Source organism: Arthrobacter sp. AG258, from assembly GCF_004364695.1.
Taxonomy (GTDB): Bacteria; Actinomycetota; Actinomycetes; order Actinomycetales; family Micrococcaceae; genus Arthrobacter.
Genome location: NZ_SOBI01000001.1, coordinates 172,027 through 402,712, shown reverse-complemented (window position 1 = coordinate 402,712; position 230,686 = coordinate 172,027). Strand labels below are relative to the sequence as shown.

Here is a 230,686-nt window from a genome sequence, read left to right as displayed (position 1 = left end):
TGCTGAACGCGAAATTTCAGCAACAGCGCTAAAGTTTGGGCCAACTACTGGCACCGATGAGGCAAGGGTCCAAAGAGGATCGTCAGCCGCATCCCGCGCCGCGGCGGTCTTCTCCCTTATGTGCTTTACCGTTACGCTCGCGCTTTCAGGATCATGGGAGGTGATGTCTTTACGGAGACCTTGCACTAAGTCTTCAGCGGCGCCGAGCTCCGTCTTAATTATCGTGGCTCGACTCGCGAGCCAAAAAACACTGGCGATTACGATGACGGCCATAAACATGAGAAGAATTCCGGCTATCCAGAATTTTTTGGACTTCTTAGTACTAATGATTTGTCCTGCGGCCGGAACTTCTAACCCCATGCGGCAACTCCTTTGCGGATATCGTTGAGTTTCGGGGAGTGCTCAAGCGCCATGACGAGACCCTCGAAAACTGTGAGAGGACGTATTAGTGCCCCGTGACCTCTCAGTAAAATCGCACGTTGGGTTGTGCCACCCAATTATACTGCTCCGGTACTTGCAAACACCGCTTTGAAGGTCTTCACGAGTATTACTAAATCCCCCGTTAGCGACCAGTTTTCTACGTAGTACAGGTCAAGCCTGATGCTCTCTTCCCAGCTGAGGTTCGAGCGTCCACTTACTTGCCAGAGACCGCTCATGCCCGGACTGACGTAAAGGCGCCGATGAGCCGCATCGTCGTATAGTGCGACTTCACCTTCGCGTTGCGGCCTCGGACCTACCAGACTCATGCTGCCGCCGAGGACATTAAGCAGCTGAGGTAGTTCGTCTAGCGAGTATTTTCTGAGCACGCGTCCGACGCCAGTAATTCGTGGATCATTATCGACTTTGAACAACGGTCGATCGGAGGTGCCCTGTGCATCCAATAACGCCTGTAGCTCTGTGTCAGCATTGACTCTCATTGACCGGAATTTCAGCATTCCGAAGGTACTTCCGCGGAGGCCGATGCGCTCTTGACGATAGAAGACAGGGCCAGGACTGCTCAGCTTGACGAGAATCGCCACAGCGGCAAAGAGCGGAGACAGCAGAAGCACAAGTGTTCCGGCAGCTGCGATGTCGAAAGCGCGTTTTGCGACTTTCTTGCCGCCGGTCAGCTTGGGGGTAGACACATGTATCAGAGGGAGTCCGGCTACGGGTTGTGTGTGAATGCGCGGTCCCGCTATGTCGGTTAACGCCGGCGCCAAAATCATACCGATGTCTCGCGAAGCTAGCTCCCAACCAAGGCGACGAAGATCTGTCGGATGCATGTTTACGCCAGCAGAAATTGCCACGGCATCAACGCCTTGCTCGACGATTACTGAGAGGATCGAGGAAAAATCGTTTTCAACACCGGTGATAGGAACGTCCATGCCAAGCAGACGCTCCGAGTAATTTGATCCAGGTAAATGTGCGGCAACGGGAAGGTACCCAGCAGAGGGTGCACTTGCTAATGACCTGGCGAGATGGGCCGCCGAGTGAGGACCGCCGATTATTAGTACCCTTGAAGCACTTCGGCCCCTTTGTCGTTCCAGGCTCAGATGCTGGCGAACAAGCCATCTCCCAGTTACAAGACCGAGAACGCCCGCGGGGAAGGCCAGTCCCACAAATCCTCGGGCCGTGTCTATCCGGAGCGCGTAGGAGACCACTGCCAGTAGGCCGAATAGCCAGACAGACGCGGCAACGATGCGTTTGTACTCCTCGGCGCCGGAACCGAGGACTTTTGCTTCACGAGAACCCCAAACGCCGAGCATGATCCACCAAGCCGATGCTAGAACAGCGGACAGGGCGATGTAATCGATATCGCGGATCTGGCCGTGCTCGACATCGGCGAAACCAAAGCGCACGCCGTAGGCTCCCACCACAGCCCATACAATGACGGCTCCATCGAGCATTCGCAGGCGAACAGCATACCTTCGTCTCCAGACATCGCGTCCAGGTAATGCTCGCACTCTAGTTTCGTGCTGTGCTCCCACTTGTCCCCCACGCAATGAAATTCTTCGATGTCCGCTTGTATGTTACTGGCCGCGAGGGCACTCCGGGAACCTGCCGGAGTAGCACAAGCCGGAGGACTTCCCTCTCCGTCACAAACGGGGCCTGAATCTCGACAAAAGCTTGACAATCTATACTGAGAACTTCCACCCACGCTGATCATTAGTTCTCAACCGACCGACACGCGCTGGGCCCTGCGTCTTAGGCAACTAAGACACTCATTGGGACGAACGGATTTTGCTGGCTTCTGGCCAAGAGGGGATGGGCGAGCATGTCCTACGAGAAGAGACAATCAACACAGCTAAGGGCGCTAGTAGTTCACGAATGGTTCGCGTCCATAGGTGGCTCCGAGAACGTCGCCACCACTATCCGTCAGGCCTTCAACGGAGCGGACTTACTGTGTCTTTGGCGCGATAAGAGCGTTACTTTGCAAGGAGATGGCAGGGTAATGGAGACGGTTCTATCATCTAGACCTTTTCACGGACGGAAAGTCCTATCGCTCCCGCTGATGCCGTTTGTATGGCGAAGGACTCATGCCCGCAGAAGGAAGTGGGACATAGCCATCGTTAGCTCCCACCTATTTGCTCATCACGTGGCCGTCGCCAAGGGCATGCCAAAGTTTGTTTATGTGCATACTCCGGCCCGTTACATTTGGGAACCTGAATTCGACGAACGTGGAGACAGTCTGCTGGCGCGTGCGGCGTCCGTGCTGCTAAAGCCGTTGGATCGATTCCGAGCCCAAGAAGCAATTTCTGTCGCAGCCAACAGCGAATTTGTACGCCAGCGAGTCTTGAAGAACTGGAAGCGCGACGCCTGCGTAATATATCCCCCTGTTGAGGTCACCGAAATTCGTGGTGTAGCTGATTGGTCCGCCTGTTTGGATGACGACGAAAAATCTCTCCTGGAGACTCTGCCAGTTGATTTTATTCTGGGAGCCTCGCGATTCATCCCCTACAAGCGACTGGATCTCGCAATTCGCGCGGGTGAGCTCACCCGTACGCCTGTCGTTATCGCCGGTGCCGGCCCCGAGGAGCAGCGCTTGCGTGACCTCGCACGGGATGCCTGCGTGAGTGTTGATTTCGTCCTGAGTCCATCGAACAACTTGCTTAGAGCGTTGTACCAGCGAGCAGCTGTTTTTGTTTTTCCACCAGTTGAGGACTTCGGCATCATGCCGGTAGAGGCTATCGCCACTGGAACACCCGTAGTCTCGAACCTAATCGGAGGCGCCAGCGAATCAGTTCTGGAGGGAATCACAGGCGCGCACTTTCAACCCGATGATGATGAATCTCTCTTGTCCGCCGTAAATCGAGCTCTGGCTCTAGATTGCACTTCCATTGCAAAGCATTCAGAACGATTCTCTCGGGAAAAGTTTGAGCAGCGTCTGCATCAGTGGGTGTCCACGACACTCGCGATATCCGCGCCCGCCGCGCGAAATGAATCTGTGCATTGAAGTTTAGATCTTTTGGGGGGAGGGCTTCTGGCTTTACTCGAATCATCACTGCTTCCTCAGTTCCTATCATGCGCTCAACCAATAACGGGACGATCAGTAGAATGTCCCGTGTAAGACGGGGGCTTTACGTGGGGTGCAACGTAATAGACCAGGGCTGGATTATCAGATGGAGATGACAATGGGAACCGATGATGTTCGGCTCGGCGTGGTAGTCGTCAATTATTTCTCCTCGAGTCAGGTGAAGGACTTACTCGATTCGCTTCGTACAGCTGGATCCGGTTGCGAAACTTACGTTTGTGTTGTGGACAACAGTTGTAGCGATCAACAGTTCGAAACCCTCGTTCACGACCTAAGGGACTTAGCAAGCGCTTTCGCTGCTCTGAAAATAGTACGAAGTGAAAGTAATATGGGTTACGGCAGGGGCAATAATTTGGGTTGGGCGACACTTAGAGCCTACAAACCTGAAACTGTCCTCATCGCAAACCCTGATGTTGTGTTCCTAAGCGGCAACCTGGCTGGAGCCATGACCAGGGTACGAGATAGTGCAGGCTCGATCTTCGGCACGCCCACGAGACATGGGTCCAACAACCTAAGCGGGTTGGCCTCAGTCAGCATAACTACTGGAAGCAGCCGCCAGCTATACGAGGGAGCTGACCTGCCTACCTCCATCTTAATTTACCCGGGTGGGCATTTTCTTGCCGTATCCGCTGATACTTGGGAAATAATGGGTGGTTTTTCGGAAGATTTTTTTCTCTATGGGGAGGAAGCTGATTTGACCCTCAGAATGAAAAACCGCCTTCCTAGCTCGAAAGTTGATGTTTTGACCGAGATAGCAGTAGCTCACTCGGGGGGACTAACAACGGGGAGCAGCGGTGAGGATAGAAAATCAGTGACTACGTATAGGCATGGAACTCGTAGTTCCATTGTGCTCTTTCGCAAACATCGGGAACTCCGTCCACGGTGGCCACTGATAGTGGCCCTACGATGCGTTTTTGGCCTAAAGACGTTTCTGCTGGAAGGACCTCGTGCGGGTATCGCCGTCTTCCTTGGAGTTGTCGACGGACTTTGTTGGCGCCCAGCGAACGAGCCATCATTCCAATGAACATTGACGAGGTCTTCAATATTTCCTGCATGGTTTTGTTGGCTATTCTGGGCCTTCTCGCCGTGCTTCAAATCAGATTCAACGTGATTGTATTTCTTGCCTATAATCTCACGCTCGTCTACGTAGGCCTATGTCTTTTGGCAACTGATGGGGTTACCTCATGGCAAATAGCTCACGAATATGGAATTGGTGTCCTAGGATTGATTCTCGGTTACGCCGCTTCAAATCGATACCTACTGTTGCGTCAGCAAAGGGACCGAGCCCCCAGCATCCGTAGTACTTTTTCAGATTCCTCCGTAATGGCCGTTGTAGTCACCGCTGGAACTCTCGGTATGTACCATTTAGTCGTTGGGGGGATACCGATCTTTTCGAGCTCAATCGAGGTAGAAAGATTCGATTTCACGTCATCGGGCTTTTTTGGTATACCAGGTCGAATGTTCTTGTTTGGCATACCAATAGCTTGGATACTCGCTTCGGTCAACGCAAAGATTCTTGGTGTTGAATGGAGAAACTATCGGCCTTGGCAGTTGGCGACTGGTTTCTATATTTTATCGGCACTGCTTTCCGGTTTCAAGAGTGGAATGCTTGCAATGCTTTTTACGATGCTAATCACTTATTTTCTGGTGAATCCTACGCCTGTGCGCATCGGCGTGTTTGCGCGGAAATACTGGTGGCTGACTGTTCTCCCAGTTGTCTATGGGCTCTTTGTTGCAACCACCTACGCAACTTATCAAAATACGAATGTTCCCCTTTGGCGCCAGTTGCTGAACAGAGTTACGGTCGTCGGAGCGCAGCCTGCTCAATTTGCCCTTGAGGGCCGACCTCAGTGGTACATGCCCAATGGTCTACTCAACGATGTATTTTACTATGCGAAGAAGTATTTCGGTGGTGACACATCTTTCGCGTATTCATTCGAGAGGGCAATTTCTGCGGAAATAATAGGTGCCGATCCGTCATCGTCGGCATGGACTACCCCAGTTACAATTGGCGGCTATTCCGAGTTAGTATTTTCGCTTGGCACCGTGAGTGCGGTGCTTGCCATGATTCTCGTGGGGGCTTGGGTTGCTTTTGCACATCATGCCACATACCGGTCTTCGCTTTCATTACTCATATCCGCAGTAGTCGCCTACGGTCTTTACAACTGGCTTCTGAAAGGGGGCCTTGTCTACTATGTGCTAAATCTTGGTGCGATTTGTGTCATGTTGGGATTTGTGGCGATAATCGGCAAATTGGGCGAAAAGGACTCGGCGTTGAGCTCCCCGACGGTAGGTCTTGGCCGTCTACCTTCGGAACCTAAAACACACGGAGTGAAGGCATTCAAGGGCAATGCGCCGTTTTCCGAGTCCGCATTTTAGAAAAAGAATACCACGAGAGATCGATGAAATGACGGTAATGCCGACAGGGCCGAAAGTCCTGTCTCTGACACTTTTTGCACCATACTCGGGAATACCGCATGCTGGCGGTGAATATGTTTATCGGCATTATCGATATCTCGCCAAAATTTCCTCTTTGCATGTTTTTGCGCCACATTCGAATGACAATGCGGACGCGTCCAGGAATGTCGACGATAGGCAGTATAAGCTCAGTGTATTTGGCTGCGACGACAGTAAATGGTTCGGAATACGCGGTGCCTGGCTGCTACTCGTTAAGTTTATTCGAGGCGTTTCTCTCGGTCTCGACGTGGAACGAGGGGCCCGTAGATGCGTGGAGATGAACGTTGCGGCGAAGAGCGCTGAAGTGATCGAATTTCAGTGGACGGAATCTGCGAGTTTGTCTCGTTATTTCAGAAGAATTGCGCCTCAAGCCAGACAGACGCTTATTGCGCATGATGTTTTGTCTCAGCGCTGGCGTCGTCGCTTCAAGTCCGAGAAAAGCACTGCGGCTCGAATCTTCTACTTTGGTCGCTACGTCTTCACAGTCTTAGCAGAGCGTCGGCGTTTCGCTTCCGTTGATACCATTTTGGTGTTTAGTGACAAAGATGCAGGCTTGGTCCGGAACTTGTATCGCTCGGCAGATGTCCGTGTTGTTAGCCCGCCCTTAATGGAAGATGGGATGCTGGAGGCAAGAAGCCAAGCTTCCTCGAAGAATAGCCGTTGCATCTTGTTCACGGGAGCTATGTCGAGACCTGAAAACGATGAGGGCATAAGGTGGTTTGCTGACGAGATCTGGCGAGACGTCAAGGCTGAGATTCCCGATTGTCGACTCGTGATTGCTGGGGCAGGGCCTTCACCGGAGTTACTAAATTTTTCGGAGACGCATCACGATGTCCTAGTCACGGGTCGGGTCGACGACTTGGCACCGTTCTATAGAGATGCAGATGTATTTATTTCGCCGATGTTCAACGGCGCCGGCGTGAAGTTTAAGAATATTATAGCCATGCTGTGGGGTCTTCCAATCCTTTCGACAGCCATTGGTGCGGAGGGCATCGGCTCTGAGGATCTTTATTTGGCTGTTACAGATGACCGGAATGTGTTCCGCGAAACGTTGTTGCGGGCACTCCGAAACCGGGACATTCGTCATGGCGTTGCCGCAAAGGCCAAGGCCTGGGCATTCGCGACCTATGGTGATGAGCAATTTGCCAAGCAACTTCAGGACATTTACTTGGCGCCGGCTGGAGAAGGGCGTTCTCACAGCTAACGGTTTTAGCTTCGAAATGTGATTAGTAGAAGATTTAACACAAACTGATTATCCATCAACTACCGGTCGACCGTTCAGATGGTATCTATGGAATTTGACACCGCGTCGCAAACCGATTTTTCGGGTTGAATGTCTGTACTGTACTCACCCAGAAGGAGATATGAGAGTGCGTAAACCCTACGAGACTAATCGTTCCCAGGACTCAATTCGACGTTTGAAGCACTTACTGTCCGTTATGAGAGGCCCGGTTGAGTTCGTCAGGGACTCCAGGCGTTACTTCCGCCACGCGGCACCGCAAGACGGCCACGTCAGTTCATCTTTGCGCGGTCGAAACCTGGAGTGCCAGTTGACGAAGGACTATCACCGGGTCGAAAAGGGGCTTGCGCTTCGCCACCCGCGGTCTAAATTTGGCGCAGACGTTATGGCAAGGCTTTCTATGCTCCTTCCCGTTGCCAGCGCGGAGTATCCCGAGGCACCCTACACACGTTTCGCTATCGAGGCGTCTGAAGCTCTTGGCCTGTGGAATAGCGGACACGGAGTCGATGAAGAAATCGCTCCGACTTCGGAGTCGTTGGTAACGCCGCAATGGGACATCGGGTTTGTCGAGACCTTCTTTAACAGTCGAAAGAGTGTTCGCCAATTCGATCTAGACAGACCAGTGAGCCAGGACCTGCTCGCCAGGGCTACCAGGCTTGCATCGACGACCCCTTCGGTGTGTAACAGACAACCATGGAAGGTTCGTTTCTACTTGGGCGATCATGTTTCGAATGTTCTTGCCTATCAGAACGGCAATGCCGGGTTCAGGCATGAGGTGCCGTGTGTCGGACTTATCACTGTTGACACCCGCATGTTCGCCGGTGCGAGTGAGCGCAATCAGCCCTGGATCGAGGGGGGCGTATTCGCTATGAGTCTTGTGTACGCCCTCCACGGCGTCGGCCTGCAGAGCTGCATGCTCAACATGTCTGTGCTGAACAAGCATGCCTCGGTGGTCCGTGCAGCAACCGGGCTTGAAGATGCTGAGCAAATCATCATGATGGTAGCCATTGGCCACGCGCCATCAAGCTACCGAGTGGCCCGTTCGCCGAAACGCGATATCTCCGAATTGATGACTGTCCATAGTTGACATTTACTGAGGTGATGATTCCCTTGTGAGTTCGGACGCACGTACGGCTAATGCTGCGTCGCCTGTGCTCTGGAAAAGCCATTTTTCACGAATGTACTGATATAAATTCAGGTTGGAAGTTGATGAAGATTAAAAAGTTGATTGGTAGCTTACTGACGGGTCTTATTGAATCACGGGCTTATCTCCGGATATCAGGTTTTGTAGATGAAGTTGCCTTGGCAGCTTTCAAGGCTCGCCGAGGGCATCGAAAATCCGAACAGCGCTATTCCATTATTGTTCCTACGATTGGAAACGGAAACCTGGGGGACCAAGCAATGTTCGATGCCTACGTTGACAACGTAGGAGGAGACATAGTTGCCGTCGTTAACAATCGCCATGACCTTCATGTGTCGGAATCGGGCAGCTCGAGAGTTTCGACGATTGCGCTGCCAGGTTTATTGAGCGGCTGGCCCCTTGGGCGGATAAGAGCCAGACTAAGGTTTCTAGACCTCGTACAGAATGCCTCGAGTGTGAGCATCGTGGGAGCCGACATCATGGATGGAGGCTATTCGCGACGTGATTCGGTACTCAGGAGTCAGCTGCTCAGGATGGCGGTGGCTTTGGACGTTCCGAGTCAGATTTTGGGATTCAGCTGGAACGGACATGCAAACGCAAGCGCTCAAAGAGTGCTTGAGCGAGTATCCAAAAGGGCAATCCTGAATCTAAGAGACCCCCTGTCGTTCGAGCGGATCCAGAGCACTGCCTGTGAGAATACTGTGCTGACGGCTGACACAGTGTTTGCACTGCGACATTTGGCACCAGCCCCAGAGGCCACGGTTTGGGTTGACAGTATGATTGCGAAAGGCCGGAAAATCGCAATCGTAAATACCAGCGGATTGTTGGCGCGCCGGTTCGACCTCCATTCTGAGTATGTCAAGATCACTGAAGCACTTCTCGACCGGGGCTTTGCTGTTGCCATTCTTCCGCACGTCATTCGTAAAGGTGATGATGACTTGGCGGTGGCTCGGGAACTTAAGTTGTCTTTTGGAAGAGAGGATGTTTTTCTCGTAAACCGATTGTGGACCCCGCGGAATGTAGCGTGGCTCGCTTCCCTATCCAGTGTAGTGGTTACGGGACGGATGCATCTTGCGATTCTAGCCCTCGGTCAAGGAACGCCAGCGATCACCCTGGCCACCCAGGGGAAGGTAGAAGGCATGCTCGGCTTCTTCTATCTCGGGAAATATGCAGTGGAACCAAGTTTGAGAATTTCCACAGAAATCATTGAGCTCATCGACTCAGTTCAACACGACGAATCAGCACGGCGACAAACGATCCTTCGGAGACTCGAGCAAGTTTCAAGTGATGCGCGTAAGAACTTTAGATTAGCAGCTAAGTTTCCCGCCACCACCGGCAATTAATACATATAGCACGATGCGGCTTGAAGTCTAGAAGGCGACAAGCGGTCGCTGAGCATGTCACCAAATGAAAACGAATCTTGAGGCGGAACGGGATATGTCACTAGGGTCAACCGGTGTGAGAGGTGGGCTTGTCACTCTGGCAAGCCAAGGCATCAAGATACTGACCCAACTTGTGGGACTAGTCGTCCTATCGAGGCTGCTGTCCCCTGCGGATTTCGGGCTTATAGCAATAATTACTGCGGTAATTGCCTTTGGGGACCTTTTCCGCGATTTCGGTCTTACCTACGCTGCAATCCAGGCAGACGTACTACCTCGCAAGGAGAAAACGAACCTATTTTGGCTGAATACCGCCATAGGATGCCTTTTTGCGATCATTTTGATTCTTGCTGCGCCCGGACTAGCGACTGTTTTCGAGGATGAACGCTTAACTGTAGTATTAGTTGTAACTTCTGCCACATTCGTTCTGAATGGTGTTCAGGCTCAATTTCGCGTCGAACTTGTGCGCCATTACAAGTTTACGCTTCTTGCAATTGCAGAATCATCAGCTCAGTTTGCGGGGCTTGCTGCAGCGGTGATATTGGCCTTGCAAGGTGCCGGCTACTGGGCCCTTGCTTTCCAACAGATAAGTATCGTAGCAGTTCTCACAATCGCAATAATTGCTACCGCCCGGTGGTTTCCTGGGTTGCCCAGCAGAAACGTCAGTATCACACGGTATCTGGGTTACGGGAAGAATCTTGCTTTTTCTCAAGTTCTAGGATATTTTGCAAGCAATGCAGATTCGATGATAATTGGAATACGTTTTGGCGCGCAATCATTAGGTTTCTACAATCGCGCTTTTCAACTCCTCATGGTGCCGGTCAATCAGCTTTTGGCACCACTTACGAATGTGGTTCTCCCGATACTGTCAAGGGTACAATTCGAGGATGCCAAGTTTATGCGCTTCCTAAGCGCCATTCATTTGGCCCTCACGTACTTAGCGCTTGTTGTTTTCGGGCTTGTTGTTGTGGCCGGTGAGCCGATCGTAGATATTGCGCTTGGGCTTGGCTGGGAGCAGACGGGGAATGTTCTTCGAATACTGGCGGTGGGTGGCATCTTCCAGACAATGAATTTCGTGGGATATTGGGCATTCCTCGCTCGCGGCGAAACTGGTTCGCTTCTGAAATATAACTTGGTCACGAAAACTGCGGTAGTAATTTCGGTGATCTTTGGTAGTCAATGGGGAATCCAGGGTATAGCTTGGGCTTATTCGGCGTCCCTTGCTGCAACCTGGCCTTTTCTTCTGGTATGGCTTCAGCGGTTATTCAAGCTCTCTTTTAAAATTATTGGCACGACAAGCATTCGTGTTTTCTCTCTCTTTTGCCTGTCGGTGGGAGCTGGTTTCATCGGACTCGATTATTTCAGTAGTGATATCCCGCTTCAGTCGATTTCTGTTGTTGTGGTGATTCAATTGGGCGTTTATTTTCTTTCGCTCCTTATGCCGTCAATTCGCAGCGACATGCGCGAATTGCTAGGATTTTTGCGTTTGGTGAGTCATGGTAAGAGCATTAGAGCGGCGTGACCCGTTAATCCTTCTCGGTGAGCTAGAGTGACGCCGGATTTATGTGTAATAGTTAACGGCCACAATGGGTGTGTAAGTGGAATTATGCACCCGCCTTAGATGCCGTCATGTATGATTGACCCGACTATAGGATTTTTTTGGTCTGGTGCTGGGCCTTGCGGCCGCTCCAGTCACATACACAGGGGGGCCCGGTTTGGACCTACGCGACTATCTGCGCATCCTTCGCCGCTATTGGCTGTTGGTTGCGGCGGCTGCTCTAATCGGACCAATGGTAGGGGGTCTTGCAGCCATCGTCGTCAGGCCGACTTACACCGCAACCACCCAGCTATTCGTTGCTATACAAAGTTCTGGCAGCGTGTCCGAACTTCAACAGGGAAATACGTTCAGCCAAGCTCGGGTTCAATCCTATGTTAAGACCGTGGGAAGTCCTGTGGTACTCCAGCCCGCGATCGATAGTCTCGGGTTGAAAGTAACCCCGGCCGAGTTGGGGAACCAGGTTAGAGCCTCGACGGAACTCAACACAGTCCTGATAAATATTTCTGTGACAGACACTTCTCCAGCTCAGGCGGCAGCTATCTCCCAGGCGGTGGCAGACAGTCTGGTAAAGGTAGTGGATATTTTAGAAAAGCCAAAAACCGGGGGAAGTTCTCCAGTCAGCCTCTCAGTCATATCTCCAGCGGTTGCGCCAGTCACGCCAACGGCACCGAATACAAAGATGAACTTGCTGCTTGGATTAGGTGCTGGTTTAGCACTGGGGTGTGCCCTTGCTTTGATGCTGTCCAAGCTAGACAGTCGACTAAGAGGCGAATCGGACTTGCGCGAAGTCACAGACGCGCCGCTCTTGGGTGGAATAGCTTTTGATCAAGAGGCCGTGAAGTCACCGCTGTTGACCCAGTCTGCTCCTCAAAGTCCTCGGGCTGAGTCTTTTAGGCAGCTCAGGACCAACCTACGCTTCACCAACGTGTCAGGTGAGACGCGGAGTGTGTTGGTAACATCCTCGCTTCCAGGTGAGGGGAAGAGTACGACGGCGACGAACCTTGCCATTGCTCTCGCTGAGGCCGGAGAGTCGGTCTGCCTGATAGACGCTGATTTGCGGCGTCCTGCGGTCGGCGACTACCTCGGTCTTGAGCGTAACGCTGGCCTGACGACAGCGCTTATGGGAGCTGCGGATGTGAATGAGTTACTGCAGCCCTGGGGCCAAGACAATCTCTTCGTTCTGACCTCGGGTCAGATACCTCCGAATCCTAGCGAACTGTTGGGTTCGAGCGAGATGAACGAACTCTTAGGGCGGCTCGAAAGGACGTTTGACGCCGTCGTAATTGATGCACCTCCCTTGTTGCCAGTTACGGACGCCGCGGTTCTTTCACAGCACGTTGGTGGAGTTGTTGTCGTTGTGGGCTCACACAAGCTTAGGCAACAGGATTTGCATAAGTCCCTAAAGGCATTGGAAATGGTTGGGGCAAAGCTGCTTGGGGTAGTTCTGAACCGACTTCCAGTCAAGGGGCCGGACGCGTACTCTTACGGTTACTACAGCCATGATGAGCCGAGCAGAAATCCGGTTGTGCGGCAGGAAGACCGTCGGCGAGCATCGAGGTTGAGAAGTCGGGGACTCAATGAGGCGCCTGTAGCCGATGACAGGCCGGCAACCCAATTTCCATCGACTAAGATTTCTAACTCGTAGAGTTCCTAAACCTCATGACGTGTTCGCGAAAGCGGACTCTTAACTGATGTGTCACGGTTGAAATCCGCGATTCGGGAGGCCCCGGAGACGACTTGCAGGCCATTTGCGACTACGCATCGTTGAGGGGCCGCGAGTCCGAGACCGCCCCGGCAATTGCAGCCGCAGCCGGCGGCATGGTTGGTCCGTGGCGGCGACCCGTCAGCGCTGGTCGAAAAGTGAGCCATTTCGGGCGCGGCGGAGGAGAGCGGTCGTTGCAGCGACTTATGGTTCGGTCGGTGGTGAGGACAGTCCAGTCAGGTGCTCCATGGGGTCTGCTATCGCATTATTTCGCGTAGTCGCTTCGGTGGGCTGGGAGTGGTCTCATCGCTTCGGTCGGTGATCGCGCAGGTATTCAGCTCCGCGGTTACCGGCCAAGTGCACGAGGCTGATGAAGCAGGTGGTCCGTTCAACCAAGTGTGGCAATAGCAGAGCGGCCGCCCTTTCCAATGGTCGGTCCCTTTCCCGGGAACCGCTTGTTCCGGTGTTCCTGCCGACGACGCGGCCGGCGACCGGTCGTCCGCTGCACAGGGAAACTGCAGGATCCACGGTCGCCGTTGATACGGGGGAGGGGTAGTTCGCCCGCAGGGCGTCGTGGGCCCTGGTGAACGCCCCTGATTTGCCGTGCCGGGCCAGTGCGGTTGAACCGGGCAAGACCCCGGGTTAGGTTTGCAACATCGAGCTCGTGGTCCAGGTAAACTCTTCGCACGGACCGGGCTGCCACAAGCTGATGCCTAGCCGTCGCATTGCGGCGGTCGAACGCCACGCCTTCGACCGTTGCAGATGACCACGTCCGCTGTGAAGAAGTCTCGGGGCACCTACCATGGGGTTCAGCGGCTGTTGCGTATGGGGTATCGACGGGCATCAAAAACCGGACATTGCTATGCGCCGCCGGCAATTCGACCGGCGCTTGCTGCTTGCGCCTAGCTGAGGGGTTCGTCGCTGATCATGAAACCCGGCTGGCCAGCAGTAAGCCATATTTCTGCCAGTAAGACTTGCTGCCTATTCCGGCAAGAAGTGGTCGCGTAGACGATATGTTGCAGGAAGTGGTTTGCCTAAGCCCGGCAACCTCCTGGGCCTATCACTAGGCTTGCGCTTTCATAGCTTCAATTCGTGCAGAATCAAGTCGCTTCTTAAGTGCCATAGGAGGTCGCTCGACGAGCATGTACGTCAGCGTTGAGAGTGCGCCAGTTACGATAAGAACAATCATCGTGTTACCGATCCAACCTGCAACAGTGTCCGGAAGTACTAATCCAAGGCGTTGCATGAGCAAAATTACGGGTACGTGCCAGAGATAAGCACTGTAGGAGATTTCGCCCATTTGCTTAAAGGGGGGCGACTCAAAAATCGTCGCCAGCCTTCCAGTGCCGTGCCTTCCTGCTGGAATGGCGACGAAAAGGATTACGGCTGCTGACAGTACTGCGAAACCCGAGTTCGAGTAGCTCAAAGCCCAGCCCGCTACAGCAGAGAGACATCCGAGAATAAGTGCTCCCCAGCGCAGAAGCTGCAAGCGGCCAGCAGCTATCGCGCTTGACCTATACAAGCAAAAGAGAAGTGAGGCCAGCATTCCCCATGCAAACAGGTCGGCGTGGTAAAGAAAGCTTCTTGCGAGAACGGCAGTCCAGTTCCCGCCCCATTCAAGCCAATAGGCCTCATCACTAGTGCTGGGTCTTGCGATTAGACGGTACCAAATTTTACCCGTCAACCCGATGACAATCATCGCGATGATGGGTATTGATGCATGCCATATCGAAGTTCGCCTACTCCGTGTCCGCAACTTGAGGACGATGACCGCCAAGAGGGGCATAACGGCGTAGAACGCCAGTTCCACCGTCAGTGACCACGCAGCAGGTATGCCAGTCTTTATCGCCTCCGGGAAAAGAGTCTGTAGTGCAAGAGCGTTGCTTATCAGGAGGAAAGGATCCGTCATATAACCAACGGGCTGGGTACCACTAACGGAGCTTTCGCCCAAGGCGGCCGGTCTCAGGTACGCAACTCCCGCAACAAGTGCGACGAAAAGGAAGATGACTACGTAAGCGGGAAAAATACGCAGCGCCCTATTCCAGAAGTAGTTACGCAAAGAGGGTGAGGGGCTTCCGGTGACGATCGCACTTGCAAACGGTCGGTAAAGCAGGAACCCAGAGAGTGCAAAAAACAGCGTGAGGCCCTGACCTCCAAAATTCACAAGAGACCCGAGCCAATGAGGGCCGGCGTCAGGCGCAAGCCTTTGATTTGTGTGTGTGATGACGACCATCACTGCTGCAAGGCCGCGAAGCCCATCAATACCAATCAGGCGTTGACCCCAGGGTGGTGCCGTCATGAATTCTCTATTTTGCGCCATTCGGAAAGCATATAGGCGGTGCGTCATCTTCTGTGGCGGGTGACGTTGTGACGTAACGGACGACCCACCGGCAGCTGGCCTCAAGTGCGATCTCCAATGGATGTAATCTAAGTTTGCCAACTCGGTGCTAGCTCATTGGAAATGGCGTGGGCACATGCCGCCCCTTCCTCGGGCCCGCGCCCTAGTGCGGCCGTTGCTAGGTGAGCAGAAGAGTCCTGAGCTCCCATCACGCATCTGGTCAGCGCCGCCATGGACATCCACGCAGACGACTCGACGGTCGGATACTGGTAGCTGGACTTCAGCACTGCGGCCCCGAACCGGCTTGGCTTACTGACGTCACCGAGCTCCCGGGGCGAGGGAAAACTATATCTGTGCGCGGTAGAGGACGTATCTTCCGGGACAACTGTCGGCTGCTTGATGGAATTGCGGATGAATTTTCCCCCGAGTCTGGTGCCGGTGTTTCGTGAGGCCAACAGCATCAGCAAGGTGCTTAGCAACGTTGGCCGGCTCGGCCAACCACGGTCCAAGCTGGGCGTCCTGATGCTGCAGGGCTGAAATCTCTCGAAGTGCAGGGTGGGCATCCATTGCACGACGCCGACCACCCAGCTATTGCACGCGGGTGGCGTGGCCCACGCCGCCCAATTCGGTAGCGAGGACACCGTGGTGCTGGACATGTGCGAAGACAGCGCCACGAGCGAAGGCGACTACACTACTTCCACGAAGCCCTGAACTTCGCCGCCGTCTCTTCCACTTGCCCGTCATTTTGTTTGTGCAGAACAACAAGGACGCCATCTCGGTGGTGCTGGTGCACCAGTCCATGGCGACGTCCCTGGCTTGCAGGACTGGCCGTGCCCACTGGATACAATCAGTCACCAAGACGAACGAACACTTTGACGGAGGTACGGAGAACAATGTCGGAATGGCTCAAGGTCGGCACGGGAAACTATGTACTGGTCACTGAAGGATCCCTGCTGAACACAGGCCTGATCGTCGGTTCTGAACGCGCCATGGTCATCGATACCGGCTGTGGCCCACGACAGGGGCGCGTAATTCTGGACGCCGTCAGGGAAAAGACTGATCTTCCGCTCGTGGTGGTCAACAGCCACGCCCATTACGACCACTTCTTCGGCAACGCCGTCTTCGCCGAGGCTGGCGTCACCGAATTCTGGGCTCACCAGAACTGTGCCACCGAGGTCGACCAGCGCGGCGACGTACAGCGCCGTCATGTTGGAACCCTGGAGCCTGAGATGGCCGCAGGTGAGGGTGAGAACGTGGAGCTTGTGGTTCCCAATGCCATCGTCAAGGACCAGCCGGTTCTGGTAGACCTCGGCGGCCTCACGGCAACGCTGTTCTACCTGGGACGGGGCCACACCGACGGAGACCTGCTGGTAGGAACGCCCAGCACGCTCTTTGTGGGCGACCTAGTGGAACACGGCGCCCACCCTTCCTTCGAGGACTCCTACCCTGAGGAATGGGCTGATGCTCTCCGCCACATCTCAGCCCTCCGGCACCGCTACGAATTCCTGATCCCGGGCCACGGAATACCCTGCAGCGACCAGTTCGTCAAAACCATGGCCAACACCATGACCACGGCCGTCCGCCAGGCCCGCCAGTCCATCCGGGACACCCCCAACGACGCTACGAAAGCCATCCCCGTTCTGCCCTACGGCCCCGAGCAGTCCCGGTGGTTCATCAGACGCCTACAGGAGGCGCGTGGCGAAACTAGCCGAGAGTCGTGAAGTATCTAATTCAACGACAGTCCTCTCCCGGACAGATCGTCGGTTGCGCGGAAGCCGCTAGTAGTCGCTCGGGTGCGAACCCTTCGAACATATCCGGATTTATCGTGGTTCTGCTCCGACCGTGGCGTGTGTCCCGCATTTATCGGCAACGCGCCGGTCCGCCTTGACCTGCTGCATGTTACAAACACCTATGCAACGACCCTGGTTGAACCTATGCGGGCGGCTCTGCTGCCGCCCGCATAGGGCCTAGAGGTTTGCTGTTGGCCTGAACGTCGCGGCGGAAGAAGCGATTGTGGCACCGCTTACCATTGTGTCTGCTGCCGAGTCAGGGGTTAGCGTCGTCCCTGCGACACGAATGACCTTCTTCTCGCCCGTAACGCCTGCGATAGTTATGCAGGCGCCGCTCGCGAGGCCTGTGACGGATGGCGCCACCAATGACGTTGAGCCGCTGTTTATGCAGCCCGTCGTGGCACCGGCATTTAGGGTGCCCATAGTCCCTGAAGTGGAGCAAACCCACGCAGCGGAGTGCCGGCCTGCGGGTTTTGGTTCCATGCCACGTCCGCAAGTTCCCACGTCCCGGTTGTTGGCGACGCGCCTTGGAAGGGGTGCTTCTTAGTGGAGATGTACGTGAAGGCAACGCCAGGGTTGTCGGCGATAACCGAATTGGTGCCGGACGTGGCGTAATTCGTCAAGGTAGCCCCGGGGGAGGGGGCACTACGTAGTTGTGCCTCATGAGTGACTTGTCCACGAAGAGGACGCTGAAAGCCGTGACGCCGGCCGCAGCGTTCCGGTTGGCCTGATAGATGTGGTTCCCGGTCACCCGCGCCTCGGAAATGTACCTCGCTGCGCTTCCGGAAACGAAGATACCCGCCGTACCGGATGACCGTGACGTGTTGTTCACGAGAGTCGTCTGATGCAGATGGACGTAAGGGAGAGAAGTTCCGTCACTCAACAGGGGCTCGGTCCAGAGCCGCAGGTAATTGCCCGATTCTTCAGCGGCGTTTACGGAGTAGCCAACGTTACCGGCCCGTGTGACTCGCCGACCACAATGCCGCCCGAAACTGTCTTGTCGATCAAGTTGTCCGCAACACGGACATTGCGTTGGTTGTAAACGCTGATATCGTCTGTTCGCGCCCCGGTTAGGGGCGCTCCTGAATAGGTACCTGCGTTCTTGATCCCGTTCGCAGCGATGACGATGTTCCCGCCGATTGCGTCACCATCGCTAACGTTGAAGAATTCTGTTACGGATGCCGCTGAGTGCCGCATCCTCGATGATTTTCCCCGTGACCGTTGCTCCGATGATGCCGATGAGGGCAACGCCCGAGCCGGGCTGTCCTGGTGTCTGCCGTCCGAGGATGTTGCCGGTGATCGTGGTGTTCCGGCAGTAGCCTTCGGTGTTGAATCAACGTTCTCAATTTGGATGTCCGTGGCGTCCTGCCCACTGATCACATCGTAGACACCCGTGCGGCCAGTAATGGTGTCCTCGCCAAGGTCCATGTCACGGATGGTCACGCTGCTTACGCCGTCGAGCTTCAGCCGAACATTCTGAGAGGCGCCAGTACCCTGAAAACGAAGCGACGACAGGCCCCGTATGCCATGAACGGTGCTATTGGAGACCGGCGTGAGCATCCCAATTTTGTAGGTGCCTGGTGGGACGATGATGTCACCTCCCAAATTCAGCGCGACACCCCCAACGACGCCACCACGGCCATTCCCGTCTTACCGTACGGGCCCGAGCAGTCCCGGTGGTTCATCAAACGGCTCCAGGAGAACTGGCGCAACGGCCACGAGGCCTCGTAACAAACGGGAGTTCTCAGGGAACCTTGAGGTTTGCTGCTTATGGTCAGCGCATGAGCCGGCACGGGGGAAGTTACGACGTTCGCTATTACAAGCGGGATGCGCGGCAGCGCAGGCTGCGGTACCTCTCCTACGCGGCACTGGCCGCTTTGGCAATCGCCACCATCGGGGTGGTCCTGATGGCGGTGGAGCGCTAACCGCGCCACCGGCACACAGAGCCAAAAATCACCCCTGACCTGCACCAACACCCATTCTTGAGTCAACCTTGAGGGTAGACCGCAGGGTAAATTGAGTTCGCCCCGCCAAGGTGGAGGCATGCTCTCACGTCTCCGGGCAGGGAGCGTTGTTCTCACCTGCGCCCTGCTTGCCGCCGTCCCATTCCAGGCCGCCACTGCCGCAGCGGCCGCTCCCGCCGCAGCACCCGCGGAACGCGTCGCCGCCACCCACACCAACCCGGCCACCGCCAACGCCAGCCTGGGCTCCGTCTCGGCCATGCCCGGCCAATCCGGCCAGCAGCTCGCCGTCCCGGTGGCCCCCGGCCTGCAGCCCGCCCGCATCACCGGCAGCATCGCCGTCACCGGCCAGCCCACCACCGGCACCATCCGCGTCAGCGCCCAGGGCAGGACCCTCCTCGAAGCACCCGCCAAGGGAACCATCGCCCTGGACGCCCCCGTCAGCGCGGCGGACCTCACCGACCACCAGCTGGTCCTGGCCCTCGAATACACCCCCGCCGTCCGGGACGTCTGCACCGCCACCCAGTCCACCGCCACGCTCAGCAGCCTCAGCCTCACCACCCAGGGCACCGAAACCGCGCCCACCACCGTGGCCGAATTCCTGGCCCCCTCCGTGCCCGCCATCCTCATTCCCGTCCCGGCCGAACCCGCCACGGACCTCTCCGCCGCCATCCTCGCCGCCTCCGCCGCCATGGCCCACCGCTACCCGGACGCCGCACTCAAGCTCGTGCCGCCGCAGGACATGGACGCCCAGGCCGCCGCCCTCCCCGCCGGCTCCCGCATCATCACCATCAGCAGCACGGACGGCGACCCCAGCACCACGCTCGGCACCCAGGCCGGCCGCCCCGCCCTGACCATCAGCGGCACCGGTGAGGGCCTCCGCACCGCCGCCCGCGCCCTGGCAGACACCAAATCCGCCCTGGCGGACGGCGCCACCGTCACCGGCATGACCGCCACTGTCCCCGCCGCCGCCGGACCCGAACAAACCTTCACGGACCTGGGCGCCCAGGCCATCCGGCTGGCCGGCTACGGAACCCAGGAAACCTACCTGGGCGTCAACCAGTCCCAGTTCGGCGGCCCCGTCTCCGCCATCAGCCTCCAGCTCCGCGGCACCCACACCGCCATCCCCACCGGCGGGCATGCCGCACTCTCCGTCTACTGGAATGACTACCTGCTCAGCTCCCAAACCCTCAACGGCGACACCTTCGACATCGCCGCGGACGTCCCCGCCGGCCACATCCAGTCCCGCAACGGGCTCCGCCTGCGCCTCACCGCCCTCCCCGCCGGCGGCGACTGCTCCGGCCCGGCGGGCCTACTCCCCATGGAACTGACCGTGGACACCACCGGCAGCAAACTCACCGCCCAGCGCGGCCACTCCATCAAGCCCGGCTTCGCCCGCTTCCCCCAGGTCCTGGGCACCACCCTCCCCATCGCGTTCGACGCCGGCGCTACCGCCCAGGAAAACACCGTCAACGCCGCCACGCTGGCGTTCTCCCTCCAACGCGACAACGACGCCCTCCTGGACGTCCGCCTCACCACCCCCGCCGCCCTGCTGGACTCCAGCGACTCCGGCCTCCTGGTGGGCGCCACCCCCGCCACCGCCGAACAGGCCGGCGCCCCGCTCCGGCTCGCCGGGTTCCGCACGGTCTCCAGCAAGGACATCGAATACGGCGTGGGCACCACCGCCCCCTACGGCGCCCTGGAAGCCTACGAACACAACGGCCGCAACCTCCTGCTCCTGGGCGGCTGGGCCCCGGACACCACCGGCGGCACGTCCGCGGCAACCGACACTCCGGGAACCCTGCAGGCCAGCCTGGCCAGCTACGTCCAACAGCAGCCCGGCGGCTGGAGCTCGCTGTCCCGCAACCTCCTGGTCACCCAGACCACCGGCAACCCCGTGCTGCTGGAAACCAACGCCATCACCCCGCAGGCCGAAGTCACCGACGGGTTCCGGCCGCTGGCACTCTGGCTCGCCGCCGCGGCCGCCGCGCTCATCCTGGCCGCGGGCACCCGGGTCCTGCTCCGCCGTCGCCACCGCCGCGCCGCCCGCGCCCACGCCGACGCCCTGGAACAGGCCGCCGCGGACACCGCCCGTGGCCAGTGACCTGCAGGCGGCCCCCGCGCCCCTGACGGACACCCCGGCCAGGCCGGCTGCGGGGGAGCGGACCCCGTGGCTGCGCCGCACCTGGACCGCCCTGGGCTCCCCGGCTGCCGGGCGCCGCATCCCGGGCACGGCCACCATCGCGGTGGTGGCGGCCGCCGTCGGACTCTTGGCGTGCCTCTACACCACCGGCCAGGGCAGCAACCTGGATTACTCGGACGCGCAAAGCCACCTCACCATCGCCCGGCGCGTATTCGACAGCAAAGCCCCCGGGTTCGAACAGCTCGGCACCGTGTGGCTGCCCATGCCGCACCTGCTGCTCATGCCGTTCATCATCAACCTCTGGATGTTCAGCAGCGGCTGGGGCGCCTGCGCGCTGGGCATCATCGCCCTGGCCGCCACCGCCTCCGGGCTGTACCGGATCTGTGCCCGCCTGGGCTACGGGCGCACCGGCCGGCTGGCCGCGGTACTGGTGCTCCTGGCCAACCCCGCCATCCTCTACACCTACACCACAGCCCTCACCGAACCCGTGCTGCTTATGTGCCTGGTGGCCGGCATGGCAGGCTTGGCGCACTGGGCCACCAGCCGACGCCGTATGAGTGCCGGCGAGCTCGCCGTGTTCGCCGGGATACCTTCCGGCGCCGCCGTGCTCTCCCGCTACGAAGGCTGGGCCCTGGTGCTCACCGGCACCCTGTTCGTCCTGGTCACCGAGCTGCGCCGTTCCCGCCAATGGCGCGAGGCCACCAAGATGGCCGCCGCCTACGCCATGGTCCCCGCCGCTGCCGTGCTCTGGTGGCTCTCCTACAACTGGGCCATCTACGGCAACCCGCTGGAATTCATGTTCGGCCAGTACTCCGCCTACGCCCAGCAGAAAAACATTACCGACGGCGGCCTGCTCCCCACCAAGGGCAACCTGGGCCTGACCCTCTGGACGTTCCACTGGTCCCTGCTCGAAACCCTGGGCATCTCAGTGCTGGCTGCCGCGGCGTGCGGTGCCCTGGTGGTGGTGTACCGGCGCGGCCTGGCCACCAGCACCCTGCTGGTGGCCGTCACCGGCAGCGCCTACGCCTTCGCCCTGCTCAGCCTCTACCTGGGCCAGACCGCCATCAACAACGACCACTCCCTCCCCAGCACCTGGTGGAACAACCGCTTCGCCCTCACCGCACTGCCCCTCGCCGCCGTCCTGGTCGCGGCCTTCGTGCACCAGGTGACCCGCCGCCGTCGTACCCGTTCCTGGATTGTTGCCGGCCTGCTGCTGGCCCTGGCCGGGCAAAACGCGTGGTGGCTGCAGGACCCCGCCGGCCGGCTGGCCATCCTGGCCGAGGGCCGCATGTCCCACGACTCCAACACCTACTCCTTCGCCGCGGCCCGCTGGCTGAAACAGCATTACGACGGCGGCGGGATCCTCCTGGACGAAAGCGCCCGCGGGAACGCGGTGCTCCCCATGATGGGCATCCCGCTCGCCAACATCTACAACCGGGCCGCCGGCGACCACTTTGGCCCCGCCCTGCAGGACCCGGCCAAGTACGCCAAATGGGTGCTGGTGAACGTCGAAGGCGAGGACGCGCCCCTGGACTCCGGGTTCACGGACCTGGTGCACCAGGCCATCAGCGCCAGCCCCACGTTCAACGCCCGCTACGCCGTGGTGTTCTCCAGCCCCACGCACCGGATCTACGAAAGGACCGTCAACTGATGGCAGAGCACGCCCCGGTCCTCTCCACCGCCCGCGCCGGTGGTCCCGCCGGTTCCTATGACGACGGCGTGGGCGTGCAGTCCGTGGCGCTGGGCCAGTCCCTGCTCCTGGCGGGACTGATCACCCCGGAGCAGCTGGACCGCGCCTTGGACCGCGCGAACACCGAAGGCGGCCTGCTGGGCCGGCACATCATCCTGGAAACCGGCCTGAACCGCCGGCACGTCTACCAGGTGCTGGCCGAGCAATGGGACGCGCCCCTGGTGGACCTGGTGCAGCATCCCTCGGACGACGCCCTGCTGGAGCAGCTGAGCTTCACCGAGGTGTCCGAGCCCGGCTGGCTGCCCTGGCACCTGGAGGATGGCGTCCTCACCGTGGCCACCGCCGTCAAACCCAGCGACGAGATCCGCCGCGCCGCCCTCCGCATCCCCGGGGCCGAACAGGTGGTGTTCCGCACCACCACCGACTGGGACATCAACCACTCCATCCAGCGTGCCTTCCGCAACCACCTGCTCTACGAATCCGCCGAACGCCTGGCCGAGGAACAACCGGACGGCTCCGCCCGCACCGCCCTGAACCTGTGGCAGCGGCTCCTGCCCGCCGTCCTGCTCAGCTGCCTGCTGGGCGGCCTGCTCCTCGATGCGCAACTGACCGTGATCGTGCTGCTCACCGCCGTGAACGTGGTGTTCCTGGTGAGCATCGGCTTCAAGACCCTGGCCAGCCTCCGCCAGCCGTTCGACGCGCTGCATGACAGGGCCGCCGCCAAGGCACAAGCCCGGGAACTGGAACGGCGCGGCGTAGGGACCGGGGCGTTGGGGGATCCGTCCGGACTGGCAGGGCGGATCCCGGACGGCGAGCTGCCCGTCTACACCATCCTGATCCCGGTGTTCCGCGAGGCCAACATCATCAACAAGCTGCTGGCCAACCTGGGGCAGCTGGACTATCCGCGCTCCAAGCTGGACGTGCTGGTGCTGCTGGAAGAGGACGACACCGAGACCATCGAGGCCGCCAAGCGTTCCCGGCCGCCCGAATACGTGCGGATCCTGGTGGTGCCCCGCGGCGAGCCGCAGACCAAGCCCCGGGCCTGCAACTACGGCCTCACCTTCGCGCGCGGCGAGTATGTGGTGATTTACGACGCCGAGGACCGGCCCGATCCGGGACAGCTCCGCGCGGCCATTGACGCGTTCCGGCAGGACGCCTTCGAACGCCGCTACCTGGCGCCGGGCCGGCGGCCGCTGATCTGCGTGCAGGCCGCCCTGAACTACTTCAACGCGGACCAGAACGTGCTCACCCGGCTCTTCGCCATCGAATACACGCACTGGTTCGACTCCATGCTCCCGGGCCTGGACCGCTCCGGCATCCCGCTGCCGCTGGGCGGCACCTCCAACCACTTCGACACCCGGCTGCTGCGGCTCGTGGGCGCCTGGGATCCGTGGAACGTCACCGAGGACGCGGACCTGGGGCTCCGCGCCGCCGTCGAAGGCTACCGGGTGGGCGTCATCAACTCCACCACCTGGGAGGAAGCCTGCTCGCAGGTGCCGGCCTGGATCAAGCAGCGCACCCGCTGGATCAAGGGATACATGGTCACCGCGGCCGTGAACACCCGCAACACCGTCCGGTACGTCAAGCGCACCGGGGTGGCCGGCGCCGTCGGCTTCCTGGGCCTGATCCTGGGCACCCCGCTGGCGTTCCTGGCCTACCCGCTGGTGCTCGGCTTCACCATCGTCACCTATGTGGGCTACAACTTCGTGGGCCTGGTGCTGCCCGAATGGCTGCTGCTGGGCGGGGTGGTGTCCATGCTGTTCGGCAACGCCATGATGATCCTGGTGTCCGGCATCGCCACCTGGCGGCGGCACGGCTGGCGGATCGCCATCTTCGCGCTGCTCAACCCGGCGTACTGGGTGCTGCACGCCGTGGCCGCGTGGCGGGCTGCCTGGCAGATGCTCTCCAGCCCGCACAAGTGGGAGAAGACCCCGCACGGCCTGGACGAGGAGTACCACGACGACGGGCGGTGGTCCGCTTGAGCGCGCACCTTTCCGTGCTGGACCCGCTGACCCTTCCTGTGCTGGACCCCCGGCACGTCAGGGACCTGGGGGAGGAGCTGGACAGCCCCGCCGGCGCGCACGCGTTCCTGGGCACCTACCTGGAGATGCTGCCGGACCGGCTGGCGTCGGTGTGCCACGCTGTCCGCGGTGGCGACTGGGACACCGCCATGGACCGGGCGCTCAGCCTCAAAGTCACCTCCACCATGGTGGGCGCCCTGCAACTGGCGGCGCTCGCCGAAACCATGGAGGCGCTGATGTGCCGGGGCGACTGGGCAGCCGCGGAACCCCTGCTCGAGGTCCTGGCACCCGCCGTCGCCGCCGTCCGGAAGGCCGGGGGCGCCGTCGTCAACGGCCTGCTGCACCCCTGACCCGGCGCGTCTGAGCCGGGGTTCCACTGCGCTGGCCTTGGCCGGTGCAACCGTTGTCCGGGAAGCATCTGTACGGCGCGCCCCGGACAACGTCCCGCCGCGGTTGCAGGCGGGGAAGCCTTACCGTGCCAGCGCGGCCGCCACCAGGGTCAGGGTATCGGCGGCATACTCACTGATGTGCTTTTGCCGCTGCGCCTTCAGCTCCTGGGTAAAGGCGGCCAGCTCATGGTCCTGCAGCTTGGACAGGAGGCTGTCCCGGAGGCCCTGGTTGTCGATGTCTCCGGAGCTGCTGTAGGCGGTCACCAGTTTCTCCAGCGTGGCAAAGGGATCGCCCTTGTCAGCCAGGTAGCCCAATCCGTACTGCTGCAGCGCACTGCCGGCCACCGGCTTCAGGAATGAGACGTCCGGGAGGCCGCCGTCCGCCTTGCGGGGAGCGGTCAGTTGCTGCATGTCCAGGCTCTCGAAGTCTCCGGCCGTCACGCTGAGGCCGCCGTTGATGGTCCACGAGTTGTTCGTCTCGTTGTCCGCCGGGGTGTTGTCGTTTGACGTCAATGGGCCGGTGAAGGCCACGTTGTTGTGGAGGACCTCCCGGTATCCCGGAATGTTCTCCGGGCTGGTTGGGCTCACGCGCTCCAGCATGTTGAAGTTGGCGCCGTACCCGGGCTTGTAGGCAGTGTTGTTGATCCAATAAGCCGATTGTCCCGGCTGGTGGTTGGCGTAGAAGTTGTTGGCGCCGTTGTCGGCGCCCAGGCTGTTGATGACGGTGTGCAGCGGAATCGGGTCCGGGAGCCCTGTGGTTCGGTACGCGTACCCGCCTACTTTGAATCCGTTCTGGTCACCCACGCCGTTCTGGTTGCCGTGATGGCCAAAGGACCAGTCGTTGATGTAGGCCACCCTGCCGGTTGAGGTGATGCTGTCGTATCCGTCATCGCTGTTGTGCCAGGCCCGGTCATTGATGAACCACACGTCCTTTGCGTGGGCGCCAAAGCCATCGGTATTGCCGGCGGACAAGGCTGTGGGGCCGATGTTGTTGTAAGAGTCGCTGTCCAGGACAACGCCCGTTCCGTCCAGCGTGTAGTAGAAGCCAATGGCCTCATTGTCATGGGCAGCCATCTTGAAGAAGTTGGCGCCGCCGGCAATCCTGAAGGCCTCGGACTGCTTTTGGCCGCCGACCTTGACGCCGGTGACATCGAATCCAACGAAGTTCACGCCGGTCACCGCGGTTTCGATGTAGAAGCCGGCAACGCGCTGATCGGTGGGTACGGTGCTGAAATCGAAGACCGGCCGGGCGTCTCCCGGGTATGCCGCGTAGGTGATCCCGCTCTTGTAGATGTCATTGACGTAGTGGTAGACGTCCTCGAACGGGTTGTTGGTCTCGGGTATCTCGAACTGGTTGTAGGTGCCCGCGCGGATGTAGACGATATCCCCGGCAGACGCTGCCGACTGCGCCTTCATCAGGGTCTTGAAGGGGGCGTCCTGCGTGCCCGGGTTGCTGTCACTGCCGGCCGGCGAAATGAAGAAGGCGTGCGCTCCAGGCGCCGGTGCAGCCGCCATGAGTGATGACAGGTCCGGGACCTGCGGATTGTCCGCCGGACTGGCACTGGCGGGGTCAACGACGAACAAGGCCCCCAACACGCAGGTACCGGCAACTGCAGCAGCTATCCGCTTCGATTTTTTCACGCACATTACTCCTTTGTATGTATGTCGAATCATCGGGAAGAACGGCTCCGGGTCGAACCCGCTGGGGCTTCGATTGCGATAGGACACAAGCGCCATGGGCACCAGCAAGGGGCCGGGAGTGGTGGCCGCTGGTGTGCTGCGCCGGGGAGAAGGTGGCGGCCCCGCAGCCCGCCGATGTGTCCTTAATCCCGAAGATGGAACGATTCAAACACAGGGAATGCGCTTTCACAAGGGCAGTGCAGGTTTGTTTAGGGCGTGCAGGCGCAGCCTGCCGCGGTGAATCGGAAGCCGTGAATCAGGACCCAGCGGGGCTGCAGGTGGTCCCGGACCCGTAGTGCAGCCACTCCGGCAGGGCCGCGGTGAAGGCGTCCCGGATGGCGGGGGTGTTGGTGATGGTCCAGTCGATCCGGCCGTTGACCTCGGTCTCGTTCTTGTCCCACTCGAACCAGTTGATCATCTTCAGGTTGGGAAACTGCGCGTGGGTTTGGGCGCCGAACACCTGCTCCCACCAGCCGCGCTTGATCTCCGCCTCGGAAGCACCACCCGCCGCCGGGTTGTACAGGGCCGCGGTTTCCGGGATGGCAACGGGCTTGTTGTGGTCCTTGCCGTACACGCCGTAGAAATCAGGCAGCAGGCTGTCATCGCCGTTGGCGCCGTTGTAGTTGCCGGTCAGCTGGTCCGCGAACTTCTTCGCCTCCGGGATTTCGTTCTCGCCCCACGGGTACGTCGCGCCCCAGTGGTACAGGGACATCCCCACCCAGTCCACCGCGTCGTCACCCGGGTAGTACGGGGCGTAGGCGTCGTCCGCCATGGTGATCACGCCGTCGTGGTTGGTGTCCAGGGTGGCGAAATCCGCGGTGCCCGGCTTGGCCTCATATTTGCCGCCGGCGAACGGGTAGCCGCCGCCATAGTTCGGCGCCCACATCATGGCGGACCCCGGTGCGTTGGTGTGCACCGCAGTGGCGAGGGTCTTAAAGGCGGCCACGTACTCCAGCGGCTGCTGCGACCAGGCGTACCAGGAGCCGTTCATTTCGTGGGCGAACCGGACAATCACTGGGACGCCGTTCCTGTTGAACCGGTCCAGGTCCTTCGCCAGGGCCGTGGCGGTGGCGTCGGTAATGCTGGACAACCCGTCGGCGGGCTCCAGGGTCAGGAGCATCATGTGGCCGTCGGCGCGGATCTGGGCCACGGCCTTGGCAAGGTCATCCTCATCCTTGGCTGTCAGTGGGAAGCCGGTGAAGGACACGCTGACTGCCGGCTTATGGCCCAGGTCCGCGGCGAACGTGGCCAGCGGCTTGGAGTGGAAGTCCAGGTTCACGCCCAACAGGGCGCCGTCAGCCGGGGCAAGCGACGCGCGGGGCTCCACCTCGCACGTGGACGCCGCCGGGGATGACTGCGACTGCCGCTGGGAGAGGTCATTGGCGAAGTTCCATCCGGCAACGCCCAAAGCCACCAGCCCGATCAGAACGGGCAGCACGAACGCCCGGCGCAGTTCTGCCCTGTTCTCTTTCCTGGAATCATCGTCCCCGGCAGGAGATTTCCCCACGGCTACGACCCGGCCGGACGGCAGGTGGTCCCTGCGCCGTAGATGAGCCAGTCCGGCAGTGCCGCCGTGAAGGCTGCCCTGATGGCCGGGGTGGTGGTGACGGTCCAGTCGATCCGGCCGTTCACTTCGGCCTCGTCCTTGTCCCACTCGAACCAGTTGATCATCTTCAGCTGCGGGAACCGGGCGTGGGTCTGGGCGCCGAACACCTGCTCCCACCAGGCGCGCTTGATCTCCGCCTCGGACGCGCCACCCACCGCAGGGTTGTATAGGGCAGCCGTTCCCGGGATGGCCAGCGGCTTGTTGTGGTTCACCGCGTACTCGCCGTAAAAGTCCGGCAGGGACCGCTCGTCCCCGTTGGTCCCGTTGTAGGTGCCGGTGAGCTGGTCCGCGAACTTGTTGGCCTCCGGCACGGCGTTGGCGCCCCACGGGTATGTGGCACCCCAGTGGAAGAGGGACAGGCCCACCCAGTCCACCGCGGCGTCCCCGGGGTAATACGGGGCGTAAGGGTCATCCGCGATGGTGAGGACGCCGTCGTGGTTGGTGTCCAGGGCCGCGAAGTCCGGCGTCCCGGGCTGCGCGTCGTTGAGGCGGCCGGGGTAGGCGTAGCCGCCGGCGTAGGACGGCGCCCACATCATGGCCGAGCCCGGCGCCCCCGCATGGACAGCGTCAGCCACCCTAGTGAAGGCCGCCCGGTACTCAATCGGCTGCTGCGCCCACGGGAACCAGAAACCGTTCATCTCGTGCCCAAAGCGGACGATTACCGGCACGCCCTGGCCGTTGATGTTCGCCAGGTCCTTGACCAGGCCGGCGATGGCGTCGGGGGTGACGGCGGACAGGCCGGTCTTGGGTTCGAGGGTCAGCAGCATCATCTGCCCGTCGTTGCGGATCTGGGCCGCGGCCTGCTGCAGGTTGGTACGGTCCTGGTCCGTGTAGGGGAAGTCCACAAAGGAAACGCTCACGGCAGGCTTGTGCCCCAGGTCCGTGGCGTATTGGGCCAGCGGCTTGGCTGCCAGGTCCAGGTTCACCCCAAACAGCGCTCCCGACGACGGCACCAGGCTGCCGCGGTCCGCCACCTCACAGACGGGCAGGCTTGGGTCCGTAGAGGCTTGGCCCGCTGTGCTTTGGTCCATCGCGGGGGTGTCCCGGTTCCGGTCAGCCAGCCCGTTGGAGATGCTGGCCACCCCGAATCCCACGGCCAGCACCGCGGCCGCCACGGGGAGGGCCCAGGACTTGAACCTGTCCGCCATGGCCTCGCGGCGGGTCACGGAATTGTCCGTGGACTGCTCTTCAGGCAAAGCGGAACCCCCTGGTGGCCTGCGGTTTTGTCTCCCATCCTAAATGTCGTCCGGCGGTCCTCCGGTTGGCAGAGCGGACTGCGGAGCGTGCTGCGATCCGCTACGCTCCGGACTATGCCTTCGTCCTGGACCGTGTTGATCTCACTTCATGCCATTGCCGCCAGTTATTCACTGATCTTCGGCGCCGTGAACCTGTTGAGCCGGCCTAAGGGCGGCAGAGTTCATCGGATCGTTGGTCGAATTTGGGTTGTTTCAATGTATGTGGTGGTGCTGACGTCGTTTGGTGTCAGGACCATAGACGGCGGCTTCAATTGGCTCCACGCACTTTCCGTGCTGACGTTCTGCACGCTGACGGCGGGACTGTTGGCCATCCGTAAGGGAAACATCAAAGCGCACCGCAGTTTCATGACCGGCAGCTACCTGGGCCTCCTCGGAGCGTTCGTGGGTGTTCTGTCAGTGCCCTCACGCCGTATCCCGCAGCTTGCCATTCATGAGCTCCCGACTCTGGGGCTGCTGATCCTCGTCCTGCTGGGAACGGCTGCACTCACCATCACCGGCATCGCCCAGATCCGCAAAACCTCATTCATCCGCAGCGGCCGTTAATCGTTCCCTACCGGGAGCCCCTGCGCCGAAGGGGCCGTTAAGAGTTGGAGGATGCGGTCACGCAGATCTGCGAGTACTTCGGTTTCGGGATTGCTGCGTGCGAGGGCCGCAAGGCCGCGGCAGGCAAGTCCAGCGTCGGTGAGTTCTCCGCTGACAAGAAAATCCATGAGTTCCGATATAGGAAGAAGCTGCACGTGGCCGGATTCAGAATCATCCCAGGTCGTTGCAAATTCTTCCGATGCATTGGCGGCGATCACAAGATGCTTACGTCGTGAAGAGTTAGCAGCAAACCATTCTGAACCAGCGTAGAAGGCTGATTCTGAGGAGTAGCCGGTTTCTTCCCGCAGCTCGCGAAGAGCCGCATCCATGGGGTGCTCGGCGTCATTGAGGTATCCGCCGGGGAGTTCGAGTAGTGACTTCCCGGGTCCAACGCGGAACTGCTCGAAAAGGACGACGTGACTTGCTGCAGGTGTGAATGCAAGGGCCGCTGCAGAATCACGACCGACTATGACGTCCCAGTCCGTCACGGCTCCACTCGGCTCTTCGTAAGTTTGACGGTTGACCGTCACGAAGCCTTCGTACGCGGTCGTCGTTCGAATCTTTTTCCAGGTGTCGCTGACAGGCACAGTTCTCCGCCTCTCAGTGGCTAAACGGTCTCAACACGTCCCGCTACGACAACCAAAGCCGGGGGCACCCGAGGCAGCGAAGGCAAAGATGACGGCAACGACCGGCACAGACCGTGGATGACGTACCGGGCTATGAAGCGTTGGGGTTCTCAGCCGTGCGAATGGTCAGGATTGCTTTTGAAGCAAAGGTAATGCCGGCCAGGAGAAGAATGGCGGCCGAAAGTACGAGGTACCAGGTGCCAGCGGATGTCAGCGCGATGTAGACGCCCAGGAGTGAACAAATAACTGCCCCCAGCGACCAAATGAGCGTAGCTCTCTTGGAGTTATTCATGAGCCCAGCCTAGGCAAAAGGCAAGGTCGAGCGTCCACCGGGCGCGGCCGGGCGTGGTTCCATGCCGGCTCGGCACATTTTGACGGGACTCTCCATGCCGCTGCGGCCTCGTGCTGGCCGGGGATGGTGCATCTTGAGGAAACCTTGAGTTTTTGACGCAATTTGTCACTTTGGGTTTCATCTGGTTGGGTCTATGCGGGGGCTCACTATCACCAATGGAGACTGTTGTGGCTTTTTCCGACTACGCAATGGCGCTTGGCGCACTGCTCGGCACCCTGTTGATCCCCTTTGCAGTCCTCTACCAGATGCTGCGGCTTAAGCGCCGCGCACTCCGGATCCCCGTCCGTCCCGCACCCCGAGGTATTAAGCGCTGACATGCCGTATGTCGATATCAACCCCCACAAAGGCCGTCCCAAGTGGGTGGGCTACGCTGTCCTGACTGTTCTCCTGGTGCTCACCGTCGCCGTCGTGGCGGCAGCACTCACACACCACTAAGCATCCATCCCGGCCGGGGGAGTACCGCCGTCGCCGGGATGTCCCGGTCTCAGGCCTTGGGACTGAGCTTTCCACGGGCGACGCTGTCGTCCGAATGTGCCGGATTTCCGTTGTACGCCTGGTTTGAGATGTCCACCACCGGATACTGGGCCAAGTCGATGCCGGTGGGGATGGTGAACGAGCCCGTATCGTTGGCGAGGACGCCCAGGCTGACCATCCCGGAGAGATCGCTGGTGGCCACCCACACCTCCCGGTACCCCGAAGTCTGCTCGGCGGAGAGATGGACGGTGAGTTGGCGGGTCCCGTCGGGCAGTTGTTCCATCTGTGCCTCGCCGCTGCCCGTATGCGCGGCCAGGGGAGTCAGCGGCGTTTCGGCGAGGACCCTCGCAACCGGACCTGACCGGGCGGGGCCGGGCGACGGCGTACCCCCTTGTCCCAGGACCACCGCAGCGGTCCAGCCGGCGGCCGTGCCGAGGACGACCCCGGCGGCGGCGGTTGCCATCCACAGCCTGGGTCGGCGCCGGTCCCTGGCACCCGGCCGCAGCGGAATGGGTGCGGCAACCTTGCCGCCGTCGGGCGTTGACGGTGTCTCCACCTCAGCAGGCGAGGCAGCCGGCTGGTCAGCCTGGCTCCCGGGCGTGGCCATGGGATCGGGCCCGGCCAGGGGATCCGCTGCCAGCGTCGGTGAAAGTCCCAAGGCCTGATGGATGGCCGTCCAGGTCCCGGCGCTGGGTTGTTCGAGCACGATGCCCGCAGTATCCAGGGTGGCGATGTCGGTGACCCGCCGGAAACCCCGCAGGGTTGCGGCGCACTCCGGACAGGTGTCCAGGTGGTGTGCGTCGGCCTCCGTGCCCGGTGTCTCGCCCAGGGCCATGAGGCCCAACAGTTCCGCGTCAAGGTGTTCCATGCTCCACCTCCAGGCGGGTGCGCAGCCGGGCCAGGCTGCCGGATATGGCTTTTGACGGTTCCGAGCGGCAGGTTCAGCCGCGACGAGATCTGATCGTGGGTCAAGTCATCGTAGAACGCCAGCCTGAGTATCGCCTGTTGGGGGTCTCCCAAATGTTCCAGTTCATCGTCAAGGATCAGCCGGTCGGCCACGGCCTCCGCGAGGGCGTTCTCGTCCCCGCCGGCAGGCGCCGGGTCGAGGCCGGGGCCCCATTCGCGGGTGGCGGCAGCCTCCATCGGGATGCTCCTTGGGCGGCAACGGGCCTGATTGGAAGCCCCATTATGCCGCTGCCCGGGACGGTCTGCTACGGGCTCATGGCACTGGCGGGTACCCCCGTGCTTGTCCCCGGCGGCGCCAGGGTGCGGGCGCCGCCGGGGACAAGTTGCAGGTGCGTGCGGCCGGACTGCGGGGGTTAGTCGCAGTCGCGTCCGCGTGAGGCGGAGTCCACCACCTGGACGGCCACGCCCAGGGTGTTATCGGCCAGGCTGCCCCAGGCGTACACGATCGTGTTCTTGCCCTCGGCGATGTTCACGTCGGCGGGGCCGATGAGCGGGGTGGTGGTTCCCGCTGCCGCCACCGAGGCCGAGACGGTTCCTTCCTTCAGGGTGAGGGTCTTCTGGTTCGGGTTGGTGAGCCCCTTGACGACGGCGGTCCCGCCGGCCAGGACATCGACGGCCGGGGCGGCGGCGACGTGCCGGACGGTCAGCTTCCCCTTGCCGTCAGGGCTGGGCTTGGTGCTGTTCTTGAAAAGCGTGGCGGTGGGGGTCCCGTCCGCGGCCAGGTGCGCCACCGCCGTGTAGTCCCTGCCGGCCTTGAGGTCCACGGTGACCGGGCCGATCACCGGGTTGTCGGCGCTGGTCGCGTCGGCGCCCGTGATGGCAATTTTGTGGTCTCCGTCCGGAACCTCCAGCGGCCCGGCCAGGGTGCCCGGCGCGAAGTTGTCCAGGGTGAGCTTGCCGTCCACCCAGACGTCCACGGTCAGGCCCGGGACGCCGTGGAGGACGGAGAGTTTGGCCGTTCCGTCATGGTCGTGGTGCCAGCCGGACGCCTGGGCGGGGGTGGCGAAAGCGAGTGCTGCCAGCAGCGTCGTTGCTCCTGCGACTGCAGAAAGTGTCTTGCGCATTCCAACTCCTATTGAGGGGCCCCGATGGGGCCGAGGTTCCGCTTACACCCCCTACTACCGGCCGAATGCCCTGCCCGGATGCAGCCCGCGGAAGAATCTTTGCCACTCTTACCCGGCTGGTTCCCCTATGCGGCGCCAAGGAACTCTGCCTGCCCTGCGGTCCACCAAGGTTGCCGCGCCGAGGGCCCCTGAAATGACCACCATGCTGCCCAGCCAGCCGGCGGCAAGGATCAGCAAGGTCATCCGGTCACTGGCTTCCACCGGCGCCAGCGACTGGCCGGCCACCACCACCTTGCCGGCCGCCTCCCGCGCGACTATTGCCATCCGCAGGCCGGTCTCCGGCTGCCACGTCACCGTCTCCGTCCCCATCGTCCGCGCCGCCGCTGCCGCCGCGGGAGCGGTGTTGGCCGCACGGCGTCCGATTTGCTGGAACGTGACGTAGGTGCAGCCGAAAGCGAAAGTGGCAATGATGGCTGCGGTCACGCACCACATGATCCTTCTCATGTGAATATGATCCGCCGGAACCCTGCGAGCAACAGTGCCAAAAGGAACAGGCGCCCGCCGCCCGGGGCCGGATGCTCCCGGCATAGCCCGTAGACTTACTGTTTGAACTAGTGCTGCATAACAGTTTGCCGATCGTCCGGGGGGACAGACATGCCACAACCGGCGGATCAGAATGCAGGCGCCCCAGCAGAGGATGCAGGGCAGCCGCAACTGCGCCGACGCCGCGACCTTCGTCGTGCCGACGGAACAGTGGACGATGCCTGGACAGGAACCATGCCAGCAGTAACCCCTTCCCCTTCCAGCCAGAACGACGCCGGAAAGCCGGTGACGCGCCGCACGTCCTGGGCCGAGGCGGCCGCCGCAGCCGACGCCACCAAGCCGTCCCGCGCCCCGGCCCCCACCCGCACCCCGCCTCCGGCACCCGCAGCCCCGCCCGCTGCGCCGGTGTCGACGCCCGCCGAACCCATCGCCTCCGTGCCGGGCACCTCCCGGCCGGGAACCGCCGAACCTGCCGCGGCTGAGCCAGCCCGCCGCGCCGGCGGGGTTGCTCCGGAAGCGGCAGCGCCGTCGTCGGACACTCCGTCATTCCGCCGCAGCCGGCCCACCGTGGCCGACACAATCGCGGAAAGCCCCATGCCGGACTTCATCAGCTCGCCCGGCCTGTTCGTCAAGGAACAGAAGCCGCGGCCCGTGGGCGGGTTCCGCGGGGCGCTGTACAACCTCACCGGCGGCGCCTGGAACCTGGGCCCCGGACCCAAGCAGCGCCAGGAGGACGAGCTGGGCCGCCGGATTTCCCGGCAGCTCCAAGGCAGCTACAACACCGCCGTCCTGAGCCTCAAGGGCGGCATCGGCAAGACCTCCACCACGGTGGGCGTGGGCCTGACCCTGGCCGAATACCGCGGCGACGCGCCGTGCGCCATCGACGCCAACCCGGACTCCGGCGACCTCGTGGAACGCGCCTTGGGCGAGGGCATCTACCAGCAGTCCAGCCCGCGGACCATCACGGACCTGCTGGAGAACATCGAATCCATCGACTCCCTCACCGCCCTGGCCCGGTATATGCACCACGCCGGCCGGTTGCACCTGATCGCGGGGGAGCAGGACCCGGAGGTCTCGGACTCGCTGACCGCCGAGGAATACCTGCGGATCCGCAAGCTCATCTCCAGCTACTACTCGGTGGCGCTGACCGACTGCGGCACCGGCGTGACGCACAACGCGATGAGCGGGATCCTGCAGTCGGCAGACAACCTGGTGATCGCCGCAGGCTACGCCGTCTCCGGCGCCAAGCGGGCCCGCAGCACCCTGCACTGGCTGGCCAGCCACGGGTACGAGGACCTGGCCCGGAACGCGATCGTGGTGATCACGGACAAGGACGAGGTGTCCTCCCGGGTGGACAAGGACGCCATCGAGGAGCACCTGTCCGGGATCTGCCGCGAACTGATCGCCGTGCCGCACGACCGCGGCGTGGCCGACGGCGACCTGGTCACCCTGGACGTACTCAAGCCGGAAACGCGGAGGGCGTACAAAGAAATTGCCGCGGCAATCGTGGACGGATACCGGTAACAAGTTCGTTATTTTCCGGCGCCGGGGCAGGTATCCCCGCCGCCGGATTCAGGTATCGGTTACTGATCACATTTTTCGGGCCGCTGCATATCCTGCATTCATGCTGAAAACCGTGCTTCGGAGTTTTCGTCCCAAGCCAAAGTGCAAGGTCTGCGGCTTGGTCCTCCCTCCCTCTCCCACTGCGGTGTTTTGCTCCCGGGACTGCTATGACACCTACCTGTCCACGGCTGACGGTGCCCGCCGCAGACAGTAGCTGATGATCGTCTGAGTAGTGCCCGGTGCGAAAGACAGGTAGCCGGTACCGGGGAAATCCCGGCGGCACGCTCGTAGCCTCGTCAGCATGATGGATCTCATGGATGGTGGGCGCCGCCGTCGCCGCCTGCCGAAGCGCGAGACGCTGGAACTCGTTGGGTTCACGGCGTTGTCCGTGGCGGCCGCGGCTGCACTGTTGCCCGTGATCGGGGTGAAGACGGTGGTGAGCTCGCTGCCGTTCGTGAAGCCCGCGCCCGGGCACGACGCCGAGGACAGTTACTTGATCAATTAGCGCCGTGCCCGGCGCCTGCCCGGCGCTTTGCCGCGCGCCGCTTATCCACCGGCGCCTCGACTGCCTACCGTTGGGCGATCCTGAACAGCGCTCCCGTGGGATCGGCCAAGACGGCAATGCGGCCAAACGGCGTATCCTCGGCCGGATGGATCACCGTGCCACCCATGGACGTGGCCATGTCCACGCCCTTATCGGCGTTCCCAATCGCGAAATACACCTGCCAGTTCGACGGAACACCCTCGGGAAGATAGGTGGCATCCATGATGCCGGCCCGTGATGATTCACCGGATCCGAGCGTGGTGTAACGGAAGTCCTCCGTGTCGCTCAAGACCTCCGTTTCCCAGCCGAAGACGTCCTGGTAAAACTTCACCGACGGAGCATATTCGCGGGTGTGGAGTTCGTGCCAGTAGGGGGTGCCGGGTTCGCCCTTCGCCTGGTACCCGGTGTGGCCGCCGAACTGCCATGCGCCCACGGCCGCGCCGCCCGTGTCACCAAACATGGCCATGTGCCCCTGCTCCGGGACCTCCATGGGCGGCATGAAAACCTGGCCGCCGGCCGCGTGGGCAGCCGCCGCGGTGGCCTTGATGTCCTCCACCCGGAGATAGGTGGTCCACACGTCCGGGTAGCCGGATTCTCCGTCGTTCTTCATCATCCCGGCCACCGGCAAACCATTGGCCAGGGCGGTGATGTAACCGCCGTATTTCTCCTGGTCGCCTTCCTGGTAGGTCCAGCCGAACAGCCGCGAATAGAACTCGCGGGCCCGATCAGTGTCCGAGGTCATGAGGTCGATCCAGCAAGGATCACCGGGGGCAAACGTGGGCTGGGGCATGGGGACTCCTGGGGTTCGTTGAGGAAAAGCAGGGTGGTCTGCTACCGACTGTAGTGCCGCCCCGGCCGCCCGCGACAGCCCTTGCCGGGAGGCCGCCGTCGTGCCCTGACATCGCAGTGCGGCGATGCCTGCGTTGTTGCTGTCCGACGGCGGGCTCCGCCACAATGGTGCCCATGGCTCCCGTGTCCCTCCTCGCCTTCGCCGGGCTGTGCCTGCTGCTGTCTGTCACCCCGGGTCCGGACACCTTCCTGGTGCTGAGGATCTCGCTGCAGAACGCCGGCGCCGGAATTGCCGCGGCGTTCGGCTCGGCCGCGGCGGCCCTGGTGTGGGCCGCCCTGGTGGGTGTGGGCCTGGCCGCAGTGCTCGAGGAGTCGGCCGCGGTGTTCCGCTGGCTTAAGATCGCCGGCGGCCTGTACCTGCTGTACCTGGGAGTCTCGTCACTGATCCGGGCGCGGCGCACCTCGGGGACTGCCGGCCCCGAAGTCCCCGCCCGCCGGGCGTACAGCCGCCGGGCCGGGTTCGGCGCCGGTGCCTTCTCCACACTGCTCAACCCCAAAGTTGGCCTGTTTTACCTTGCGGTGGTGCCCCAGTTCATCCCGCACGGCGGCAACACCCTGAACACCGCCCTGGTGCTGGGCGCCATCGAAAGCGTCATCGGGTTCCTGTACCTGGCGGCCGTCGCAGTCGTAGCCGCCAAGGCAATGGCGTGGCTGCAGCGCCCCCGGGTGAGCCGGTCCCTGGAACGCGGAAGCAGTGGCATCCTCGCCGCCTTGGGCCTGGGGATGGTGGCCTCAAGCGCCGGCTCGTAGTTCCTGTGAATTACCTGCCAGTGTCCCGCGGTCCGGGGTGCCGGTCCGTCACAGCCCTCTTCGCGGAGTAGGGTGAAAAGACGGTTGCCGGCGTGATGTGACGCGGGGACCTGGCAACCGGTGCTGTACCACCACGCGCGGAACCGGAGACCCACATGCCCAAGGAATCCCCTGCCGCGCCGCAGCCAGCCAAGCGCCCCAACCTCTTCCGCGCCACCGGAACCACCCTGGGCCGGATCACGCTTTTCCTGGGCGTCAGCGCGCTCTGTGGCGCCCTGCTGGCGGGCCTGATGATGCCCGCGGCGGCGGTGACCGAAACGGCAGTGGCTGACGGCGCCGCCGCGCTCAAGACCGACCTGCCCAACGACGTGTTCTCGGCGCCCCCCGCCCAGATGACGCGCGTGCTGGCCGCTGACGGGTCACTGATTGCCACCCTGTTCAGTGAGAACCGGACCCGGATTTCCCTGGACCAGATGTCCCCCAACATCAAGAACGCCATCGTGGCCATTGAGGACTACCGGTTCTACCAGCACGGCGGCATCGATCCCGAAGGCATCTTCCGTGCCTTGGTCATTGACGCCGGCGGCGGCCACCAGGGGGCCTCAACGCTGACGCAGCAGTACGTCACCAACATGCTCAACGAAAACCTGATTGCCCAGGGCAAGGACGCCCAGGTGGTGCTGAACGGGCAGAAAGGCCTGGACCAGAAAGTCCAGGAGATGAAGCTCGCCATCGGCCTCGAAGAAAAGTACTCGAAGGACCAGATCCTCGCCGGGTACCTGAACGTGGTGGGTTTCAACGCGAACGCCTACGGCATCGAGGCGGCCAGCCAGTACTTCTTCTCCGTCGACGCCAAGGACCTCACGCTGCCGCAGGGGGCGCTGCTGGCCGGACTGGTCAACGGCCCCTCGCTGTATGACCCCACCGTCCATCCCGAGGCCGCGAAAACACGGCGTGACCTGGTGCTGGACGCCATGCTGCAGCACGGCTACATCGACCAGCAGCAGCACGACGACGCCGTGAACACACCCCTCCAGCTCAAGGTCAATCCACCCAAGCAAGGGTGCGCCTACGCCTCCCAGGCCCAGTACTTCTGCGACTACGTGCTCCACCAGATCGAAAACGACCCCGCCTACGGCGCCACGCAGGATGAACGGGACCAGAAAATCATGGCGGGCGGCCTGACCATCAAGACCACCCTGGACCCGCGGCTGCAAGGACCGGCCCAGTCCCAGGTGGACGCCACGGCCGGCGCCAATCCGGACAAATGGGGCGCATCCCTGGTCACCATCGAACCCGGTACCGGGAAGGTGCTGTCCATGGCGCAGAACTCCAGGAAGCTGCCGGACGAAGGCAGCGGATTCGTCTCCGACTACAACTTCAACGTGGACAGCAGCGACGCCGCCGGGAACAGCCTCGGCGGTGTTGGCGGGATGCAGCCCGGTTCCACGATGAAGCCCGTCACCCTCGCCGCGTGGCTGGGGGAGGGCAAGTCCACCAACCAAGTGGTCGATGCCTCCAGGCGCCGCTACGGCATCAACTACCCGTGGAAGACAACCTGCCATCCCGTCCAGGGCTGGTTCGACAGCACCGTGCCGCAATCCTCCGACCTGCAAAACGATGAGCCCAACTGGTACCGGCCCATGACGGTCCGGGAAGGCATCTACCAGTCGATCAACACGGCAACGTTCGCGTCGCTGGCCGGGTTGAACGATTTCTGCGACGTCCAGCGTGCGGCAGACGCCATAGGGCTGCACCTGGGCAGCGGGCACGACCAAAAGATCGACCTCTCCACCCTGGGCAACATCCTGGGCAGCCAGAACGTTGCCCCCCTGACCATGGCGAACGCCTTCGCAACCTTCGCCGCCAACGGCACCTACTGCGCACCCATCTCCATCACCGAAGTGGACGACGCCCAAGGCAAGAAGATCGGCGGACAGGCACCGTCCTGCCAGCCAGGCTCCCTGAATCCGGACGTGGCCAAAGCCGTCACCAACGTCCTCCAGGACGTCCTCACCAAGGGTTCGGGCCTGCTGATTCCGCAGAAGCTGGGAGTTCCGGACGCCGCCAAGACGGGCACCAACGAGTACAACAACCAGACCTGGGTGGTGGGCTACACCAGGGGGCTGGCCACGGCGTCGTTCTTCGGCGACCCCTTCAACGGCGGGCCCAGCCGGCTGGGGCGGAACATCACCGTCAACGGAAAGTTCTATCCGGCAGTGGACGGGGCCTACATTGCCGGACCGCAATGGGCGCAGTACATGCAGGGCGTGGTGGGCCTCTTCGATCACGGGAACTTCGACGCCCCGCCGCAGAGCCTGGTCAGCGCCCCCGGCCCGCAGCCCACCAAGAGCAGGTAACGGCGGCCCCTTCCACCGGGTGCTGAAGGTTCCCGCATGCACCGTGGTGCGCGCCGCCGTCGTACCTCCCTGCCCTGCCGCCGGGCCTGCCCTGGCGCCGGGGCCTGCACGGGCCTACGCGGCGGTTGCGCGGGGCAGCCGGATGCAGAAGCAGGCCCCCGGGTGCTCCGGGGTGGCTGGTTCCACAGCTCCCGCGGAAGGACCGTCATGGACATCGTTCAAACCGGTTTTGAATGACCACCACGAGACGACATCCGGGACAACGAATAGCGGCCCGCTCTAAGAAGCCGCGACGGCGAACAGCCCGGCAACGCCGAGCAGGTACAACACCAGGACCAGCAAGGAGTCCACGCCCATGCCCAGCAGCTTCTTTTGCGGCCGGAAGAGGATCCCCAGCAGGTAGACGAGGGTGAGCAGGATGGCCAACGCGGTGAGGTAGATGTCCGTTGACTGGGCTTGGGGGAGTACCGGCTTGCCCGTGATCAGCACCGCCACCAGGAACAGCACCGGAAGGAAGGCATTGCCGCCGAAGATGTCGCTGAACGCGAGTTTGTAGTCCCCCTGCTTCACGGACGTGAGCCCGGTGGAGATCTCCGGCAGTGAGGTTGCCAGCGCAAGGAACGTGGCACCGAACAGCACCCCGGAGAGTCCGATGTTTCCGGCGATCGCATCACCGCTGCGTTCCAGCACCACACCGGCGCCCAGGGTGGCAAGCGCGGCGACGCTGAAGATCAGCACCGAGGTGCCGGTGCGCAGGTGCTTGTTCTTCTCGGCGCCCTGCTTCTTGGAGTGCCCCCTGGGTTTGTCCTGCGCCCCGGGGGCGTCCCCTTGCTGGTGCCAGGGCAGGTCCTTCTGGGAGCGCTGCACCAGGATCAGGCCAACAATCCAGAACACCGCAATGAGGACCGCGGCGGGCGTGAGCCGGAACGCCACCAGGTTGCCGGGCATCTGGCTGCCGGCGATCACCACGCCCAGGACGGCGACGACGGTGACCGCCTCGATCACCAGCGTCAGGGATGCCGCGCGGTAGCTCAGCGGGTGGCCGCCTTTGGTGCCCAGGGCATCCAGGACCACCAGCACCACCGTCTGGATGGCAATGCCGCCCAGGATGTTGCCCACGGCCACGCCAATGTTGTTGGCCAGGGCTGCGGAGACGGTGATGGCGATTTCGGGCAAGTTGGTGGCGATGGCCAGCAGGATGAGGCCGCCCAGCGCGGAGCCCAGGTGCAGGCGGTCATCGAGGATGTCCGTCTGTTTGGACAGCTGGATCCCGGCCACCCAGATCACGGCCGCAGCGGCGGCAAAGATGAGCAGGAGGACTGCAAGGGGCAGTGATTCCAATCCGGGGTCCCTTCCTGGTGGGGTCGCTAAACCGCGTGACGTATTCCCCCATGGCTGGGCCGTACCCACATTTGTGCTGGTCACCCATCTTCACGCTGCTCAAACCCGCATTGACGCTCCATTGGTTAGAGTCGTCTTTCGGGCACTGTGAAAGGGGTATGAGGCCATGGAGGGGAAGCCTTACGTGCCGAATGAATTGCTGTCACGGCTGGTGGGGGACCGGCTTTACTCGGTGGAGTTCGTCCTCAACGACTACGTGCAGTTGCGCTTCGACGGCGCTCGGGCCGGGATCTCAGGTGTTGGTGCCAGGATGCCCAACAGGCGTGCTTTTTGGACTGCCATGAGCCGGTCACGCACGTCCAGTTTGCGGTAAATATGCTCAAGGTGTTTGGTTGCAGTGCGTGGCGATATGGTGAGCCGCCTGGCGAGTGCTTCTGCCGTTAGACCCTCACTCAGGAGCGTGAGGATTGTCAGCTCACGACCCGTCAAATCATGTGCTGAGCTCTTCGGGACCAGGTTGGCCTGAGCCGCGGCAACACTCAGTTGGAGGGACAGCCCGGTGAGCACGGGTTGCAGCAGTCCGGCCAGCGCCATCTCCTGTTCAGTGAAGTCACTGTCAGGCCGGGAGACAAGGTAGGCGTTATGGTCGGGGCCACCGAGTCGCAGCGGTATGGAGAGCTGATGGTTAACGCCCCAGGGGCGGGACAAGTCTTCCCAAACCCCTTTCTGGTGGTCGCTGGCCAACGCGGCGGGGACCCGGCCGTAGGACTGCGGCGCGGTCTGCCCGGTGAACACAAACCAGCGAAGCAGCGGTTGTTGCCTGAAGTCGTAACCGCCTGGAGGATCGTTCGGAATGTAGTCGAGCGGCCAACAGGAAAGGATATGGTTCTCCCACTCCGGGCTCACGTGGTTCCGCGATGCAAACGAACCGTTGAACGACTCGGCCATGAGCTTGAGAAGCTGTGCCTCGTAATGCGTGGACGCGGCCGGTGGCCCCTGAAGGACGTCCCCCAAGAACTCCAGCCACAATTTGTAAAGCGCATCATTGCGAACCACGCGAGAATCTTAGATCCAGGCGGCGCTCAACAACAGCCGCGATACTACCCATTTAAGCCCCTGTTTGGTGTTCCTTCCAGTACGTAGAACTGCTTAGGGAAACAGCCCGCAAACTTTTCTAAGCTGGACATAGCGGGCACAGAAACTTACCTCACTGTCCTGCATTTATTGAACTGGAGCCGCCTGCATCCCAGGGAGGCGGCGATCTAGGTCCGGTCGCACGGCTTGCCCGGAAGCGTGCAGGCACACTCCATTTCCGGGAACACGCATCGCACCAGCACCCAATTTTGAATAGAGAAGAATCATGAAAAATGGAGCCAAGCCCTTTGCGCTCGTTGCGCTGCTGACGGCCACCGCGGTTGCCACGGCCCAACCAGCCCGCGCGGACGATTCCCTCATCCTGCCTGCAGGTTTGGGCTGTGCAAACTTTGACCTGCAACTCCAGAGCTCCGGAGGTAATTTGCAGACAAAAGACTTCTACGACAGGGACGGAAGCAAGGTCCGTACCATTACGGCGGGAAAGGGCGTCCTGCTTACCTATACAAACCTGGCAAACCGGCGGTCCATTTCTTTCAACACGAGCGGCTCTGTATCGAAGACCACGTACAACGCTGACGGTTCCTTTACCGTCAGCGCAAGTGGCCATAACGGATTGATTCTCTTCCCCACCGACGTTCCGGCTGGCCCAACCACCACCCAATACATCGGGACCATCGTTTACACGGTCGATCCCGCCACTGGCGTGTTCACGTTGACCAGCACCGCAGGGCAAGCCGTGGACGTCTGCGCTGCGCTGGGCTAGCAAGGCCGCAGGACGCCACACGGCAGTCACCGGGCCAGCGCAACAAGGTCGCGGCGAAGTGCTCCAATCGCCGGCATTTCCCGCCACTCTCTTGGGCTGGCCTCCCATTACAGTTCGTGCCGTACTTGGAGACCGTCATGATCGCACAACACAACTTAGTCATTGCCGCCCTTTTCCCTGCGCTCTTCCTCACCGGAGGAGGAACTGCCGATTCATCCGACTCCGGGGACAATCCACTGACTACATACGTGGACTGCCCGCTGGAAAGGATCGGGTCCCAGCTCGTGCGCTGCGACAATCTCACGGGCACTGGAGCGGAAGCACCTGCCTGGATCCCCGAGCAGAAGTAGGCCACGAAGCCGCTGAGGCCGGCCCCCGCCGCCGGGACCCTGTCAGTGCTTCGCAAAACTGCTAACCATGCTTACTATTGTGGGGCGCGGGCTGCCCGCTGGGGGCAGAGCACCCGCGCCGCACCGGAGGTCTCTCAAGCATGGACAACGAACTGCGTCCCCTCACCGATGAAGAACTGATGTCTGAACAGGCCACCGCCCTGCCAGACAAGGAAGTGGCATCCGTCCTGGACCTGAACGCGGACCTGGACCTGGGCATTAACGCTGCGGCTCCCATCGACCTGGCCGTAGCCGCCAACGCGAACGTGGCGGCCCCCATCGACGCGGCAGCCTCGGCCAACATTCTCTCCTTCGGCTCCGACGCGCAGGCGCTCTCGAACCAGGACGCCGCGATTGACCAAGGCATCGTGGCCGACGCCAATGCCGACTCCGCCCAGGACAGCGTGATCGGCCAGGGCGACGGCACCACCGAAACGGGCACAGGCACCACCGATGCTGGCACCACCGGAACCACGGATGGGACCACCGGAACAGCACCTGCCCCCACAAGCACCGGTGGCGTCACCGACGCAGCGGGCGCGCTGAACGGCAACCTGCTGAACGTGGACGTGAACCTGGACGCCGACGCCGCCATCGCCGCCCCCATCAACGGTGCCGTGGCCGCGAACGCCAACGTCGCCGCACCCATCGATGCGGCCGTTGCCGCGAACATCGGTTCCATCGACAGCCAGGCGTACGCCATCTCGGACCAGAGCGCCACCATTTCGCAGCACATCGACGGCGAGGCCAACGCCACCGCCGGCCAGACGTCCAACCTGCAGCAGTAAGCCAAGATGACCCAAACCCACGGCGGCCCGCCTCCCGAGGCGGGCCCGCCGTCGTCACGCGTTTCCCTCGCCCAGGAACCGCCGGGCCAAGGACGTACGACGGCGGGAGCCCACCTTCCGGCCCTGGCCGACGGCGTGCAGCTGCTTGGCACGGCTGAGGGCTCCGGCTACCGTGAGCCGCCCGCCCTGGTGCGCCGCGGCGACGGCCAGACCCTCCAGCTCACCCGGCTGCTGTACCTGGTGCTGGAAGCGGCGGACGGGAACCGGGACCTCGACGAAATCGCCCGGCACGCCAGCGAGGGATCCGGGCGGCTGGTCAGCGCGGAGAACGTCCGCACCCTGATGGATTCGCAGCTGCTCCCGATGGGCCTGCTCCGGCTTGCCGACGGCAGCCAGCCCGAGGTCAAGAAGTCCAACCCGCTGCTGGGCCTGCGGTTCCGCTACATCGTGACGGATCCCGAACGGACCCGCAGGATCACCGCGCCGTTCGCTGTCCTGTTCAACCCGCTGATCGTGGTGGCCGTGACCGCGGCGTTCCTGGCGGCCTGCTGGTGGGTGCTCATGGTCAAGGGCCTGGGCTCGGCCACCCACGAGGCGTTTGCCCAGCCCGCCCTCCTGTTGCTGATCCTCGCCGTCACCATCCTCTCCGCCGGCTTCCACGAATTCGGCCACGCCGCCGCCACCCGCAAGGGCGGCGCAACCCCCGGCGCCATGGGGGCCGGGCTGTATCTCTTGTGGCCGGCATTCTTCACCGACGTCACCGACTCCTACCGGCTGGGCCGCGGCGGCAGGATCCGCACCGACCTCGGCGGCCTGTACTTCAACGCGATCGTGGCGGTGGCCATCATGGGGCTGTGGTGGGCCACCGGCTTCGACGCGCTGCTGCTGGTGGTGGTTACCCAGATCCTGCAGATGGTCCGCCAGCTGATCCCGCTGGTGAAGTACGACGGGTACCACATCCTGGCCGACGCCACGGGTGTGCCGGACCTCTTCCAACGGATCAAACCCACCCTCCTGGGGATCCTGCCGTGGCGGTGGGGAAACCCGGAAAGCAAGGTGCTCAAGCCCTGGGCACGCGCCGTCGTCACCGCCTGGGTCCTGGTCACCGTGCCGGTACTGCTCTTCAGCATGGTGATGATGGTGCTGTCCCTGCCCAGGCTGCTGGCCACGGGCTGGGCCAGCGCGGGGAAGCAGCAGGAACAGCTCGCTGCCAGCCTGTCCGCCGGTGACTTCGCGGGCGTGGCGGTGCGGGCGCTGGCCATGGTGGTGGTGGCGGTGCCGGTGCTGGGCGTCCTGTACATCGTGGTGCGGCTGCTGCGGCAGCTGGTGACGGGGCTGTGGCAGAAGACCCGCGGCAAGCTGGTCCAGCGGACCATCGCCATGGGTGCCGTGGCCGTCCTGCTCGCCGGGCTGGCCTGGGCGTGGTGGCCCGACGGCGGGACGTACCGTCCGGTCCAGGCGTACGAACGCGGGACGCTCGGTGATGCCACCCGGGCCATCCTTCCCGTCCGCGACAGTGGGGCGTTGCGGCAGGGCAGTGCCGGACGGACCCTTGCGTTGTGGCCCGCTGGAGTCGCCAAGCCCACCCGGGACAACCCGCAGCTGAGCATGGTTTTGGTGCCCGTTGGCGGTTCCCCGGCGGGTGCAACGTCCGCCACTGCGTCCGGCGGTGCCTCGCCCGCATCCGCTCCGTCCTGGGTGTTCCCGTTCGACCGGCCAGCCGCGCCGGCCGCCGACGGAAACCAGGCGCTCGCCGTCAACACCACCGACGGCTCCGTGGCCTACAGCGTGGCGTTCGCGCTCGTATGGGCCGAGGACGGCGAGCCTGTGACCAGCACCAACGAGGCCTACGCTTTCGCCAACTGCACCGGATGCGCGGCCGTGGCCGTGGGTTTCCAGGTGGTGCTGGTGGTGGGGCAGGCCGATGTCATCGTGCCGCAGAACCTCTCCGCGGCCGCCAACTACAACTGCCTGGACTGCCTGACCTATGCACTGGCCAGCCAGCTTGTCCTCACGCTCGACGGTCCGCTGGATGCGGCCGCCAAGCAGCAGCTCGAGGCATTGTGGGCGCAGATCGCCGACTACGGGAGGCACCTCCAGGACGTGCCGCTCTCCGAGATCCAAGCCACGCTGTCCGGATACAAAGACCAGATCACGTCCATCGTCAAGGGCAATTCCGTGGCCGGAGGGACCTCGGTGGCAACGTCCCCGGCGTCCGCGGGCCCCAGCGGCGTTCCCTCAACGGGGCCCACCGCCCCGGCGGTGGACAGCCCTGCTGCGGTTCCCGCGACAGCACCCGCCGGTACCGCCGCACCTGCGCCGGCAGGGACCGGGGCGGCCACGGCACCGGCGGGCCAGTACGTGGAAGGCGGGCAGCCGACGTCGTCCGTTGACTATGGGACGCCGGTACCCACCGCTGATTCCGGGGTTGGCTCCACGCCTGTTCCGGCGCCCACCTCCAGCGCCGGCTGACCACCGGACCGGTTGCACCTTTGAGCCCGGCACCCTTGTGAAAAGGGTGCCGGGCTCAATGGGTTTCCTGTTGGGTTACTGCGCGCCCGGGTCAGCCGGCCCTACTGCGTGGCCCCGGCGATGAAGTAGCCCGAGATATCGGCGATCAGGTCCGTGGTGCCGGGTGAGTTGTTCTGCAGGGCGATCTTGTTATCGGCCCCGACGGGGACGGTGACATTATTCGGGATGGTCTGCCCGGCGCTGAAGTTCACGTTGGACGTCACCGGGACTGGAGTTCCGGACGCCCAGGCAATGATGTGTCCGTAGGACTGTGGGCGGGTCACCGTGAGGTTGAAGACGATCGCCGAGACTTTCGCGGGAACCCCGGCAACTCCCGAGGCTTGGAAGGAAACCGGGGAGAACGAAGCTGCGGGTGCCGTGTTGCGGGTGTCCAGGAGCCGGGTGGGGGCAACGGGTACGAACGCGCCCGGAACTGTCGGGGTTCCGGCAATGTAGTAGCCGGCAATGTCGGCGATCAGGTCCGTGGTGCCGGGTGAGTTGTTCTGCAGGGTGATCTTGCCGTCGGCCCCGACGGGGACGGTGACGTTGTTCGGAATGGTGTCTCCGGCGTTGAAGTTTTCGTTGGAGGTGACCGGGACCGGAGTGCCGGAGGCGTAGGCGATGATGTGGCCATAAGACGTCGGCCGGGTCACGGTGAGGTTGAAGACCACCGCCGAGACTTTTGCGGGTACCCCCGCCACGCCAGCGGCCTGGAACGATACCGAGGAGAACGAGCCCACCGGAGCGGTGTTGCGGGTGTCCAGGAGCCGGGTGGGGGCAACGGGGACGAACGCACCCGGAACTGTCGGACTTCCAGCGATGTAGTAGCCGGCGATGTCGGCGATCAGGTCCGTGGTGCCGGGCGAATTGTTCTGCAGGGTGACCTTGCCGTCGGCCCCCACGGGGACGGTGACGTTGTTCGGAATGGTGTCTCCGGCGTTGAAGTTTTCGTTGGAGGTGACCGGGACCGGGGTGCCGGAGGCGTACGCGATGATGTGCCCGAACGACGTCGGCCGGGTCACGGTGAGGTTGAAGACCACCGCCGAGACTTTTGCGGGTACCCCTGCCACACCAGCGGCCTGGAACGATACCGAGGAGAACGAGCCCACAGGTGCGGTGTTGCGCGTGTCCAGGAGCCGGGCGGGGGCAACGGGGACGAACGCGCCGGGGACAGTGGGGGCAGGAGCAACGGTGAGTGGCCTGTCGGCGAACCAGTAACGTTTGGCCACGTCATCGCTGGCCAGGATTACCAGGCCTGATGCACTGGTGACCGGCTGCTTGCTCGTGGTCACGTTGTTCATGTTGGGGGAGGTAGGGTCCTGGATAACGGGAGTACCGCGGCCTGCCCCGAACACTGGATTGTCCATGGACGCGGTCTTTTCGTAAATGCTGCCCGCTTCCCCTGTGAAGGAGCATCCGCTGACGGAGGCGGCCGGTGCTGTTTGAAAGACATGCACGAGGTTGTTTTCCGGGTCCAGCACCACTTGCGGGCGCGTCACGCAATCGCCCAGGGTGGCAATGGTGGTCTGCGTGAAGGCCCCGGTGCCCGGCTTGAAGACGAGCATCAGGAGTTGTGGAAGCTTGGGATCGGACGAAACCTGGTCGAGGCTGGTCTTCACTGCCGCGAACACGCGCCCGGTCGAGTCTGCCTGCAGTGACTTCAGGTTCAGGTGGTCATCGGCCAGGCCGTTGCCCTTGACGGCCGACTGCACCTTCCATGAAGACGACGCTGCCGGAGCAGTTCCGTCGGTACGCGTAGCCCACCAGACGGACCCGGTGAGCTGATCGGTCCACATCACCCCGATCTTCTTGTTCCCGTAAGCGACCACCGAGGAAATGTCATCGGCTGCCGGGTGCGGATTGGCCACGGGCAACACAAACGGCGTGGACCAGCTGGTTCCCCCGGGAGCTGAGTTGTTGACGTACACCGTGCTGGTGAAACCGTTGGTTGGATCACCTGCCACCTCCGTCCAGGTGGCCCACATGGTGCCCGTGCTGTCCTGGTCGATCGTCATGGACTCGCTGCTGTTGGGAGCGATGACTGTCGGGAACCCGCTGTCCAGCGTGTACTTGCCGCCGGCGTAGCTGTACCGGTAGAGGTAGGCAGGCTTATTGGGAACGGAGGCCTGCGGTACCGCCTCGGTGGATACCGTTACGACGTGGGAGGCAATGTACAAGTGGGTGCCGTCCCACAGTGTATCCGCCAGGGTATTGGGTCGGCTGTCATTCAGCAGGCCGGTGTCCACCCAGGTCTCGGTCCCGCGGTCCAGGCGGTAGATGTGCCAGCCGCTGCCGGTGGTCCACATGTCGGCCCACCAGGAACCGTCATTCCACCACAGCTTGCTCTGGGGCTTGTCCGCGGTGGGAGGATTCACGGCACCCGCATAGTTGATACTCGGATTCCCGTAGGTACCGTCCGCCGCCGCATTGGCTGGAGAGGCCAGCACCGTAGCGGTAAGGACGGCGGCCAGTGCCAGTAACTGGGCCAGCCAACTAACAGAACGCTTAATCTTCATCACAGCTCTCCCGCGCTTGATCGGATTACCCCAAAGCCGGCCACGTCAGTGTGGGCCGGCAGCAGTTCTTATCCGGTCGCGTTCCGGGCACAAACCCCAGCGTTTATCAGCACACAGGTCGTGGCCGGTCTGCCGAGCCTATGGGCAGGATCCCTGGGCCGTCATGAGTAGTAAGTACTCGATGTTTTGTGGCGGGTACTCTGTGCTGACCGGCAGAATTGGCCAATCAGTACCTGTTTCCTTTGGCGTGCTCTGCCGGAGGCGTCCTTGGGTCCGGTCCTTTGCGGCGTCGAGAAGCAGCGCGCCCGCTGTTAGCCGGACGCGCTGCTTCGCCTCCGCCGATGGCTGCTGCGAGGGCGAGGCTGGCGATCGCTGACTTTACGGTGGTCTTCATGTGGGGCTCCTTCTGGGTTGGCCCTCCGCTGGAGGGGGATGAATCAAGCATCCGGGCCCCGGCTGTTCCCGATGTAGGGCTCCGCTGTGCAACCGCTGTGGAGATTCTTGGGCCGCTGAACGTTGGTGTTTGTGCCCCTGACCAGCAGGAAGCCCCTGGCATGTGTGCGCCAGGGGCTTCCTTCGGATTCTGTGCCTGTGCCCGCTACTCCGCGAGCTTGGAGACGGCCTGGGCCCAGAGGAAGAACTTGTTGGTCCCCAAGTCCTTGACGGTCTTGATGTTCAGCGCCTCTTTGAGCTTTTGGGCGTCGCCCTCGGAAAGGCCCTTCAGTGCTTCGACTGGCGCCGCAGCCAAGTCGTCGATGCCTTTGTCGAGGTATTCCTTGTCGAACTTCGCATTGATTCCAGCCATACTGTCCTCCTGGTGTTCGGGGTCCTGACTGTGCTGTGGGGCACAACCGCCATTGAACCACTGTGTTTATCAATACGCACGGGTTAACCAGTATTGGCGCTGCGGCACCGGAAGTGACCGGCGCTCCACATATCTCGAAACACGCAGCGGCTCCCCGGCGACGAATCGAAGGGGAGCCGCTGCGCCGGGTCTAGAAACGAGATGTTGCCGTGAGTGCGAATGAACCGAGCGGGTTGCCCGCCGGGTCGGCAAAGCCGGTCCCGGGGGTGTAGGTGGGAGCGTCCGGGGTGGTGGTGGTCCCGGAGGTCCCTCCGCCGGACTTGCCCAGTTTGATGGTGAGGATGCTGGAACCGTCCCAGGTTACGGAGCTCATGTTGCTCGCGTTGCCATTGCCGCTGAAGCTGAGGGCGCCGGCTGACGCGTACTTGGCGTTGGATCCCAGGGCAATCGAGCCCAGGTTCAAGGTGCAACTTGTACTGGTCACCGTCAGTAGGTTGGCAGTGCTGATGTTCACGGTGACGTTGTTGTTGCCGCTCAGAGTCTGAGTTCCGCTGTTGGTCCAGTTAGAGCAGATCTTCGTTGCGTCGATCTGTTCGGAGAACTGGATTGTCAGCGAGTCCCCTTGTTCCACCTTGCCCAACGTGCCCCCGCTGTTCACCAGCGTGACCGCGGTAACCGTCGGAGCCACCATGTCCTTCGCGGTAATGCCGGAAGCAGTGGCTGTCCCGGGGTTTCCTGCAGCATCAGTTGCAGCCGCCGTGTAAGTCAGGGTGCCGTCGGTCAGGGTGGACAGGTCCATGGTGGTGGACCAGGCCGTCCCGGTGGCTGTGACCTGCTTGGTGACACTTTGCGAGACTCCGTTCCTGACCGTCACGTTCACGACCGTCCCCGCCTCGGTGGTTCCGCTGACCGGGACCGCCGCCACGTTGCTGCTGAGGTTCACGTACATCGGCGCCGTGATGGTCAGGACGGGTGCCACGGTGTCCTTCGTGTCCGTCGTAGTGGCAGGGGCGCTGGTGTTGCCCGCGGAGTCCGCCACGGTGACCGTGTACGTCACCGCCCCGTCTCTCAGGGAGGTGAGGTTGAGATTCACCGCCCAGCCTGAAGCGGTGGCAGTCGCCGTGCCGGTAACCGCTGCGGCTGAACCCGGGCTCATCGCCGAAACGGTCACCACCGCGCCGGTTTCAGCGGTGCCGGAAATGGGAACCGAACCAACCCCGGCACTGTTCACGTATTGCGGCACGCTCGAGAACTGCGCTGCGGCCGGAGCCACCGTGTCCTTCGTGGCAGTAGCCGTCTTGGCCGGGCTGGTATTGCCCGCGGCGTCCGTGGCGGTGGCCGAGTAGGTGACGGTGCCCTGGTTCAGGCTGGACAAGTCCAAAGTTGCAGACCAAGTACCCGTCCCCGATGCCGTCACCGTGGCCGAAATGGAATGCGCGGAACCCGGATCGCTGGCAACAAGCGTCACCTTGGACCCCGCCTCAGCGGTGCCTGTCAGCGGCACGGCTCCAACGTTGCCGGCATTCACGTACGCCGGAGGGGTGAACGCCGGCGCGGCCGGTGCCTGGGTGTCGATCCGCACCGTCTGGCTCTTCGCGGACCCGGCATTGCCCACGTTGTCCGTGGCGAAGTATGTGAGCGTGTGGGTCCCGTCGCCGCTGACGGGGACATTGGCCACAGCGCCGCTGACTGTCTGCTGCGCGCCGCCGTCGAGCGCATAGGAAATGGAGGCGACGCCGGACCCGGCCGGACCGTCATCCGCAGTGACCGTCACGCTGACAGGGCTTGTGTTGTTCCACCCGGCCGCGTTGGGCGTGGGCGAGATCCCGGAAACGGTGGCCACCGGTGCGGTGGAGTCACTGCTGGTGCCGTTGCTCCTCGGGCTCTCGGCGCCGGTCCACAGGGCAATCGCAGGCGTCACCGTGTAGTACCAGATGCCGCCGGGCACAGACAGTTCCGTGCAGGTAAGCGTGGTGACGGTCCCGGCACAGCCGCCCGTGGCAGGGGTAGCCGTGCCGCCGGTGGCCGCCGAATAGCGTGCAACGGTGTAGCCGGTGGCGGCCCGACCGTTCACAGTGGTGCCGCCGGCCCAGGTGACCGTTAATGCGGAGCCGGCGGCGGTGACCGCAGGCTTCGATCCTGGTGAGAGCGTGTCTGCAGCGGCGGCCGCGTTGCTGCTGCTGGTGCTTGAGGCCCAAAACGCGTAGGCGGCGGTGCCCGTTCCCAGCAGGAGCAGCAGGGCGGTAACGATCCAAGGCAGCCGGCGGGACGGGCGGCGCAGCAGGAGGAACCTCATTTCCGCACCTCCGCCGTCACGGGGACGCTGAAGGTTGCGCCCTGGCAGGCGGCGAGGGAAGTGGTGTCCATGGTGGCCGCTCCGGGGAGAGTGATGAGTGCTGATGAGTTGGCGGCAACGTACGTTGCGGGAGCGAGCGGTGCGGCACCCGCGAAGCGGACACCGGTGGTGGTGCAGCCCGGATGCGCGGCATCAGCGGCGGCGGGGCCGTTCGCCGTGACGCCGTAAACCTGCACCGAATACGGGTTGGGATTGGTCAGGCGGAGCACGACGTCGGCGCTGCCGCCCGGGATGAGGGCCGTCTTCGGGTTGTCGCCGGCCACCAGGGCGTCGACTGTGACTGCCTGCATGGTGCCGGCCGCGGCGGACCCGGAGCCTCCGCCTGCCGCGGACCAGTAGGCGTAGGCGGTACCGGCGCCGGCAGTGGCCAGGAGCCCGGCGAGGGCCGCGGCCTTGATGCCGCGATGCCTGTGGATGCTGGTCATCTCAGTTCCCCTGTCCTGATCCCGAGTACGTCAGCTGGAGGGTTGCGCCTTTGCAACCGTCCTGGTTCCTGGAACTGTCCAGCATCCCCACCCGCGGCCACGCAGACTGTGCCAGGCGGAGACCGGACAGCGAACTGCTGCCGGCCGGCGCCACCAGGGGGTACGGGCCGCTGTACTGGGTGAGGGCGAAATCGGCCGCCGTGCAGGCAAGGTTCCTCGCTGTGGCATCCGCGCTCCTGGTAACCCCCGCGATAGCTACGGACAGGTTGGTCAGGGAAACGGATTTGTTGTTCGGGTTGCTGATCTGCAGGTCCAGTGCGGCCGAGGTGCCGGGCGACAGTGTCCCGGGCACGTTCCCGGAGAGGGTGAACTGCTTGATGGTCGAATCCAGGACCAGTTGGACATTCGCGTAGGCGTACTGCGAATTCCCGGCGGCGTCCTTTCCGGTCCCCACCAGGTACAGGTTGTAGCTGCCGGTTGGTGAGGCGGCCGTGGTTGCCACCTGGAGGGTGCTCGAATTTCCCGTTGTCGGGCTGGGAGAGAACGTTGCCGTGGCGCCGGCGGGCAGTCCGCCCTGGACGCTGAAGGATACTGCGGCGGGGAAGTTGTTGCGGGCCAACTGCAGCGTGTAGACGGCGGTTGCCCCGGGCGGGACGGTGACGGAATCCGGTGTGGCGGCCACCGAGAGCGCGGTGGACATCTTGTAGTTCACGGTGAGGCTGGCGTCCACGCTGCCGGACACCTTGCCGCTGGTACCGGTAATGGTCAGGGCATTGGTCCCGGCCGGAGTGCTGGCGCCGGTGGTGGCGTTCAACGTTGCGGTCGCCGTGCTGCCGGAGGTCAGGGTGACGGACGACGGCGTGAAGGCGCCTGCCGCGCCGGCCGGGAGTCCCGCGGTGGCCAGGTTGACGGCTCCGCTGAAGCCTCCGGTGGACGTCACCGTCACCGTGTAGGTTGCCGGCTGGCCCTGCTGGACGGACTGGCTGGCAGGGGAGACCTGCACAGTGATGCCCGGCTTTGGATTGTTCGATGCCGCGATCAGCGCCCCCGCACTTGCCAGCAGCAACAACAACGCGATGAACGCCGCCTTGATGCCGTTCCGTGTGCCGTGCCGCGATGGCCCGTCCTGCTTGTGCACCTTGTGCCCCCCTTGTTCCTTGGTGCAGACGACGGCAAGCCGGGGGCGGATTGCGCCGCCCCCGGCCAGCTGTTGGTTAGTTGCTGCCGACGGTCACGGTGATGGTTGCGCCCTTGCAGGCATCCTGGTTGGTGGCCGGGTCATCGTTGAGGGTCAGCGTTCCGCCGCCCAACGCCGTGGTTGCACCGGCGAGGACGGTTGTGGTGCCGGTCGGCGCAGTGGCGGAGAACCAATCGGGCAGGCAGCCGGACTTGTTGGTGGTGACTACCGGGGTGGCCAGCGTCACCGTCGTGCTGCTGCTGTTCGGGTTGGTGGCTGTGTAGGTGATGGCCTGGGGCGTGCCTGGGGCAACGCCCGGCGCCACGGTCACGTTGATGGTGACGGGGCTGGTGCCGGAGGAGGCTACCGCGGAGCCGTTACCACCGCCCGTGGTGCTCCAGTAGGCATACGCGGCACCGCCACCAACGGCCACCAGGGCGATGGAAGCGGCAGCTGCGGCGATCTTGTTCTTCTTGGTCATTGGGCGCATGGAAAGACTCCTTGTGTGTGTGATTGAGAACCCGTTCCCCCATAGGTGGCTCCATCGAGGTGCCTTCCGGTGGATCGATGACCCAATATTTGCGAACGCAAAAGGGCGCAACAACACGTAGTGGTACCCGAATTTCCAGCGACTGGAGTTGACCGCTACTTGGATCGGGGGTCGAGTACTCGCGCGGGTGGGCAGCGCCCTGACGTGCGCGTCGGCATTACGTCCCGGCACCGGCGACGAACATGCTCGGCGAATTAGCCCGCTTCTACCGCGTATCCACGTCCTCGAACACCAGGAAAGTCTGCGTATCCAGGACGCCCGGCATGGTCTGCAGTTGATCGAAAATGACCCGGCGAAGGTCGATGTTGTCCACGGCCCGGACCAGGAGGATCACGTCGAAATCACCGCCCACCAGGGCGATATGGTGCACCTCCGGGATGGCGCCCAGCTGGTCCCGAAGTTCCCGCCAGGAGTCCTGCTTCAGCTTGAGGGTGACATAGGCCGATGACTTCAGCCCTGCCTTGATGGGGTCTACCAGTGCGGTGAAGCGGGTCAGCACCCCGTCGCCGGTCAGCCGGGCGATCCGCGAGTAGGCATGTGCCCGGGAGATGTGCACGTTTTCCGCCACCTGGGTCACGGACATCCGTCCGTCCCGGGTGAGCTCACTGATGATCCGGCGGTCAATGTCGTCCAGCGGGACCTCGGCTGCAGCATCCTTGCCCGGCATTTTGTCCACGACTCCTGTCGGTAATCCACGTCACAGTTACAAATCGTCTCCCATAGTAGGCACTTTGAAGCAGCTTCTCCACGATTTGCCCACCCGGTAGATACGAAACCTGCTGCGGGACCATACTGGGAGCGAATAGTGGCAACCGAAGGACGGACCAATGACGATCTCCGCAGACCACACCGCGCCGGACACCACCAGCACCGAGCCAGCAGGAAACGCGCTGACCGAAGCTGTGAAGAAGTTCGGCATCACGGTGGAGGACTACATGCTCCCCGCCCGGCACCAGATCCAGATGGTGGACCCGGACGGCCGGCTCATCCCCGAAGGTGAGCAGGGCACCCAGCCCGGCCACGAATACCCCGTGCCCGGCGACAAGGAACTGCTGGCAGCCTACGAGCAACTCGTCGTCGGCCGCCGCGTCAACGACCAGAACTCCGCCTTGGTCCGCCAGGGCCGGATGGCCGTCTACCCCTCCAGCCACGGGCAGGAAGCCTGCCAGGTTGCCGCCGCCCTGTGCCTGTCCGACGCCGACTGGATGTTCCCCACCTACCGCGACGCCGTGGCCGTCATGACCCGGGGCGTGGACCCGGTGCAGGTGATGACCATTTTCCGCGGCGACTGGCACGGCGGTTACGACCCCCTCGAAAACAAGGTGGGCATCCAGTGCACCCCGCTGACCACCCAGCTGCTTCACGCCGTCGGGGTGGCCCACGCCGCCAAGCTCCGCGGCGAGGACACCGTGGTCCTGGCCATGTGCGGCGACGGAGCCACCAGCGAAGGCGACTTCCATGAGGCCCTCAACTTCGCCGCCGTCTTCCACCTGCCGGTGATCTTCTTCGTCCAGAACAACAAGTACGCCATCTCGGTGCCGCTGGCGCACCAGTCCGTGGCGCCGTCGCTCGCGCACAAGGCCGTGGGCTACGGCATGGCCGGCGAGCGCGTGGACGGAAACGACGTCGTGGCGCTCCTCGCCGTCCTGGACCGCGCCGTCAAGCTCGCCCGTGAAGGCTCCGGCCCGCTGCTGGTGGAAGCGAACACGTACCGCATGCAGGCCCACACGAACGCCGACGACGACACCCGCTACCGCGAAAACAGCGAGGTTGCCGAGTGGCGGGCCAAGGACCCGGTCAACAGGATGCGCACGTACCTCACGGACCGCGGGTTGTTGGACGACGACGGCGAGGCCCGCATCCGTGAACACGCCGAGGCCGTTGCCGCGCAGCTCCGCGAAGGCCTCAGCGAGGACGTTCCCGTCGACCCGCAGGAACTGTTCCGCCACGTTTTCGACCGGCAGACACCGCAGCTGGCGGAAGAATCCGCCATGCTCGCCGACGAACTCGCCCGCGACGCAGCAGCTACTGATTCACAGGAGGCCGGCAAGTGAGCCCCACCATCACCACCTCATCCGAGGCCAACGGCAACGTTTCCGCCGCCACCGCCCGGGCCGCAGCCTCCGCGGCGGCGTCCGCCGAAGCCGCCGGCCCGCAGCCGGTCACCATGGCCAAAGCCCTGAACACGGCGCTCGCCGACGCCATGCACGCCGACTCCTCCGTCCTGGTCTTCGGCGAGGACGTGGGCATGCTGGGCGGCGTCTTCCGCATCACCGACGGCCTCACCGCCACGTTCGGCGAACAGCGCTGCTTCGACACTCCGCTGGCCGAATCCGGCATTGTGGGCATGGCCGTCGGCATGGCGATCAACGGGATGCGCCCGGTGATCGAGATGCAGTTCGACGCGTTCGCGTACCCCGCGTTCGAGCAGATTGTCAGCCACGTAGCCAAGATGCACAACCGCACCAAGGGAGCCGTGAAACTGCCCCTGGTCATCCGCATCCCGTACGGCGGCGGCATCGGCGGAGTGGAACACCACTGCGATTCCTCCGAGTCCTACTACGCCCACACCGCCGGCCTGAAGGTGTACACCCCCGCCACCGTGGCGGACGGCTACCGGATGCTCCGCGAAGCCATCGACTCCGACGACCCCGTCATCTTCATGGAACCCAAGAAGATGTACTGGACCAAGGACCAGGTGGACTTGGGTGAGCTGCGGCGCCTTCATGCGGAAGGCACGACGACGGGACACACCTCCGAAGGCCGGGCCGCCGTCGCCCGTCCCGGCACGGACGCCACGCTCATTGCCTACGGCCCGTCCGTCCCCACCGCGCTCGCCGCCGCCGAAGCGGCCGCGCTGGAAGGGCGCTCGCTGGAAGTCATCGACGTGCGGACCATCGTGCCGTTCGACGACGCCACCGTGTGTGAGTCCGTCCGCAAGACCGGCCGGGCCGTGGTGATCGCCGAGGCACACGGCTTCGCGTCCGTGTCCTCCGAGATCGTGGCCCGGGTCCAGGAACGCTGCTTCCACTACCTGGCCGCCCCCATCCGCCGGGTCACCGGGTTCGACGTCCCGTACCCCGCGCCCAAACTCGAGAAGTACTACCTGCCCGGCGTGGACCGCATCCTCGACGCCGTCGACGACCTTCAGTGGGAGAACTGACCATGAGCCAAGCACGTGTGTTTTTGTTGCCGGACCTGGGCGAAGGCCTGACCGAAGCCGAACTCGTTGCCTGGCACGTTTCGGTGGGGGACACGATTGTTGTTGACCAGCCGATCGCCGAGGTGGAAACCGCCAAGTCCGCCGTCGAGGTCCCGTCCCCGTACGCGGGGATCGTCGCCGAGCTGCATGGGAAGCCGGGGGAGACCCTGGATGTGGGCAAGCCGCTGATCTCGGTGACGCCGCTCTCTACTGGTGTCGCCGGTGGGGCTGACGCGGATGACGCCGCCCCCGCCCCTTCGCCGGACCAGCCGGTAGTTCAGCCCACCGAGACCGAGCTTGCCGAGCCGAAACCGGCCAGCGCGGCGGCCGAGGCCTATCGTGAAGAGGAGAAGGCCGGCTCAGGGAATGTCCTGATTGGTTACGGCACTCCCGGCGGTCACGGCGTTGCCCGGCGCACCCGTGCTCCCAAAGCCTCGCTCTCGGTGGTTGAGCCTGTCGAAACCAAGCCTGTCAACACCACCGAGGATGACCTCAGCCTCCTGCGCACCCGCGTCCCCGGCAGGCTCGGCGCGGTGATTTCACCGCTGGTCCGGCGCATGGCCCGGGAGCACGGCGTCGATCTCGGCGGCCTCCAAGGCTCCGGCGACAGTGGCCTCATCATGCGCCGCGACGTCGAAGCGGCCATCTCCGCCCCTGCGGTCGAGCAGGCGGAAACCAAGCGCACCCCGGTGGTTGAGCCTGTCGAAACCAAAACCGCAGACCCCCGTACGGGTCTTGCCGTCTCCGCCCGCACTCCTGTCCGCGGTGTCCGGAAGGCAGTGGCCGCGAACATGGCGCGCAGCCGCTCGGAAATCCCGGAAGCGACCGTGTGGGTGGATGTGGATGCCACGGCGTTAATGGAGCTGCGGGAAGGACTCAAAGCCAAGGGTGGGGAAGCTCCGGGCCTGCTCGCCTTCATCGCCCGGTTCGTCACCGCCGGGCTGAAGAAGTACCCGGAACTGAACACGCGGATCGAAACGGCGGAGGACGGCTCGCAGGAGATCGTCTCGTTCGACGGGATCAACCTCGGCTTCGCGGCCCAGACCGAGCGTGGCCTGGTGGTGCCTTCCGTGCGCGGCGCCGAGAAACTCAGCGCCCGGGAACTGGACGCGGAAATCCGCCGCCTCACGCAGGTGGCCCGGGACGGCAAGGCGACACCCTCCGAACTCGGCAGCGGCACCTTCACCCTGAACAACTACGGCGTGTTCGGCGTGGACGGATCCGCTGCGATCATCAACCACCCGGAGGTGGGCATCCTCGGGGTGGGCCGCATCATCGACAAGCCCTGGGTGGTCAACGGCGAGCTCGCTGTCCGTAAGGTCACCGAGCTCACCCTCACCTTCGACCACCGGGTGTGCGACGGCGGCACCGCCGGCGGCTTCCTCCGCTTCGTGGCGGACGCCATCGAAAACCCCACGTCCTTGCTGGCGGACATCTGAGCTCCTCCACGTTCGACGAGCGCCGCCGGTAGGTTGGCCCTTAGCCGGCCAGCCCTCGGCGGATGTTCCTTATGTGGAGGTAGGCCATCAGCACCAGCAGGGGAGTGTGGATGGCCGGAAGGTTGTGGGCGAACCATTTTGGCAGGTAGATGTCCGTGACCGAGCCGGTTTCGGCGCCGTACCGTTTCGCGAGGCCGGTGAGGGGGCAATGGAAACCGTTGGCGGCAAATACCAGGGTTTCGGCGGTGACCACTGCCGCCGCCATGCCGACGCGCTTGTCGGTCCGCCCGGCCAAGCCGGTGACGAGCACGTAGACGACGCACAGTTCAATCGACAGCCACGCGAGAGTGTGGACCGCCTTGATTGCTGCCACGGCGGACGGATTGTGTTTCGCGGCTGTCACGTTGCCACGGCTTCCCATCGTGACCCCGGGGCTGCTTCGGGAGTCCCCTCGGCGGTCAGCGCGGTGTCCTTGGCCATTCTGCGTTTCCTTTCGGGCGGGATGCACTGGCACCTGCTGGTACCAGTGCATCTCCGGGGATGGTCCCGGACCAGAGGAATAGGTCCCGCCGAAAGGAAACCTAGGGCGTGGTGTGGCCGGGGAGGTCCTGGCCGTTGGCGTCGCCGGGCTGGTGGGCGCGGTACACGAAGTGCTCCACCCGCCGGTCGGGGACCAGCCAGATGAGGGCCACCACAGTGTAGACGGCGATGCCCAGGAGCGGCTGGGCGAGCGCCAGCGCTATGCCCACGAGGTAGATCAGTGGCGATGCCTTGCCTTTCCAGTCGCGCCCCAGGGCCTGGGCGACGGCCCCGGTTTTGCCCTGTTCGCGGATGAGTGCCTGCTCCAGGATGTAGAAAGCGATGGCTGCGGCGAGAAGGTTGATGCCGTAGACCAGCACCGGCACCTCCACGAACCCGGACTCATCCATCCACCGGGTGGTGAAGGGGAACAGGGACAGCCAGAACAGCAGGTGCAGGTTGGCCCAGAGGATGGCACCGTTGACGCGGTCCGCAATCTGGATCAGGTGGTGGTGGTTGTTCCAGTAGATCCCCACATAGACGAAGCTGAGCAGGTAGCTGAGCAAGGTGGGCAGCACCCCGGCGACGCCATGCCAGGTGGGCTCCTCAGGTACTCGCAGCTCCAGCACCATAATGGTGATGATGATTGCCAGCACGCCATCGCTGAACGCCTCAAGCCGGTTTTTGTTCACAGTTCTGCCCTCCGTCAGAAGCATAATGCCCGGTCGCTGGCTTGGGCACCGGTCGCTGCGATGTCAGACGCCGGCCGCGCCCCGCCGTCGAACGCCGTGCCTTTTTTCGATTAGGGTCTTTACGCCCTAGCCGGAGGTCTCTAAAGTGATTTAGGTCATAGTCCGGATGGGCGCCCGGGGGCATCCGGGAAGGGGGAGTGCATCAACACCGACCACTATCGGAAGCCAAGTGACAACCACTACGTTGAAAGCCCCTCCTAAGAGGGGCTTTCCCTTTGCCTCGGGCCACGGCGAACCGGCAACCGGCGGTGTCAGCCGGCCAGGCCGGACAGGCGGGCACGGAGGAAACGCTGCTCGGCTTCGTTGTCCGTCAGGATCAATGCCTCCTCGAACGTCACCCGCGCCTCATCCGGCCGGCCCAGCCGGACCAGGAAGTCACCGCGCGCCGCAGCCAGGTACGGGTACCTGGCAAGCTGCGGCTCGGCGCCAAGCGCATCGAGTTCTGCCAGCCCCTCGGACGGCCCCACCGCGAAGCCCAGGGCGATGGCCCGGTTGAGCCGGACCACGGGGGAGGGCCACCGCTCCATCAGCAGGTCGTAAAGGCCAAGGATCTCCTGCCAGTCGGTGCCGGACCAGGACCCGCTCTCGTCATGGACGGCAGCGATGGCTGCCATGAGGGCAAAGCGGCCGGGCGGCCGGGACGCCAGCGCCTCGCGCAGGAGCGCCACTCCTTCCGTGACGGCGTGCCGGTCCCACTTGGACCGGTCCTGGTTCTCCAACAGGACGAGGTCCCGGTTCCCGTCCATCCGGGCATCCCGCCGCGCCTCTGTCAGCAGGACCAGGGCCAGGAGCCCGGCCACATCGGGGTCGGCAGGAAGCAGTTCACGCAGCAGCCGGGCAAGCTCCGCGCCGCGCTCGGCAAGGTCCCGGTGCATCAGGTCGGCTCCTGACGGCGCCGTGTGCCCGGTGGTGTACACGAGGTACACCACCGACAGGACTCCGTCCACCCTCTCGTGCAGCTCGTCCGCCGACGGCACCCGGTAGGGGATGTGAGCGGCCGTGATCTTCTTCTTCGCCCGGGTGATGCGGGCCGCCATGGTGGCCTCGGGGACCAGGAACGCCCGCGCCACCTCGGCCGTGGACAGTCCGCAGAGCAGCCGCAGCGTCAGGGCCACCCGTGCCTCAAAGGGAAGGGCAGGGTGGCAACAGGTAAAAATCAGCCTCAGCCGGTCATCCGGAATATCGTCCCCATCTGTGAACCCGCCGTCGTCGTCCTCACGGCCAAGGAGCTTGGGCAGAGCCCGTTGCGCCGTTGCCGCACGGCGCCGCATATCCAAGGCCCGTCGTCGTGCCGTCACCGTCAGCCAAGCCCCGGGATTGCTCGGGATGCCGTTCCCGCCCCACGTGGACAAGGCGCTGGCGTACGCGTCCTGGACGGCTTCCTCAGCGGCGTCAATGTCCCCGGCAACCCGCACCGTGGCCGCCAGCACGAACGCCCACTCCCGGCGGTGCGCATCGGCAACCGCGGCAGCAACCTCCGAGCCGGCGGCCCGCGCCATCAGCTGACCACCCGGACCGGCCACACCTCAACCCCGACGCCGGCGGGCACCTCCTTGCCGATCTGGAGCGCCTCGTCGAGGTCGGCCGCCTCCACCAGGTAGTAGCCGCCCAGGGTCTCCTTCGACTCGGCAAAGGGGCCGTCCGTCACCACGAACCCGCCAGCCCCGTCGCGGCGGATGGATGTCGCCGTGGAGGACGGGTGGAGGGCGGCGCCGCTGATCAGGGACGCTCCGCGGCGTTCCATGAACTCCTGGTAGTTGGCGCTGATCGACTCGCCTTCGGCCTGCCTGGTCACCGCTTCGTCCTGGTAAATCAGGATCAGATACTTGGACATTTTGAACTCCCTTCGCTTGTTAATAAGAGCCCACTGTTGGAGCCCCTACCCATACGACGCGCAGGGGAAGCCCGGATCGACAACGCTCTCAAAAAAGTTCGCCCGGGCAGCGGAGTTTATGCCGCCGCCCGGACGAGTGTCCGCCTAGCCCAGCTCAGCGCAGATGTTCCGCTGCGTGCCTGACTGCTGCTGGAAGGGCTGGGTCAGGGTGTAGTTGCTGTCAGTGGTGTACTTGACCACACCGGTGTACAGGATGGTGGACGGTCCGCCGAGGTCAACCTTGTCGAACAACAGGACCAGGTTTGCGCCGGACAGCGACCACGTAATGTCGCCGGTGGCGATGTCCGTGGCGCTCCTGGTGACCGAACCCTTCGTGCCGAACGTTACTGACTTTCCGGATTCGGCATTGGTCACCGTGATGGTTGTTCCACGGCCGGCGACGACGGTGTAGATGATTCCGTCTTTGATTCGTGTCATGCGGACGTCCTGTGTCCCACCGGTCGAACTGAGCGTGACGTCAAAACCGGGGCACGAAGGATACGCCGGGACCGGCGGGGCGGCCTGGACCGCTTGTGGAGCCAGCAGCGCCATCGCTGCCAAGAGCGTCGCCAGAAGCAGGCGCACTAGTATTTTCCTCATTTTTGGTTTCTCCATTTTTGCCTGAATTGAGCAATGTGGTTGGCGCACCACCAAGACGGGGAGGAGACCGTTCGCCATGCAAAGTCGGGGCTATGCCCTGTGTGCAGCACCGGAACGGCGCTGTGTGGCGTCCATGGCCGCTGTGCGGCCTACGCCACAGCGTACGGAGGATCGGTGTAACGCAAACAGTCTTGACAGGTGTAATGGCGCGGGTGAATCGGCGTAAACGGAGTGCCCACCGGCAGATGACGCACGCGCATACTGGGGCCGGCCGTTCCGCCCGGCGTAAAGGAATCGTTAAAGTTTTGGCCGAAAGAGCAGTTGGCGGGCTGTGCCGCAGGCGCCGGCAAGTACTTTGGACGCAGTGCCGCCTTCTCAGGGACCCCCAACCTGGAGAAGGCGGCACGCCTGCTTTAGAGGCGGCAGTCGTCCCTGTATTTCCAAGGTACCGCGCTCCGGGGGGCTTGCCGCAAGGCCCCCGGGCTGACGCATACTGGGTGCCGCATCCCGGCTGGCGGGTGCAGGAACGGGCGGGGACAACATGCATGATGTGGTGATAGCGGGGAGCGGGCCCACGGGGTTGATGCTCGCGGCGGAATTGCGCCTGGCGGGCGTGGAGGCGCTGGTGCTGGAGCGGCGGCCGTCCCAGGAGCTGGCCGGCTCCCGCGGCGGTGGAATCCACGCGCGAACCATTGAACTGCTGGACCAGCGCGGCATCGCGGAGCGGTTCCTCGCCGAGGGCAAGACCGTTCAGGCGGCAACGTTTGGCGCCACCCAGCTGGACCTGGCCGGCCTGCCCACGCGCCACCCGTACACGCTGGCCCTGTTCCAGAACCACATCGAGCGGCTGCTGCTGGGCTGGGCAGAGGAGCTGGGCGTGCAGGTCCGGCGGGGCGTGGAGGTCACCGGCGTGGTTGCGGACGACGACGGCGCCGACGTGCAGCTCGCCGGCGGCGGACCAGTGCGGGCCAGGTTTGTGGTGGGCACCGACGGCGGACGCAGCGTGGTGCGGCGCTCGGCGGGGATCAACTTCCCCGGCCCGGACGCCACCCGCAGCAGCCTCATCGCGGAGGTGAAGGTGGCCGGCGAACCCGTGCAGCAGGGCACAGTCGATGCCCGCGGCATCCACGGGCTGTACCCGATGGGGGACGGCATGGTCCGGGTGGTGGTGACAGAAGCGGAGCTGGGTCCCGCCACCGAGCCCACGCTGGAGGACCTGCGCCGCGCCTTGACCGATGTGTTCGGCACGGACTTCGGCGTGCACAGCCCTGCCTGGCTCTCGCGTTTCACGGACGCCACCCGGCAGGCGGAGTCCTATCGGAAGGGCCGCGTCCTGTTGGCCGGCGACGCCGCCCACGTCCATTCCCCGACCGGCGGGCAGGGCATTGGCCTGGGCCTCCAGGATGCCGTGAACCTCGGTTGGAAGCTGGCGCAGGTGGTCCGCGGAATATCCGGGGACCACCTGCTGGACACCTACCATGCCGAACGCCACCCGGCAGGCGCCCGCGCGCTCAAATACACCATGGCGCAGTCCCTGTTCCAGAAGGCCGATCCCCGGCAGGAGGCGCTGCGGGACCTGCTGGATGAGGTCCTCCGCCGCGAGGGCGCCGCCGATCCGGTGACGGCACTGGTCACCGGCCTCGACGTCGCCTACGGTCCTGGCACGGGCCACCCCCTCGTGGGACGCCGGATGCCCGACCTGGATATCGCCACCGTTGGGGGATCCGTGCGGATTTATGAGCTGTTGCACCAGGCGCGGCCGGTGCTGCTGGAACTGGGCGGTCCCGGCCTGGACGCGGGCGCGTGGACTGGGCGGGTGCGGCAGGTTTCCGGGACGTACGACGGCGCGTGGGAGCTTCCGGTGCTGGGCGTGGTGCCTGCACCAACGGCAGTGCTGGTGCGTCCCGACGGCTACGTGGCCTGGGCCGGCGGGCACTCGGCGTCGGGCCTGCCGGAAGCGATGGCGGAGTGGTTGGGTCCAGCCCGCTGAATCCTTGCATGATCTTGACAGAAAATTGTGCGCTTGCACGCTGTTGCCGGAAGGCAGGTGCTTGTAGGCTGGCCCAAGGTCAGGCAGACGGCCAGCAACGCACCGTCTGAGGATATCCGTGACCGCTCTCCCCACAACACCCGAGCCCCTTCCGGGCGTGCATCCGCCTCCCCCCTAGCTGGCGCGGATGTGGCCCAAGGGAAATCCATGATTCGGGGGTGGGCCACATCCACGCCGTACACTCCGGGAGTCAGCAGCGTCGCTGGCTCCCGGGCCGGCGGGGAACGCCGCCGGCGTGCAACCTCAATCCTCGAAGTAGGCGGCTGTGGGCTGGGAGCCCGTGAACCGGTCCACCAGCGACTGGGCAAGATCGTTGAGCTTTTGGTTCCGCGTGTTGGAGGCCCGGCGGAGTACTTCAAACGCCTGGTCCTTGCTGCACTGGTTTTGCGCCATGATGATCCCGCAGGCCACGTCAATCGCGGTCCTGGTGTCCATCGCGGCCTTCAGGTGCTCGGCACGCTGGTCCGCGGACGCTATCCGGATGGCCAGGCGCAGGGCCATGCCCGCCATGTCCGCAAACCGTACCGCCTCGGACACCGCCCGCTCGCTGAAGACCCCGCTGGCGGGTGCGAAAAAATCCAGGACGGCCCCGGCGTCGTCCTGCAGTTTCATGGGCACCCCCAGCGCGCTGGCGATGCCCGCGGCTGCGAGGGCCTGGCGGTACTCGGGCCACCGGGGGTCGGAGTCCACGTCACCCAGCAGGACGGGGACGCCGGTCTCCAGCGCGTCGACGCAGGGCCCGTCTCCCAGCGTCTGCTCGATCCTGTCCAGCACCACCGCAGTATCGCTGCTGCCGCCAATGGTGGCCGTGTGCTTGCGGCGGCGCAGGGTCACGGCGCATTCAATAGGCGTGCCGGTGGTGTCCGTCATGGTGGCCGCCGCAAACGTGGTGATGGCGTCCAACACGGATTTGATGTCTTCCGTGCCGCCGATCAGTTCGACGAGCCGCTCGAAATCTTCTGCCATGTCCTGGTCCACCATGTGTTCAATGTAGAAGGCGCGCCGGCCGGCCACAAGCCACGATGTTGGGCCCCGTTTTCAGCGTCCGCCCAGCTTCCACACAGGGCAGTTATGGAAACGTTATATATGCTTGCTTAGTGGTTTTTAGGTCAAGCAGTGGAATTTTGTCAGCCGCGGAGCGCCCGGCCTTGCCCGGAACGGGGCTCATCGCCGGGCGCAAGCATGCCCTGGACGGGCTCCGCACCATCGCCGTGGCGGGAGTGTTCTTTTTTCACACGGCCACCGATCTTGTCCCCGGGGGATCCATCGGCGTCGACGTCTTCTTCACGCTCAGCGGCTTCGTGATCACGCTGCTGATCATGAAGGAGTGGAGCACCACCGGCCGCCTCCACCTGGGCATCTTCTACGCCAAGCGCCTGGCCCGGCTCTGGCCGGCGTTGCTGGCGCTCTGCGCAGTGATCCTCGTAGCAGGCCTCCTGTTCCCGGCCTCGGGCTGGGGCGGACAGGCGGGGTTCGTCCTGCCGGCCGCGGCCTACGTGATGAACCTGGCGCACTTTGGCGTGTTCGGCGACTCCATCGCCGGGGAAACGCTGGGCCCCACCTGGACCCTGGCCGTCGAGGAGCAGTTCTACCTGGTGTGGCCGCTCCTGCTGCTGGTGATGCTCCGGTTGTGGAAGGTCCGCACCGTCGCCTTCGCCACGCTGGCGGTGGCCGGCGCGTTCCTGCTGAACCGGATCCTGCTGGTCACCGAGGGCCAGCCGCTGGCCCGGATCTACAACGGCCCGGATACCCGCGCCGACGAGCTGCTGATTGGCTGCGCACTGGCCCTGTTGTTCACCTCCGTGCGGACCGGCTCCCGGCTGCACGGTGGGTTGGTGTCCGTGGCCCGCTGGGGAGCCCCGCTGGCGGCCATTACTCTGGCGGCCGCCCTGTTCCTGTTCCGGGAACCTGACAGACCTGGCGTGTGGTTCACGGTTTTCTGGGCTGCCGGGCCCGCGGTGCTCGCCCTGTTGTCAGCGGTGCTGATAGGAGCCTTGGTGCTCGAGCCGGCAGGGTTCCTGGCGCGGATCCTGAGCCACCCGTGGCTTGCCAACCCCGGCCGCGACCTGTCGTATGCGATGTACCTCTGGCACTTGCCGGTGTACCTGTTGCTGATGCGGCTGATCCCGGCGTTGCCCCTCCGGATCGCGTTGACCGCGGTCCTCACCGTGCTGGTGGCGTACGCGTCGGTCCGCTTTGTGGAGCGGCCGCTCCGGCAGTGGGCCAACGCAAAGCTGGAACCCGCCGTCGAGCCGGTACCACGGGAACGCACCAAGGAGCCGGTGGCCGCCTGAGCCACTCTGCTCCCGGCGGCCGAAGGCCCGGCCGGCAGGCGGCCTGTGCCGTCAGTGCTGGATGCTTTCCTGGTCGCGGTGCGCAGCGGGTTCGATCTGGAAGGTGGAATGCTCGATGCTGACGTCGAAGTCCTTGGCCACGCAGCGTTGCAGGTCGGCCAGGATGCTTGCCGAGTGCCCGTCGCGCATGCACTGATCCTGCACGGTGACGTGGGCGGACAACACAGGAACGCCCGAGGCCACCAGTGAAGCGTGCAGGTCGTGGACGTCGATGACGTGCGGCAGGGCCAGGATGTGTTCCCGTACTTTGGCCAGGTCCAGGCCCGGGGGAGTACTTTCCATCAGCACGTTCACGGTGTCCCGGAGCAGGCTGAGGGTGCGCGGGATGATCAGCGCACCGATCAGCAGGGACACGACGGCGTCCGCCCGGGTCCAGCCGGTCAGGGCGATGACCAGTGCTGCCACGATCACCGCGATGGAACCCAGGGCGTCGTTGAGCACCTCGAGGAACGCGGCCTTCATGTTGAAGTTGTGGTGACGGCCGGAGGCGAGCACCAACAGCCCCACCGCGTTGCCGGCCAGTCCGATGACGCCGAACCACAGCATGAGGGAGCCGCCCACCTCGGGAGGGGCAAACAGCCGGCGGATGCCCTCCACAATGACGAATCCGCCCACGCCCAGCAGCAATGCGGCCTGCCCGGCCGCGGCGATGATTTCGGCGCGCTTGTAACCCCAGGTGCGGGTGTGGGTGGCAGGCTTCAGGGCGAGGGATGCCGCAATCACGGCAATGAGGAGCCCTGCGGAATCGGTAAACATGTGCCCGGCGTCCGCCAGCAGGGCCAGGCTCCCGGTCAGGACCGTTCCGAGGATCTCGGCCAGCATCACGGTAAACGTTATGCCGAAAACCAGCAGCAGCTTTCCGCGCTGGCCGTGGTGGTCGGCTCCGCCGTGGGAGTGGCTGTGTCCGCTGCCCACGGGTCAGCCTTTCCTCATGGTGGGCATGCCCAAGGACTGCGGAGCCGGCCCGCAGCAGTCGTCGCCGGCCGGGTCCTGCTCCGCGTGCGGAACCGCGCAGCAGGCGTCCCCGCGCCACGCGCTGACGCCTTCACGGACGGCGATTGCCGCAATGACCAGTGCTGCCCCGGCGTCCGCCCACCACCAGCCCAAGGCGCTGTTCAGGACCAGGCCAACCAGCAGCACGGCGGAGAGGTGGGTGCACAGCAGGGTCTGCTTCGAATCGGCCACTGCCGTCCGGGAGCCGAGTTCGCGGCCGGCACGGCGCTGGGCCCAGGACAGGACGGGCATGACGGCCAGGCTCAGGGCCGCGATGACGATTCCGGGACCCGAGTGCTGCGCTTCTCCCGCGCCTGCCAGCGAGCGGACGGCGTCCACGGTCACAAACGCAGCAAGGGCAAAGAAGGACACGGCGATGATCCGCAGCGTCAGGTGCTCGCGCCGCTCCGGGTCCTTGGCGGAGAACTGCCAGGACAACGCCAGTGCGGACGCCACCTCGATCACCGAGTCCAGCCCGAAGCCGATCAGGGCCGAGGAGTCGGCCACCCCGCCCGCCCACAGCGCCACGGCGGCCTCGATGACGTTGTAGGTGATGGTGGCCGCTGCAAAGAGCCGGATCCGGCGGCTGAGGACCCGCCGGCGTTCCGCGCCGGGCATGTGGAGTGCTGTCATCACGCCACGTTCCCGTCGGGGCCGCAGCAGGTGGGGTCCACGGCCAGGACCACGTTGATCAGGTCCGTGATGGCGTGGCCGATCCGGGCATCCGCGAGCTCGTAGCGTGTGCGCCGGCCGTCCGGAACAGCAACCACCAGGCCGCAGCCGCGCAGGCACGCCAGGTGGTTGGACATGCTCTGCCGTGACACGCCGAGGCTGTCCGCCAGGTCCGAGGGGTACGAGGCTGCCCCGGAAAGCGCCAGGAGGACACGGGCGCGGGTTGGGTCTGAGACCGCGTAGCCGAACCGGGCCAGCACGGGAGCCTGCGTGAGGGTTTGCATGATCCCAAAGTACATAGCTGGCTGTATTCAGGCAACTGTGTACTTTGGGGACTGCGACGGTCCCCGGGTTGCTAGTAGCCGGAGGTGTTGGTGGCCTGGCAGGTCTGGTCGCTTCCGGTCTGCGCCACCACGCTCCCGGAATCAGCTGACGACGGCGGTGTGGCGGGCCTGGTGCCCGTCACGAAGTCGGTGCCGGCAGAGAGCTGCACGCCCTGGATGTTGGCCACCTGCTGGACGCTGCCGGCCGGCAGGCCGAACAGTGCGGCGACGTCCGCTGCCACGTCTTCATACCCGGCGCTGTAGTAGACCATGGTCTGGGTGCGGACGGTGGCCTGGAGCTTGGTCACCTTGGTGAAGCCGGCGTCGGCCAACAGGCCGGCGATGGCAGTGCTTCGGGCCGTCACGCCGGTGCCGTTGGCAACGGATACCGGCTGCAGCGCCTTGTCGTAGGCGGGTGCCGAGGGTGTCGCGGGTGCCTGGGTGGGGGCGGCGGTGGCCGGCTGGCTCAGGTCCGGATTGCTGCGCAGTGCAGCGAAGAAGTTGGCGGCCGCCGGCTCGTCCAGGGCCAGCCTGTTGGGGTCCTGCGGCGCCGGGACGGTGGGAGTGGTGATGAAGTTGACGCTCGCCGGATCGATGTTCTTCAGCCGGTTGGCGATGGTCAGCAGCGACGGCACGGAGGACAGCCCCGAATCCACGGTCAGGTTCTTGGTGACCGTATCAGCGATGGTCAGTACCTTTTGCGGGTTGCTGAGTGTTCCCTCGGACTTGAGTTTGCGGGTCAGCGAGGCCAGGAATCCCTGCTGGGCCTTGATCCGGCCCAGGTCCCCGCCGTTGGCGAAACCATGCCGGGTGCGCAGGAACGCCAGCGCCTGTTCACCCTGCACCTGGGAGGTGCCGGCGGGCAGGTGCAGCCCGGAATCTGGATCGTCCACGGCGTCGCTGACGCATACGTCCACGCCGCCCACCGCGTTGGACAGTTCCTTGACGGCGTTGAAATCGGCCATCATGAAGTGGTCGATCTCCAGGCCGGTGAGCTTGTTCACGGTGTCCACGGCGCAGCCGATTCCAGCCTGTTTCATGGCGCTGTTGATCATGGCACCCTGCTGTGCGGGATACTTCTGGCCGGTCTTCGGGTCCGTGCAGGCCGGGATGTTCACCAGGAGGTCGCGGGGAAAGCTCACCACGTTGACGTGCTTGTTGTCCGCCGAGATGTCCAGCAGCATCATTACGTCGGACTGTCCGTAGCCGGAGGAATCGTCCGCGCTGCCGTACTCGCTGTTGCTCCCGCTCCGGGTGTCCGAGCCCAGCACCAGGATCTGCATCCGGTCCGTGCTGTCATTGACCGCACCTTCGGTGCGTTCGCCACCGGCGGTCAGCGCCGCGGTGCTGATGTTGGACTGCAGGCGCCAGGCCCAGTAGCCGCCGAACGCCAGGACGCCGAGGAGGAGCACGGAGACGACGGCGACCACAGCCTTGACCCAGCGCGGGGCACGGCGGCGGGGCCTGCTGTGGCGGGAACTGGCGGCGTACAGCTCGCCTTGGCCCGGATAGGCAACGGGAGTGGAGCCTTCCTGTTCCGGGCCGGGAGATTTTCTGGAACCGAACACGACGAAATGACCTTCGGGAGGGGACAGGTTTCCGCTACCCTACAGGGCCAAGCTGGCAATTTCCCCAGAATGCCGGTTTCCCGGCCGCGCCGGTGCGGTCCCCGGGCGGCGGGGGCGTACTCTTTTTTCTCGGCGGTACCCGCCCCGGAGATGGGCCCGGCCGTGGAGGAAGCCCGGGGTGCAGGCTGAGGAACGGACAGATGGATACAGGTCAAAAACAACGCAGCGCGGCCCGCCCTGGCCGGCCCGGATGGGGACGATTTACCCTCTGGCTGGAGGATGACTCGCCGGGTCGCCTCCGGCCGCTGATCTTGGCCGTGGTCCTCACGCTCTCGGCGATCGGGCTCGTGGAGGTGGCGTCGGCGTCGTCCGTGGAATCCGTGGCGGCAGGAAACAATCCGTACGATCTCCCGCTCAAGCAGGCCATGTGGACCGTTGCAGGCGTGGTGATCATGCTGCTTCTGGCCCGGATGCCCGTGCGGCGGATCCGGCGCCTGGGCTGGCCCATGCTGATCGGGTCACTGGCAGCGCTGGTCCTGGTGTTCACGCCGCTGGGCATGTCCGTGAACGGCAACCGGAACTGGCTGAGCGTAGGCGGATTCACCGCCCAGCCCTCCGAGTTCGCCAAGCTGGCGCTGATTGTCTGGGCCGCGGCCATCCTGGACCGGAAACAGGCCCTGCTGGCGAACTGGAAACATGCGGTGGTACCGCTGGGCCCCGCCGGCGGGCTGATCATGATCATCGTGGCGTTGGGGCACGACCTCGGCACCACCATGATCATCATGTTGATCCTTGCCGCCACCATGTTCTACGGCGGGGTTCGGATGAAGGTGTTCTCCGTGGCCGGCCTGATGTGCGTTGTGGCCGCCCTGGTCCTCGCGGCAACCAGCGGCAACAGGATGGGCCGGATCTCGTCCTGGCTGGGCATGGGTTCGGACGAGGACGCCCAGGGCATGGGTTACCAGGCGCAGCACGGCGCATACGCGCTTGCCTCCGGCGGCTGGTTCGGAGTTGGCCTGGGGCAGAGCCGGCAGAAATGGAATTGGATCCCGGAAGCCCACAACGACTTCATCTTCTCCATCCTGGGCGAAGAACTTGGGCTGGCGGGCACCCTCCTGGTCCTCGGGCTGTTCGCGATCCTTGCCATCACGGTCTTTAAGACGATTGCCCGCACCACGGACACTTTCTCGCGGATCGTTGCCTGCAGCGTGATCACCTGGATCCTGGGGCAGGCGGTGATCAACATCGCCATGGTGAGCGGGTTGCTGCCGGTTATCGGTGTCCCGCTGCCGTTCATCTCCTACGGCGGCTCGGCCATGGTCTCCTCCCTGGCCGGCATCGGGGTGATCCTGGCCGTGACCCGGCCGGAACATCCGGACAGCAAGTCCCCGGCCAAAGCTGCCGCCCCGGCGAAGCGGGTGAGGGAACACGAATACCAGCGGTAGCACCGGGAGGGCCGTTCCGGGAACGCCCATGACGGCTGTCCGCTTCATTGTGGCCTTCGGGATCGTCAGTGCCCTGATGGACATGGTGTACGAGGGCGCGCGGAGCGTCACCGGGCCCTACCTGGGCGCCCTGGGTGCCTCGGCCGTCCTCGTCAGCGTGGTCACGGGGGCGGGTGAAGCCGTCGCCCTGGTCCTCCGCCTGCTGTTCGGGCGCCTCGCGGACCGGCCGGCACTGCGTTGGTCCCTTGCCATCTCCGGCTATGCCCTCACGGCGTTGTCCGTGCCGCTCCTGGGCATCAGCAATGCACTGTGGATCGCCTGCCTCCTGGTCCTGGCCGAACGGCTGGGCAAGGCCGTGCGGAGCCCTGCCAAAGACACCATGCTGGCTGAGGCCGGTTCCTCCTTGGGCCAGGGCAAGGCCTTTGCGCTGCACGAAGCGCTGGACCAGGTGGGAGCACTGCTGGGGCCCCTCCTGGTGGGGGCGGCGCTCGCCCTGACCGGAAGCTACGGGCCGGGATTCCTGCTGCTGGCCATCCCCGGGCTGGCGGCCATGCTGTTGCTGTTCTGGCTGAAGAACAAGGTTCCGGACCCTGCCGCCTACGAGACCGTCCCGGGCCAGCCGCCCGCGGAACCCGCCACCCCGCAGGCCGATGCCCGTCCTGGGGCTCCACCCGCACCGCCCGGCAGGGCTGCCCCGTTGCCCCGGCAGTACTGGATTTACGCCGCGTTCAGCAGCCTCACCATGTTTGGCTATGCCACGTTCGGGCTTCTCTCGTTCCACCTGGTGCAGGCCGGACTGCTTCCGCCCGCGCTGGTCCCGGTCCTCTACGCGGTGGCCATGGGAGTTGACGCCGTGGCGGCCCTGGCCTCCGGGTGGCTCTTTGACCGGGTGGGCCTGAAAGTCCTCGTGGTCCTGCCGGTGCTGGCCGCAGCAGTCCCGTGGCTTGGGTTCAGCAACAACACAGTGCTCGCGGTGGCGGGGGTGCTGGTGTGGGGAGCGGCCATGGGGGTCCAGGAAAGCACCATGCGGGCCGGCGTCGCGGGGCTGGCACCCGCAGCCCGGCGGGGGAGTGCATACGGGATGTTCACTGCCTGTTACGGCCTTGCCTGGCTGGCGGGAAGCTTCCTCATCGGCCTGCTCTATGAACAATCAATTCCGGCCTTGGCGGTGACCATCACCGGGGTGCAGGCAGTGGCCCTGGTGATCTTCGTCGTCGTCCGTCCGCACGCCGGCAGGCCATAAGCCGGCCGGAGGAGGCGCCGAAGGGACTCAGGCGACGGCACTCTCAATCTCGGGGCACTCACTGCAACGGACCTCCGCAACCAGCGAGCCGGCGTCGTCCTTGCGGAAATGCGTGACGTGCTTAGTGGCCCTGCCGCAGGTGGGGCAGTAGCTCTGGCTTTGTTTTGTCCACATGCATGAATAATACGGAACGCCCCGCCAAAGGGAAGATCGGGGAACCGAACTATGTGGATGCCCGCAGCTGATTTTCATCAGATCTTGACCAAACCTGCTGGCGATCCTTCGGGAAACGCTGAGACTCGGCGCGTAGCTTGGGCTCATCAGGCAGTTTCAGTGGCATGGACGGAGCGCAGGGCAATGACCATTACAGATTACTTCGTGGCTCTCGGCGGCATGTTGGCTTCCCTCGGAGCTGCCGGGCTCGTCGCCGCCGGACTCATCCGGGCGCGGGCGCGCCACTAACCCCTCCGGGTACCGGTACGCCGCTGCCCTTCCGATAGTCCTCAGGCAAACGCCGGGGGCTCAAACCGGGTGCCCGCGGCGCCGCTGGGCATGGTGCTGAGGATGCTGTCCGCAACGCTGCGGACCTTGAGGTTGCGGTGCCGCGACGCCCCGGCGAGCTTGCTGAAGGCCTCGGGGTAGGAACAGCGGTTTTGTGCCATCAGCACACCGCAGGCCACATCGATGGAGGTCCTGCTCTCCAGCACCTGCTTCAGGTTGTCTCCGGAGCGGATGACGCCGTGGACGTCCAAGGCCAGCTTCAGGCTCTGTGAGGCCACCCCGGCAAACCAGGCCGCCTCGTTGGTGATCCGGGTGATAAAGGCGTAGTTGCCGTGGGCCAGGAACACCAGGGCTCCCGACGATCCGGGCCGCAGTTCGAGGGGGAGGGCCAATGCCGCTCCGTATCCGCCGTCCAGCAACCGGTGACGGTACGCCTGCCAGCGCGCGGCGGAGCCCGTGGGGTTGACCACCACGGGCGCTGACAACGCCACGCCCAGCGCTGTGGGCCCGTCTCCGTGTTCCTCCTCGGCCGCCGCGAAGCGGGCTGCTCCCGGCGTGCTGCCGGCACCGGCGGCGTAGGTTCGCTGCCTGTGCAGCACGGCGCCGCACTCGATCGTTGAGCCGGCCGTCGTACTGAGCCACCTGGCCCCTGCGTCGGCGAGCGTCTGCAGGGAGCCGGCGTCGTCCTCGGTACCTGTTATCAGGTCCAGCAGGAACCCTTGCCGTTCGGGTCCCCTGTTATGCGCCGGGCCAACCGCCACCCCGCACCCCCATTCAAGTCGTACCCAGTGGCATCGGCCGCCGCAGGTTTCCTTGCAATTTATTGGGTGGCCAGGGCGCGTGCACGAGTAGCCGGTACTCTACTTTTTCCGGCGGCCGGCGCAGGTACTTGCCCGGGCTCTTCGGGGGCCGGGCCGGCGGATGGGCTACGATAGATTCGTTAGACAGCCAAGCAAGTAGGATATCGAAGGAATTCGCATGAACCCGCATGGTGCAAGCGAAGGCTACTCGTACCCCACCCTGGAAGACACAGAGCCCAGGGCCGTTGATGTGATCAACGCCCTCCGGGAGTTCCGCACATCCGAAACCGCCATGCGCCGGCGCACTCGCTCGTCGCCCGCCATGGGGGAGACCGATCTCCTGGCCCTGCGGTACCTCATTGACGCAGAAGCCGCCGGCGTGGGCGTACGCCCCACGGAACTGGCAGGCCGGCTGGGAATCACCTCGGCCTCCATGACCACGCTCGTGGACCGGCTGGTTGCCAGCGGCCATGTAACGCGTGAACGCCACCCGTCGGACCGCCGCGCCATCATTCTCCGGCCCGCACCCGGAGCCGACGAGGAAGTCCGGCATAACCTCAACCAAATGCATAAGCGCATGCTCGAGGCCGCCGAGTCCCTGTCGCCGGAGGAAATCAAAGCGGTGATGCACTTCCTGATGCGCATGCGCGAGGCGGTGGACGCCGTCAACATGGCTCCGCACATTGGATCCCGGTAGACAACGAAGTAATCCTAGTTAGACTAGCTACATTGTTAGTGAACTATCGGATGGTGGATCGAATGACTGCAGTACTTGAACCTCAGGCGGCCGGGCACTCGATCCCGGTGACGATAGACACCGAGACTCCCGCCCGGCCCGCGGAAAGCGTGGCGCTGGACATCACGGCACCCGCGGCCCCCATGCATTGCGGCGTGGAAATGACGGCCTCCCCGGTCCCCATTGCTTCCCTCGGCTGGGCTCCACTTGAGCTCGGCTCCTCCGAATGGTCATGTGCCTGCGGGCACAGGCTGGATAGCGAACCTGCGGGAGATCCACTGGAAGCGGTCCGGCTGGCCTCCGCGCGGGTGGAAAGCATCCAGTGGGAGCTGGATGCCGCGCAGGAGGGGTTTGCCAACGCCGTGCGCGGCGCCTCCCGGCTGGGTGCCGCGCCGGACGCCCTGAGCGACGCGGCGGGCCTGACCCAGATGGAACTCCGGGAGTTCCTCGCCGGCAGCGACCGGCTGCTGTAGGTCCAGGAGCTGTTCGACCCGAAACTCCCGGAAGAAAGCCATGACGTCACGAAGTGCAGCCACCCGTCTGTTCGGGTGCAGCTGCACTTCGTTGGTTAAAGCGGGAGAGGAAAATGTGGCCGGCCGGCTCTGGCCCGATCAGGGGGCGCGGCGAGCGGCCGGGACGCGCTATGCGGCCTGGCGGGCAGGCGTCGCGGAACGATGCAGCCGGTCAGCCAGCACGCTGATGGTGCAGGGTGCCTGGCCGGGATCGATCTTGGCCGGCAGGTGCCTGGACCGGGCTGCGGAACGGAGCATTTCCAGCGCATCCTCGTCCACCCAGGCGCTGGAGATATCAAGCTCCAGGTCCAGGCCCCCTTTGAGGGAGTTGGCACGCTTGGCCACGACATAGAGTGCGTTAATGCTGTGGATGGTGATATGCCCCTTTGCAATCACCTGGGCCTTGCTGTGGTCCAGGTCAATCCGGACCACGATATTAAGCTTCGAATTCACGTTGTAAGCCTTCCCCGGCATTGGCTGCGACGCTGCAGCTTCTTGCATGGCCTGTTTGCTTAAGCCTCAACCAGAGTAGGGACAGAATGTGATGTGCGCAACACCGCGGCCTTTATGACATCGAAGCGAACGTTGGCCCTCCCGCTCTGATCCGTGATGTGATCAAGGCACGCCCAGTAGCACCGCCTCCGAAGGACATCCCATGAGCAAAGAACAGCTGATCATTATCGGTTCCGGCCCGTCCGGCTACACCGCCGCCATCTACGCCGCCCGCGCCGGACTGAACCCGCTGGTCCTGGCCGGCTCCGTCACGGCCGGCGGTGCCCTGATGAACACCACCGAAGTGGAGAATTTCCCCGGTTTCCCGGGCGGCATCCAGGGCCCGGAGCTGATGGACGGCCTGCAGCAGCAGGCGGAAAAGTTCGGCGCCCGTATCGAGTACGACGACGCCACCTCCGTTGAGCTCAAAGGCCCCGTCAAGCGCGTCGTCACCGGCGGCGGGGAGACGTACGAGGCGCAGGCGGTCATCCTCGCCACCGGCTCCGCCTATAAGGAACTTGGCCTGCCGGAGGAGAAGAAGTTCAGCGGCCACGGCGTCTCCTGGTGCGCCACCTGCGATGGGTTCTTCTTCCGCGACCAGGACATCATCGTCGTGGGCGGCGGCGACTCCGCCATGGAGGAAGCAACTTTCCTGACCCGCTTCGGCAAGACCGTCACTGTGGTGGTCCGCAAGGGCGAACTGCGGGCCTCCCGCATCATGGCGCAGCGGGCCAAGGACAACCCCAAGATCCGGTTCGCCTGGAACTCCGCGGTCAGCGCCATCCACGGCGACGGCAAGGTCACCGGCGTGACCCTCACGGATACCCGCACCGGCGAAACCCGGCACCAGGACGCCACCGGCATCTTCGTGGCCATCGGGCACCTGCCGCGGACCGAACTCGTGGCCGGCCAAGTGGATCTGGACGAGGAGGGCTACATCAAAGTGGATGCCCCCACCACCTGCACCAACCTCGCCGGAGTCTTCGCCTGCGGCGATGCCGTTGACCACCGGTACCGGCAGGCCATCACTGCGGCCGGCACCGGCTGCGCGGCTGCCCTGGACGCGGAACGCTTCCTGGCAGCCTTGGAGGACGCGGCCAGCATCGCGACCGCGTTGGTGGAGGAACCGACGCACAACTGAGGCAGTCCGGCGGCGGGCCCCCGGGGTCAGACCACTTCGGGGAGCCTGCCCGTTAATACAGAGACCGGAGCGGCAGACCAGCGCTCGCGTTCGGGCTCGTAGGAGATCACCATCGACGCGTCGTTCTCGCGAGCCTCGTCGATGGCGAGCAGCAGGGCATCCTCCATGTGCCGGGCATACTCCAGGCGCTCCGGCAGGGAACCCTGCAGGCCGGCGTCGTCAATCAGCACGTGGCCCTTGCCGTCCACAATGACCTTCAGTGAATACCCGCGGTCCTCGTGCAAGGACCCCCGGGTGGACGCAATCTCGGTGACCCGGTCTGCCCGGACCAACCCGTTGCCCAGAGTGCGAACCCACACTTCACCCATGAAATGACCTCCCCTTGGCGGTGGGCACGAATCAGCGCCCCATAAGGCGAACGCTACTCCTCGCCGGCCCTTTTGTGACCCCTGTATTTTTACCGCCGGGACGCACGCCGGTGGGGGGACCTTCGGCACTTTCGGCATGCGGTGGGGCCGGGGGAGGGTGGTGCCATGGCGGACCGGACTTCCACCGGCGGGAGCGGCAACATTGGCTCCGCAGTGGTCAATGCCCTGCTCCTGTACGGGATCAACATCTGGCCCGGGTGGCAGGTGTTGCCCTTCCTCACCTCCGGCATGGTCCGCGTCCTTGACCTGATCAACGCGTCCATGATCGCCGGCATCGTGGTGGGCGTGGTCTGCGTCCTGATCCGTGCCCGGGCCCTTTGGGCCGTGGGAAACCTGGTGGCGCTGGGCTTCGGCCTGGCCGCCACCGTCCGCGTCTGGGAGGTCTTCCCCTTCGACTTCACCGGCGGCTGGACCGGCTGGCCGGTGCTGGTGCGGGTGCTCCTGGTGATCGCCATGGCGGGCTCGGTCATTGGGGCCGTGGCGGAGCTGGTCAACCTGGTCCGGGCGTTGACGGGCATCGAGCCCCGGCCCAGGAAACGTTAGGGGCCCGGGGCGCTGCCACACCCCGTCCTTCGCCTCACGGCCCTGATGCGTTGGCGGCGGCCATAGGATAAATCTGATGACTTCCCCGGATGACGCCCAGCCCTTCAACCTGCGCAGTATTGCGGTCGCCGCGTTCGGTCCCACGCTGCTCTTCGGAATCGGCCAGGGTGCCATCCTCCCGGTGGTGGCATTGTCGGCCCGCGAGCTGGGCGCATCAGTGGCCGTGGCAGCCCTCATCGTGACCCTCATCGGCCTGGGCTCCTGGTTCTTCAACCTGCCCGCGTCCCTGGTGACCCTGCGCTTCGGAGAGCGCTGGTCCATCGTGGGCGCCGCCGTCGCCGCCGGCCTGGCACTCGCCGCCGCCGCCACCTCCGCGCTGGCCCCGAACGGACTCTGGCTGCTGGCCGTGGCGATGACCGTCGTCGGGATGTCCGGTGCGGTGTTCGGCCTGGCCCGGCAGAAATACCTCACCGAGGCCGTGCCCGTGGCGTTCCGTGCCAGGGCACTGTCCACCTTGGGCGGGGTGAACCGTATCGGAGTGTTCATCGGCCCCTTTGCGGGCGCGGCCGTGATGCAGTTCTTCGGCATCGCCGGCGCGTACTGGGTGGGCGTGGTGGCCATGACCGCGGCAGCCCTGCTGTCCCTCACCATCCCGGACCTGGCCGTGCCGGACGCCCCGCCGGGCGGGGACGGCGCCGCCCAGCCCACGCTCCGGAGCGTGGCGGTTTCGCACGCCGGCGTATTCCTCTCGCTGGGCGTGGGCATCCTGCTGCTCAGTGCGTTGCGGTCCTCCCGGCAGGTGGTGATCCCGCTCTGGGCCGACCATCTGGGCATGGACGCCACCTCCGCGTCCCTGATCTACGGCCTCTCCGGTGCGATCGACATGCTGGTGTTCTATCCCGCCGGCAAACTGATGGACCGCAAAGGCCGGCAATGGGTGGCCATCCCGTCCACGTTGCTCATGGGAACCGCACTGCTGTTGATCCCGCTCACCGGATCCTTCACGGGACTGCTGCTGGCTGCGCTGCTGATCGGCTTCGGCAACGGCATCAGCTCCGGGCTGGTGATGACCCTGGGAGCGGACTTCTCGCCGGATCGCGGCCGCGGCCAGTTCCTGGGCCTCTGGCGGTTCATGGCGGACGCCGGGTCCACCGGCGGTCCGGTGCTCCTCTCCGGGGTGACGGCACTGGCCTCCCTGGGGCCGGGGATCTCAGCCACGGGCATCCTGGGGTTCGCGGCGGCGGCCGTGTTCGGCGTCGTCCTGCCCCGCCTCAAGCATCGCCGGAACTACTGACGCCGGCAGGCTATTCTCGACACATGACCGACCCCGGCGTGAGCGCCCGCATCAGCCCCCTGCACAAAGCCGTGTGGTGGGCCCAGGACTATGCCTATGCCACCGGCTGGCAGGTCAGGGGGTTCCTCTCCCGCGTGCAGCCGGCCTCCTTCCGGACGGGCACCCTGCAGCCCGTGGTGATCATCCCCGGCGTCTATGAAAACTGGCAGTTCATGATGCCGCTCATCCGGGCCATCCATGATGCCGGGCATCCCGTTCACGTGGTCACTGTGCTGCAGCGCAACAAACTCAAGGTCCCGGACGCCGCCAGGCTGGTGGCCCAGCATCTGGAGGAGGCGGGCCTGCACAACGCCATCCTGGTGGCCCACAGCAAAGGCGGGCTGATCGGCAAATACACCATGCTGTCCCTGGATCCCGAGCACCGGATCGACCGGATGATTGCCGTGTGCGCACCATTCTCCGGTTCCCGCTACGCCCGGTACATGCTGCTGCCCAGCCTGCGGATCTTCTCACCGCGCAACGCGTTGACCCTGCAGATGGCGCGCGAGCAGACCATCAACAGCCGCATCACGTCCCTGTACGGCCCGTTCGACCCGCACATCCCGGAGGGCAGCGTGCTCCCCGGCGCCACCAATATCGAGTTGCCCGTGGCCGGGCACTTCCGGATCCTTGGCGACCCCGGGACCGCGAGGATCATTGTGGAGCAGTTGAGCCTTCCGGCCTGACCGCATCCGGTGCTGGAGTTGATGATTCCGCGGCTGCCGCCGGTGCCGCGGCTGCCGCGATCCTGCCGGCGATGAATTCCGCGTCGCGGCCTACGCCGTGGACCATGGAGGAGGCGAGCGAATGCTGGAAGGTGGCGCCGAGGAAGTAGAGTCCGGGCTGGCTGGTGGCCACGCCCCGGTCTTGGGCAGGCTGGCCGTCCGCGCCCATCACGGGCAGGTGGATCCAGTCCAGGTCCGGAGTGAATCCGGTACACCAGATGACGTTGGCCACTTCCAGTGTCGTCCCGCCAGCCAACAGCGGAAGGCCGTCTTTGGTTCCTTCCGTCCTGGCAACGCGTACGACGCCGGCGCGGACCAGGTCCCGGTTCTTCACCCTGACCAGTGGCCCGCTGTGCGAGAGGACCCGGGGCCGGGCCTTCCGGCCGGCGGGCGTGCCGAGCGTGAGGATATGGGAGAAGGCGAAGAAGACGGCCAGCGTCAGCGGGCGGGCGGCGAGGGCGTCGACGCGCCAGGGGATTTCGCCCGGATGGCGGCCGGACAGGTAAGTGGTGCGGGTGGAAGCAAGTTCCAGGGCGATGTCCGCGCCTGAATTGCCGGCGCCGACCACCAGGACCGGTCCCGGCGCGAGGTCACGCGGGCTCCGGTAGCTCCCGGCTGTGAGCTGCCGGATGGCCGGGCTGAGCTGCCCGGCGAAAGCGGGAATTCGGGGTTTCCGGTCCCAGCCGGAGGCGACCACCACGTTGTCGGCTTCGAACCGCCGGCCGCCGGCGTCGATGACGAAGGCGTGGCTGTCGTGGCGGAGGCCGGTGACCCGGACATTGTGCCGGACCGGCAACCCGAACTCTTCACCATAGCGGTCCAGGTAATCGGCGAACTCTTCGCGGGAGGGGAAGGACCATTGCGGTGCGGGGAACCGGCTGCCTGGCAGGGCGTCGTACCGGGCCGGGGTAAAGAGCCTGAGGGAGTCCCAGCGGGCGCGCCAGCTGTCACCTGCTGCCGCATGTTCATCCAGGATCACAAACGGCCGGTTGAGGCGGGCAAGGTGGTAGCCCATGGCCAGGCCTGCCTGGCCGCCGCCGATGACCACGGTGGTGAAGCGCTCCGACATGGTGTCCTGCCCTTCCGTCCGTGCCGCTCCGCTGCGGTCCCGGGCTTCCTGCTACAATTCATCCGAAAGTTGTTCGGATGAATTAAGGCTAGGCCCGGCGATGAGTGAAGTCAATGCCCAGGCACGCCGCTACAACTCCCCGTTGCGGAGGGAACAGGCGGCGGCAACCCGGGATGCGGTGCTCTCCGCTGCCCGGGACCTGTTCGTGGGCGAGGGGTACCGGTCCGCCACCGTTGCGGCCATCGCCCGGCGGGCGGGTGTCGCCGTCGACACTATCTACGCCACGATCGGGCGGAAGCCGGACCTCCTGCGCGGGGTGGTGGAGGCGGCGATCTCGGGGACCGGCCAGGCCGTCCCGGCCGAGCGCCGGGACTACGTGATCCGCATACGCGAGGCGACGCGGGCGGCCGAGAAGATCTCCCTGTACGCCCAGGCCCTGGCACACATCCAGCCCCGGCTGGCGCCGGTGTACGAGGCGCTCCGTGATGCGGCCGGCACCGATCCGGCCTGCGGCGCGCTCTGGCGGGAGATCTCGGACCGGCGCGCGGCCAACATGCGCCAATTCATCGCGGACCTCGCCACGACGGGGGAGCTCCGCACCGACCTGCCGGCCGCGGAACTCGCCGACGCTGTATGGAGCATGAACGGGCCGGAGTACTGGGGGCTGCTGGTAGGCCAGCGCGGCTGGGATCCGGAGCGGTTCGCCGGGTGGTTAAGCGATGCCTGGTGCCGGCTGCTGCTGGACCGGTCCTGAGCCGGGGTTGCGCCTATAACCGCAGGTCAAGCAGCAGTTGAAATTTCAAATACCTTGAGCATTTGTTGACTCTTTACCCCCTCGCTTCCTGAGCTTGGCCCTGCAAAGTAGTTCCCAGCTAGTCAAAACGAACACCACAAAGTCTGAGGGGACATCATGAAGAACAGCACTCTGGTCAAGGGAACTGCCGCTATCGCCGTTGGCGCCGCACTGCTGCTGGGCGGCGGGGGCACCCTGGCCAACTGGAACGCAGAAGCAACCGCCGCTCCCGGCACCATCGTTTCCGGCGACCTGAACGTGGTCAAGGCCGTCGACGGCGTCTGGAAAGACCGTACCGGCACCGTCATTCCCGACATCTCCGCTTACAAGGTTGTCCCGGGCGACAAGCTCACGTTCACCCAGGACCTGACCGTGACCCTGGTGGGCAACAAGATGGCCGCCAACGTCACCACCACCGGCATCAGCGCCACCAACGGCTTCACCCCGGCCAACGTCTCGGTCAGTGCTCCCGCGCTCACCGTGGGCAGCACCGCCGTCGCAAACCCCCTGGTTCCAACGGGATCGGACCAGACGGTCACCGCAACCATCACCTTCGAATTCCTGTCCACCACCACCGGCCGCGCGGACACCACCAAGAGCTACAACTTCAACAACGTGGCCTTCCAGCTGACCCAGGTCACCCAGCCCGGCCTCTCCTAGCCTGACGTGGCCGGGTGGCCCCAGGGCCACCCGGCCGGCAGTACCAGGAAACAGGACCAGGAGGAAGCCACATGCGCATCACGCGCTCACTAAAGGCAGCAGCATTGATCGCCGCTGCCGTGGTCCTGGGCCTGTTCACCGTGCAGGGAACTTTTGCCCTCTGGAACGCGTCCGCGGTGGCCGCTCCCGGAACCGTGACCGCGGCCTCGTTCGATGTGGCGCTGACGGCGGTCAACTCCGGCACCACCACGAACATGACCCTGGCCACCGGGGCCGCGGCGAACCTGGCATTGTCTCCAGCCGGCACGCTCGGGCCAGGTAGCCCGGTCTCCGGGGGAGTGGTGGTCACCAACAACACCAACGCCGGCGGCCAGTTCAACACCGCCACCACGGTGGGCCAGCCAACAGTGGCCAACACCGGCGGGGGCACGCTGGCCTCCTACATCATCGTGAGCGCGAAGACCGCCGTTTCCTCCACGGAATGCAGCTCCAGCACCGGCTACGCGCAGATCGGCGCCAGCGGCCTTGCCTCGCCCACAGTGGGCAAAGGCGGGTCCACCATCTTCTGCTTCCAGGTCAGCCTCGCCTCCGGCGCCCCGTCAACAGTGAAAGGACAAGCAGTGACCATCTCCCTTCCACTCACCGCACGTCAACTCTGCGGGGTGCCCAGTGGCTGCTGACCTGACCGAACGCCTTCTCGGCGGAGACACCGAACTCGTCACTCCGGCAGCCGAGCCAAAGCCGGCACGCCGGCGCAAAGGCGCCTGGGCCGCCGTCGGACGCATTCTGAGCATGGCGGCGATGCTCGTGGCGCTGTTCGCCGCCATTGTCCTGATCGTGGTGCCGGTGGCGACCGGATCGCAGACCTACACCGTACTGACCAAGTCCATGGCGCAGCACTACCCGCCGGGCACCTTCATGGTGATGAAACCAGTGCCGTTCAACGAACTCAAGTACGGCGACGTCATCACCTTCCAGCTGTACTCGGGCCGCCCCGACGTGGAAACGCACCGGATTGTCGGGTTTGGTTCCACCCAGTCCGGGGAGAAGACGCTCATCACCAAGGGCGACAACAACGGGGCCAACGATCCCGAGCCCATCCGGGCCATCCAGGTCAAAGGCAAGCTGTTCTACGCCGTCCCGTATGTCGGTTTCGTGGCCAACTTCCTGGGCAATTCGGACCGGGAAATGTGGACGGTCATCGCGGCTGTGGCACTGATCGGCTACGGCTCCATCACGGTCTACAAGTCCGTTCGCAAGGCCCGCAAGCATGATGACCCCGCTGCCGAGGCCGCCTGAATGCGGCGGCTGAGGAGCATTCCAGGAGCCACGTTCGCCGTGGGGGCATTTTTGCTCACAGTGCTGCTGGGTGCCGGCGCCGGCACGGCCTCGGCCCTCTGGCAGCAAAGCGCGACGGCAAGTATGGCCGTCACGGCGTCCGGCACCTGGCCGACGCCGGTCCTGCCCACCCCTGCCTGCACCGCCGGGGACACCGCCAACAAGACCATCCAGTTGAGCTATTCCGGATTGTCCGAGGTACCAACAAAGTTCACCGTTTCTGCGGCCGGGTCCAACGGGACGTACGGATCCAGCCTGGACTTCGCGGGATCCGGCGGGACATCCGGGAGCTTCGTGGTTTCGGGTGATTCCGTGGTCTTTTCCCAGGTCAGTTCCGCCACCGCAACCGTGCGGGTGGTTGCCACGTTTGCCAGCGGGGCGCAGTCCACCGCATCGGTCAAGGTCACCCTGGACATCGGCACCGGAAACAGGAAGGTCTACTGCGCCTGACCACCGCCAGCCCGGCGGAAGAGGGCGCCGCTGCAGCCCCCCTTGCAGCGGCGCTCCCTCCCGCCGGGCTGGCCTCGCGACACCCACATTCGGTGGCGACCCGGAGCCGCCCGGACGCCCCCGATATGTGGGACGCGCAAGGGAGACAGCGCCGCGAAAAGGGGTTTGCGCGTCGGTAGACTGCGGTCATGTCATCCCGAATCAGTGAACTCGTCCTGAATTGCGCCGACCCCGAACTGCTTGCGCGGTTCTGGTGTGGAGTCCTTGGCTACGTCGAGCTGGACCGCGAGGAGGGCTCGATCGAAATCGGGCCGGCGGCCGGTTTCGGCGGCCTTCAGCCCACCATCATCTTCAGCCCCAGCAGCAACCCGCGCGTGGGGCGGCTGCCGCTGCACATCGACATCAACCCGGTGGACCGGGACCAGGATGCCGAACTGGAACGATTGCTGGCACTGGGAGCGCGGCCGGCCGACGTCGGCCAGACCGGCCGGGAGCAGTGGCACGTCCTGCAGGACCCGGAGGGCAACGAGTTCTGCCTCCTTCGCAGGCGGCTCGAACCCTGAGCCTGGCCGGTCCCGGATACTGGAGTGCCTGGGGGCGCCCACTTCAAGACGCCACCAGGCACTAGCAACTATCGACGGCGGCGCTCAAGTTACCCGGAGTAAATTCCGCAAGGTTCGGTCAAGAGTTTCCGGCTGCGGGCCGGACCTCCAGGCGCCGACATAAAATGGGCAGCCGACTTCGGTGCCGGCGTGTCCCGTTCAGGTACTAGGACCCTTTACCGGCGTGCCAGGGAAGGCGCTAAATTGTAGCTACCTATCCGGGCGACGTCCATGACAGCCCGCGGCTATGGAGGGACGAACGTGGAACTCTTCGGCGACAAACCTGCCGTCGCTGCCGCAGCCCTGACCAGGCTCGTCGCCGCCGAGGCCCGGACTCCTGGAAAGCCGGCCGGCCGCCTCCAGGCGTACCTCAGCGATCTGGTGGTGCGGAACGGGCCCCGCATCGTCGAGCAGCTCGCCATCGAACTGGCACGCCAGCACTTGGCCACCATGGATTTGCTGGCCAAGGAGACGGGAAAGCCCGCCGCCCGCTACCTTGACGACGTTGAGTTGGCGGCCGCCATGGATGAGAGCATCAGCCGGGATTCGGCAGACCCCGGCGACGGTTACTGACGCCCGCCAGTGGCCCTTTACGGGCCGGTCGCGTCCCGTCGCCGTGCCGCGAACGCGAACAAGGACGTCGTTGCCACCGTAGCCAGGTACCCCGCGATCACAATCAGCGAGATCCCGGCCCAGAAGTAGTTTGTGGTGCTGGTTTCCTGCCACGGGCTGGGCGCAATCCGGATCAGCGAATAGACGGCCACCCCGGCCGAGGCCAACCCGATCAGCACCGGAAGCGTCAGCCAGATCCGGGCCGAGCCAAGGTGCCGGCCGAACCCGTCCCACTCATTCCAGGAACCGCGGCGCAGGATCAGCCAGCCCGCAGGGATCATGAAGGCACCCACCAGCAGGAAGGCGGCCACTACGTCCGCGGGCCGGTGCCACTGGTTGATCACGGTGGAGGCGCCGGAGGCAATGGCAAACGAACCACCAATGAAACCGGCCATGGGGCGCCAGCGCGGGGATGCCATCAGGAATACGGCGGCCGCGGCGGAGGCCGCCAGCGTGGTGTGCCCGGACGGCAGGGAGTTGAGCTCAAGGGTCAGCACGCCTTTGTCCGGACGGGCAGGCAGCAGGTCCTTGAGTACCTGTGTGGCCACGTTGGCGCCGATGCACGCCGCCACCGCGATTCCCGCTTCCGCCCAGTGCCGCCGGATCACCGTGACGAACAGGACCACGACGGCGGCCATCACCAGGGAGATGGTGGGCAGCCAGTCCAGGAACTGGGTTGCGGCCTTGCCTGCCGGTCCGTGGATGTCCACGGCTTCCACCAACGCGGACTCATCGATGAACTGGCCCGTTGCAGTCTGTACGAAGAAGTAGTACGTGGCAACCAGCCCGGCAATGCAGGCCACAGTGGACAGCACGAACAGGAACGCCGAGCCCGGAGCGGGCCGGGACGGTGTCCTGGTGGGTAGTTGCTGTGAAGAAGTCATCGCGCTTAAGGGTGACACAAAAAGCTGGATGGCTGCTCAGGGGCCGGTGGCATCCGGCTTAACGGGGTCGAGCCGGGGAATGCTTGCTGCCGCCACCAGCACGGCGAGGACGCCCAGGCCGAACGGCAGCGCCGTGGCCGTCGCGATGCCGCCCACCAGGAGCGGGCCGCCGGCGTCACCCAGTTCGCGGCCGAGTTCGGCCGAGCCCATGGTCCGGCCCATCCGTTCCGGCGGCGTGGTGTCCGCCAGGTGCGCGAAGCCCAAGGGCGTGGCGGCGCCGATCCCGGTCCCGATGCATGCCGCGGCCACGAAAACGGTCACCAGGCCCGGGGCAGCCGCAACGAGGGCGACGCCCGCGGCAATTAGCAGCAGGCCAACGGTGGTGCCCCTGTTGTCAGTGACGGCGTTCCGGTCACGCAGCCTGCCGATCCACGGCTGGGTCAGCACCGAGCCCAGCGCCACCACGCTGACCGCGGCCGTGCCGGCGAAGGCGTCCATGCCATGGCGGGCGGCCAGCGCCGGAAGGAAACCGACTGCGGCACCCAGCGCGCCGGTGGACGCGGCCAGCACCAGCGTGGGAACCAGGAACCGACGCTCGCCCACCTGCCGGGCCAGGTCCATCACCGTGTACCGCTTCCGGGGGAGCGGCTCCAGGTTCGCGACGGACACCAGCACCCACACGGCCGTGACCGCGGCCAGGACGGAGAGGGCGCCGAACAACAGCGGGAAACCGCCCGCCAGGATCAGCCCCGCACCCAGCGGCGGCCCGATGATGTAGCCCAGGCTCTTCCAGGAGCCATACCGGCCAAAGTAGGTGCCGGCCTTGCCGCCGCGTGCCATCCGGGCCACCATCGCGGACGACGCCGGCGAAAAGGCCGACGCCGCAGCGCCCTGTCCCAGCCGGGCCAGGGCCAGGACCAGGGGATCGGCCGCGCCAAGTCCGATCAGCGACAGCACGGCGAAGGCCAGCAGGCCACCCACGACGACAGGTTTGGTTCCGATCCGGTCGCTGAGCGCACCGAAGACGGGTTTGAGGAACACCTCGGCAACGTCATACAAGGCCAGGAGGATTCCGAGGTTCAGCAGCGTCAAGCCAATATTTCCGCTTTGCGAGCCCAGCCCGGCCGCGATGCTGTGGGCGCCGAAGGCTGTGACGAATCCCGCTGCGTACAGTGGCGCCGAGGACGAGCGGACGGCCTGGCCTTCAGTGCTCATGATTGGGACTTTAGTACCTTCACAAACTTGTGAAAACTCCGAAGATTAGTCCATGAACACTGTCATCCAAACTGTGGGCTTGCATAAAAACTTTGGCAAGGTCCGTGCCCTGGACGGGCTGGACCTTGACGTCCGGGCAGGGGAGATCCATGGCTTCCTGGGGCCCAACGGCGCCGGGAAATCGACCACCCTGCGCATCCTGCTGGGCCTGGCCAAGGCAACATCCGGTTCCGCCACCGTCCTTGGCATGGACCCCTGGACCCAGGCTGTTGAACTCCACCGGCGCCTGGCCTATGTCCCCGGCGACGTCAGGCTGTGGCCCAACCTCTCCGGCGGCGAAACCATCGACCTGCTCTCCCGGCTCCGCGGCGGTACAGCGGATGGTGCGGCGTACCGCCGCAGCAAGGACCGGCTGTGCCAGGCCTTCGACTTTGATCCGGCCAAGAAGGGGCGCGCCTACTCCAAAGGCAACCGGCAGAAGGTGGCCCTGATCGCGGCCCTCGCCACGGACGCCGAGCTTTACCTGCTCGACGAGCCCACGAGCGGCCTCGACCCGCTCATGGAGGAGGTCTTCCGCCGGGAACTGCTCGCCGTCGTCGAACGGGGCGCCACCGTGCTGCTCTCCAGCCACATCCTGACCGAGGTGGAGGTCCTGTGCCACCGGGTAAGCATCATCCGCGCCGGCAGGATTGTGGACGGCGGGACGCTGGACTCCCTGCGCCACCTGACCAGGACCGAAATTTCGTTCGCCGCCGATGGCCTGGACACAGCCTCCCTGGCACGGCTGGGGGCCGTGCATGACCTGACATTCGACGCCGGCCGGGTCAAGTTCAGCGCGGAATCGGACCGGGTGGCGGAGGTGCTGCCCGCCCTGGGCGCCCTGGCGGTGCAGGGGCTGACCATTACGCCGCCGTCGCTCGAGGAACTGTTCCTGCGGCACTACGGCGACCCGGCGGCAGGTGCCGAATCCGGGGCGCTGGACGATGACGGGGACCACCGGCACGGCGCGCGCCGGCACCTGCTGGGCGCCAGGGGACGTGGCTGACATGGCCGTCCTCATGATCCTCTGGGGCCAGCGGTTGCGCCGTGACCGCTGGCAGCTGCTGAGCTGGATCCTGGGAATCGGCGCCTTCGCCCTGTTCGCCGCCTCCGCCGTGACCCAGACGTACGGCAACGCCGCCAGCCGCGCCGAAATTTTGCAGGTGGCCATCGCCACCCCCGCCATCCTGATGCTGCGCGGCCTGCCCCGCGGCGCTGACCAGGGCGCCTTCACGTTCTTCCTGGTCTATGCCTTCCTGGCCCTGCTGGCCGGACTGATGAGCACGTTCCTGGCCGTGCGCCACACCCGTGCCGACGAGGAAACCGGGGGCGCCGAGCTGGTGGCCGCCACCCCCGCGGGCCGGCTCTTGCCCACAATTGCCACCGTCCTGCACGGTGCGGCGGCCAATGTCCTGGCGGCGCTCGCCGTCTTCGCCGGCCTTGCCGCCCAGGGCCTGGACCTGCAGGGGTCCCTCGTTGCGGGTGCGGCCACGGGCGCCGTCGGCCTTGCCTTCCTTGGCGTGGGCATCCTGGTGGCCCAGTTCATAAGCACCTCGCGCGGCGCCAACGGTGTCTCCTCCGCCCTGGTTGTCCTGGCGTACGTGCTGCGCGGGATCGGCGACGCCACCGGAACCCCGCACGCTGACGGAACGTCCATGACCGAAGGCGCCGCCAGCTGGTTCTCGCCCATCGGATGGGGCCAGCAGACGTTCGCCTTCTCCGGCAACCGGGCCTGGCCGTTGCTGCTGCCGCTGGGGCTCGGCGTCGCCTGCCTCGGGGCCGCATGGGTCATCCTGGGCACGCGGGACAGCGGCGCCAGCGTTTGGGGTGCCCGCCCCGGACGCCTCACCGCCCGGCCGGGCCTGCGCAGCCCTGCGGCCCTCGCCCTGCGCCTGCAAGCCAACTCGATCATCGGCTGGGCACTGGGTGGCCTGGCCCTCGGCCTGCTGGCCGGGTCGCTGGGAAAGGCGATTGCCGCCGTCGACACGCCGGACACCAATATCACCGCCGTCCTGAGGTCGATCCTGCAGTCGCAGGGCACTTCCCTGACCCAGCTCATGGTGTCTGTCCTGTTCTCGATGGCAGGGATCCTGGCCGCTGCCTGCGCGCTGCAGGCCGTGATCAGGCTCAGGCAGGAAGAGGCCGCCGGGACCGCGGAACTGCTGCTCGCCGCTCCGGTGGGGCGGATGCGCTGGCTGGCCGGCTACCTGGTGCTCGGTGCCGCAGCAGTGGTCCTGGTTATTGGCCTGACCGCGGTGGGCACGTGGATCACGCTGACCGGTTCCGGTGACCAGGCCATGCCGGCTGATGCACTCTGGCAAACCGCCGTGGCGCAGCTGCCGGCGGCGCTGGTCTACCTCGCCGTGCCCGCCCTGGTGTTCGTCCTGTGGCCCGCCGCGACCATCGGCGTTGGCTGGGCACTGCTGGGGCTCGGGGTGTTCCTGGGGATCTTCGGCGGCATGCTGGGCCTGGACCAGAGCCTCCGCGACCTCTCCCCGTTTACCCACACGCCGGTCCCGCACGGGAACGCGACCGACTGGAGCGGGGCGTGGTGGATGCTGGCCATCGCCGTCGTCGCCGGCGCGCTTGCCGTCGCGGCGATGCGGCGGCGGGAGGTGGGGGCGGCATGAGCGCCGGGACGGGGGTGGCTGCCGCCCGGGACGCCGGGGTGGCCGCCGCGGCTGCCGAACGCACGGCTGCCGCGTTCGCCGCCGCCGGGTTTCCCAAGATGCCCGCCAGGACGCTGCTGGCCCTGGTGTCATCCGAGCAGGGGAGCCTTACGGCTGCAGAGCTCGCGGAGCGGCTGGGGGCCAGCGCCGCCGCCGTGTCCGGGGCGGTGCGCTACCTGCAGACCGTCGGCTTCGTGCACCGCGTATCGCAGCCCGGCTGCCGCCGCGACCTCTACGCACTGCACGACGACGAGTGGTACGTGGTGTCCATGCGGAACAGTCCCATTTACGAGAAGCTCGCCGAGCTGACGGACGCCACCGCCGAGGCCCTGCCGGAAGGTTCGGCGGCCCGGGCCCGGGTGGCCGAGATGGCCCGCTTCTACCGCTTCCTCAAATCAAGGATGCCGGCCCTGCTGGACGACTGGGAAAAGGAACGGGAGGCGCAGCCGTGACCATCATCGACAACGCGGTGTACGTGAACGGGCTGCGGACCGAGGACCCCGAGGACCTGGACGAGACCTATTTCCTGCTGCGGCAGCGTGAGGGGATGGCATGGATCGGGCTCTACCGGCCCGATGCCGCGGAACTGGAGTCCGTCGGCGAGGAATTCGACCTTAACCCCCTGGCCGTGGAGGACGCGCTCGCCGGGCATCAGCGCGCCAAACTGGAACACTACGGGGAGTGCCTGTTCCTCGTGCTTCGGCCCGCCAAGTACCGTGACGACGTCGAGAAGGTCGACTTTGGCGAGATCCACGTCTTTGTCGGCGAAGAATACGTCGTCACCGTCCGGCACGCCGAGTCCCCGGACCTGGCCCGGGTCAGGCGGCGGATGGAGTCCATGCCGGAATTCCTGGCCCTCGGCCCGGACGCGGTGCTGTACGGCATCCTGGACCAGGTGGTGGACGAATACGAACCCGTCGCCGCCGGGCTGGAAAACGATATCGACGAGATCGAGGACGACCTCTTCGGCGCGGACCCGGACGTATCCCGCCGCATCTACGAACTGTCCCGCCAGGTGATCATGTTCCAGCGTGCCACCAGTCCGCTGGCCGGGATCCTGCAGGCCCTGATGTCCGGAACCCCGGACCGCGAGCAGGCATCGGAGCTCCGTGACCACTACCGGGACGTCCTGGACCACGTGCTCCGGCTCAACGAACGCGTGGCGGCCTTCCGCGCCCTGCTGCAGAACGCCCTCGCGGTCAACGCCGCCTTGGTGGCCCAGCGGCAAAACGATGAAATGAAGAACCTGACAGTTTCCAGCTACGCCCAGAACGAGGAGGTCAAAAGGATCTCCTCCTGGGCTGCCATCCTGTTCGCCCCCACGCTCGTGGCATCCATTTACGGCATGAACTTCCGCATCATGCCCGAGCTCGAGTGGGACTACGGCTACCCGTATGCCATTGGACTGATGCTGCTCCTCGGGCTCATCCTGTACCTGGCGTTCAAGCACAACAAGTGGATCTAGGTTTTCCACACCGCCGGTGCCGCAGATCCGGGAGGACTCCGGCGCCGGTACAGTGAAACCCATGCCGCGCCACGATGCCCCGATACCCCCGCTGGACGAACTCCTTGCGGGAGCGCACGTGGTCAGCCTGCCCATGCGGGTCAAGTTCCGCGGCATCATGGAACGCGAATCACTGCTGCTCCGCGGCCCGGCCGGGTGGGGCGAGTTCTGCCCGTTCCCGGAGTACGGCGACGCCGAGGCTTCCCGTTGGCTGGCCGCCGCCATTGAAGCGGGCTGGCAGGGCTTCCCGGCGCCGCTGCGCACGTCCGTGCCGGTCAACGCCACCGTGCCCGCCGTTCCCGCGGACCGGGTGCCGGAGGTCCTGGCCAGGTTCGGCCGGGTGGACGCGGTCAAGGTCAAGGTTGCAGAGCGCGGACAGTCACTGGACGACGACGCCGCCCGGCTTCACGCCGTCCGGGCGGCCCTGCCCGGGGCTGCCATCCGGGTGGACGCCAACGGCGGCTGGGACGTGCCCGCAGCGGTGGAAGCCCTGACCCGGCTGGCCGCCGTCGGCCTGGAATACGCCGAGCAGCCGGTACCCACCATCGAAGGGCTGGCCGAGGTCCGCTCCCGGCTGCGGGACGCCGGCACTCCGGTGCTGATCGCCGCCGACGAGAGCGTGCGGAAGGAAACCGACCCCCTGCGCGTCGCCAAGGCCGGTGCGGCGGACCTGATCGTCGTCAAGGTGGCCCCGCTCGGGGGAGTGCGGCGCGCCCTGGACATCGTGGCGCAGGCTGGACTTCCCGCCGTCGTCAGTTCCGCGCTGGACACCTCGGTGGGGATCCGCGCAGGCTTGGCCCTGGCCGCAGCACTGCCAGACCTGCCCTACGCCTGCGGCCTGGGCACGGTGTCGCTGTTCGAATCCGACGTCACCCTGGACCCCCTGGTGGCCGACGACGGCGCGATCGGCCTCCGCGACGCCGTTCCCGACGCCGGGCTGCTGGAGCGGTTCGCGGCTCCGGCCGAACGCCGGGACTGGTGGCTGGGCCGGGTCCGCCGCGTCCACGCCCTCCTCACCGCCCCCTGACACGCCCGCTCACTTTTGGCGGTTTTTCCTGGCACGCCCGCTCACTTTTGGCGGTTTTTCCTGGCACGCCCGCTCACTTTTGGCGGTTTTTCCTGGCACGCCCGCTCACTTTTGGCGGTTTCTCTTGGCACGCCCGCTCACTTTTGGCGGTTTCTCTTGGCACGCCCGCTCACTTCTGGCGGTTTTTCCTGACACGCCCGCTCACTTCTGGCGGTTTTTCCTGACACGCCCGCTCACTTCTGGCAACGTCCCTGCAGGTCACGGGCGGTTAACCATAACTTCATCAAATGGACGGTTTCCTGTAGGAACGGGCTGGAAGGGTGGGCGGGCACCCCAAAGACATTCCTTCGGAAGGCTCCCCATGTCTGAAACTGCTCGCAAGTTCACCCTGCTGCCCATGCTCGGCCATACGAAGGGCAAGCGCAGCCCGGTCACATGTGCACTCAAATGCGACAACGCCTGCGCCGGCGAGGTCTGCAACACCAGCTCCAACGGCTACTTCCGCGACATTGCCTCCGCCACGCTGTCCCGCCGTGCCGCCCTGGGCCTGGGCGCCGCCGGTGCGCTCGCCGTCGTCCTCGGTTCCGCGGTGAACTCCGCCGAACCCGCCTCCGCCGCAGGCCTGTCCAAGGCTGCCAAGGAGGGCTTCGGCAAGTCCAAGCTGCAGTTCACCGCCATCAAGCCGGTGGACAAGGCCGTTGATGCCTTCACCGTCCCGGACGGATTCACCTGGCAGCCCATCATCCGCTGGGGTGACCCGCTGTTCAGCGATTCCCCGGACTTCGACCTGAACAACCAGACCGCGGCAGCGCAGGCCCGGCAGTTCGGCTACAACAACGACTACACGGACATCGTGGAGATCCCGGACAGCAAGGGCCGCCGCGCGGTGCTGTTCACGAACCACGAGTACACCAACGAGAACATCATGGTTCCCGCCGGCTACGACGCCAAGGAAACCCGCGCCATCGGACGTGCCGCCCATGGCCTGGCCGTGGTGGAACTCGAGCGCAAGAACACCACCAAGCCGTGGTCCTACGTCAAGGGCGCGCCGCTGAACCGCCGCTACCTCTCCGACACCACCTACGAACTGACCGGCCCCGTTGCCGGGTCGGCCCTGGTCAAGACCGTCGCCGACCCCTCCGGCCGCGCCATCAAGGGAACGTTCGGCAACTGCTCCGGCGGCACCACCCCCTGGGGCACCATCCTCTCCGGCGAGGAGAACTTCAACGGCTACTTTGTCTCCGGCGGCACCTCCGCCAGCGACAAGCGCTACGGCCTCACCGCCAAGCCCACCGCCCGCCAGTGGGAGTTGGACGATCCCCGCTTCGATACCCGCAACGCCGGTTACGAAAACGAAACCAACCGGTTCGGCTGGATCGTCGAAGTCGACCCGTTCGACCCCACCTCCACCCCCAAGAAGCGCTCCGCGATGGGCCGCTTCAAGCACGAGGGTGCCAACGTGATCGTGGCCGAATCGGGGCATGTGGTGGCCTATATGGGTGACGACGAGAAGTTCGACTACCTCTACAAGTTCGTCTCGGCCGGGAAATACCGCGAGGGCGACCGCAGGAACAACATGAACCTGCTCTCCGAGGGCGACCTGTATGTCGCCAAGTTCACCGGAAACTCTCCCGCTGCTGAGATTACCGGCACCGGGGCGCTTCCCTCCGACGGCGCGTTCGACGGCACTGGCGAATGGCTGCCCCTTGTGGTCGGCGGCAAGTCCGCCGTCCCCGGCATGTCCGTGGAGGAGGTCCTGGTCTACACCCGCCTGGCCGCGGACAAAGTGGGACCCACCAAGATGGACCGTTGCGAGGACGTCCAGCCCAGCCTGCACACCGGCAAGGTGTACGTCGTCTGCACGAACAACTCGGACCGCGGTACCGGCACCAAGGAAGGCGCCACCGAAGTCAACCCGCGCACGCAGAACCGCGACGGGCACATCGTGGAAATCACCGAAACCGGGGACCATACGTCCACGAAGTTCAACTGGACCCTCCTGATGGTCTGCGGCGATCCCGCCCAGGGCGACGTCACCTACTTCTCTGGCTACCCGGTGGACAAGGTTTCGCCCATCTCTTGCCCGGACAACGTGGCCTTCGACTCCGTCGGCAACCTCTGGATCTCCACCGACGGCGCCCCATCCGGGATCGGCTACAACGACGGACTCTTCAAAGTCACCCTGGACGGTGCAGAGCGCGGCAAGGTGGAACAGTTCCTCTCCGTTCCCCGCGACGCCGAAACCTGCGGGCCGGTCATCCACGACGACGAGCGCACCGTCTTCGTCTCCGTTCAGCACCCGGGCGAGGAAGGCACTTTCGAGGCGCCGCATTCCTACTTCCCGGACTATGTCCCGGCAGGTACGACGCCGGCACCCGGCAAGGTGCGTGCGCCCCGTCCCGCAGTGGTCCAGGTGTTCCGCGGCTAACGCCTGCCAACGCCCGCTCACCTTCGACGGGTTTTCCGGTAACGCCCGCTCACTTTTGCCCTTCTTGGGCGCATAAGGTGAGCGGGCGTTTCCTTTTGAGTTGCCATAGGTGAGCGGGCGTTTCCTTTTGAGTTGTCATAGGTGAGCGGGGGTTGGGGGATTGGTTGTCATAGGTGAGCGGGCGTTGGAGGGTGGCAGACTGGTTGGGTGACTTTGCCGAACGAACCCGCACCGGACACCTCCGCCGAAACCGATCCCGGGAACGCCACCGCGCCTGCCGACGCCGCGCCCGGGTTGGGCGCGCTTGCTGCGGCACGGATCGCCGTCGACGTCCTGCTCGACGGCGGCGTGCGGCACGTGGTGGTATCGCCCGGATCCCGGTCGGCCCCCATGGCCTATGCCCTGGCAGAGGCGTCCGCGGCCGGCCGGGTGGAGCTCCTGGTGCGGATCGACGAGCGGTCTGCCGGCTTCACGGCCCTGGGCCTTGCCCTCGCCACCGGAACGCCGGCTGCCGTCCTCACCACGTCCGGGACCGCCGTCGGGAACCTGATGCCGGCGGTGATGGAGGCCAACCACGCCGCCGTGCCGCTGATCGTCCTGTCGGCGGACCGGCCGGAGGAACTGCGCGGGACCGGCGCCAACCAAACCACCGTCCAGCCGGACCTGTTCGGCGAGCAGGTCAGGTTCGCCGCCGACATTCCCGCCGGGACAAGCCCGCAGCGCGCCGTGGAAACCGGGCTGTCAGCGGCCACCGGGGCATTCCCGGACCTGCCGCCGGGGCCGGTCCAGCTCAACCTCGCGTTCCGGGACCCGCTGGTTCCGTCGCCACGTGACGGGTTGCCCGAGGCGGTGGAGCGGCAACGCTACCGGGTGGGTTTCGAGCCGCTGGTCATGAACCTGCCGCCCGCCCCGGAGGACCTGCCCGAGCGGCGCACCGTGGTGCTCGCCGGGCACGACGCCGGGCCGGTCGCCGAGGCCTTCGCCCGCGCCCACAACCTCCCGCTTCTGGCTGAGCCCTCCTCCAACGCCAGGTTCGGACCCAACGCGGTGGGCCCCTACCGGCTGCTGCTGGAGCACTTCGGGCCCGGTTCCATCCAGCCCATAGAGCGGGTGGTGCTGTTCGGCCGGCCCACGCTGTCGCGCCCCGTAGCCTCCCTCCTTGCCCGCGCGGACATTGAATCAGCCCTGTACCAACCGGTTCCGGTCGCCTGGTACGAACCCGGGCGCCGCACCGAACTGCCGCTGGAAAACCTCGCGGACCTGGCCGACTTCGCCGGCCGCGGGAGCTCCGCCTGGCTGGACACCTGGCTGCTTGCCGGGTCGGCCGCCCAGCACGCGCTGGACCAGGTGGTCTCCGAAGAGTCCGCCGCCACCGGCCCGTCCGTTGCATCCCTGGTGTGGAGGAATGCCCGCGGCCAACTGCTGCTCGGATCCTCCAACGGCATCCGGGACGTTGACCTCGCCGGTTTGCCGGCCCCGGATCCTGCCGCCACGGTTTACGCCAACCGGGGCCTGGCCGGGATCGACGGCACCATTTCCACAGCCACGGGCATCGCGTTGGGCGGGCTGCAGGAAACCACGGTCCTGCTGGGCGATGTGACGTTCCTGCACGACGCCGGCGGCCTCCTCCTCGGCGCGGGCGAGGAACAGCCGGACCTGCGGATCGTCGTCCTCAACGATTCCGGCGGCGCCATCTTCAGCCTGCTGGAGCACGGGGGAGTGGAAGAGGGCGGACGCTACGGGGACGCCGTCGAACGCCTCTTCGGCACCCCGCACTCGGTGGACATCGCGGCACTTGCCACGGCGTACGGCGTCGGGCATTCACTGGTCAGTACGACGGCGGGACTCGCCGAAGCGCTCGGCCAGCCTGTGCAGGGGCGCAGCATCGTCGAAGTCCGCACGGACCGCCGGCAGCTCAGGCAGCTCCATGCCCGCATCAAGGACGCCGTGTCCGCCGCCGTCGCGGGAGTCCTCGCGGGCCGGTAAGCGCCGCCCGCCGCGTTGGTGGCACTCCACGGGAGAACCAGCCCGCGACGCAAAAATTCCCTGGTGCTGCCGGAATATTGGCAGCACCAGGGAATGTGCGCATCGAACGGGAAATGCAGGAGCGTCAGAGCACGCGGCCCAGGAACTCCTTGGTCCGGGCATGCTGCGGGTTCGCGATGATCTCCCGGGGGTCGCCCGATTCCACCACCACACCGCCGTCCATGAAGGTCAGGGTGTCACCCACTTCGCGGGCAAAGCCGATCTCGTGGGTCACCACGATCATGGTCATGCCCGACTTTGCCAGGTCCTTCATCACGTTCAGGACATCGCCCACGAGCTCCGGGTCGAGCGCAGAGGTGGGCTCGTCGAAGAGCATGAGTTCCGGGTCCATGGCCAGCGCGCGTGCGATGGCAACGCGCTGCTGCTGGCCGCCTGAGAGCTGGGACGGGTAGTGGCCGGAGCGGTCCGCCAAGCCCACCCGGTCCAACAGTTCCAGCGCGCGCTTCTGCGCGGCAGCCTTGGACTGGCCCTTGACGTGCACGGGTGCTTCCATCACGTTCTGCAGCGCGGTCTTGTGCGGGAACAGGTTGAACCGCTGGAACACCATGCCGATTTCGCGGCGCTGGGCGGCGATTTCCTTGGTCTTGAGGTCGTGGAGCTTGCCGTTGACCTCGCGGTAGCCAATCAGCTGGCCGCCCACGGAAATCCGCCCGGCGCTGATGGATTCCAACAGGTTCACGCAGCGCAGCATGGTGGACTTCCCGGAACCCGAAGGCCCGATCACCACCGACACTTCGCCTTGCCGCACCGTCATATCGATGCCCCGGAGGACATGGTGGGGCCCGTAGAACTTGTGCAGCCCCTCGATCTTGACCAGCGGCTTTTCTGCTGTGACCGTCATCGTGCACTCTCCTCGGGGAAGTCCGTCTTCAGGGACCGCTGGGCGTCGGCACCCGCACCTGCAGCCTTGGCCGCTGCCGGATTCACGGCAGCGGGAGCGAGGTTGTCCACGCCCTTGCCGTAGTACGCCTCGAGGTAGTGCTGGCCCACCATGAGGATGCTGGTGACGAGAAGGTACCAGAACGCGGCAACGATCAGCAGCGGAATCGGGAGGTAGATGCGGTTGGCCAGGGCATTGGTGGCAAAGGTCAGGTCCAGGGTGAACGGGACCGCCAGGACCAGTGAGGTGGTCTTCAGCATGCCGATGGTTTCGTTGCCGGTGGGCGGGACGATGATCCGCATGGCCTGTGGCAGGATGATCCGCCACATGATCTTGCCCTTGGACATGCCGAGCGCCTCCGCGGCCTCCTGCTGGCCCCGGTCCACGGACTTGAGGCCGGCGCGGAAGATTTCCGCCAGGTAGGCCGACTCGTTCAGGCCGAGGCCCAGGATCGCGGGAATCAGGCCTTTGCTGGGATCGGAGAGTGCATAGCTGAACAGTTCAGGACCAAACGGGATCCCCAGCGTGAAGGCCGGGTAGAGAACCGTAACAAGGCCCCAGAACACCAGCTGCGTGTAAACCGGGGTTCCGCGGAAGAACCACACCCAGACCCAGCTGGACCAGCGGAAGACCGGGTTCTCGGACTGCCGCATGACTGCCAGCAGGATGGCCAGGACGATGGCCAGGACCATCGAGGCGACCGTCAGCAGGAGCGTCCACCCCACGCCCTGGACAACCTTCACGTCCAGGATGTAGGTGCCCACAACGTCCCAGCGGAAGTTGGCGTTGGTGAACAGGCTCTGCACGAGCCCGGCCACCAGCAGGAGGATGATGGCGGCGCTGATCCACCGGCCAGGGTGGCGCACCGGCACTGACTTGTTCAGTACGGGTGCGTCCCCGTGTTGATGGTGTTCCATGTGCACGCCTGACTTGTCGTCGGTAACGCGAAAACTCAAGACTTAACCGCCGGGTTGACCTCGGACTTGGTGATGGCGCCCTCGGAGTTGCCCCAGCCTTCCAGGATCTTCTTGTAGGAGCCGTCCTCCATCAGCTTGGTGACGGCCTTCTGGATGACGTCCGCCCAGGCGGTGTCGGCCTTGGCCACGGCGATGCCCTGCGGCGCCGAGTCGTAGACGTCGCCCAGCTTCTCCAGCTGGCCGTTGGTCTGGGTGAGGGCGTAGCCGATGATGGGGGAGTCGGCGGCCATGGCGTCGATGCTGCCGTTCACCAGGCGCGTGGTGACGTCGGTCTGGTTCTTCAGGGTGACGATGTCAATGGGCTTCTTGCCGTCGGCCGCACACTTCTTGTTGCGGTCGGCAAGGTCCGGGTCTTCCTGCACGGTGCCGGTCTGTACGCCGATGGACTTGCCGCAGACGTCGTCCAGCGAGAACTTCTTGGGGTTGCCCTTTTGTACCGCCCAGGCGGTGCCGGCGTTGAAGTAGCTGACCATGTTCACGGCCCCCAGGCGTTCCGGGTTGATGGTGAACGAGGAGATGCCCAGATCGTACTTGGGGCCGAGGGCCGGGAGGATGCCGGTGAACTCGGCGGTCTGGACCTGGACCTTGAGGCCCAGGGTGGCGCCGATGGCCTTGGCGATGTCCACGTCGTAGCCCACGGGAGTCTGGCCGTCCGGACCGAGGAATTCGGCGGGGGCGTAGCTGGTGTCAGAACCAACGGTGATGGTGCCCTTGGACTTGATGGCGTCCGGGACCATGGCGGCCAGGGCGTCATCCTTCTTGACGGTGGTGGGATCAAAGCTGGCGCTGGCGCTGCCTGACGAGGTAGCCGCGCTGGAAGGACCCGTTTCCGAGGCATTGGTGCATGCTGAGAGGGCCAGGGCGCTGATGGCGATCATAGTGGCGGCGGTCAGCTTGGAGGTGCCCAGGAGGGTACGGGGAGTCTGCATTTCTTACCTTTTGTTGCAGGGGCTATGAGGTACTAACGCGGCTTATAGTGTAACGCTCAACAAGAGAGGTACGTCACACGCAACTAAGTTTCACTATTGGATAACTGTAGCGGGGGCAAAATCAAGCCTTCCAGAGCAGGACTTGTCTGTCATCCCAGACTCGGGGCCCAGACTCGGGGCCGCCGGAAACTAGCTGTTGATGCCCAGGGACTCCAGCATCGGCCGGAATTTAGCCCAGGTTTCAGCCAATTCGGCCTCCGGCAAAGAGCCGTCAACAATTCCGCACCCGGCATACAGCCTGACGGTGTCGGGTGACTCGATGACGGCGCCGCGCAGCGCGATGCCCCATTCGCCGTTACCCGCGGCGTCCAGCCAGCCCACCGGCCCGGCATACGGTCCACGGTCCAGGTGCTCCAGCTTGCGGATCAGCTCGCCCGCCACGAGGGTGGGCGTCCCGCAGACGGCAGCGGTGGGGTGCAGTGCGTTGATCAGGGCCAGGCACGTGGGGACGTGCCCTTCCACCTCGGTGAGCTCCGCCTTGACGTCGGAGGCCAGGTGCCAGACATTGGGCAGTTCCAGGATGAACGGCTCGTCGTGGGCATTCATCGCCTCGGAGAAGGGCGCCAGCTGCTTGGTCAGCGACTGGATGGCGATCTCGTGCTCATGGCGCTGCTTTTCCGAACCCGCCAGGACCCGGGTGGCGTAATCCATGGGCGCGCCGTCCTCACCGTGGGCGTCCCGCCGGTCAAGGGTGCCGGCGAGCACCCGGGCCTGGGCGGTGCGTCCTTCCACCTGGATCAGCATCTCCGGTGTGGCGCCCACCAGGCCATCTACCCCGTAGGTCCAGCATTCGCGGTACCTGGCGGCGAGCTCACGCAATACATCGGCGGCATGTACGCCGGAAGGAATGGTTGCCACCACATCCCGCGCCAGCACCAGCTTCTCCAGCGCTCCGGTACGGATCTCGGCGACACCGGCGGCCACAGCGTCCATCCAGGCTTCCTCGCTGAGGGACCCGGTGTGCAGTGTTGCGCCGGCGGCCAGGGGGAGGGGACGCACGACGGCGCCGCGGCCTTTGCCGGGCACGCCGCCCTGGGGAGCGTCCCCGGCGGAGTCCGCCGTCGTGGTGCCCTTAGCGTCCGGGTTTCCGGCGGCAGCACTGCCGAGCCAGCGGTCCAGTGCCGCAACCGCCGTCTCTTCGGTGAGCGGGCCGTCGTCGAACGTTAACTGGGTGAGCCACACCTGGTTGTCCCGGACGCCCACCACGATCTCCGGCACGATCAGCCGCGACTCGTGCCGCGAGGTCTTCGAGAAGGCGAAGGAACCGAAAGCGACAGGGCCGGTGCCGGGCAGCTCCACCGCATCCGTGACGTCCGCCTCAAGGACCAGGTGCCGCCACCAGATATCCGCTTCCAGGAACCGGTCCGGACCCGTGGCGGTGAAGCGTGAAATTTCGCCAAACCCGGCCAGCCCGGCTTCGCGGCGGGTCCAGCACAGGACGTCGTCCCGGACCAGAAACGAAGGCAGCCCCCCGGGGAATGTTTTGCCATCCAGGGGGACTGTCAGGGTGCGGAACGTGCTCGTCATGATGAGACAACACTACTCCCGCGTAGGCCGGGGCCATCTCCGGGTGTAGGGAGGGGCAAAAAGGAGATGGAGGCGCTGGTCCGGACCGCCGCGAACATTTGAGACAATGTCATGGTGAACCGAGCATCCTTGGATAAGCGTCCGGACGAAGTAGCCACGATGTTTGACGACGTCGCACCGAAATACGACGTCGTCAACGATGTCCTTTCCATGGGACAGACCCGCCGCTGGCGGAAGATCGTGGTGGACGCGATGGAAGTCTCCAAGGGCCAGCGCGTCCTTGACCTGGCGGCCGGCACGGGCACGTCCAGCGAACCATATGCCGACGCCGGCATAGACGTGGTGGCCTGCGACTTCTCCCTGGGCATGCTCAAGGTGGGCAAGCGCCGCCGCCCGGACATCGACTTCATCGCCGGTGACGCCACCAACCTGCCGTTCGCTGACAACACGTTTGATGCCACCACCATCTCGTTCGGCCTGCGCAATGTGAACGAGCCCAAGAAGGCGCTGGCCGAGATGCTGCGCGTCACCAAGCCCGGCGGCCGCCTGGTCATCGCCGAGTTCTCCCAGCCCGTGGTCCCGCTGTGGCGCACCATGTACACCGAATACCTGATGCGTGCCCTGCCGGCCATCGCCGTCAAGGTCGCCTCCAACCCGGATGCCTATGTCTACCTGGCCGAGTCCATCCGCGCCTGGCCGGACCAGGACCACCTGGCAGCCTGGCTGCAGGACAGCGGCTGGGAAAAGGTCACCTACCGCAACCTCACCGGTGGAATCGTGGCCGTGCACCGGGCCTTCAAGCCCGCCGGCGCACCCGAGGGTGCCGCGGCCGCCATCGCCGCGCACAAAGGCCCGGTGGCCAAGCTGCGCCGCAACATCGTCCGCTGACCTGTGAGGGTACTGATTGTCGGCGCAGGTCCGGCCGGGTCCACCGCCGCGTACTACCTCGCCAAGGCCGGCCTTGAGGTCACGGTCCTGGAGAAGACGCAGTTCCCGCGCGAGAAGGTCTGCGGGGACGGCCTCACGCCCCGCGCCGTCCGCGAAATCCAGAAGCTCGGCCTGCCGCACCCCGAGAACGACGGCTGGCGGAGGAACAAGGGCCTGCGCCTGATCGCCGGTGGCCGCACCATCGAGCTGCCCTGGCCTGAGGTGTCCGACTTCCCGCAGTACGGCCTGATCCGCACCCGCCTGGGCTTTGACGAGGAACTGGCGCGGCACGCTGAGGCTGCCGGTGCCACCATCCTTGAGCGGCACAGCGTCACCGATGCCCTCCGGAACGACGCCGGCCGCGTCACCGGGGTCCGCGCAGCGCTCCTTGACGGGAACGGACGCAAGACCGGCGAGACGCGTGACTTTGCTGCCGACGTCGTCCTCGCAGCCGACGGCAACTCCACTCGCACGGCCGTGTCCCTCGGAATCCAAAAACGCGACGACCGGCCCCTGGGCGTTGCCGTCCGCACCTATTTCACGTCGCCGCGCACCGACGACGACTGGATGGAAGGCTGGCTGGAGCTCCCCGGCCGCGACGGCAAGCTGCTGCCCGGCTACGGCTGGGTGTTCGGCGTGGGCGACGGCACCTCCAACGTGGGCCTCGGCATCCTGAACTCCTCCAAGGAATTCGGCAAACTGGACTACAAGCAGGTCCTGCGCGAATGGACCGCCGGGATGCCCGCCGACTGGGGCTTCACACCGGAAAACCAGGTGGGGGAAATCCGCGGCGCCGCGCTGCCCATGGGCTTCAACCGCACTCCCCACTACTCTCCGGGCCTGCTCCTGCTGGGCGATGCCGGTGGCATGGTGTCCCCGTTCAACGGTGAGGGCATCTCCTACGCGATGGAGTCGGCACGATTTGCGGCCGAGTTCATCATCGACGCCTCCTCCCGTTCGGCTGCCTTGAGCGGAACGTACGACGCCGACGCACACCTGTCGCGGTACGCGGACTACGTGCGCGGCCAGTGGGGTTCGCACTTCACCCTCGGCCGGGCCTTCGCCGCATTGATCGGGAAGCCGGCCGTGATGAAGCTCGCCCTGCGGACCGGCATGCCCATCCCCGTCCTGATGCGGTTCGTGGTCCGGCTCCTGGCCAACCTCACGGACCCGTCAGCCAAGGGCTTCGAGGACCGGGTGATCCGCGTCCTGGAATCGCTGGTTCCGGCCACGTCCAATACCCCGTCAGCTTCGAATCAGCGGTATCCGCAACAAAAAGTTAGGGTTAACCCGTGACCAAATCCGCAGACCACAGCTGGACGCACGCCGGGCACGGCCTGCCGGACTCCGAACCCAGCCTCAATACCACCGCTATTGCCACGGGACTCCAGCTGCCGGCCGGTTTTGCCGCCATTGCGGAGGATGCCGAGCTTGGCCCGGCCATCACCAACAACCTGGCCAAGGTGGAGAAGAAACTCCGGGAGGCGATCGCCAACTCGGACCCCCTGGCCGATGCCACGTCCCGCCACCTGGTGGAAGCCGGGGGCAAGCGCATCCGGCCGCTGCTGACCCTGCTGTGCGCCCACCTCGGCGACGCATCCCTGCCCGCCGTGGTGCAGGCCGCCGTCGTGGTTGAACTGACGCACCTGGCCACCCTCTACCACGACGACGTCATGGACTCCGCCCCGTTCCGCCGCGGCGCTCCCACAGCCCACGAAGTCTGGGGCAACTCCGTGGCCGTCCTCACCGGCGACCTGATCTTCGCCCGGGCATCCATCCTGGTGTCCGAACTGGGCGGCCGCGCGCTGGGCATCCAGGCCCGCACCTTTGAGCGCCTGTGCCTGGGCCAGTTGCACGAGACCGTGGGCCCGCGTCCGGACGAGGACCCGGTGGAGCACTACCTGTCCGTGATCGCGGACAAGACGGGTTCCCTGGTGGCGGCCTCGGGCCAGTTCGGTGCCATCTTCTCCGGCGCCGACGAGGCATTCGAGGACATCCTGGTGGAATACGGCGAGAAGGTGGGCGTTGCCTTCCAGCTGGCCGACGACGTCATCGACGTCACCGGTGTCAAGGTCAAGTCCGGCAAGTCACCCGGAACGGACCTCCGCGAAGGGGTCCCCACCCTGCCGGTGTTGCTCCTGCGCAAGGCTGCCGCTGACGGCGACCAGTCCGCCGTCGAGCTCCTGACGCTGATAGACGGCGACCTGACCTCGGACGAAGCCCTGGCCGCCGCCGTCGCCGGGTTGCGGGAGCACCCCGTCACGGCCGAGTCCTGGGTAGTGGCACGCCGCTGGGCCGACGAAGCCATCGCCGCCCTCGCGCCGCTGCCGGACGGGGTGGTCAAGGAGTCGCTGTCCAACTTTGCGCTGGCCGTGGTGGACCGCGCCAGCTGATCTTCTGCGGGAGCCCGGCGCCTCTGGTCCAGCCAGCAGGTGCCGGGCTTCTTTTTTTGGCTGTGGCGTTAACGGGATAGCCCCGGTCCTCAACAACCGAAGCTGCTGTGAACCGGGGCTATCTCTCCGTTCGCATCAGACCCGCCGGAGGCGTTTAGCGGATCCGTGAATAGCTTATGACAGCTTTGTCACAATGCGCAAGTCTTCTGTAACTGCATGTGTCAAAAAGTTTTTCCGCTGAGTCTGCCCGCCTTTCAGCGCCGGCGGGTGACCAACCCCGGCATGTTGCAGAGGCGCGCCGGGACGGCAGCCGGAACGTGAGGAGTTTCAGCGCCGCGGGTTACCCACATAGCGCGAATCAGGCTCCCCGGCGGGGGCATCCGTCCGCTGGGCTGACCTCATGGATGTTTGTCATTTCCTTCGCCATGCCGGTTCTGTGGCCCGCACGGCAACAATCCTCAAGGCCGGGTTCTCCGACCGGGACATCCGCAATGCGGCGGCGTCCGGTGAACTCTGCCGCCTCAGGCACGGGGTGCTGGCCCTCCGGGAAGCCCCTCAGGACTTTGTGGCCGCGGTGCGGCAAGGCGTGACGACGTTGCCGTACCTGCATCAACGGCTGCCGGGAAACCGGAATGGAGCCGCGCGCCAAGTCCTGGACCTTGTCGACGGCAGCGCGGATTCGCCACTTGAAGTGGTGGCCCGCATCCTCTTTCGTGCAGCGGGAATCCATACCCAAACCCAGGTCGGGTTGCCCGGAATCGGCTACGTCGACTTCCTGCTGGAGGGGTTCCTGATCGTCGAGATCGACGGCGCCAGCCACCTGGAGCCGCGACAGGTGAAGAAAGACCGCTCACGGAACAATGCCAGCACCCTCAGCGGCTATGCGGTGTTGCGATACGGGTACGCGGACGTCGTCCACAACCCGCAGAAGGTGCTTGCCGAGGTCTGGCAGGTGCTCAGGGGCAGGGTCATCCGCTGAAATTCCCCAACTTCCAACCGCAAAGCCGGAGACTCGCGGGCAAAACCGGGGAACACGCCGTCGGCACCCCTCAAAGGCGGGGAGATTCAGCGAGGGCCGGCCCAGCAGGGGAGTGGGGAGCCCCTACTCTTCCTCTTCGTCGTCCTCGAAAGCCCACTCGAACATGTCGAACACGAACTCGGAGAAGGTGCCTTCCTCGGACTTCCACTGGCCGCGGGCGTTGTTGCGGCGGTACACAATGGGGTCCGGGACGCCGAGGTCGCCCACGCGGAAGCCCCAGGTGAACTGTTCCTCTTCGTCTTCGAGGAACATCAGGAAGCCCTCGTCATCGACCTCGAGCTCTTCCGGGTCCCAGAAGTAGTGGTAGGCCTCCATCAGGTCTTCGCAGCCGCCCAGGGCAAGGTAGAACTCGCGCAGGACCAGCGGGATCTCGAACTGGTGCTCGGCGAGGGCGCTGTCCAGTTCCTCCGGGGTCAGGCCATCTGCTTCCTGCCATTCATCCTCGAGATACTTCGGAACAAGCGCGCGGAACTTCTCGAGGAACATGTCAGTCATGCTCATATCCTAGCCAATCCCGGACCCTCCAAAATGACACGGAGCAGCCACTACAGCCCCGTATCGCCGGCCCGCCGGTGCCACCCGCGGACAGCAAGCGGCGCCTGCCAGGACCGCCGCCAGGCCAGGACCCGGAACGTGAAAACCAATGCCGCGATGGCCGCCGCCGTCAGCACGTTGAAGACGCCCAGCACCCACAACACGGCGGTCAGGGACGAACCCAGGAACGCCGGCAGCGCGTAAATGTCCTTGGGGTTGAAGAGTTCCGGCACCTCGTTGGCGGTGATGTCGCGCAACAGGCCGCCGCCTACCGCCGTCGTCACGCCCAGCAGCACGGACGCCACCGGGTTCAGCCCGGTGGCCAGGGCCTTGAGGGTACCGGTCATGCAGAACAGGGCCAGGCCGGCGGCGTCGAAGAGGACCAGCAGCGACGTGTAGCGCTGGACGCTGGAGAACAGGAAATACACGAGCGCCGTGGCGAAGACCGGCGGGAACAGATAGGCGGGGTTGGTGAATGCTGCCGGGACCACGGCGATGATGATGTCCCGGATGACGCCGCCGCCGAGGCCCACCAGCGAAGCCAGCAGCAGGGAGCCGACAATGTCGATCTGCTTCCGTGCCGCAAGCAATGACCCCGATACGGCAAAGAAAAACACGCCCAGAAGGTCCAGCCATACCGGGGAGTTGTCAAAGGCGAATGTCATGGGGCGTCCCGGTATTTCAAAGAGGGCGGACAGGGCGGCTCCAACGTTACGCTAGCCCCTATGAACAGCCCCATCATGATCGCCTGCGCCCATGGGACGTCCAACACACAGGGAGCCGCGGAGGTCAACGCCCTGCGCGCCGCCATCGCTGAACTCCGGCCGGGCCTGGAGGTCCGGGAAGCATATGTTGACGTCCAGCAGCCGGACCTGGTGGACGTGGTGGCCGGCCTGCCGGAGGGGGAGCCCGCGGTAGTGGTCCCGCTGCTGCTGAGTGTCGGGTACCACGTGAAGGTGGACATTGCGCGGGCCGTGAAGAGCCGCCCCGGCAGCGCTGCCGCCGCTCCGCTGGGCCCGGACCCCCGGCTTGCCGCCCTGCTGGACCAGCGGCTGCGTGAGGCGGGCACCACGGACAACGACGTCGTCGTCCTCGCCGCGGCGGGCTCGTCCAATCCCAACGCCGCCGTCAGCGTCGAGGAGCTGCTGGGCCAGCTCCGGGAGCTCCGGTCCAACCGGATCGTGGCCGCGTACGGCGCCTCGGCCAAGCCCTCGGTGCCCGACGCCGTCGCCATGCTTCGGGAGGAGCTGGCAGGAGGTGCGGGCGCGGGGGAGTCCGCAGGAGCGGTCGACGTCGGCGGCCGGGTGGTGATTGCCTCCTACCTGCTGGCGCCGGGCTTCTTCCACGACCAGCTCGCGAAGGCGGGTGCCGACGTCGTCACCGAACCCCTGCTGCCATCCGCGACGCTCGCGGACATCGCGCTGGACAGGTACGACGCCGCCGTCGCGGCAATGCACGCAACCCGCTCCGAACCTGCCCCGGAAGCCGCGCCCGCAGCACCGACGGCGGGAGTGCCCGGGGCACCCGCCGATGCACAGCAGGGTGGCATCTTCAAGGCCGTTCGGCGTTTCGTGACGAAATATTTCCCTAGGTGACTCAGCATTTCCGGACCTTTGTGACGTAAATCGGGGGCACCCTACAGTCGTTGCATGACTGATACAGCTCTAGCCGGAGCGTCTGCGGACTCCGCTGCCCCCAAGCGCCCCGCACGCCCGTCCCGACCCGCCACGAAGCCGCACGGCCAGTGGAAGGTGGACGGCAAGACGCCGCTGAATGCCAACGAAACCTGGAAGCAGGAAGACGACGGCCTGAACGTCCGCGAGCGTATCGAGACCATCTACGCCAAGGAAGGCTTCGACGCCATCCCGAGCCAGGACCTGCACGGCCGGTTCCGCTGGTGGGGCCTGTACACCCAGCGCAAGCCCGGGATCGACGGCGGCAAGACCGCCACGCTCGAGCCGCACGAGCTTGAGGACAAGTACTTCATGCTCCGCGTGCGGATCGACGGTGGCGCGCTCACCACCGAGCAGCTGCGCGTGATCGGCCGGATCTCGGTGGACTTCGCCCGCGACTCCGCCGACCTGACGGACCGCCAAAACATCCAGCTGCACTGGATCCAGGTGGAGGACATCCCCGAGATCTGGAACCGCCTGGAATCCGTGGGCCTGTCCACCACCGAAGCCTGCGGTGACGTTCCCCGCGTCATCCTGGGCTCGCCCGTGGCCGGCATCGCCAAGGACGAGATCATCGACCCCACCCCGCTCATCGCCGAGCTGGGGGAGCGGTTCATCGGCAACCCGCTGCTGTCCAACCTGCCGCGCAAGTACAAGACCGCCATCACCGGCCACCCCAGCCAGGACGTGGTGCACGAGATCAACGACTTCGCGCTCGTGGGCGTCAAGCACCCCGAACTCGGCATCGGCTACGACCTGTGGGCCGGCGGCGCCTTGTCCACCAACCCCATGCTGGGCAAGCGCCTGGGCGCCTTCGTGAAGCCGGAGCAGGCCGCCGACGTGTGGCTCGGCGTCACCAGCATCTTCCGCGACTACGGGTACCGCCGCATGCGCACCAAGGCCCGCCTGAAGTTCCTGATGGCCGACTGGGGGCCGGAGAAGTTCCGCCAGATCCTCGAGGACGAATACCTCGGCTACAAGCTGGCGGACGGTCCCGCCGCCCCCAAGCCCGCCACCCCGGGCGACCACGTGGGCGTGCACGAGCAGAAGGACGGCAAATTCTTCATCGGCGCCACGCCGCTGGCCGGCCGGCTTTCCGGCTCCGCGCTGGTCAAGCTCGCCGACACCCTGGAGGCACGCGGCTCCTACCGGCTGCGCACCACCCCGCACCAGAAGCTCGTGGTCCTGGACGTCGACAAGGACCAGGTGGAGCCGCTGGTGGCCGAACTGGACGCGCTGGGCCTCTCTGCACGGCCGTCGGTGTTCCGCCGCGGCACCATCGCCTGCACCGGCATCGAATACTGCAAGCTGGCCATCGTTGAAACCAAGATGACGGCCGCCACCTCCGTGGCCGAACTGGAACGCCGCCTGGCCGACCTCGCCGAATCAGGCCAGCTGCCGCAGGCACTGTCCCTGCACATCAACGGCTGCCCCAACTCCTGCGCCCGGATCCAGACGGCTGATATCGGCCTCAAGGGCATGATGCTGCCAACGCCCGACGGCGAGCCCTCCCCGGGTTTCCAGGTCCACCTTGGCGGCGGCCTGGCTAACAACACCCGCGAGGAAGCCGGCCTGGGCCGGACCGTCCGCGGCCTGAAAGTGTACGTCGACGACCTGCCCGATTACGTGGAGCGCGTGGTGCGCCGGTTCGTTGCCGACCGCACCGAAGGCCAGACCTTCGCCGAATGGGCCCACGCAGCAGACGAGGAGGCACTCCAGTAATGGCAAAACACCTGGCACCCGCACCCGCCAAGCGTCCGGTCGAGGAGCTCAAGGCACTGGCTGAAGCCGGCGCCGCGGAACTCGGCTGGGACGCCCCCGCCCGCGACGTCATCGCCTGGGTGGAACGCAACTTCGACCTGCCCGCCGTCGCCGTCGCCTGCTCCATGGCCGACGCCGTCCTGCCGGCCTTGGTCGCGGACCAGATGCCCGGCGTCGACGTCCTGTTCCTGGAGACCGGCTACCACTTCCCGGAAACCTATGCCACGCGTGACGAGGTGGCCGCAAACCTCCGCGTCAACGTGGTGGACGTGCTCCCCGAAAACACCGTGGAGCAGCAGGACCGGCTCCTGGGCAAGGACCTCTTCGCCCGCGACGCCGCCCAGTGCTGCGCCCTCCGCAAGGTGGCTCCGCTGCAGCGCACCCTGGCCGGCTACGAGCTGTGGTTCACCGGGGTCCGCCGCGACGAAGCCCCCACCCGCACCAACACGCCCCTGATCGGCTGGGACGAGAAGAACGGCCTGGTCAAGGTCAACCCGATGGCCGCCTGGACGTTCGACCAGCTGGTCCAGTACTCCGACGACAACCTCCTGCCCGTCAACCCGCTGCTTTCCCAGGGCTACCCCTCCATCGGCTGCCAGCCCTGCACCCGCAAGGTGGCACCCGGCGAGGACCCCCGCGCCGGCCGCTGGGCAGGAACCGACAAGACAGAATGCGGACTACACGTATGAGCACTTCACTTACCGAGGAGACCCAGGTGACTGACGCCGCCGTATCCACGCGCCTGTCCAGCTTGGACACCCTGGAGTCCGAAGCCATCCACATCATCCGCGAGGTTGTTGCCGAGTTCGAGAAGCCTGCGCTGCTGTTCTCCGGCGGCAAGGACTCCGTGGTGATGCTGCACCTGGCCACCAAGGCGTTCTGGCCCGGCAAGGTGCCGTTCCCCGTGCTGCACGTGGACACCGGCCACAACTTCCCCGAGGTCATCGACTTCCGCGACCGCACCGTGGAGCGGCTCGGCCTGAAACTCGTGGTCGGCTCCGTCCAGGAGTTCATCGACCGCGGCGAGCTGGCCGAGCGCGCCGACGGCACCCGCAACCCGCTGCAGACCGTCCCGCTGCTGGACGCGATCCAGCAGAACAAGTTCGACGCCGTCTTCGGTGGCGGCCGCCGCGACGAGGACAAGGCCCGCGCCAAGGAGCGGATCCTGAGCCTCCGCGACGAGTTCGGCCAGTGGGACCCGCGCAACCAGCGCCCCGAGCTGTGGAACCTCTACAACGGCCGCCACACCGTGGGCCAGCACGTCCGGGCCTTCCCCATCAGCAACTGGACCGAGCTGGACATCTGGCGGTACATCGAGCGCGAGAACATCGAACTGCCGGGCCTCTACTACGCCCATGAGCGTGAGGTCTTCGCCCGCGACGGCATGTGGCGCGCCGTCGGCGAGGTCTCCCAGCCCCGCGACGGCGAGGACGTCATTACCAAGACCGTCCGCTACCGCACAGTGGGGGACATGTCCTGCACCGGCGCTGTGGAATCGAACGCCTACACCGTGTCCGATGTCGTGGTGGAAGTCGCCGCCTCCACCCTCACCGAACGTGGCGCCACCCGCGCAGATGACCGCATCTCCGAGGCCGCCATGGAAGACCGCAAGAAGGACGGGTACTTCTAATGAGCACGATTTCCGAGATTTCGACAGGCTCAATCAACGACAGCCTCCCCACCACCCTCTTCCGGTTCGCCACGGCAGGATCGGTCGACGACGGCAAGTCCACCTTGGTGGGCCGCCTCCTGCACGATTCCAAGGCCATCCTGGCTGACCAGCTCGACGCCGTCGCCCGCACCTCAGCGGACCGCGGCTTTGGCGGCGACAAGGGCGGCATCGACCTGGCCCTGCTGACCGACGGCCTGCGTGCCGAGCGCGAACAGGGCATCACCATCGACGTGGCCTACCGCTACTTCGCCACCGACCAGCGCAGCTTCATCCTGGCTGACTGCCCCGGGCACGTGCAGTACACCAAGAACACGGTGACCGGCGCGTCCACCGCGGATGCCGTCGTCGTCCTCATCGACGCCCGCAAGGGCGTGCTGGAGCAGACCCGCCGGCACCTGTCCGTGCTGCAGCTGCTCCGCGTGGCGCACGTGATCGTGGCCGTGAACAAGATCGACCTGGTGGACTTCAGCGAATCCGTCTTCCGCGGGATCGAAGCCGATGTGCAGCAGGTGGGCCGCGAACTGGGCCTCGGCTCGGACGGCATCAGCGACCTGTTGGTCATCCCGGTTTCGGCGCTCGACGGCGACAACGTGGTGGACCGCTCCGAGCGCACCCCCTGGTACACAGGCCCCGCCCTGCTCGAGGTCCTCGAAACCCTCCCCGCCGCCGATGAGCTCGAGAGCCACCTGGAAAGCTTCCGCTTCCCCGTGCAACTGGTGATCCGGCCGCAGGGCGCCCTGGCTCCGGATGCCGTCGCCGCCGGCCTGGACGCGGAGGCCTACCGCGACTACCGCGCCTACGCCGGCCAGATCACCGAAGGCTCGGTCAAGGTGGGAGACAAGGTTTCCGTACTGACGCCGGGCCAGTCTCCGCGCACCACCACCGTGGCGGGCATCGACTTCGCCGGCGCTTCGCTGCAGGAAGCCGCCGCACCGCAGTCTGTGGCCATCCGGCTGGCGGACGAGTTCGACGTCGCCCGCGGTGACACCATCGCCGCCGCAGGAACCGTCCGCGAAGCCTCCGCCGATTTGTACGCCGCCCTTTGCTGGTTGTCCCCGAAGCCGCTGCGCGAAGGCCAGAAGGTGCTGGTCAAGCATGGCACCCGTACGGTGCAGGCGATGGTCCGCAACGTCTCCGGCAAACTGGACCTGGCCACCTTCAAGCTGGAGGCCGCCTCGAACCTGGAGCTCAACGACATCGGCCACGCGCAGCTCCGGCTCGCCGCCCCGTTGCCGCTGGAGAACTACCTGCACCACCGCCGCACCGGAGCGTTCCTGGTTATCGACCCGCTGGACGGCAACACACTGGCCGCCGGCCTGGTCAAGGACCACCCGGGCGACCACGAAGACGAGCGCTACAGCATCTAGTCCTCCTTCGATTCGCCGGAAAACTGCGGGCTCGCCGTTCCTGAACAGCGAGCCCGCAGGTTTCCGGCGTTTTCGCGTTCATGCGGCAATCCGCACGTTAACCGCAAAATGTGCCCGCCGGATCTTTCGGGACGAAGTGTGGCATGGGAAGCTCAGGCATTGTTTGCTCGATGCCCGCGGTTCCGAGCCCGGGCCATTCGTTCGGGAGGCGCGATGCCAACCATCCACCGGTGGCGGACCACAGCGGTACTGGCATGTGCCCGTGATGCCCGGGAGTGGCGGATCACCCGGCGGCAGGCAGTGACGCTCGCCCTGATCCCCGGCGGTATTTCGGTGGCGGCTGCGGCCACGGTCGTATACCCCCCGCTGTACATCTGGCTCCTCGCCGAGGACTCGCTGGTGGAGTGGCTGCAGTTCCTCAGCCTCCTGGCGGCGGCGATCTTCCTGACGTTCATCGCCGCCCGGCTCCCGGCGTCCGGACAGAGGGGCATGGCTGTTGTTTACGGTCTGGTCGCCGCCGCGGCATGGTTCCTCGCGGGCGAGGAAATTTCCTGGGGACAGCGCATCTTTGGCTGGCAGACTCCCGAATCCATGGAGCAGATCAACCGGCAGGGTGAAACCACGCTGCACAACATCCGAGGCGTGCAGGAACTGGTCCCGGCAGCCATGCTCCTGGCCAGCCTGTACGGCGCGTGCGCCCCTCTGGTGTGGGCGGCGGTCCGGGCACGTTGGAAGCAGGCCGCGTCCCTGCACTTACTCATTCCGCCCCTGGGCCTGGTGCCGGCCTTTGTGCTTGCCGCGGCGTACCGCCTCTTCCGCCTGTTGGTGTGGCCGGCGGCCGATTACGGAATTTCTGAGTATTCCGAAGTGATGGAGTTCTGCCTGTACCTGGGACTGGCCTTGTTTTGCTGGCTCAACGTGCGCCGCCTGCTCCACCACCGGGCGAGCGTGGCAGGACCCCGCCACCGCGGTGGCGCACATGCCGTGGCAGTTGGTCAACGCCGCAGCGCCTGAATTTGTGAAACCGGGCCCCGGGGCGGCCTAATGTGACGCTACATGAACGTGCGTGACCCCCCGTTTCCGCGTCATTGAACGGGTTTGGGCCACTCCCTATGGTGAAACAATGACTAGTTCCAAGCCCGGGATGACCCGCATCGTGGCAGGCGAAAGCGCGGTTCCCAAGCGCAAGCGTGCCATCGAAGCTGCCCTGGCCATCGGGCTGGTCTTCCTGATCGCCGTCGGAGCCATTGTGGCCTCGAACGTCTCCCGCAACACCGAGGCCCAGGCCGCAGAGCCCAGCCCCGCGGCCGAGCTGAAGCTGGGCTACTTCGGCAACGTCACGCACGCCCCGGCCCTGGTGGGCGTCAAAAAAGGGTTCCTCCAGCAGGCCCTTGGCAGCACCAAGCTCAGCACCCAGACGTTCAACGCCGGACCGGCCGCCATCGAAGCCCTGAACGCCGGTGCCATCGATGCCGCCTACATCGGCCCCAACCCGGCCATCAACTCGTTCGCCAAGAGCCAGGGCGAGTCCGTCCGGGTGATTGCCGGGGCGGCGGCGGGCGGTGCCCAGCTGGTGGTCAAGCCGGAGATCAACTCCGTCGCAGACCTCAAGGGCAAGACCCTCGCATCGCCCCAGCTGGGCGGAACCCAGGACGTCGCGCTCCGCGCCTGGCTCTCGAAGCAGGGCTACAAGACCAACGTGGATGGCAGTGGCGACGTCGCCATCAACCCCACCGAGAACGCCCAGACCCTCAAACTGTTCCAGGACGGAAAGCTCGACGGCGCGTGGCTGCCGGAGCCCTGGGCCTCCCGCCTGGTGCTCCAGGCCGGCGCCAAGGTGCTGGTGGATGAAAAGGACCTGTGGGACGGCACCGGGACTGGCAAGCCGGGTGAGTTTCCCACCACCATCCTGATCGTGAACCAGAAGTTCGCCGCGGACCACCCGGACACCGTCAAGGCGCTGCTGACAGGCAACGCCGAATCCGTGGCCTGGCTCAACTCCGCGTCTGCTGACGAGAAGGCGAACCTCATCAACGCCGCACTGCAGGAATCCGCCGGGGCAGCATTGCCCACCGATGTCCTTACCAGGTCGCTGGCAAACATCACCTTCACCCTTGACCCCCTGGCCGGCAGCTACCCCAAGCTCCTGCAGGACGGCGTGGATGCGGGAACCACCAAGAAGGCCGACATCAACGGGCTCTTCGACCTCCGTGCGCTCAACCAGGTCACCGGTGGCGCCGACAAGATCTCCGCGGCCGGCCTCGGCCAGGACTGACCCACCCACTACCTAAGGACGGCACCATGCCAGTCGTACTGGAAAACCTGGGCAAACGCTTCGGCGACGGCGCCCCGGTACTGGACGACGTCAACGCCAACATCAAGCAGGGCGAGTTCGTTGCCCTCCTCGGTGCCTCCGGCTGCGGCAAGTCCACCCTCCTGAACATCATCGCGGGACTGGAAGCGCCGACGTCGGGCGCCCTGGAAGTGCCCAGCGACGGCGCCGCCTTCATGTTCCAGGACGCCGCGCTGTTCCCGTGGCTCACGGCCCGGGAAAATATCGAACTGGCCCTGAAGCTCAGGGGAGTGGGCAAGACCGAGCGCCGCACCAAGGCCCAGGAACTCCTGGACCTCGTGCACCTCGGCTCTGCCGGGGACAAGCGTCCGCACGAACTCTCCGGCGGCATGCGGCAGCGAGTATCACTGGCCCGCTCGCTGGCGCAGGACCGGCAACTGCTGCTCATGGACGAGCCCTTCGCCGCGTTGGACGCCATTACCCGTGACCTGCTGCACGATGAGCTGGAACGGATTTGGAAGGAAACCGGACGCACCATCGTGTTCGTCACCCACAACGTCCGCGAGGCCGTCCGGCTGGGACAGCGCGTCCTGCTCCTGTCCTCCCGTCCCGGACGGGTGGTCCAGGAATGGTCCGTCACCGAGGAACACCGAACCGACGCCGGGCTCGCCGGCCAGCTGACCGGGGTCATCACGGCCCGGCTGCGGGAGGAGATTCGCCGCCATGCCAAGTAACCCACCCCTGGTTGAGGAGGAGCCGGTGGTTGAGCCTGTCGAAGCCACGGCCGCTGAAACCCGTCACGTCCATGCCGCTCTGACCAGGACGTCCACCGGCAAGGAGGACCTCCGGGAACTCGAGTCCGGCCTGGATTCCCTGCAGTCCGACGCCGACCGGAAGCACCGGATCGACTGGAGCCGGATCCTCCTGCCCGTGGCCGCCCTGGTGGTCCTGGTGCTGGTCTGGCAGTTCTACGTCTCGCTGGGCGTCAAGCGCCGCGACCTGGTGCCCGGGCCGCTGGACGTCCTCGGCCAGCTGGGCGTCCTCTGGAGCGACGGCAAGCTGCAGGAATCCGTCTGGACGTCACTGCAGCGGGGCGTGGTGGGCTTCCTCATCTCGGTGGCCATCGCCACGCCTGTGGGGCTGCTCCTGGCCCAGGTGGCACCGCTGCGGCGCGCCTTCGGACCGCTCATCTCCGGCCTGCAGGTCCTGCCCTCCGTGGCCTGGGTTCCCGCGGCCATCATCTGGTTCGGCCTCACCGACGCCACTGTCTACTTCGTGGTGTTCATGGGAGCCATCCCCTCCATCATCAACGGGCTCATCTCCGGCGTGGACCAGATCCCGCCGCAGTACCGCAGGGTGGGCACCGTGCTGGGCGCCTCCCGGCTCCAGATGGCCCTCCAGATTGTCCTTCCGGCCGCTCTGCCGGGGTACCTGGGCGGCCTGAAGCAGGGCTGGGCCTTCTCCTGGCGTTCCCTCATGGCCGCCGAAATCATTGCGGTGGGCGGCACCATCGGCTTTGGCCTGGGTTCGCTGCTGGACCAAGGCCGGACTCTCTCGGACATGGCCGTGGTCATGGCCGCCATCCTCTTGATCCTCGCAGTGGGAATCCTGATCGAGCTGCTGGTTTTCGGCCCCATCGAGAAGCGGCTCCTCCGCAGCCGGGGCCTCCTGTCCGGCAGTACCCGCTAGCCCAACCCGGCACCCAACCACTGCAGAAAGCCCGACGGCGAGGCCCGCCGTCGGGCTTTCTGCTGTCCTGCCCGCTCGGGTCGGGAACAGGTGGCAGACTGGCGCCATGACAGCCAGCTTCGTTTGCCGCACCGAGTCCTGGCTCCCCGTGGAGCAGCTCTTCGACCGGGCACGCAGCATCGACCTGCACGTGGACTCGCAGCAGGCATCCGGGGAGCGCGCGGTGGGCGGCGTAATCAGCGGGCTGATCGGGCACGGCCAGGAGGTCACCTGGCGGGCACGGCACTTCGGCGTCCCGCTCACCATGACCAGCCGCATTACCCATCTGGATTACCCGCGCAGCTTCACCGACGAACAGTTGAGGGGCCCCTTCAAGGCCTTCCGGCATGTCCATGACTTCGCGCCCACGGCCACGGGAAGCGTGATGACGGACCGGGTGGAGTTCACCGCCCCGCTCGGGGTCCTGGGTACCGCCGTCGAACGGCTTGTCCTGGCCCGCTACCTGAAGCGCCTGATCATCCGCAGGGGCGGGTTCCTCGCCGGGCGGCCCTAGGAATCGTTTGTGACGCAGCATTACCTTGCGTGAACTGGTGTTGCTCGGCCTTTGTTGGCGAATGTGACGCGGCCCTACCGTTGATCCATGGCAATTCAGGACATATACCCCACGGCGCTGCGGCTGCTCGGCCGCCCCGTGCTGGTGGTGGGCGGCGGCCCCGTTGCCGCACGCCGCGCCAAAGGCCTGCTCGACGCCGGTGCAGTGGTCACGGTCGTGGCCCCGGTTGCCTCGCCCGCGCTGAAGGAGATGGCCGACGCCGGCCTGCTCACCTGGGAAGCGCGGCCCTACCTTTCCAGCGACGTCGACGGCGTGTGGTTCGCCCAGACCGCCACCGGCGACCCGGAGGTGGATGCCCAGGTATCAACCGACGCCGAGGCGCAGCGGGTTTGGTGCGTCAATGCCTCCAACCACGAAGCCTCCGCCGCCTGGACGCCCGCCGTCGCCGAGGTGGATGACGTCAAGATCGCCGTGAACGCCGGGGGAGACCCGCGCCGCGCCATGGCCGTCCGCGACGCCGTCGCCACCGCCCTCGAAACCGGCGACCTCCCGCTGCGCCGCCGCCGCGCACACCGGGGAACCGTTGCATTGGTTGGTGGCGGCCCCGGCGATACCGGCCTCATCACGGTCCGCGGCCGCCGGCTCCTGGGGCAGGCCGACGTCGTCGTGGCTGACCGCCTGGGCCCCCGCGGCCTCCTGAACGAACTGGCTCCGGACGTCCGCGTCATCGAAGTGGGCAAGACCCCCGGCCACCACCCGGTGCCGCAGGCGGAGATCAACCGGATCCTGGTTGAAGAAGCGCTGAAGGGCCACCGCGTGGTCCGGCTCAAGGGCGGGGACCCCTACGTGCTGGGCCGCGGCGGCGAGGAAGCCGAATACTGCCGCCAGCACGGTGTGGAGGTTGAAGTGGTTTCCGGCGTTACATCGGCCATCTCCGTCCCGGGCGCCGCAGGCATCCCCGTGACGCACCGAGGCCTGGCCAAGGGCTTCAGCGTGGTGACCGGACACGAGGAACTCTCCGAGGTTCCCGCCCGCCCGGACCACACCATCGTCCTGCTCATGGGCGTCGGCCAGCTCCGGGAATCCGCGTCCGCGCTGGGCGAAGCGGGCATGCCGGCGGACACCCCTGTTGGTATCGTGGAAAACGGCTACCTGCCGGACCAGCGCGTCACCATCGGCACGCTCGGTTCCATCGCGGACCAGGCCGACGCCGCCGGTGTTGCCAACCCCGCCGTGATCGTCATCGGTGACGTGGTGCGCGTGAGCCCGTTCGCTCCGCCGCACTTCAAAACCGCCGACTACGGCACCACCACCCCGAACAGCCCCCGCAAGACCGTCCTCACCACCTAGCCCCACCCAACTGACTGGCAGTTGTTGTCGTTCTGAGCCGTCAAAACGGCAACGAATGCGAGCCAGTTGGGCCGGAACGAAGAAAAGGAACACAGCCGTGTCATCCAGCACCACCGTAGGAACTGCTGCGCGTCCGCTGCGCGTCGCCGTCGTTGGCTCCGGCCCGGCTGGCGTCTACGCCGCTGACATCCTCACCAAGAGCGAGGCCGTCAAGAGCGGCGAGCTGACCGTCAGCATCGACCTCTTCGACCGCTACCCGGCGCCCTACGGCCTGATCCGCTACGGCGTGGCCCCGGACCACCCCCGCATCAAGGGCATCGTCAACGCCCTGCACAAGGTCCTGGACCGCGGCGACATCCGCTTCTTCGGCAACGTGGACTACGGCACGGACCTCACCATCGAGGACCTGCGCACCCACTACGACGCCGTCATCTTCGCCACCGGCGCCATCAAGGACGCGGACCTGAACATCCCCGGCATCGAGCTGGACGGCTCCTACGGCGGCGCCGACTTCGTCTCCTGGTACGACGGACACCCGGACGTCCCCCGTGAATGGCCGCTCGAGGCCAAGGAGATCGCCGTGATCGGCAACGGCAACGTGGCGCTGGACGTGGCCCGCGTCCTGTCCAAGCACGCCGACGACCTCCTTGTTTCCGAAATCCCGGACAACGTCTACGCCGGCCTAAAGGCTTCCCCGGTCACGGACGTCCATGTCTTCGGCCGCCGCGGGCCTGCCCAGGTCAAGTTCACCCCGCTGGAGCTCCGCGAGCTGTCCCACTCCAAGGACGTGGACATCATCCTGTACCCGGAGGACTTCGAGTTCGACGAGGAATCGGACCGCCAGATCCAGACGAACAACCAGACCAAGACCATGGTGGGCACGCTCACCAACTGGATCGCAGAGCAGCCCGAAGACCTCTCAGAGCTCACGGCTTCCCGCCGCCTGCACCTGCACTTCCTGCACAGCCCGGTGGAGATCTACGACGACGCCGAAGCTCCGGGCAAAGTGGCCGGCATCAAGTTCGAGCGCACCGAGCTGGACGGCACGGGCAACGCCCGCGGCACCGGCGAGTACGTGGACTACCCGGTCCAGGCCGTGTACCGCGCCATCGGCTACTTCGGTTCCGCCCTGCCCGAGATCGAGTTCGACCACAAGCGGGGCGTCATCCCGAACGACGGCGGCCGCGTCCTGGACGCCGAAGGCAACCATGTGCCGGGTATCTACGCCACCGGCTGGATCAAGCGTGGCCCCGTCGGCTTGATCGGGCACACCAAGGGCGACGCCCTGGAAACCGTGACCTACTTGCTGGAAGACCGCGAAAACCTCCCGGTCGCCTCCGCGCCTGCTGAAGACGCCGTCGTCGAGCTCCTCGATGCCCGCGGCGTGAAGTTCACGTCCTGGGAAGGCTGGCTGGCCCTGGACGCCCACGAACTCGCGCTTGGCGCGGCCGCCACCGAGGCCGGCGGCTCGCACGGCGTCGAGGTCAAGCGTGAGCGCATCAAGGTGGTCCCGCGCGAGGACATGGTGTCCATTTCCCGTGATGGCGTGTCCGCCCAGGTCTAGGATCCTGTTGCTGCAGGAGCCGCGGAACCACCGTTCCGCGGCTCCCGCCATTTAACCCTGCTGCGCTATTTTCCCGCGCCGCCGATGGCCATGAGCTCGAGCCGGCGAAGGGTCTCGCGGTTCCGGGCGGAGATGACAGGATCCCGGAGGAATTTCGGCATCAGCTTTCCCGGCCCGCGGATGGCGTCCTCGGCAATGGTCACCAGGCATTCGCCGCCGCGGTCCTCCAGCCTGATGTCCACCTTGGCCTCGCCCACGGGCCAGCCGCGCGCCACGAGTTCCAGGGAGCGGCCGGGATCCACCGCGGTGACACGGCTGCTGTCGTTGAGCACCAGCGGCCACGCTCCTACGGAGTGGTGGAGCCGGGCTCCGGGCCCCGGCCATTCGGGATCCACATCCCTGATCCGGGAGGCGCCCACCACCCAGCCGGAATACAGCCAGCCGTCGGCGATGACCCGCCAGACGTCGGCAGCGGGGCACGTGAACAGCTGCGAGACAGTGGACATGGGGTTCCTTCTCTCTTCATGGGCAAAAGGCGGTGCTACATGCGGCCGAACCGGGCCCGGATCATCGCGAAAATCCCGTAGGCGATGAAGCCAGCGCCAATGGCCACCAGCAGGGTGGGGCCGAACGGGTGGTCCTGGAGGGCCTTGAGGCTGCCGTCCAGTCCGGTGGATTCATCGGGCCGGTGCCGGGCTGCGGCGATCACGAACAGCAGGCCGGTCAGGACCAGGGCGATGCCCTTGGCCACATGGCCCGTGACGCCCAGGCTGTCGATCAGCCGACCCCGCCGGGTGCCGTCAAAGTGGAACAGCTCCTCCTTGAACCCGCGCCGGAGGCCCTTGACGATGAAGTAGATCCCAATGCCGAGGATGGTCAGGCCCAGGGCCACGAGGACCCAAGGCCCTGCGGGGTGCGCCATCACGCCGGAACTGAAATCCCTGGTGTTGTCGCCCGAGTCGCTGGGCTGCCCAACGGCGAATCCGGCAAAGCTGAGGCCCACGCTGCCGTACGCGATGGCAAGGAAACCCGACGACACCAGTTTGGCCAGCCGTTCCTTCCGGGGCAGGCTCCGGGCACGGAGGGTCGCTTCGCTGGCCTGCCAGAGAGCCAAGGCCAGGCAGGCCACCACGCACCCCCACATGACGACGGTGCCGAAGGGGTTGTCCGCCAGCCGGGCGATGGCCCCGGTTGGCTCGGCGTCCCCTTGGTGGCCGAAGCCGATGGCGATCGCGATGGCACCCACGATCACATGCAGCAGCGCCATGACGGCGAATCCCGCGCGGGCCAGGACATCGAGGACCTTGTGGTTGGACGCGTCTTCGACCGCGTCCGCTGCCTGGCTGAGGGTGGAATCGCCGTCGGACATGCCCTAGCCGTTCATGGGCCCTTCGGCCCGCATGTTCTCGGCTCCGGGGCCCTCAACATGGACAGTGCAGCGGACCACCAGCTGGCCGGGGGCGTTGTCCAGTTCCACCAGTGAATCGTGCCCGCTGAGGACGGTGAACACTTCGGAACCGGCGAGGACACTGACGCCCTTGGCCTTGGCCGTTTCCCGGGCGTTCCCCAATGCCTGGCGCTCCAGCGCATCCACATAGCCGCTGTCACTTTCCCGGGCGGGGTTCCCGAAGGCCCAGCCGAACAATGTCCCTGTGTTTCCCATGGCGTTGATATTACGCGGTCGGCGGGGCCGGGGGCCGGGCTTTCGTAATATTAGTAAGTGTGCTTAGTATGAGCAGACCATACCTTGATTAGGACACGGCATGCGACACCCGCGGAGGGCAGCACGCCGGAACCCGTTCACAACGTTAGGAATGCACATCATGGCAGGAAATCTCTTAGCGCGTTCAGTTCACGACCTGACGGCGGCAGCATGGTTCGGCGGATCGCTGATGGGCGCCATCGGCCTGAACGGGGCGGCCGCGCAGGCCAAGGATCCCGCCGAACGCACCCGGCTTTCCAGCGCCGGCTGGATGCGGTGGGCGCCGGTCCAGACCGCGGCGTTCGCCGCGCACCTGGCGGCAGACCTCGCCATCGCCTGGGAAAACAAGGGCCGGATCGCCAAGCAGGACGGCGTGGCACGCGACACCGCCATCAAGACCGTCGTGACCCTTGCGGGCGCCGGGGTGACCCTGTACTCGGGCATCCTGGGCAAGAAAGTGGACAAGCTTGCCGATGAGGGGGCCAAGGGAGCCACCGAGCCGCAGCCGGCGGCATCGGACGAGCTGAAGTCCGCCCAGCAGCAGCTCAAGCTCCTGCAGTGGGCCATCCCCGGATTCGCCGCGCTGGTGATCATCCTGGGCGCCAAGCACGGCGAGATGCAGCGCCCCACGAACGTCCTCGCAGGCCTGCGCCGGAGCTGATTCACCGGCAGGCACAGGACGGACGACGGCGGCCCGGCACCACAGTGCCGGGCCGCCGCCATGCGCGGGGAGATTTACTCCGCCAGCCACTCCGCGCAGGAGTTCAGGTTCCGGTTCACGGTGGCGACGGCGTCGTCCTCGTGCCGCCGTTCTATGGCGGCCAGCAGGGTTTCGTGGCCGTCCCGCGGAAGCCCATTGAAGCCGGGCCGACGCTGTTGCGTGAGCAGGTCCTGGTGGAATGCCGTCCCGAAGCTGGCGTACAGCTCATGCAGCAGCGGGTTGCCGGAGGCCTGGGCCACTCCCTGGTGGAACTGCCAGTCTGCGTCGGCCCACGCCTCGATGTCGCCGATCTTCCAGGCCTGGTCCCGGGCGGCGAGGAAGGCGCGCAGGGCCGTGACGTCGTCGTCCGTGGCATTGCGCGCGGCGAGCCGGGCAGCCTGGGTGTCCAACCCCAGCCGGACCTCGAGGATGTGCTGCTCGGTATGGTCCTGGTAGAGCCGCCGCGCGGCACCGGACATCTCATTCGTGGCCCGCACGTAGGTTCCGTCACCGCGGCGGACCTCCAGCATGCCCCCGTGGGCCAGGGCCTTCACCGCCTCGCGCAGGGTCCCGCGGGAAACCCCCAGCCGCGCCATGAGTTCGGGCTCGGGCGGAATACGCTGATTCAACGCCCATTCGCCGGAGTGGACCATCTCCCGCAGCTTGGCGGTAACTTCGGCGGCCAGCGGCTGGCGGACGGACGGGCTCAAAGACAAGGTGCTACTTCCTTTCCGCAGGGCGGGTTCCGGACATCGGGCGCCCCGTGATCAGGTGGGCCACCACGATTTGGACCAGTGCCAGTGCCAGCAGCAGCACCAGCGGCAGGGTCCAGCCGCCGGTGGCGCTGTGCAGCAGGCCCATGCCGAAGGGACCTGCCGTCGCCAGCAGGTACCCCGAGGACTGGGCCAGGGTGGACAGTGCCGTGGTTTCGGCGGTGCTGGACCCGCTGCGGCTGATCATCACCATCACCAGGGGGAAAATGCCCAGGCCGAAACCGATCAGGACGGCCGGAATGGCCGCCAGTCCCACAGGAAGCACCAACAGCGCCGCGATCCCGGCCGCCATGGTGACGCTCACCAGGTAAAAGGCCGGGCGGAGCATGCGCGGGCGGGATCCGATGGCAATCAGCACCATGCCCGCCGGGACGGACACGAGCTGCATCAGCCCGAACATCAGTCCGCTGTCCGAGGCGCTCATTCCCATGGTGGTGAGCATGTACGGCAGCCAGCTCAGCAGCGCGTAGGCCAGGAGTGCCTGGAGGGTGAAGATCGCGGTGAGGAGCCGGCCTTTCCCGGTCCGCAGGAGCGGCCAGGGCGAGATGTGGGCTGCGGTGCTCCGGACGGTGTGGCGGTGGGCGTGCAGCGCCACGGGCAGGAAACCCAGGAATGCCGCCACGGCCGCGATGCCCACCGCCCCCACCGCGGCGGATGGCGACCCGAGGGCCTGTGCCAGTGGAACCACCAGGACCGAAGTCAGGGTGCCGCCGGTAGTCATTGTCACCGTGTAAACGGCGGTCATTAGCGACGTCCGGGAGGCGAAGTGCTCGCGGATGAAGGACGGCATGGCCACATTGCAGATGGCCAGCCCGGACATGCCCACCACGCTGCCGGCCACCAGCATGCCGGTTGCCGGGACGCCGCGCAGCAGCAGCCCGCCGGCCAGCAGCGCCAGCGACAGCAGGATGGCCTTCTCCACGCCCAGCTTGCCGCTGAGCCAGGAAGTTGCGGCGCCCGCCACCGCGAAGCACAGGGTGGGAATGGACGGGATGATGGCCGCCACCAGTGCCCCGTAGCCCAGGACGGCTTGAAGATCGTGCAGCAGGGCCGAGGCGCCGGTGATCCCGGCACGGAGGTTCAGTCCGATGAGCACCAGGGCAATCACGCCGAAGACGACGGCGGAGCGCGGCTTGGCGGGCACCGCGCCGGCGGTGCCGGCCGGGACGGTTGCGGTTGCTGCTGGCGCGGACGCGGGGGGAGTGGCGGACATACCATCCACCCTAAAGGTTAGACGTTTGATGTTTGCGGTTTTGTGGGCAACCTCTCGCCGATGCCGGGGCTGGCATAGACTGCGAACGGACTGTCGGAGGGCCTGGCATGGACCGGGCGGTGCGGAAGGACGGCTGTGGAGGCTTCGCGGGGACTTGAGATCGAGAAGAAGTACGACGTCGACGACGACGCCGCGGTGCCGGCGCTGGAACAAGCCGCCGGGGTGGCCCGGACCGGGAAACCCCACACCGACCTCCTCGAAGCGGTGTACTTCGACACCCCCGCCCACGACCTGGCGGCCCGCCGGATCACCCTGCGGCGCCGCACCGGCGGCACCGACGCAGGGTGGCACCTGAAGCTTCCGCCCACCGCCGCCGCCACCGCTGAAGGTCCCGCGCCGCGGACGGAGCTGCACGCGCCCCTTGGCCGTCCCGACGCCGTGCCGGACAGCCTCCTGGCCCACCTTCACGCCTACCTGCGGGGATCCGTCCCGGTGCCGGTGGTCCGGCTGGAAACCCGCCGCACCACCTACCCCCTGTACGGTGACGACGGCGTGCACCTCGCCGACCTCGCCGACGACCACGTCACCGCCGAGCGGTTGGCCGGCCGGGACAAGGGAACCAGCGCGCACGGGCAGTGGCGCGAGTGGGAGGTGGAACTGGTCCACGGCGGGCCCGCCCTCTTCGGGCCGGTGGAAGAACTCCTGACCGCCGCCGGCGCCCGGCCGGCCGGGCACGCCTCGAAGCTGGCGCGGGCCCTGGGCGCCGGCAAGGCAGGCGCGAAACGCTCCAACGGTGCCGCCCCCGACGACGATGCAAACGGCAGTGACGCCGGAAGCAACCCCGCCCTGCTGGCAGGCAAGCGCGCCCCGGCAGCCGCCGTCGTCACCGTCTTTGTGGCGTCGCAGATCGACGAGATCCTCGCTATCGACGCCGCCGTCCGGTTGGAGGAGCCGGAAGCGGTGCACACCATGCGCTCCTCCGCCCGCCGCATCAGATCGGTCCTGGCAGCGTACGGCAAGCTGTATAGGGCATCGCCGGTGCGCCGGCTCCGGGGCGAGCTGAAGTGGCTGGGCCGGCTGCTCGGCGAACCGCGCGACGCCGAAGTCCTGCGCGCGCAGCTCCGCAGCCAGCTGGCCGACCTTCCGCCGGGGGAGGGCCTCGCGGCCGCCACGGCAGCGGTTGACCACCGGACAGGTGAAAATTTCGACGCCGCCTACCGCCTCGTGCAGGAAGCGCTCGGCTCGGCCCGCTACTTCCGGCTCCTGGACAACCTCGAGGATTTCCGCGACAACCCGCCGGTGCGCGCCGACGCCGTCACCTCCGGCCGCAAGGCGGCAGCGAAAGCCGTGGACAAGGGCGCCAGGAAGTTGAAGCGCTCGCACAAGGCTGCCACGCGCGCCCGCCGCGGCACGGACCAGGAACTTGCCCTGCACCGCGTACGCAAAGACGCCAAGCGGCTGCGCTACGTGGCGGAATCAGCCGCCCTGGTCCGCGGCAAGCGCGCCGCCAAGGTGGCCAAGGCCGCCCGCCGGCAGCAAAAGATCCTGGGCAGCTTCCAGGACGCCGTGGTGGCCAGGGAACTGCTGACGGCCCTTGCCGGTGACGGCAGTGACCCGCCCACCGCGGACGTCTACACCGAGCTGCTCAGCCAGCAGGATGCGATCATGCTCGCCGCACACGCCAACTATCTGAAGGCCCGGAAGAAATCCCGAGACCTTTTCCGCCGCGGCATCATCTGACGCGTCACGTGCCGGGTGGCGTTACGCCGAAGCCGTATGCAGCAGGCGGGCCAGTGGCAGACGCGTTGGTGACTGGTTCGCGGACACCGAGACGGCCGCTGCATAGCCGGGAGGAGCAGCCACCGGGACTGTTCCCATGCCGTGCACCTCTGGATGCCCCGGGCTCTCGGCGCGCAGGAAGGAACCGGCATCGAGACTCCATACGGGTGCCAGGTGAACTGTGGACGGGGCAACCGCCAAGCCCAGGCCGGCAGCTTTGAGGACGGTTTCCTTGGCCACCCACAGCCGGATGCGGGCCGGAACGTCTCCAGGCTGCAGTTCGCTGCGCTCGGCAGGGGACGCCGCGTATTCATCGAAGCCGTCGAACAGGATGTCGGGGAATTTTTCGATATCCGCTCCAACGCCGGCTGCATCGGGCCCCGCGGCAGCCATGACGGCGCCGTGGCTTCGTGACAGGCTGAGGCTGACTCCCGCCACTGCCGGTTTACCGTGCCCGGTACTTCCGCACCCGGGGCACCGGCGGGTCACCTCAATGTTTGGGGCGTCGCCCGGGTGGCGGCCCAGCCGGTTCGCGGCGAGCAACCGGAAGAGCGCGTGCGACGCCAGGTAGTCCAAGCGGTCACCGGCACGGGTGAAACGAAGGGCTGACTCGGCCTCCGCTGCGGAGATATAGGCGCCGAACCCTCCGGTGGGTTCGCAGATCTCCTCAAGTTCACTGGAACGGGCAATAGCGAACACCGTCCCGGCCCGGTGGATATGCGGGCCGCTCACCGCCTGCTGATGCGCCGGTATTGGGAAATGGCCAACGGCGCGAAGACGGCGATGATGCCGAGGCTGCACAGCACCGAATACAGCATCGCGTTGTCCGCCGGCCAACCGCCGGGGGCGGCAAACCCCGCAGGGGCAGCGTTTCCAAACAATTCCCGCGCGGCAGTAGCCACCGACGTGACCGGGTTCCACTCGGCAATGGTCCGGAGCGGCTGCGGTAGGGAAGCCACGGACACGAACGCCCCGGAGATGAAGGTGACCGGGAAGAGCCACACGAGGCCGAGGCTTTGGGCGACCTCCACACTCCGGGCCGTCAAGGCGATCACCGCGCCGATCCAGGAGACGGCGAAGGCGAACAGCAGGAGCAGGGCCAAGGCAGCTAAAGCCTGGCCTGCCCCACCGGTGATCCGCCAGCCAATGGCCACCCCGCAAAGCATGGTGGCTGCTATGGAGAGGATGCTGGTAGCCAGGTCCGACGTGGTGCGCCCCAGGATCACGGCTCCGCGGGACATGGGCAGTGAGCGGAACCGGTCGATGAGTCCCAGCTGCAGGTCCTTGGCCAGGTACACGGCCGTAAAGGAGGCGTTGAAGGTCAGAGTCTGCGCAAGGATCCCGCCAATGAGGAAGCTTCGGTATTGGTCGCCGCCCAAGGTGCCGCCAAACACGAAGCCCAGCAGGAGAACGAACATCACGGGCTGCACCAGGCCCGTGACCAATGCCCCAGGTGTACGCAGGACATTGAGCAAATTCCGGCGGGCAATGACGGAGCTGTCCCTGGCTGCTGCAGTGAGGGTGCTCATGCTGAGACCGCCTCCTTTTCGGGTTCTGGCGACGACGGACCGGTGGTGTGCCCTGTCAGTGTCAGGAAGACATCGTCCAGGCTCGGGCGCCGGAGCGAAGCCTCCTCCACGGGCAGGGCGCGGGCGTCAAGGTCCGAGAGGACGCGGACCAGGGTCCGGTGGCCGTCGGGGGCGGCAATGGACACGCTGTGGTCCTGCCGGTCCAGTTCCGGCCGAACCCCTTGGCCGGCGGCGTTGTCCAGCACGGTGGCCGCGGCCGTCAGGTCGGCAGCATGCCGCATGACCACGCGGATCCGCTCACTCCCCGCTCTTTGCTTCAGTTCCGTGGCCGTTCCCTCGGCGATGACCTTGCCGTGGTTGATAACCGCGATGTTGTCCGCCAGCCTGTCGGCCTCCTCAAGGTACTGCGTGGTGAGCAGCACGGTGGTTCCCTCCGACACCATCCGGGACACAACGTCCCAGGTGTCCAGGCGGCCCCGAGGGTCAAGACCGGTAGTGGGTTCGTCCAGGACCACCACCTTTGGCCTGGCCACGATGGCGCCCGCGAGATCCAGCCTGCGGCGCATTCCGCCTGAGAACGTTCCGGATCTCTTGTGGGCAACGTCGGTCAGCCGGAAATTGGACAACAGTTCCTTGGCCCGCGCTGAGGCGGTGCGGCGGTTCATGCCGTACAGCCGGCCTACCATGTGCAGGTTTTCAAACGCGGTAAGTTTCTCGTCCACAGCGGCGTACTGTCCGGAGAGCCCGAGGTTTCGCCGCACCATGTCCGGTGCCGTACGGACCGAATAGCCCGCCACCCGGGCTTCGCCGGAGTCCGGAGACAGGAGGGTGGTGAGAATCTTGACGGTTGTGGTCTTGCCGGACCCGTTGGGTCCCAGCAGGCCTAGGACGGTCCCCTCGCCGGCGTGCAGCGAAAGGCCGTCCAGGGCTCTGAAGCCTCCAAAGCTCTTGCCGACGTTCTCTATCCGGATCACTGCGATGCGGCGAGCTCAGCGACTTTGCGCGGTGCCATGTCTGTCCATGTCCGCGACACGTAGTCGAGGCACGCCTCGCGGCTGTCCGGGCCGAACATGGTGACCCAGCCGTCCGGTACGGCTGCGAATTCAGGCCACAGCGAATGCTGCTGGTAATCGTTGACGAGTACGGAGAAGGTTGCGGACTTGTCATCGAACGGGTTCGTCATGGTGACCTTTCCTGTCTTTTGGCGGGTAGGAGAAGGGCTCCCGGGAGCACCGGAGCATCACTTGTTATTCGCTGCCGGTGGCCAACCGGATGGCCAGGGCGGGCATGATCGTGCTGAGAGCCCGGTCACTAAGGAGCTCCGAGTGGCGCTCCGGAACGGGAACATCGGTGATGGTGCCCGTGACGTACCGGGCCCACGAATCGCTGCCTGGAGTACCCTCCGGGACCTGTTCGGTGGCACGGAAGAACAGCAGATCCCCTGCAAATGTCTGGGGCTGCTCTTCCCGGATGAGGCGGGCCAAAGCCGGGAAATTGGCTGCCATTGCGGCCACCGAGTCGGGCGGGACCGTCCCCAGCGGGTTGTGGTTGGCGCGCAGGATCTCCTGCGCGCGGTGCAGGTCCACTGCAGAAAGGTCTTCCCCGGTGAGGTCGTAGCCCTGGGCTTCCAGGTAGTTGGCCCACAGCCCCGGCCCCTGGCCAGGCATGCCGTTGTGCTCCTGGTTGCCCGGGAAGGCATCCAGGATCGCAAGGAAAGCCACCTCGTGGCCAGTTTCCTGCAGCCTTGTAGCCAGCCGGTGGGCCAGGTAGCCCCCGAACGACCAGCCCAGCAGGTGGTAGGGACCCTCGGGCTGGACGGAGCGGATTTGCTGGATGTAGTCATCTGCCAGTTCGGTCAGGCTGCCGGCATTCACCGGATGGGTCCGCCCCGGCTCCATCCCTGGCATTTGCAGCGCGATGAGCGGGCGTTCCGGATCGAGCGTGCCCAGCATCGAGGCGAAGCCCCAGCTGATGCCGGAGGCCGGATGCACGGCAAACAACGGATGCTTGGATCCGGCCGTGCGCAGCGGCAGCACCTGCTTGAGGCTCTCTGCGGTACTGGTGATGCTGCCCTGCGCCGCTTCCTTCAGCAGCCGTTCAACGGTGGGGGCCCGGAAGAGCGACTGGACCTGCAGGTCCGTCCCCAGCGCGGCGTTGATCCTGGCGATCAGCGGCTGCGCCAGGAAGGAGTGGCCGCCGAGTTCGAAGAACGACTCATCGATACCAGCCCGGTCCAGAGACAGGACGTAGGCGAAAATCCGTGCCACGGCTTTCTCCTGCGGTGTCCGGGGGACCTTGCCGCCGGCGCGTGTGGCAGTGGCGGGATCCGGGAGGGCTGCCGTGTCCACCTTGCCGTGCGGCGTCAGCGGAACTTCCGGAATCACCATCACGGCGGACGGCACCATGTAGTCCGGCAGGATGGCCCTGACGTGCTCCCGTACCGCGTCCGCCAGATCATGTGCGGGCTCATCGACGGGGACCACGTAACCCACCAAACGGGTGCCTGCGTCATTGCCCACCGCCCGGACGACTGCGACCCCGACGCCCTCAGCGGTCCGCATGGCGCTTTCCACTTCGCCGGGCTCCACCCTGAAACCGCGGATCTTCAACTGGCCGTCGTTCCGCCCGGCAAACACCAGCCGGCCATCTCCGCTCCGGTAGACCATGTCGCCGGTACGGTACATCCGCTCACCGCCTCCTCGGAAGGGGTCGGGGACGAAACGTTCGGCTGTGAGGTCCGGACGTCCCCTGTAGCCGCGGGCCAACTGGGCGCCGCCGATGTAGAGCTCACCGGCCGCACCGGGAAGGCCGTGCTGCAGCCGGTCATCCAGGACGTAGAGCCGGGTGCCGGGGGTTGGCCGGCCCAGCTCAGGCGTTGAGCTGTTGGCCACCGAAGCCACCACAGTGTCAACAGCGGCTTCGGTGGGGCCATAAAGGTTCCAGGCCCGTACGCCGGTCAAGTCGGACACGGAAGCCCACAGGTCGGCGTCGAACGCCTCGCCGCCCAACGCAAGGCTGAAGGCATCCGGTCCACCGGGATGCTCGGCCAGGAAGCCGGAAAATTCCGCTTGGTCCAGGAGCTGGCGCAGGTAGCCCGGTGTGGTCTCCCAGGCGCCAATGCCGTGGTTCACGAAGTACGCGGCGAGCCGCGGTGCATCCCGGCGAAGGCCGTCGTCCAGCATATGCAGTTCGTGCCCGGACACCATCCAGAGAATGGGGTCCCACGATGCATCGAAGCCCACGCCGGTGGTGTGGGCCACCCTCCTGCGGCTGATACCGGCCAACAAGGATTCCCGGTGGGAATCCAACAACGCCGCCAGGGCGCCGTGGCTGACCTCCACCCCCTTGGGGCGGCCTGTGGAGCCGGAGGTGAACATCACGGACGCCAGGCCGCGGGAATCCGCACCGTACAGCGGCGCCGGGGCGTCGAGCTTCAGCAAGTCCTCAACCAGGAGGACTTTGGGCTGGACGTCCAGCGCGGAGAGGATGTCCGCGAGCCGGGGCTGCTCGGTGGCCGTGGTCAGCACCACTGCCGGGCGTGCGTCCTCAAGGATGGCGGCCACCCGATGGTCCGGGTACTCGGTGTCGATCGGGTTGTAGGCACGTCCTGACAGCAGCACGCCCAACAGGCCCTGAACGGTGGCGGCGGACCGTGGCAGCATGACCGATACCACGTCGCCCTCCGCCCCGGTGGCGGTGAGTCCGCCGGCAACGCGTTCTGCTGACGCTGCCAGGTCTGCGAAACTCAACGATGCGCCACCGGCCACGACTGCCACCGCATCCGGTGTGGTGTGGACGGTCGCCGCGAAGGCGGCCAGGATGTCCTGGTCAACGGGCATCTCCGGCGAGGAGGAGCGCGCTCCGGCCGTCGCGGCCACAAGGGACTGGGCCGTGGCACCGTCGAGGAGCGGCAGTTCCTGCACGGGAACATCGGGGGAAGCGGCTGCCAGGTCAAGCAGGCGGCAGAATCCTGCCACCAGCCGTTGGGCGGTTTCAGGTTCGAACATGGCAGCGTTGTAGTCCAGCGTTCCGGACAGTGCGCCGTCCGTGGCCGGCCGGAACGTGAACGACAGGTCGAACTTGGCCTCGCCGGAACCGGCTTCGGGCGCGGGTGCCACGTCCACCCCGGGCAGCTGTGGCACTGCCGGTGCTTCGCTGTCCACGGTGAGCATGGTCTGGAACAACGGGTGCCGGCCCAGTTCCCGCTCGGGTGCCATGGCCTCCACCAGCCGTTCGAACGGCACATCGTCATGGTCGAAGGCGTCCAGGATGCTGGCCCGGGAGCGGGTCAGCAGCGTGCGCAGGTCCGGACTGCCCCCGGTGCTGACCCGCAGCGGCAGGGTGTTCACGAAAAAGCCCACCAGCGGAGCAAGCAGCGGATCCGGGCGGCCCGCAGTGGGCGAGCCGATGACCAGGTCCTCGCCGGCGCCGGCCCGGTGCAGGTAGGCGGCCAGGGATGCGTGCAGCGCCATGAAGAGGCTGGCGTTCGACGACGACGCCACGCTTGTGAGCGCCGTGACACTTTCAGCCGGCACCTGGAAGCCCACCTGGCGTCCCGGCTGGCGCGGGGCCCGGGGGCGGCGGTGGTCGGCGGGGAGCGTCAGTTCCGCGGGTATGCCGGCCAGGGCGTGGCGCCAGTGATCCAGCTTGGCGGCCAGGGCGGGGCCGGCCAACTGCTGCCGCTGCCACGTGCTGAAATCCGCATACTGCAGGGGCAGCGGAGCCGGTTCCGGAGAAGTCCCGTTGCCATCGCGTTCGGCGTCCAGGACGGCTGTATATGCCGCGGAAAGGTCCTGGGCCAGCGGTGCCAGCGAGGCGCCATCGGCAGCGATGTGGTGCAGCACCAGATGCAGCACCCAGTGTGTTTCCTCGCCTGGGGACGCCACCCGGATAAGGCAGGCCCGCAGCGGAAGGTCGGTACGGACATCGAAGCCGCGGCCCGCCTGGACGGTCAGCTGCGCCGTGGCGTCCTCCTGGGAAACGGCCGTGGCCAGCAGCAGGCCCATTGTGGCGGTGGCATCAGATCCGGCCGGCAGGATCCGTTGCTCGGGCACACCGTTGATTTCCGGGTAGATGGTCCGAAGGACCTCGTGGCGGTGGAAGAGGGCTTCCACGGCCTTGGCAAGGGCGGACTCGTTGAGGGCGCCCTTCAGCCCCACGGCCAGGGAAATGTTGTAATCCGCGGCGCCCGGGTCCAGCTGGTTGAGGAACCACATCCGGGACTGTGCGTGGGACAGTTCCAACTGGTCCGGGCGGACAGCGCCGGGGCCGGCCAGCCAGTCACCCAGCGGAGCGGCGGAGGATACTGCGGGCCCGTCGGCTGAAGCAGTCTTGTCGTCCTGCTGGCCGGAGGCTGCGGGCCTGGCTGCAGCCAACAGTCCTGCTGGGGTGGGAGCGTCGAAGAGAGTGCGAAGCGGCAGGTCGGTGCCGAACGCTTTGCGAATCCTGCCCATGATGTCGATGGCCAGCAGCGAATGGCCGCCGAGGGCAAAAAAGTCATCTCCCATGGCAACGTTGTCTACTGAGAGGACAGCCGAGAAGATTGCCGCCATGGTGAGCTCATCGGGAGTCCGCGGTGCATCGCCCCTGCCTGTCCCCGTGACCGCCGGGGCGGGCAGCGCTTTGCGGTCCAGCTTGCCGTGCGTTGTGAGCGGGAGCTCGGGAATGGGCATGACGATGGCGGGGACCATGTAATCGGGAAGCCGTTCCGCGGCCTGCCCAAGTACCTCCTCCGGGGTGGCAGTACCGGTGTAGTAGGCCACCAGGCGGTGTGCGGGTTGGCCGTCGGGAAGGACCACGGCAAGGTCCACCGAGGCATGTGCCGTCAGTGCTGATTCAATGTCTCCGGGTTCGATCCGGAATCCGCGGACCTTCACCTGGTCGTCGTTGCGCGCAATGAACTCAAGGGACCCCGCTTCGGTACGGCGCACGATGTCTCCCGTGCGGTACATGCGGGTGCCATCGGCAGCATATGGGTTGGCCACAAACCGTGAGGCGGTCTCGGCGGAGCGCCGGTGATAGCCCTGGGCCATGCCGGCGCCCGCCAGGTAGAGCTCGCCCGGAATACCTGCCGGGACCAGGGCGAGGTGTTGGTCCAGCACCAGTGTTGCGGTGTTGGCGATTCCGGTACCGATGGCGGGCCGGGTGCCCCGGATGGGTGCAGTCACTGAGTCCACGGTGAATTCGGTAGGACCATAGAAGTTGTATGCGTCCACGCCAGGCATCGCGGCCAGGCTGTTCCAGAGTGCGGGAGGCACCGCTTCACCGCCCAGCAAAAGGAGCAGCGGCGGCCGCGCTGAAGGCTCCGCGTTCGCTCCGGGATTGGGCAACAGCCCCACCTGAAGGAGCTGGGCGGCGTAGGAGGGCGTTGTTTCAAGGACATCGATGGTGTGTTCGCGGCAGTAGGCCGCCAGGGCCTCGGCGTCCGTGCGGACGGCATCGGAGACCATATGCAATTCCGCTCCGGCCACCAGCCAGAGCATCGGGTCCCAAGCCGCGTCGAAGCCCAGCCCGGCGATATGTGCCACTGCCACCGGTGCGCCGTGGGCGGCTTCGAAACGCGGGCGGTACAACGTCCGGAAGTGATGCGAATACAGGTTGGCGAGGGCACCGTGCGACACGGACACGCCCTTGGGCCGGCCGGTGGAGCCGGAAGTGAACAAAACGTATGCGGGGTCGGCGGGAACCGGATGCCGCCCTGCCAGCGCAGCATCCGTGATTCCGGTGCCGGCTGCCCGCAGCATGTCCAAGGTGACCGTGCGGGGCGCGGAACCGTGACCGTCCGGACCGAATGCCCCCGGCGTGCCAACCACGAGGGCGGGCGCGCCGTCGTCGAGGATCATCGCGATCCGCTCTGCAGGGTAGGACAGGTCCACGGGGATGTACACGGCGCCGGCGGCGAGGACTGCCAGGGCGGCAGTGGCCACATCAACGGTCCGGGGCAGTGCAACGGCAACGCTGTCTCCCGGTTGGACCCCCAATGCGATCAAACCCTTGGCCGCAGCCTCCACGCGCTGCCGCAGGCTGCCGAAGTCAAGGCCGGCAGCACGTCCTCCGGAGTCCACCACGGCGGATGCGAGCGGCTTCCCCGCTGCCGTGGCCAGGAAGGCATCCACCACGGTCTCTTCAGGGAGTTCAGTGAAGGGGACAGAACTCCGGGCAAGGGCCACGGCATGCTGTTCGACGGACTGGATGCGCAGCCGGTCCAGCGTGACGCCGGGATCGGCGGCGAACTGTTCCACAACGGCCAGGAAGCCCTCAGCAAGTTTCTCGGCGGTGCCATGCCGGAACAATGCCGGATTGAAGGACAAGCTGCCGGTGATGCCGCCGGACTGTTCGGCCAGGTCCAGGAGCAGGTCGAACTTTGCTCCGCCGGCCTCCTGCGTCTGGTCTGCGGTGGCGTCCAGGCCGTCCATGCCGAGCTCGGCAGTGGCGGTGTTCTGCAAGGTCAACATGACCTGGAACAACGGATGCCGGTGCTGGGAACGGGCAGGACGGAGTTCCTCCACCACGCGCTCGAACGGCGCATCCTGGTTCGCGTAGGCATGCAGGTTGGTGTACCGGACGCTGTCCACCAGGTCACCGGCCGTGGGGTTGCCCGAGGTATTGGTGCGAAGTACCAGGGTGTTGACGAAGAAGCCCACCAGGTTGTCCAGTTGGGTATCAGTCCGGCCGGCCACAGGGGTGCCCAGCGGAATATCATCGCCGGCACCGGATTTGGTCAGGAGCGCGGCCAGCGCGGCCTGCAGCACCATGAAAAGGCTGGCGTTATGCTCCCGTGCCAGGGCGTTGAGCTGCCCGGCGGTTTCCGGGCGGATGGCTACGGGCACGGACGACGCCGGGCTGCCGGCTGGTAGGGCAGCGTCGTCCCGGGTGCCCCGTGTGTAGTCGAACGGCAGGACCAGCTCATCAGGCAGGCCGCGGAGTTCGCGGGACCAGAACTCCAGTTGCCGCGAGATGGCGCTGTCGGGGTCTGATTCGCTGCCGAGCTCCGCACGCTGCCAGAGCGTGTAGTCGGCGTACTGCACAGGCAACGCAGGCAGGGTGACTTCCCGGCCTGCTGCGAAGGCGTTGTATCCGGCAGACAGGTCCCGGGCCAGTGGTGCCAGGGACCAGCCGTCAGCCGCGATGTGGTGGAGAGTGATGGCCAGGACATGGTGGTCTCGTGCCAACTGGAAGAGGACCGCACGCAGGGGAAGTTCACGGTCCAGGGAGAATCCCCGGCCGGTTTCTGAGGCCAGCGCTGCCGGCAGGTCGGCAGCGGAGCACTGCACCGCCACCATGGCGGGTCGCCCCTCTGCCGCTGGCAGAATGCGCTGCGTTGGCTCGCCATCCACCAGCGGGAATATCGTTCGGAGGGTTTCGTGCCGCGCGGCGAGCTGTCCAAGCGCAGCATCCAGAGCGGCCACGTGCAGGGGCCCACGCAATGTCAGTACCACGGGGATGTTATAGGCCCCGGAACCGGGATCGAGCCGATTCAGGAACCACAGCCTGCGCTGGGCAAAAGACAGTGGAAGGGCCTCCGGCCGTGGCCCCGCGGTCAGCGGCCGGCTGGTGGCCGTGCCCAGTTCAAGCGTTTCGGCCAGGGCTGCCACCGTGGTGTTCTCAAAAATGGTTCGGAGGGCCGGCGCGGTGCCGGTGCGCTCGCGAAGAAGCGCCGCCAACCGGGTGGCAAGCAATGAGTGCCCCCCAAGGTCGAAGAAGTCATCCTCCAGCCCCACGGCTTCAAGGCCAAGAACCTCGCAGAAGGCGTCAGCGACGATCCGTTCCCGATCATTGCGGGGGGCCGTGGCGGTGGTGTCCTGCTCCGGAAGGGGAAGGCTCCGGGTATCCAGTTTGCCGTTGGGAGTCAAGGGCAGGGACGGGATCTGCATAATGGCGGCAGGGACCATGTAATCGGGCAGATGACGCCGTGCTTCGCGCCGCAACGCGGCTGTATCAAGCTGCTCCCGAGGCTCTCCGCCGGCGGCGGGAGAAGGCGTCACGTAGGCGAGAAGCTGGTCGTACCCGGCCCGGTTGGTACCCACGGTTACGGCGGCGTGCTCAACTCCCTGCAGGGCACGCAGGACCTGCTCGATTTCGGCAGGTTCAATGCGGAAACCGCGGATTTTGACCTGGGCGTCCAGGCGGCCCCGGAATTCAAGGGTTCCGTCATCGCGCCGGCGCACGATGTCGCCCGTCCGGTACATGCGGGAGCCGTCCATCGCGAAGGGGTCCGCGACGAAGCGTTCGGAACTGAGCCCGGGCTGGTCCAGGTAGCCGCGGGCCAGGTTGATGCCGGCCACATAGAGTTCACCCACGGCATTGTCCGGGACCGGGTTTAGGCCGGAGTCCAGGATGTAGTGGCGGGTGTTTGCCACCGAGCCGCCAAGCGTAGGGGACGTACCCGGCTCCATGACGGCCGTAAGGGAATCCACTGTTGTCTCGGTGGGGCCGTAAAGGTTGTAAGCCACGACCCCGTCGCGGCCGGCCAGGTCATCCCACAGTTCGGCGTCCACGGCCTCGCCACCCAAGGCCACCACCGACGGGTGTGGATCATGGTCGAAGAGTCCTCCGGCCACCAGGACCTTGGCAAATGATGGAGTGGTCTCGATGGAGTCGATGCGTGCTCCGGAAAGATAGGCGTTCAGTGCCTCCGGATCCCGGCGGGTCTGATTATCCACCAAGTGGAGCTCGTGTCCGGCCACCAGCCACAGGATCGGGTCCCAGGAGGCGTCAAAAGAGAGGCCCGCGGTGTGGGCCACCTTCAGCCTGCGGCCCAAACGGGTTTCGGCCGGCCGGAAGATGCTGTCGCGGTGGGCGGTGAACAGATTAAGGAGAGCCAGGTGTTCCACTCCCACGCCCTTGGGACGGCCCGTGGATCCGGAGGTGAAGATGACGTAGGCAAGGTCCTGCTGCCCGGCCCTTGGCTGCAGGGCTGAGCTGCTTTTCGCTGCAAGGCAGGCCTCCATCAGGGGTGAATCCAGGACCGTGACCGGAACAGGCGTTGTGAGTTCTGCGTGCCGGGCGTCCTTGGCATTGCCGGCATCTGACTCCGCTGCTGTGAAGGCGGTTGAGGTGATGATCCGGACCGGTGCGGCATCCTCGATCATGCCTTCCACCCGGTCCGCCGGGTAATCGGGATCGAGTGGAAGGTAGGCTGCGCCGCATTTGAGTACGGCAAGGAGCGCCACCGGCAGGAGCAGCCCGCGGTCCAGCCGTACCGCAACTGTGGTGCCGGGTCCGGCACCGTGGCCGGTAAGGAACCGCGCCAACTGGTTGGAGCGGTTCTCAAGTTCTGCGAAGGTCAGGCTACCGTCAGATGCCACGATGGCCGTGTGATGTGGCCGGGCAGCAGCGCTCAGCTGGAATTCCTCCACGATGGTGTGGCCGGGCAACGCCCGGGGTTCCGCTTCGCCGGCTGCCAACAGCTGCTGCTCTTCGGCAGGGGTAGTGACCTCCAGGTCAGCAAGGAGGGCGCCGGAGGGTGTGGCAACCTGTGCCAGTAGGCGCACGAACCGGTCCAGGTGGCCGGCCAGCACCTCCTGCGTGTACATGCCTGCATTTGCTTCGAACTGGATCGTGGGCAGCTGATCGCCGGCCCCCGCGCCGAGGCCGTGGACCACGATGGAGAGATCGTCCACCGGCCCCGTTGAGAGGATGTTCATGGTGCCTTTGGCTGCACCGAAGCTTATATCGTCCAGGACCGGCAGGATGTTGACCGACGGGCCCAGGTATCCGCCTCCGGCGGCCAGGTCCTCATAGCGGAAGCGTTGGTGCACCAGGGCGCCGCGCAGGCTGCGTCCCACGGCGGCGACGGTGTCTGCGACTGTAGCCGCCGGGTTGACCGTGAGCCGAATGGGGACGATGTTGGACAGCATGGACGGCGTTGATTTGGCAAGATGGCCCCGCCGTGCGGTGACTGGCAGCGCCACCGAGACGTTGCGTTCACCGGTGATCCGGTGCAGGTACAGTGCTGCGGCCGTCAGCACCAGGGCAGGCGCGCTGGCCTGGGCTTCCTCCAGGGCGGCGGCCGCGCCGGCGGGAAGCCCCATGGATGCGCGGACCAGTGAGCCCGCACTTCCGTCGGGACGTCCAGCCAGTCCGCTGGCTGCCGGTGCGCCGTCGAGGGCCGTGTCCCAAAAGGTGCGGTCGGCAGTGGCCGCTGCTGACTCCGGATAACCGGCCTCTTCCGCCAAAAGTTCCTGGAACCGTCCCAGGTCGGGGCCGCCATCCGCCTGCCTGCCGTCATCCGCCCACAGGCGGTTGTAAAGGTCGGCAACCTGGCGAAGAACCAGGACGGCAGAGTAGCCGTCCAGGAGGAGATGGTGCACCCGCTGGTAGAAGAAGTGCCGTTCGGGCGCGAGCCGGATGAGCTCCGTGTGGAGGAGCTGGTCTGTTGCCGGATTCCGGGCAATCCGTAGATCGGCATCCATGAGCGCCCGTGCCTGGGCTTCCGGATCGGCGGCGTCGGCCAGATCGGTGACGTCAAGGGCTGCCCGCGGGGTGCGGGGCGTCTGGAACGGACCCTCGGAGTCTTCCGCAAATTCCATGGTGAGGGCCGGGGTGCCCTCGACTGTATGCCTGATCGCGGCCGCAAGGACGTCATGGTCCAGCGGGCCAAGGATCTCGACAAACTGTCCGATCTGGAACATTGGATTCTCCGGGGCCAGCTTCTGCGCATACCAGATGCCTCGCTGGGCCGCGGTCAGTTCCAATCGCGGAGCGGAATTGCGGGCAGGGGAGTTCAGGGAATCGTGGGACATATTCCTTCTCGGGATTCAGGCGATCTGGGGCCGCTGGCTGGCACATCGGGGCATGGCGAAGAGCCGCGCGCCGGGGCGTTGGGCCCCGGCGCGCGGACGGTCAAGCCGGAAGGATTACTGGAACTGGCCGAACTGGAAGGGCCCTACGTCGCCCACCTCCACCAGGGGGCCGTTGATGAGGGGGCCGTCGATGACGCCGCCGCTAAGAACCCCGCCGCCGAGGATCGATCCGCCCAGCAAACCGTCAAGAACGGTTGAACCGTTCCCCACTCCGATTTCGTCGGCAACTGCACTGGCTCCCGGGCCCGCTGCAGCCTGCGCAGGCAAACTGCTGATGGCCAGGCAACCGAGGGCCACAAGGGCGGCGGTAGCGGTTTGGGTCAGGGTCTTAGAGGTCTTGTTCACGATCATCTCCAGTTAGGTAGCAAACAGATTCCACACTCGTGCTGGTGTCAAGGAATATTCGGACCCAATGGATATCCGGATGGGCGGGCGGCCACGTGCGCCGTCGTCGAACCTGGCCGGCAGGTGCCTACTTGCCCTGCCGGGCCGACAACCGGGCCACAGCCAGGGCCAGCCACAGCTGCACCCGGTCCGCGGTGACGGCGGGGTCGTAGCCGGTCAGCTCGGTGATCTGGGCCAATCGGTACCGGACCGTGTTGCGGTGCAGCGTGAGCTCCTCCGCCACCGCCGCCACCGAGCCATTGTTGTTCAGGTAGCTCTCCAGCGTGGTCATCAGCTCCGAGCCGTGCGCCGCATCGAAGGCGCGCAAGGGGTTCAGCGACTCATGCGCCATGTCCGCCAGCGGCACGTCCTCGCTGGCCAATAGCAGCGACGTCAGGCTCAGCCGCTCCGGCTCGTTCACAGGCAGGCCATGGCTGGCGGCATCGCGGGCCTCGAAGTAGCTCCAGCGCAAGCCGTTCGGCTTGGTGTACGCCCCGCCGATGCCGATCGTGGCGTGGATCCCGGCCTCGGCGAGGTGGTCGCTCAGCTTCCGTGCCAGCGCCGGCGCCGCCCCGCCGTCGTCATTGACCACCAGCACCAGGTCCTTGCCCACCACGGCGGCAACGGCCTTTTCGAGGTCCAGCGGCACCGAGGTGCTTCCCAGGGCCTTGCCATGGGCGGCGGACACCGCCAGCAGCACCACGTTCTTGCGGGTGCTGTTCACGCCCACGCCGGCCAGGCGGCGCTGCGCCTCGCTGGTCTCCAGCGCGCCATGGATCACGTCCTCCAGCACCTGGCCGCAGAGCGCCCGCTGGGCCTGGCGCTGCTTGACCATGTTGTTCAGCTCCACGCTGATCAGGTTCTGCGCATACCCGATGATGCCTGTGTCCTCGAACGGCTGGCGGACCCACAGCGTGCAGGCATCCCTCCGGCCGGTGGGCACGGGGTAGCTGGACCAGGCATCCGCGGACGGACTGGACGTGCTGCTGTTGTACAGCTGCGCGGCGAACTGGGTCAGGGCAACATCCGTGCGCAGCATGCCGCCCAAATTCTTCAACAACTCGGCCAGGCCGCCGCCGGTCAAAAGTGCCCGGGCCAGCACCTGGTGTCCGGCGATCAGCCGCTCAAGCTTGGCGTAGTGGTCTGCCGACTGGGCGTCCGCCACCAGCTTGGTGATGGCGATGAACGGGGTCTCGTACGGCACCTCCACCACCGGGAGGCCCCACCGGTTCGCCTCCGCCAGCAGGGCCGGCGGCACTGCCTCGTGCGTCAGGCCCACCCCGAATCCGATGCCCACGGCGCCTGCCCGCTGCACCTGGCGGACAAAACGTCGCTGTTCGGGGGCGGACCGCAGCCGCAGGCCGGTGGTGAGGACCAGCTCCCCGCCGTTGAGGAACCGCTGGGGATCCTCAAGCTCGGTGACGGCCACCCAGTTGATGTCCTGGTTCCAGGTAGTCTCCGCCACGCCCGCCTTGGACAGCTTCAGGGACGTCACGCCCACCAGGGCAGCAAGGGAAATGGCCATGAAGCAAGGATAAACGTGAGCTGGGCAACCGCACTAAACCTATTCCGTAAGGGTGTGCAGGTGGCTATTCACCGCGGTGGGGCCCTGGCATAGGCTCAATGCAGTTCCATCCATCCGTCCCGGCCTCCGCCCGGGCGCCGATGGCTCCTACGAAAGAGGTTGCACACCGTGGTCCAGACCTTGCAAAACTTCATCAACGGCACGTTCGTCACGCCGGCCGGAACCGCCCTGCTGGATGTGGTCAACCCCGCCAACGGCGAAGTGGTGGCACACGCCCCCGTTTCCGTGCAGGCCGACGTCGACGCCGCGATGGCTGCCGCGAAGGACGCATTCCGGACCTGGAAGCACGTCACCCCCGGCCAGCGCCAGCTGATGCTGCTCAAGCTCGCCGACGCCATCGAGGCCAACAGCGACGAACTCGTCGAGGCACAGCACCGCAACACCGGCCAGGTGCGCTCCCTGATCGCCTCCGAGGAAATCGCCGCCGGCGCAGACCAGCTCCGTTTCTTCGCCGGTGCCGCCCGCATCCTGGAGGGCAAATCCGCCGGCGAGTACTTCGAGGGCCACACCTCCTACGTCCGCCGCGAACCCATCGGCGTGGTGGCCCAGGTGGCGCCGTGGAACTACCCGTTCCTGATGGCCATCTGGAAGATCGGCCCCGCCCTGGCCGCCGGCAACACCGTGGTCCTCAAACCCTCAGACACCACGCCGGAGTCCACCCTGGTGCTGGCCCGCCTCGCCGGAGAGATTTTCCCCGCCGGTGTCCTTAACGTTGTCCTGGGCACCGGCGAAACCGGGGCCATGATGGTGGAGCACAAGGTCCCCGGCCTGGTGTCCATCACCGGCTCCGTGCGCGCCGGGATTGCCGTCGCTTCCGGTGCCGCCAAGGGGCTCAAGCGCGCGCACCTGGAGCTGGGCGGGAAGGCTCCGGCCATCGTGTTCAAGGACGCGGACATCAAGAAGAGCGCCGCGGCCATCGCCGAGTTTGCGTTCTTCAACGCGGGCCAGGACTGCACCGCCATCACCAGGGTCCTGGTGGAGGAGTCAGTGCACGACGACGTCGTGGCAGCCATGGTGGAGCACACCAAGACCTTGCGCACGGGCTCGCAGAACGACGAGGACAACTACTTCGGCCCGCTGAACAACATCAACCACTTCAACGCGGTCACCTCCGTGGTGGAGAACCTGCCGGAGAACTGCCGGATCGAAACCGGCGGCCACCGGGCGGGGGAGAAGGGCTTCTTCTTCGAACCCACCATCATCACCGGCGCCAAGCAGACCGACGACGTAGTGCAGAAGGAAACCTTCGGCCCGGTCATTACCGTGCAGAAATTCAGCACCGAAGCCGAAGCCGTGGAACTGGCCAACGACGTCGAATACGCCCTGGCCTCCAGCGTCTGGACCACCAACCACGGTACCGCCATGCGGCTGAGCCGGGACCTGGACTTCGGTGCCGTTTGGATCAACACCCACATCCTGCTCACCGCCGAAATGCCCCACGGCGGCTTCAAGCAGTCCGGCTACGGCAAGGACCTCTCCATGTACGGCGTGGAGGACTACACCCGCATCAAGCACGTCATGTCCGCCCTCGACGCCTGACCAGTTTCCGCGGGTTGGGCTCTCCGAGAACCGCGGTTTCGGCAAGCCCAACCACCAGCACAGAAAGAACCCCAATGACCACCACCGCATCAGACATCACCTACCGGCTCGAGCAGAAGCGCAACGTCCAGGCCGACTTCCCGGGCCCCAAGTCCGTGGCATTGACCGAGCGCCGCAAGTCCGTGGTGGCTGCCGGCGTCGCCTCCAGCGTCCCGGTCTACGTTGCAGACGCCGACGGCGGCATCATCCACGACGTCGACGGCAACTCCTTCATCGACCTCGGCTCGGGCATCGCCGTGACCAGCGTGGGTGCCTCCGACCCCGCCGTCGTCGGTGCCGTCAAGGAAGCGGTGGAGCACTTCACCCATACCTGCTTCATGGTCACCCCGTACGAGGGCTACGTCGCGGTCGCCGAGCAGCTGAACCGCCTCACCCCGGGTGACCACGAAAAGCGCACCGTCCTCTTCAACTCCGGCGCCGAGGCCGTGGAGAACGCCGTCAAGGTGGCCCGGCTGGCAACCGGCCGGGACGCCGTCGTCGCCTTCGACCACGCCTACCACGGCCGCACCAACCTGACCATGGCGCTGACCGCCAAGGCCATGCCGTACAAGACCAACTTCGGCCCGTTCGCCCCTGAGGTCTACCGCATGCCCATGAGCTACCCGTACCGCGAGGAGAACCCCTCCATCACCGGTGCCGAGGCAGCAAAGCGCGCCATCACCATGATCGAAAAGCAGATCGGCGGGGACCAGGTTGCCGCGATCATCATCGAACCCATCCAGGGCGAGGGCGGCTTCATCGTCCCGGCCGAGGGCTTCCTGCCGGCGCTGGCCGCCTGGGCCAAGGACAAGGGCATCGTCTTCATCGCGGACGAGGTCCAGTCCGGTTTCTGCCGCACCGGTGAATGGTTCGCCGTGAACCACGAGGGCGTCGTCCCGGACATCATCACCATGGCCAAGGGCATCGCCGGCGGCATGCCGCTGTCCGCGATCACCGGCCGCGCCGACCTCCTCGACGCCGTCCACCCCGGCGGCCTGGGCGGCACCTACGGCGGCAACCCCGTGGCGTGCGCCGCGGCGCTGGCGTCCATCGGGTCCATGGAGGAATACGACCTCAACGGCCGTGCCCGCCACATCGAGGAACTCGCACTGGGCCGGCTCCGCGACCTGCAGTCCGACCTGGCTGCTGCCGGAACCGCCGTCATCGGCGACGTCCGTGGCCGCGGTGCCATGCTCGCCGTCGAGCTCGTCCAGGCCGGTTCCACGGAACCCAACCCGGAGCTGACCAAGTCCGTGGCCGCCGCCTGCCTCAAGGAAGGCGTCATCATCCTCACCTGTGGCACCTACGGCAACGTCATCCGCCTGCTGCCCCCGCTGGTCATCACCGACGAGCTGTTGGCGGACGGCCTGGAGGTCCTCGCGGCTGCCATCAAGGCCCACGCCTAGGCAAACTTCCTTCTGACGCGAAAGGCGGCACCCCAGCGGGTGCCGCCTTTTGGCGTTTAACCGGCGCCTGCCCGTAGGGGCTACCTAGGCCCCACCCCTTCGGGCCTCAACTACCTAAACAGTGCGGGGTTGGCAACGGGCAGCCGCCGGCCTACCAAGGCTCCTGCCGTAAGTACCCCCAAATTATCTTTACGAGTACTTAGTACTCGTGTTCGGCCTACCACGGGATACGTAATTTTGACCTGTAAACGGGTCAGGCAGTGGCTCCTGGAAGGCCCAAGGTTGGGGACGAATCCCCGGTCCTTCGGTTGTAGACAACCCCGTAGAAGAGACGGGAGTGCCCGGTACGGCAGGCCGCCGTTGCCGCCCTCCCATACCGTATGGCGGAGCTGCCTCCCTGTCCCGATCGTGCCGGCCGCCGGGTAATGACGCTGCCCACCGAAGACGGCTGATGGCAATGACTTCCATTACAGCAGGGCACCTGTGCGCTTTCCGGGCCAGGCCCCAACGCCATTTCGGCGTGCGAAAAAAGCAATTATCCAAATCTTGCTGGAGGGAACGCAATGACCCAGCCTTCAAGGGGAACCAAGGACCGGGCCGGCATCGTCGCGGCTGACATCGATGAGGGACCAAGGGCCTCCCGGCAACGCCGCCGGGCGCCTGGCGGGGCCCGCATGAACAGCATTCGGGGGGTGCAGTGATGAGGTATCCGGCAGGTTTTGCCGTTCCAACCCAAGCCACCTTCGGCCGGGACGGCGCGATGTTCGAGAGCCTGCTCGGTTTCGTGGCCCAGCTGAGCCTGGTCCTGTGGATCGCGGTCACCCTGACCCTGGTAATCCGCTTCGTGGGAATCCGCTTCTACCGGCACACCGCACGCAAAGCTCTCGCCGCGGCAGCCGCACCGGCGGTTCCCGATGCAGCCGTTCAACCCATCATGGCCCCCATCGACCCTGGGCCGGCAACCAAAGCCAAAACCGCGCCGGTGGTTCCCGAAACGCCTGCCCCGGGTGAACCCAGGGCCGCCGCGCAGTTTTCCGCGCTGGCCGCACATCCCGCGGACGTATGAGCGTGGACTTCGCGCTCGTGATTTTCTGGCTCTTTGCGAGCGTCAGCATCCTCTATGTTGTGCACTTTGGCCTTTACCTGGCCGGGGCCAACTTTTACGACATCTGGCAACAGCGCCGGAAAGGAATCCGGGGCATCCGGTTGCCCGTCGCATACCAGCCGGAATGTGCAGCCACCGCCACGTGGACCAGGCGGGCCCTCCCCGAAATGCCCGGGCTGGTGTCGATCGTGATCGCCGCCCACAATGAGGAAGCGGTGATCGTGCGGACCCTGGACTCCATCGGCCGCAGCACCTACCGGTCCGTCGAGGTCTTCGTCGCTGACGACGCCTCCGGTGACCTTACCGGCCGGCTGGTCCGCGACTACCAGCTGCGCCACCCCGGGATGGACCTGCGGTGCGTGCGCATGCACAAGAACGTGGGCAAGGGGGCGGCACTTAACGCCGTGCTTCGCCGCTGTGCGCGCGGCCAGTTCGTGATGACCCTCGACGCCGATTCGGTCATCCAGCCCGATGCGATTTCCAATGCGCTGTCCTATTTCGAGGACCCGTACGTGGCGGGTGTTGCCGCCAACGTGCAGATCATGGAGGAGACGACGGCGCTGGGCATCCTGCAGCGGTTCGAGCACATGATCGGCTACCGCTCAAAGAAGCTGTTTTCGCTTCTAAACTGCGAGTTCGTGGTGGGCGGGGTTGCCTCCACCTATCGGATGCGGGTACTTCGGAAGGTGGGGTTTTACGACACGGACACCCTCACCGAGGACATCGGGCTGAGCGCCAAGATCACCCATCTGGGCAACCGCCGCTTCCGCATGGTTTACGGTGCCGATGTCGTGGCCAAGACCGAGGGCGTGCTGACGCTGCGGGCCCTGGCCAAACAACGCTACCGCTGGAAGTACGGCAGCCTCCAGAACCTCATCAAGTACCGCAGCATGACGTTGAATCCGAGCCGCCGCTACACCAGCACACTGACCTGCTACCGGATGCCCATGGCCGTCCTCAGCGAGTTCACCCTCCTTGTCTCGCCGCTGGCCTGGACCTATGCGGTCTATTGGTCGCTGGTCACCTACACCCCTGCCTTGATCGTCGGGGCCTACGCAACCATTACCGCGTACACGCTGTTCACCATTTGGATGGACGAGAACCTGACGGTGCGCGAACGGGCCAGGTTGTCTGCATATGCTCCGACGGCATACTTCCTGTTCTACATCATGGACCTGGTGCAGTTGGCGGCCGCTGTCCGTTGCATCGTCCGCTCGCCCGGGCTGGTCAGGCGTCCGGAAATCAACACCTGGAAGTCTCCGCAGCGGGCCGGCAGCGTGGCGGTGACCACCCATGCCACCTAAGCGCCGGCGGATCCGCCGCGTACTCCTGAACCCGCTCGTCGTCATCACGGTGATGGTCCTGCTGACCACCGCCGGGTGGCTGCTGTACTCCAACAGGACTGCCAGCATCGCCCAGCCGCGACCGGGTGCCAACCTGCTTCCGGCGCTGTACCCTGCTGCGGTGGGTCCTCCGGCATCGGGCCCCTCAACCCCTGCCGGGACGGTGGGCGGCTGGTCGGTCAATCACAGCGGCGATGCCCAGACCACGCTGGACCTTGCGGCCGGACAGATGGGCGGCCGGGCGCTCAAGCTCAACATCACCCACTACGCCACCGGAGATGTCACTCTGACCAGCCCGCTGGTGAGTCTTACGGCCGGAAAGAACTACCTGTTCAAGGCATTCGCCAGCAGTGACACAGACTTCAGGCTGCTGGTCCGCAAGCATCTCAGCGACGGCCGCACCACGCTCGAACAATTGCGGAATCCGCTCGAGCGGCCAGGCACGTCCGCCTTCACCGTCAGTGATGCGTTCAATGCCGGAGACGCCATCACTGCGGTCGAATACGTCTTCCGGTTCGCGTCCGCGGGCAGCGCCAGTGTGGAGGGCGCGTACCTGGAAACGGCCGACGACGTCCGCCCGGCCCCCGCCGCGCCGGCCGGTACGAATTTGATCCCCAACCCCGGATTTGGCGGTACCGAACCCGGCGAACCCGAGATGTGGTCCCCTTACTCCTCCGGCCGTTCGACCCTTGAAGCAGGGCGCGCAGAGGACGGGCGCGGCAGCTTCCTCTGGACGCGCACCTCCAATTACCAGGATGGGGAGGAGAAATGGCAGTACCAGCCCGTCCCGGTGGCCGCCGACCGGTACTACACGTTCGGGGCGTCCTACCGCGCAGACCGCGAGGTTGACGTGGTGGCGGAGTTCGAACTGGCCGGCGGCGGACGCAAGTTCCACAGCCTGGAGACGGTCCCGCCGGCGGGGGACTGGACCGCCATCAGCGAAGGCTTCCAGGTCCCGGAGGGAGCCGTAACGGCGATGGTCACCCTCATCTCCCATGGCAATGGCACTACGGGTGTCAGGGACTACTCGCTGATGGATATCACCAAGCCGGGTCCGCTTCGCTGGAACCGGCCCATGGTCTCCATTACGTTCGACGACGGCTGGCAGTCAGTGTACGACCGCGCCTTGCCGCTGCTGGACAAGCATGGCTTCCGCTCCACCCAATACGTCAACCCCAGTTCCATTGAGACGCCGGACTTCGTCACCGCCGCCGAGGTCCAGCAAATGCACCAAGCCGGTCACGAGATCGCGGCGCACAGTTATGAACATGCGGACCTGACCTCCCTGGGCACGGACCGGCTGGACGATGAGCTGCGCAAAAGTGAAGATGCGCTCGCCTCCGCAGGCCTCCCCACGGACGACCTCGCACCCCCCTACGGGCGCTCCGACCCGCAGGTCGACTGGTATGCGAGCAAATACTTCAGGATCGTGCGCGGTACAGATGATGGCATCAACACCAGACAAAACATTGATCCGCACGACCTGAAAGTCCTCTACGTCACCGACGAGACCACCCCGGAAACGCTCAAGGACGCGCTCGCCGAGACTGCCCGGTCAAACGGCTGGCTGATCCTTGTCTACCACCAGATCGCGGCTGCCGATTCCTCCGGAACACAAGAGCACACCATTGCGGCGGACCGCAGCACCATAACCAGCGACGTCCTCGCAAACCAGCTGCAGCTTATCGGGGACAGCGGGCTTCAGGTCCAGCCTGTTGCCCGTGCGTTCGAACTGCTGGAGGGCCAGTGACCACCATCAGGCGGCGCCACCGCGGTGCCTCCGCCACCCCAGAGAAGGAGAAAGTCATGATGAGAACCAGGTCCGGAGTGGGGCGCCGCCGCGCCATGCTCGCGACCATAGGAGTGGCGGTATGGGCCCTGGCCACCGCTTTGCTGTCCCCGGCGGCCGCCAATGCCGCCACCGACAATTCCACCGCAACGCCGCTCGTGTCCTTCACGTTCGACGACGGCATGCAGAACGCCCTGACCCAGGCTGCACCGACCCTCAAGAAATACGGGCTCACCGGCACCAGCTACATCATCACCAACTGCGTCGGCATGACAACGGTGCCGAACACGTGCCGGGCCAATACCGATGTCCCCTACATGACGTGGGACCAGATCACCCAGCTGCAGAACACCTACGGCTGGGAAATCGGATCGCATACCGTGGATCACCAATGCCTGGTGAGCGTGGGCAACGACTGCCAGGCCACCAAGTTGACGGCGGCCCAAGTTGACGCCGAACTGCTCAACAGCAAGTCGGCACTGGTGGCGCACGGCTTTAACCCGACCGCCTTCGCCCCGCCGTACGGCGACTACGACATGCCGGCCCTCGCCCGGATCGCCAAGTACTACAGCTCCATGCGGGGCTTCGCCGACGTCGGCAACAACATCTGGCCGCTCGGGGACCTCCTGCTCCACAACACCCCGGTTCAGGAAAGGACCACCCCGGTTTCCACGCTGAAGGCGAAGGTGGATGAGGCCATCACGAACAAGACCTGGGCCATCTTCACCTTCCATGACATCCGGACCTCGCCCAGCCAGACCCCGGACGACTACCAATACGGCACGGCGGAGCTTGACCAGTTGGCCGCCTACGTGCAGACAAAGGTGGCGGCCGGCCAGATCAAGAACGTCAACGTCAGCAAGGGCCTGGTGAACGGCAGCCCCAACAAGCTTGCCAACCCTACCTTCAACAACGGCATCGCCGACGGATGGCGCACCGACGCCCCCGCCACGATCACCGCCGATGCCGGCAACAACGGGAGCTACCCCGACTACGCAAAGTCGGTAAAGCTGGTGTCCGGGACCGCGGCAGGCCACCTCTTCTCGCCGACTGTTCCGGTTACCGCGGGGACAAACTACATGTTCAAGGCTTTCCTCAACGTCGCCGCCATCAGCAGCGGTGAAGTCGGGTTCTACGTCGATGAGTACAACGCGGCCGGGCAGTGGGTTTCCGGGCAGTTCCGCAAACGGGAGAACAGCAGATGGGTGGAGTCGATGAACTTCACCTACACGCCAAGCTCCACCAGCGTTGCCTCGGCAAGCCTGCAGGTCTACGTCACGGGTACCGGCATCACAGCCTATGTGGACAATATGCAGATGCTGGCGCTCGGCGCCGAGACGGCTCCGCCGCCAGCCGCCAACCTCGTGGCCAACGGCACGTTCGATTCCGGCATCAGCGCCGGTTGGACCACCGACTCCGCCACCACCATCGTGGCCGATTCCGCCAACCATGGGAGCCCCGCCAACCCGGTGAACTCAGTGAAGATGGCTGCCACGACGGCGAACAGGCACCTCTTCTCCCCGCAGGTGGCGGTGATCCCTGGAACTTACAAGATCGCCAGCTACCTGAACGTCACGGCGCGGACCAGCGGTGAGATGGGCTTCTACATTGACGAGTACAACGCCGCGGGGCAGTGGATCTCCGGACAGTACAAACTCGGGGTAACGGCCGCGGGAGTCACCAATGTGGGCCTCACGTACTCGCCGAGCACCACGGCCGTGGCCAAGGCCAGCCTGCAGGTCATCGTCACGGGCAACTCGGGGCTCCAGGCGTACTTTGACGACGTTCGCTGGACGAAGCCCTAGCGGAATTGAGGGGATCAGGATGACTGGCCGTCCGCACGCACTGATGGTGCTGCTGGCGGCCGTCCTCCTGGTCGTCGTCGGCGCCTGCTCCTCCCCTAAGCCCGACCTCACGCTGGACCTGTTGCACGGGGACTGGCGGGGCATCCCGGGCGTGGCGCCCGGCGGCGAGGGACTCCAGGTCACGGCCACGGCCCGGCGCATCGTTGAGCAGGACGGGGCCGGCGGCCAGCCCAACCCGCCGCTCAACCTTGCCGGCACGCACCTGGTGGTGGGGCGGGACTTCTCCCTCAGTGCCTCGTTCGCCCGTGTGACCGCCGACGCTACATGGGCCCTGTACGACCGTCCGCCGGTCATTGCGGACGAGTTCCGCGTCGAGCCGGCTGGCCTCCGGCTCACCCTCGAGGGCGGCGAACTGAAGGTCGCGGTCTTCGATGGCACGCAAAAGAAGGACGTGACGCAGCCGGTCCCGGTGCGTGAAGAGCATGCCACGGTGACGGACCCGACGGCCCCGCTCACGGTGCGCCGGTCCGGCGATACGTTGACGGTCAGCAGCGGTGCTGAAACGCTTTCATCGCTGCCCCTTGCCAACGTGTTTACGTCCGGCCAGCTGTGGCTTGGGTTTTCCAGTGATGCCGGAACGTTCGAGGTTACTGCCCTGACGGCAGCTGCGCCGGAGGGGGCCGGCCTGCACACCTCCACTGCCGCATCCGCGGATGTCCGGCAGTCAGCCGACGGGCTCCAGGCGATGGCTGCCGCAAAGCACCCTGGCTTCCTGGTGGGCGCCGCCGTGGCCCTTGGCCCGCTGACCGGGGATGAGGACTACGCCCGGGAATTCGTTGGAAACTTCGGTGCCCTCACGCCGGAGAACGCCATGAAGCCGCAATTCCTGTCTCCCCGGCAGGGGGTGTACACCTTCGAGGAGGCCGACGCGATCCTCGCGATCGCGCAGGCAAAAGGCATGGCCGTGCATGGCCACACCATCGCCTTCACGGAGGCAATGCCGCGCTGGATGCAGGAACTTCCCAGCGGTTCCGGGGTCGAGCGACAGGCCAGTGCGGCCGCACTGCTGGACTACATCAGCTCCGTCACGGCGCATTTCAAGGGTCGGCTCGCCTCGCTTGACGTGGTCAACGAACCCTTCGATGCCAACCAGGGGACGGGCATGCAGCCGAACATCTGGTACCGGGTCTTCGGGCCCGGGTACCCGGCGGTGGTATCGAAGGCCGTCTACTCCGCCGACCCGGACGTCAAGCAGTTCATCAACGAGAACGGGGCCGATGTCCCGGGCCGCCGGCAGGATGCCTTGCTCAAGCTCGCGCTGGACACCAACGCCCAGGGCGGCCATATCGACGGCGTCGGCCTCCAGGCCCACGTCTACGACCTCGCAACGGACGCGATCTCCGCCGGTGCCCTTGCCCGGACGCTCAAACGCTTCGATGACGCCGGGCTGCACGTCCGTATCTCGGAGAACGACGTGACGGATGGCCAGGGGACGGAGGCGCAGGCGAACCAGTACGCCACAGTGCTGGCCGGGTGCCTGCGTTCGCCTGCCTGCGTCTCCTACACCACCTGGGGCGTGGATGACCGCTATGACTGGTGGATCGCCGACGACGGCAGCCTGCAGCAGGGCCACGACCACTTGTTCAACGAGGGCAAGGCAACGCCCGCCTACGACGCGATGAGGCGGGCGCTGGGCGGCTGACCGCCGGGGGAGGCTGACTGCCGCGGAGGCTGGCAGGTGCCGGAGTCGTCAGGCTGCGGCGCGGAGCGCGGCCCTGCGGACCAGCGAGTTCCGGCGTGCCGTCCGCAGCATGTCCACCGTGAGCAGCAGCAGGGCCAGCCACACCACTCCAAACCCGATCCAACGCTCCACGGTCATGGCCTCCCGGAAGACCAGCAGGGCCACCAGGAACTGCAGCACCGGCGCGAAGTATTGCAGCAACCCGATGGTGGTCATCGGCAGCCGCCGGGCGGAGGCGCCGAAGAAGAGCAGCGGAACCGCGGTGATGACGCCGGAGGCCAGCAGCAGCCAGAAATGCCCGGCCCCCTGCGTGGTCAGCGTGGCGGTGCCGCCGGCGGCCAGGACAACCATCGCCACAGCGGCCAGCGGGGCCAGGACCATGGTTTCCACGCTGAGGCTGGTAATGGCGTCCACCCTGGAGCCCACCCGGTTCTTGACGAACCCGTACAGTCCGAAGCTGAATGCCAGTGTCAGGGCGATCCAGGGAAGCTTTCCGTACGAGTACGTCAGCACGCCCACGGCGATGAAGCCGACGCCGACGGCGGCCCACTGGAGCGGCCGGAGGCGTTCCTTCAGCACGAACACGCCCAGCAATACGGACACGAGGGGGTTGATGAAGTAGCCCAGCGAGGTTTCCACTGCCTGCCCGGTGGTCACGCCGTAGGTGTAGGTCAACCAGTTGATCGCGATCAGGAACGCCGCCAACGCGAGCGGAGCGAACACCCGCCGGTCCCTCACCGCAGCCGCAAGCACGGTCCAGGTCCGGGTCACCGTGATCAGGAGGGCGCAGAACAACAGCGACCACACCACGCGGTTGGCCACGATTTCGACGGCGCCGGCTGGCATGAGGATGAAGAAGTACAGGGGGAGCAGCCCCCACAAAACGTACGCGCCGATGCCGAAGAGCATGCCCGCCGTCGTGTCCTTTGCAGCGGCCTTGGGACCCGTGGTGGCCGCGGGCTTCTGCCCTGGGGCCGGGGATGTGGTGAGTGGGGCGGCGTGGGACGTTCGTTCTGGCATGGGCACGATGTCCATAACAGCAGCCCCGGGGCAGGTATTCCAGCCGGAACACGGGCAAACCGCAAAACAATCAGTAGGCTTTCTTTTATGACATCCGCTAACCGGCCATCCGGCGCCCGATGAGACTCCGGCGCAGCAACGCCTCCGGCCGCGGCTACCGCAGGGTGGCTGCAGGAACAGGCTTCAGTTACCGGGACCTTGACGGTTCCACCCTGCCGCCCGGACCCGTGCGGGACCGGCTGGAAAGCATCGGCATTCCACCTGCGTGGACCGACGTCTGGATCGCCCCGTTCGAGAACGGCCACATCCAGGCCACCGGCCTGGACGCAGTGGGGCGGCGCCAGTACATCTACCATCCTGAGTGGCGCGAGCGGAAGGACCGGGTGAAGTTCGACCGGTCCTTGCAGCTGGCCGAATCGCTGCCCGTGGCCCGGCGCCGGGTCACCATGGACCTCCGAAGCGAGGGTTTCAGCCGTGAACGCGTCCTGGCGGCAGCCTTCCGGATGCTTGACAGCGGATCCCTGCGGGTCGGCTCCGAGCGCTACACCAACGAAAACGGCAGCCGCGGCCTGGCGACGCTGCTGTGTGCCCACGTCCGGGTGCGCAAAGACAGGATCCTGCTGAGCTTTCCGGCCAAGAGCGGCAAGGACTGGGAATCGGAAATCCGCGATCCCGACCTCGCCGACCTTTTGCGCCTGCTTAAGCGGCGCGGGTCCAACGCGCGGCTCCTCGCCTACAAGGAGGGCCGCACCTGGCGGCCCGTGACCAGCGCGGACATCAACGCCTATGTGAAGGAGCGGACCGGGTCCGATTTCACGGCCAAGGACTTCCGGACCTTGCGGGGAACGGCTGCCGCAGCGGCCAGCCTGGCGCGCACCGGCGCCCTGCGCACGGCCGCCAAGCGGAAGCGCGCCATCAGCCGGGCCATGGTGGAGGCCGCGGAGACCCTGGGAAACACCCCCTCGATCGCCCGCAAGAGCTACGTGGACCCCCGCGTGGTGGACCACTACCACGACGGCGAAACCATAGATCCCAAGCGGCTGGACTCCGCCGAAGCCGAACTCCGGGCACTCCTGTACCGGGAAGGCCGGGTGGTCCCCCTGGCCGCCAACTAGAATGGGGCCTTGTGCGTTGCACCATGCAGCGCATGAATCATGAGCAGGACCAGTTCAGAAGGGCTCCCGGTGACCAATCACAGCGAATCCGCCGCCAACCGTCCGCTCCGCGTCGCCATCATCGGCGCGGGACCGGCAGGAGTCTATGCTGCGGACATCCTCACCAAGTCCAGCGGCGTCAAGGACGGCGACTTCCAGGTCAGCATCGACCTCTTCGAGGCTTACCCGGCACCGTACGGGCTGATCCGGTATGGCGTGGCCCCGGACCATCCCCGGATCAAAGGCATCGTCAACGCCCTGCACAAGGTCCTGGACCGCGGCGACATCCGGTTCCTGGGCAACGTGACCTACGGCCGCGACCTCACCCTGCACGATTTCCGCGCTTTCTACGACGCCGTGATCTTTTCCACCGGCGCGGTCAAGGACGCGGACCTGGACATCCCGGGTATCAACCTCCGTGGTTCCTTTGGCGGAGCGGACTTCGTGTCCTGGTACGACGGGCATCCGGACGTTCCGCGCGAATGGCCCCTGGACGCCAACGAGATCGCGGTCATCGGCAACGGCAATGTGGCCCTGGACGTGGCCCGCATGCTGGTCAAGCACCCGGAAGAACTGCTCAGTACCGAAATCCCGGACAACGTCTACCAGGGCCTGAAGGCATCTCCCGTTACTGATGTCCACGTCTTCGGCCGCCGCGGGCCCGCCCAGGTCAAGTTCACCCCGCTGGAGTTGCGGGAGCTCAGCCACATGGACGACGTCGACATCGTGCTCTACCCGGAGGATTTCGAATTCGACGACGCCTCGGACGAGGCCATCCGCAGCAACAACCAGATCAAGACCATGGTGAACACCCTCACCAACTGGCTCGTGGAAGAGCACGCCGAAGCCGAGAACCCGTCCTCCCGCCGGCTGCACCTGCACTTCCTGCACAGTCCCGTTGAAGTGCTCGACGACGGCACGGGCAAGGTGGACGGCATCAAGTTCGAGCGGATGCAGCTGGACGGGACCGGAAACGCCAAAGGGACGGGGGAGTACGTCGAATATCCCGTCCAGGCCGTCTACCGTGCCATCGGCTACCACGGCTCGGCCCTTGACGAACTGGAGTATGACGCCAAGCGCGGAGTCATTCCGAACGAGGGCGGCCGTGTCCTGGACGCCGAGGGCAAGCCGGTCCCCGGAATCTACGCCACCGGCTGGATCAAGCGCGGCCCCGTCGGCCTGATCGGGCACACCAAGGGCGATGCCCTGGAGACCATCGGGTTCCTGTTGGAGGACCGGTTGAACCTCCCGGCGGCCCGCAACCCGGATCCGCAGGCCATTATCGACCTCCTGGAGGAGCGCGGCATCGAGTACACCACATGGGAGGGCTGGAACAAGCTCGACGCCCACGAGGCCGGCCTCGGCGCTGCCTGGACCGGCCCCGAAGGGCTGGACCACGTGGTGCGCGAACGCATCAAGGTGGTCCCGCGCGAGGAAATGATCCGTATCTCCCGCGGCTGAGCCTCCGGCCGGCGGGGTTAGAATAGCCGCCACACCCCTGCGCTTTCCGGGAGTTCGATGACGAACCTGATCCAGCCTGAACCGCGCCAGCGTGCCGCGCTGGCCGGACACGAGCGCCTGGACCAAGCGTTCGCTGACGCCACCCCTGAAATACCCGGTTTGCGCGCCCTGATCCGCGAATCCTGGCTGCGGTCCGCTTGTTTCAAAGCGAACCCGGACAACGCCGCCGCGCCCCTGGCGTTCGACTGGGATGAGCTGGAGGACTACCGCCGCCGGCACCCCTTGGCCGCGATCATGCCGGTCATCAACAAACTGCTGGTGCAGCCCAGCCACGACAGCGGGCTCCTGGTGGCCGTCGGGGACGAAGTGGGCAGGCTCCTCTGGGTGGACGGCGATCCCGCGCTCCAGCGCCGGGCTGAAGGCATGATGTTCGTCGCCGGCGCCAACTGGTCCGAAGCGAGCGTGGGCACCAGCGCACCCGGAACGGCACTCGCCCTGGGCCGGGGAATCCAGATCTCCGGCGCAGAGCACTACCAGCGCGCCGTCCACCCTTGGAGCTGCACCGCCGTTCCGTTCCACGACCCCGACTCGGGAGCTGTCCTCGGCGTCGTGGACATCACCGGGACGGCTACAGCGGTGGCGCCGCACACCTTGTCGCTGGTCGAAGCAACGGTAGCGGCCGCGCAGGCGCAGCTGCGGGTGGAGCGCCTGCAGCACGCGGCAGAACTGGCAAGGAAACCCGTCCGACGCCGGAGCCCGGCTGCGGCGGCCGGGCAGGGCCGCGGTGCCACGGGAGGCAGCCTCTACCGGAACAGCCTCCAGCTGCTGGGCCGCGACCAGGCACTCCTCAGCCTCGGAGGAAAGACAGTCGCCATGTCCGCCCGGCACAGTGAAATCCTTGCCCTGCTGGGCATGCATCCGGACGGGCTCACCGCCGAGGAACTCAGTTCTTTGCTGTACCCGGGGGAGGGCTCCACCATGACGCTCCGGGCCGAGATGGTGCGCCTGCGCAAGGTGATCCAGCAGCTCAGCCCCGAGGCCGTCCCCGGCTCGCGTCCCTACCGGCTCCCGGTGGACATCGTGGCCGATACCGGCCAGGTCCTCAGTTGCCTGCAGCGCGGAGCCCACCGGATTGCGCTGGAGATCTACCGGGGCGCGGTGCTGCCCCGCTCCGAGGCCCCCGGTGTCGTGGACCTCAGGAACAAGGTGTCGTCCCTGCTCCGTGAGGCGGTCCTGACGGACGGCAGCGCCGAGTCCCTGCTCGAGTTCGCCGCGCTTCCCGAGGCAGCTGACGACGTCGGCATCCGCCACGCCGCACTCCGCCTCCTGCCGCCGCGCTCACCCAAGCGGGCCGCCGTCGTCGCTGATCTTGAACGGCTGGAAGCCGAGCTCCGCGCCTGAAACCCGGCCACCCGATGGTTGCGATCGTCGAAACCGGGGTTCGGCAACCTCAACCACGGTTGCAACCTGGCTGCAACCTCCCGGCTCCTACGCTGTAGGCATCGGCGGGCCCCCAGCGGGCCGGCCTCCTGCACAGCAAAGGAGCTAAGCAATGACCGTTTACGCACAGCCAGGAACCGACGGTTCGAAGGTCACCTTCAAGGACCGGTACGAGAACTGGATTGGTGGCGAATGGGTTGCCCCGGTGAAGGGCCAGTACTTCGAAAACATCACCCCGGTCACGGGCAAGGCCTTCTGCGAGGTGGCCCGCGGCACCGCCGAAGACATCGAGCTGGCGCTGGACGCGGCCCACAAAGCCGCACCGTCCTGGGGCAAGACCTCCGTGGCAGAACGGGCCGCCATCCTGAACAAGATCGCGGACCGCATCGACGAAAACCTCGAAATGCTCGCCGTCGCCGAAACCTGGGACAACGGCAAGCCGGTCCGGGAAACCCTCAACGCAGACCTCCCGCTGGCCTCGGACCACTTCCGGTACTTCGCCTCAGCCGTCCGGGCCCAGGAAGGCAGCCTGTCCCAGCTGGACGACAACACCACCGCCTACCACTTCCACGAACCGCTCGGCGTGGTGGGCCAGATCATCCCCTGGAACTTCCCCATCCTGATGGCCGTCTGGAAGCTGGCCCCCGCGCTCGCGGCCGGCAACACCGTGGTGCTCAAGCCCGCCGAGCAGACACCGAGTTCCATCCTGGTCCTGATGGAACTCATCGGCGACCTCCTGCCCGCGGGCGTGATCAACGTGGTCAACGGCTTCGGCGTGGAGGCCGGCAAGCCGCTGGCTTCCAGCTCCCGGATCCGCAAGATCGCGTTCACCGGCGAAACCACCACCGGGCGGCTCATCAGCCAGTACGCCAGCCAGAACCTGATCCCCGTCACCCTGGAACTGGGCGGCAAGAGCCCCAACATCTTCTTCAACGACGTCGCCCAGGAGAACGACGCCTTCTACGACAAGGCGCAGGAGGGCTTCGCCCTGTTCGCCTTCAACCAAGGCGAGGTCTGCACCTGCCCGTCCCGCGCCCTGGTGCAGGAAGACATCTACGAGTCCTTCATGGCCGATGCCGTGGCGCGGGTGGAGAAGATGATCCAGGGCAACCCGCTGGACACCGAAACCCAGGTGGGCGCCCAGGCCTCCAACGACCAGCTGGAGAAGATCCTCTCCTACATCGACATCGGAAAGCAGGAAGGCGCCAAGATCCTCACCGGCGGCGCCCGTGCCGAACTGCCGGGCGACCTGGCAGGCGGCTTCTACGTCCAGCCCACCGTGTTCGAGGGGCACAACAGGATGCGGATCTTCCAGGAGGAGATCTTCGGGCCCGTCGTGGCCGTGACAAGGTTCAGCGACTACAACGACGCCATGGGCATCGCCAACGACACCCTCTACGGCCTGGGCGCCGGCGTATGGTCCCGCAACGGCAACGTGGCCTACCGCGCCGGCCGGGAAATCCAGGCCGGACGCGTCTGGGTCAACAACTACCACGCCTATCCGGCCGGTGCCGCCTTCGGCGGGTACAAGTCCTCCGGCATCGGCCGGGAAAACCACGCCATGATGCTGGACCACTACCAGCAGACCAAGAACCTGCTGGTCAGCTACGACGAGAACAAGCTGGGCTTCTTCTAGGCCCAGCCGCACCACCTCCACTACAACGACGCAAGGATTTCGCCAATGACGACGACAATGCAAGCAGCAGTAGTAACCGAATTCGGCACCGAACTGTCCGTCCAGGACATCGACGTTCCGGTGCCCGGGCCCGGGCAGGCACTGGTCAAGGTGCTCACCACCGGCGTCTGCCACACGGACCTGCACGCCGCGGAGGGCGACTGGCCGGTGAAGCCCACACCGCCGTTCGTTCCCGGCCACGAAGGTGTCGGCGAAGTGGTGGCCCTCGGCGAGGGCGTCACCGACCTCGCACTCGGCGATCTCGTGGGCAACGCCTGGCTCTGGTCCGCCTGCGGCGACTGCCAGTACTGCCGCACCGGCTGGGAAACACTGTGCGAGTCGCAACAGAACGGCGGCTACAGCGTGGACGGCTCCTTCGGGGAGTACATGCTCGTGGACTCGCGCTTCGCGGCCCGCATACCGGCGGGATCCGACCCCGTCGAGGTGGCGCCGGTGCTCTGCGCCGGCGTCACCGTCTACAAAGGCCTGAAGATGACCGAGGCGACGCCGGGCCAATGGGTCACCATCTCCGGCATCGGTGGCCTGGGCCATATCGCCGTCCAATACGCAGCGGCCATGGGCCTGCGCGTCGCCGCGGTGGATATCGCCGACGACAAACTCGCCCTGGCAAGGACCCACGGCGCCGAAGTGACAGTCAACGCCTTGCATGAAGACCCGGCGGAAGTGATCCAACGGGAAACAGGAGGCTGCCATGGAGTCCTGGTTACTGCGGTGCACCCGTCAGCGTTCGGGCAGGCGATCGGCATGGCCCGCCGCGGTGGCACCATCGTGTTCAACGGTCTGCCGCCTGGGGACTTTCCGGCGCCGATTTTCGACATTGTGCTCAAGGGGTTGACGGTCCGCGGCTCGATCGTCGGCACCCGGCAGGACCTGGCGGAAGCCCTGGATTTCTACGCCCGGGGGAAGATCCACCCCACGGTCTCCGTGCGGGAGCTTTCCGAGGTCAACGCCGTGTTCGACGAGATGAAGCACGCCAAGATCGACGGCCGCGTGGTGCTGAAGTTCTGATGCCTATCCATGGGCTTGAGGCCGCCGTGACGCTGCCCGGGGAAGACTTCTCCCGGGTGGCGCTCACGCCCGCGGCCGTGGACCTCCTGCGGATGCTCTGGGAGCGGCACGGTCCGCTCATGTTCCACCAGTCGGGCGGCTGCTGTGACGGGTCCTCGCCAATGTGCTACCCGGCAGGGGATTTCATCACCGGGGATTCGGACGTCCTGCTGGGGCTGTTCGACCTGTCGGACGGAGTGCAGCCCCTGCCCCTGGAGTTCTGGATGTCCCGGGAACAGTTCAATTACTGGAGCCACACGCATCTGACTGTCGACGTTGTTCCGGGCCGGGGAAGCGGCTTTTCCGTGGAGGCGCCCGAGGGCAAACGCTTCCTGATCCGCTCAACCCTGATGGACTGGCCCGTCTAGGAAGTTCGGCCAAGATGCTCCGGGGCTCTCCATCAGGAGGGCCCAGGATGCGTTGGCGGAATATAGTTCGGGCTTTTGGCCGTCTCACTATTCGGGACAATTGGGACCGTCCAGTGGATGGACACTATCGTTGATAGGTCTGTTTCCATCACATACCAGGATTGTGACCCCCAATGAATCTTCTGCGGACAAAATCAATCGAGCAATCGATCGCTGACGCCGATGAACCCGGACGCAAGCTCAAGCGCTCCCTCAGCACCTGGGACCTCATGATCATGGGCGTCGCCGTTGCAGTGGGCGCCGGCATCTTTTCCGTTGGCGCCAAGGCTGCCGCGAACTTCGCCGGCCCCGCCGTCACGCTGTCCTTCGCCATCGCCGCCGTCACCTGCGCGCTGGCCATCATGTGCTACGCCGAGTTCGCCACCGCCATCCCCGTGGCCGGTTCAGCCTATGTCTTCACGTATGCCACCATGGGCGAACTCCTTGCCTGGATCATCGGCTGGAACCTGATCCTGGAGCTGTTCACCGCCGCCGCCGTGATCGCCAAATACTGGGGCATCTACCTCAGCAAGGTCTTCGCCCTCACCGGCGCCGATATTCCGCCCGCCATCTCCCTGGGCGGCGTGGACCTCTACTGGGGTGCCTTCCTGATCGTGGCCATCTTCACCGTGCTGCTGGTCCTGGGCACCAAGCTCTCCGCCCGGGTTGGCAACATCTTCACCATGATCAAGATCGGCGTGGTGCTCTTCGTGATCGTGGTGGGCTTCACCTACGTCAAGGTTGAAAACTACACCCCGTTCGTTCCCGCGGCAGAGCCCACCGCAAGCACCGGCGGCGCGGATGTGCTGAAGCAGTCCTTCTTCGGTTTCCTTACCGGTGCTGCCCCGGCCCAGTACGGCACCCTGGGCATCTTCGCCGGTGCCGCCCTGGTGTTCTTCGCCTTCATCGGATTCGACGTGGTGGCTACCTCGGCCGAGGAAGTCAAGAACCCGCAAAAGACCCTTCCCCGGGGCATCTTCGGCGGCCTGGCCCTGGTCACGCTGCTGTACATCCTGGTGTCACTGGCGCTGACCGGGATGGTGTCCTACACCCAGCTGGCCGAGGCCAAGAGCCCCACCCTCACCACCGCCTTCGAGGCGGTCGGCGACACGTCGGCCGCCAAGGTCATCGCCTTCGGATCCCTGGTGGGCCTGACCACCGTGATCATGGTGCTCCTCATGGGCCTGTCCCGTGTGGTGCTCGCCATGAGCCGCGATGGCCTGCTGCCCCGGGCCCTGTCCAAGACCAGCGAAAAGCGTTCGACGCCGGCACGCCTCCAGATCATCTGCGGCGCCGCGGTAGCCCTTGTTGCGGGCCTTACCAACGTGGACCTGCTGGAGGAAATGATCAACATCGGTACGCTCTCCGCGTTCGTGGTGGTGAGCCTGGGAATCCTGGTGCTCCGCAAGAAGCGCCCGGACCTGAAGCCGGCCTTCCGTGTCCCGTTCGGCAAGGTGCTGCCGGTTGTCTCCGCCGTCCTGTGCCTGTACCTCATGACCAACCTCGCCGTGGAGACCTGGATCTTCTTTGCCATCTGGCTGGTCATCGGCCTGGCCATCTACTTTGCCTACGGCCAGCGCCACTCGCGGCTCAACGAGCGCTTCGCTGAAGCCAACGCGGCCGTCAACAGCCGTCCCGGCACCGCAGAGGCAGCTGATGCGTCAGATGACGAGGACGAGCTGTCCCGGACCTGAGGTCCTTCACCCGCAAGAACTGCCCGCCCGGCCCCTGCCGGGCGGGCAGCGGCGTTTCCGGCTCCTAGGATGGAGGTATGGCACGTCCCTCCCGTTCAGAACGCAAAACTGAACTGCTCGCTGCCATCCTTGACTACCTGATGGACAAGACCCTGGCCGAGCTGAGCTTCCGGAGCCTCGCCGAGGGCCTGGGGATGAGCTCCTACACGCTGGTGTACCACTTCGGCAGCCGGGAACAATTGATCAACGACATCGTGGTGTCCATCGAGTCGCGCCTGGACCGGATGCGCAATACCGATGTCCGCGATATTGACCGGGACGCGTGGCGGGCATTCCTGCTCGACTCGTGGCAGTGGACCATGGCCCAGCGGAACCGGCACCTGACCCGGCTCGAATTCGAGGCCACGGCGCAGGACATTGTGGCTGCCACGCCCCGGGGCACGGCGCAGGAGCATTTCCGCCTGCTGCACCACAAGACCCGCGACTGGCTGATGGTCCAGGGCATTCCCGAAGAGTACGCGGACACCGATGCCAGGCTCTTTACGTCCACCTTCTACGGCCTGCAGTTCGATTTCGTGGTGATGAACCAGCCCGATGCCGCCACCAAAGCCTTCGAACTCATGCTGGCCGTGTTCTTCAACAACCTCGAGACGCGCCTCGAAGCCGCAACACGGCACCCCGCAGCACAGCATCCGGCAGCACAGCACCCCGCAGCACCATAGGCCGGAGGGTATCAGGGGGATGCGTAGCGGCCCACCCACTCTACGAGCGGTCGGAGTTTCCGCCACCGTTCTTCAATCTCAGCCTTGGCGTCCGGTGTGGAAACCCACCCCGGCTGGCCTACCTCGACCCCGGCGGACAGCGATTTGTGCTTGAGGAGCTCGGCGCGGGGGTGGTCTCTCGCGAAACCCCGCGGGACGGTCTTCAGTTTCTCGCCCTCGATGGCAAAACCTGCTCCGGTCACGGCATCCACGATGTCCTGCAGCGCGGACCCGCTTGCGGAAGCGTCGGCGGCCGATCGGAACCGGGCCAGCTGGGCAGGGGTGTGGGAATGGTAGCCGCCGCCGATCAACAGTCCGTCCGCATTGATCTGGAGATAGAAACCGACGCCTTCCTGGCGTGCAGCGAATGCTCCCTGGGCGGTTTTGTACGGCGACTTGTCCAGTGAAAAGCGGATGTCCCGGTTGGGACGGAACAGCTTGGCGGGCCCAAACTCGGGCTCCAGCTCGGAGAGAAGGGCGGTGAGCGGCTGTTTCACCGCCTGCTCATACGTCGCCTTGTGTTCCTGCCACCAGTCGCGGTTGTTGTTCTCTTCCAGCTGCGCGTAGAAGCCAAAGGCCTCGGGTGGAATGCCTGCGAAAGTGCTCATGTAGGGAGCCTAGGACTGCCTGCCGCAACCGGCCAGATCCCGTGGGCGTATGTGCAAAAACACCTGCCGGACAGCAGAACACCCCGTTCCCGGCAGTCCGGGAACGGGGTGTTCTGTGGCCCACGGGCCTGAAGGCGGTACTAGCCGACCTTGTTGGCGGACTCTGCGGCCGACGTCGGAGCGGAGGGGGCATCCCCTGCGCCGAGGTTGGCGCGCAGCTTGGCGCCGAGTTCGGCGTCGACGTTGGTCCAGTACTGGATGGCCCGTTCCTTGATGTCGGCGCTCTTGACGCCGCCCACTGCACCGGAGATGGTCTCCAGGAACCGGGCCTTGGCGGCCTCGTCGTAGACCTCGCGGTACAGCGCACCGGCCTGCACGAAGTCGCTGTCCTCCGCGTGGAGGGAGTGCGCGGCAAGGGTCAGCTCGCCGTCATTCTCCCAGCCGCCGGCCGGGTTCTGCGGCTCAACCGCAGCGGGGCCGCCCACGGAGTTCGGTGCATAGACCGGAACCGACGGGGCGTTGAACAGGTAGCGTCCCGCGCCGTCCTGGCTGTAGTTGTTGACCTGGTTCTTGGGCTGGTTCACCGGGATCTGGGCGTGGTTGGTGCCCACGCGGTAGCGGTGCGCATCGGCGTAGGAGAAGATGCGGGCCTGCAGCATCTTGTCCGGCGAGGCGGCAATGCCGGGGACGAAGTTCGACGGCGCAAACGTGGCCTGCTCGATCTGCGCGAAGTAGTTCTCCGGGTTGCGGTTCAGCTCCATGGTGCCAACCCTGATCAGCGGGTAGTCGCTGTGCGGCCACACCTTGGTCAGGTCGAACGGGTTGAAGCGGTAGGTCTTGGCGTCCTCGTACGGCATCACCTGGACGTGCAGGTCCCAGGAGGGGAAGTTGCCGGCGGCGATGTTCTCGGACAGGTCGCGGATGTAGAAGTCCGCGTCGGAACCGGCCAGCTGCTCAGCCTGCTCGCTGGTCATGGAGTTCACGCCCTGGTTGGACTTGAAGTGGTACTTGACCCAGAAGCGCTCGCCTGCGGCGTTGATCCACTGGTAGGTGTGCGAGCCGTAGCCCTGCATTTCGCGCCAGGAGGCGGGCAGGCCGCGGTCACCCATGAGCCAGGTGACCTGGTGTGCGGACTCGGGGGACAGGGTCCAGAAGTCCCACTGCATGTCGGCGTCGCGCAGGTGCGTGCCCGGGAGTCGCTTCTGCGAGTGGATGAAGTCCGGGAACTTGATGCCGTCGCGGATGAAGAAGACGGGGGTGTTGTTGCCCACGAGGTCGTAGTTGCCCTCGGTGGTGTAGAACTTCACGGCAAAACCGCGGGGATCGCGCCAGGTGTCCGGGGAACCGTTCTCGCCGGCGACGGAGGAGAAGCGGATCAGCATCTCGGTCTCGGCGCCCGGCTGCAGGAACGCGGCCTTGGTGTACTTGGAGATGTCCTCAGTGGCCTTGAACGTGCCGAATGCGCCGCCGCCCTTGGCGTGCACTACACGCTCCGGAACCCGTTCGCGGTTGAACTGGGCAAGCTTTTCGATGAGGTAGTGGTCGGTCAGGATGATGGCACCGTCGGCACCAACTGACTTCGAGTGAGCGTCGGACGTAACCGGCGCACCTGACTGGGTTGTGGAAACGGCAGTCATTGTTCTCCTATTTCTCTTTTTCTTGCGAGGGACTATGGGGAGGAAGTTGCTGGGCCCGCTGGCAGTCCTGGCAGATGCCCTGGTACATGACGTCCGCGATCTGGATGGTCATGGGCTTGGCGTCAGGGTTCCAGTGGGGCGTGAGGCACGGGGCATGGCCGACGGCGCAGTCCACGTCCTCCACCCGCCCGCAGCTGATGCAGATGGCGTGGTGGTGGTTGTCGCCCACGCGTGTCTCGTACAGCGCGGGGGAGTGCGGGGGCTCGAAGCGGCGCAGCATGTGCAGGTCCGTCAGGTCGCCCAGGACCACGTAGACAGACTGGGCCGTCAGCTCGGGCAGTTCGGCCCGGGCGGCGGCCAGGATGCTTTCGGCAGGTGAATGCGGGTGGCGTTCGACGGCGGCCAGCACAGCGAGCCGCTGCTTGGTCACCCTGCGGCCGTGGGCGCGCAGGGCCGCAGCCCAAGCGTCCTGGCCGTCAAAGTGCTCCGTCATGGCTCCATTCAAACACTTATTTTGAATTTATCGCAATAAGGCGCGGCTAACCTCCCGCCAATTCCTGGTGAACGGCAGGCGGTCCAGGTGACATTAGGGTTGCAGGGTGGGGAAACTGCTTGCTGACATGACGCCGCTCAAGGAGAGCCCCGCATTCCGCCGGCTCTGGCTCGGCTCGGCGGTATCCGCCGTCGGCAGCCAACTCACCTTGGTGGCCGTAAGCCTCGAGGTGTACCGGCTCACCCAGGACAGCTTTTATGTTGGCCTGCTGGGCGTCTTTGCGCTGGTTCCGCTGGTGGTGGGCGGGCTCATGGGCGGCTCCATTGCGGACGCGCACGACCGCCGGCGCATCGCCCTGCTGGCCACTGCGGTGCTCTGGTTGACCACCGGCCTCATTGCCCTGCAGGCCTGGGTGCAGCTGGGCAACGTGTGGGTGCTGTACCTGCTGGTGGCACTGCAGAGCGGGGCGCAGGCCATCAACCAGCCGGCCCGCAGCGCCATCATCCCCATGCTCATCCGCAAGGAACTCCTGCCTGCCGCCAACGCCCTGAGCATGCTCTCCCTGGGCCTTGCCATGACCGCCGGGCCCCTGCTGGCCGGCCTCCTTGTCGCGTGGCTGGGCTTCGGCTGGACGTACACCATCGATTTCGTGAGCTTCGCGTTTGTGCTGTGGGCTGTGTACCGGTTGCCGCCCATGGCGCCCACCGGGGGCCAGCGCAAGGCGGGGATCCGCTCCGTGGTGGAGGGATTCCGGTTCCTTGGCACCCGGCCCAACCTCCGCATGACGTTCATCATTGACCTCATCGCCATGATCCTTGCCCAGCCGCGGGCGCTGCTGCCCGCCGTTGCCGCCGTGATGATCGGCGGCGGAGAGGCAACCGTGGGCATCCTGCTGGCATGCACCGCCGTCGGCGCCTTTCTTGCCGGGCTGTTCTCCGGCCCGCTGGGCAGCGTGCGCCGCCAGGGGACCGCCGTCGTGGTTTCCGTCATGGGCTGGGGCGCATCCATCGGGGCCTTCGGGCTGGTGGTTCTGCTGGCCGGCCGGGCGCCGGGCGGCGGCGCCACCCTGTGGTTGGTGCCGGCTGCCGTCTGCTGCGCCCTGGCCGGCATCGCGGACTCCATCAGCAGCGTCTTCCGCAACACCATTCTCCAGGCGGCCGCCCCGGACCACCTGCGCGGGCGGCTTCAAGGGGTCTTCATCGTGGTGGTGGCCGGCGGACCGCGGATCGGCGACCTGCTGGCCGGCGGCGCGACTAGGATTTTGAATGAGGGCTGGGTCCTGCTGCTCGGCGGTCTGTTGTGCATCGCGGGCGCCTGGCTGGCGGCTCAGCTGCAGCCGGGATTCCGCCGGTATGACGCCCGGAACCCGGTACCTTAGCGGACCGTTCCCTTAGTGAGGAGGAAACGTGCACAATCATCACAACGGCTTGAAGACTGCGGCCCTGTTTGGCGTCCTGTGGGCGGTGCTGCTGGGTCTCGGCGGCCTGATCGGGGTGGGAACGCGCAGCTCGGCCCCCATCTGGATCATGGCCCTGATCGGCGTCGGCACCACCTTCTACGGGTACTGGAACAGCGACAAGATCGCCATCCGGTCCATGCAGGCTTTTCCGGTCACCGAAGCGCAGGCCCCGCAGCTTTACCAGATTGTCCGGGAGCTCTCGGCCCGCGCCAACCAGCCCATGCCGCGCATCTACGTCTCGCCCACCATGAACCCCAACGCGTTCGCCACCGGACGCAACCCGCGCAACGCGGCCGTCTGCTGCACCGAGGGCATCCTTCAGCTCCTGGATGCCCGCGAGCTCCGGGGTGTGCTGGGGCACGAACTCATGCACGTGTACAACCGCGACATCCTCACCTCCTCGGTGGCTGCCGCCGTCGCCGGCGTCATCACCTCGGTGGGGCAGATGCTCCTGTTCTTCGGCGGGGGAGACCGGCGCAACGCCAACCCGCTGGCCATGATCGCCATGGCTTTGCTGGCGCCCTTCGCGGCATCACTGATCCAGATGGCCATCTCCCGAACCAGGGAATACGACGCCGACGAGGACGGTTCGCAGCTGACCGGCGATCCGCTGGCGCTTGCCTCAGCCCTGGCCAAGATTGAGCGCGGCGTCAGCATTGCTCCGCTGCCGCAGGACCAGCGCCTGGTCAACGCCTCGCACCTGATGATCGCCAACCCGTTCCGTGGGGGCGCCATGAACAAGCTGTTCGCCACCCACCCGCCTATGCGGGACCGGATTGCCCGGCTCGAGCGGATGGCCGGCCGTCAGCTGTAGCCGCTCCCTGCACGCATGTGCGCGCAGGGAACGCCTGCGGCGGCAGCCTAGCTGCGGAAGTTCACGAACTGCAGATCGGCTTCCTCGAAGTCCTTCAGGAGTGCCATGGTGGCCTGGAGATCGTCACGGGACTTGGAGGAGACGCGCAGCTCATCGCCCTGGATTTGCGACTTGACCGACTTGGGGGCTTCGTCGCGGATCAGCTTGTTGATCTTCTTGGCCAGGTCCTGGGCGATGCCCTCCTTGATGGAGGCTTCCAGTCGGAATTCCTTGCCGGAGGCGTAGGGCTCGCCGGTGTCCAGCGACTTCAGTGAGATGCCCCGGCGGATCAGCTTGGACTGCAGCACGTCCAGGACGGCCAGCACGCGCTCCTCCGAATTGGCCTTCATGAGGATCTTCTCGCCGCTGAAGTCCACCTCCGCGCCGACGCCCTTGAAGTCGTAGCGCTGCGTGAGTTCCTTCTGGGCCTGGTTGAGGGCGTTGGCCACTTCCTGTTTGTCCACTTTGCTTACGACGTCGAACGTTGACTCGCCTGCCATGACTCTCCTTTTGCTGATGGGAGCCCTGCGCGTAACAGGGCCGGGATCACTGGCATCAAGCCTAATACGGATGCCCCCGCCCGGGGGTGGCGATGAATTCACAGTTCCCTCACAGCGGACGCACCGCGGGAACGAAGGCGCCCTGGCGAGAGTTGGAGCAGTCGTAAATGCTCGAAGGGAACACCATGCACCGCAAAGCCGCCCGTTACGTCACCCGGACCACCTCAGCAGCAGCCGGGGCGGTGGCAACGGCGGCAACCTCGGTGGCCGCTGCGGCGGTGGCGGCCTCGATCGTTTTGAGCCCGGTGGCGGACGCGTCCTCGCGGATGGACGGCGTGCGGGCCGACCTCCAGCGGGCGGTGCAGTTGAACCAGATCACCGCAGAGCAGGCGCTCAGTTTCGAAGCCAAGCTCGCAGGGCGCATCCTGGGTGAAGCCTGACCGGGGGCGTCTTTTCCCGTCATTCCAGGGGATTATGGGTGCTGCAGGGCCCGATTCGATTCTTCGCCGGAAGTTCTGTAAAGTTGTCTTGCCCGCGGTTACTGGAAGCGGAACGGACCGGAAACGGACGCTCCTAACACTGCATCGGCGGGTACTTCTTTGAAGTTCGGCAGATTACCCGAGCGGCCAAAGGGGGCTGACTGTAAATCAGCTGGCAACGCCTACGGGGGTTCGAATCCCTCATCTGCCACCCTTGGAAAAGCCTCCGGAACCTTCAGGTTCCGGAGGCTTTTTCGTGTCTCCGGGCAGGTCCGGAGGACGCCCGGAAGCGGCGCCGGACCGTCGTCGACACGACGCAACGGCCGGGTCGCCAATGAAGGACGCCGAACTCACCCTCCGGCGAAGCGCCATGGCCTTGTCCGCGGATCCTGCCGGTTAAGGTTCGGACCCGCGGACAAGCTTCTGAAATCCCGGTTCAGCGCCGCGCGCCGTGGTTTACGTGCAGTCAGTTCAACGCGATCAGGAGCATCGTGCTGGTGCCCGGGATGCAGGTTTGCAGGATGGCCCGCGGGAACCCGCCGAAGACCGCAATCACGTCGTTGGTGGTTCCGGGGTTGGGGACGGTGCCGCGGCCGGTCACGGTGTAGGTGCCGTAGCCGGGGATGCTGACGGTCTCACCCACCCCTATTCCGGAGAACCGCGCCCAGCCGCCGCAGAAGTCGTGCTCTGTGATGAACAGCGAGTACCCGTCGTTCGGGGTGAAGTGGATGGGGCCGATGCACGCGTCCACCATTGACTGGCCGCCCGACCCTGCCACATAGATGGTGCGGACAGCGGGTGCTGCCGGTGCCGGTGCCGGCGCAGGTGCAGGAGCCGCGGCGGGGGCCGGGGCTGCTGCCGGGGCAGGCGCGGCGGCTGGAGCCGGTGCCGGGGCGGCCACCGCTATGGCAGGGCCGGTCAGCAGCAGTGTTTGGCCCGGGTAGATGATGCTGTACGCGCCCAGGCCGTTGGCAGCGAGCATGGCATTCATGTCCACGCCGTGGCTGGCAGCAATCCCGCCCACCGTGTCGCCAGAGACCACGGTGTAGACGTTGGGGTCACCCGCCGGTTCGGGAGCTGGAGCCGGTTCGGGAACTGGAGCCGGCGCTGGAGCCGGTTCGGGGGCTGCTGCCGGTGCCGGGGCTGCCTCCGCAGCTGGCGCGGCCACGGGCGCGGCCGCAGCGGCCGGAGTATCGGGTGCGTTTTCTCCGGAGGAGTCTGCTGCCTCGCCGGAGTCAACGTCGGGAGCCGGCGACGGAACGGCGGCCGCCGCCACCTGGACCGCCGCCGCGGGTGTGCCTCCGCTGAGGGACGCAGGCGGCGCAGCCATGGCGCCGATGCCCATCGCGGCCACAACGGCCGCCGTGGCCATGCCGGCCCATAACTTGTTGCTGATGACCGGACGTCCGGTGGTGAGGTCCGTCCGGGGTTCGTCGGTGACAAAGCTTCTGCTGGTGCCGTCGGAAGGGGGGAGAGGCTGGTTCATGGGGGGCCCATCTGGGTTCGGTCCCGCCAGGACATGCGGTGCATGCCCACGGTCAAGGACGGATCGCGATGCCGTTGCACCGCTGGCCCCGGCGGGTGCCGGAGGCCGCGTGCGGCGCAAGATGGAGGCATCCGCATACCCAGAAAATGCGGAGCTCCGCGTGATGGCAGGAACGTCCGGAAGCAACCCGGTGCACCTGCCGGTGCGTGGTGGTCCTAGGAATCCCGAGTCTAGGAATCCGGCCACCGAGCGGGCACCAGTAGGAATTACCCGAGTTTTCGGCACCGGTACTCGTCCCCGGCAGCGCCCCTACTCAGGCCGGGAGCGTGCGGTACTTGCTGCTACAGCGCCCGGCGGTCCCGCAGTTCCGCGATTTCCCGGCGCAGCAGGGCGATCTCAGCCACCAGTTCCGCCACTTCCACCCGCATGGGTTCTTCAACGGCTTCGGCAACCGATTCCGCTGTGTCCTCCACCCGCTGGACCAGCCACGATGCGATGGAGGCCGTTACCACGCCCAGCACGGCAATCCCGCTCATCATCAGCGCGGTCGCCACCAGCCGGCCAATGGGCGTGACCGGATACATGTCCCCGTAGCCAACCGTGGTGATGGTGGACGTGGCCCACCACAGGGCGTCGCCGAACGTGAGGATCTTGGCGTCCGGCGCCCACTGTTCCACGTCCAGGACTGCCAGCGCGCCCACGAAGACCAGCAGGGCGGCGGAACCGGCCACATAGGTAACCACCCGGCCGCGCAGCGTTTCGCCCACTGTCCGGTGCAGGACTGACAACAGGGTCACCAGCCGCAGCAGGCGCAGCGGCCGGAAGAACGGCAGCGCCACGATGACCAGCTCGTGGAGGTTGCGGATGAACCACTGCCGGCGGTTCTCCGCCAGCCACAGGTTCGCCGCATAGTCCAGCACGAACACGCACCACGTCACCCACATGACCATTTCCAGCCAGTCCGCGCCGCTGCCCTCAAGCCGGCCGATGACCTGCCACGCGTAGGCTGCCAGGAACACCAGTGCCGTTGCCATCAGGGGCCACTCCGCCAGATCGCGATAGCGTTGCTGCGTCATGCAGGAAATCCTACGGTGATGCCCCAGCCAACAGCAGGTGCCCAGCATGTTACCCGCGGGTAGCATTGGGGCATGCACCTGCTCCTGAGAACCATCCTCCTGCTGTTCCGTTCCGCCCGGCGCGCGCCCGTCTCCGTGTGGGAGTCCTCGTCGCTGCCACTTCGGGTCCTGCCCACGGACATCGACATCGCCATGCACGTGAACAACGGCATGTACCTCTCCCTCATGGACCTCGGCCGGTTCGACCTCATGGTGCGCAGCGGCGTCTGGAAGCGGATGCGCCGCCGTGGCTGGAGCCCGGTGGTTTCCGCGGAAACCATCGCCTTCCGCAAGTCGCTGCAGCTGTGGCAGGACTACACCATCGAGACCCGCGTCATCGGGCTGGACACCAAGGCGATCTTCTTCGAGCAGCGCATGGTGGCCGACGGCGAGATTTACGCACGTGCCTACATCGCCACCCGGCTGGTCACCAAAGGAGGCCCGGTCAGCCAGGAAGACATCATCGCGGAGTTTGGTGCCCCGCCGGCGGACCTGGTGCTGCCCGAATGGATCCACGAATGGCGCGCTACCAGCGCCCTCCCCGGCAGCCGCACCCCCGCCCCGCACCTGTGGGATGCCTACCGCTGAACCGTTGTGTCGTCGTCGTACGCCGGGTATTCCCGATGACGCGGGGAGCGAACACCCGCGACACGGACAGCCCCGGGCGCGTAGCGTAGTCGCATGGCTACCCTTGACATCACAGGTGAACAGTTCGCATCCACGATCGAAGGCAACGACATTGTCCTGGTCGATTTCTGGGCAGAATGGTGCGGCCCCTGCAAGCAGTTCGGCCCCACCTACGCCGCCGTTTCCGAGAAGCACCCTGACGTCGTGTTCACCAAGGTGGACACCGAAGCAGAGCAGCAGCTGGCGGCGGAGGCAGGCATCACCTCCATCCCCACCCTGATGGCCTTCCGTGAAAAGGTGCTGGTGTTCTCGCAGCCCGGCGCCCTGAACGCCCAGCAGCTGGAGCAGGTGGTGGACGCGGTTAAGGCCCTGGACATGGAGGAGGTCCACGCGCATGTGGCCCGCCAGCGGGAAGAAGCCGCTGCCGCGGCCGGGAAGCACGCCGCCACCCAGGGCGGTCCACAGGACGGCACCCAGATTCCCGACTTCTAGACCCTCGTTAACGCACACTGCGGGACCCCTTCCGGGGTCCCGCAGTGTGCGTTAATACGTCCCTAGACGCGTTCCACCTTGACCGGTTCGGCCAGCAGTGCGCTCAGCGATTCGTTCAGGTCCTGCACCGCGGTGCCCTTGGAGTGCTTGTCCAGCTCTTCCTGGGACGCCCACTGCTCGGTCAGCACCAGCTTCTCTTCCGTGGCTTCGGTCAGCTCGTAACGGATGCAGCCCGGTTCATTCACCACCTCGTCGATGGCGATTTCCAGGGCAAGTTTGACGCGGAAGAACTCGCCGTCGTTGGGAATGAACGTTGCTATCAGGTCAATGGGTGCACTCATGGTTTTCACAATACCGGGCGCCGCCGGTCCGTCTCGTGCGTTGCGGTCGAGTCCGGCCCCGCCTTCCTTCTCCTGCCGGGATCCTGTTGGTAGCGTTCCAGCATGCGTGCATATACAGCCGGGGACACTGACGTCCCGCTCCTGGAAGAAACCATTGGCGCAAATTTCGAGCGCGTCGCCGCCCACTTTCCGCTGCATGACGCGCTGATCGAGGCCGCGCCCGTGCCCGGCGCCGATGCCCGGCGCTGGAGCTACACCAAGATGAACGACGACGTCGACCGACTGGCGCGTGCGCTCCTCGCCCTGGGTGTCGCCAAGGGGGAGCGGGTGGGCATCTGGAGCCCCAACTGCGCCGAATGGACGCTCGTGCAGTACGCCACCGCCAAAGCTGGCGTGATCCTGGTCAACGTCAACCCCGCCTACCGCAGCCACGAACTCGAATTCGTCGTCAAGCAAAACGGCATGCGCATGCTGGTCACGGCGCCATCGGACAGCAACAGCGACTATGTCGGCATGGCCCGCCAGGCCTTGGCCGCGTGCCCGGACCTGAAGGAACTCGTCTTCCTGCCGGACCATGGCCTGGACGGGCTGTCGGCCGGCAGCCCCCAAGGCGGCGCGGAACTCACGTACGCTGAACTGCTCAAGCGGGCGGACGACGTCGGGCACGCTGCCCTGAAGGCCCGGATGGCTGAGCTCAGCCCGCATGATCCCATCAACCTGCAATACACCTCCGGTACCACGGGATTCCCCAAAGGCGCCACGCTGACCCACCACAACATCCTCAACAACGGCTACGCGATCGGCGAGTTGCTGGGGTACACCGAGCACGACCGGGTGGTCATCCCCGTGCCGTTCTATCACTGCTTCGGCATGGTGATCGGCAACCTGAACGCGCTCAGCCACGGGGCCGCCACCATCATCCCCGGGCGCGGTTTCTCGCCTGCCGCCGCACTCGAGGCCGTGCAGGACTTTGCCGGCACGTCGCTGTACGGGGTGCCCACCATGTTCATCGCCGAGTTGGCACTCCCGGACTTCGGCTCCTATGACCTTTCGACGCTCCGGACCGGGGTGATGGCCGGCTCGCTGTGCCCCATCGAGGTGATGAACCGGGTGATTTCCGAGATGAACATGGTGGATGTGGCCATCTGCTACGGCATGACCGAAACGTCCCCGGTGTCCACCATGACGCGCAAGGGCGACACGCTGCACCAGCGCACCGAGACCGTGGGCCGCACCATGCCGCAACTTGAAAGCAAGATCGTGGATCCTGCCACCGGTGAAGACCTTGAACGCGGGCAGATCGGAGAACTCTGCACCCGCGGTTACGCCGTCATGGCTGGATACTGGAACCAGCCGGACAAGACCGCCGAGGCCATCGACGCGGAAGGTTGGATGCACACCGGCGACCTGGCCCGCATGGACGACGACGGCTATGTGGTGGTGGAAGGCCGGAGCAAGGACATGGTGATCCGCGGGGGCGAGAATATCTACCCGCGCGAGATTGAGGAGTTCCTGTATTCCCACCCGTCCATCCAGGACGTCCAGGTCATCGGGGTCCCGGATCCGAAATATGGCGAGGAACTGATGGCCTGCATCATCCTCAAACCCGGAGCGGAGCCACTGGACGCCGCGGCAGTGGCTGAGTTCTGCCGCGGCCGGCTGGCGCACTTCAAGATTCCCCGCTACGTGGAGGTCCGGGAGAACTTCCCCATGACGGTCTCCGGGAAGATCCGCAAAGTCCAGATGCGGGAGGAAGCGGTGGCGCGGCTGGGGCTCTGACTAGCCGGGCTGCTGCACCAGGTCGAATCGGACTTCGCCCTCGCAGATCGAGGTGATCCGGACGGTGTAGCCGTCAAAGGTCGCTTCCTGCCCGAGTGCCAATCCTGGAAAGTCCTTCGATGCCGGGCTGCTGACCTCGAACAAGGCTACCGACAGGTCCGCCGTCGGCGGGTCATTCTTCAGGTGTGTGCTGGACAGTCGCACGAGCGGTGTGGCATCCGGGCCCCGCGGGGAGTCCGGCAGAAGCGGAAAAGAGCCATTTGCAGACGGGATGATCCGGTAAGTTCCAGTGTGGGTGCAGCTTGCCGTTGACGTCATGGTTGGCTCCTTTGAGGCTTGGGATGAGTGCGGTTGGGACGGCTCCGCCGAGGGGGAGCAGCCGCTCAGCGAGAGTGCCAGAGGCAAAACCGTGCAGGCGAGAACGCGGCTGCGAAGCCGCAGGGCGGGACGCGGCATCAGCCCGCCACCGTGGCATCGCTGAAGAGCCTGCTGAATTCGTCCTGCGAGATCTGCATGCGCGGCTCGGAAGGGCCCCATGGATTTTGAAGGATGATGTTCCCCCGCTCGTCAACTCCGGTCACGAAATAGGCGTGGCCGGCATGGTATCCGATGGGCGCCTCCTCCGGCGTTTCACCCAGTGTTGTGACCAAGGCCGGGCGTCCCCTGCGGGCCGCTTCCCACAGCTTCCCGGCGTCATCGGTGCGTTCCACGTCCGGTCCCGCCAAATACTGGAATGCGTCGGGACCCCAGTTGCCTTCAATGGCGCGGTAGTTCCCTGGCGGGTACGCCTGGTCCGGGGGCGCCCCTTCCGCTGTCCCGTCGTTTCTGTCGTCCTCGGTGTAAACCTGGGCCAGCGCTTTCTCAACATAGGCAGGCCAGTTGCCGCCAAACCCTGCTTTGGCTCCCATCTGTGCGCCATTGCTGTTTGCCGGCAGGTCCGAGGTGACGGTCACCCACTGCTCCTCTCCGTTCTTGTCGAACAGCAGGACGGAAACCGTGCCGTTGCCGTTATCCGTTACGTGCTCGCGGGCCCAGCCCGGATCGGCATTGACCATGGCCCCGGCGGCGGCCAAAACCACGCAGTCCCCGTACTGCCCCTGCCTGATGTCGCCAGTGCCCGGGCGTTGTCCGATCACCGGCCACTTGGGTTCCATCCACCGGTCCGTGCTGCTGGCCTCAGGGCCATCAGGCCTCGCTGCATCTCCCATGGCCTGCCCGTCCGGCTGGGCCCACGGGATGAGGTCCTTCAGGCGCCCCACCTGCTCTGCTGACGCCTTGGACAGGAACTGGTCCAGCAGTTGCTGGCGTTCGAAAGGCGTGGCTCCCTCCCAGTTGAACAGTCCCTTGCCGTCGGCCGCCGCGCCGCTGCCCAGGCTTCGGAGCTCATCATCGGTTAACGACTCCAGCAACTGGTTCAGCTGGGCAGGTTTGAGCCCGGTCAAGGCGTCACGGAGCTTGTTGACGTCCGAATCGTTGCCCACAAAGAAGTTGTCGCCCGACGCAGCGTCCCTGACCAGGCCCCGGAGCCTGTCCAGTTCGGGCGCCGAAAGGTTCGCTTCGCCGCGGTCGGGGTGGCGCACCAAGGAATGCTCCCCGCCAGTCAGGTAATCGGACGTCGCATCCCCGGCGGCCGTGCCGGGAGGGCCCCCGGCCGAACTGGTCCGGCCTGCCGCGCCACCGGCGCCGCTGGCGCGTTCCTGCTCGTCCGCGTGCCGTGCGGCTGCCTTCCCTGCGTCCGCAAGGGCCTCAATGACGCGGCCCAGCAGGAGGCTGTGCGTGCCATTCCAGTCGTTCCGGAACCCCTCGGCGTCGGCCCCTTTCCAGGTGCCCGGCTCGCCCACGTTCCTCGACAGCGCCGTGGCAGTGGACATCAAGCGCGCGGAGGAGGCGGTAAGGGCCTTCCCCAGGGCGCGAAGTTGGGCGACGTCCGCCCCGTAAATGCCTGCCATTATTCCCCCAATATCCAGTCGCAAGCTTACGCGAGGCGCCCCGCCGGAGGCATGGGGAGAACTGCCCGCTAGCTACTGCGGCCGGTTGGGCGGCGGGACAGCCGTAGCGCTACAACGGCGACGGCGCCCGCCGCCAGTGCGACCAAGGCCAGGACCGCTGCCCCGTTCCTTCCGGCCTGGGTGGCCTGCCGCGTCCCGCCGCCGGTCACCTCGTTGGCGGGAATCCGCCACTCGGACGGTGCCGGAAGGATTCCCTGCGGCAGTTGGGTCCCGCGCAGTTTCCGTCGGGCGGCCAGCCGCTCCCGCACCGCCTCATCGGGGGCAGCCTCCAGATCATCGGCGGCGATGGCAGTTGGGTAGTCGATGATGTAGGGCTCACCGTAAAACGCAGAGGACGCCGCCGACTCCACCCAGGTGAACGGTGGTGGGGCAACGTCCCGCGCTGCGAACGCGGTCAGCAGCATCTCCCGGATTTCGTCAAGGCTCTTGCCCGTGGCCCCGCGGCGAATCACGTCGAAGATGGCCAGTTGCAGCTTCAGTTTGGCATCCCCGTCAGGATCGTGCGCCTCCGGGTCCACCACCGCGGGGTCTTGCCCGGTTGGATCCACGTCCAGGGGTTCTCCGCCGGCGTGGTTGGTGCGTCCTGGATCGGAGCTCATGGGGTTCCTCTCACTCGTGGTCCGGCCGTGCCTGGCCGGACGCCACACCCTAGCCTTACCCATCCCGGTCCGGATCAAGCACCGGTTGACCTGCCGCGGAGGGTTTCAGTGCCGGCGGTGGTCCTGGATAGTCATGCGCGGGCCAAAAGTGGGCTTGCGGTAACCGGTGCTCTGGATCATCCGCACCACCCGCTGCCGGTGCCCGCGCCAGGGTTCCAGCAGTTGGATCATGCCGGCGTCGCCGGTCCTGCGCCCCGTGAGCGCGGCCCCGATGTAGGCCGCCAGGTGGTAATCGCCCACGGCGATGGAGTCCGGGCAGCCGTGGGTGCGCTGCACCACCTCGGCGGCGGTCCAGACTCCAATCCCGGGAATCACCTGCATTTTTTCTGCCGCTTCCGCGGCCGGCAACGCTGCCAGCCGCTCCAGGGCGGCGGCGGAGCGCAGCGCCCGCATGACGGTGGCGGAACGCTGGGGACCCACGCCGGCCTTGTGCCACTCCCAACTGGGGACCTGCAGCCATTGGGCCGCCGTTGGCGCCACGATGAGTCCTGCCGGAGTGGAGGCCCCCGCGCTCGGGGCCGGCGTCCCGTAGCGGTGGACCAGGTACCGGTAGGCGCGCCGGGCCTCCACCACCGTCACCTTTTGTTCCAGGATGATGGGCACCAACTGGTCCACCATGCGGCCGCTCGCGGGCAGGCGCAGCGCCTGGCTGCGCCGGCGTGCCTCCCGGACCATGCGGGGCAGCGTGGCATGGAAGGCGGGTTCGTCGAAATCCCGCCAGTCGTCGTCGGCCCCCAACAGCCGGGGTGCTGCCTGGACCGCGGCCGCAGCACCCGGGCCCCATGCCTGGACGTCCACCCAGGGGCCGCCCGCTCCGCCGCCCGCGGGGGACAGCCGCAGGGTGGCCGGGCCGGTGGGGGACGTAAAGGCATTCCAGATCACGTCGCCCTGGACGCAGAAAGACGGATCGCTGTTGCCCCGCAGCAGCGGTCCAAGGGTCCGGGACAAGCTGTAGGGCGCCTCCGGATACCAGCGCAGGGACACGTCCGCGGCGGCCGCCAGCCGGGGAGGTGCGTCTGCGATCGTCATGTCTTCCATGGTCCCACGGCCCACCGACACCGGCGGGACCATCGGCCCTTCTCCGCGTCGCAGCCCGGGACTAGGATCACTGCTGGCGCACGGGCAGCGGCTGCCCATAAGCCGTGCCGTCGGGAACCAGGAGGCCATGGTGGGCGGAGCAGTGCATTTTGAGATTCCCGCGGACGACCCTGAGCGGGCAATGAAGTTCTACCAGGAAGCCCTGGGGTGGCGGATGGAACCGGTGCCGGGGATGGACTACACCATGGTCATCACCACGGACATGGATGCGGCCACCGGGCAGCCAACCACGCCCGGGGCGATCAACGGCGGAATGATGGCCAGGGAAGGACGGATCACCGCTCCCGTCATCACCGTGGATGTTCCGGACATCAACGCCACACTGAAGACGGTGGAGGAGTTGGGCGGTGCAGTGGTCATGCCCAGGAACGAGATCCCCGGCATGGGCTACACGGCATACTTCCAGGATTCCGAGGGCAACGTGATGGGGCTCTGGCAGAACCTCGCGCCGCAGGCCACCGGGACCCCGGACGGCGCCTGAGCACCCTGGAAAGACGAGCCGTCAGGGCATCCCGGAAACCAGCCACAGCGCCAGCACGGCCAGCGGCACCGTCAGCAGGACTGCCACCAGCCCGGCCACCGCAAACCCGCCCCACCTGACAGGGACGTTCAGTACCCGCAGGCGCTCATGCCACAGCAGCGTGGCCAGCGAAGCCCAGGGGCTCACCAGCGGGCCCAGGTTCACGCCGATGAGCAGGGCGGCCAGCCTGGCCGGAGACCCGGCCACCGGCTCCAGGGCCAGGTAGGCGGGAAGGTTGTTCGCGGCGTTGGCCGCCCCCGCGCCCAGCCCGGCCAGTTGCAGGAGTGCCGGCAGTCCGTCGCCCGATCCGGCGATGCCTGCCAGCAGCGTGGTCAGCCCGTGTGCGTGCAGCGTTTCCATCAGCATGAACAGGCCCACTGTCAGCATCAGCGGCCGCCACGGGACCATGGACCAACGCAGGGCCGAGGGCCTGCGGCGCAGGAAGACCGCCAGCAGGACCGCCGCCGCGGCAAGGGCGGGGTACTGGACCGGGACGCCTGAGACCAGGGCCGGGAGCAGGACCAGGAGCGTCACGGCGGCGGCCTTCAACAGGGTGCGGTCGCGGACGGGATGCGTTGGCTGCGGCCCGTAGGTTCCGCGCAGGTCCCGCCGGAACGCCAACCAGAGCAGGACGAGGGGGACCAGCAGTCCCACGACGGCGGGCGCCCAGACCAGTCCCGCGAAGCGCCATGGGCTCAGGCCAAGCCGGTCCTGGGCCAGGAGGTTGGTCAGGTTGGAGACGGGCAGCAGGAGTGAGGCCGTATTCGCCAGCCAGATGCTGGTCAGCGCGAACGGCAGGGGAGGGATCCGGGCGTGGACAGCCAGGAGGACAACCACGGGTGTCACCAGCACGGCGGTGGTGTCCAGGGACAGGAACACCGTGGCCACCGTGGCCACGGCCACCACCAACAGCCAGAGGGTGAAAACGCTGCCCCTGCCCAGCGCCGCCAACCGGTTCGTCACCACGCGGAAAAGTCCTGCCTCGTCCACCAGTTCGGTCACCAGGGACATGGCCAGCACGAAAGCCAGGATGGGAATGGTGCGTCCGGCCAGTTCGCCGAAGGCCGGGACGGGGAGGGCGCCGACGGCGAGGGTGGCCAGGCCTGCCGCCAGGGTTGCGCCGGGCAGCAGGTAGCTGCGGGTGGCTTTCAGCCATGCGAACTGCATCACCGGGCTATCCTCGCATCCCGGGCGGGGAACGGCCTGCAGGAAGCGGTAGCTTTGTATCTATGAAGTACGCCCAGTCCATCCTGGACCTCATCGGCAATACGCCGCTCATCAAACTCAACCACGTGACCGAGGGCATCAAAGCCACCATTTTGGTCAAACTGGAGTACCTGAACCCCGGCGGTTCCATCAAAGACCGCATCGCGGCACAGATGATCGAGGATGCCGAACGCGAAGGCAAGCTGAAGCCGGGCGGCACCATCGTGGAGCCGACGTCCGGCAACACCGGCGTGGGCCTGGCCCTGGTGGCGCAGCAAAAGGGCTACAAATGCATCTTCGTGGTCCCGGACAAGGTGGGCGAGGACAAGCGGGCCGTGCTGCAGGCCTACGGCGCCGAAGTGGTGGTCACGCCCACGTCGGTCCCGCCGGAGAGCCCGCAAAGCTACTACGGCGTCTCGGACCGGATCACCCGGGAGACACCCGGTGCCTACAAGCCGGACCAGTTCTCCAACCCCGCCGCTCCGGGCAGCCACTACAAGACCACCGGCCCTGAGATTTGGCGTGATACCGACGGCAGGATCACGCACTGCGTCATCGGCGCCGGCACCGGCGGCACCATCACCGGGACCGGCCGCTATTTGAAGGAAGTTTCGGCTGACCGGCCGGAGTCCGACGGCGGCGTGGTCCGGATCATCGGCGCCGACCCCGAGGGCTCGGTCTACTCGGGCGGCACCGGGCGGCCCTACTTCGTCGAGGGCGTGGGCGAGGACATGTGGCCCGGCAACTACGACAAGTCCATCCCCGACGACGTGATCGCCGTCAGCGACGCCGACTCCTTCGCCATGACCCGGCGCCTGGCGCGGGAGGAAGGCCTGCTGGTGGGCGGTTCCTCCGGCATGGCGGTGGTGGCAGCGCTCAAGGCGGCGCGGGACCTGCCCGAAAGTGCCGTCGTCGTGGTCATCCTGCCCGACTCGGGCCGCGGATACCTGGCGAAGATCTTCAACGACCAGTGGATGCGCTCCTACGGCTTCCTCTCCGGGGGCGAGGAAACGTCGGTGGGTGAGGTCATCAAGTCCAAGACCGGCGAACTTCCGGACCTGGTACACATCCACCCCAACGAATCCGTGCGGGACGTCATCAACATCATGACCGAGTTCGGCGTCAGCCACATCCCGGTCCTCTCGCAGGAACCGCCCGTGGTCATGGGTGAGGTCCTGGGTGCCGTGGACGAACGAACGCTGACCGCCAAGCTGTTCCGCGGCGAAGCGAAGCTGACGGACAAGATTTCCGAACACATGGGCCCCAAGCTGCCCGTGATCGGGTCGCTGGAAACCATCTCCGCCGCCAGGGAGCTGCTCTCGGACACGGATACCCTGATGGTCACGTTTGTGGGCGCGCCCGTGGGAATCCTCACCCGGCACGACCTGCTGGCCTACCTGAGCAACTAAAGGAGCACCCATGACTGCCTCTGAGAACCAAGGCTTCAACACCCGGGCCGTCCACGCCGGCCAGGCTTTCGAGCCCCGTACCGGCGCCGTGGTCCCCCCGTTGCACTTCAGTTCCACCTACGCCCAGGACGGCATCGGCGGCCTGCGCAGCGGTTACGAGTACGGCCGCGGCGGCAACCCCACCCGGGACGCGCTGCAGGAACAGCTTGCCGCCCTGGAACTCGGGACGCACGCCTACAGCTTCAGCTCCGGCCTGGCTGCGGAGGACGCCCTTATCCGTGCCCTCACCCGCCCGGGCGACCACATCGTGCTCGGCAACGACGCGTACGGCGGCACCTACCGGCTGATCAGCCGCGTGCTGGGCGATTGGGGGATCGGCAACACCCCGGTGGACATGGCCAACCTGGACACCGTCCGCAGCGCCGTCGCTGCCAACAAGACGCGCTTCGTGTGGGTGGAGACCCCCTCCAACCCGCTGATGAAGATCACGGACATCGCCGCGCTCGCGGATATCGCCCACGCCGCCGGCGCCCTGCTGGTGGTGGACAACACCTTCGCCTCGCCCTACCTGCAGAACCCGCTGGCCCTCGGTGCCGACGTGGTGGTCCACTCCACCACCAAGTACATTGGCGGACACTCGGATGTGGTGGGCGGCGCCGTGGTGGTCAAGGACGCGGAGCTGGCGGAGAAGATCGGTTTCGTGCAGTTCGCGGTAGGTGCGGTTTCCGGGCCGATGGACGCCTTCCTGACCACCCGGGGGCTGAAGACGCTTGGCGTGCGCATGGACCGGCACAGCGAGAACGGCCAGGCGGTGGCCGAGTGGCTGCTGGAGCGTCCTGAAGTGGAGGCTGTGCTGTACCCGGGCCTGCCGACGCACCCCGGCCACGAACTCGCCAGGACGCAGATGCGCAAGTTCGGCGGCATGGTGTCCGTGCAGTTCAAGGGCGGTGAAGCCGCGGCCCGGAAGGTGGCGGAGTCCACCACCGTGTTCACCCTGGCCGAATCGCTCGGCGGCATCGAATCGCTCATGAACTACCCGTCAGAGATGACCCACGCCTCGGTGAAAGGTACCGAGCTGGCAGTTCCGGTCAACCTGCTGCGCCTGTCCTGCGGCATCGAGGACGTCGAGGACCTCATCGCCGACCTCGACCAAGCCTTTTCCGCAATACCGTAGCGGCGGCAGGGGAACCCTGGCTTTCTTGAAGAAAGTCAGCTAGGGTTCCCGTATGCCTCTCCGATCTGACTGGTCCCAACGCACCTGCAGCATGGCCCGCGGCCTGGACATCCTGGGCGACCCCTGGTCCGTCCTGGTCCTGCGCGAGGTCTTCTTCGGGAACGGCCGGTTCGACCCCATGAAGGCCCGCCTCGAAGTGGCCGACTCGGTCCTCACCAAGCGGCTCGCGGGTCTGGTTGAGTCCGGGCTGCTGGAGAAGAAGCCGTACGACGACGGCGGCCGTACCCGCCAGGAATACGTGCTCACCGCCATGGGTGAAGACGCACTCCCGGTCCTGAACGCGGTCACCATCTGGGCGGAGAAGCACCTGCCCGCGCCCTCGGAGCAGGCCCACCTGTACGTCATCCATTCGGGCTGCGGGAAACCCACCACCTCGGCCGACACCTGCACGAGGTGCGGGGAACGGCTCACCGCCGCGAACACCAGCTGGCACAGCCGGTCACGGTCCGAGCAGCCCATCCGGTTGTCCACCGCAGCCCGGGAGGGAACGGCCGCGTGAGCACCCTGCCCGAGGAAGCAGCCGAACTACCCGCCGAAGCCGCCGCCGGGCCGGACACGGTCCGGCGCCGCCGGCTGCACCCGGCATGGATCGTCGCCGCCGTGGCGTTCCTTGCGCTGGTCGGGGCGGCTGGATTCCGGGCGGCCCCCGGGGTGCTCATGGTCCCGCTCCAGCAGGAGTTCGGCTGGTCCACCACGGTCCTGTCGGCTGCGGTCAGCATCAACCTTGTCCTGTTCGGCCTGACCGCACCGTTCGCCGCCGCCCTGATGGAACGGTTCGGCATCCGCGCCGTCACGGCAACAGCCCTGGTCCTGATCGGCCTCGGCAGCGCCTTGACGGTGCTGGTGAACCAGTCCTGGCAGATCCTGCTGACCTGGGGCCTGCTGATCGGCCTCGGCACCGGTTCCATGGCCTTGGTCTTCGCGGCCACCATCGCCAACACCTGGTTCACCAAAAACCGCGGGCTGGTCATCGGCATCCTGACCGCCGGCAGCGCCGCCGGCCAGCTCGTCTTCCTGCCGTTCATCGCCCTCCTGGCACAGGACCCCGGCTGGCGGCAGGCATCCCTGCTGATCGCCGCGGGCGCCCTCGCCGTGGTCCCGCTGGTGCTGAAGTTCCTCAAGAACTCGCCCGCCGACGTCGGGGTGTTGCCGTACGGTGCCCTGCCCCCGGTGCCCGCGGACACCGTGATGCCGGACGGAGCCAAAGTCCCCGCAGCCGCGGACGGGCCCCGCGCCAACGCCGCCGTCCGCGCCCTCCAGGTCCTCCGCCGGGCCATCAAAGTCCGGACGTTCTGGGCGCTGGCGGCAGGTTTCGCCATCTGCGGAGCCACCACCAACGGGCTGATCGGCACCCACTTCATCCCCTCCGCGCACGACCACGGCATGCCCGAAACCACGGCCGCGGGACTGCTCGCCGTCGTCGGGATCTTCGACATCATCGGCACCATCGCCTCCGGCTGGCTGACCGACAGGTTCAATCCCCGCGTCCTGCTGGCCGTCTACTACCAGTTCCGAGGCATCGGCCTGCTGGTGCTGCCATTGCTGCTGAACGCCGAGGTCCAGCCCAGCATGATCGTCTTCGTGGTGATCTACGGCCTGGACTGGGTAGCCACCGTTCCCCCCACGGCCGCCATCTGCCGCGAAACGTTTGGTGCGGACGGCAGCGTGGTCTTCGGCTGGGTGTTCGCGGCCCACCAGCTCGGCGCCGCCGCGGCGGCCATCGCCGCCGGAGCCCTGCGGGATGCCACCGGGCACTACACCTACGCCTGGCTGGGTGCGGCGGCCATGTGCACCATCGCTGCGATCATCAGCGCCACCATCCGCCGGGACCGGAGTTCGCGGGCAGCGGAGCCGGCTGCGGCCTGAACCAGCGCCCCACAAGGCGGCGCTAGGCTGGTCGGATGGAATCAGACGCACCCGCCGCTGCCCGCCCCGTTGCCCTGGTCACCGGCGCCGGGCGCACCGGGAACATCGGTGCCGGCATCACCCGGCAGCTGGCCGCCGATGGCTGGGACCTCGTCCTCTCGTACTGGGCGGGCTATGACGCCCGGATGCCGTGGGGGAGTGAGCCGGACGATGTCCTCCGCCTTACCGCCGAGCTCGAAGCCATCGGCGCCACGGTCCACGCCGTACCCGCAGACCTGCAGGACCCCGGTGTGCCGGACAGGCTGGTGGCCGAGGCCGTGGAGCTGGCCGGTCCGCTGCGGGGCCTCGTGCTCAGCCATGCCGAATCGGTGGATTCGGGGGTGCTGGACACCAGCGTGGAGTCCTTCGACCGGCACTTCGCGGTGAACACGCGCGCCAGCTGGCAGCTGATCGCCGCGTTCGCCCGCCAGGCCCCGGACGACGGCGGCGCGATCGTGGCACTGACCAGCGACCACACCGCGTTCAACCTTCCCTACGGCGCCTCCAAGGGTGCCCTGGACCGGATCGTCATTGCCGCCGCACGCGAGCTGGGTCCACAGCGCATCTCGGCGAACGTCCTGAACCCGGGGCCCATCGATACGGGATGGATGACTCCCGACCTAAAGGAAGCGCTCACCTCCCAGCAGCCCACCGGCCGCCTCGGCACCCCTGCAGACGTCGCCGGAACGGTGGCGTTCCTGCTCTCGCCCGCCGGGCGCTGGGTCTCCGGGCAGCTGATCAAGGCCGACGGCGGCTTCTCCGCCTGAGCTCCCTGCGGCCCCGTTCGCCCCGCGCCCTCCCAACTGGCTCGCACTAGATGTCGTTTTGGACCGCCAAAACGACAACAACTCCGACCTGGTTGGGAAGAAGGGTCAGTGGAAGGCGCCCAACCCGGTGATATGCCTGCCCAGGATCAGGGTGTGGACCTCGTCGGTGCCTTCGTAGGTCCGGACCGACTCGAGGTTCGCGGCGTGCCGGAGCGGTGAGTAGTCGCCGGTAATGCCGTTGCCACCCAGGATGGTCCGGGCTTCGCGCGCCACGGCGATGGCCTCGCGGACGTTGTTCAGCTTGGCCAGCGAAATCTGCTCCGGCCGGAGGGCCCCGGCGTCCTTCAGGCGGCCCAGGTGCAGTGCCAGGAGGGTGCCCTTCTGGATCTCCAGCAGCATGTTCACCAGCTTCTCCTGCGTAAGCTGGTAGCCGGCCAGCGGTTTGCCGAACTGCAGGCGGTCCAGCGAATAGGCCAGCGCGGCCTCGTACGAGTCGCGGGCGGCGCCCATCGCGCCCCAGGCGATGCCGTACCGCGCCTCGTTCAGGCAGGTGAACGGGCCGCGCAGCCCGCGGGCCGCAGGCAGCAGCGACTCCGGACCCAGCCGGACGTCGTCGAACACCACGTCGCACTGGATGGACGCGCGCATGGAGAGCTTCTGCCGGATGGGCGTTGCCGTCACGCCGGGGGTTCCCGCCGGCACCAGGAAACCGTGCACGCCGTCGTCCGTCATGGCCCAGACCACCATCACCCCGGCCACCGAGGCCAGGCCGATCCACCGCTTGGCGCCGTTCAGCACCCACCCGGCGTCATCCCCGCTGCCGTCCCGCTCGGCGAAGGTGGCCATGGCGGCAGGATCTGAACCAGCGCTGGGTTCGGTCAGGGCGAAGCAGCCGATCACCTCGCCGGCGGCCATCCGCGGCAGCCACTCCTGCTTCTGCTCCTCCGAGCCCCAGGTGTGGATGGCGGTCATGGCCAGCGAACCCTGGACGGACACGAACGTGCGGATTCCGGAGTCGCCCGCTTCCAGTTCCATGGCCGCGAGTCCGTATTCGACGGCGGTCCGGCCCGGGCAGCCATAGCCTTCCAGGTGCATCCCCAGGACGCCCAGCTCGCCGAGTTCGGTGGCCAGCTCCAGCGGGAACACCGCGTCCTCGTACCAGCGGGCGATATCCGGTTTGATCCGTTGGCGGGTGTAGTCCCGGATGTGCTCGCGGAGCTCCAGCTCGTCTGCTGACAGCAGGGAGTCGAGGTCCAGGACATCGGACGGGCCGGCGCTCAACGCTTCACCTCGAAGTAGCCGCGGGTGGCCGGCAGGAACCTGCACACGGCTGCCAGGACCACGCCCAGCGCCAGCAGCACCACGCCGCTGACAAAGGCACCCCCGACGCCGAGGATCCGGGTATTCCCGTACGCCGGGTCCCACATCTGCACGGCGGAGACGAAGAACGCAGCAGTCAGCAGCACCGCCCCGAGGAGGGGAAGGATGCCGCGGAACCAGAGGTTCCGTGCTGAGTCCCGCAAGGTGGTCCGGAAGTACCAGAAGCAGGCGTACCCGGTGAGGGCGTAGTAGAACGCGATGAACAGGCTGATGGCGCTGATGGAGTCAGCCAGCAGGTTCTCGCTCAGGAAGCTCATGGCCACGTAGTAGGCAGCAGCCGCCCCGCCCATCACCTGGGTGGAGAAACCGGGCGTCTGGTTCCGCTCGTGGACCTCCGCGAATTTCGCCGGAAGGGCCCCGTGGACACCCATGGACAGGGTGCCGCGGGCCGTTGGCAGGATGGTGGTCTGGGTGGAGGACAGGACGGAAGCCAGGACCGCGACGACGATCAGCCAGCCCCAGGGTCCCAGGACCACGTCCTTCATGGCGAGGAAGACATCGTCCTTGTTTGCCTCGTTGCCCAGGCCGATGCCCTCGGAGCCCACGGTGGCGTACATCATCACCAGCAGTGCCACCGAAACGTAGATCGCCATCAGGACGAACGCTGAAATCACGGCCCCGCGGCCGGGCGTACTGGCGGGGTTCTCGGTCTCCTCGTTCACGGCAAGGCAGGTGTCCCAGCCCCAGTAGATGAACAGGGCAAGGAGGGTTCCATGCACCACGGCTCCGGGATCGGCGAAGGCTCCCGCCGGGTTGAACCACTCAAAGTCGAAGGCCTGGCCCTCCGGGGCGCCGCCCACGATCCGCGCCACCAGGGCAAGGGCGAAGACGCCCAGGGCGATGTACTGGACATAGGTCAGCACCCGCTGGACGTGCTCACCCAACCGGATACCGCGGTAGTTCACCAGGGTCATCAGGACGATGAACAGCAGGCCCGTGGCGGTGACCACCACCTTGTTCTGCGCAAGCGATCCGTCACCCACCAGCAGCCACACATACTGGCCGGCCACCTGGGCAAGGTTGGCCAGGACCACAATCCCGGCCAGTGCCACTCCCCAGCCGCCCAACCAGCCCGCCCACGGGCCGAAAGCCTGGCGGGACCAGGTGAAAGTGGTGCCGCAGTCCGGGATTGCACTGTTGAGCTCGCGGAAGGCGTAGGCGATGAACAGGACCGGGACGAATCCCAACAGCAGGATCAGGGGAGTGTAGTTGCCGTTCACGGCAACGATCAGGCCCAAGGTGGCGGCCAGCGAGTACACCGGGGCAGTGGAGGCCAGCCCCAGCATTACCGAGTCGCCGAGGTCCAGGATCCCGGCCCGCAATCCCTTGCCCGGCACCGGGGCGCCGGGCCCGCTGCCGGGGCCTCCCGTCGTCGTGATATCCGTGCTCATGCTGTCTCCGGGTTCATAGGACGATACCTGCCTTGCTGGAGTTGGCCACGGCCGAAAGCGGTGCCGGTGCGTCGATGGTGTTGGGTACGAAGCGGCAGAAGTAGTCCGTGACCGGGCCGTCGGATTCCCGGATGCCGCAGCCCACGGATTCGCCGTCCACCACCCAAAGGCCCAGCACGGGACGGTTGCCGTCGAAGTCGGGAAGGGCATGGTACTGCTGGTAGCACCAGCCCTCGCGGCCGTAACCGCCGGGCTGTTCCACGGTGAGGCCGTCCGCGTGGATCCGGATGTTGTCGCCTTCGCGGCCGTGCAGGGGCTTGGCCACCCATTCCTTCAGCGGCCCCGGGTCCGTGAGGTACGCGGGCAGCAGGTTGGGGTGGTCCGGGTAGAGGTGCCACAAGGCGGCCAGCAGGGCTTTGTTGGAGAGCAGCATTTTCCAGGCCGGCTCAACCCATCGCGGATTATGGGCACGTTCCAGGAGGCGGGGCCCGAACTCTTCCTTCATCATCAGCTCCCACGGGTACAGCTTGAAGATGGTGCTGATCATGAAGTTGTCCAGGTCCACGAACCGGTTCAGGTTGGGGCCCCAACCGATATCCGACATGTTGATCCCGATGGTGGTCCATCCCGCCTGGCTGGCGACGTCGCGCATGTACGCGGCGGTCATCCAGTCCTCGCCGGATTCCTCCACCTCGGAGTGGGCCACGTGGAGGGTGCTCATGCCGGTGCGGTACTGGAACTTCTTCCACTGCCGGATCAGGGCCTCGTGGATGCCGTTCCACTGGTCCTTCTCCGGGAACACGTCCTGCAGCCAGAACCACTGCGCCACGGAGGCCTCGATGAGTCCGGTGGGGGTGTCGGCGTTGTATTCGAGCATCTTGGCCGGGCCGCCCCGGCCGTCGTAGATGAAGTCGAACCGGCCGTAGACGTCCACGTCGGCGGCCTGCAGGGATTCAGCCGCCAGCTCCAAGGCCTGGGGGCCGATGCCGATGCTCCCCATGGCCCCGGTGGCCAGGAACTTCGCCGCCTCCAGGCACATCCGGTGCATGTCCTCGGCCGCGACCTCAAGAGTCTCCACCTCGTCCATGCTGAACTCGTAATACGCCGATTCGTTCCAGTACTCGATCCGGCGTCCGTCGTCCATGGTGGTGGTGGAGAAGACCAGGCCCTGCTCTTCGATCTTCTGCTTCCAGCCGGGCCGTGGTTGGGATGTCAGTCTCTTCACCGCTCAGCCTCCCGAGACCTTGCCGCCGCCGCCACTCGAGCCGCTCTTGGCGCTGGAACCAAACCCGCCGCGGCTGACCGTGCCGCCCTTGCTGCTGTACCCCGTGGAGGCCTTTGCCCCGCTGGGGATGGTCCGCGTGTAACCCGGCGCCGTGGACCTGTTCTGGCCCACCGGCGGAACGCTGGCCCCGCGGGAGTAGAAATACCAGGCGTAGACGCCGCCGCTGCGGCCGGCGGAGCTGTCGCAGTTGGTGTCCTCGACGCGCTCGCCGGTGTCGTCGTTGAAGCAGACCTGCGCGTATTCGGGGTCATCCTCGTTGCTGGCCACCACCGCCGTGATGGTTCCCGCCAGGAGGGCCGTGACGCCCAGGCCCACCACCACCGTGCGTCGCTGGGAACGCTTCTTCCGCGCCGCAGCGGCGTTGAGCTGCTTTTCGCGCTCGCGGGCAAACGGATCCACTGGTGGGACGGGCTCGTTGAGGAGGTCGGGGCGCAGCTCCGGCTTGGGGACCTGCCAAGGCGGCGGCTTGACGCTTCCGCCTCCCTCCGGAGGTGTTTTCTCCGGGTCCTCTTTCGGGTCTTTTTCGTTCGAGTCCACGGCCGTCCCCCTCGGTTGTCAACACTATTTGGGCGCAGCGCTGCACCCCCACCTGCAAGTCTCGACCCAGCGTAGTCCCTGCAACAGTGAGTTGACGAGATTGGCACCACCGGCAGGAACCCTAGACTGAAGCCATGGAACCAGCTTCTGTCCTCGCCGTCTGCTGCGTCCACCAGCTCCTGGGAGACCAGGGAAACGTTGGAGTCACCGCGATCGACAAACGCGCGTCCGAAGGTCCCGTGAAGGTGCACAAGTTGGGCGTGCACGGGGACATCCAGGCCAACCGGGTCCACCACGGCGGCGAGGACCAGGCCATCTACGCCTACTCGCAGTCCGACGCGGACTTCTGGGCCGGGACGCTCGGACGCGAGCTGCCGCCGGGAATCTTTGGGGAGAACCTGCGGGTCTCCGGCATCGAACCAACCAACGCGGTGATCGGGGAGCGCTGGCAGGTGGGCGCCGACGTCGTCCTTGAGGTCACCTCTCCGCGCGTCCCTTGCGCCACCTTCCAACGCCGGATGAAGGAACCCCAATGGGTGAAGCGCTTCACCGAGGAAGGGCGGGTGGGCGCCTACCTGCGCGTCATCCGCACCGGCACCATCCAGGCGGGCGATTACATCCACCAAACATTCGTGCCGCGCCATGGAGTCACCATCGGCCGGTGGTTCAGTGCGCCCGACGCGGAGGCCGTCGAGGCCCTCCGCGATGCCGAGGCCGACGGCGAAATCAGGCTCCAGGAGGAATACCACACCAGGTTCGAGGCACTGATGCGGAGGCTGGGGGAGTAGCCGCCACAAGCCCCGTTGCGCGCTGTTCCCGGGCCGTGTGCGCAAGCTCACCGCCGTCGTCGGGCCCTTGATTTCCCGCAGGCGGTGTCCGTCCCTTACACTTGAAATATCCCCCACTCCGGAAATCCCTTATTCCTGCCCAATTTTTGAGGCAGGACTGGCAAGTGTTGGGGCCCGCGCAAGCGATGCGGGCATTTTCATAGGGAGAGCCGGCTAAAGAAAACGCTGTACAGACTGCTGGGATAGCAGCCAAGAGATGCAGCGCGAAGTCCTGCCACGGGATTGCGAAAGCGCCGGACTTCTGTGACCGGCCGGTCAACGTCTGCCCGGCACCATCGGCACGTGTACTGCGGCTCCGCTCACCTCGGGTTGTGCCGCCTGGCCCCCTATGGATGAGGAATATCTCCCTATGCCCGAAAACCAGAACGAAACCACCGCTGTTGTCGAGGACGCCGCCGAGGCTCCCGTAACCGCTCCCGCCGCAGCCCCCGCTGTTGAAGCGCCTGCTGCCGAGGCTCCCGCCGCGGAAGCCTCCGCTGCTGAGGCGCCCGCCACGGCCACCCCTGCTGCGGACGAAGACGAAAACACCGTCAAGTTCGCCGATCTTGGCATCGATGGCCGCGTCCTGGCCGCCCTGCAGGACGTCGGGTACGAAAAGCCGTCCCCCATCCAGGCAGCCACCATCCCGCTGCTGCTTGAAGGCCGCGACGTCGTGGGCCTGGCCCAGACCGGCACCGGTAAGACTGCAGCATTCGCAGTACCGGCACTGTCCCGCCTGGCCGAACTCCACGACCTCAACGGCCCCTCCCGGAAGACCCAAGCCCTGGTCCTGGCTCCCACCCGCGAGCTGGCGCTCCAGGTCGCCGAAGCGTTCACCTCCTACGCCAAGCACATCGATGACTTCACCGTGCTGCCGGTCTACGGCGGGTCCGCCTACGGCCCCCAGCTCGCCGGCCTCCGCCGCGGCGCCCAGGTGGTTGTGGGTACCCCCGGCCGCGTGATCGACCACATCTCCAAGGGTTCCCTGGACCTGTCCGAACTCCAGTACCTGGTGCTGGACGAGGCTGACGAGATGCTGCGGATGGGCTTCGCCGAAGACGTGGAGCAGATCTTCCAGCAGACCCCGGAGGACCGCCAGGTGGCGCTGTTCTCGGCCACCATGCCGGGTCAGATCCGCCGGATGTCCAAGCAGTACCTCAACAATCCGGCCGAGGTCCAGGTCAAGTCCAAGACCACCACCGGTGCCAACACCCGGCAGCGCTACCTGCAGATCATGGGCCCGCAGAAGCTGGACGCGCTGACCCGCATCCTTGAGGTCGAAGACTTCGACGGCGTCATCGCCTTCGTGCGGACCAAGATGGCCACCGAGGACCTGGCCGACAAGCTGAAGTCCCGCGGATTCCAGGCTGCCGCCATCAACGGCGACATCCCGCAGCAGCAGCGCGAGCGCACCGTTGACGCGCTGAAGGAAGGCCGGATCGACATCCTGGTGGCCACCGACGTCGCCGCCCGTGGCCTTGACGTCGAGCGGATCAGCCACGTCATCAACTACGACATCCCGCATGACACCGAGTCCTACGTGCACCGCATCGGCCGCACGGGCCGTGCCGGCCGTTCCGGCGAAGCGATCCTGTTCATGACGCCGCGGGAGAAGTACCTGCTGCGTTCCATCGAAAAGGCCACCCGCCAGCCGGTGGAACAGATGCACCTGCCCACGGCCGAGACCGTGAACACGCTGCGCCTGGGCAAGTTCGCCGAGCGCATCACCGAGACCCTCGCCTCCGAGGACGTCGCGGCGTTCCGCGACCTCATCGCCTCCTACGAGGAAGAGCACAACGTCCCGGCAGCAGAGATCGCTGCGGCCCTTGCCGTGATGGCGCAGGGCGGCCAGCCGCTCCTGGTCAAGGAGCTGCCCGCCGCTCCTGAATTCCAGAAGCGCGAGCGCTCCAAGGACGGCTTCGGTTCCCGCGGGCCCACCCGCGCGCTGACCGAGGGCAATGCCACCTACCGGATCGCCGTGGGACGCCGCCAGCGCGTCATGCCCGGCTCCATCGTGGGCGCCATTGCCAACGAAGGCGGCATCTCGTCCGCGCAGATCGGCGGGATCGACATCCGCTCGGACCACTCCCTGGTGGAGCTGCCCGCAGACCTGAGCCCCGAGCAGCTGCGCGCCCTGTCCCGTACCCGGATCGGTGGCGAGCTGATCCACCTCGAGCTGGACAACGGCCGCAGGCCTTCCGGCGACCGTCCCAGCTACCAGGGCAACCGCGGAGGCAACTTCAAGGGCAACGGCGGGTTCAAGAAGGAATTCCGGAAGAACGACGGCGAACGGTCCTCTGCTGAGCGCGGCGGACGTTCTTACACCGAGCGGTCGGAGCGGTCCTTCAGCGACCGGGGCCAGGCCGGCGACTCGCGCTTCGGTGGCCACGGCGACGGCTCCCGCAAGCCCCGCCACGGCGGCGACAGCGGACACCGCGACTTCAACCGCAAGGGCAAGTGGTAAACGCCCCGCGTTGAGGAATTGACGACGGCGATGGGCCGGCTTTCGAGCCGGCCCATCGGCGTTTAAGCGCCCGGGTGTGGGACTCGCCACATTCGTGCCCCGGAGCGCTGGGCAGGGGGCCCGAAAAGACCGCTGCCGCCGTCGTCCTCCTTGCTGCCCTTTGCCCCTGCAGCCCCGGAATTACGGGGAAAAACAACCTTTCGCGGACCTCCAAAGAGCCTGTCCAACCGTCCGGGAGGGGCTCCAGGCGCCGATTTGTTGGTGCGGAAATCTTCCGGTAGAGTATTTACTCGTTGCCCCCCTAGCTCAGTGGTAGAGCGCGTTCTTGGTAAGAACGAGGTCACCGGATCGATTCCGGTGGGGGGCTCTGAATGAGGGCCTGCGTCAAGGCGGTTTTGACCGGCTTGACGCAGGTTTTTCTCATTCGTGGCGGTGTAGCTCAGTTGGTTAGAGCGCACGACTCATAATCGTGAGGTCGGGAGATCGAGCCTCCCCACCGCTACAGGCTAAGCCCCCGGAATCCGCAAGGATCCGGGGGCTTTTCTGTTTCCCGGATCGGCAGTAGCTTTGCAGCAACTGGCGGATGGGTGATTCGGTGGATGTTGTTGCTGCGGTCCTGGAGCCGTTCCGGTGGCTGGTGTCCGTCATCATGGTGGCTTTCCACGACGGGCTCAGTTCGGCGGGAATGCCTCCGGCGGCCGGCCTAACATGGACCCTGGCCATCGTGGGCCTGGTCCTGGTGATCCGTGCCGCCCTTATTCCGGTGTTCCTGGCCCAGGTCCGGGCCCAGCGCAGGATGAGCCGCCTGCAGCCGGACCTGAAGGAACTGCAGGACAGGTACAAGGGCAGGACAGACCAGGCTTCACGGCAGGCCATGGCCCAGGAGCAGATGGCCCTGTACCGGAAGCACGGCACCAATCCCTTCTCCGCGTGCCTGCCCCTGCTGATCCAGGCGCCGTTCTTCCTGGCCCTGTTCCAGGTCCTGTCAGGGGTCTCAAACGCCTCGCAGCAGGGGACCGGCATCGGCGCCATGGGCCCGGCGCAGGTGGCCCAATTCGACTCGGCCAGCATTTTCGGGGCACCCCTGTCCGCGTCCCTGGTTCACGGCGGGGGCGATCCCGCCACCGTGGCCGTGCTCGCTGTCGCCATGATCCTGTTGATGATCGGATGCCAGTTCCTGACCCAAAGACTCGTGGCTGCACGGGCCATGGGCACGCAGGACCCGGGGAGCCCGCTGGTCCGGCAGCAGAAGATCCTGCTGTATGTGCTGCCGCTGGTTTTTGGCGTGGGCGGCATTTTCTTCCCCATCGGCGTGCTGGCCTACTGGACCGTCTCCAACCTCTGGACCTTGGGGCAGCAGTACCTGGTGGCACGAAGTCCTGGGCCTGCATGAGTTCCACGTGCAGAATGGGCCCATGGCACAGCTGATCTATTCCGGAATCATGTCCCTCGACGGCTACACCGCGGACCGGGACGGCAACTTTTCCTGGTCCGCCCCCGACGAGGAAGTCCATGCCTTCATTAACGACCTCGAACGGGAGGTGGGTACGTACCTTTTCGGCCGCAGGATGTATGAGGTCATGTCGGCCTGGGAAACATGGGACACATCGGATGAACCGGCCGTGATCCAGGACTATGCGCGGATCTGGAAGGGGGCGGACAAGGTGGTGTACTCGACGGCTCTTGACGCCGCGGCGACACCCAGGACCCGGGTGGAACGCCAGTTCCGGCCGGAGGATGTGCGCAGCCTGAAGTCCGCCAGCGGCAAGGACATCGCCATTGGCGGGCCCACGCTCGCGGCGCACGCCCTGAATGCCGGCCTCGTGGACGAGTACCGGCTGTTCATCACCCCGGTGGCCGTCGGTGGCGGCCTGCGTTTCCTGCCGGACGGCCTGGAGTCCGGGCTGGAGCTCGTCGATGAGCGCCGCTTCGAGGCGGGCACGGTGTACCTGCGTTACAGATGTCTGACCTAGCAGGCAGAATGGGGGCATGACACGCATCGCCATCATTGGCGGCCACGGGAAAGTGGCCCTCCTCCTGTCCGCCCTCCTGACCGGGGAGGGCCACAGCGTCACCTCGTTCATCAGGAATCCCGACCATGCAGCGGACGTTCAGGAGACCGGCGCCACGCCGGTGGTCCTGGACGTCGAGAATGCCACCACGGCGGACATCGCCGGCGCACTCCAGGGCCATGACGCCGTGGTCTGGTCCGCGGGTGCCGGCGGCGGCAACCCTGACCGGACCTACGCCGTTGACCGGGACGCTGCCATCCGCTCCATCGACGCCGCCGGCCAGGCGGGCGTCAACCGCTACGTCATGGTGTCCTACTTCGGCGCAGGCAAGGACCACGGGGTCCCCGAAAGCAACAGCTTCTTCGCCTATGCGGAGGCCAAGGCCGCCGCGGACGAGTACCTGCGCGGTACCGCGCTGGAGTGGACCATCCTGGGCCCGGGTGCCTTGACTGACAAGCCCGGAACCGGCCTGATCGACGTCGACCCGTCACCTGACGGGGACCGCGACACATCGCGGTCCAACACGGCGATCGTTGCGGCGGCGGTGCTGGACCTGCCCCAGACCGCTGGGCGGACCATCGAGTTCCGCGACGGCACCCTTCCGGTCTCCGCCGCCCTGGGACCGCGCGCCTAGGCGCCGGGCAGAAGCCGGATGGATCAGCTCGCCCTCATCATTGGCCTGCTGCTTGCCACGGTGGTGGCCGTCGGATTGGGCGACCGGTTGAGGCTGCCATACCCGGTCCTGATGCTGCTCCTGGCCGTGGCGTTGACGTTCATTCCAGGATTTCCGGATCTCGAGATTCCACCCGAGCTGATTCTTCCCATCTTCCTGCCGCCGCTGCTGTTCGCAACCGCCCAGCGCAGCTCGTGGGCGGTGTTCCGGGTCCGGTGGCGCACGTTGATCATGCTGGCCGTGGCCCTGGTGGTGATCAGTACCGCTGCGGTGGCCGGAGCAGCCTGGCTGATGATTCCCGGCATCGGAGTTCCAGCCGCCATCGCGCTCGGCGCCATGGTGGCCCCTCCGGATCCCGTGGCGGTGGAGTCCGTGGCCGGCCGGGTGCACATGCCGCGGCGCCTGATTACCGTGCTGCAGAGCGAAGGCCTGTTCAATGACGCGGCCGCCATCGTCATTTTCCAGGCGGCCGTCGCCGCCGCCGTGGGCGGCACCAAGGTGGGGTCCGACGTCGTCCTGAACTTCCTCCTGGGCGCCGCGCTTGCCGTGGTGGTCGGTGTCGCCATGGGGTGGGTCATCGCCCTGGTCACCAGGCTGGTCACGTCCATGGTCGCCCGGAGCGCAGTGACCCTGATGGTGCCGTTCGCCGCCTACATCCTGGCGGAGGAGGTGCACGCATCCGGTGTAATCGCCGTCGTGGTCACCGCACTCGAGATGCAGCGCCACGCCCGCCCCCAGGACGCCGCCGAGCGCGTCACGCGGAACGCCTTCTGGGACGTCGTGGAACTGCTGGTCACGGGGCTGGCCTTCGGCCTGGTGGGGCTGGAGATCCGGCACGTCATCCGGGATGAGGGTGCCGATATTTTTGGCATGACCGGTGTGGCCGCCGTGGTGTGCATCCTGGTCTTCGCTGTCCGGTTCCTGTGGCTGGCCATCCTCGCCGCGGGTGCCCGGAAGCGCAAGAACGTCCTCCAGCCCACGTCGTGGAAGGAAGTCCTCATCCTGACGTGGTGCGGGATGCGCGGGCTCGCCACCCTGGCACTGGCCCTGGCACTGCCCCTGACCCTGGCAGACGGTGCGCCGTTCCCCGGCCGGGACTACCTGCTGGTGATTGCCTGTGCGGTGCTGCTGGCCACGCTGGTCCTTCCGGGCCTGACGCTGCCGTGGCTGATGCGCGTCCTGAACGCCTCCGAGGACGGGACGGCCGAACGCGACGCCGTCCGGGTACTCGCCGCTCGCGCCCAGGCCGCCGCCGTCGCGGCCCTGAAGCAGCACCACCTGATGAAGGACCTGCCGCAGGAAAAGGTGGCCCTGGTCAAGGAGCGGATGCGCCGCCTGCGGGTCGAGCTGGCGGGCGGCAACCTGCCGGATGAGCCCTTGGCGGATAAACGGAAGCGCGGGCGGGAACTGGCCGTCGCGGTCCAGACGATTGCGTTGGATGCCGCGCGGCAGGAAGTGGTGGCGGCCCGCAACGAACCGGACATGGATCCGGAGGTGGCGGACCGGGTGCTGCGGCAACTGGACCTGCGCACCATGATCATGCCGGAATAGCTACGCCTGCGCCGGCAGAACCAACTCAAGGTCGAGCGAATGCTTCTCCACGTAGTCCAGGGCGCAGCGCACCGCACCCACTGTCACGATCGAGTCCCCCAGCGGGGAGACGGACACCCGCGCGGGGGTGGCGGTAAAGTCCTTTAGCCGTGCGGTGATGGGGCCCAGCAGCACATCCGCGGAATTGGCCACGCCGCCGCCGATCACCACCAGCTCCGGATTGAGCAAGGTGGCCACGGTCCCCACCACCCGGGCCATCCTGTCCGCCAGCCGGTCCAGGATGTCCCGGGCCACGGCGTCACCGTCCGCGGCGGCCGAGAACACCTGCTCGGCCTCGACCCGGCCCGGCTGGAAGGCCCTGAGCGCGGTGGGGGCGGACCCGGCCAGGGCTTCCGCGGCCCACGTCCGGGCCAGGTGGGCGATCCCGTAGGTGTCGCCCACCCCGTCCACCAAATCCAGGTAGGCGAGCTCGCCGGCGCTGCCGCGGTTGCCGTGCACCAGCCGGCCCCCTTCCACGATTCCGGATCCCAACCGTTCGCTCGCAAGGATCACCACGACGTCATCGATCCCGGCGGCCGAGCCCAGCCACCGCTCGCCCAAGGCGGCCAGGTTGGCGTCGTTCTCGAGCAGGACAGTCCACCCCCGGGCCTCCTTCAAAGCCGGCCGCAGTCCCAGATCGAACAGGCCCCAGAATTCCTGCGTTGCCAGCACCTCCCCGTGCCGGTCCACCGGCGCGGCCACGCCGGCGCAGACCGCCAGCACCTGGTCCGGTGCCGCTCCGGCGGAGCGCAGTGCGGCCATGGCAACGCCATCAATGAACGCAATGCGTTCCGCGGATCCCACCTCGCCGGCCTGGAACGGCTGGCTGGCGCGTCCAACGGTTGTGCCCCGAAGGTCCGAGACCGCCACGGTGACCTTGGCGTATCCGATGTCCATGCCCAGCACTACGCCGGCGCGGTCGTTGAGTTCGAACCGGCGGGCAGGCCGGCCCTTCTGGTAGCCCCCGAACTCGCGCTGGTTCTCCCGCTCCAGGATCCAGCCCCGCCGGACCAAATCCTCGCAGACGGCAATGGTGGTGGCGCGGGTCAGGCCGGTGGCTGCCATGACGTCCGTGACGGTCACTGCCGCAGCGGAGCGCATGAACTCAAGGACCGCGCCGGCGCTGACCCGCCGCAGCAGTTGGGGAGTCGCCGGAACCAGCTCAGGCATGCTGTTGACCTTCCTGCACAATGCACCAGATAATACTTGGGGAAGTAAATTTAGATCCAATATAAATATACCCGCACCGACGAAAAGGACCGTTCCTTGTCCACCACCGCCACGCTGGCAACCCTGTCCGACTCCGACCGCCTTGCCGACCCCAACTGGTGGCGCCAGGCTTCCGTCTACCAGATCTACCCGCGCAGCTTCGCGGATTCCAACGGCGACGGCATCGGTGACCTGAAGGGCATCACCGCCAAGGTGCCATACCTGAAATCGCTGGGAATCGACGCCGTCTGGCTGAGCCCGTTCTACCCCTCCGCGCTCGCTGACGGCGGCTACGACGTGGACGACTACCGCGACGTCGACCCCAAGCTCGGAACGCTGGCGGACTTCGACGAGATGGCCAAGGCCCTTCACGACGCCGGCATCAAGCTGATCGCCGATATCGTCCCCAACCACTCCTCCAACCGGCACCGGTGGTTCCAGGAGGCGCTGGCCGCACCCAAGGGATCCCCGGCCCGCGACCGCTACATCTTCCGCGACGGCAAGGGCCCCAACGGGGAGTTCCCGCCGTCGGACTGGGACTCGGTGTTCGGCGGACCGGCCTGGGAGCGGATCACCGAACCGGACGGCACGCCCGGGCAGTGGTACATGCACATCTTCGCCAAGGAGCAGCCGGACCTGAACTGGTCCAACCGCGAGATCCGCGACGACTTCCTGAAGACCCTGCGCTTCTGGTCCGACCGCGGCGTGGACGGCTTCCGTGTCGACGTGGCACACGCGCTGACAAAGGACCTCACCGAGCCCCTGCTGTCCAAGCTGGAACTGAGCGCGGCCAACACCGGTGTGGACGGATTCGACGACGGCTCGCACCCGTTCTGGGACCGCGACGAAGTCCACGAAATCTACGCCGAATGGCGTGAGGTGTTCAACGAGTACAACCCGCCGCGCACCGCCGTGGCCGAAGCCTGGGTGCACGCCACCCGGCGCGCCCGCTACGCCAGTCCGCAGGGACTGGGCCAGGCGTTCAACTTCGACCTGCTGCAGGCCGACTTCGACGCCGCCGAGTACAAGGAGATCATCACCCGCAACCTTGCCGAGGCCGCTGCCACCGGCGCCTCCTCCACCTGGGTGTTCTCCAACCACGACGTCGTCAGGCACGCCACCCGTTACGGCCTGCCGCAGGTGGCCAAGGAGAAGGCCGGTGCCAAGGGCCAGGACGGCAAGGACTGGCTGCTCGCCGGCGGACCACAGGACCAGTTGGACGTGGAACTCGGCGAACGACGGGCCCGTGCCGCCACCTTGCTGATGCTCGCCGTTCCCGGCTCCGCCTACCTCTACCAGGGCGAGGAACTGGGCCTGCAGGAAGTGGCTGACATCCCGGAATCGGAACGCCAGGATCCGTCCTACTTCCGCAACAAGGGCGTGGAAATCGGCCGCGACGGCTGCCGCGTGCCGCTGCCGTGGAAGGTCGAGGGAACCTCGTTCGGCTTTGGTGACGGCGGCTCCCACCTGCCGCAGCCGGACTGGTTCAGCAAGTACGCCGTCGAGGCGCAGGACGGCACCGACGGCTCCACCCTGGAGCTCTACCGCAAGGCCCTGAAGCTGCGCCGGGAACTGCTCACGGGTGAAGAGCTGGAGTGGATCGAGTCCGGCGCACCGGATGTGCTGCACTTCAAGCGCCCCAACGGCTGGCAGTCGGTGACCAACTTCGGGACCACGGCTGTGGACCTTCCCGCCGGTGAAGTGCTGGTCAGCAGCTCGCCGCTGGAGGATGGCAAGCTGCCGGCGAACACCACCGCGTGGCTGCGCTGATGCACGGCAGCCGTGGAACCGGGTGCCCCTGATGCAGGAACTCATCTACGGGTGCATGGGACTGGGCGGCAGCTGGTCTGACGAGCCGCATGAAGCCAAGCATGTGGACCAGGCCGCTGCCGCCGTCCAGGCGGCGATGGACGCCGGGATCACCCTGTTCGATCACGCGGACATCTACCGGCGCGGCAAGTCGGAAGCAGTTTTCGGCGAGGTGCTGGCGGCCACCCCGGGCCTGCGGGAGCGGATCCGGCTGCAGACCAAGTGCGGCATCCGGCTCAGTGAACACGGCCTGCAGACCCACTACGACCTCAGCCGGGAAGGCATCCTGGAGCGGGTCAACGGCAGCCTCGGGAGGCTTCGGACGGACTTCGTGGACGTCCTGCTGCTGCACCGCCCGGATCCGCTGGCGGACCCGGCGGAGGTCGCGTCCGCCGTCGGGCAGCTGATGGCCGAAGGCAAGGTCCGGCAGTTGGGCGTATCCAACATGTCCGCCGCCCAGATCGAGGCTTTGCAGGACCGGCTGGAGACGCCGGTGGTGGCCAACCAGCTTGAGATGAGCCTGCTCAAGCGGGCATGGCTGGAAAGCCAGGTCTTGGTCAACCACCCGGACCACCTGGAGTACAGCTTCCCGCACGGCACGCTGGAGTACTGCGCCCGCAACAACATCACCCTGCAGGCGTACGGGTCCCTCGCCCGCGGCGCCTACACCGGGGCGGAGCTGGAAAGCCCGGCCTCTGCAGAGGCCGCCACCGCAGAACTTGTGGCGGAACTCGCGGTGCAGTACGGGACCACCGGCGAGTCGGTCCTGGTGGGCTGGCTGATGAAGCACCCGTCCGGAATCGCGCCGGTGATCGGGACGGCCAACCCCGAACGCATCCTCGCCTGTGCGGATGCGGAGAGGGTGGCCGGTGCCATGACCCGGGCCGACTGGTACCGGCTCTGGGTGACGGCGCGCGGCAGCAACATCCCCTGACCGTTCCGCAAGGGTGGCGGCGGGCGTCCCGATGCATGGTCATCAGGGCGCCCGCCGCTTCCGTATCCGGTCATAACGCGTTTAGTTCGTATTGATCCTCACAAGCCGGCCGTTTTCTTCGCCGTGCCGCTTCCCGGGCGGATACTGTAGAAACCATGACGTCTACCATCGCCGCCGAAACCGTAAGGCCGGAACGCAATATCCCCGCAGAGATCGCCCGTTCGTGGCTCCTCGTCAATGCCATGAAGCCGGAGCTCTTCGACCAGTCGGCCGTGTCCCGGGCCGATTCGATCATCCTGGATATTGAAGATGCCGTGGACCCGTCGCAGAAGGACCAGGCCAGGGCCAATGTGGTGGACTGGCTGACCGCCGGCGGCCAGGCCTGGGTCCGGATCAACGACGCCACCAGCCCGTTCTGGGCCGATGACCTCGCGGGCCTGCGCGGCACCCCGGGCCTGCTGGGGGTCATGCTCGCCAAGACCGAGTCGGCTGACCAGGTGACCGAGAGCTTCCACCGCATGGACGGCAAGACCCCGGTGATCCCGCTGGTGGAATCCGCGGTCGGCATCGAGGAAGCCAACAACATCGCCAAGGCACAGGGCGCGTTCCGGCTGGCGTTCGGTTCCGGCGACTTCCGCCGCGATACCGGCATGGCCGCCACCCCGGAGGCCATGGCCTACCCCCGCGCCAAGCTGGTGGTCGCCAGCCGGGTGGGCAACCTGCCGGGCCCCATTGACGGCCCCACCGTGGGCACCAACCACCCCATCCTGCGCGAACAGACCGGCATCACGGTGATGATGGGCATGACCGGCAAGCTCTGCCTGGCGATCGACCAGACACCGGTGATCAACGAGGTCATCAGCCCCACCCCGTCCGACGTCGCCTGGGCCACCGACTTCATGAACGACTTCGAAGCCAACGGCCGCGTCATCCGTGACGGCTCCGACCTGCCCCGCCTGGGCCGCGCCGAGAAGATCATGAAGCTCGCCGTAGCCTTCGGGGTCCAGCCGGCCCTTTAACGCCGCCCCGTTCCCGCAGGAGACCCCGTTGACCGATACCCCCTATCTGGTCCACGGGGTCTTTTGGGATGGGGTGCCCGCCTCCCCGGCGGCGCAGGCGTCCACAGCAGCGCACGACGCCGGAAGCCCGGTTTTGCGCCTGCAGTCACCGGACAAGGACTTCCGGGAACTCAGCCTCACGCCGCGGGCACGCCTGGGCTTCGAGGTGGCCCGTCCCGGGAAATCCTGCCTGGGGCATACGGTGGTTCACTCGTCAACGCGGCGGGACCATGTCCCTTGCGCCTCGGCGGCGGCCGCAGCCCGCGGAAAACAGTGCGAGCGGTGCTTCGTGCTGGACGAGTCCCGGCTGATGCATGATTTCCATCGTGGCGGCCGGGTCACGCCCGGCTTGCGGGACTACCTGATGCAGGAACACTGGCTGTATGTGGCCACCTTCGCAGGCGGCGCCACGAAGGTGGGAACGGCCTCCGGACCGCGAAAGTGGAACCGGCTGGCCGAACAGGGAGCTGCGGCGGCAACCTACGTCGCCAGGGCACGGGACGGAAAGGTGGTGCGTGTCCTGGAGGACCTGGTGACGGAGCAGGCCGGCCTGACCCAGCAGGTCCGGTCCGCGGCCAAGGCCGAGGCCCTGTTGTACCCCCTTCCGGCCGCCGAATTGACGGCCGTCAACGCCCGCGCCGCGGGTCAGGTGCGGGCCCTGCTGGCCCGCACCGCCGTCGAGGGCTTCGACGCCAAGTCGGAGCAGTGGGTACGGCCGGTGCATGCCGGGGCCCTCCATGCGGCCGGGCCACGCCACGCGTACCCGCACGCATTGGACCGGGGGTGCCACGGCTTCGACGTCGCGTCCCTGAGCGGAGCGAACGCCCTGGCCCGGCTGGACGGCACGGACGCCGGGTTCGTGGTCAACCTGTCCCAACTGGCCGCCAGGACCATCGTGCTGGGGGAGTACGCCTCACCAGTGCCGGCACTTCAGGAAGCCCTGTTCTGACCCGCCGGGTTTGCCGGGCCCCCGGGCTCGGTAGACTTGGACGGTGCTGAACGAATTCTGGGCCACCGCGCCAACCCGCTACAAAGTCCTGGTCTTCAGCGCGATGGGACTGATTGCCGTCGGCATTGTCCTCAACCTCATCGGCAACACCGGCGGCAACCAGGGCCTGGCCATGGCTTCCCTGCCGCTGATCGGGCTGGGCCTGGTGCTGCACGTCGTCGGCATGGTGGTCCGCGGCCAGTCCATCCGGAAGAACCTCCGCCGGTAGCGTTTCGGCGCACGTTTCCTGCCGCCAACGCGCTGAGGATAGGCTGGAATCCATGACTATCAATCCGGACCTGCAGGGCCGCAGCTACCCTGCCGCAGAGGTGTACGACGTTGGCCGGGAGAAAATCCGCGAGTTCGCCCGCGCCGTGAAGGCCACGCACGCTGCACACTTCGACGTTGAGGCAGCAAAGGCGTTGGGCCACCGCGATCTCGTGGCCCCACCCACGTTCGCCATCATCATCGCCCAGCGGGCCGATGCCCAGCTCATTGGGGATCCGGACGCCGGAATCGACTTCTCCCGCGTGGTCCACGCCGACCAGCGGTTCACCCACCACCGCGCCATCGTGGCCGGAGACCGCCTCGTCGCGGAGCTGCACGTCGACGGTGTCCGGGCCATGGGCGGCGGCGCCATGATCACCACCCGTTCAGAGATTTTCGCCCTCGGCGACGGGGATTCCCGCGAGCAGGTCACCACCACCACATCATCCATCCTGGTCCGCGGAGAGGGACAGTAACCATGCGCCCCAGCCTCACTGAACTCAGCCCCGGCCAGGACATCGGCAACCGCACCGTCGAGGTGACCCGCACGGACCTGGTCAAATATGCCGGCGCCTCCGGGGACTTCAACCCCATCCACTGGAACGAGGCTTTTGCCACCAGCGTGGAACTGCCCGGTGTCATTGCGCATGGCATGTTCACCATGGGCTCTGCCGTCCAGCTGGTCACCGATTGGGCGGGCGACCCTGCCGCCGTCGTCGATTTCCAGACCCGCTTCACCAAGCCCGTCCTGGTCGCCGATACCACAGGCACCACGGAACCCGGCGCAACCGTGGAGGTCAGCGGCATCATCGGAAAGCTCGATGCCGAGGCCAACACCGCACGGATTGACCTTACGGTTGTGGCCGCGGGGCAGAAGGTGTTGATGAAGGCCCAGGCACTGGTCAAGCTGGCCTGACCAGGCGCTGGCATCCAGCCTGGCCGTTTTCACGGGTGCGGCTGTTTAACGCGGTTGAGGGAGGACGCCCCGCGGGCATCCTCCCTCAACCTTTTTGGCACGTGTGGGTCAGGAAGCGGCGGCGGCGTTGTAGGCCGACTGGATGACCGAGCCCCAATACGGGCCGTACATGGTGGTGGAGTTGCTGCCGTAGCCATAGCTGTTGACCGAGTTCTGGTAACCGCCCGCGGAGGTGCCAATGAACCAGGGACCGCCCGACGAACCGCCGGTCATGTTGCAGGGGATGCCTTGGGTGTTGAACTGCGGGTTATAGGGATCGTTGGTGGCCGTCCCCGAGCAGCTCTTGAGGGATTCGCCGTTGAAAGGAGGTGCGGCCGGGTAGCCGAATGCCTTGTAGGCGAGGCCGCGGGCGGCATTGAACCGGACCCCGGAGGCGCCCACGACGTCCGCGAGGTTGCGGCCGTTCAGCGGCGACATGACGGCGAAACCGGTGTCGTACTGCATGTTGCCCGAGGAGCTCCACTGGGTGGGGGCGTAGAGGGCACGGGCCGTCCACTTGCCGTACGGGGCTGATCCGTTGAGGTAGGCGGGGACGAACGTGAACCGGGTGGCGAAGGCGCCGGGGCCCTCGTTGATGCAGTGGCCCGCAGTGGACACAGTGCTCCGGTTCGCGGCGGCCACCGAGTTGGCCGAGCACACATAGTCGGTTCCGCCCAGGGTGAAGAACACCTTGCCGATATGCGGGACGGGGCTTTCGCTGGCGTTCGCCATCGGCTGGACCGTTGGATCCGATCCCTTGATTTTGGTTTCGGTGCCATTAGTGGGCGTTTCCCCCAGCGGGGCAGCATTGCCCTTTTGCCGCTGGAGTGCCTTCTTGGCGAGCGCATCGCCCGGGACGGCTGCCCGCATCCGCTCCGGCGTCCAGTAGTCGGCGGCCTCACCGGTTGTCCTGGCGCTGCTGATCCCGGGAGCTGCGTCGTTCCCGGGGGCGGAGGGTGCCGCTGTTGCGCCGCCGGCCGAGGAGAAAGCGAACACTGCGGCTGTCGATAGGCTCATGAGGCTCGTGGCCAGAGTCCTGGTAATGGTCATAGCTGTCCTATGCGGTATCGGGGAAAGCGGACCCAGGTCTGTGATCCGCTGGCTCGAAAATACGCATATATGACAACTTTGTAAATATCCAACACTGAGCTTGTTAGTTAATTGTTGATTCTGTTACTCCTTGCAAGGCGACGCTTGGCCGGGGCTCCTTGGGCGTTCCCTAGTATTGTTGACGGGTGACTGCCACCAAGCTTTCCCAGCTGACCACGTCCGCCGTCGGCGGCCCCGCCGGCACCTTCATCGAGGCCCGGACCGAGGGCGAGATTATCGACGCCGTCAGGTCGGCGGATGCCGCCGGCGAGCAGGTCCTGATCATCAGCGGCGGCTCCAACCTTTTGGTGTCCGACGACGGGTACCCCGGGACCGTGGTCAAGATCGCCTCGGAGGGCTTCACCGTGAATGCGGAGGACTCGTGCGGCGGCGTGGCCGTCGTGGTGCAGGCAGGCCACAATTGGGACCGGTTGGTGGAGTACGCCGTTCGCCATGCCTGGTCGGGGATAGAGGCCTTGTCCGGTATCCCTGGCTCCACCGGGGCCACGCCCGTCCAAAATGTGGGAGCGTACGGTGCCGAGGTATCCCAGACCATCGCCGCCGTCCGCACCTGGGACCGGGAACGGAACGCGGTGCAGACGTTTACCAATTCCGAACTTGAATTCGGCTACCGTGACTCCATCCTGAAGCGGACCACCGTTGACGGTTCCCCCCGGTACGTTGTCCTTACTGTTGAATTCCAGCTGCCGCTGGGCCGTATGAGCGCGCCCATCCGGTACACCGAGCTGGCCCGCTCCCTCGGCGTCGAGGTGGGCAAGCGCGCTTACGCCAATGACGTCCGCCGGGAAGTGCTGCGCCTGCGCGCCTCCAAGGGGATGGTGTGGGACGCCGCCGACAGGGATACCTATTCCACCGGGTCGTTCTTCACCAACCCCATCGTCCCGGCGGACGTGGCCGACACCCTGCCCGAGTCGGCTCCCCGCTATCCGGCAGGAGGGGACGGACTGGTGAAACTCTCGGCAGCGTGGCTGATTGACCAGGCCGGGTTCGGCAAGGGGTTCGGGCTGGAACCGGGAAGCGTATCCGCGGGCCGCGCCTCCCTGTCCACCAAGCACACGCTCGCCGTCACCAACCGCGGCTCAGCCAGCGCGGCGGACATGGTGGCCGTGGCGCGGGAGGTGCGCACCGGCGTCGAACGCCGTTTTGGGATCCTGCTGCACCCCGAGCCGCTGCTTATCGGACTGGAACTCTAAGGGACCGGGTGTAGCTCCGGGCAGCCGTCCCCGGCCTAGGATGGGGCCATGGCTGCACGAGGTGCCCTGCGCGACCGCAGGATGATAGGCAGGCTGCGGCTCGCGTCGCAACGGCTTGCGGGCGGAGGCGGCACGGTGCCGGAACTGGTCCGGTGGATGACAGCCTTGCAGGCGCAGGACCTGCCCGCAGCCCTGTGGGCGGTGGGAGTGCGGGTGCCGGGTGTCGGACTCACGGACGTGCGTGCCGCCATCAACACCGGCGCGGTGGTGCGGTCCTGGCCGATGCGCGGAACGCTTCATCTGGTGGCCCCCGAAGACCTGCGCTGGATGCTCGACCTAACGGCCGAGCGGCTCACCCGGAGCATCGCTGCCCGGCACCGTCAGCTGGACATTGCGTGGGCGGACGTTGAGAAGGCGCGGGACATCGCCCTTGACCGGATCCTGGCGGATGGCCCCATCAGCCCCCCGGAATTGTTCCGGGAATTCGACGCTGGCGGCCAGCCGACCCAAGGGCAGCGGGGCGTCCACCTCCTGGGCTCGCTCTGCCGGCACGGCTGGCTGGTGCTGGGCCCCCTGGCCGGGAACCAGCAGCTGATCGCCGCGTTCGACCAGTGGATACCCTCGTCCCGCCGCCTGGACCGGGAGGAGGCACTGGGGGAATTCCTGCTGCGCTACCTCCGCAGCCACGGCCCGGCCACGCTCCGGGACTTCGCCTGGTGGACGCAGCTGCCGCTGACCGAGGTGAGGTCCGGGCTCATGGAGGTCAGTGCGCAACTCGCTCAGCTGGAATGGGAGGGGACCACATACTGGATGTCGCCCGAGACGGCGTCCCTCATCGATACCGGCCTGCCGGGCGCCCGCTCCGTGCACCTGCTGCCCGGGTTCGACGAGTTCGTCCTCGGCTACACTGACCGCACGCCCGTCCTGGCCCCGGAGCACTTCGACCTGATCGTTCCGGGCGGCAACGGCATCTTCAAGAAAACCCTGGTGGCCGCGGGAATGGTGGCTGGCACCTGGACGGTCCAGGGCACCGGCCGGAGCGCCGTCGTCGTTCCCGAAATGTTCGACGCAGCCGCGGCGTTCGGCCCGGCAGCCCAAAGAGCGCTTGCCAAGGCCGCGCGGGAGTATCTGGAGTTCCTGGCCCGCTAGGTTGTCGGAAGAGGCTTCGCAGCTGCCGGCGGCGTCCACCGCCGGGCGGCACGCTGCCCTGCAAAGGCACTCGCGGCGATCGTGACCAAGGCCCCGAGCAGCACTGCGGCGCCCTCCCCGGGCAGCAGGACCCCCGTCCGGGTTCCGATGCTGGCCGCGGCCACCGGGATACCAAGCTGGGCAGCGGACAGGACGCCGAGGATGGCCGGCACGCCCAGCAGGCGGAGGACCACATGAATGAGCAGTGATCCGCCACCGAGGCACAGTCCCAGCAGGATCATGCCAGGGTGCGCCGCCAGCTCGCTTAGGTTCAGTGAGGCGCCCAGGCACACAAAGAAGACAGGGCCCAGGAACCCGTCGCTGACCGCGAACAACTGGTGGGCAAGGCGCCGGGGCTCACCCACGGCCGCCACCACCAGGCCGAAGGCGAAGCCGGCCAACATGATGGATACGTTGTTCAGCACGGCCAGTCCGGCCAGGGCGAAGAGGATTGCCAATTGGATCCGGAGTTCCAAGGCGAACCTCCGGTTTTCCGAAAGTTTATGCAGCCTGGCGCGGGCGCCGGACTGCTCGGCGCGTCGCAGCAGCAGGAACAGCACCACCGAGCAAAGCGCGACGGCGAGGGAGCCTACCGCGGCCCGGCCGGCGTTCACGGGGTCCAAGGCAAGGGGGAGCGCCACGATGCAGGCGACATCCGCGATGGCCACCTGTGCCGTCATGGCCAGCACGGGAGGGCCGCTGAGGCCCAGTGAGTCAACGATCGGCAGGACCATCGCCGCCGAGGAGGAAGCGAGCAGGACCGCGTAGAGCGGGGCATGGCCGGTACCGAAGGCCGCCGCAACTGCAACGCCGGTGGCCGCAGCCAGGACCGCAGCCACCCCGGCCTGCACCGCACCGTGGCCGAGGGCTGCCCGGATCCTGGCGTCCCTGACGGGCACATGGGTACCGACGACAAACATCAGCAGCGCAAAGCCGACGTCGGACAGGAGCCGCAGCGTGGGGTCGGAGGCGTCGACCAGGTTCAGTCCGCTACGGCCAATGGCGACGCCGGCGAACAGTTCGCCGGCCACCACTGGAACCCGCCATTTGGTAGGCAGCGCCAGCAACGGGCCGGCCATGGCAACCACGGTGATCAGGGCGAGGACCAGGAATGCCATGATCTGCCTGCGCGGCGGCCGGGCCGGCTGTTACAGGTTGCCGGTCGCGATGTTGAGCATGCGGCGCAGCGGCTCGGCGGCCCCCCAGAGGAGCTGGTCGCCCACGGTGAAGGCGCTGATGTACTGCGGGCCCATTTCCATCTTGCGGATGCGGCCCACCGGGATGTCCAGGGTTCCGGAGGCGGCGACGGGGGTCAGGTCCGCCATGGAGGCTTCCTTGGTGTTGGGAACCACCTTGGCCCACTGGTTGTCCTCGTCCAGCAGTTTCTCGATCTCGGCCACGGACAGGTCCTCGCGGAGCTTGAGGGTCAGTGCCTGGGAGTGGGAACGCATGGCGCCGATACGGACGCAGAGCCCGTCCATGATCACCCGGTTTTCGTCGGAGGTGCCCAGGATCTTGTTGGTTTCAACCCCGGCCTTCCACTCTTCCTTGGACTGCCCGTTGCCCAGGTCAGCGTCGATCCAGGGGATCAGGGAGCCGGCCAGGGGGACGCCGAACTGGGTGGCGTCGATGTCCGTGCGCTGGTGGGCGAGAACCTTGCGGTCGATGTCCAGGATGGCCGATGCGGGGTCGTCCAGCTCCGTGCTCACCTCGGCGTTGAGCGTGCCGAACTGGCTGAGCAACTCACGCATGTGCCGGGCTCCGCCGCCGGAGGCAGCCTGGTAGGTCATGGAGGTGCCCCACTCCACCAGCCCGTTCTTGAACAGGCCGCCCAGGCCCATGAGCATGCACGACACGGTGCAGTTGCCGCCAATGAAGTCCTTGGTGCCGTTGACCAGGCCCTTGTCGATGACGTCGCGGTTGATGGGGTCCAGGACAATGATGGAGTCGTCGCTCATGCGCAGGGTGGAAGCGGCGTCGATCCACAGGCCGTCCCAGCCACGGCTGCGCAGTTCGCCGTGGACCTGCTTGGTGTAGTCACCGCCCTGGGCGGTGACGATAATGGGCAGCTTGGCCAGCGCGTCGACGTCGAACGCGTTCTCGAGCTTGCCGGCGCTGCCTCCTGCTGTTCCAGCAATCGACGGCGCGGCACCTCCCGCGTTGGAGGTGGAGAAGAACACCGGGTTGATGTTGGCAAAGTCGCCCTCGTCCTGCATGCGCTGCATAAGGACGGAGCCGACCATGCCGCGCCATCCGACCAGGCCGACGGAAGGGGTAGCTGCTGTAGTCATTCGACCAGTTTAGACTTCGCATCCGGAAGGACGCAGTCGGTTACGTCACGCCCGGCCGGGCCCTCCCCGTCGAGGTGGCGGGCGCCTCGTGCGGCCATGCGGTTCATTCACTGAGGGGTCCTGCTCCGGGTTCCGGCGCATGCCTTTCCTTCCGCAGTTTCTTGGCCCGGTACTCGTCCCTCGCCATGCCGAAGGTATACCAGGCTCCAAAAATGCCGAATGCAGTGAGGACCAAGGCGCCCCAGAACGGCTGGCCGCCGTCCGGCAGGGGCCTGAGCAGTATGACGAGGGAAAGGAGGGTCAAGAGCACCATGACGCCGGTCAGGATCCCCATACCCCACCAGGTTTGGACCTGTACGTGGCCACGGCCTGGGGAAAACCCAATTTCGTCGGCGGGGTAACTGTGCAATTCGCCGGTGCTGGTGGTGCGCAGCACCCGCTTTTCACCCCGTGCAAGCGCGGCCTTGTGTTCGGCGTGAACGGCGTCGTTGCGCCGCTCGCGGTCACGGTCGAAGGTCACAGTCAGTCCTGACGGATGGCGCGGATTTGGTGAAGGAGGCCGGCGTCGTCCACGCCTTTGGTTTCAGCGATGTCTGCCTGCCTGGGTGTGGAGGTACCAGTGGTCCATGATCCGTCGCCGCCATTCTTCACGTACAGGGTCTGTCCGGTGGGATCCTCGCGGCGGCGGAGAGTGGCGCCGCCCCCCGGGTTGCTGTCCAGGTGCTGCTTGATAACCATGAGGTTGGCTTCGGCGGCGGTAACGTCCGGCCGCTGGGCCATTGCCCACCACGTGAAGTAGGAGCGGGGCTGGAACAGCAGATGGATGTCGTCATTTTCCATGAAGACCACGCTGTCGCCCCCTTCGGCCGTCAGCAGCGAGATCTCAATGCGACGGAGGGCGGAGGAGAGCAGGGCGGCCACGGCGGCAGTGGGTCCTGACACTGAGAGGAGCCCGTCATTTTCGGCTTTGGCCAAGCCTCGGGCCACCAGTGACGACGCGCCTGCGCTCACCATGTCCGTATTGTCCATATAGCCGTCCACCCTCAGTGCTTCAGCGCTGAGGACCGCAGCGTCCCCGCCCTGGAGGCTTGCAAGGGTAACCATTTCGGCAAAGCCATATCCGATCGCATCAGGGATGGTGGCGGCTTCCGTCGCTGTCTCAGTCATCGTCCATACCTCTCGTTGTGGGCTCAGAATCCAAAGAAGTCGCCGACTTTTTCGGCGGCGTCCCCAGCGCCTTCCCAGACTTCCTTGGCACCGTCAGCGATGGACCCGCCGATGGCATTCACTGTTTCCTTGACTATGGGCACATTGTCATAGATGGCCAACGCTCCGGATGCGACCATGGCCGCCGTTCCGACAGGCGGGGGAGCGAAACTTACCACTCCGAGGCCGGCCTTGATTCCAGAGTAGACGGCGGCCCCTGTGTCGCCCTCCTTTGCGTTGTTGACGGTGTCCAAAACGTCAAGACCCACCCCGATTCCACCCAGGGCCCTGCCACCAAATTTGAAGAACTCCGCCGCCTTGCCACCTTCGGCGAGACGCAAGGCCGTATCCCACCTGCCGTCGAACAGTTCCGATGAAGTGTTGAAATACTGGCTCAACATGTTCGTGTTCTGGAATGCTTTTGCCACGTTCTGGAAGTCCCTGGAGAACAGGAACTCACCGAGGTTGTCTGCCTTGCTAATGAAATGGGGAAGATCGAACAGTCCTGCCCGAAGGTTCGGCAACGCTTTGGTGAGGTTGTAGATGTCCCAGCCGCTGCGGAAAGGGGAGTTGGGATCCGTGAGCCAGCCCGGGCCCCACGGATCGTTGCTGCCCTGACCCGGGATTGGCGGGCGGGGACCGTTGTTGCCGGCGGGAGAGCCGTTGCCAGGTCCTCCGCCGGCGCCGGAGCCGGTGCTGGCCTTCTCCTGCTCGTCCGCGTTCCTGAGCAGGACTTTGGACTCCTGCTTCAAGCGGGCGACGGTTTGTTGAAGGAGCGTGCGGTGGCTGCTGTTCCAGTCAGACCGGAACCGCTGGGCGTCAGCGCCCTTCCATGCCGGATTGTTGTTGATCTGGCTGCTTAGCTGCGTCGACTGCTGCTGCAACAGGTCGGCTGTCTTGTTGAACTGCTGCGCAAGGGCCCGCAGTTGCACGACGTCGGCGCCCCACAAAGTTCCTGCCACCAGGATTCCCCCCAATATTTTATTCGACAGCCCCCAGAGTGCCGCGTGCCCAGCCTAGGCCAGGACCGGGCTACCCGCGATGGGGTGGCCTCCCCATGCCGCTGCCGTAAGCGCTAGCTTTGGTCCGACTGCTCCAGCACGGCAGCTTTCCGGGCGCGCAGCGCAAAGAACGCGCCGAAGGTGAACACCTGAGTGACCACCACCAGCACGATGGCCCCGGCGATCTTGTTGCCGCCCAGGATCATGGTCAGCCCCACGATCGCGGACAGCAAGGCCAGCAGGGGCAGCAGCATGTAGCCCAGGACGAACAGGGTTTCGGGTTTCTTCAGCATGTTCCTAGCCCTCGGTCCGTGACCATTTGGTGAATCGGTAGCGTGTGCCGTTGGCGGCAGTCAGCCAGCCGTCCGGCGGGACGGCGGCCGTGGCCTCCCAACTGGGGCCAAGCTCCGGGGCGAACGTGTCGCCGTCGGCTTTCACATCGATGGTGGTGACCACCGCGACGTTGGCGAGGTCCGTGGACTGGCGGAAAACATCGCCGCCGCCCAGGATCCAGACTGTCTCGCCGCCGTCGACGAACTGCGACTCAAGGAGCGCGTCATCCAGGGAGGGAACCACCACGGCGCCCTCCGCCTCCGGCGTGCCGGCCCAGCTTTTCTGCCGGGTGATGACGATGTTGGTGCGCCCCGGCAGCGGACGGTACTTGTCCGGGAAGGACAGCCAGGTCTTGCGGCCCATGATGACCGGGTGCCCGGTGGTCAGCCGGTTGAAGTGCTTGAGGTCCTCCGGCAGGTGCCAGGGCATGTCTCCGTCCATCCCGATGACCCCGTCAGAGGTCTGGGCCCAGACCAGGCCCACGCCGGTGATGGAGGCGGCCAGTTCCTCCGTGAAGGACTGCGGATCGGTGAAGTTTTCGGTGCTCATACCGCGATCGGCGCCTTGATGGTGGGGTGGTGCTGGTAGCCCACCACGTCGAAGTCCTCCAGCGTGTAGTCGAAGATCGACGCGGGCTTCCGGGTGATCGTCAGCTGAGGATACTCGTAGGGCTCGCGTTCGAGCTGCTTGAGGACCTGGTCCATGTGGTTTTCGTAGATGTGGACGTCTCCGCCGGTCCAGACAAACTCGCCGGGTTCGAGCCCCACCTGCTGGGCGATCATGCAGGTGAGCAATGCGTAGGAGGCGATATTGAACGGCACGCCCAGGAACATGTCAGCCGAGCGCTGGTAGAGCTGGCAGGAGAGCTTGCCGTTCGCCACGTAGAACTGGAAGAACGCATGGCAGGGCGGGAGCGCCATGTCGTTGAGCTCGGAGACGTTCCAGGCGGACACAAGGTGCCGGCGGGAGTCCGGGTTCGATTTCAGGTTCTCGATGAGTTCGGCGATCTGGTCGATGTGGCCGCCGTCGGGGGTGGGCCAGGAACGCCACTGCACGCCGTACACCGGGCCCAGGTCGCCGTCTTCGTCGGCCCATTCGTTCCAGATGGTGACGCCTTGGTCCGTCATCCACTTGATGTTGGTCTCGCCGCGCAGGAACCACAGGAGTTCAACGGCGACCGACTTGAAGTGGACCCGCTTGGTGGTGATCAGCGGGAAGCTCCTGGAGAGGTCAAAGCGCATCTGGCGGCCGAAAACGCTGGTGGTTCCGGTGCCGGTACGGTCTGATTTATGGGTGCCGGTGGCCAGGACATCGCGCAGGAGGTCTTCATAAGGCGTAGGGATGCTCACGCCCCAAGTCTACTGGGTGGTCCCAACGAAAGGCTGGCTTCGGGGCCCCGGGCAATGACGGAGACCGGGGCCACTGCGATCAGTACGGCGGTGGCGGTCAACAAGGCGCCGAGGCCGGATGCCCCCTGCCACACCGCGTCCCATGGGCCTGGACCGGAAGCCGCCGGCCGCCCAAGCGTGGGCCCCGCGCTCATCAGGAGCACCCCCGCTTGGGCAGCGAAGAAGGCTGTCAGCGTCCGCGCCACACGGTATACCGTGATGGCCCGGAGGGCTGCGTCGAGTCCCGGAACCCCGGGCGCAACACTGCGGCGGCGCCTCGCGAGCGCGAGGGGGACGGCAGAGAGGAGCGCTGTGCCTGCGCTGGCCCATACTGTCACTTCCCACGCGGCCTGCACCCCGAGTTCAGCCTGCCGGCCCGCGACACAGGCGATCACCACCGTCAGGAGAGCTGCCGCTGCCACAAGAGCCACCATCAAGGCGGGATGCACGGGCTGCCGGGGCCAATGCCGGGGCGCGCCAGCCCAGCCGTGATTGCGGTGCATCACCAATTCCCCGAGTGAAACAACGGCCAGCACCGCAGCCGCTGACACGGCCGCCACCGGGGCGGCATGCCCTGTCACCGCCCACGGGACGAAAATAGCCACCGGCACGGGAACGAACGCCGCGAGCCCCATGGCCGGTCCCACTGATACAGCCAGCATCGTCTCGGGCCGGGCAGTGACCTGGGCGGACTTGCGGGGTGGCCGTTGGCCCGGGAGGACAGGCGGGCGCCAGAGGAACATCACCACCAGGACCACCAGGTTTAGGGCACCGGCAGGATTGGCCCAACTGTTGGTTCCGGCGGCCGGATCGGGACGCGCTGCGTGGTTTCCGGCGATCGCCCCCAGCCCGGACGCCACAGTTGCCACCGTACGGAGGAGGCGGTTGCCGGCGATTATCCGCAGCAGGTGATCCTCCCTCGGAGTCAGGCCGGTGAGAGGCGGCCGGCGGGCGGCCAAGGCCAGGACGAACAACGTCCCTGCCGCCAGGACGATCAGGGCGCCGCCCAGGTACGGTGCCAGCTCCTGGCCCGGGATGCGCCCTTCCCCACCGAAAGTGGTGAAACCCCCCTGGCCGTCGGGCCGTGACTCGTAGGCGCGGGAAGGAAAACCCGGCAGCGCGGACATCCACGCGATGAGCGCGGCGGCTCCCGCGAAAATGGCCGCCACCGTCCATCCAAGGCGGCGCGGAACGATGTCACGGATCCGCCGCCGGGGTCCGCCTGGAGTGTCCGGTGGCGACTGCCGCCGGGGATAACTCAGTTGCCCAAGGACATGCGCAGCCAAGCAACCGAGGACCGGCCAGGCAAGGGCAGGAAGGATGGCTGCCGGGATGGCCGCTGAGTGGGGGAGGGGAATGATCCCTGCGTTCGCGGCGGGTACCAAGGAACTGGCAAGCCACCCGACCAGCCCCGCCAGGAAGGCGTGGCGCGACGCCGACGCCCTGGGGCTGCCCTCCCTCGCTCCCCGGATGACCCTGGAGAGGAGCCAGTACACTCCACCGGCCAGGACAAGGGGCCACAGCAGGGCCAGCGGTGGAACGCCGTCGAAAACAGCAATGGTGGCAGCGTGCACGTTATTCCCCCAGAACAGTGCGTGGTCCCCCAGTCAAGACGGACTGGAGCCCTCGGTCAAGCCGGTGTCCGGTTAATCGTCGAAGGGCTTGAACTGTTCCACAGCCACGATCCGCTTCTTCCCGCCATGGGTTACATGGCACACCACCAGCTCGCCGGGGGAGAGGAAGGGCTCGTCCGCGGGCAGCAATTTCGCCAGGTGCGAAGGCATGTGGCCGGCAAGCTGCTTGAGGACTGTCGGCAGGGCCGGCCGGTGGGTGCAGGCAACCACCGGCCGCTGCTTGTCGAAGAGCGATTCGATCACGGCCGCCGTTTTGCGCGGGCTCCGCTGGTGCCTGTGCTCGGTGAGGCCTTCGGCGAGCTTCACCTTCGCCCCGGTGGCCCGTGCGTACGGAGCAACGGTGGCAACGCAGCGCAGCCACGGGCTGGTGACCACCCGCATCGGCTTCCATGCCTGCAGGAGCCTGCCCACGGCCTGCGCCTGCCGGGTCCCGGTGGCAGCCAGCGGCCGCTCGCCCTCGGCCTTGCTCCAGGACGAACGGGGTTTGGCCTTGGCGTGGCGGAGTACCACCAGGGGCCACGTGTCCAGGCTGCCGCGGCCATGCGCGTCCCGCAGGTACTCCAAAGGGACGACGTCGGACGGGTTGGACAGCAGGCGGGCTGCCTTGTCGGGGCCGCACCACATCACGCTGTCCACCTCCTTGCCGTCCGGAACAAGCCCATTTCCGTTGACCTTGACCGCCCAGTAGTGGACCTTCTTGAGGCCGGAGGCGACGTGGTAGTGGATGGGCGGCAAGGGAATTCCCAGCGGCGCGTCGAGGCCGATCTCCTCGCGCACCTCCCGGACGGCGCATTCCGGGACCGTCTCGCCGTCGTCGATCTTTCCCTTGGGCCATGACCAGTCGTCATAGCGCGGCCGGTGGATCAACAGGACTTCCAGCCGGTCTTTGTTGACCCGCCATGGGATGGCACCCGCAGCCGTCACGGCTACGGGTTCCCCCGGGTGGTCAGTCTGGTCGGCTACGAGTGCATCGCTCGACAATGCGCTGCCTAGCGCCGGCTCAGGCTGCGCTGCCGCGGCCGGGACGCCAGCAACCAGGACTGGACATCCTCAAGCGGCTTGCCGTCGTCGGAAAGGTGGTGCCGGGTCCAGCGGCCCTCGTTGTCCAAGTGCCAGCTGGACGTTTCCGGGTCCATGTAGCGCTGCAGGAGGTCAAGGACATAGGTGATGTCGTCCGCACTGCTCAACTGGACCAGTGCCTCCACCCGGCGGTCCAGGTTGCGGTGCATCATGTCCGCCGAACCGATGTACACCACGGGGTCGCCGCCATTGGCAAAGGCGAAGACCCGCGAGTGCTCAAGGAACCTGCCCAGGATGGAGCGCACGGTGATGTTCTCGCTCAGGCCCGGGACGCCCGGGCGCAGCGAGCAGATGCCGCGGACGATGACGTCCACTTTTACGCCGGCCTGCGAAGCACGGTACAGCGAATCGATGATGGCCTCGTCCACCATCGAGTTCACCTTGATCTGCACCAGGCCGGGAACGCCCGCCCGCGCATTGCGGATCTCCGTCTCGATCCGGTCGATGAGTCCCGAGCGGACGGACCGGGGCGCCACGAGCAGACGCTTGAAGGTGGACTTGGGGGCGTAGCCGGAGAGCTGGTTGAACAGCTTGGAAAGGTCCTCGCCCACCTGGTCGTTCGCGGTCAGGAGGCCCAGGTCCTCGTAGTACCGGGCGGTCCGGGGGTGGTAGTTGCCGGTGCCGATGTGGCAGTAGCGGCGCAGCCCGTCAACCTCCTGGCGCACCACCAGCGAAAGCTTGCAGTGCGTCTTCAGGCCGACGATGCCGTACACCACATGGACACCTGCCTGCTCCAGCTTCCGGGCCCAGGAAATGTTGGCCTGCTCATCGAAGCGTGCCTTGATTTCCACCAGGGCCAGGACCTGCTTGCCTGCCTCCGCGGCGTCGATCAGGGCATCAACAATGGGGGAGTCCCCGGACGTGCGGTAGAGGGTCTGCTTGATCGCCTGGACCTTGGGATCCGACGCCGCCTGCTCCAGGAACGCCTGCACCGAGGTGGAGAAGGAATCGTACGGGTGGTGCAGCAGGATGTCCCGGCGCCGCATGGCGGCAAACACGTTGGCGGCCTTGGAGGTTTCGGACTCGTTCAGGTACCGCGACGTGTGCGGCATGTGCTTGGGGTAGTGCAGGTCGGCGCGGTCGATTCCGGCAATGACGGACAGGCCACGCATGTCCAGCGGCGCGGGGACGGAATACACCTCGGATTCCTCCACCCCCAGTTCGCGGATCAGGAGTGCACGGATGTTCGGGTTGATGTCCGTGGTCACCTCAAGCCGCACCGGAGGGCCGAAGCGGCGGCGCAGCAGTTCCTTCTCCAGCGCCTGCAGGAGGTTCTCGGCGTCGTCCTCCTCCACCTCCACGTCCTCGTTGCGGGTAACGCGGAAGGTGTGGTGCTCCAGCACTTCCATGCCGGGGAACAGCTTGTCCAGGTGGACGGCAATGACTTCCTCAAGGGCGATGAACCGTGCCACCCGCCCGGGAACCGCACCGGCCCGCGGACCGTCGATGGAAATCAGGCGGGGAAGCTGGTCAGGCACTTTGACGCGGGCGAAGAGCTCCTTGTCGCTGACCGGGTTCCGGACCACGACGGCAAGGTTCAGTGACAGCCCGGAGATGTACGGGAACGGGTGCGCCGGGTCCACTGCCAGCGGCGTGAGGATGGGGAAGACCTTCTCGGCAAACATCACGCTGAGTTGCTGCTGGGCGGCGTCGTCCAGTTCGCCCCACTGCATGACGTGGATGTGCTCGTACGCCAGTGCCGGGCGGATCTGGTCGGCGAAAACCTGGGCGTGCCGCTCCTGCAGCCGGTGGGCTTCGTCGCTGATCCGCTCCAGCACCTCCACCGGGCTGAGTCCGGCGGGCGACGGAACGGCGAGGCCGGTGGCGATGCGCCGCTTGAGGCCGGCCACGCGGACCATGAAAAATTCGTCCAGGTTGGAGGCGAAGATGGACAGGAAGCTGACGCGTTCAAGTAGGTGAAGGGTGGGGTCTTCGGCCAGCTCCAGCACCCTGGAATTGAATGCGAGCCAGCTCAGTTCGCGGTCCAGGAATCGGTCCGGCCGGATGTCGCCCTCAGGCTGCAGGTTGGGCGCGAATTCCGGGATGTCGATGCGGTCCTGGGTGGCCCGTGCCGCAGGGACCTCGGAGGAGCCGAAGCGCGCCCGGGCAGGCAACGCAACATCCTGGGACGTAGCTGTTCCGGAGGGTTCCGGGTTCATGGCTTCTCCTTATGGCTGGCGCTGTGGTGCCGGCGCTTCCGCCCCGCGCGGCTCCATTCCAACCTTACAAGCATTCACCGGCCCCACGGCCCTGTTTAACGCACCGCCGGGCTTTGTGCCGGAGCCCGTAACCTAGCCTGCAGCCGGGCCATACATGACGTCCATGTCCCAACGGGTGAACCCCAGCCGCCGGTACAGCGCAACTGCCGCAGTATTGTCCGCATCCACGTACAGCATGACCCCGCTGAGGCCGGAGTCGCGCAGGTGCTTGATGCCGGCGATCGTCAGGGCCTTGCCCAGGCCCAGGCCCTGCGCCTCCGGCGCAACACCAACTACGTACACCTCGCCGATGGCCGGATGCTCTCCGTGACGCGGGTGGACCTTGGTCCAGTGGTAGCCGAGCAAACGCCCTTCACGGTCCTCGGCCAGGAAGAACCCGGCCGGATCGAACCAGTCCTCCGCCATCCGGGCGTCCAGGTCCGCACGGGTCAGGTTTCCTTGCTCGGGGTGGTGTGCGAATGCCGCCCGGTTCGCTGCCAGCCAGGCCTCCTCATCCTTGCCGGGCACGAAGGCGCGGATGGCCACACCGTCCGGCAGGCCGGCGTCGGGCAGCTCGGCGCCGGCCGTCGTCATCCGCATCTTCCACAATTCGCGCACCGGTGCGTAGCCGTACCGGGCCGCGAGGTCAGCGGCTGCTTCATGGTTTCCATGGGACCAGGCTTTCAACCCGTCGAAGCCCCGCACCTCCTTGAGCGCGCCCACCAGCCGGTCTGCCACGCCCTGGTTGCGGTAGGAGGGGTGCACGGCGATCTCCAGGACACCGTTGCCGTCCGGCTCGTCCACCACCACGGCGAACCCGGCCAGGTCCTGGCCGGTGGCGGGGTCGGAGTCCTCGTCCGGCGCGTACAGGGCCAGCGTCAGCAGGGTGTGGTCCGGCGAGTCGCCGGCGCGCATGGTCACCAGGGTCTGTTCGGAGATCGAGGGATTGCCGTCCGATTCCTCGGCCGCCGCAAGGAGGTTGCGGCAGTCTTTCAGGAGCTGCTGGTCAACGCCGCCCCGGACAACATGGACGGGCCACTTCTGCGGATGCGCTGGAGTCATGAGCCAAGGCTATACGGCGACGGCGTGCAGGGCTCAGGCTTCGGTAAGTTCGTCTTCCTGTTGCCTGACCAGGGTGAGGCGGTAGCCCACGTTCCTGACCGTGCTGATCAGGTTCTCGTGGTCCGCGCCAAGCTTGGCGCGAAGCCGGCGGACGTGGACATCGACCGTGCGGGTGCCGCCGTAGTAGTCGTAGCCCCAGACTTCCGTGAGCAGCTGCTGGCGGGTGAAGACGCGGCCGGGGTGCTGCGCCAGGTACTTCAGGAGCTCGAACTCCTTGAAGGTCAGGTTCAAGGGTGCGCCGTTGACGCGTGCCGTGTAGCTTGCTTCGTCGATGATCACACCGGCGGCCCGGATCTCGCTGGGCGCGTCCTCCTGTTCCGGGACGGCCCGCGCCACGGACAGCCGGATGCGGGCTTCCACCTCGGCGGGTCCGGCAGAATCGAGGACGATGTCGTCAACGGCCCACGCCGAGGAAACCGCCGCCATGCCGCCCTCGGTGAGGATCAGGACAAGGGGGGCGCTCAGTCCGGTGGCCTTCAGCAGCTGGGTGAGGGAACGGGCACCCACGAGGTCTTTGCGCGCATCCAGCAGGACGATGTCGCACGGGTCAGTCTCCAGCAGGGCAGTGGGTTCCGCGGGCAGGATATGGACCCGGTGGTTCAGCAGCTCAAGGGCAGGCAGGATGTCCACCGAAGAACCGGTGCTGTTCGTCAGTAACAGGATGTGCGACATTGTTCCTCCAAGGGCCGTCCGCGCATCTTTGGGCGACTGAACCGGATTCTCACCGGCCGGTACGGGCTTCCTGCGGGAGGTTTGTGGACCGTCAGCGCGCCGCCGGCCAGCCACCTCAGCAGGGAGCGTAGCTGAACCTTGAGTATACCCGGCACCCCCTTCCAAGCCACAGATTGGGGCCCTGGACAGGTACGTTTTGCGACATAAGCGGTTCATATAGGGCAGGATTGGAGCAGGGCGGACCAGCCCTGCCACGAGGGGGCGGACCAGCCTTCCAGCCGACGCCAGGATGGGAAATCAGCGCAGTGAGTGCACCGACAAAGCACAGGCCGGGCCCCGGATGACGGCGGAACTGCAGTCACCTGTACGGTCACTTGGCTCCTGGACCATCGGGGTCGTCGGGATCGCCGGGCTCATTGCCATCATCGCCGGCGTCTATTCCTCCCCGGAAGCCCTGGCCGCCGTCGGCATCCTGATCGCCGCGGCCGTGGGCATCGGGTGGCCGCACTTCCTCCGCATCCCGGCGAAGAAGACCCTGGCCGCCGTGATCGCCCTGCCGGGAGCCGCCGCCGCGGTCTGCGCCTCCGTGGCCCCGCCCCCCGGCTACCTCGACTGGACGCCCGCCTTCGTCGCCCTGGGCATGATGGCCGTCTTCGTGGTGCAGCTCATCCGCGGCACCGGCCAGGCGCAACGGCTGGAATCCACCCTCGGGTGTTGTGTCGGTGTCCTCCTGTCCTGCCTCGGCGCCGGCTGGATAGCCGGCGCCCGGTTCAACGGTGTCCGCGAAATGCTCCTGGTGGCCGCGATCAGCGCCGCCGTAGCGCTTCTTGCCGGGCTCATCCAATGGCCGGACAGCATCGTCGCGCCCCTGGGCGTTGTGCTGGCCGGCCTGGCCGGTCCGCTCGCCGGCCTGGTCCTGTCGGACATTGCTGTCCTGCCCGCGGCCGTCTTCGGCGTCATCGTCGGTGCGGTCCTGGCCAGCTTCCGCAGGCTCGCGACACTGCGCGGCGCACCGTTGAATATGCGGGCAGCCTTGAGCATGGGCCTGGCCCCGGTCTCAGCCGTAGGATCCCTGGCGTACTTCATAGACAAACTACTCATCTACTAACGGGTTAGGATTGCACCATGTCCGTACTTGCATTTGAAATCTTCTTCCTCGTCCTGCTCGGTATCGCGAGCGTTTCCATGGCCTGGTTTGCCGGTTTCGTGGTCTACCGCCTCTTCAAAGGCCAGAAGTAGCCACATCCTTTCCCACCGCCGTATCTCGAGGTAATAAACAGTGCCCATTGAGATTCCCACAGACCTGACTCCCGAACTCGTCCCCCTATCCTGGCTCATAGGTGAGTGGGAAGGACGCGGCCGGCTGGGCAGCGGTGACGAGGATTCCGAGCACTTCCTGCAGCACGTGTCCTTCACCCACAACGGGCTGCCGTACCTCCAGTACCGTGCCGAAAGCTGGTTGACCGACGACGACGGCACGCGGCTGCGGCCGCTCACAGTCGAGACCGGCTTCTGGGCGCTGGAGCGCAAACAGCTGGACGCCGACGGCGGCCCGGGGCTGGTGCCGGCAGACATCGTTCCGGTGTTGAAAAGCGCCGACGAGGTGGAGGCGCTGCGCAACAAGGACGGCGGCTTCGACATCTCCGTATCCATCGCCCACCCTGGCGGCATCACGGAGCTGTACTACGGCCAGATCAAGGGACCGCAGATCCAGCTGACCACCGACATGGTGATGCGCGGCAGCCATTCCAAGGACTACAGTGCCGCCACCCGGATCTTCGGACTGGTGGACGGGAACCTTTTGTGGCGGTGGGACGTGGCAACGGGTGGAGAGGCCGGAAAAGGGCTGGAGGCCCACGCCTCTGCATTCCTGAAAAGAGTTTCCTGACCCGGAAAGGCCCCGCCATGGAAGACGGAACGGAACACGCAGGCAAGCCCACCAGCTACAGCGACCTCAAGGCCGTCTTCTTCAACGGCACCCTGAAGAAGTCACCCCAGACCTCCAACACCGAAGGGCTGATTACCATCAGCCGCCGGATCATGGAGAAGCAGGGCGTCAGCACCAGGCTCATCCGCACTGTCGATCACGACATCGCCACGGGCGTCTACCCGGACATGACCGAGCACGGCTGGGCCACCGATGAATGGCCGGAGATTTACCCCGCCGTCCAGGAAGCGGACATCGTGGTGGTGGCCGGCCCCATCTGGCTGGGCGACAACTCGTCCCAGACCAAGAAGCTGATCGAGCGCCTCTACGCCCACTCCGGCCAGCTCAACAGCCAGGGCCAGTGGGCGTTCTACCCGAAGGTCGGCGGCTGCCTCATCACCGGAAACGAGGACGGCATCAAGCACTGCGCCATGAACGTCCTCTACAGCCTCCAACACATCGGCTTCAGCATCCCGCCGCAGGCCGACGCCGGGTGGATCGGGCCGGTAGGGCCCGGCCCCAGCTACCTGGACGAGGGCTCCGGCGGCCCGGAGACAGACTTCACCAACCGGAACACGACGTTCATGACCTGGAACCTCCTGCACCTGGCCAGGATCCTCAAGGATGCCGGAGGCTACCCGGCCTACGGCAACCTGCCCGGTGAATGGGAGGCCGGTACGCGGTTCGATTTTGAGAACCCGGAATACCGCTAGCGTTGGCTGAACCTTCACAACCCGGAATACCCCGCTGCTAAAGGACGTTGCCGCCAATATGAGTACGCCCAGCCCTTTGTTGTCGCGTCCCGGCGCCGTTGAGGCCGCCGGCCCCGACGCCGGTGTCGCCGCCCACTACGGCGAGCCGTTGCGCGAGCAGCGCGCACTCGCTGCCGGAACCGCCGTCGTCGACCTGTCACACCGCGGTGTGGTCACCGTCACCGGACCGGACCGGTTGAGCTGGCTCAACACCCTCTCGTCCCAGCAGGTGGCAGCGCTGGCGCCGGGTGAGTCCAGCGAACTGTTGCTGCTCAGCGTCCAAGGGCGCATCGACTTTGATGCCAGGGTTGTTGACGACGGCGGGACCACCTGGCTGATCGTGGAGGCCGCCGAGGCTGCACCGCTGGCCGAGTACTTGAACCGGATGAAGTTCATGCTGCGGGTGGAGATCGCCGACGTCTCCGCCGATTGGGCCGTGGTGGGCAGCACCACGGCGGTTCCCGAATGGGCCGGACGCCTTGCCTGGCAGGATCCCTGGCCGCATGTCTCGGCGGGCGGGTACTCGTACGCCACTGTGTCCGAGGAAAACCACCCGGGCCTTGAACGTCCCTGGTTCGAATACCTCATCCCCGCCGAGGAACTCGAGGCCGCCGTCTCCGGCCGCCCGCTGGCCGGAGTGCTCGCGGCCGAAGCCCTCCGCGTCGCTGCCTGGCGGCCCAGGATCGGCGCAGAAACCGATGACAAGACCATCCCGCACGAACTCGACCTCCTGCGCACCGCGGTGCACTTGGCCAAGGGCTGCTACAAGGGACAGGAAACCGTCGCCCGCGTGCACAACCTTGGCCACCCGCCGCGGCGGCTGGTGTTCCTGCAGTTGGACGGTTCGCAGCACACACTGCCCGCGGCCGGCAGCCCGGTCATGGCAGGGGAACGCAAAGTGGGCACGGTGACGTCCGTTGCGCAACACCACGAGATGGGTCCCGTGGCGCTGGCGGTCATAAAGCGTTCCGTGGCGCCGGATGAAATACTGACGGTCCTGGACGGCGATGAACCGTATCCAGCCGTCCAGGAGCTCATTGTCGCCCCGGACGCCGGCCAGGTTGTTGGGCGGCAGACCGGATTCCTGAGAGGGCCTCGCTGATGACAGACCACACCGCACCGGGTGTTGCGCCGGAGGCCACGGAGGACAATGATGCCGCGGTGGCGCTGGCGCACTCGCTGTTCCAGGCGGCCCGCGACGGCAACGACGCCCTGCTTGGCGCCTACCTTGAAGCCGGGGCGCCGGCAACCATGACCAACGCCACAGGAGACTCCCTGCTGATGCTGGCCGCGTACCACGGCCACGTCGATACGGTGGAGTTGCTCCTTAAGCACGGCGCCGACGCCAACACTGCCAACGACCGTGGCCAAACCCCGCTTGCCGGGGCAGCCTTCAAGGGCTACCCGGACGTGGCCCGTGTCCTGCTCGACGCCGGAGCCGATCCGGATGCCGGAGCGCCGTCGGCACGGGCCGCTGCCCAAATGTTCGCCCGCGCAGAGATCCTGGATCTGCTGGGCTAGCGCTTTCGCCGGGTCCGCCCGGCGCCAACACCAAAATTTCAAAGGATGATCGAGTGGAAAACGTAGCGAAGCCCTGGCCGGCCCTGTGGTCCCTGGTGATCGGGTTCTTCATGATCCTGATCGACACCACCATCGTGTCCGTGGCCAACCCCCGGATCATGGAAGGCCTGGACGCGGACATCAACTCGGTCATCTGGGTGACCAGCGCCTACCTGCTGGCCTACGCTGTCCCGCTGCTCATCACCGGCCGCCTCGGCGACAGGTTCGGGCCCAAGAAGCTGTACCTCTCCGGCCTGGTGGTCTTTACGCTGGCCTCGCTGTGGTGCGGCCTGTCCGGCGACGTCCGGGTCCTGATCGCGGCCCGCGTGCTCCAAGGCCTCGGCGCCGCCATGATGACTCCCCAGACCATGGCTGTCATCACCCGGATCTTCCCGCCGGACCGCCGCGGCTCCGCGATGGCAGTCTGGGGCGCAACCGCCGGTATGGCGACCCTCGTCGGGCCCATCCTCGGCGGCGTCCTGGTGGACGGGCTCGGCTGGGAATGGATCTTCTTCATCAACGTCCCGGTTGGCTTGGTCGGGTTCATCCTGGCGTGGCGCAACGTGCCGGCACTGAGCACGCACCCGCACAAGTTCGATATCCCCGGGGTCCTGCTCAGCGCCGTCGGCCTGTTCCTGCTGGTTTTTGGCATCCAGGAAGGCGAGACCTACAACTGGGGCACCATCACCGGACCCATCAGCGTATGGGGCCTGATCATCGCCGGCATCGTGGTGCTGGCGGCCTTCGTGGCGTGGCAGCGCTTCAACAAGGGTGAACCGCTGCTTCCCTTGGCGCTGTTCAAGGACCGGAATTTTTCGCTCGCCAACATCGGGATCACCACGGTGGGCTTCACCGTGACCGCCTTCAGCCTGCCGCTGATCTTCTACTACCAGCTGGTCCGGGGCCTGACTCCCACCCAGTCCGCCCTGATGATGGTGCCCATGGCCCTGATATCCGGCGGACTCGCGCCCGTCGTGGGCAAGCTGGTGGACCGCGTCAACCCCAAATACATCACCGCCACCGGGCTCGTGCTGATGGCTGTGGCGCTGCTCTGGAACTCAGCCCTGATGCAACCGGACACACCCATCCTGATGTTCCTGCTGCCCAGCGCTGTCCTGGGCTTCGCCAACGCAGGCATCTGGGCTCCGTTGAGCACTACGGCCACCAGGAACCTGCCGCCACGGCAGGCCGGGGCGGGTTCGGGCGTTTACAACACCACCCGCCAGATCGGCGCAGTCCTGGGCAGTGCCGCCATCGCGGTGCTCATCCAGTCGCGGCTCGCGGCCGAACTGCCTGCGGGAGGCCCCGGCGGATCCGCCGGCGAAGGCTTGGCGATGGGCGGCTCGCTGCCCGAATTCCTGCACGGCGGATTTTCGACGGCGATGGGCCAGTCCATCCTGCTTCCCGCCGGGGTGATCCTGGTGGGGGCAGCCGTCGCGTTGTTCTTCGCAAAGCCGCAGCCCGTCCAGGGTTGGGGAGCGCCGGCCCAAGGCCAGCCGTCAGCGAAGGTGGACGCTGGTCTGGATTCCGCCGGCTGAGAGGCCAAGCTTCCGGGCCAACGCCAGGCAGCCCGTGTTGCTGACGTCGGCGCGCCACTGCAGCGTCAGTCCCGCTGCGAGTGCTTCGTGGGCCGCGATGGAGCCCGCCAGGGAACCAAGGCCGCGCCGGCGCCACTCCGGGTCGACCAAGACCCCCATGTTCGCCAGCAGGCCTTCCCACTCGCCGTAGGCCCCGCAGGCCAAGGGCACGCGCCGGCCATCCTGCTCGTGGACGATTGTGTACCGGTTTTCCAGCTCGGAGAGGCCAACTTCGTTGACGTCATCGGGCGGGCAGCGGCCCTCCAGCTCGATGGCCTCGGGGTTGCCGTGGGACACGGTGAGCTCGTCGGAGGGCTGCTGCAGGGGCAGGTCGTCCGCGAAGAACAGTGCCGCGGCACCGAGGCCGTGACCGCCTCGGTCCCTGGTGAGGGTCAGGAGGGTCACGTGCTGGGCCATTTCCTCATCCGGGATGCCGGCGGCGGCGTCGATCACGCTCTGCGGCCCCACCAGCACCGAACTTCCGAAAAGCCGCACGAACTCAACGGTCCGGACTGACTCGTCGGCCCGCACAATCCGTTCGGCCGAGGCGAGTCCGGTCCCGAACGCGTCGTCGTCAAGGCCCAGCCGGCGTGCCCACGCCAACTGGATGATGGCAGCAGAGCCGGGGTCGAGTGTCATGGTCCCAGCCTAGGGGGGCCTTGCGGCTTATCCGAACAGGACAGCCGCTTCGTCGTACCGGTTCTGCGGAACGGTCTTCAACTGGCCGAGGGCTTCCTGGAACGCGACGTGGTGGATATCGGTTCCCTTCAGCGCCACCATGGTGCCCCAGTACCCCTCCACCACGGAATCGATGGCGGCCATGCCCAGCCGGGTGGCCAGGACGCGGTCGAAGGCGGACGGTACGCCGCCGCGCTGGATGTGGCCCAGGATGGTTGCCCGGGTTTCGATGCCGGTCCGGGCCTCCAGCTCGGGCGCGAGCTGGTCGGCGATGCCGCCCAGCCGGGGCCGGCCGAACGTGTCCAGGCCGCGCTCGGAGTGCGGGCTCTCCATGTGCTCCGGGACAAAGCCCTCAGCCACCACCACCAGCGGCGCGCGGCCGCGGGCGTGGGCTTCATTGACCCACTCGGTGATCTGCTCGATGCTGACTTTCTGCTCCGGGATGAGGATGGCGTGCGCACCCGCGGCCATGCCGGCGTGCAGGGCGATCCAGCCCACGTGCCGGCCCATGACTTCGGCGATCATGCAGCGGTGGTGGGACTCGCCGGTGGTGCGGAGCCGGTCAATCGCTTCGGTGGCGATCTGGACGGCGGTATCGAAGCCGAAGGTGTAGTCGGTGGCGTCGAGGTCGTTGTCCACGGTCTTGGGGACACCGACAATCTTCAGCCCGGCGTCGGTCAGGCGCTTGGCGGCGGCGAGCGTTCCCTCACCGCCGATCGCGATGATGGCGTCGATGCCCAGCCGGTCCATGTGGGCCTTGATGGCCTCGGGGCCGCCGCCGTTTTC

Annotated in this window: 208 protein-coding genes, 3 tRNA genes and 3 pseudogenes (2 of these 214 running past the window's edge); 122 read left to right on the top strand and 92 right to left on the bottom strand. The window is 66.0% G+C overall.

Features of this window, described 5'->3' with window-relative positions; translation table 11 throughout:
- On the bottom strand, positions 1–360 hold the 5' end (the start) of the coding sequence (locus DFO47_RS21050; protein WP_166651658.1) for a DUF4012 domain-containing protein. Its footprint begins 1,488 nt before the window's first position; only the first 360 of its 1,848 coding nucleotides appear in the window; it begins with the start codon at positions 358–360; its stop codon lies off the left edge, out of view.
- Positions 361–497: 137 nt separating this feature from the next.
- Positions 498–1,886, bottom strand: a complete 1,389-nt coding sequence (locus DFO47_RS01815) for a sugar transferase (RefSeq protein WP_133830463.1) — start codon at positions 1,884–1,886, stop codon at positions 498–500.
- 689 nt (positions 1,887–2,575) lie between these two features.
- Between DFO47_RS01815 and DFO47_RS01810 the strand changes: the two genes are divergently transcribed.
- The 7 genes from DFO47_RS01810 to DFO47_RS01780 all read left to right on the top strand — a co-directional run bounded on the left by DFO47_RS01810 (position 2,576) and on the right by DFO47_RS01780 (position 12,931).
- A complete protein-coding gene (locus tag DFO47_RS01810; RefSeq protein WP_347876392.1) occupies positions 2,576–3,433 on the top strand; it encodes a glycosyltransferase in 858 nt (285 codons plus the stop codon).
- A gap of 1,098 nt (positions 3,434–4,531) precedes the next feature.
- On the top strand, positions 4,532–5,890 hold the full coding sequence (locus DFO47_RS01805) for a hypothetical protein (RefSeq protein WP_133830461.1): 1,359 nt from the start codon (positions 4,532–4,534) through the stop codon (positions 5,888–5,890).
- Between the two features lie 355 nt (positions 5,891–6,245).
- Complete coding sequence (locus DFO47_RS01800; RefSeq protein ID WP_243835319.1) at positions 6,246–7,172, top strand: glycosyltransferase; 927 nt, start codon at positions 6,246–6,248, stop codon at positions 7,170–7,172.
- Between the two features lie 346 nt (positions 7,173–7,518).
- A complete protein-coding gene (locus DFO47_RS01795; RefSeq protein WP_166651656.1) occupies positions 7,519–8,295 on the top strand; it encodes a nitroreductase family protein in 777 nt (258 codons plus the stop codon).
- Between the two features lie 122 nt (positions 8,296–8,417).
- Complete coding sequence (locus DFO47_RS01790) at positions 8,418–9,692, top strand: polysaccharide pyruvyl transferase family protein (RefSeq protein ID WP_166651655.1); 1,275 nt, start codon at positions 8,418–8,420, stop codon at positions 9,690–9,692.
- A gap of 64 nt (positions 9,693–9,756) precedes the next feature.
- Entirely contained in the window at positions 9,757–11,250 is a 1,494-nt protein-coding gene (locus DFO47_RS01785; protein ID WP_133830457.1) for a lipopolysaccharide biosynthesis protein, read from the top strand.
- 193 nt (positions 11,251–11,443) lie between these two features.
- Complete coding sequence (locus DFO47_RS01780) at positions 11,444–12,931, top strand: polysaccharide biosynthesis tyrosine autokinase (RefSeq protein WP_133830456.1); 1,488 nt, start codon at positions 11,444–11,446, stop codon at positions 12,929–12,931.
- Positions 12,932–14,051: 1,120 nt separating this feature from the next.
- Here the strand turns inward: DFO47_RS01780 and DFO47_RS01775 are convergent.
- Positions 14,052–15,308, bottom strand: a complete 1,257-nt coding sequence (locus DFO47_RS01775) for an acyltransferase (RefSeq protein WP_166651654.1) — start codon at positions 15,306–15,308, stop codon at positions 14,052–14,054.
- A gap of 429 nt (positions 15,309–15,737) precedes the next feature.
- On the opposite strand from DFO47_RS01775, the gene DFO47_RS21425 reads away from it, so the two are divergent.
- The 3 genes and pseudogenes from DFO47_RS21425 (at position 15,738) to DFO47_RS01765 (ending at position 17,047) form a co-directional block, all read left to right on the top strand.
- Positions 15,738–15,863 carry a hypothetical protein gene (locus DFO47_RS21425; protein WP_279586686.1) on the top strand — a complete coding sequence of 42 codons (126 nt, stop codon included), beginning with the start codon at positions 15,738–15,740 and terminating at the stop codon, positions 15,861–15,863.
- A 9-nt stretch (positions 15,864–15,872) separates the two neighbouring features.
- Positions 15,873–16,140, top strand: a pseudogene (locus DFO47_RS21265) (thiamine pyrophosphate-dependent enzyme); the annotation flags it as partial.
- Positions 16,141–16,219: 79 nt separating this feature from the next.
- Positions 16,220–17,047, top strand: coding sequence for an MBL fold metallo-hydrolase (locus DFO47_RS01765; RefSeq protein ID WP_133830454.1), 828 nt, complete (start codon positions 16,220–16,222; stop codon positions 17,045–17,047).
- Between the two features lie 1,002 nt (positions 17,048–18,049).
- On the opposite strand, the gene DFO47_RS01760 is transcribed toward DFO47_RS01765, so the two are convergent.
- Entirely contained in the window at positions 18,050–18,676 is a 627-nt protein-coding gene (locus DFO47_RS01760) for a hypothetical protein (protein ID WP_166651649.1), read from the bottom strand.
- A 51-nt stretch (positions 18,677–18,727) separates the two neighbouring features.
- On the opposite strand from DFO47_RS01760, the pseudogene DFO47_RS21260 reads away from it, so the two are divergent.
- From DFO47_RS21260 to DFO47_RS01735, 6 genes and pseudogenes are all read left to right on the top strand, one after another.
- Positions 18,728–18,847, top strand: a pseudogene (locus DFO47_RS21260) (MBL fold metallo-hydrolase); the annotation flags it as partial.
- Positions 18,848–18,897: 50 nt separating this feature from the next.
- Positions 18,898–19,041, top strand: a complete 144-nt coding sequence (locus DFO47_RS21045) for a hypothetical protein (protein ID WP_166651653.1) — start codon at positions 18,898–18,900, stop codon at positions 19,039–19,041.
- A 118-nt stretch (positions 19,042–19,159) separates the two neighbouring features.
- A complete protein-coding gene (locus DFO47_RS21420; protein WP_133830452.1) occupies positions 19,160–21,181 on the top strand; it encodes a hypothetical protein in 2,022 nt (673 codons plus the stop codon).
- A complete protein-coding gene (locus DFO47_RS01745) occupies positions 21,171–22,871 on the top strand; it encodes a glycosyltransferase family 39 protein (RefSeq protein WP_133830451.1) in 1,701 nt (566 codons plus the stop codon). Before DFO47_RS21420 ends, DFO47_RS01745 begins: the two co-directional genes overlap by 11 nt.
- Positions 22,871–24,892: a glycosyltransferase gene (locus DFO47_RS01740; RefSeq protein ID WP_133830450.1), complete on the top strand. Its 2,022-nt coding sequence runs from the start codon at positions 22,871–22,873 to the stop codon at positions 24,890–24,892. Before DFO47_RS01745 ends, DFO47_RS01740 begins: the two co-directional genes overlap by 1 nt.
- The gene (locus DFO47_RS01735) at positions 24,880–25,281 is read left to right on the top strand and encodes an Hpt domain-containing protein (protein ID WP_133830449.1); all 402 of its coding nucleotides are present in this window, start codon (positions 24,880–24,882) and stop codon (positions 25,279–25,281) included. The genes DFO47_RS01740 and DFO47_RS01735 overlap by 13 nt, the downstream gene beginning before the upstream one ends.
- A 120-nt stretch (positions 25,282–25,401) precedes the next feature.
- Here the strand turns inward: DFO47_RS01735 and DFO47_RS01730 are convergent, their stop codons facing one another.
- The 3 genes from DFO47_RS01730 to DFO47_RS01720 all read right to left on the bottom strand — a co-directional run bounded on the left by DFO47_RS01730 (position 25,402) and on the right by DFO47_RS01720 (position 29,802).
- Positions 25,402–26,961 (bottom strand): DUF1565 domain-containing protein, encoded by a 1,560-nt coding sequence (locus DFO47_RS01730; protein WP_208294354.1) that lies wholly within the window; start codon positions 26,959–26,961, stop codon positions 25,402–25,404.
- A gap of 295 nt (positions 26,962–27,256) precedes the next feature.
- Entirely contained in the window at positions 27,257–28,507 is a 1,251-nt protein-coding gene (locus tag DFO47_RS01725; protein WP_243835297.1) for a glycosyl hydrolase, read from the bottom strand.
- Between the two features lie 2 nt (positions 28,508–28,509).
- Entirely contained in the window at positions 28,510–29,802 is a 1,293-nt protein-coding gene (locus DFO47_RS01720) for a glycosyl hydrolase (protein WP_133830447.1), read from the bottom strand.
- Positions 29,803–29,916: 114 nt separating this feature from the next.
- Here DFO47_RS01720 and DFO47_RS01715 point away from each other — a divergent pair, with 114 nt between their 5' ends.
- On the top strand, positions 29,917–30,405 hold the full coding sequence (locus tag DFO47_RS01715) for a DUF2306 domain-containing protein (protein WP_133830446.1): 489 nt from the start codon (positions 29,917–29,919) through the stop codon (positions 30,403–30,405).
- Here DFO47_RS01715 and DFO47_RS01710 read toward each other — a convergent pair.
- Positions 30,402–31,031: an NUDIX hydrolase gene (locus tag DFO47_RS01710; protein WP_133830445.1), complete on the bottom strand. Its 630-nt coding sequence runs from the start codon at positions 31,029–31,031 to the stop codon at positions 30,402–30,404. The two genes, DFO47_RS01715 and DFO47_RS01710, sit on opposite strands and share 4 nt — an antisense overlap.
- A gap of 130 nt (positions 31,032–31,161) precedes the next feature.
- Entirely contained in the window at positions 31,162–31,362 is a 201-nt protein-coding gene (locus DFO47_RS01705; RefSeq protein ID WP_133830444.1) for a hypothetical protein, read from the bottom strand.
- A gap of 227 nt (positions 31,363–31,589) precedes the next feature.
- Here DFO47_RS01705 and DFO47_RS21040 point away from each other — a divergent pair, with 227 nt between their 5' ends.
- Positions 31,590–31,736 (top strand): hypothetical protein, encoded by a 147-nt coding sequence (locus tag DFO47_RS21040; RefSeq protein ID WP_166651652.1) that lies wholly within the window; start codon positions 31,590–31,592, stop codon positions 31,734–31,736.
- A gap of 170 nt (positions 31,737–31,906) precedes the next feature.
- On the opposite strand, the gene DFO47_RS01700 is transcribed toward DFO47_RS21040, so the two are convergent.
- The 4 genes and pseudogenes from DFO47_RS01700 to DFO47_RS01685 all read right to left on the bottom strand — a co-directional run bounded on the left by DFO47_RS01700 (position 31,907) and on the right by DFO47_RS01685 (position 34,409).
- The gene (locus DFO47_RS01700; protein WP_133830443.1) at positions 31,907–32,764 is read right to left on the bottom strand and encodes an anti-sigma factor; all 858 of its coding nucleotides are present in this window, start codon (positions 32,762–32,764) and stop codon (positions 31,907–31,909) included.
- Positions 32,751–32,961, bottom strand: a pseudogene (locus tag DFO47_RS01695) (sigma-70 family RNA polymerase sigma factor); the annotation flags it as partial. The pseudogene DFO47_RS01695 and the gene DFO47_RS01700, both read right to left, overlap by 14 nt.
- A 254-nt stretch (positions 32,962–33,215) precedes the next feature.
- Entirely contained in the window at positions 33,216–33,926 is a 711-nt protein-coding gene (locus DFO47_RS01690; protein WP_133830442.1) for a DUF4397 domain-containing protein, read from the bottom strand.
- A 108-nt stretch (positions 33,927–34,034) separates the two neighbouring features.
- Positions 34,035–34,409 (bottom strand): hypothetical protein, encoded by a 375-nt coding sequence (locus tag DFO47_RS01685; RefSeq protein ID WP_133830441.1) that lies wholly within the window; start codon positions 34,407–34,409, stop codon positions 34,035–34,037.
- A 294-nt stretch (positions 34,410–34,703) separates the two neighbouring features.
- Between DFO47_RS01685 and DFO47_RS01680 the strand changes: the two genes are divergently transcribed.
- A complete protein-coding gene (locus DFO47_RS01680; RefSeq protein WP_018760651.1) occupies positions 34,704–35,993 on the top strand; it encodes a MinD/ParA family protein in 1,290 nt (429 codons plus the stop codon).
- A 340-nt stretch (positions 35,994–36,333) separates the two neighbouring features.
- Positions 36,334–36,537 (top strand): hypothetical protein, encoded by a 204-nt coding sequence (locus DFO47_RS01675; protein WP_243835296.1) that lies wholly within the window; start codon positions 36,334–36,336, stop codon positions 36,535–36,537.
- Between the two features lie 64 nt (positions 36,538–36,601).
- On the opposite strand, the gene DFO47_RS01670 is transcribed toward DFO47_RS01675, so the two are convergent.
- Positions 36,602–37,366 carry a VOC family protein gene (locus tag DFO47_RS01670; protein ID WP_133830440.1) on the bottom strand — a complete coding sequence of 255 codons (765 nt, stop codon included), beginning with the start codon at positions 37,364–37,366 and terminating at the stop codon, positions 36,602–36,604.
- Between the two features lie 173 nt (positions 37,367–37,539).
- Here DFO47_RS01670 and DFO47_RS01665 point away from each other — a divergent pair, with 173 nt between their 5' ends.
- Together DFO47_RS01665 and DFO47_RS01660 are read left to right on the top strand one after the other, a co-directional pair.
- A complete protein-coding gene (locus DFO47_RS01665) occupies positions 37,540–38,175 on the top strand; it encodes a LysE family translocator (protein WP_133830439.1) in 636 nt (211 codons plus the stop codon).
- A 155-nt stretch (positions 38,176–38,330) separates the two neighbouring features.
- The gene (locus DFO47_RS01660; RefSeq protein ID WP_133830438.1) at positions 38,331–40,535 is read left to right on the top strand and encodes a transglycosylase domain-containing protein; all 2,205 of its coding nucleotides are present in this window, start codon (positions 38,331–38,333) and stop codon (positions 40,533–40,535) included.
- A gap of 279 nt (positions 40,536–40,814) precedes the next feature.
- Here the strand turns inward: DFO47_RS01660 and DFO47_RS01655 are convergent, their stop codons facing one another.
- Together DFO47_RS01655 and DFO47_RS01650 are read right to left on the bottom strand one after the other, a co-directional pair.
- Positions 40,815–41,876, bottom strand: coding sequence for a sodium:calcium antiporter (locus tag DFO47_RS01655; protein ID WP_133830437.1), 1,062 nt, complete (start codon positions 41,874–41,876; stop codon positions 40,815–40,817).
- 252 nt (positions 41,877–42,128) lie between these two features.
- Positions 42,129–42,932: a LuxR C-terminal-related transcriptional regulator gene (locus DFO47_RS01650; protein WP_133830436.1), complete on the bottom strand. Its 804-nt coding sequence runs from the start codon at positions 42,930–42,932 to the stop codon at positions 42,129–42,131.
- 304 nt (positions 42,933–43,236) lie between these two features.
- Here DFO47_RS01650 and DFO47_RS01645 point away from each other — a divergent pair, with 304 nt between their 5' ends.
- The 4 genes from DFO47_RS01645 (at position 43,237) to DFO47_RS01630 (ending at position 47,383) form a co-directional block, all read left to right on the top strand.
- Positions 43,237–43,734: a hypothetical protein gene (locus tag DFO47_RS01645; protein ID WP_133830435.1), complete on the top strand. Its 498-nt coding sequence runs from the start codon at positions 43,237–43,239 to the stop codon at positions 43,732–43,734.
- A gap of 137 nt (positions 43,735–43,871) precedes the next feature.
- Positions 43,872–44,084 (top strand): hypothetical protein, encoded by a 213-nt coding sequence (locus DFO47_RS01640; protein ID WP_133830434.1) that lies wholly within the window; start codon positions 43,872–43,874, stop codon positions 44,082–44,084.
- Between the two features lie 140 nt (positions 44,085–44,224).
- Positions 44,225–44,911 (top strand): peptidoglycan-binding protein, encoded by a 687-nt coding sequence (locus DFO47_RS01635; protein ID WP_133830433.1) that lies wholly within the window; start codon positions 44,225–44,227, stop codon positions 44,909–44,911.
- Between the two features lie 6 nt (positions 44,912–44,917).
- A complete protein-coding gene (locus tag DFO47_RS01630; protein ID WP_133830432.1) occupies positions 44,918–47,383 on the top strand; it encodes a hypothetical protein in 2,466 nt (821 codons plus the stop codon).
- Positions 47,384–47,484: 101 nt separating this feature from the next.
- On the opposite strand, the gene DFO47_RS01625 is transcribed toward DFO47_RS01630, so the two are convergent.
- The 7 genes from DFO47_RS01625 to DFO47_RS01595 all read right to left on the bottom strand — a co-directional run bounded on the left by DFO47_RS01625 (position 47,485) and on the right by DFO47_RS01595 (position 55,918).
- Entirely contained in the window at positions 47,485–49,938 is a 2,454-nt protein-coding gene (locus DFO47_RS01625; RefSeq protein ID WP_133830431.1) for a hypothetical protein, read from the bottom strand.
- 598 nt (positions 49,939–50,536) lie between these two features.
- On the bottom strand, positions 50,537–50,743 hold the full coding sequence (locus tag DFO47_RS01620; RefSeq protein ID WP_018760638.1) for a hypothetical protein: 207 nt from the start codon (positions 50,741–50,743) through the stop codon (positions 50,537–50,539).
- Positions 50,744–50,933: 190 nt separating this feature from the next.
- Positions 50,934–53,039, bottom strand: a complete 2,106-nt coding sequence (locus DFO47_RS01615) for an Ig-like domain-containing protein (RefSeq protein WP_133830430.1) — start codon at positions 53,037–53,039, stop codon at positions 50,934–50,936.
- Positions 53,036–53,524: a hypothetical protein gene (locus DFO47_RS01610; protein WP_109044257.1), complete on the bottom strand. Its 489-nt coding sequence runs from the start codon at positions 53,522–53,524 to the stop codon at positions 53,036–53,038. Before DFO47_RS01610 ends, DFO47_RS01615 begins: the two co-directional genes overlap by 4 nt.
- A 1-nt stretch (position 53,525) precedes the next feature.
- Positions 53,526–54,662 (bottom strand): hypothetical protein, encoded by a 1,137-nt coding sequence (locus DFO47_RS01605; RefSeq protein ID WP_133830429.1) that lies wholly within the window; start codon positions 54,660–54,662, stop codon positions 53,526–53,528.
- A gap of 76 nt (positions 54,663–54,738) precedes the next feature.
- Positions 54,739–55,191: a hypothetical protein gene (locus DFO47_RS01600; RefSeq protein ID WP_133830428.1), complete on the bottom strand. Its 453-nt coding sequence runs from the start codon at positions 55,189–55,191 to the stop codon at positions 54,739–54,741.
- Between the two features lie 265 nt (positions 55,192–55,456).
- On the bottom strand, positions 55,457–55,918 hold the full coding sequence (locus DFO47_RS01595) for an Lrp/AsnC family transcriptional regulator (protein WP_109044260.1): 462 nt from the start codon (positions 55,916–55,918) through the stop codon (positions 55,457–55,459).
- Between the two features lie 160 nt (positions 55,919–56,078).
- On the opposite strand from DFO47_RS01595, the gene pdhA reads away from it, so the two are divergent.
- From pdhA to DFO47_RS01580, 3 genes are read left to right on the top strand one after another with little or no spacing between them, the layout of a single operon-like run.
- The gene (gene pdhA / locus DFO47_RS01590; RefSeq protein WP_018760631.1) at positions 56,079–57,305 is read left to right on the top strand and encodes a pyruvate dehydrogenase (acetyl-transferring) E1 component subunit alpha; all 1,227 of its coding nucleotides are present in this window, start codon (positions 56,079–56,081) and stop codon (positions 57,303–57,305) included.
- Complete coding sequence (locus DFO47_RS01585) at positions 57,302–58,414, top strand: alpha-ketoacid dehydrogenase subunit beta (RefSeq protein ID WP_109044261.1); 1,113 nt, start codon at positions 57,302–57,304, stop codon at positions 58,412–58,414. The genes pdhA and DFO47_RS01585 overlap by 4 nt, the downstream gene beginning before the upstream one ends.
- Before the next feature lie 2 nt (positions 58,415–58,416).
- Positions 58,417–59,892, top strand: a complete 1,476-nt coding sequence (locus DFO47_RS01580; RefSeq protein ID WP_133830427.1) for a dihydrolipoamide acetyltransferase family protein — start codon at positions 58,417–58,419, stop codon at positions 59,890–59,892.
- A gap of 40 nt (positions 59,893–59,932) precedes the next feature.
- On the opposite strand, the gene DFO47_RS01575 is transcribed toward DFO47_RS01580, so the two are convergent.
- The 5 genes from DFO47_RS01575 to DFO47_RS01555 all read right to left on the bottom strand — a co-directional run bounded on the left by DFO47_RS01575 (position 59,933) and on the right by DFO47_RS01555 (position 63,474).
- A complete protein-coding gene (locus DFO47_RS01575; RefSeq protein WP_243835294.1) occupies positions 59,933–60,265 on the bottom strand; it encodes a hypothetical protein in 333 nt (110 codons plus the stop codon).
- A gap of 208 nt (positions 60,266–60,473) precedes the next feature.
- The gene (locus DFO47_RS01570; RefSeq protein WP_133830425.1) at positions 60,474–61,103 is read right to left on the bottom strand and encodes a TMEM175 family protein; all 630 of its coding nucleotides are present in this window, start codon (positions 61,101–61,103) and stop codon (positions 60,474–60,476) included.
- 311 nt (positions 61,104–61,414) lie between these two features.
- Positions 61,415–62,662, bottom strand: coding sequence for a DUF6596 domain-containing protein (locus DFO47_RS01565; RefSeq protein WP_133830424.1), 1,248 nt, complete (start codon positions 62,660–62,662; stop codon positions 61,415–61,417).
- On the bottom strand, positions 62,662–62,997 hold the full coding sequence (locus DFO47_RS01560) for a YciI family protein (RefSeq protein ID WP_018760625.1): 336 nt from the start codon (positions 62,995–62,997) through the stop codon (positions 62,662–62,664). The genes DFO47_RS01565 and DFO47_RS01560 overlap by 1 nt, the downstream gene beginning before the upstream one ends.
- A gap of 144 nt (positions 62,998–63,141) precedes the next feature.
- Positions 63,142–63,474, bottom strand: a complete 333-nt coding sequence (locus tag DFO47_RS01555; RefSeq protein ID WP_133830423.1) for a hypothetical protein — start codon at positions 63,472–63,474, stop codon at positions 63,142–63,144.
- A gap of 703 nt (positions 63,475–64,177) precedes the next feature.
- Here DFO47_RS01555 and DFO47_RS01550 point away from each other — a divergent pair.
- Positions 64,178–65,626: an FAD-dependent monooxygenase gene (locus DFO47_RS01550; protein WP_133830422.1), complete on the top strand. Its 1,449-nt coding sequence runs from the start codon at positions 64,178–64,180 to the stop codon at positions 65,624–65,626.
- A 303-nt stretch (positions 65,627–65,929) separates the two neighbouring features.
- Here DFO47_RS01550 and DFO47_RS01545 read toward each other — a convergent pair whose 3' ends face one another.
- Positions 65,930–66,667 (bottom strand): GAF and ANTAR domain-containing protein, encoded by a 738-nt coding sequence (locus tag DFO47_RS01545; protein ID WP_166651651.1) that lies wholly within the window; start codon positions 66,665–66,667, stop codon positions 65,930–65,932.
- 143 nt (positions 66,668–66,810) lie between these two features.
- Here DFO47_RS01545 and DFO47_RS01540 point away from each other — a divergent pair, with 143 nt between their 5' ends.
- Positions 66,811–67,980, top strand: a complete 1,170-nt coding sequence (locus DFO47_RS01540; protein WP_133830420.1) for an acyltransferase — start codon at positions 66,811–66,813, stop codon at positions 67,978–67,980.
- Positions 67,981–68,031: 51 nt separating this feature from the next.
- Here DFO47_RS01540 and DFO47_RS01535 read toward each other — a convergent pair whose 3' ends face one another.
- The 4 genes from DFO47_RS01535 to DFO47_RS01520 form a co-directional block, all read right to left on the bottom strand.
- Positions 68,032–68,955 carry a cation diffusion facilitator family transporter gene (locus DFO47_RS01535; RefSeq protein WP_133830419.1) on the bottom strand — a complete coding sequence of 308 codons (924 nt, stop codon included), beginning with the start codon at positions 68,953–68,955 and terminating at the stop codon, positions 68,032–68,034.
- A gap of 3 nt (positions 68,956–68,958) precedes the next feature.
- Complete coding sequence (locus DFO47_RS01530; protein WP_133830418.1) at positions 68,959–69,666, bottom strand: cation transporter; 708 nt, start codon at positions 69,664–69,666, stop codon at positions 68,959–68,961.
- Positions 69,666–69,989, bottom strand: a complete 324-nt coding sequence (locus DFO47_RS01525) for a winged helix-turn-helix domain-containing protein (protein ID WP_133830417.1) — start codon at positions 69,987–69,989, stop codon at positions 69,666–69,668. The genes DFO47_RS01530 and DFO47_RS01525 overlap by 1 nt, the downstream gene beginning before the upstream one ends.
- A 71-nt stretch (positions 69,990–70,060) precedes the next feature.
- Entirely contained in the window at positions 70,061–71,596 is a 1,536-nt protein-coding gene (locus tag DFO47_RS01520; protein WP_133830416.1) for an LCP family protein, read from the bottom strand.
- Positions 71,597–71,796: 200 nt separating this feature from the next.
- On the opposite strand from DFO47_RS01520, the gene ftsW reads away from it, so the two are divergent.
- Both ftsW and DFO47_RS01510 read left to right on the top strand, forming a co-directional pair.
- On the top strand, positions 71,797–73,041 hold the full coding sequence (ftsW, locus tag DFO47_RS01515; RefSeq protein ID WP_243835292.1) for a putative lipid II flippase FtsW: 1,245 nt from the start codon (positions 71,797–71,799) through the stop codon (positions 73,039–73,041).
- A gap of 28 nt (positions 73,042–73,069) precedes the next feature.
- On the top strand, positions 73,070–74,284 hold the full coding sequence (locus DFO47_RS01510; protein WP_133830415.1) for an MFS transporter: 1,215 nt from the start codon (positions 73,070–73,072) through the stop codon (positions 74,282–74,284).
- Between the two features lie 27 nt (positions 74,285–74,311).
- Here the strand turns inward: DFO47_RS01510 and DFO47_RS21035 are convergent, their stop codons facing one another.
- Positions 74,312–74,458 carry a hypothetical protein gene (locus DFO47_RS21035; protein WP_165837969.1) on the bottom strand — a complete coding sequence of 49 codons (147 nt, stop codon included), beginning with the start codon at positions 74,456–74,458 and terminating at the stop codon, positions 74,312–74,314.
- A 329-nt stretch (positions 74,459–74,787) separates the two neighbouring features.
- Complete coding sequence (locus DFO47_RS01505) at positions 74,788–75,546, bottom strand: ANTAR domain-containing protein (protein ID WP_133830414.1); 759 nt, start codon at positions 75,544–75,546, stop codon at positions 74,788–74,790.
- Positions 75,547–75,763: 217 nt separating this feature from the next.
- Between DFO47_RS01505 and DFO47_RS01500 the strand changes: the two genes are divergently transcribed.
- The gene (locus DFO47_RS01500) at positions 75,764–76,282 is read left to right on the top strand and encodes a MarR family transcriptional regulator (RefSeq protein ID WP_109044268.1); all 519 of its coding nucleotides are present in this window, start codon (positions 75,764–75,766) and stop codon (positions 76,280–76,282) included.
- 62 nt (positions 76,283–76,344) lie between these two features.
- The gene (locus tag DFO47_RS01495; protein WP_243835289.1) at positions 76,345–76,794 is read left to right on the top strand and encodes a hypothetical protein; all 450 of its coding nucleotides are present in this window, start codon (positions 76,345–76,347) and stop codon (positions 76,792–76,794) included.
- Positions 76,795–76,962: 168 nt separating this feature from the next.
- On the opposite strand, the gene DFO47_RS01490 is transcribed toward DFO47_RS01495, so the two are convergent.
- Entirely contained in the window at positions 76,963–77,286 is a 324-nt protein-coding gene (locus DFO47_RS01490) for a hypothetical protein (RefSeq protein WP_133830413.1), read from the bottom strand.
- A 202-nt stretch (positions 77,287–77,488) separates the two neighbouring features.
- Here DFO47_RS01490 and trxB point away from each other — a divergent pair, with 202 nt between their 5' ends.
- Positions 77,489–78,466: a thioredoxin-disulfide reductase gene (trxB, locus tag DFO47_RS01485; RefSeq protein ID WP_133830412.1), complete on the top strand. Its 978-nt coding sequence runs from the start codon at positions 77,489–77,491 to the stop codon at positions 78,464–78,466.
- A 26-nt stretch (positions 78,467–78,492) separates the two neighbouring features.
- On the opposite strand, the gene DFO47_RS01480 is transcribed toward trxB, so the two are convergent.
- Positions 78,493–78,834 carry a hypothetical protein gene (locus DFO47_RS01480; protein ID WP_018760608.1) on the bottom strand — a complete coding sequence of 114 codons (342 nt, stop codon included), beginning with the start codon at positions 78,832–78,834 and terminating at the stop codon, positions 78,493–78,495.
- Between the two features lie 165 nt (positions 78,835–78,999).
- Between DFO47_RS01480 and DFO47_RS01475 the strand changes: the two genes are divergently transcribed.
- From DFO47_RS01475 to DFO47_RS01465, 3 genes are all read left to right on the top strand, one after another.
- On the top strand, positions 79,000–79,437 hold the full coding sequence (locus DFO47_RS01475; RefSeq protein ID WP_133830411.1) for a hypothetical protein: 438 nt from the start codon (positions 79,000–79,002) through the stop codon (positions 79,435–79,437).
- Between the two features lie 76 nt (positions 79,438–79,513).
- Positions 79,514–80,731 (top strand): MFS transporter, encoded by a 1,218-nt coding sequence (locus DFO47_RS01470; protein WP_133830410.1) that lies wholly within the window; start codon positions 79,514–79,516, stop codon positions 80,729–80,731.
- 23 nt (positions 80,732–80,754) lie between these two features.
- A complete protein-coding gene (locus tag DFO47_RS01465) occupies positions 80,755–81,456 on the top strand; it encodes an alpha/beta hydrolase (RefSeq protein WP_133830409.1) in 702 nt (233 codons plus the stop codon).
- Here DFO47_RS01465 and DFO47_RS01460 read toward each other — a convergent pair.
- Positions 81,425–82,564, bottom strand: a complete 1,140-nt coding sequence (locus tag DFO47_RS01460) for an NAD(P)-binding domain-containing protein (RefSeq protein WP_133830408.1) — start codon at positions 82,562–82,564, stop codon at positions 81,425–81,427. The genes DFO47_RS01465 and DFO47_RS01460 overlap by 32 nt on opposite strands.
- Positions 82,565–82,664: 100 nt before the next feature.
- Between DFO47_RS01460 and DFO47_RS01455 the strand changes: the two genes are divergently transcribed.
- The 7 genes from DFO47_RS01455 (at position 82,665) to DFO47_RS01425 (ending at position 86,980) form a co-directional block, all read left to right on the top strand.
- Complete coding sequence (locus tag DFO47_RS01455; protein WP_133830407.1) at positions 82,665–83,318, top strand: TetR/AcrR family transcriptional regulator; 654 nt, start codon at positions 82,665–82,667, stop codon at positions 83,316–83,318.
- Between the two features lie 156 nt (positions 83,319–83,474).
- Positions 83,475–84,017, top strand: coding sequence for an alternate-type signal peptide domain-containing protein (locus DFO47_RS01450; RefSeq protein ID WP_133830406.1), 543 nt, complete (start codon positions 83,475–83,477; stop codon positions 84,015–84,017).
- A gap of 71 nt (positions 84,018–84,088) precedes the next feature.
- Entirely contained in the window at positions 84,089–84,697 is a 609-nt protein-coding gene (locus DFO47_RS01445; RefSeq protein WP_133830405.1) for a hypothetical protein, read from the top strand.
- Positions 84,687–85,316 (top strand): signal peptidase I, encoded by a 630-nt coding sequence (locus DFO47_RS01440; RefSeq protein ID WP_133830404.1) that lies wholly within the window; start codon positions 84,687–84,689, stop codon positions 85,314–85,316. Before DFO47_RS01445 ends, DFO47_RS01440 begins: the two co-directional genes overlap by 11 nt.
- 39 nt (positions 85,317–85,355) lie before the next feature.
- Positions 85,356–85,805: a hypothetical protein gene (locus DFO47_RS01435; RefSeq protein ID WP_166651650.1), complete on the top strand. Its 450-nt coding sequence runs from the start codon at positions 85,356–85,358 to the stop codon at positions 85,803–85,805.
- A 188-nt stretch (positions 85,806–85,993) separates the two neighbouring features.
- Positions 85,994–86,368, top strand: coding sequence for a VOC family protein (locus tag DFO47_RS01430; protein WP_133830402.1), 375 nt, complete (start codon positions 85,994–85,996; stop codon positions 86,366–86,368).
- A 300-nt stretch (positions 86,369–86,668) separates the two neighbouring features.
- Positions 86,669–86,980 (top strand): hypothetical protein, encoded by a 312-nt coding sequence (locus tag DFO47_RS01425; RefSeq protein WP_133830401.1) that lies wholly within the window; start codon positions 86,669–86,671, stop codon positions 86,978–86,980.
- A 17-nt stretch (positions 86,981–86,997) separates the two neighbouring features.
- On the opposite strand, the gene DFO47_RS01420 is transcribed toward DFO47_RS01425, so the two are convergent.
- Positions 86,998–87,903 (bottom strand): phosphatase PAP2 family protein, encoded by a 906-nt coding sequence (locus tag DFO47_RS01420; protein ID WP_043423647.1) that lies wholly within the window; start codon positions 87,901–87,903, stop codon positions 86,998–87,000.
- 36 nt (positions 87,904–87,939) lie between these two features.
- Positions 87,940–89,118, bottom strand: coding sequence for an MFS transporter (locus DFO47_RS01415; RefSeq protein WP_133830400.1), 1,179 nt, complete (start codon positions 89,116–89,118; stop codon positions 87,940–87,942).
- A gap of 52 nt (positions 89,119–89,170) precedes the next feature.
- Here DFO47_RS01415 and DFO47_RS01410 point away from each other — a divergent pair, with 52 nt between their 5' ends.
- The 7 genes from DFO47_RS01410 to menD all read left to right on the top strand — a co-directional run bounded on the left by DFO47_RS01410 (position 89,171) and on the right by menD (position 98,771).
- Positions 89,171–90,163 carry an ABC transporter ATP-binding protein gene (locus DFO47_RS01410; RefSeq protein ID WP_133830399.1) on the top strand — a complete coding sequence of 331 codons (993 nt, stop codon included), beginning with the start codon at positions 89,171–89,173 and terminating at the stop codon, positions 90,161–90,163.
- Positions 90,102–91,787, top strand: coding sequence for a hypothetical protein (locus DFO47_RS01405; protein ID WP_133830398.1), 1,686 nt, complete (start codon positions 90,102–90,104; stop codon positions 91,785–91,787). The genes DFO47_RS01410 and DFO47_RS01405 overlap by 62 nt, the downstream gene beginning before the upstream one ends.
- A complete protein-coding gene (locus DFO47_RS01400; protein ID WP_133830397.1) occupies positions 91,784–92,278 on the top strand; it encodes a MarR family transcriptional regulator in 495 nt (164 codons plus the stop codon). The genes DFO47_RS01405 and DFO47_RS01400 overlap by 4 nt, the downstream gene beginning before the upstream one ends.
- Entirely contained in the window at positions 92,275–93,291 is a 1,017-nt protein-coding gene (corA, locus tag DFO47_RS01395) for a magnesium/cobalt transporter CorA (RefSeq protein ID WP_109044283.1), read from the top strand. Before DFO47_RS01400 ends, corA begins: the two co-directional genes overlap by 4 nt.
- A gap of 61 nt (positions 93,292–93,352) precedes the next feature.
- Positions 93,353–94,357, top strand: a complete 1,005-nt coding sequence (locus DFO47_RS01390; RefSeq protein WP_133830396.1) for an o-succinylbenzoate synthase — start codon at positions 93,353–93,355, stop codon at positions 94,355–94,357.
- Positions 94,358–94,718: 361 nt separating this feature from the next.
- Entirely contained in the window at positions 94,719–96,785 is a 2,067-nt protein-coding gene (locus DFO47_RS01385; protein ID WP_133830395.1) for a PhoX family phosphatase, read from the top strand.
- A 294-nt stretch (positions 96,786–97,079) separates the two neighbouring features.
- On the top strand, positions 97,080–98,771 hold the full coding sequence (menD, locus tag DFO47_RS01380; RefSeq protein WP_133830654.1) for a 2-succinyl-5-enolpyruvyl-6-hydroxy-3-cyclohexene-1-carboxylic-acid synthase: 1,692 nt from the start codon (positions 97,080–97,082) through the stop codon (positions 98,769–98,771).
- Between the two features lie 124 nt (positions 98,772–98,895).
- Here menD and DFO47_RS01375 read toward each other — a convergent pair whose 3' ends face one another.
- From DFO47_RS01375 to DFO47_RS01360, 4 genes are all read right to left on the bottom strand, one after another.
- Complete coding sequence (locus DFO47_RS01375; protein WP_018760587.1) at positions 98,896–99,672, bottom strand: amino acid ABC transporter ATP-binding protein; 777 nt, start codon at positions 99,670–99,672, stop codon at positions 98,896–98,898.
- Positions 99,669–100,628, bottom strand: coding sequence for an amino acid ABC transporter permease (locus tag DFO47_RS01370; protein WP_133830394.1), 960 nt, complete (start codon positions 100,626–100,628; stop codon positions 99,669–99,671). Before DFO47_RS01370 ends, DFO47_RS01375 begins: the two co-directional genes overlap by 4 nt.
- 35 nt (positions 100,629–100,663) lie before the next feature.
- Positions 100,664–101,617: an ABC transporter substrate-binding protein gene (locus DFO47_RS01365; protein ID WP_133830393.1), complete on the bottom strand. Its 954-nt coding sequence runs from the start codon at positions 101,615–101,617 to the stop codon at positions 100,664–100,666.
- Between the two features lie 189 nt (positions 101,618–101,806).
- On the bottom strand, positions 101,807–103,204 hold the full coding sequence (locus DFO47_RS01360; RefSeq protein ID WP_133830392.1) for an isochorismate synthase: 1,398 nt from the start codon (positions 103,202–103,204) through the stop codon (positions 101,807–101,809).
- 114 nt (positions 103,205–103,318) lie between these two features.
- Here DFO47_RS01360 and DFO47_RS01355 point away from each other — a divergent pair, with 114 nt between their 5' ends.
- The 4 genes from DFO47_RS01355 to DFO47_RS01340 all read left to right on the top strand — a co-directional run bounded on the left by DFO47_RS01355 (position 103,319) and on the right by DFO47_RS01340 (position 107,503).
- Complete coding sequence (locus tag DFO47_RS01355) at positions 103,319–104,092, top strand: demethylmenaquinone methyltransferase (protein ID WP_231369820.1); 774 nt, start codon at positions 103,319–103,321, stop codon at positions 104,090–104,092.
- 3 nt (positions 104,093–104,095) lie between these two features.
- Positions 104,096–105,427 carry a geranylgeranyl reductase family protein gene (locus tag DFO47_RS01350; protein ID WP_133830391.1) on the top strand — a complete coding sequence of 444 codons (1,332 nt, stop codon included), beginning with the start codon at positions 104,096–104,098 and terminating at the stop codon, positions 105,425–105,427.
- A complete protein-coding gene (locus tag DFO47_RS01345) occupies positions 105,424–106,524 on the top strand; it encodes a polyprenyl synthetase family protein (RefSeq protein WP_018760581.1) in 1,101 nt (366 codons plus the stop codon). The genes DFO47_RS01350 and DFO47_RS01345 overlap by 4 nt, the downstream gene beginning before the upstream one ends.
- 436 nt (positions 106,525–106,960) lie before the next feature.
- Positions 106,961–107,503, top strand: coding sequence for a DUF559 domain-containing protein (locus DFO47_RS01340; protein ID WP_243835287.1), 543 nt, complete (start codon positions 106,961–106,963; stop codon positions 107,501–107,503).
- A gap of 123 nt (positions 107,504–107,626) precedes the next feature.
- On the opposite strand, the gene DFO47_RS01335 is transcribed toward DFO47_RS01340, so the two are convergent.
- Together DFO47_RS01335 and DFO47_RS01330 are read right to left on the bottom strand one after the other, a co-directional pair.
- Positions 107,627–108,058 carry a hypothetical protein gene (locus DFO47_RS01335; protein WP_018760579.1) on the bottom strand — a complete coding sequence of 144 codons (432 nt, stop codon included), beginning with the start codon at positions 108,056–108,058 and terminating at the stop codon, positions 107,627–107,629.
- Positions 108,059–108,108: 50 nt separating this feature from the next.
- Entirely contained in the window at positions 108,109–108,762 is a 654-nt protein-coding gene (locus DFO47_RS01330; protein WP_018760578.1) for a trimeric intracellular cation channel family protein, read from the bottom strand.
- 60 nt (positions 108,763–108,822) lie between these two features.
- Between DFO47_RS01330 and DFO47_RS01325 the strand changes: the two genes are divergently transcribed.
- The 12 genes from DFO47_RS01325 to DFO47_RS01270 all read left to right on the top strand — a co-directional run bounded on the left by DFO47_RS01325 (position 108,823) and on the right by DFO47_RS01270 (position 122,019).
- The gene (locus DFO47_RS01325) at positions 108,823–109,692 is read left to right on the top strand and encodes a CbiX/SirB N-terminal domain-containing protein (protein WP_133830389.1); all 870 of its coding nucleotides are present in this window, start codon (positions 108,823–108,825) and stop codon (positions 109,690–109,692) included.
- Between the two features lie 54 nt (positions 109,693–109,746).
- Entirely contained in the window at positions 109,747–111,492 is a 1,746-nt protein-coding gene (locus DFO47_RS01320) for a nitrite/sulfite reductase (protein ID WP_133830388.1), read from the top strand.
- Positions 111,492–112,220: a phosphoadenylyl-sulfate reductase gene (locus tag DFO47_RS01315; RefSeq protein WP_018760575.1), complete on the top strand. Its 729-nt coding sequence runs from the start codon at positions 111,492–111,494 to the stop codon at positions 112,218–112,220. The genes DFO47_RS01320 and DFO47_RS01315 overlap by 1 nt, the downstream gene beginning before the upstream one ends.
- Positions 112,217–113,161 (top strand): sulfate adenylyltransferase subunit CysD, encoded by a 945-nt coding sequence (cysD, locus tag DFO47_RS01310; RefSeq protein ID WP_133830387.1) that lies wholly within the window; start codon positions 112,217–112,219, stop codon positions 113,159–113,161. Before DFO47_RS01315 ends, cysD begins: the two co-directional genes overlap by 4 nt.
- A complete protein-coding gene (locus tag DFO47_RS01305) occupies positions 113,161–114,570 on the top strand; it encodes a GTP-binding protein (protein WP_109044293.1) in 1,410 nt (469 codons plus the stop codon). The genes cysD and DFO47_RS01305 overlap by 1 nt, the downstream gene beginning before the upstream one ends.
- A 213-nt stretch (positions 114,571–114,783) precedes the next feature.
- Positions 114,784–115,584, top strand: a complete 801-nt coding sequence (locus tag DFO47_RS01300; protein ID WP_133830386.1) for a hypothetical protein — start codon at positions 114,784–114,786, stop codon at positions 115,582–115,584.
- 130 nt (positions 115,585–115,714) lie between these two features.
- The gene (locus tag DFO47_RS01295; protein WP_133830653.1) at positions 115,715–116,845 is read left to right on the top strand and encodes an ABC transporter substrate-binding protein; all 1,131 of its coding nucleotides are present in this window, start codon (positions 115,715–115,717) and stop codon (positions 116,843–116,845) included.
- Between the two features lie 26 nt (positions 116,846–116,871).
- Complete coding sequence (locus DFO47_RS01290; protein ID WP_109044296.1) at positions 116,872–117,597, top strand: ABC transporter ATP-binding protein; 726 nt, start codon at positions 116,872–116,874, stop codon at positions 117,595–117,597.
- Entirely contained in the window at positions 117,587–118,552 is a 966-nt protein-coding gene (locus DFO47_RS01285) for an ABC transporter permease (protein ID WP_109044297.1), read from the top strand. The genes DFO47_RS01290 and DFO47_RS01285 overlap by 11 nt, the downstream gene beginning before the upstream one ends.
- 106 nt (positions 118,553–118,658) lie before the next feature.
- Positions 118,659–119,105 (top strand): SRPBCC family protein, encoded by a 447-nt coding sequence (locus DFO47_RS01280; RefSeq protein ID WP_133830385.1) that lies wholly within the window; start codon positions 118,659–118,661, stop codon positions 119,103–119,105.
- Between the two features lie 87 nt (positions 119,106–119,192).
- The gene (gene cobA / locus DFO47_RS01275) at positions 119,193–120,455 is read left to right on the top strand and encodes a uroporphyrinogen-III C-methyltransferase (RefSeq protein ID WP_133830384.1); all 1,263 of its coding nucleotides are present in this window, start codon (positions 119,193–119,195) and stop codon (positions 120,453–120,455) included.
- A 97-nt stretch (positions 120,456–120,552) separates the two neighbouring features.
- The gene (locus DFO47_RS01270; protein WP_018760566.1) at positions 120,553–122,019 is read left to right on the top strand and encodes an FAD-dependent oxidoreductase; all 1,467 of its coding nucleotides are present in this window, start codon (positions 120,553–120,555) and stop codon (positions 122,017–122,019) included.
- A 65-nt stretch (positions 122,020–122,084) separates the two neighbouring features.
- Here the strand turns inward: DFO47_RS01270 and DFO47_RS01265 are convergent, their stop codons facing one another.
- From DFO47_RS01265 to DFO47_RS01255, 3 genes are read right to left on the bottom strand one after another with little or no spacing between them, the layout of a single operon-like run.
- On the bottom strand, positions 122,085–122,525 hold the full coding sequence (locus tag DFO47_RS01265; protein WP_018760565.1) for an SRPBCC family protein: 441 nt from the start codon (positions 122,523–122,525) through the stop codon (positions 122,085–122,087).
- Between the two features lie 35 nt (positions 122,526–122,560).
- Positions 122,561–123,388 carry a DUF1206 domain-containing protein gene (locus DFO47_RS01260; protein ID WP_018760564.1) on the bottom strand — a complete coding sequence of 276 codons (828 nt, stop codon included), beginning with the start codon at positions 123,386–123,388 and terminating at the stop codon, positions 122,561–122,563.
- Between the two features lie 3 nt (positions 123,389–123,391).
- Positions 123,392–123,682, bottom strand: a complete 291-nt coding sequence (locus DFO47_RS01255; protein ID WP_026264322.1) for a hypothetical protein — start codon at positions 123,680–123,682, stop codon at positions 123,392–123,394.
- Positions 123,683–123,842: 160 nt separating this feature from the next.
- Here DFO47_RS01255 and DFO47_RS01250 point away from each other — a divergent pair, with 160 nt between their 5' ends.
- Positions 123,843–124,382 carry a hypothetical protein gene (locus DFO47_RS01250; RefSeq protein ID WP_026264321.1) on the top strand — a complete coding sequence of 180 codons (540 nt, stop codon included), beginning with the start codon at positions 123,843–123,845 and terminating at the stop codon, positions 124,380–124,382.
- 74 nt (positions 124,383–124,456) lie between these two features.
- On the opposite strand, the gene DFO47_RS01245 is transcribed toward DFO47_RS01250, so the two are convergent.
- Both DFO47_RS01245 and DFO47_RS01240 read right to left on the bottom strand, forming a co-directional pair.
- Positions 124,457–125,137, bottom strand: coding sequence for a FadR/GntR family transcriptional regulator (locus tag DFO47_RS01245; protein WP_133830383.1), 681 nt, complete (start codon positions 125,135–125,137; stop codon positions 124,457–124,459).
- A 4-nt stretch (positions 125,138–125,141) separates the two neighbouring features.
- On the bottom strand, positions 125,142–126,407 hold the full coding sequence (locus tag DFO47_RS01240; RefSeq protein ID WP_018760560.1) for an MFS transporter: 1,266 nt from the start codon (positions 126,405–126,407) through the stop codon (positions 125,142–125,144).
- A gap of 135 nt (positions 126,408–126,542) precedes the next feature.
- Between DFO47_RS01240 and DFO47_RS01235 the strand changes: the two genes are divergently transcribed.
- Positions 126,543–128,147 carry a CYTH and CHAD domain-containing protein gene (locus tag DFO47_RS01235; RefSeq protein WP_133830382.1) on the top strand — a complete coding sequence of 535 codons (1,605 nt, stop codon included), beginning with the start codon at positions 126,543–126,545 and terminating at the stop codon, positions 128,145–128,147.
- A 21-nt stretch (positions 128,148–128,168) separates the two neighbouring features.
- Here DFO47_RS01235 and DFO47_RS01230 read toward each other — a convergent pair whose 3' ends face one another.
- The 7 genes from DFO47_RS01230 to DFO47_RS01200 all read right to left on the bottom strand — a co-directional run bounded on the left by DFO47_RS01230 (position 128,169) and on the right by DFO47_RS01200 (position 143,428).
- Entirely contained in the window at positions 128,169–128,918 is a 750-nt protein-coding gene (locus tag DFO47_RS01230; RefSeq protein ID WP_109044303.1) for a 4'-phosphopantetheinyl transferase superfamily protein, read from the bottom strand.
- On the bottom strand, positions 128,915–129,715 hold the full coding sequence (locus tag DFO47_RS01225) for an ABC transporter permease (protein WP_109044304.1): 801 nt from the start codon (positions 129,713–129,715) through the stop codon (positions 128,915–128,917). Before DFO47_RS01225 ends, DFO47_RS01230 begins: the two co-directional genes overlap by 4 nt.
- The gene (locus tag DFO47_RS01220; RefSeq protein WP_208294353.1) at positions 129,712–130,689 is read right to left on the bottom strand and encodes an ATP-binding cassette domain-containing protein; all 978 of its coding nucleotides are present in this window, start codon (positions 130,687–130,689) and stop codon (positions 129,712–129,714) included. Before DFO47_RS01220 ends, DFO47_RS01225 begins: the two co-directional genes overlap by 4 nt.
- A complete protein-coding gene (locus DFO47_RS01215) occupies positions 130,686–130,898 on the bottom strand; it encodes an MbtH family protein (protein ID WP_109044306.1) in 213 nt (70 codons plus the stop codon). Before DFO47_RS01215 ends, DFO47_RS01220 begins: the two co-directional genes overlap by 4 nt.
- Positions 130,899–130,962: 64 nt before the next feature.
- Complete coding sequence (locus DFO47_RS01210) at positions 130,963–141,459, bottom strand: non-ribosomal peptide synthetase (RefSeq protein ID WP_133830380.1); 10,497 nt, start codon at positions 141,457–141,459, stop codon at positions 130,963–130,965.
- A gap of 114 nt (positions 141,460–141,573) precedes the next feature.
- The gene (locus DFO47_RS01205) at positions 141,574–141,864 is read right to left on the bottom strand and encodes a hypothetical protein (RefSeq protein ID WP_133247067.1); all 291 of its coding nucleotides are present in this window, start codon (positions 141,862–141,864) and stop codon (positions 141,574–141,576) included.
- A 127-nt stretch (positions 141,865–141,991) separates the two neighbouring features.
- Complete coding sequence (locus tag DFO47_RS01200) at positions 141,992–143,428, bottom strand: PucR family transcriptional regulator (protein WP_018760558.1); 1,437 nt, start codon at positions 143,426–143,428, stop codon at positions 141,992–141,994.
- Positions 143,429–143,596: 168 nt separating this feature from the next.
- Here DFO47_RS01200 and DFO47_RS01195 point away from each other — a divergent pair, with 168 nt between their 5' ends.
- The 7 genes from DFO47_RS01195 (at position 143,597) to DFO47_RS01165 (ending at position 154,216) form a co-directional block, all read left to right on the top strand.
- Positions 143,597–145,027, top strand: coding sequence for an aminobutyraldehyde dehydrogenase (locus tag DFO47_RS01195; RefSeq protein WP_133830379.1), 1,431 nt, complete (start codon positions 143,597–143,599; stop codon positions 145,025–145,027).
- A 74-nt stretch (positions 145,028–145,101) separates the two neighbouring features.
- A complete protein-coding gene (gene gabT, locus DFO47_RS01190) occupies positions 145,102–146,472 on the top strand; it encodes a 4-aminobutyrate--2-oxoglutarate transaminase (RefSeq protein ID WP_133830378.1) in 1,371 nt (456 codons plus the stop codon).
- 700 nt (positions 146,473–147,172) lie between these two features.
- Positions 147,173–147,538 carry a hypothetical protein gene (locus tag DFO47_RS01185; RefSeq protein ID WP_133830377.1) on the top strand — a complete coding sequence of 122 codons (366 nt, stop codon included), beginning with the start codon at positions 147,173–147,175 and terminating at the stop codon, positions 147,536–147,538.
- The gene (locus DFO47_RS01180; RefSeq protein WP_133830376.1) at positions 147,535–148,881 is read left to right on the top strand and encodes a glycosyltransferase family 2 protein; all 1,347 of its coding nucleotides are present in this window, start codon (positions 147,535–147,537) and stop codon (positions 148,879–148,881) included. Before DFO47_RS01185 ends, DFO47_RS01180 begins: the two co-directional genes overlap by 4 nt.
- The gene (locus DFO47_RS01175; protein ID WP_133830375.1) at positions 148,871–150,670 is read left to right on the top strand and encodes a polysaccharide deacetylase family protein; all 1,800 of its coding nucleotides are present in this window, start codon (positions 148,871–148,873) and stop codon (positions 150,668–150,670) included. The genes DFO47_RS01180 and DFO47_RS01175 overlap by 11 nt, the downstream gene beginning before the upstream one ends.
- 56 nt (positions 150,671–150,726) lie before the next feature.
- Positions 150,727–152,514, top strand: a complete 1,788-nt coding sequence (locus tag DFO47_RS01170) for a polysaccharide deacetylase family protein (RefSeq protein WP_133830374.1) — start codon at positions 150,727–150,729, stop codon at positions 152,512–152,514.
- Positions 152,515–152,533: 19 nt separating this feature from the next.
- A complete protein-coding gene (locus DFO47_RS01165) occupies positions 152,534–154,216 on the top strand; it encodes an endo-1,4-beta-xylanase (protein ID WP_133830373.1) in 1,683 nt (560 codons plus the stop codon).
- Positions 154,217–154,264: 48 nt separating this feature from the next.
- Here DFO47_RS01165 and rarD read toward each other — a convergent pair whose 3' ends face one another.
- Positions 154,265–155,275: an EamA family transporter RarD gene (gene rarD / locus DFO47_RS01160; RefSeq protein WP_243835286.1), complete on the bottom strand. Its 1,011-nt coding sequence runs from the start codon at positions 155,273–155,275 to the stop codon at positions 154,265–154,267.
- A gap of 119 nt (positions 155,276–155,394) precedes the next feature.
- Between rarD and DFO47_RS01155 the strand changes: the two genes are divergently transcribed.
- From DFO47_RS01155 to DFO47_RS01120, 8 genes are all read left to right on the top strand, one after another.
- Positions 155,395–156,390, top strand: coding sequence for a DNA topoisomerase IB (locus DFO47_RS01155; protein WP_133830371.1), 996 nt, complete (start codon positions 155,395–155,397; stop codon positions 156,388–156,390).
- A 69-nt stretch (positions 156,391–156,459) separates the two neighbouring features.
- Positions 156,460–157,890, top strand: a complete 1,431-nt coding sequence (locus DFO47_RS01150) for an FAD-dependent oxidoreductase (protein WP_133830370.1) — start codon at positions 156,460–156,462, stop codon at positions 157,888–157,890.
- A gap of 57 nt (positions 157,891–157,947) precedes the next feature.
- A complete protein-coding gene (locus DFO47_RS01145; protein ID WP_133830369.1) occupies positions 157,948–159,291 on the top strand; it encodes a helix-turn-helix domain-containing protein in 1,344 nt (447 codons plus the stop codon).
- A 151-nt stretch (positions 159,292–159,442) separates the two neighbouring features.
- Entirely contained in the window at positions 159,443–160,966 is a 1,524-nt protein-coding gene (locus DFO47_RS01140; protein ID WP_133830368.1) for an aldehyde dehydrogenase family protein, read from the top strand.
- A 45-nt stretch (positions 160,967–161,011) separates the two neighbouring features.
- Positions 161,012–162,034 (top strand): alcohol dehydrogenase AdhP, encoded by a 1,023-nt coding sequence (gene adhP / locus DFO47_RS01135; protein WP_208294352.1) that lies wholly within the window; start codon positions 161,012–161,014, stop codon positions 162,032–162,034.
- A complete protein-coding gene (locus DFO47_RS01130) occupies positions 162,034–162,441 on the top strand; it encodes a DUF779 domain-containing protein (RefSeq protein WP_018760549.1) in 408 nt (135 codons plus the stop codon). The genes adhP and DFO47_RS01130 overlap by 1 nt, the downstream gene beginning before the upstream one ends.
- Before the next feature lie 173 nt (positions 162,442–162,614).
- The gene (locus tag DFO47_RS01125; protein WP_109044313.1) at positions 162,615–164,174 is read left to right on the top strand and encodes an amino acid permease; all 1,560 of its coding nucleotides are present in this window, start codon (positions 162,615–162,617) and stop codon (positions 164,172–164,174) included.
- Positions 164,175–164,251: 77 nt separating this feature from the next.
- Complete coding sequence (locus DFO47_RS01120) at positions 164,252–164,896, top strand: TetR/AcrR family transcriptional regulator (protein ID WP_133830367.1); 645 nt, start codon at positions 164,252–164,254, stop codon at positions 164,894–164,896.
- An 11-nt stretch (positions 164,897–164,907) separates the two neighbouring features.
- On the opposite strand, the gene DFO47_RS01115 is transcribed toward DFO47_RS01120, so the two are convergent.
- The 3 genes from DFO47_RS01115 to DFO47_RS01105 form a co-directional block, all read right to left on the bottom strand.
- Positions 164,908–165,543 carry a DUF2461 domain-containing protein gene (locus DFO47_RS01115; protein WP_133830366.1) on the bottom strand — a complete coding sequence of 212 codons (636 nt, stop codon included), beginning with the start codon at positions 165,541–165,543 and terminating at the stop codon, positions 164,908–164,910.
- Positions 165,544–165,683: 140 nt separating this feature from the next.
- On the bottom strand, positions 165,684–167,180 hold the full coding sequence (locus DFO47_RS01110; RefSeq protein WP_133830365.1) for a catalase: 1,497 nt from the start codon (positions 167,178–167,180) through the stop codon (positions 165,684–165,686).
- A gap of 7 nt (positions 167,181–167,187) precedes the next feature.
- Positions 167,188–167,673 (bottom strand): Fur family transcriptional regulator, encoded by a 486-nt coding sequence (locus tag DFO47_RS01105; RefSeq protein WP_018760544.1) that lies wholly within the window; start codon positions 167,671–167,673, stop codon positions 167,188–167,190.
- 106 nt (positions 167,674–167,779) lie between these two features.
- Here DFO47_RS01105 and DFO47_RS01100 point away from each other — a divergent pair, with 106 nt between their 5' ends.
- Both DFO47_RS01100 and htpX read left to right on the top strand, forming a co-directional pair.
- Positions 167,780–169,051, top strand: coding sequence for an MFS transporter (locus DFO47_RS01100; protein WP_109044315.1), 1,272 nt, complete (start codon positions 167,780–167,782; stop codon positions 169,049–169,051).
- Between the two features lie 28 nt (positions 169,052–169,079).
- Complete coding sequence (gene htpX / locus DFO47_RS01095; RefSeq protein ID WP_109044316.1) at positions 169,080–169,946, top strand: zinc metalloprotease HtpX; 867 nt, start codon at positions 169,080–169,082, stop codon at positions 169,944–169,946.
- A 47-nt stretch (positions 169,947–169,993) separates the two neighbouring features.
- On the opposite strand, the gene DFO47_RS01090 is transcribed toward htpX, so the two are convergent.
- Complete coding sequence (locus DFO47_RS01090; protein ID WP_018760541.1) at positions 169,994–170,485, bottom strand: YajQ family cyclic di-GMP-binding protein; 492 nt, start codon at positions 170,483–170,485, stop codon at positions 169,994–169,996.
- A gap of 185 nt (positions 170,486–170,670) precedes the next feature.
- On the opposite strand from DFO47_RS01090, the gene DFO47_RS01085 reads away from it, so the two are divergent.
- A complete protein-coding gene (locus DFO47_RS01085) occupies positions 170,671–170,925 on the top strand; it encodes a hypothetical protein (protein WP_026264315.1) in 255 nt (84 codons plus the stop codon).
- A 168-nt stretch (positions 170,926–171,093) separates the two neighbouring features.
- Positions 171,094–171,175, top strand: a tRNA-Tyr gene (locus DFO47_RS01080).
- A 255-nt stretch (positions 171,176–171,430) separates the two neighbouring features.
- On the opposite strand, the gene DFO47_RS01075 is transcribed toward DFO47_RS01080, so the two are convergent.
- Together DFO47_RS01075 and DFO47_RS01070 are read right to left on the bottom strand one after the other, a co-directional pair.
- Positions 171,431–172,450, bottom strand: a complete 1,020-nt coding sequence (locus DFO47_RS01075) for a LysM domain-containing protein (protein WP_133830364.1) — start codon at positions 172,448–172,450, stop codon at positions 171,431–171,433.
- Between the two features lie 341 nt (positions 172,451–172,791).
- On the bottom strand, positions 172,792–173,526 hold the full coding sequence (locus DFO47_RS01070; RefSeq protein ID WP_133830363.1) for a potassium channel family protein: 735 nt from the start codon (positions 173,524–173,526) through the stop codon (positions 172,792–172,794).
- 72 nt (positions 173,527–173,598) lie between these two features.
- On the opposite strand from DFO47_RS01070, the gene DFO47_RS01065 reads away from it, so the two are divergent.
- Complete coding sequence (locus DFO47_RS01065; RefSeq protein ID WP_018760537.1) at positions 173,599–174,153, top strand: acyl-CoA thioesterase; 555 nt, start codon at positions 173,599–173,601, stop codon at positions 174,151–174,153.
- 93 nt (positions 174,154–174,246) lie between these two features.
- On the top strand, positions 174,247–174,684 hold the full coding sequence (trxA, locus tag DFO47_RS01060; RefSeq protein WP_133830362.1) for a thioredoxin: 438 nt from the start codon (positions 174,247–174,249) through the stop codon (positions 174,682–174,684).
- 62 nt (positions 174,685–174,746) lie between these two features.
- Here the strand turns inward: trxA and DFO47_RS01055 are convergent, their stop codons facing one another.
- Positions 174,747–175,025, bottom strand: a complete 279-nt coding sequence (locus DFO47_RS01055) for an antibiotic biosynthesis monooxygenase (RefSeq protein ID WP_018760535.1) — start codon at positions 175,023–175,025, stop codon at positions 174,747–174,749.
- A 102-nt stretch (positions 175,026–175,127) separates the two neighbouring features.
- Here DFO47_RS01055 and DFO47_RS01050 point away from each other — a divergent pair, with 102 nt between their 5' ends.
- A complete protein-coding gene (locus tag DFO47_RS01050; protein ID WP_133830361.1) occupies positions 175,128–176,804 on the top strand; it encodes an AMP-binding protein in 1,677 nt (558 codons plus the stop codon).
- Here the strand turns inward: DFO47_RS01050 and DFO47_RS01045 are convergent, their stop codons facing one another.
- From DFO47_RS01045 to DFO47_RS01030, 4 genes are all read right to left on the bottom strand, one after another.
- Complete coding sequence (locus DFO47_RS01045) at positions 176,805–177,122, bottom strand: hypothetical protein (RefSeq protein WP_133830360.1); 318 nt, start codon at positions 177,120–177,122, stop codon at positions 176,805–176,807.
- 137 nt (positions 177,123–177,259) lie between these two features.
- A complete protein-coding gene (locus DFO47_RS01040) occupies positions 177,260–178,753 on the bottom strand; it encodes a hypothetical protein (protein ID WP_133830359.1) in 1,494 nt (497 codons plus the stop codon).
- Positions 178,754–178,821: 68 nt separating this feature from the next.
- Positions 178,822–179,412, bottom strand: coding sequence for a hypothetical protein (locus DFO47_RS01035; protein WP_133830358.1), 591 nt, complete (start codon positions 179,410–179,412; stop codon positions 178,822–178,824).
- A 105-nt stretch (positions 179,413–179,517) separates the two neighbouring features.
- Positions 179,518–180,501, bottom strand: coding sequence for a 3-methyladenine DNA glycosylase (locus DFO47_RS01030; RefSeq protein WP_133830357.1), 984 nt, complete (start codon positions 180,499–180,501; stop codon positions 179,518–179,520).
- A gap of 136 nt (positions 180,502–180,637) precedes the next feature.
- Between DFO47_RS01030 and DFO47_RS01025 the strand changes: the two genes are divergently transcribed.
- Positions 180,638–181,051 (top strand): VOC family protein, encoded by a 414-nt coding sequence (locus DFO47_RS01025; protein WP_018760529.1) that lies wholly within the window; start codon positions 180,638–180,640, stop codon positions 181,049–181,051.
- Between the two features lie 21 nt (positions 181,052–181,072).
- On the opposite strand, the gene DFO47_RS01020 is transcribed toward DFO47_RS01025, so the two are convergent.
- The gene (locus DFO47_RS01020; protein WP_133830651.1) at positions 181,073–182,257 is read right to left on the bottom strand and encodes an SLC13 family permease; all 1,185 of its coding nucleotides are present in this window, start codon (positions 182,255–182,257) and stop codon (positions 181,073–181,075) included.
- A 62-nt stretch (positions 182,258–182,319) separates the two neighbouring features.
- On the opposite strand from DFO47_RS01020, the gene DFO47_RS01015 reads away from it, so the two are divergent.
- From DFO47_RS01015 to DFO47_RS00995, 5 genes are read left to right on the top strand one after another with little or no spacing between them, the layout of a single operon-like run.
- On the top strand, positions 182,320–183,705 hold the full coding sequence (locus tag DFO47_RS01015) for a cystathionine beta-synthase (protein ID WP_018760527.1): 1,386 nt from the start codon (positions 182,320–182,322) through the stop codon (positions 183,703–183,705).
- Positions 183,706–183,715: 10 nt separating this feature from the next.
- Positions 183,716–184,879 carry a cystathionine gamma-synthase gene (locus DFO47_RS01010; RefSeq protein WP_018760526.1) on the top strand — a complete coding sequence of 388 codons (1,164 nt, stop codon included), beginning with the start codon at positions 183,716–183,718 and terminating at the stop codon, positions 184,877–184,879.
- A 52-nt stretch (positions 184,880–184,931) separates the two neighbouring features.
- The gene (locus tag DFO47_RS01005; RefSeq protein WP_026264312.1) at positions 184,932–185,438 is read left to right on the top strand and encodes a helix-turn-helix domain-containing protein; all 507 of its coding nucleotides are present in this window, start codon (positions 184,932–184,934) and stop codon (positions 185,436–185,438) included.
- 5 nt (positions 185,439–185,443) lie between these two features.
- Entirely contained in the window at positions 185,444–186,805 is a 1,362-nt protein-coding gene (locus tag DFO47_RS01000) for an MFS transporter (protein ID WP_243835317.1), read from the top strand.
- Between the two features lie 35 nt (positions 186,806–186,840).
- On the top strand, positions 186,841–187,611 hold the full coding sequence (locus tag DFO47_RS00995; RefSeq protein WP_018760523.1) for an SDR family oxidoreductase: 771 nt from the start codon (positions 186,841–186,843) through the stop codon (positions 187,609–187,611).
- A 105-nt stretch (positions 187,612–187,716) separates the two neighbouring features.
- Here the strand turns inward: DFO47_RS00995 and DFO47_RS00990 are convergent, their stop codons facing one another.
- The 4 genes from DFO47_RS00990 to DFO47_RS00975 are packed head-to-tail and all read right to left on the bottom strand — an operon-like array spanning position 187,717 to position 192,204.
- A complete protein-coding gene (locus tag DFO47_RS00990; protein ID WP_133830355.1) occupies positions 187,717–188,892 on the bottom strand; it encodes an acyl-CoA dehydrogenase family protein in 1,176 nt (391 codons plus the stop codon).
- Positions 188,889–190,382 carry an APC family permease gene (locus DFO47_RS00985; RefSeq protein ID WP_109044327.1) on the bottom strand — a complete coding sequence of 498 codons (1,494 nt, stop codon included), beginning with the start codon at positions 190,380–190,382 and terminating at the stop codon, positions 188,889–188,891. Before DFO47_RS00985 ends, DFO47_RS00990 begins: the two co-directional genes overlap by 4 nt.
- Positions 190,383–190,395: 13 nt before the next feature.
- Positions 190,396–191,607, bottom strand: coding sequence for a glutathionylspermidine synthase family protein (locus DFO47_RS00980; RefSeq protein WP_133830354.1), 1,212 nt, complete (start codon positions 191,605–191,607; stop codon positions 190,396–190,398).
- Between the two features lie 3 nt (positions 191,608–191,610).
- The gene (locus tag DFO47_RS00975; protein ID WP_133830353.1) at positions 191,611–192,204 is read right to left on the bottom strand and encodes a Tat pathway signal protein; all 594 of its coding nucleotides are present in this window, start codon (positions 192,202–192,204) and stop codon (positions 191,611–191,613) included.
- A 134-nt stretch (positions 192,205–192,338) separates the two neighbouring features.
- Here DFO47_RS00975 and DFO47_RS00970 point away from each other — a divergent pair, with 134 nt between their 5' ends.
- The 8 genes from DFO47_RS00970 to DFO47_RS00935 all read left to right on the top strand — a co-directional run bounded on the left by DFO47_RS00970 (position 192,339) and on the right by DFO47_RS00935 (position 199,731).
- Positions 192,339–192,992, top strand: a complete 654-nt coding sequence (locus tag DFO47_RS00970; protein ID WP_133830352.1) for an MOSC domain-containing protein — start codon at positions 192,339–192,341, stop codon at positions 192,990–192,992.
- A 409-nt stretch (positions 192,993–193,401) separates the two neighbouring features.
- A complete protein-coding gene (locus DFO47_RS00965) occupies positions 193,402–195,495 on the top strand; it encodes a DEAD/DEAH box helicase (RefSeq protein WP_133830351.1) in 2,094 nt (697 codons plus the stop codon).
- 295 nt (positions 195,496–195,790) lie between these two features.
- Positions 195,791–195,862: transfer RNA gene (locus DFO47_RS00960), tRNA-Thr, on the top strand.
- Positions 195,863–195,923: 61 nt separating this feature from the next.
- Positions 195,924–195,997, top strand: a tRNA-Met gene (locus DFO47_RS00955).
- Between the two features lie 81 nt (positions 195,998–196,078).
- Positions 196,079–196,888, top strand: a complete 810-nt coding sequence (gene yidC, locus DFO47_RS00950) for a membrane protein insertase YidC (protein ID WP_109044332.1) — start codon at positions 196,079–196,081, stop codon at positions 196,886–196,888.
- A 22-nt stretch (positions 196,889–196,910) separates the two neighbouring features.
- A complete protein-coding gene (locus DFO47_RS00945; RefSeq protein ID WP_133830350.1) occupies positions 196,911–197,468 on the top strand; it encodes a dihydrofolate reductase family protein in 558 nt (185 codons plus the stop codon).
- Positions 197,469–197,484: 16 nt separating this feature from the next.
- The gene (locus DFO47_RS00940; protein WP_018760514.1) at positions 197,485–198,141 is read left to right on the top strand and encodes an SDR family oxidoreductase; all 657 of its coding nucleotides are present in this window, start codon (positions 197,485–197,487) and stop codon (positions 198,139–198,141) included.
- An 18-nt stretch (positions 198,142–198,159) separates the two neighbouring features.
- Positions 198,160–199,731 carry a Na+/H+ antiporter gene (locus tag DFO47_RS00935; RefSeq protein ID WP_133830349.1) on the top strand — a complete coding sequence of 524 codons (1,572 nt, stop codon included), beginning with the start codon at positions 198,160–198,162 and terminating at the stop codon, positions 199,729–199,731.
- Here DFO47_RS00935 and DFO47_RS00930 read toward each other — a convergent pair whose 3' ends face one another.
- Complete coding sequence (locus DFO47_RS00930) at positions 199,732–200,940, bottom strand: ROK family protein (protein WP_133830348.1); 1,209 nt, start codon at positions 200,938–200,940, stop codon at positions 199,732–199,734.
- A gap of 96 nt (positions 200,941–201,036) precedes the next feature.
- Between DFO47_RS00930 and DFO47_RS00925 the strand changes: the two genes are divergently transcribed.
- From DFO47_RS00925 to DFO47_RS00895, 7 genes are all read left to right on the top strand, one after another.
- Entirely contained in the window at positions 201,037–202,749 is a 1,713-nt protein-coding gene (locus DFO47_RS00925) for a glycoside hydrolase family 13 protein (RefSeq protein ID WP_109044335.1), read from the top strand.
- Positions 202,750–202,780: 31 nt separating this feature from the next.
- Positions 202,781–203,722, top strand: coding sequence for an aldo/keto reductase (locus DFO47_RS00920; protein WP_133830347.1), 942 nt, complete (start codon positions 202,781–202,783; stop codon positions 203,720–203,722).
- Between the two features lie 155 nt (positions 203,723–203,877).
- Positions 203,878–204,741 (top strand): CoA ester lyase, encoded by an 864-nt coding sequence (locus DFO47_RS00915; RefSeq protein WP_018760509.1) that lies wholly within the window; start codon positions 203,878–203,880, stop codon positions 204,739–204,741.
- Positions 204,742–204,769: 28 nt separating this feature from the next.
- Positions 204,770–205,729, top strand: a complete 960-nt coding sequence (locus DFO47_RS00910; protein WP_133830346.1) for a DUF2797 domain-containing protein — start codon at positions 204,770–204,772, stop codon at positions 205,727–205,729.
- Between the two features lie 43 nt (positions 205,730–205,772).
- Positions 205,773–205,997: a DUF3188 domain-containing protein gene (locus DFO47_RS00905; protein WP_018760507.1), complete on the top strand. Its 225-nt coding sequence runs from the start codon at positions 205,773–205,775 to the stop codon at positions 205,995–205,997.
- A gap of 52 nt (positions 205,998–206,049) precedes the next feature.
- Positions 206,050–206,511, top strand: coding sequence for a MaoC family dehydratase N-terminal domain-containing protein (locus DFO47_RS00900; protein ID WP_133830345.1), 462 nt, complete (start codon positions 206,050–206,052; stop codon positions 206,509–206,511).
- Positions 206,512–206,513: 2 nt separating this feature from the next.
- Positions 206,514–206,951, top strand: a complete 438-nt coding sequence (locus DFO47_RS00895; protein ID WP_133830344.1) for a MaoC family dehydratase — start codon at positions 206,514–206,516, stop codon at positions 206,949–206,951.
- A gap of 108 nt (positions 206,952–207,059) precedes the next feature.
- On the opposite strand, the gene DFO47_RS00890 is transcribed toward DFO47_RS00895, so the two are convergent.
- Positions 207,060–208,040: a hypothetical protein gene (locus tag DFO47_RS00890; protein ID WP_208294351.1), complete on the bottom strand. Its 981-nt coding sequence runs from the start codon at positions 208,038–208,040 to the stop codon at positions 207,060–207,062.
- Between the two features lie 185 nt (positions 208,041–208,225).
- On the opposite strand from DFO47_RS00890, the gene DFO47_RS00885 reads away from it, so the two are divergent.
- Positions 208,226–209,293 (top strand): UDP-N-acetylmuramate dehydrogenase, encoded by a 1,068-nt coding sequence (locus tag DFO47_RS00885; RefSeq protein WP_109044340.1) that lies wholly within the window; start codon positions 208,226–208,228, stop codon positions 209,291–209,293.
- A 48-nt stretch (positions 209,294–209,341) separates the two neighbouring features.
- Positions 209,342–210,442 (top strand): winged helix DNA-binding domain-containing protein, encoded by a 1,101-nt coding sequence (locus DFO47_RS00880; RefSeq protein ID WP_133830342.1) that lies wholly within the window; start codon positions 209,342–209,344, stop codon positions 210,440–210,442.
- On the opposite strand, the gene DFO47_RS00875 is transcribed toward DFO47_RS00880, so the two are convergent.
- From DFO47_RS00875 to DFO47_RS00815, 13 genes are all read right to left on the bottom strand, one after another.
- Positions 210,439–211,599: a cation:proton antiporter gene (locus tag DFO47_RS00875; protein ID WP_133830341.1), complete on the bottom strand. Its 1,161-nt coding sequence runs from the start codon at positions 211,597–211,599 to the stop codon at positions 210,439–210,441. The genes DFO47_RS00880 and DFO47_RS00875 overlap by 4 nt on opposite strands.
- A 30-nt stretch (positions 211,600–211,629) precedes the next feature.
- The gene (gene asd, locus DFO47_RS00870) at positions 211,630–212,772 is read right to left on the bottom strand and encodes an aspartate-semialdehyde dehydrogenase (RefSeq protein WP_133830340.1); all 1,143 of its coding nucleotides are present in this window, start codon (positions 212,770–212,772) and stop codon (positions 211,630–211,632) included.
- A 103-nt stretch (positions 212,773–212,875) separates the two neighbouring features.
- Complete coding sequence (locus tag DFO47_RS00865) at positions 212,876–213,292, bottom strand: hypothetical protein (RefSeq protein WP_018760499.1); 417 nt, start codon at positions 213,290–213,292, stop codon at positions 212,876–212,878.
- A gap of 2 nt (positions 213,293–213,294) precedes the next feature.
- Complete coding sequence (locus DFO47_RS00860) at positions 213,295–213,939, bottom strand: hypothetical protein (protein WP_133830339.1); 645 nt, start codon at positions 213,937–213,939, stop codon at positions 213,295–213,297.
- A gap of 23 nt (positions 213,940–213,962) precedes the next feature.
- Positions 213,963–214,940: a hypothetical protein gene (locus DFO47_RS00855; protein ID WP_133830338.1), complete on the bottom strand. Its 978-nt coding sequence runs from the start codon at positions 214,938–214,940 to the stop codon at positions 213,963–213,965.
- A 113-nt stretch (positions 214,941–215,053) separates the two neighbouring features.
- Positions 215,054–215,272: an NF038396 family protein gene (locus DFO47_RS00850; RefSeq protein WP_018760496.1), complete on the bottom strand. Its 219-nt coding sequence runs from the start codon at positions 215,270–215,272 to the stop codon at positions 215,054–215,056.
- A 4-nt stretch (positions 215,273–215,276) separates the two neighbouring features.
- Positions 215,277–215,861, bottom strand: coding sequence for a dihydrofolate reductase (locus DFO47_RS00845; protein ID WP_133830337.1), 585 nt, complete (start codon positions 215,859–215,861; stop codon positions 215,277–215,279).
- Positions 215,858–216,661 carry a thymidylate synthase gene (locus DFO47_RS00840; protein WP_109044344.1) on the bottom strand — a complete coding sequence of 268 codons (804 nt, stop codon included), beginning with the start codon at positions 216,659–216,661 and terminating at the stop codon, positions 215,858–215,860. The genes DFO47_RS00845 and DFO47_RS00840 overlap by 4 nt, the downstream gene beginning before the upstream one ends.
- Positions 216,658–218,274: a hypothetical protein gene (locus DFO47_RS00835; RefSeq protein ID WP_243835284.1), complete on the bottom strand. Its 1,617-nt coding sequence runs from the start codon at positions 218,272–218,274 to the stop codon at positions 216,658–216,660. Before DFO47_RS00835 ends, DFO47_RS00840 begins: the two co-directional genes overlap by 4 nt.
- 72 nt (positions 218,275–218,346) lie before the next feature.
- Positions 218,347–219,315, bottom strand: a complete 969-nt coding sequence (locus DFO47_RS00830) for an NUDIX hydrolase (RefSeq protein ID WP_026264307.1) — start codon at positions 219,313–219,315, stop codon at positions 218,347–218,349.
- Between the two features lie 8 nt (positions 219,316–219,323).
- The gene (locus tag DFO47_RS00825) at positions 219,324–221,573 is read right to left on the bottom strand and encodes an RNA degradosome polyphosphate kinase (protein WP_018760491.1); all 2,250 of its coding nucleotides are present in this window, start codon (positions 221,571–221,573) and stop codon (positions 219,324–219,326) included.
- Positions 221,574–221,705: 132 nt separating this feature from the next.
- The gene (mshD, locus tag DFO47_RS00820; protein ID WP_133830336.1) at positions 221,706–222,674 is read right to left on the bottom strand and encodes a mycothiol synthase; all 969 of its coding nucleotides are present in this window, start codon (positions 222,672–222,674) and stop codon (positions 221,706–221,708) included.
- A gap of 33 nt (positions 222,675–222,707) precedes the next feature.
- On the bottom strand, positions 222,708–223,406 hold the full coding sequence (locus tag DFO47_RS00815; protein ID WP_018769102.1) for a response regulator transcription factor: 699 nt from the start codon (positions 223,404–223,406) through the stop codon (positions 222,708–222,710).
- 340 nt (positions 223,407–223,746) lie between these two features.
- Here DFO47_RS00815 and DFO47_RS00810 point away from each other — a divergent pair, with 340 nt between their 5' ends.
- From DFO47_RS00810 to DFO47_RS00785, 6 genes are all read left to right on the top strand, one after another.
- A complete protein-coding gene (locus DFO47_RS00810; RefSeq protein WP_133830335.1) occupies positions 223,747–224,514 on the top strand; it encodes a permease in 768 nt (255 codons plus the stop codon).
- A 171-nt stretch (positions 224,515–224,685) separates the two neighbouring features.
- The gene (locus DFO47_RS00805; RefSeq protein ID WP_018760487.1) at positions 224,686–225,294 is read left to right on the top strand and encodes a heme-binding beta-barrel domain-containing protein; all 609 of its coding nucleotides are present in this window, start codon (positions 224,686–224,688) and stop codon (positions 225,292–225,294) included.
- 17 nt (positions 225,295–225,311) lie between these two features.
- Positions 225,312–226,046, top strand: a complete 735-nt coding sequence (locus DFO47_RS00800; RefSeq protein WP_109044346.1) for a flavodoxin family protein — start codon at positions 225,312–225,314, stop codon at positions 226,044–226,046.
- Positions 226,047–226,104: 58 nt separating this feature from the next.
- Positions 226,105–227,187 (top strand): glycine cleavage T C-terminal barrel domain-containing protein, encoded by a 1,083-nt coding sequence (locus DFO47_RS00795; RefSeq protein ID WP_165837970.1) that lies wholly within the window; start codon positions 226,105–226,107, stop codon positions 227,185–227,187.
- A complete protein-coding gene (locus DFO47_RS00790; RefSeq protein WP_133830334.1) occupies positions 227,187–227,606 on the top strand; it encodes an ankyrin repeat domain-containing protein in 420 nt (139 codons plus the stop codon). Before DFO47_RS00795 ends, DFO47_RS00790 begins: the two co-directional genes overlap by 1 nt.
- Positions 227,607–227,659: 53 nt before the next feature.
- Positions 227,660–229,183, top strand: a complete 1,524-nt coding sequence (locus DFO47_RS00785) for a DHA2 family efflux MFS transporter permease subunit (protein ID WP_133830333.1) — start codon at positions 227,660–227,662, stop codon at positions 229,181–229,183.
- Here the strand turns inward: DFO47_RS00785 and DFO47_RS00780 are convergent.
- On the bottom strand, positions 229,145–229,861 hold the full coding sequence (locus tag DFO47_RS00780; protein WP_133830332.1) for a GNAT family N-acetyltransferase: 717 nt from the start codon (positions 229,859–229,861) through the stop codon (positions 229,145–229,147). The genes DFO47_RS00785 and DFO47_RS00780 overlap by 39 nt on opposite strands.
- A 27-nt stretch (positions 229,862–229,888) precedes the next feature.
- Positions 229,889–230,686, bottom strand: the 3' portion of a protein-coding gene (locus DFO47_RS00775) for an ATP-dependent 6-phosphofructokinase (RefSeq protein WP_018760481.1). 228 nt of this gene lie beyond the right edge of the window; only the last 798 of its 1,026 coding nucleotides appear in the window; the start codon falls outside the window, past its right edge; it ends in the stop codon at positions 229,889–229,891.

Coding starts and splice junctions, on each gene's coding strand:
- DFO47_RS01815 (WP_133830463.1), bottom strand. CDS start 1,886: ATGCTCGATGGAGCCGTCATTGTATGGGCTGTGGTGGGAGCCTACGGC.
- DFO47_RS01805 (WP_133830461.1), top strand. CDS start 4,532: ATGAACATTGACGAGGTCTTCAATATTTCCTGCATGGTTTTGTTGGCT.
- DFO47_RS01800 (WP_243835319.1), top strand. CDS start 6,246: ATGAACGTTGCGGCGAAGAGCGCTGAAGTGATCGAATTTCAGTGGACG.
- DFO47_RS01790 (WP_166651655.1), top strand. CDS start 8,418: ATGAAGATTAAAAAGTTGATTGGTAGCTTACTGACGGGTCTTATTGAA.
- DFO47_RS01785 (WP_133830457.1), top strand. CDS start 9,757: ATGAAAACGAATCTTGAGGCGGAACGGGATATGTCACTAGGGTCAACC.
- DFO47_RS01775 (WP_166651654.1), bottom strand. CDS start 15,308: ATGGCGCAAAATAGAGAATTCATGACGGCACCACCCTGGGGTCAACGC.
- DFO47_RS21425 (WP_279586686.1), top strand. CDS start 15,738: ATGAATTTTCCCCCGAGTCTGGTGCCGGTGTTTCGTGAGGCCAACAGC.
- DFO47_RS01765 (WP_133830454.1), top strand. CDS start 16,220: ATGTCGGAATGGCTCAAGGTCGGCACGGGAAACTATGTACTGGTCACT.
- DFO47_RS01760 (WP_166651649.1), bottom strand. CDS start 18,676: ATGCTCACGCCGGTCTCCAATAGCACCGTTCATGGCATACGGGGCCTG.
- DFO47_RS21045 (WP_166651653.1), top strand. CDS start 18,898: ATGAGCCGGCACGGGGGAAGTTACGACGTTCGCTATTACAAGCGGGAT.
- DFO47_RS21420 (WP_133830452.1), top strand. CDS start 19,160: ATGCTCTCACGTCTCCGGGCAGGGAGCGTTGTTCTCACCTGCGCCCTG.
- DFO47_RS01740 (WP_133830450.1), top strand. CDS start 22,871: ATGGCAGAGCACGCCCCGGTCCTCTCCACCGCCCGCGCCGGTGGTCCC.
- DFO47_RS01715 (WP_133830446.1), top strand. CDS start 29,917: ATGCCTTCGTCCTGGACCGTGTTGATCTCACTTCATGCCATTGCCGCC.
- DFO47_RS01705 (WP_133830444.1), bottom strand. CDS start 31,362: ATGAATAACTCCAAGAGAGCTACGCTCATTTGGTCGCTGGGGGCAGTT.
- DFO47_RS01700 (WP_133830443.1), bottom strand. CDS start 32,764: ATGGAACACCTTGACGCGGAACTGTTGGGCCTCATGGCCCTGGGCGAG.
- DFO47_RS01690 (WP_133830442.1), bottom strand. CDS start 33,926: ATGCGCAAGACACTTTCTGCAGTCGCAGGAGCAACGACGCTGCTGGCA.
- DFO47_RS01680 (WP_018760651.1), top strand. CDS start 34,704: ATGCCAGCAGTAACCCCTTCCCCTTCCAGCCAGAACGACGCCGGAAAG.
- DFO47_RS01675 (WP_243835296.1), top strand. CDS start 36,334: ATGATGGATCTCATGGATGGTGGGCGCCGCCGTCGCCGCCTGCCGAAG.
- DFO47_RS01670 (WP_133830440.1), bottom strand. CDS start 37,366: ATGCCCCAGCCCACGTTTGCCCCCGGTGATCCTTGCTGGATCGACCTC.
- DFO47_RS01665 (WP_133830439.1), top strand. CDS start 37,540: ATGGCTCCCGTGTCCCTCCTCGCCTTCGCCGGGCTGTGCCTGCTGCTG.
- DFO47_RS01660 (WP_133830438.1), top strand. CDS start 38,331: ATGCCCAAGGAATCCCCTGCCGCGCCGCAGCCAGCCAAGCGCCCCAAC.
- DFO47_RS01645 (WP_133830435.1), top strand. CDS start 43,237: ATGAAAAATGGAGCCAAGCCCTTTGCGCTCGTTGCGCTGCTGACGGCC.
- DFO47_RS01640 (WP_133830434.1), top strand. CDS start 43,872: ATGATCGCACAACACAACTTAGTCATTGCCGCCCTTTTCCCTGCGCTC.
- DFO47_RS01635 (WP_133830433.1), top strand. CDS start 44,225: ATGGACAACGAACTGCGTCCCCTCACCGATGAAGAACTGATGTCTGAA.
- DFO47_RS01630 (WP_133830432.1), top strand. CDS start 44,918: ATGACCCAAACCCACGGCGGCCCGCCTCCCGAGGCGGGCCCGCCGTCG.
- DFO47_RS01625 (WP_133830431.1), bottom strand. CDS start 49,938: ATGAAGATTAAGCGTTCTGTTAGTTGGCTGGCCCAGTTACTGGCACTG.
- DFO47_RS01620 (WP_018760638.1), bottom strand. CDS start 50,743: ATGGCTGGAATCAATGCGAAGTTCGACAAGGAATACCTCGACAAAGGC.
- DFO47_RS01615 (WP_133830430.1), bottom strand. CDS start 53,039: ATGAGGTTCCTCCTGCTGCGCCGCCCGTCCCGCCGGCTGCCTTGGATC.
- DFO47_RS01610 (WP_109044257.1), bottom strand. CDS start 53,524: ATGACCAGCATCCACAGGCATCGCGGCATCAAGGCCGCGGCCCTCGCC.
- DFO47_RS01600 (WP_133830428.1), bottom strand. CDS start 55,191: ATGCGCCCAATGACCAAGAAGAACAAGATCGCCGCAGCTGCCGCTTCC.
- DFO47_RS01595 (WP_109044260.1), bottom strand. CDS start 55,918: ATGCCGGGCAAGGATGCTGCAGCCGAGGTCCCGCTGGACGACATTGAC.
- pdhA (WP_018760631.1), top strand. CDS start 56,079: ATGACGATCTCCGCAGACCACACCGCGCCGGACACCACCAGCACCGAG.
- DFO47_RS01580 (WP_133830427.1), top strand. CDS start 58,417: ATGAGCCAAGCACGTGTGTTTTTGTTGCCGGACCTGGGCGAAGGCCTG.
- DFO47_RS01565 (WP_133830424.1), bottom strand. CDS start 62,662: ATGGCGCGGGCCGCCGGCTCGGAGGTTGCTGCCGCGGTTGCCGATGCG.
- DFO47_RS01560 (WP_018760625.1), bottom strand. CDS start 62,997: ATGTCCAAGTATCTGATCCTGATTTACCAGGACGAAGCGGTGACCAGG.
- DFO47_RS01555 (WP_133830423.1), bottom strand. CDS start 63,474: ATGACACGAATCAAAGACGGAATCATCTACACCGTCGTCGCCGGCCGT.
- DFO47_RS01550 (WP_133830422.1), top strand. CDS start 64,178: ATGCATGATGTGGTGATAGCGGGGAGCGGGCCCACGGGGTTGATGCTC.
- DFO47_RS01545 (WP_166651651.1), bottom strand. CDS start 66,667: ATGGTGGACCAGGACATGGCAGAAGATTTCGAGCGGCTCGTCGAACTG.
- DFO47_RS01530 (WP_133830418.1), bottom strand. CDS start 69,666: ATGACAGCACTCCACATGCCCGGCGCGGAACGCCGGCGGGTCCTCAGC.
- DFO47_RS01525 (WP_133830417.1), bottom strand. CDS start 69,989: ATGCAAACCCTCACGCAGGCTCCCGTGCTGGCCCGGTTCGGCTACGCG.
- ftsW (WP_243835292.1), top strand. CDS start 71,797: ATGGATACAGGTCAAAAACAACGCAGCGCGGCCCGCCCTGGCCGGCCC.
- DFO47_RS01510 (WP_133830415.1), top strand. CDS start 73,070: ATGACGGCTGTCCGCTTCATTGTGGCCTTCGGGATCGTCAGTGCCCTG.
- DFO47_RS21035 (WP_165837969.1), bottom strand. CDS start 74,458: ATGTGGACAAAACAAAGCCAGAGCTACTGCCCCACCTGCGGCAGGGCC.
- DFO47_RS01500 (WP_109044268.1), top strand. CDS start 75,764: ATGAACCCGCATGGTGCAAGCGAAGGCTACTCGTACCCCACCCTGGAA.
- DFO47_RS01495 (WP_243835289.1), top strand. CDS start 76,345: ATGACTGCAGTACTTGAACCTCAGGCGGCCGGGCACTCGATCCCGGTG.
- trxB (WP_133830412.1), top strand. CDS start 77,489: ATGAGCAAAGAACAGCTGATCATTATCGGTTCCGGCCCGTCCGGCTAC.
- DFO47_RS01480 (WP_018760608.1), bottom strand. CDS start 78,834: ATGGGTGAAGTGTGGGTTCGCACTCTGGGCAACGGGTTGGTCCGGGCA.
- DFO47_RS01475 (WP_133830411.1), top strand. CDS start 79,000: ATGGCGGACCGGACTTCCACCGGCGGGAGCGGCAACATTGGCTCCGCA.
- DFO47_RS01470 (WP_133830410.1), top strand. CDS start 79,514: ATGACTTCCCCGGATGACGCCCAGCCCTTCAACCTGCGCAGTATTGCG.
- DFO47_RS01465 (WP_133830409.1), top strand. CDS start 80,755: ATGACCGACCCCGGCGTGAGCGCCCGCATCAGCCCCCTGCACAAAGCC.
- DFO47_RS01460 (WP_133830408.1), bottom strand. CDS start 82,564: ATGTCGGAGCGCTTCACCACCGTGGTCATCGGCGGCGGCCAGGCAGGC.
- DFO47_RS01455 (WP_133830407.1), top strand. CDS start 82,665: ATGAGTGAAGTCAATGCCCAGGCACGCCGCTACAACTCCCCGTTGCGG.
- DFO47_RS01450 (WP_133830406.1), top strand. CDS start 83,475: ATGAAGAACAGCACTCTGGTCAAGGGAACTGCCGCTATCGCCGTTGGC.
- DFO47_RS01445 (WP_133830405.1), top strand. CDS start 84,089: ATGCGCATCACGCGCTCACTAAAGGCAGCAGCATTGATCGCCGCTGCC.
- DFO47_RS01430 (WP_133830402.1), top strand. CDS start 85,994: ATGTCATCCCGAATCAGTGAACTCGTCCTGAATTGCGCCGACCCCGAA.
- DFO47_RS01420 (WP_043423647.1), bottom strand. CDS start 87,903: ATGACTTCTTCACAGCAACTACCCACCAGGACACCGTCCCGGCCCGCT.
- DFO47_RS01415 (WP_133830400.1), bottom strand. CDS start 89,118: ATGAGCACTGAAGGCCAGGCCGTCCGCTCGTCCTCGGCGCCACTGTAC.
- DFO47_RS01410 (WP_133830399.1), top strand. CDS start 89,171: ATGAACACTGTCATCCAAACTGTGGGCTTGCATAAAAACTTTGGCAAG.
- DFO47_RS01405 (WP_133830398.1), top strand. CDS start 90,102: ATGACGGGGACCACCGGCACGGCGCGCGCCGGCACCTGCTGGGCGCCA.
- DFO47_RS01400 (WP_133830397.1), top strand. CDS start 91,784: ATGAGCGCCGGGACGGGGGTGGCTGCCGCCCGGGACGCCGGGGTGGCC.
- DFO47_RS01390 (WP_133830396.1), top strand. CDS start 93,353: ATGCCGCGCCACGATGCCCCGATACCCCCGCTGGACGAACTCCTTGCG.
- DFO47_RS01385 (WP_133830395.1), top strand. CDS start 94,719: ATGTCTGAAACTGCTCGCAAGTTCACCCTGCTGCCCATGCTCGGCCAT.
- DFO47_RS01375 (WP_018760587.1), bottom strand. CDS start 99,672: ATGACGGTCACAGCAGAAAAGCCGCTGGTCAAGATCGAGGGGCTGCAC.
- DFO47_RS01370 (WP_133830394.1), bottom strand. CDS start 100,628: ATGGAACACCATCAACACGGGGACGCACCCGTACTGAACAAGTCAGTG.
- DFO47_RS01365 (WP_133830393.1), bottom strand. CDS start 101,617: ATGCAGACTCCCCGTACCCTCCTGGGCACCTCCAAGCTGACCGCCGCC.
- DFO47_RS01360 (WP_133830392.1), bottom strand. CDS start 103,204: ATGACGAGCACGTTCCGCACCCTGACAGTCCCCCTGGATGGCAAAACA.
- DFO47_RS01335 (WP_018760579.1), bottom strand. CDS start 108,058: ATGACTGACATGTTCCTCGAGAAGTTCCGCGCGCTTGTTCCGAAGTAT.
- DFO47_RS01330 (WP_018760578.1), bottom strand. CDS start 108,762: ATGACATTCGCCTTTGACAACTCCCCGGTATGGCTGGACCTTCTGGGC.
- DFO47_RS01325 (WP_133830389.1), top strand. CDS start 108,823: ATGAACAGCCCCATCATGATCGCCTGCGCCCATGGGACGTCCAACACA.
- DFO47_RS01320 (WP_133830388.1), top strand. CDS start 109,747: ATGACTGATACAGCTCTAGCCGGAGCGTCTGCGGACTCCGCTGCCCCC.
- DFO47_RS01315 (WP_018760575.1), top strand. CDS start 111,492: ATGGCAAAACACCTGGCACCCGCACCCGCCAAGCGTCCGGTCGAGGAG.
- cysD (WP_133830387.1), top strand. CDS start 112,217: ATGAGCACTTCACTTACCGAGGAGACCCAGGTGACTGACGCCGCCGTA.
- DFO47_RS01305 (WP_109044293.1), top strand. CDS start 113,161: ATGAGCACGATTTCCGAGATTTCGACAGGCTCAATCAACGACAGCCTC.
- DFO47_RS01300 (WP_133830386.1), top strand. CDS start 114,784: ATGCCAACCATCCACCGGTGGCGGACCACAGCGGTACTGGCATGTGCC.
- DFO47_RS01295 (WP_133830653.1), top strand. CDS start 115,715: ATGACCCGCATCGTGGCAGGCGAAAGCGCGGTTCCCAAGCGCAAGCGT.
- DFO47_RS01290 (WP_109044296.1), top strand. CDS start 116,872: ATGCCAGTCGTACTGGAAAACCTGGGCAAACGCTTCGGCGACGGCGCC.
- DFO47_RS01285 (WP_109044297.1), top strand. CDS start 117,587: ATGCCAAGTAACCCACCCCTGGTTGAGGAGGAGCCGGTGGTTGAGCCT.
- DFO47_RS01280 (WP_133830385.1), top strand. CDS start 118,659: ATGACAGCCAGCTTCGTTTGCCGCACCGAGTCCTGGCTCCCCGTGGAG.
- cobA (WP_133830384.1), top strand. CDS start 119,193: ATGGCAATTCAGGACATATACCCCACGGCGCTGCGGCTGCTCGGCCGC.
- DFO47_RS01265 (WP_018760565.1), bottom strand. CDS start 122,525: ATGTCCACTGTCTCGCAGCTGTTCACGTGCCCCGCTGCCGACGTCTGG.
- DFO47_RS01260 (WP_018760564.1), bottom strand. CDS start 123,388: ATGTCCGACGGCGATTCCACCCTCAGCCAGGCAGCGGACGCGGTCGAA.
- DFO47_RS01255 (WP_026264322.1), bottom strand. CDS start 123,682: ATGGGAAACACAGGGACATTGTTCGGCTGGGCCTTCGGGAACCCCGCC.
- DFO47_RS01250 (WP_026264321.1), top strand. CDS start 123,843: ATGGCAGGAAATCTCTTAGCGCGTTCAGTTCACGACCTGACGGCGGCA.
- DFO47_RS01240 (WP_018760560.1), bottom strand. CDS start 126,407: ATGTCCGCCACTCCCCCCGCGTCCGCGCCAGCAGCAACCGCAACCGTC.
- DFO47_RS01225 (WP_109044304.1), bottom strand. CDS start 129,715: ATGAGCACCCTCACTGCAGCAGCCAGGGACAGCTCCGTCATTGCCCGC.
- DFO47_RS01215 (WP_109044306.1), bottom strand. CDS start 130,898: ATGACGAACCCGTTCGATGACAAGTCCGCAACCTTCTCCGTACTCGTC.
- DFO47_RS01210 (WP_133830380.1), bottom strand. CDS start 141,459: ATGTCCCACGATTCCCTGAACTCCCCTGCCCGCAATTCCGCTCCGCGA.
- DFO47_RS01200 (WP_018760558.1), bottom strand. CDS start 143,428: ATGGCCATTTCCCTTGCTGCCCTGGTGGGCGTGACGTCCCTGAAGCTG.
- gabT (WP_133830378.1), top strand. CDS start 145,102: ATGACCACCACCGCATCAGACATCACCTACCGGCTCGAGCAGAAGCGC.
- DFO47_RS01185 (WP_133830377.1), top strand. CDS start 147,173: ATGAGGTATCCGGCAGGTTTTGCCGTTCCAACCCAAGCCACCTTCGGC.
- DFO47_RS01180 (WP_133830376.1), top strand. CDS start 147,535: ATGAGCGTGGACTTCGCGCTCGTGATTTTCTGGCTCTTTGCGAGCGTC.
- DFO47_RS01175 (WP_133830375.1), top strand. CDS start 148,871: ATGCCACCTAAGCGCCGGCGGATCCGCCGCGTACTCCTGAACCCGCTC.
- DFO47_RS01170 (WP_133830374.1), top strand. CDS start 150,727: ATGATGAGAACCAGGTCCGGAGTGGGGCGCCGCCGCGCCATGCTCGCG.
- DFO47_RS01165 (WP_133830373.1), top strand. CDS start 152,534: ATGACTGGCCGTCCGCACGCACTGATGGTGCTGCTGGCGGCCGTCCTC.
- rarD (WP_243835286.1), bottom strand. CDS start 155,275: ATGCCAGAACGAACGTCCCACGCCGCCCCACTCACCACATCCCCGGCC.
- DFO47_RS01155 (WP_133830371.1), top strand. CDS start 155,395: ATGAGACTCCGGCGCAGCAACGCCTCCGGCCGCGGCTACCGCAGGGTG.
- DFO47_RS01145 (WP_133830369.1), top strand. CDS start 157,948: ATGACGAACCTGATCCAGCCTGAACCGCGCCAGCGTGCCGCGCTGGCC.
- DFO47_RS01140 (WP_133830368.1), top strand. CDS start 159,443: ATGACCGTTTACGCACAGCCAGGAACCGACGGTTCGAAGGTCACCTTC.
- adhP (WP_208294352.1), top strand. CDS start 161,012: ATGACGACGACAATGCAAGCAGCAGTAGTAACCGAATTCGGCACCGAA.
- DFO47_RS01130 (WP_018760549.1), top strand. CDS start 162,034: ATGCCTATCCATGGGCTTGAGGCCGCCGTGACGCTGCCCGGGGAAGAC.
- DFO47_RS01125 (WP_109044313.1), top strand. CDS start 162,615: ATGAATCTTCTGCGGACAAAATCAATCGAGCAATCGATCGCTGACGCC.
- DFO47_RS01120 (WP_133830367.1), top strand. CDS start 164,252: ATGGCACGTCCCTCCCGTTCAGAACGCAAAACTGAACTGCTCGCTGCC.
- DFO47_RS01115 (WP_133830366.1), bottom strand. CDS start 165,543: ATGAGCACTTTCGCAGGCATTCCACCCGAGGCCTTTGGCTTCTACGCG.
- DFO47_RS01110 (WP_133830365.1), bottom strand. CDS start 167,180: ATGACTGCCGTTTCCACAACCCAGTCAGGTGCGCCGGTTACGTCCGAC.
- DFO47_RS01105 (WP_018760544.1), bottom strand. CDS start 167,673: ATGACGGAGCACTTTGACGGCCAGGACGCTTGGGCTGCGGCCCTGCGC.
- DFO47_RS01090 (WP_018760541.1), bottom strand. CDS start 170,485: ATGGCAGGCGAGTCAACGTTCGACGTCGTAAGCAAAGTGGACAAACAG.
- DFO47_RS01085 (WP_026264315.1), top strand. CDS start 170,671: ATGCACCGCAAAGCCGCCCGTTACGTCACCCGGACCACCTCAGCAGCA.
- DFO47_RS01075 (WP_133830364.1), bottom strand. CDS start 172,450: ATGAACCAGCCTCTCCCCCCTTCCGACGGCACCAGCAGAAGCTTTGTC.
- DFO47_RS01070 (WP_133830363.1), bottom strand. CDS start 173,526: ATGACGCAGCAACGCTATCGCGATCTGGCGGAGTGGCCCCTGATGGCA.
- DFO47_RS01065 (WP_018760537.1), top strand. CDS start 173,599: ATGCACCTGCTCCTGAGAACCATCCTCCTGCTGTTCCGTTCCGCCCGG.
- trxA (WP_133830362.1), top strand. CDS start 174,247: ATGGCTACCCTTGACATCACAGGTGAACAGTTCGCATCCACGATCGAA.
- DFO47_RS01055 (WP_018760535.1), bottom strand. CDS start 175,025: ATGAGTGCACCCATTGACCTGATAGCAACGTTCATTCCCAACGACGGC.
- DFO47_RS01050 (WP_133830361.1), top strand. CDS start 175,128: ATGCGTGCATATACAGCCGGGGACACTGACGTCCCGCTCCTGGAAGAA.
- DFO47_RS01045 (WP_133830360.1), bottom strand. CDS start 177,122: ATGACGTCAACGGCAAGCTGCACCCACACTGGAACTTACCGGATCATC.
- DFO47_RS01040 (WP_133830359.1), bottom strand. CDS start 178,753: ATGGCAGGCATTTACGGGGCGGACGTCGCCCAACTTCGCGCCCTGGGG.
- DFO47_RS01035 (WP_133830358.1), bottom strand. CDS start 179,412: ATGAGCTCCGATCCAGGACGCACCAACCACGCCGGCGGAGAACCCCTG.
- DFO47_RS01030 (WP_133830357.1), bottom strand. CDS start 180,501: ATGACGATCGCAGACGCACCTCCCCGGCTGGCGGCCGCCGCGGACGTG.
- DFO47_RS01025 (WP_018760529.1), top strand. CDS start 180,638: ATGGTGGGCGGAGCAGTGCATTTTGAGATTCCCGCGGACGACCCTGAG.
- DFO47_RS01020 (WP_133830651.1), bottom strand. CDS start 182,257: ATGCAGTTCGCATGGCTGAAAGCCACCCGCAGCTACCTGCTGCCCGGC.
- DFO47_RS01015 (WP_018760527.1), top strand. CDS start 182,320: ATGAAGTACGCCCAGTCCATCCTGGACCTCATCGGCAATACGCCGCTC.
- DFO47_RS01010 (WP_018760526.1), top strand. CDS start 183,716: ATGACTGCCTCTGAGAACCAAGGCTTCAACACCCGGGCCGTCCACGCC.
- DFO47_RS01005 (WP_026264312.1), top strand. CDS start 184,932: ATGCCTCTCCGATCTGACTGGTCCCAACGCACCTGCAGCATGGCCCGC.
- DFO47_RS00995 (WP_018760523.1), top strand. CDS start 186,841: ATGGAATCAGACGCACCCGCCGCTGCCCGCCCCGTTGCCCTGGTCACC.
- DFO47_RS00985 (WP_109044327.1), bottom strand. CDS start 190,382: ATGAGCACGGATATCACGACGACGGGAGGCCCCGGCAGCGGGCCCGGC.
- DFO47_RS00970 (WP_133830352.1), top strand. CDS start 192,339: ATGGAACCAGCTTCTGTCCTCGCCGTCTGCTGCGTCCACCAGCTCCTG.
- DFO47_RS00965 (WP_133830351.1), top strand. CDS start 193,402: ATGCCCGAAAACCAGAACGAAACCACCGCTGTTGTCGAGGACGCCGCC.
- yidC (WP_109044332.1), top strand. CDS start 196,079: ATGGGTGATTCGGTGGATGTTGTTGCTGCGGTCCTGGAGCCGTTCCGG.
- DFO47_RS00945 (WP_133830350.1), top strand. CDS start 196,911: ATGGCACAGCTGATCTATTCCGGAATCATGTCCCTCGACGGCTACACC.
- DFO47_RS00940 (WP_018760514.1), top strand. CDS start 197,485: ATGACACGCATCGCCATCATTGGCGGCCACGGGAAAGTGGCCCTCCTC.
- DFO47_RS00935 (WP_133830349.1), top strand. CDS start 198,160: ATGGATCAGCTCGCCCTCATCATTGGCCTGCTGCTTGCCACGGTGGTG.
- DFO47_RS00930 (WP_133830348.1), bottom strand. CDS start 200,940: ATGCCTGAGCTGGTTCCGGCGACTCCCCAACTGCTGCGGCGGGTCAGC.
- DFO47_RS00920 (WP_133830347.1), top strand. CDS start 202,781: ATGCAGGAACTCATCTACGGGTGCATGGGACTGGGCGGCAGCTGGTCT.
- DFO47_RS00915 (WP_018760509.1), top strand. CDS start 203,878: ATGACGTCTACCATCGCCGCCGAAACCGTAAGGCCGGAACGCAATATC.
- DFO47_RS00900 (WP_133830345.1), top strand. CDS start 206,050: ATGACTATCAATCCGGACCTGCAGGGCCGCAGCTACCCTGCCGCAGAG.
- DFO47_RS00895 (WP_133830344.1), top strand. CDS start 206,514: ATGCGCCCCAGCCTCACTGAACTCAGCCCCGGCCAGGACATCGGCAAC.
- DFO47_RS00890 (WP_208294351.1), bottom strand. CDS start 208,040: ATGACCATTACCAGGACTCTGGCCACGAGCCTCATGAGCCTATCGACA.
- DFO47_RS00880 (WP_133830342.1), top strand. CDS start 209,342: ATGGCTGCACGAGGTGCCCTGCGCGACCGCAGGATGATAGGCAGGCTG.
- DFO47_RS00875 (WP_133830341.1), bottom strand. CDS start 211,599: ATGGCATTCCTGGTCCTCGCCCTGATCACCGTGGTTGCCATGGCCGGC.
- asd (WP_133830340.1), bottom strand. CDS start 212,772: ATGACTACAGCAGCTACCCCTTCCGTCGGCCTGGTCGGATGGCGCGGC.
- DFO47_RS00860 (WP_133830339.1), bottom strand. CDS start 213,939: ATGACTGAGACAGCGACGGAAGCCGCCACCATCCCTGATGCGATCGGA.
- DFO47_RS00850 (WP_018760496.1), bottom strand. CDS start 215,272: ATGCTGAAGAAACCCGAAACCCTGTTCGTCCTGGGCTACATGCTGCTG.
- DFO47_RS00845 (WP_133830337.1), bottom strand. CDS start 215,861: ATGAGCACCGAAAACTTCACCGATCCGCAGTCCTTCACGGAGGAACTG.
- DFO47_RS00825 (WP_018760491.1), bottom strand. CDS start 221,573: ATGAACCCGGAACCCTCCGGAACAGCTACGTCCCAGGATGTTGCGTTG.
- mshD (WP_133830336.1), bottom strand. CDS start 222,674: ATGACTCCAGCGCATCCGCAGAAGTGGCCCGTCCATGTTGTCCGGGGC.
- DFO47_RS00815 (WP_018769102.1), bottom strand. CDS start 223,406: ATGTCGCACATCCTGTTACTGACGAACAGCACCGGTTCTTCGGTGGAC.
- DFO47_RS00810 (WP_133830335.1), top strand. CDS start 223,747: ATGACGGCGGAACTGCAGTCACCTGTACGGTCACTTGGCTCCTGGACC.
- DFO47_RS00800 (WP_109044346.1), top strand. CDS start 225,312: ATGGAAGACGGAACGGAACACGCAGGCAAGCCCACCAGCTACAGCGAC.
- DFO47_RS00795 (WP_165837970.1), top strand. CDS start 226,105: ATGAGTACGCCCAGCCCTTTGTTGTCGCGTCCCGGCGCCGTTGAGGCC.
- DFO47_RS00790 (WP_133830334.1), top strand. CDS start 227,187: ATGACAGACCACACCGCACCGGGTGTTGCGCCGGAGGCCACGGAGGAC.
- DFO47_RS00780 (WP_133830332.1), bottom strand. CDS start 229,861: ATGACACTCGACCCCGGCTCTGCTGCCATCATCCAGTTGGCGTGGGCA.